Consider the following 167,004-nt stretch of genomic DNA (forward strand, 5'->3'; position numbering starts at 1 on the left):
CGCCCGGTTACATTCCGAACCCGGAAGCTAAGCCTTTCAGCGCCGATGGTACTGCAGGGGGGACCCTGTGGGAGAGTAGGACGCCGCCGAACAATCATTGTGGGAAAGCCCCGCACCATCTGGTGCGGGGCTTTTCTGCGTTTCCGGGGGGTTTTCGGAGGAAGCCGGCCGACCCGGTGCCCGGTGCCCGGTGCCCGGTGCCCGGTGCCCGGGGTGAGGGATGCGGGAGTGGAGCTCCTTGTTCCCGCCTGTGGGCCTCGTGGTGGGGGCGGGTCCCCGTGCGTCGGGATGGCCGTGGGGGGAGGGTGGAGAGGCGGGGAGAGGGCTTCTCGGCGGTGGTCGGGGAGGCCGGGGGAAGGCTGACGGCGGGGGAGCGGTGGGGAAGGGGAAAGGGAAGGCGGAAAAGGGACAGCTCCCGGTTCCGGTGCCTGGGGCGGGAAACGGGAGCTGTGGGGGTGGGTCAGTGTGCGGCGGGGTCGTTCGTGGGGGTGTCGGCGGCCTTGGCGAGTTCCAGGTCCAGGGCTTCTCGGCGGATGCGCTGGTCCACGTAGAGGAGGACGGTCACGCCGGCCGCGATCGGGTACGTGAGGGCGCTGCTGATGATGCCGCCGACGGCCATGACGATCAGATAGGTCCAGCTGAGCTCGAAGCCGGAGCCGGAGAGCTCGCCGAGGCCGACGCCGTCCATGGCGAACGCGATCGCGGTGAACGGGATCGCCAGAATCATCGTGAAGATCATGATGAGGAGCTGGGTCAGCAGCGTGATGCCGAAGACCCGCCACCAGGCGCCCTTCACGAGCTTCGCCGAGCGCTTGAGCGCCGCGACGATTCCCTGCCGCTCCAGCATCAGGGCCGGGGAGGCCAGGCTGAAACGGATCAGCAGCCAGACGGCGACGAGGAAGGACGCCGCGCCGCCGAGGAAGGCGAGCGTCGCGCCCCCCGCGCCGCCGAGCAGCAGGCCCGGGAGCATCGCCACGAAGGCGAGGACACCGGCGCCCAGCGGCAGGGCCAGGGAGAGGACCAGCAGCTGCGGCAGTCGGGGGCTCGCCTCCCGCCACGCCTCCGAGAGCGTGACCGGCCGGCCCAGGATCGCCCGGCTGACCACGACGGTGAGCAGGGCGCTGGTGAAGACCGAGGCGGCGACGGAGACCAGCATGGTCGGGGCCAGCTCGACGAAGGAGGCCCGGAGATAGGCGGAGGCCGCCTCCAGCTGTTCCGCCGGGGTCGCGTCCGCGTGCAGGGCCGGCGGCTCCGTGGCGAGGTAGCGCTGGACGAACACGAGCGCGACCTGGGTCACCAAGGCCACGGAGACCGTGACGGCCAGCACCGTCCGCCAGTAGCGGCGCAGGATCGCGACCGAGGCGTCGAGGATCTCGCCGACACCCAGCGGGCGGAGCGGGATCACGCCCGGCTTCGCCGCCTGCGGGGCGCCGTAACCGTTCCGGCCGCGCTGCGGCGGCGGGGTCGCCCAGGCGCGGCCCGGGACCGGCGGCGGGGTGGGGCCGCCGGGGGGCGGCGACCACTGGCCGGCGGGCGGCTGGTCCTTCGACCACTGCGGAGCGGAGCCGTTCGTCTCCGAAGGGGAGGACTGTCCGGGGATCGCGGAGCCGTCCTGGCCGTCGGAAGGGGCAGATCCGGGCGTGTTCCGGCCCGGAGTGTCGTTCACGGTCGTCCACCTCGAAGGATTGGGTCGCGGTGCCGGTCGGCGAACCGGCTCGGTCACGGCGGCCGTCCACGGTCGGGCGGCGGGCCGGCTGCCATCGTGCCATGGGGGACCCCGCCGTGACCCGGGACGGAACGGCTTCTCGCCCTCCCCGTCGCCGCCCGGGGCCCTCGCCCGCGGGCGGGTGACAGGCCCCTTCGGAGGCGGGTGGAGCCGTACCGGGGGAGGAAGCTCGTCCCGGAGCGTGGGCGTCGGGGGTCCGGCGGGGTACGGTTCTGGGCGACCGCGGGGGCACGGGGGGTGACGGTCGTTACTGGCGGCGCGGCGCGCGGACACGGGGAGTCAGGGGGCCGGTCCGAGGTGTTGTCGCAGGTCAGTGAGGTATCTCACCAGCCGCCTTGAGACTGATACGGAAATGGGATGATGTCGATATGAAGGGACGCGTTCTCGTCGTCGACGACGACACCGCACTGGCCGAGATGCTCGGGATCGTGCTCAAGGGTGAAGGGTTCGAGCCGTCGTTCGTCGCTGACGGCGACAAGGCTCTCGCCGCATTCCGGGAGGCCAAGCCGGACCTGGTGCTGCTGGACCTCATGCTGCCCGGAAGGGACGGCATCGAGGTGTGCCGGCTCATCAGGGCCGAGTCCGGCGTGCCCATCGTGATGCTGACGGCCAAGAGCGACACCGTCGACGTCGTCGTGGGCCTGGAGTCCGGGGCCGACGACTACATCGTCAAGCCGTTCAAGCCGAAGGAGCTCGTCGCCCGCATCCGGGCACGGCTGCGGCGCTCCGAGGAGCCCGCGCCGGAGCAGCTCACCATCGGTGACCTGGTCATCGACGTGGCGGGGCACTCCGTGAAGCGGGACGGGCAGTCGATCGCGCTGACGCCGCTGGAGTTCGACCTGCTGGTCGCGCTCGCACGCAAGCCGTGGCAGGTGTTCACCCGCGAGGTGCTCCTGGAGCAGGTCTGGGGCTACCGCCACGCGGCCGACACCCGACTGGTGAACGTGCATGTCCAGCGGCTGCGCTCGAAGGTCGAGAAGGACCCGGAGCGGCCGGAGATCGTGGTGACCGTCCGTGGTGTCGGTTACAAGGCGGGACCGAGCTGACATGAGCAAGGGCAGTGCTGCTCCGGAGTCCCGGGACCCCGGGGGCCGTACGGGGCGGGCTGCCGGACCGGGGCGGGGGGGCTCGCGTACCGGCCGCCTGAGGCGCGGTGGACGGCTCCTCCAGGACGGGACGCCGGGCGGACGGGTCTTCCGGATCGTCGCCCGGCTGGTGCGCCGGCCGCTGCTGCCCGCCGTGCGGCTGTGGCGGCGGAACATCCAGCTGCGGGTCGTCGCCGGCACCCTCCTGATGTCCCTCGGCGTCGTGCTGCTGCTGGGACTGGTCGTCATCGGGCAGGTCCGCAACGGCCTGCTCGACACCAAGGAGAAGGCCGCCCAGGTCCAGGCCGCCGGCGGGTTCTCCGCCGCGCAGGACCGGGCGGCGACCACGCCGTCCGTGCCCGGGCAGGACGGGGTGCGGGCCGGTTCCTCGGTGAACTGGCGCTCCACCCTCGTCGAACAGCTCGCCAGCGGCGGCCAGAGCGCGTTCAACGTCGTGGCGCTGTCGCTGGACTCCGGAGACACCGCCAGCCGGGGCGCCCGCGCCTCCGGCGAGGTCGACCCCGCGCGGTCCGTCCCCGCCACGCTGCGCCAGTCGGTGGAGCGGGGCAACGTGCCGTTCCAGAAGTTCGGGCGCATCCACTACACCAGCGGCAAGCCGTCCGAGCCGGGCCTGGTGATCGGCAAGCGGCTCAACGACGCCGAGGGCAAGCAGTACGAGCTGTACTACCTCTTCCCGCTCAGCCAGGAGGAGGACTCCCTCGACCTGGTCAAGACGACCCTGGCGACCGCCGGGCTCTTCGTGGTGGTGCTCCTCGGGGCCATCGCCTGGTTCGTGGTGCGGCAGGTCGTCACGCCCGTGCGGATGGCCGCCGGGATCGCCGAGCGGCTCTCCGCCGGCCGGCTCCAGGAACGGATGAAGGTCACCGGCGAGGACGACATCGCGCGCCTCGGCGAGGCCTTCAACAAGATGGCCTCCAACCTCCAGCTCAAGATCCAGCAGCTGGAGGAGCTGTCGCGGATGCAGCGGCGGTTCGTCTCGGACGTCTCGCACGAGCTGCGGACCCCGCTGACCACCGTGCGGATGGCGGCCGACGTCATCCACGAGGCCCGCGTCGACTTCGACCCCGTCACCGCCCGCTCCGCCGAACTCCTCGGCGACCAGCTCGACCGCTTCGAGTCGCTGCTCTCCGACCTCCTGGAGATCAGCCGCTTCGACGCGGGCGCCGCCGCCCTGGAAGCCGAACCGATCGACCTGCGGCAGGTGGTGCGCCGGGTCATCGGCGGCGCCGAGCCGCTGGCCGAGCGCAAGGGCACCCGGATCGTCGTCGTCGGCGACGAGCAGCCGGTGATCGCCGAAGCGGACGCCCGCCGGGTCGAGCGCGTGCTGCGCAACCTGGTCGTCAACGCCGTCGAGCACGGCGAGGGCCGCGACGTCGTGGTCAAGCTGGCCGCGGCCGGCGGGGCCGTCGCCGTCGCCGTACGCGACTACGGCGTCGGCCTCAAGCCCGGCGAGGCCACCCGGGTCTTCAACCGCTTCTGGCGGGCGGACCCGGCACGCGCGCGTACCACCGGAGGCACGGGCCTCGGGCTGTCCATCGCCGTGGAGGACGCCCGGCTGCACGGCGGCTGGCTCCAGGCGTGGGGCGAGGCCGGCGGCGGCTCGCAGTTCCGGCTCACGCTGCCGCGCACCGCGGACGAGCCGCTGCGGGGCTCGCCGATACCGCTGGAACCCGAGGACTCCCGGCGCAACCGCGAACAGGCCGCCGCCGGGCGGGCACAGGAAGCCGGACGCACCGCCTCCGTACCCGCCCAGCCGGCCGGGGAGCGGCCCCCGCTGTCCCCGGTGCCGCCGCGGATCCCGGCGCCCCCCAGGGGGGCCGCCGTCGACCCGGCGGCGCTGCCCGGCAGCGGCGCCCGGGTGGTGGCGCGGACGACGGCCGACACGGAACGGGCACGGAGCACGGGCACGGCGGGGAACGCGGAGCGGGAGGACGGCACAGGTGGGCGCTGACGCGCGGAAGCGGGCGGGGCGGGGCCGGAGCGGACGCACACTGGTGCTCGCCGCCTGCGGCGGGCTGCTGGCGACGGGCTGCGCCACCATGCCCGACAGCGGCGACGTGCAGGCCGTACGCGGAGCCAACCCCGGCGACTCGCAGGTGCGGGTCTACGCGGTCGCCCCCCGGGAGAACGCCGACCCGGACGAGATCGTCGACGGCTTCCTGGAGGCCATGACCAGTGACGACCCCGGCTTCGCCACCGCCCGCAAGTACCTGACCGGGCACGCCGCCAAGACCTGGAAGCCGGAGCAGAGCATCACCGTGCTCGCCACCGCCCCCGACCGCAAGGGCGCCAACCGCAACGCGGACCCCGAGAACCAGGGCCGTGTCTACCCGATCTCCGGCCGCAAGATCGCGACCGTGGACGCCCGGCACGCGTACCAGCCCAACAGCCCGGTGGAGTACGCCCAGGCCATCCACGTCGTGCAGGAGACCTCGGCCGACGGCAAGGACAAGGAGTGGCGGATCGACGGCCTGCCGCCCGGCCTGGTGCTCGGCGAGGCCGACTTCCTCCGCAACTACCGCTCGGTCAACAAGTACTACTTCGCCTCCGGCGAGGACTGGCTGGTCGCCGACCCCGTCTACATCCGGCAGCGCCAGGACCCCGTCACCCGGATGGACCCGGTGACGCAGACCGTGAAGGCGCTCCTGGAGGGGCCGACGCACTGGCTCCGGCCGGCCGTCGACTCGCCCTTCCCGTCCGGAACGCAGCTGAAGAGCGACGTCACCTCGCTGACCACGGACGACCAGTCCACGCTCAAGGTGCCGCTCGACGTCAAGGCCGACCGGTTCGGCGGCGAGGTGTGCCGGCGGATGGCCGCCCAGCTGCTCGTCACGCTCGGCGACCTGCCCTCCGTGAGGGCCGACCAGGTCGAGCTCCAGGACGCCGGTGGCAACGGCATGTGCCGGCTCGGGAAGGGACAGGCCGCGGAGTTCGAGGCGGTCAAGGACACGGGGCAGGCCGAGACGCCGTACTTCGTGGACGACCAGGGCCGGATGACGGCGCTCAAGCCCGGCGGGGACGACGTGACCCAGCCGGCGGACGCGGTGCCCGGACCGCTGGGCAAGGGCCTGGTGCCGCTGGGCTCGGTCGCCGTGGCCCGCGGCGGCACCCGGGCGGCCGGCGTCTCCAAGGACGGCAGCTCGCTGTACGTCTCCTCGATCACGACCGAACAGGAGCAGCTGCCGCCGGTCTTCAGGAGCGGGGCCGCCGCGACCGCGGCGACGCGGGACCGGCTCTCCCGGCCCAGCTGGGACGGGCGGGGCGACCTGTGGGTCGCCGACCGGGCCAGGGGCCACCAGCGGCTGGTCGTCGTGCCCGACGGCACCGGCAAGTGGATCGAGGTCCGCACGCCGTGGCTGACGGAGGACACCCGCGTCGAGTCGCTGCGCGTCTCGGCGGACGGGGTGCGGATCGCGCTCCTCATCACCCGCGACGGGCGGACCACCCTCCAGATCGGCCGGATCGAGCGGCAGGACGGCGCGGACGAGCAGGTCGTGTCCGTGGTGGACCTCCAGCCCGCCGCGCCGCGCATGGAGTCGGTCTCGTCCGTCTCCTGGGCGGGGCCGAGCCGGCTCGTCGTCGTCGGCCGGGAGGCCGGCGGCGTGCAGCAGATCCGCTTCCTCCAGACCGACGGCTCCACCTCCGCGAGCTCGGTGCTGCCCGGCCTCAACGGCGTCAGCGTCGTGGCCGCCCCGCACCGCGAGACCGAGCCGCTGATCGCCGCCTCCGGCAACGACGGCATCGTGCGGCTCATGCCCGGCGCTAACTGGCAGCCGGTGGTGAAGGCGGGGACGGTGCCGGTCTATCCCGGGTAGGGACGGCTGGGTGATCGGGCCGTCGGGGGGTCGGTCGGGGCCGGGCGGTTGCTCGGTGGAGCGGCTGCTCGGTCGGTGGCTGGCCGGTGGGGCGGCTGCCCGGCGGGGCGGTTGGGCGGCTGGGTGTCCGAGGGTTGCCCGAGGGGCTGGTGAGGGGCCTCGGGCCGTGCCGCTGCGGGTTGTCCACAGGGCGTTGTCCACAGGGGTGGCAGCGCCCCCGGAGCCGGGGCAGAGTGAAGCCATGCGGGGCTGGTGGCGCGAGATCTCCGAGCTGGTGCTGCCGAGCGCCTGCGAGGGCTGCGGGGCGCCTCGTACGGCGCTGTGCGCGGAGTGCGCGGGGGTGCTGGCGGGGGCCGGGGCGGGGGAGGGGGGAGGGGGTGGGCGGGTGCGCCCCCTGCCGGAGCCTGAGGGCCTGCCCGTGGTGCATGCCGCCGTGCCGTACGAGGGGGTCGTGCGGACACTGCTGATCGCTCACAAGGAGCGCGGGGCGCTGGGGCTCGCGGGGCCGCTGGGCGCGGCGCTCGCGGGGGCCGTGGAGGCCGCTGTGGGGGCCGGGGACGGCGGGGGCGGTGCCAGGGCCGCGGGGGGCTTGGGCGGGGCGGGGGAGGGGCAGCGGCCGCTGCTGCTGGTGCCGGTGCCGTCCTCACGGCGGTCGGTGCGGGCCCGGGGGCACGATCCGACGCGGCGGGTGGCGCTGGCCGCGGCCGCGCGGCTGCGACGGGCGGGGCGATCCGCGCGGGTGCTGCCGGTGCTGCGGCAGCGGCGGGCCGTGGCGGATCAGGCGGGGCTGGGGGCGCGGGGGCGGCGGGCGAATCTGGCCGGGGCGCTGGAGGTGGTGCCGGGCGGCGCGCGGCTGCTGGCGGCCGGCCGGGTGGTCCTGGTCGACGACCTGATGACGACCGGCGCGACGCTCGCGGAGGCGGCGCGCGCCCTCGGATTCGTACACCCTCCGTTCACGCGCGGAACGGCGGAAGGACGCCGAAGTGATTTCGCGCAGCATGAATTCGAACAGCGGGTGGCGGCTGTGATCGCATCATCTCCCGCTTCGTTCGAAATAAACCGGAACTCGTCAGGAACTTGGATCGTTGCAGGTGGTGAGAGGTGAAAGCCTCCGAATGGAGGTAAGTCTCGGTAGCGGGTGCCGACACCCGTCCGAAGGAGCTATGTTCGGTTGTGAGGAAGGGAGAATGCCCGGCCTCACCGCATACATGGTTGCGCCTACAGGACAGGAGTTCAGGGCGAATTAACCTCTCGTCGATGGGGTGGCGATCTTGTCGACTGGGGAGGAGGAGGTCGAAGTCGCCAAGTCCGAGCTCCGGTGAAACCGCCGGGGCTGGTGCAAAGGGAGATGCCCGTCGGCCTAGGAGCCGGACGGGCGATCCGGGAACGGAGTTCTGCGTGGACATCGTCGTCAAGGGCCGCAAGACAGAGGTGCCCGAGCGGTTCCGCAAGCACGTGGCCGAGAAGCTGAAGCTGGAGAAGATCCAGAAGCTCGACGGCAAGGTGATCAGCCTCGACGTCGAGGTGTCCAAGGAGCCCAACCCGCGGCAGGCCGACCGGTCCGACCGCGTGGAGATCACCCTCCACTCCCGAGGCCCGGTCATCCGGGCGGAAGCGTCGGCCGCAGACCCGTACGCGGCCCTCGACCTGGCCAGCGACAAGCTGGAGGCCAGGCTCCGCAAGCAGCACGACAAGCGCTACACCCGCCGGGGCAACGGGCGGCTCTCCGCGGCGGAGGTCGCCGACGTCGTCCCCGGCGTCGCCCAGCTCAACGGTCAGGGCGAGCTCGTCGCCGACGAGACCGGCGGCGAGGTGACCACCACGATGATGGGCTCGATCGAGGTCCAGGGCGAAGGCCCGCTGGTGGTCCGCGAGAAGACGCACCGGGCCGCCGCGATGGGACTCGACCAGGCCCTCTACGAGATGGAACTGGTCGGGCACGACTTCTACCTCTTCGTCGACGCCGAGACCAAGCAGCCGAGCGTCGTCTACCGGCGCCACGCCTACGACTACGGCGTCATCCACCTGGAGAACGACCCGCTCGCCGAGAACAGCGGCGGAGCGGGCGGCGCGCTCGGCGGCTGACCCGTCGAACGGCTGACCGGCCGGCCCTGCCGGCCGGTCCCGGCCGGGCGGCCGACGAGCCGTCACCTGCCCGGCCGCGGCGGCGCGCTTCCCGCGCCGCGCCCGTCCCGCCCCGTCCGCCCCGCGTGTTCCTGCCGGTGCCCCTGGAGCGCCCTTCGCGCCCCCAGGGGCACCCCTGCGCGCCCACGGGGCCACCCCGGAACCGTCCGGGCATGAAATCATGGCGTGCACGCCAACCGGTGCTTCCCGGGCAGTGGTTGGGGGACCGGAAACGAATTCAGGCCACGGCCTTCAGGGGGAGGAACGATGGCAGACAGCTTCGGCCCGGTGCTCAGCGGGCGCGAGCGCGGTGCGCTCGCCCATGAGGATGCTCCGGAAGGATCGGAATCGGCCAACGAGGTCTATCGCAAGGAACCGATCCGGGTCCTCGTCGTGGACGACCACGCGCTTTTCCGGCGCGGCCTTGAGATCGTCCTCGCGCAGGAGGAGGACATCCAGGTCGTCGGCGAGGCGGGCGACGGGGCCGAGGCGGTCGACAAGGCGGCGGACCTGCTGCCCGACATCGTCCTGATGGACGTGCGGATGCCCCGGCGCGGCGGCATCGAGGCGTGCACCTCCATCAAGGAGGTCGCCCCCAGCGCGAAGATCATCATGCTGACGATCAGCGACGAGGAGGCGGACCTCTACGACGCGATCAAGGCGGGTGCGACCGGTTACCTCCTCAAGGAGATCTCCACCGACGAGGTCGCGACCGCGATCCGCGCCGTCGCCGACGGGCAGTCCCAGATCAGCCCCTCCATGGCGTCGAAGCTCCTCACCGAGTTCAAGTCGATGATCCAGCGCACCGACGAGCGCCGCCTCGTCCCCGCGCCCCGGCTCACCGACCGCGAGCTGGAGGTCCTCAAGCTCGTCGCCACCGGCATGAACAACCGGGACATCGCCAAGGAACTCTTCATCTCCGAGAACACGGTGAAGAACCACGTCCGGAACATCCTGGAGAAGCTGCAGCTGCATTCCCGGATGGAGGCCGTGGTGTACGCGATGCGGGAGAAGATCCTGGAGATCCGCTGAGGGGCGGGCCGGAGATCCGCTGAGGGTCAGGCGTCCAGGGCCTTGAGCAGGAGCGGGGTCAGCTCCGGGGGGTCCAGGCGCTCGACGCGCACCGTGTCGCAGCCGACCCATTCGGCGGCCTCGCGGAGGGCCTGGGCGACGGCGGGGACGGCCTTGGGGCCCTCCAGGGAGACCTGCTTGGCGACCAGGGTGCGGCCCTCGCGGGCCGGGTCCACCCGGCCGACCAGGCGGCCGCCGGCGAGGACCGGCATCGCGAAGTAGCCGTGCACCCGCTTCGGCTTGGGCACGTACGCCTCCAGCCGGTGGGTGAAGCCGAAGATCCGCTCCGTGCGGGCCCGCTCCCAGATCAGCGAGTCGAAGGGGGAGAGGAGCGTCGTGCGGTGCCGGCCGCGCGGCTCCGTGGCCAGGGCCGCCGGGTCCGCCCAGGCCGGCTTCCCCCAGCCCGCCACCGTCACCGGCACCAGACCCGAGTCCGCCACCACCGCGTCGAACTGCTCGGCCCTGAGCCGGTGGTAGTCGGCGATGTCCGCGCGCGTGCCGACGCCCAGCGCCTCGCCCGCCTGCCGCACCAGCCGCCGCACGCACTCGGTGTCGTCGAAGGAGTCGTGCCGCAGCGGCTCCGGGATCGCGCGCTCCGCCAGGTCGTACACGCGCTTCCAGCCGCGCCGCTCGGTCACGACGACCTCGCCGTACATCAGCGCCCGCTCGACGGCGATCTTGGTGTCGGACCAGTCCCACCACTCGCCCTTGTTCTTGGCGCCGCCGAGCTCGGTCGCGGTGCGGGGGCCCTCGGCCCGCAGCTGGTCGATCACCTTGGCGTAGGAGCCGTCGGACAGGTCGTGGTGCCACTGAGGGCGGTCGCGGTAGGCGCGGCGGCGGAAGGCGAACAGCGGCCATTCCTCGACGGGCAGGACGCAGGCGGCGTGCGACCAGTACTCGAAGGCGTGCCCGTCCGACCAGTACGCCTCCTCGACGGTCGTCCGGCCGACCGCGCCGAGGCGGGCGTACGGGATCAGTTCGTGCGAGCGGGCCAGGACCGAGATGGTGTCCAGCTGGACCTGGCCGAGGTGACGGAGTACGCCGCGGACCCCGGCCCGGCGGTCGGGGGCGCCGAGGAAGCCCTGGGCGCGCAGGGCGATCCTGCGGGCCTCGGCGGCGGAGAGTTCGGCGGCGGGCTTCGGAGCGGTCGGCGGGGCGGTCTTCGGCACGGTCGTCATGGGGAAACCCTAGGCCCCGGGTCCGACAGTGCCGAGGCCCTCGGGGGCGGCCGGCCGGGGGTCCGCGGAGGGCGGCGCCTCGCGCGGCGGGAGGTAGGGGACCGGGCTCGGCAGGCCGAAGTCGGAGGGGAGCAGCGAGCCGGTCCAGGCGTCCCGGAGCGTGCCGTTGTGCAGCAGGCCGGCGCGCTGGACGCCCTCCATGGTGAAGCCGACCCGCTCGGCCACCGCGCGGGAGCCGGTGTTGCCGACCTCGGCGCGCCAGACCAGGCGGACGCAGCCGAGGCCGGTGAAGGCCCAGTGGGCGGCGGTGCGCACCGCCTCCGTCATGTAGCCCCGGCCGCGGTGGCCGGGGGCCAGCCAGAAGCCGACCTCCCAGACGCCGTTGCCGCGGTTGTGCACGCCCGTGGCGGCGAAGAGGGGGCCGCCGTCCAGCGGCTCGATCGCGAAGCCGTAGTCGGTGTCGTCGCGCCAGCCGTCCGGGACGATCCGGTTCAGGAAGAAGGCGGCCGCCTCGCGGGGGTACGGGTCCGGGACGGTCGTCCAGCGGCGGATGGCGGGGTCCTGGCAGTGGGCGTACACGATGTCCTCGTCCTCGGGGACGAAGCTGCGGAGCCGGAGACGTTCGCTGGTGAGCGTGATGGGATCCATGCCCGGATTGTGGGGACCCGGGCGGGCGGAAGCGAACACTTTTCGGAAGGCGCGGCACCTTCCGACCGCCTCGTGCGTTCTCTCTTGTGGGCGGACGTGCGGCGGCGGCCCTGCGGGCCTCCCTCCGTGAGGGTGGTCTCGCTTACGATGGCCGTTGCGGTGGGGACCACCTGCCGTGCCCGCGCTCGTGTCCGTGACAAGACCCAGTGCCAGGCCCGACCGGCAAGGAGACCAGCCTCAGTGTCCGTCTTCAACAAGCTCATGCGTGCAGGCGAAGGCAAGATCCTGCGCAAACTGCACCGCATCGCGGACCAGGTCAACTCCATCGAAGAGGACTTCGTCAACCTCTCCGACGCCGACCTGCGGGCCCTCACGGAGGAGTACAAGCAGCGGTACGCGGACGGCGAGAGCCTCGACGACCTGCTGCCCGAGGCCTTCGCGACGGTCCGCGAGGCCGCGAAGCGCGTCCTCGGCCAGCGTCACTACGACGTCCAGATCATGGGCGGCGCCGCGCTGCACCTCGGCTACGTCGCCGAGATGAAGACCGGTGAGGGCAAGACCCTCGTCGGCACCCTCCCGGCTTACCTGAACGCGCTGTCCGGCAAGGGCGTGCACCTGATCACGGTGAACGACTACCTGGCCGAGCGCGACTCCGAGATGATGGGCCGCGTCCACAAGTTCCTGGGTCTCCAGGTCGGCTGCATCCTCGCCAACATGACGCCGGCGCAGCGCCGCGAGCAGTACGCCTGCGACATCACGTACGGCACGAACAACGAGTTCGGCTTCGACTACCTGCGCGACAACATGGCCTGGTCGAAGGACGAGCTGGTCCAGCGCGGCCACAACTACGCGTGCGTCGACGAGGTCGACTCGATCCTGGTCGACGAGGCCCGTACGCCGCTGATCATCTCCGGTCCCGCCGACCAGGCCACCAAGTGGTACGGCGACTTCGCGAAGCTGGTCACCCGCCTGACGAAGGGCGAGCCCGGCAACCCGCTGAAGGGCATCGAGGAGACCGGCGACTACGAGGTCGACGAGAAGAAGCGCACGGTCGCCATCCACGAGGCCGGTGTCGCCAAGGTCGAGGACTGGCTCGGCATCGACAACCTCTACGAGTCGGTCAACACCCCGCTCGTCGGCTATCTGAACAACGCCATCAAGGCGAAGGAACTGTTCAAGAAGGACAAGGACTACGTCGTCATCGACGGCGAGGTCATGATCGTCGACGAGCACACCGGCCGCATCCTCGCCGGCCGCCGTTACAACGAGGGCATGCACCAGGCCATCGAGGCCAAGGAGGGCGTGCAGATCAAGGACGAGAACCAGACGCTCGCCACGATCACCCTCCAGAACTTCTTCCGCCTCTACGACAAGCTGTCCGGCATGACCGGTACGGCGATGACCGAGGCGGCCGAGTTCCACCAGATCTACAAGCTCGGCGTCGTCCCGATCCCGACGAACCGGCCGATGCAGCGCACCGACCAGTCCGACCTGATCTACCGGACCGAGGTCGCGAAGTTCGCCGCGGTCGTCGACGACATCGTCGAGAAGCACGAGAAGGGCCAGCCGGTCCTCGTCGGCACCACCTCCGTCGAGAAGTCCGAGTACCTCTCGCAGCAGCTCTCCAAGCGCGGTGTCCCGCACGAGGTGCTGAACGCCAAGCACCACGAGCGCGAGGCCAGCATCGTCGCCCAGGCCGGCCGCCGAGGCGCCGTCACGGTCGCCACGAACATGGCCGGCCGCGGTACCGACATCAAGCTCGGCGGCAACCCGGACGACCTCGCCGAGGCGGAGCTGCGCCAGGCGGGTCTCGACCCGGTCGAGCACGTCGAGGAGTGGGCCGCGGCCCTGCCGGGCGCCCTGGAGCGCGCCGAGAAGGCCGTGAAGGCGGAGTTCGAGGAGGTCAAGGAGCTCGGCGGGCTGTACGTGCTGGGCACCGAGCGCCACGAGTCGCGCCGTATCGACAACCAGCTGCGCGGTCGTTCCGGCCGTCAGGGCGACCCGGGCGAGTCCCGTTTCTACCTGTCGCTGGGCGACGACCTGATGCGGCTCTTCAAGGCGCAGATGGTCGAGCGGGTCATGGCCATGGCCAACGTGCCGGACGACGTGCCGATCGAGAACAAGATGGTCACCCGGGCCATCGCCTCCGCGCAGTCGCAGGTCGAGACCCAGAACTTCGAGACGCGCAAGAACGTCCTGAAGTACGACGAGGTGCTGAACCGGCAGCGCGAGGTCATCTACGGCGAGCGCCGCCGCGTCCTGGAGGGCGAGGACCTGCAGGAGCAGATCCAGCACTTCATGGACGACACCATCGACGACTACATCGGCCAGGAGACCGCCGAGGGCTTCGCCGAGGAGTGGGACCTGGACCGGCTGTGGGGCGCCTTCAAGCAGCTCTACCCGGTGAAGGTCACCGTGGAGGAGCTGGAGGAGGCGGCGGGCGACCGCGCGGGCATCACCGCGGAGTTCATCGCCGAGTCCATCAAGAACGACATCCACGAGCAGTACGAGGCGCGCGAGGCGCAGCTCGGCTCGGAGATCATGCGTGAGCTGGAGCGCCGGGTCGTCCTCTCGGTCCTGGACCGCAAGTGGCGCGAGCACCTCTACGAGATGGACTACCTCCAGGAGGGCATCGGCCTGCGCGCCATGGCGCAGAAGGACCCGCTGGTCGAGTACCAGCGCGAGGGCTTCGACATGTTCACCGCGATGATGGAGGGCATCAAGGAGGAGTCCGTCGGCTACCTGTTCAACCTGGAGGTCCAGGTCGAGCAGCAGGTCGAGGAGGTTCCGGTGCAGGCCGGAGCGCCGTCCCTGGACAAGGGCGACGCGCCCGCCGCGGCAGCGGCTCGTGGCACCGCGGCGGGCGGTCGCCCGGAGATCCGCGCGAAGGGGCTCGACGCCCCGCAGCGGCCGGACCGGCTGCACTTCTCCGCGCCGTCGGTGGACGGCGACGGCGGTGTCGTCGAGGGCGACTTCGCCTCGGACGGTGACGACGCGGGTGACGGGATGACGCGTGCGGAGCGCCGCAAGGCGCAGAAGAACGCGGGCGGGCGCCGTCGCAAGAAGTGACTGCCTGAGCTGTGGTGAGGGGCCCTGCCGGATCCGTCCGGCGGGGCCCTTCGTCATGGCTGGGCGCCGCCGCCGACGAGCCGGCCGAGGCCGTCCAGCTCGACGGCGGCGCACCGCCAGCGGTGGTCGTGGCCCCGCTCCAGGCGGAACGCGAGGGCGCGGACGCGGTGGCCGGCGGCGAGCGAGGCGAAGACCTCCAGGACGGTGTCCCCGGAGTGCGGCTGGGCGGCGCAGCGGCGGAGGACGGGCCGGGCCCCGAGCCCGCGCGGCACGGTCCTCGGGGCGAGCCGCACCAGCTGCTCGTACGCCTCCCCGACGGTCAGTCCCAGCATCGAGTGGACGGGCCGCTCCCCGCTGAGCACGGCGAGGAGGCGTTCGGCGAAGGCGGTGTGCACGGGCAGTTCCCGCCGGGTGGCGGCGCCCCGGCCGGGGCGGCCCGGTCGTCCGCCGGGGGCGCCCTGCCCGGGCACGGTCGGGCGCGCGGGGCCGCCGGGGCCGGCGGGGCGGCGGGCGGTGCGGGTGGCGGCGAGGGCGGCGGCCCGGCCGGCGCCGGCCGGGACCGTGGCGTGGGCGTGGAGGGCGGCCGGGAGGCCGCAGGGCCCGGGGACGGCCGGGTGAGGGGTGCGCGCGGGGGTGCCGGGGCTGTGCCCGCCGGGCTCCGCGGTGGCGGCCGGGCCGGGGGCGCCCGCGGTGGTGGTGGCGGGGTGCTGGGCCTCGGGGGTGATCGTGGTGGTCTGCCGGCGCATGGCGGTCCCTTCGGAGGGTGACCGGCTGGTACCGGTCGGTAACTTTCCGTGGGGATCTTGTACGGGGTGGGCGCCGGGGGCCGCAAGGGGGCCGGGGCGGGGGCGGACACGCTGAGTGATTCACCTATCAGGGGGACGGAGGGGGGTGGGCGGGCAGTCCGGGGCGGTGGGGGCGGACGTATCCTGAGGGCGATTCCGACTACGAAAGCGGCCCGTCATGCGCGTGTACGTCCCTCTGACCCTTCCCGGTCTCGCACAGGCGCACGAGGCGGGCGAGCTGGGCCCCGGGCCGCTGACCGCCTACGCCGTCACGCCCGCGCTGCGCGAGTGGTACGTCTCCGACGACATCGAGGAGCTGGAGTACGCGGCGCTCAGCCGGGCCGCCGCCGCCTCGCTGCGGCTCGTCGCGGGCGACCCCGGGGCGCCGCGGCGCCGGGTGGTCGTCGCCGTCGACGTCGCCGACAAGGACGCCGCCGCGGACCCGGACCGGGGGCTCGACGCCGGCGCGATCGGCGAGGTGCGGATCGCCGGGGCCGTGGCCCTGGCCAAGGCCGCCGCCGTGCACGCCGACGCCGACGACGCCGAGGCGGACGTCACCGCCGCGGCCGCCGCGCTCGGCGCCGCCGACCAGGGCGACGACGACGCGCAGTTCGTCGTGGACGGCGCGGAGGACCACGAGCTGCTCTGGTTCGGGATCCAGGAGATCCCCTCCCTCCTCGGCTGAACCGGCGGCCTGTACCGTCGGTCCATGGGGAAGCAGCACATGAAGAAGCATCTGGTCTGGGACTGGAACGGCACCCTGCTGGACGACATCACCGCCGTCATCGGGGCCACCAACGCGGCTTTCGCCGAGCTCGGCCTCGAACGGATCACGCTGGAGCGGTACCGCGAGCTGTACACCGTCCCGGTGCCGAAGTTCTACGAGCGGCTGATGGGCCGGCTGCCCACCGACGCCGAGTGGACCCTGATGGACGGGACCTTCCACCGGTACTACTGGGAGCGCGCGGAGGCCTGCGGGCTGACCGCGGGGGCCGCCGAGCTGCTGGCCGCCCGGCAGGCCGCCGGGGCCACCCAGTCGCTGCTCTCGCTGGCGCCGCACGCCGAGCTGCTGCCGCTGGTGCGGCGGTACGGGATCGAGGAGCGGTTCGTCCGGGTCGACGGGCGCCCGGACAGGTCCACGGACGGGAAGTCCGGGCACATGGTGCGGCACCTGGAGGCGCTGGCCGTGCCGGCCGAGCGGATCGTCGTCATCGGTGACGCCGCGGACGACGCGGTCGCGGCGGCGCACGTGGGGGCGAAGGCGGTGCTGTTCACCGGCGGCTCGCACAGCCGGGCCTCGCTGGAGCGCGTCGGCGTGCCGGTCGTGGACTCCCTGGAGGAGGCCGTCTCGGTCGCGGAGGAGCTGGTCTGACCCGTACGCGGGGGCGGCCCGCGCCCGGACCGCCCCCGTGTGCCGTCAGCCCTTCGCGCGCAGCACCTTCAGGAACTCGCGCATCCACGTCGGGTGGTCCGGCCAGGCGCGCGAGGAGACCAGCAGGCCGTCGACGACCGCCGCCGAGTCCTGGAAGTCGGCGCCCGCCGCCTGCATGTCCGGTTCCAGGGCCGGGTACGCGGTGACCCGGCGTCCCTCCAGACCGCCGACCGCGGCCGTGAGCAGCGGGCCGTGGCAGATCTGGGCCACCGGCTTGTCCGCGTCGAAGAACGACTTGAGGATCTTGCGGAGCTCCGGGTCGTTGCGCAGGTACTCCGGGGCCCGGCCGCCCGGGATCACCACGGCCGCGTAGTCGCCCGGGTCGACCTCCGAGAAGGCCAGGTCGGCGGGCCAGGTGTAGCCGGGCTTCTCCGTGTACGTGTCGTAGCCGGGCTCGAAGTCGTGGACCACGAACCGGAGCCGCTTGCGCGCGGGGGCCGCGATGTCGACTTCGTACCCCTCTTCGAGCAGACGCTGGTACGGGTACAACACCTCCAGGGACTCCGCCGCGTCCCCCGTCACGATCAAGATCTTCGCCATGGCTCTCCCGGTTCCAGGGATGGTCGGTCCGTCGTCGTGCACGCGTCCACGCTGCGCCGTTCCGCGCGATCCGCCAAGAGTGCATGTGTCGCTGTCCAGAACGTCAAACTTCCCACCCCGCTTTTGTACACATACGGCTCATGACGGGGCAGGGGGCATGAGCGATAGGCTTTTCCCGTGATCAGCGCGATACGCCGCGGGGGCAGTGCGGCCCCCGGCTGCCGCCCGGTCCGCTCACGCGGCCGGGCCGACCGTGCGTTCGCCGATCCCCTCCGTCCGGAAACCCCGCCCTCCGTGGCCGGTTTCGATCCGGGCATCTCTCATCCGGGCATAACGTCGTCCTCGACCGGAATCACCGCGTCGAGGCGTTGTGCCCTTTCTTTCTTCCACCGACGTCACGCAACGGCGCGCGACAGGAGCAGAGGACATGCAGACCAAGCTGGACGAAGCAAAGGCCGAGCTGCTCGAAAGGGCCGCCCGCGTAGCTGAGCACAGCCCGGTCGGGGGGCGACTTCCGGCGGGGCCGGAGGGCGAGCGCCCGGACCGGGACACCGTGCTCGACTATCTCCAGCGCTACTACCTGCACACCGCCCCCGAGGACCTGTCCGACCGCGACCCGGACGACGTCTTCGGTGCCGCGCTCTCCCACTACCGGCTCGCGGAGAACCGCCCCCAGGGCACCGCGAACGTCCGCGTGCACACCCCGACGGTCGAGGAGAACGGCTGGACCAGCAGCCACTCCGTCGTCGAGGTCGTCACCGACGACATGCCGTTCCTCGTCGACTCCGTCACCAACGAGCTCTCCCGCCAGGGCCGCGGCATCCACGTCGTGATCCACCCGCAGGTCCTCGTCCGCCGTGACATCACCGGCAAGCTCATCGAGGTCCTGTCGACCCAGATCCACGGCGAGCTGCCGCACGACGCGCTCGCCGAGTCCTGGATCCACGTCGAGATCGACCGCGAAACCGACCGGGCCGACCTCAAGCAGATCACCGCCGACCTGCTCCGCGTCCTGTCCGACGTCCGCGAGACCGTCGAGGACTGGGAGAAGATGCGCGACGCCGCGCTGCGCATCGCCGACGGCCTCGCCGGCGAGCCCACCGCCTCCGACCTGCGGCCCACCGAGGTCGAGGAGGCCCAGGAGCTGCTGCGCTGGCTCGCCGACGACCACTTCACCTTCCTCGGTTACCGCGAGTACGAGCTCGTCGACGGCGACGCGCTCGCCGCCGTCCCCGGCACCGGCCTCGGCATCCTGCGCTCCGACCCGCACCACACCGACGGCGAGTCCGGCCACCACGCCCACCCGGTCTCCCCGTCCTTCAGCCGGCTGCCCGCCGACGCCCGCGCCAAGGCCCGCGAGCACAAGCTGCTCATCCTGACGAAGGCCAACAGCCGCGCGACCGTCCACCGCCCCTCGTACCTCGACTACGTCGGCGTGAAGAAGTTCGACGCCGACGGCAACGTCATCGGCGAGCGCCGCTTCCTCGGCCTCTTCTCGTCCGCCGCGTACACCGAGTCCGTGCGCCGCGTCCCCGTCGTCAAGCGCAAGGTCCAGGAGGTGCTGGCCGGCGCCGGCTTCTCCCCCAACAGCCACGACGGCCGCGACCTGCTCCAGATCCTGGAGACCTACCCGCGCGACGAGCTGTTCCAGACCCCGGTCGACCAGCTCCGGTCCATCGTCACCAGCGTCCTGTACCTCCAGGAGCGCCGCCGGCTGCGGCTCTACCTGCGCCAGGACGAGTACGGCCGCTACTACTCGGCCCTCGTCTACCTGCCGCGCGACCGCTACACCACCCGCGTCCGGCTGCGGATCATCGACATCCTCAAGGAGGAGCTGAACGGCGCCTCCGTCGACTTCACCGCCTGGAACACCGAGTCGATCCTCTCCCGGCTCCACTTCGTCATCCGCGTCGAGCCCGGCACCGTCCTCGCCGCCCTCACCGACGCCGACGTGGACCGCATCGAGGCCCGGCTCGTCGAGGCCGCCCGCTCCTGGGCCGACGGCTTCGGCGAGGCCCTCAACGCCGAGTTCGGCGAGGAGCGCGCCGCCGAGCTGCTCCGCCGCTACGGCAACGCCTTCTCCGAGGGCTACAAGGCCGACCACTCGCCGCGCGCCGCCGTCGCCGACCTGGTCCGCATGGAGGCCCTCGCCGCCAGCGGCAAGGACTTCGCGCTCTCCCTCTACGAGCCCGTCGCCGCCGGCCCCGGCGAGCGCCGCTTCAAGATCTACAAGACCGGCGAGCCGGTCTCCCTCTCGGCCGTGCTGCCGGTCCTCAACCGCCTCGGCGTCGAGGTCACCGACGAGCGTCCGTACGAGCTCCGCTGCGCCGACCGCACCCACGCGTGGATCTACGACTTCGGCCTGCGGATGCCCGCCCCGACCGGCAACGGCGGCGACTACCTCGGCGACGACGCCCGCGAGCGCTTCCAGGAGGCCTTCGCCGCCACCTGGACCGGCGAGGCCGAGAACGACAACTTCAACTCCCTCGTCCTGTCCGCCGGGCTCACCTGGCGCGAGGCGATGGTGCTGCGCGCCTACGCCAAGTACCTCCGCCAGGCCGGCTCGACGTTCAGCCAGGACTACATGGAGGACACCCTCCGCAACAACGTCCACACCACCCGGCTGCTCGTCAACCTCTTCGAGGCCCGCATGGCGCCGGAGCGCCAGCGCGCCGGCACCGAGCTGATCGACGCGCTCCTGGAGGAGCTGGACGCCGCCCTCGACCAGGTCGCGAGCCTGGACGAGGACCGGATCCTGCGGTCCTTCCTCACCGTCATCACGGCGACGCTGCGGACCAACTTCTTCCAGAGCACGGCCGACGGCACGCCGCACTCCTACGTGTCGATGAAGTTCGACCCGCAGGCCATCCCCGACCTGCCGGCCCCGCGCCCCGCCTTCGAGATCTGGGTGTACTCGCCGCGCGTCGAGGGCGTCCACCTGCGCTTCGGCAAGGTCGCCCGGGGCGGCCTGCGCTGGTCCGACCGCCGCGAGGACTTCCGCACCGAGATCCTCGGCCTGGTCAAGGCGCAGATGGTGAAGAACACCGTCATCGTGCCGGTCGGCGCCAAGGGCGGCTTCGTCGCCAAGCAGCTCCCGGACCCCGCCGTGGACCGGGACGCCTGGCTGGCCGAGGGCGTCGCCTCGTACAAGACCTTCATCTCGGCGCTGCTCGACATCACCGACAACCTGGTCGCCGGCGAGGTCGTGCCCCCGGTCGACGTGGTCCGCCACGACGAGGACGACACCTACCTCGTCGTCGCCGCCGACAAGGGCACCGCCACCTTCTCCGACATCGCCAACGGCGTCGCGGAGTCGTACGGCTTCTGGCTCGGCGACGCCTTCGCCTCCGGCGGCTCCGCCGGCTACGACCACAAGGGCATGGGCATCACCGCCCGCGGCGCCTGGGAGTCCGTCAAGCGGCACTTCCGCGAGCTGGGCCACGACACCCAGACCGAGGACTTCACCGTCGTCGGCGTCGGCGACATGTCCGGCGACGTCTTCGGCAACGGCATGCTGCTCTCCGAGCACATCCGCCTGGTGGCCGCCTTCGACCACCGCCACATCTTCATCGACCCGACCCCGGACGCGGCCACCTCGTACGCCGAGCGCCGCCGCCTCTTCGACCTGCCCCGCTCCTCCTGGGCCGACTACGACACCTCGCTGCTCTCGGCGGGCGGCGGCGTCCACCCCCGCACCGCGAAGTCGATCCCGGTCAACGCGCACATGCGGGCCGCGCTGGGCATCGAGGACGGCGTCACCAAGCTGACCCCGGCCGAGCTGATGAAGGCGATCCTCCAGTCGCCCGTCGACCTGCTGTGGAACGGCGGCATCGGCACCTACGTGAAGTCCTCGGCCGAGACCAACGCCGAGGTCGGCGACAAGGCCAACGACGCCATCCGCGTCGACGGCCAGGACGTCCGCGCCAAGGTCGTCGGCGAGGGCGGCAACCTCGGCGCCACCCAGCTCGGCCGCATCGAGTTCGCCCGCGCCGGCGGCCCCGAGCGCACCGGCGGCAAGATCAACACCGACGCCATCGACAACAGCGCCGGCGTCGACACCTCCGACCACGAGGTCAACATCAAGATCCTGCTCAACGGGCTCGTCGCCGAGGGCGACATGACCGTCAAGCAGCGCAACAAGATCCTCGCCGAGATGACCGACGAGGTCGGCCGGCTCGTGCTGCGCAACAACTACGCGCAGAACACCGCCCTCGCCAACGCCGTCGCCCAGTCGCCGTCCCTGCTCCACGCCCACCAGCGCTTCATGCGCCGCCTGGGCCGCGACGGGGCCCTCGACCGCTCCCTGGAGTTCCTGCCCAACGACCGGCAGATCCGCGAGCTGCTGGGCAACGAGAAGGGCCTCACCCAGCCCGAGCTCGCCGTCCTCCTCGCCTACACCAAGATCACGGTGGCCGACGAGCTGATCGGCACCGGGCTGCCCGACGACCCGTACCTGGCCGGCCTGCTCCACGCCTACTTCCCGACGCTGCTGCGCGAGAAGTTCGGCGAGGCCGTCGACGGGCACGCGCTGCGCCGCGAGATCATCACGACCGTCCTGGTCAACGACACCGTCAACACCGGCGGCTCGACCTTCCTGCACCGCCTCCGCGAGGAGACCGGCGCGTCGCTGGAGGAGATCGTCCGCGCCCAGACCGCGGCCCGGACCATCTTCCGGCTCGGCGAGGTCTGGGACGCCGTCGAGGCCCTCGACAACGAGGTCCCGGCCGAGGTCCAGACCCGGATGCGGCTGCACTCCCGCCGGCTCGTCGAGCGCGGCACCCGCTGGCTGCTCAACAACCGGCCGCAGCCGCTCGCGATCGGCGAGACCATCGAGTTCTTCGCGGAGCGGGTCGAGCAGGTCTGGGCGCGGCTGCCCGAGCTGCTGCGCGGCTCGGACGCGGAGTGGTACCGCTCGATCCTCGACGAGCTGACCGGCTTCGGCGTCCCGGAGGAGCTGGCCGTGCGCGTCGCGGGCTTCTCGTCCGCCTTCCCGACGCTCGACATCGTCGCGATCGCCGACCGCACGCAGAAGGACCCGCTGGCCGTCGCCGAGGTCTACTACGACCTGGCCGACCGCCTGCGGATCACCGACCTGATGGACCGGATCATCGAGCTGCCGCGGGCCGACCGCTGGCAGTCCATGGCCCGCGCCTCCATCCGCGAGGACCTCTTCGCCGCCCACGCGGCGCTCACCTCCGACGTCCTGGCCGCCGGCAACGGCACCTCGACGCCCGAGGAGCGCTTCAAGGCGTGGGAGGACAAGAACGCGGCGATCCTGGGCCGTGCCCACACGACCCTGGAGGAGATCCAGAGCTCGGACACCTTCGACCTGGCCAACCTGTCGGTGGCCATGCGGACGATGCGGACGCTGCTGCGCACGCACGGCTAGCCGCGCCGGAGCCGAAGGGCCCCGCCGGACGTGGACGCGTCCGACGGGGCCCTTCGGCCGTTCCCGGCGCGGCTACTCCCGTACGGGGGCGACCGTGGCCCGCCACAGGCGGTGGGCGGCGACGACGGCCGCCGCGAGGAGCAGGGCGTTGCGCGGGACCATCACGGCCAGGCCCGCGGGGGTGCCGGCGACGACGTCGGCGTACAGGACGGGGTACGCGAGGGAGCTGAGCGCCGCCGCGGGCAGCAGGAGCAGCGCCACCGGGCGCATCACCGTGCGCCGGGAGGTCAGGCAGACGGCGGCGAGGCCGAGGAGCCAGACCAGGTACTGGGGGCTGATCACCCGGCTCGTGACGGTGAGGAGCAGGACGGCGGCGAGGGCCGCGTCGAGCGGGGTGGCCTCGGTCCAGCGGACGGCCCGGAGCCGCCACAGCACCAGCCAGAGGACGGCGACGACGGTCAGCAGCAGGAACAGGTGGCCGAGGGTGGAGACGTACGGTCCGACGTACTCGTAGGCGCCGTAGCGGATCTCCGCCGTCCCCGGCCACAGGCCGGCCGCGCGGCCGAGGGCGAGGGCGGTGCCGCCCAGCGACTCGACCTGCACGCCCCGGGCGCCCTGCCCGCGCAGGAAGCCGAGCGAGCCGGAGAAGAAGAGCGCCAGCACGGCGAGGAGGGTGGCGGCGGTGACCGCCGCGGCCGTCCACGCCTCGCGGGTGGTACGCCCCCGGGGCGTGCCGATCAGGGCGAGCGCCGGCCACACCTTGACCAGCGCGCCGAGCCCGGCGAGCGCGCCGCCGAGCCGGTGGGCGGCGGGGGAGCGGCCCTTGAACAGCAGCAGGGCGAGGACGGCGAGGGCGGTGGCCTGGACGTCGTACCGGGCGAGCGGCAGATGGAGGAGGAGCGGCAGGGCGCAGACCCAGTACCAGGCGCCGTGGGTGAGCCGGGAGCGGTCGGCGACGGCCAGGCCGAGGGTGACGGCGGCGTCGGCGAGCAGGGTCAGGACGACGAACGCCTGGGTGTAGCCGAGCCAGGGCATCAGCAGCCCCGGCGCCATGATCACCAGGCCGGCGCCGGGCGGGTACTGCCAGGTCGGGTCGGAGGGCGGGAAGGTGCCGTCGGCGAACAGGCCGTACCAGTGGCGGTAGAGGAGCTGCACCTCGTGGCCGACGCCGCCGACGCCGAGGCTGTCGCTCGCGAGCAGCGCCAGCATGCCGGCGCGCGTGAACAGCCAGACAGCGGCGAGCGCGAGGGCCGGGCCGTGCCCGACGGTGACGAAGGTGGCGGACGTGAAGGTGTCCGACTCGAAGGGCGAGCGGGTGAGGGAGGGGGGTGCGGGGGCCGTGGGACCGGAGGCGCGGGAGCGGGGGCGATCGGGCGTCGTCACGCTTCGACCTTAGGGGTGATATGGGGCTTATGTCCTATGCGGGGGGTGGGGTGGCGTCCGTCCTGGTGAAATCCTCGCGCGCCGCCCGGGGCGGGCCTCCGGCGCGAAGCACGGGGGAAGCCCGCGGCCCGGCCGGAGGAGGGCGGGGCGGCTACGAGGAGGGCGGGGCGGCTGCCGGGGTCCTCCTGCGGGGCCGGGGGCGGGGGGCCGCCCCCGGAGGCCGCGGCTCTCCGGAGGTCAGGCGTGGGTGAGCGGCGGGACCGGGGCGGCCTCCACCGAGCGGGCCGCGCGGTCCAGGGCGCTGGCCAGCAGGGCCAGGTCCGTCGGGCCGTTGCCCAGTTCGCGGACCGGGCGGCGGGCGGGCGGGTCGCCCATCCGCTCCCACTCCAGGGGGACCACGGTCGGCCGCTGGGTCGCCGTCCGGGGGATCCTGCCGGTGACCCGCCCCGCCTGGAAGGGCGTCACGCGGCCGTCGGGGTGCCCGAGACGGCCCCGGCCGGGCGCCGGGACGTCCGGCCCGGGCGTGCCCGGCGGCGCGTCCAGGACCACGCGGAGCCGGGCGCCGTGCGCCAGATCCGTGTCGGCGGTCCGGTCCGGGCGGGCGGAGGTCGCGATCAGGTGCACCCCGAGCCGCTCCCCGTGCCGCGCGACCGCCTCCAGGGCCCGGACGACGGATCCGGCGGCGGGGCGTCCCGGGGCGCCGAGGGCGGGGGCGACGAGGGCGTCGAAGTCGTCCACGAGCACGACGAGCCGCGGCAGCGGCACCCGGGCCGCGGCCGGACGCGGAAGGTGGTCCTCCTCGCTCCCCGGCCGGGGCACGCGCGCGCCGCTCCGGTCGCCGGCCGGCGCGTGCCCGTCGTCCGCCCCCGGCGTCCGGCCGCTCGCGGTGCCGGGGACGTCCCCGGCGGCGGGGTACGGGGTCCTGGCGCCGCTCTGTCGGGGGAGGTCGCCGGAGCCGGGGTGGGGGGTCCGGCCGCTCGGGGTGCCGGGGAGGTCGCCGGGGGAGGGGTACGGGTTCCGGGCGCCGCCCGTACGGGGGAGGTCGCCGGAGCCGGGGTAGGGGGTGCGGGCGCTGGTGGACCGGGGGAGGTCGGCGGTGCTGGGGTGGGGGGTGCGGCTGCTCGACGTGCCGGTGACGTCCTCCGTGCCGGGGTAGGCCGAGCGGGCGCCGGGCGCCGGGTCGTCGGTGCGCAGGGTGCGCCCGCTGGGGCGGGCGGGGAGGTCGGCGCCGGCCGCGCGGCCGCCCAGGCGGCCACCGAAGGTGGCCGGCAGGTCGCCCACGCGGGCGCGGCCGGCCAGCCGGTCGCCGGGGGTGGAGGGGAGCTCGTCCGAGAGGCGGTCGGACGGGCTCTCCGCCCCCTGGTACGGGGTACGGGCCCCGGGCGGGCTGTCCCCGACCGCCCCCGTGCCCGTGCGCAGGGTCCGGCCGCTCGGGCGGTCGCCCAGCTCCGCCGCGTCGGGCAGCCGGAGGCCCGCCCGGACGCCCTGCGGCACCGACTCGGCGGCGCTCGCGGTCCGCTGGCCGATCACCGCGCGGGCGCTCCGGCGCTCGCCGAAGTCCGCGTCCCCCAGCAGCTCCGCGCGGCGCTTCAGCTCCGCGCCCAGCGCCTGCGCGAACTCCCGCATCCGCACCGGGTCCGACGCCACCAGGTGCTCGGTGACGTGCGGCAGCTCCGTACAGGCCGCGAGGCCCTCGCCGCGCTCGCCGCCCGCGCCGTCCACCAGGAGCAGCCCGAGCCGGTCCGGGCGGCCGCCGGCCGCGAGGGAGGCGGCGACGGCGCGCAGCAGCTCCGTGCGGCCGCTGCCCGCCGGGCCCTCGATCAGCAGGTGCGGGCCCTCCGCCGTGAGGTCGACGGAGAGCGGGCCGCGCGGGCCCGCGCCGAGGACGGCCGTGCCCTCCCCGGCGGACGCCCAGCGGGCCATCAGGGACGCGGGCGTGGCCCGGGCGAGGCCCAGCTCGTCCAGGAGCCGGGCCGACGGGGGCAGCGCGGCCGCCCGGCCGGGCGCGGCCGACGCCGCGTCCGTGCGCAGCGGGGCCAGCGCCCGCCCGAAGCGCTCCGCCCAGGCGACGGAGACCGCGTCCACGACGCCGACCGTGCCGTGGCCGGCGGCCCGCCCGCCGGACGTCCGCAGCAGCCGCAGCGCCGTCGCCACGTCACCGCTCAGCAGGGCGGCGGCCCCGCACTCGCGGAAGGCGAGGGAGGCCGCGCACGCCGCCTCGTAGGTGGCGGCGACCGGCGAGGCCGGGGAGGCCGAGGGCGCCTCGGCCAGACAGACCAGGTGGATGCCGGCCGCCGCGCCGGCCCCGGCGAGCCGTGCCACCGTCTCGCGCAGCGCCGCCGTGCCGGGGTCGCCGTCCACCACGACGAGCGTCACCGGGCCCGCGTACCGCGCGGCGGCCTCCGCGACCGCCGCGCGGTCCGCGCTGGCCCAGCCGGGCCCCAGCGGGCCGTCGTCCAGCCGGCGGGTCAGCTCGGCCGTACGGGCCCGGGCCTGCTCGCGGTCGTACGCGAGGAGCAGCCGGCAGTCCTGGCCGTGCGCGGGCCGCACGTGCGGGAGCCAGCCGAGCCAGCCCCAGGCGCGCCGCCGCTCCTCCAGGGAGCGGTTGCGGTCGGCGCTGACGAGGACGATCTCCAGGTCGGCGGGGGAGTGCAGGGCGGCCAGCTGGGCCACCACGGAGCGGGCCAGGCCGGCCAGCCGGTCCGCCGGTCCGGCCAGGCCCAGGGAGCCGGCCTCGCGCAGCCCGACGGTGACGGGCACCCCGGACAGCTCGGCGCGGTCGGCGGTGCCGAGCCGGACGACCAGGGCCTCGGGGTGGTGCGGGGCCCGCTCCCACAGCCGGGGGCCGGGGCCGAGCGCGGTGAGCAGGACGGCCGCCGGATCGGGCCAGGTGTCGGGTGCGGCGGTCTCGCCGGGCGTCTCGGACCAGGGCGTCTCGGAGGCCGCCGGGGCCGGCCGGGCACCGGGCGCCGGCTCCGCCTCGCGGCCGCCCGCGAGCCGCCGGGCCCAGGCGCCGAGCCCGCGCCGGCCGGTCCTGCGGGTGGCCGGGTCGGCGCCGTCGGAGCCCGTACGGACGTGGCCGTGCGCCTCGCCGCCGTCGGGCTCGGGGGCCCGCGCGTGCCCGGCGTCCGGCCGGGCCCCGGCCAGGGGGGCGCCCTGCGCGCCGCCGTGCGTCTCGGGGCCCTGCCCGGCCCACGGGGGCGCGCCCTGGGCCGTCTCGTGGACCCGGTGCCCCTCGGGCCCGGGCCACGCGCCCGTGGAGCCGTCGCGCGGGGTCGGCGGGCCGCCGGCCCCGTCCGGGGAGGCGGCCGACGGCGGCGGGGGGATCCGGAGGTGGCCCTCGCCGTCGGGGGCCGTGGGCAGGGCGTCGCCGTCCGCCGGGGCGTCCTCGGGGACGGTGAGGCGGAGGGTGGACTCGCCGAGGCGGAGGAGGGCGCCGGGGCGCAGCCGGACGGGACGGTCGCCGACGGGGGCGCCGTCGAGCGTCGTGCCGTTGGTCGAGCCGAGGTCGGCGACGGTGACCCGGCCGTCCTGGGCGACGGTCACCGTGCAGTGGGCGCGGGAGACGTCGGGGTCGTCCAGCGGCACGTCCGCCTCGACGGAGCGGCCGATCCTGATCGCCCCGCCGTGCAGCAGGTGCACCCCGCCCGCGTCCGGGCCGGCGACCACGTGCAGCCGGGCGGCGGAGGACGCGGTGGCGGCGAGGCCGGTCCGGTCGTCCGGGTCGGGCACCTGGAGCGCGAGCACCGCCCCGTCCACCAGCGGCGGCTCGCCCAGGACGCAACGGCGGCCGTCCAGCCGCTCCGCGCCCGCGTACAGCACGGGCGTGCCGGTGCCGGGGGTGTCGGGGCCGGTGACGGCGGCGGCCAGGTTCGAGGCCACGGCGGACAGCGCCGTGCCCGCGGGGGCCGTGACGAGCACGTCGCGGGCGCGCCCGGCGCCGTGGCCGGCGTGCGGCGCGAGGACGGTCAGCCGGATCTGCATCGCCGTCAGCGGTCCCTTCTGCGCGACATGCCCGGCAGGGGACCGCCCCGTGTCACCCCCCACCCGGCACGGACGCGTCGCCCGGTACAGGTCGGCACGGCGCGGGGGCTCCCGACCCCACCGATGCGACGTGCTGGAGGCATCCTCGCACCTGCCGCCGACAACCCGCCGCCGGGTCACCCGGAATTGATCTTGAACTGTTGTCCGCGGCCGCCGGGCGTGACGCGAAAACGCCAGGTCGACCCGGGGCGCGGGGCCGGTGCGGCAACCATCCCGGCCGGAGGAGCGTCTTCTTCCGGACAAGTTGGGACGGGATCCCGGTGGGGTTCCGGCCGTGCTCACCGGCGGCGGCGAACGGCTCCCCGGCGGTCCGGCGGTTCGAACGCGTCAGCGGGAATCCGCCTGTGGACGACCGGGCTGTGACCCGTTCGGCGGCACTAGAGTGGGTCGGACACCCGGACGGGTCACAACAGAGAACAAGAGGACCTCCGGGGCCCGGCTCGGCACGCCGAGCGGCACCGGCCACCCAGGACCACGATCAGCAGGGAGCGCGTGACGTGCGGCCAATCGGCAGCAAGTACCTGCTCGAGGAGCCGCTCGGCCGCGGCGCCACGGGCACCGTCTGGCGAGCCCGCCAGCGAGAGGCGGCGGGCGCCGAGGCGGCCGTGGCCGGCCAGCCCGGCGAGACCGTCGCGATCAAGGTCCTCAAGGAGGAGCTGGCTAACGACGCGGACATCGTGATGCGCTTCCTGCGCGAGCGGTCCGTGCTCCTCCGGCTCACGCACCCGAACATCGTGCGGACCCGCGACCTGGTCGTCGAGGGTGACGTGCTGGCCCTGGTCATGGACCTCGTCGAGGGCCCCGACCTGCACCGCTACCTCCGCGAGAGCGGCCCGCTGACCCCGGTCGCCGCCGCCCTGCTCACCGCGCAGATCGCCGACGCGCTCGCCGCCAGCCACGCCGACGGCGTCGTCCACCGCGACCTCAAGCCGGCCAACGTGCTGCTGGCCGAGCGGGACGGCGCCATGCACCCGATGCTGACCGACTTCGGCATCGCCCGCCTCGCCGACTCCCCGGGCCTCACCCGCACCCACGAGTTCGTCGGCACGCCCGCGTACGTGGCGCCGGAGTCCGCCGAGGGCCGCCCGCAGACCTCCGCCGTCGACATCTACGGCGCCGGCATCCTCCTGTACGAGCTGGTGACCGGCCGTCCGCCGTTCGCCGGCGGCTCCGCCCTCGAAGTCCTCCACATGCACCTCAGCGAGGAGCCCCGCCGCCCCTCCACGGTGCCCGCGCCGCTGTGGACGGTCATCGAGCGCTGCCTCAGCAAGAACCCGGACCTGCGCCCCAGCGCCGTCAACCTGGCGCGCGGCCTGCGCACGGTCGCCGCCGGCATCGGCGTCCACTCCTCGCCCGCCCAGATCGAGGCCGCCGAGGGCGTCGGCGCCCTCCTCGCCCCCGACCCCGACCCGGCGCAGGTGCCCGGGACGCCCGGCGCCGCGGACCCCACGCAGGTGCTGCCCGCCGGGGCCGGTGCCGCCGCGGCCTTCGACCCGGCCGCCGCCACCAGCGTCCTGCCCACCGGCGGGCCGGCCGGCGCCGGCGACCCCACCACCGTGCTGCCGGCGGGCGGCCCCGCCGGCGCGGCGGACCCGACCGCCGTCATGCCCGCCATGCCGCCGAACCCGCCGGCGGAGGACCCGCACCCCTGGCAGACCCAGCTGCGCGCGGCCCGGGACCGCAACGAGCAGACCCAGGTGCAGTACCTGGACCCCGACGAGGACCCGCTGCGCCGCCGCCCCGCGCGCCGCCCGCAGCAGCAGCAGCCGCAGCAGCCGCCGCAGGCCCCGCCGTACCAGCAGGGCCCTCCGCCTCAGCAGTACCGGCAGCAGCCCCAGCAGCAGCCGCCCTACCAGCAGCCGCAGCAGCCGCCGCCGTACCAGCAGCAGCGCCCGGCGCCCCAGCGGCCCGCGCCGCAGTACCAGCAGCCGCAGCCGCCCCCGCAGCAGTACGCGCCCCCGCAGCCCCCGCCGCAGCAGTACGCGCCGCCCCAGCAGCCGCAGCCCCAGCCGCCCGCCCCGCGCGAGCCGCGCCGGCGCAGCGCCAACCCGGTGCGGATCCCCGGCCTCGGCTGCCTCAAGGGCTGCCTGGTCATGGTCGTCCTCTTCGTGGTGGCCGGCTGGCTCGTCTGGGAGCTCACCCCGCTCCAGGACTGGATCGCCCAGGGCAAGGGCTACTGGGAGGCCATCGGCGACGGCATCTCCACCGTCACCGACTGGATCTCCAGCATCGGCGAGGCCACCGGATCCGGCGGTACCGGCCAGTAGCCGCGGCCGCCCCCGGGGCGGCGCCGAAGGCGGTACGACCGCGTTCCGGTGGTCGTACCGCCGATTTATCGACTTCCGAGGGGTGATTTCCCTCCGGAAGTGACGTCCGGCGGCCGGGTACGCGTAACTTTGACGCGAACCGCAGCCGCTGAGGGAGCAGTCTTGGCACGGAACATCGGCAGCCGCTACACCGCCCACCAGATCCTCGGGCGGGGCAGCGCCGGAACGGTGTGGCTCGGCGAGGGACCCGAAGGGCCCGTCGCCGTCAAACTGCTGCGCGAGGACCTGGCCTCCGACCAGGAACTCGTCGGCCGCTTCGTCCGGGAGCGGACGGCCCTGCTCGGGCTCGACCACCCGCGCGTGGTCAAGGTCCGCGACCTCGTCGTCGACGGCAACGACCTCGCCCTCGTGATGGACCTGGTCCGCGGCACCGACCTGCGCACCCGCCTCGACCGCGAGCGCCGGCTCGCCCCCGAGGCCGCCGTCGCGATCATCCGCGACGTCGCCGAGGGCCTGGCCGCCGCCCACGCGGCCGGCGTCGTGCACCGGGACGTGAAGCCCGAGAACATCCTCCTCGACATGGAGGGCCCGCTCGGCCCCGGCGGCGCCCACCCCGCCCTCCTCACCGACTTCGGCGTCGCCAAACTCATCGACACCCCGGGCCGCACCAAGGCCACCCGGATCATCGGCACCCCCGACTACCTCGCCCCCGAGATCGTCGAGGGCCTGCCGCCCCGCGCCGCCGTCGACATCTACGCCCTCGCCACCGTCCTGTACGAGCTGCTGGCCGGCTTCACGCCCTTCGGCGGCGGCCACCCCGGCGCCGTCCTGCGCCGGCACGTCACCGAGACGGTCGTCCCGCTCCCCGGCATCCCCGAGGAGCTGTGGCAGCTGCTCGTCCAGTGCCTCGCCAAGGCCCCCGCCTCCCGGCTGCGCGCCTCCGAGCTGGCCGCCCGCCTCGCGGACGTCCTGCCGCTGCTCAAGGGCATCCCGCCGCTGGACGTGGACGAGCCGGGCGCCGAACCCGCGCCCCCGGAGCCGTACGAGGACCCCGCCCACGCCGCCCCGGAGGGCGCGGCCGGCGACACCGCCCGGCGCCGGGCCGCCGTGCCGCTGGTGCCCGGCGCCTCCGCGGACTCCCACCGCGACACCCACACCTCCATGCGGGTGCCCGGCCCGGACGAGCTGTCCGGCGGCCCGCACGGCACCGCCCGCGCCCCGCGCCCGGCCGGCGCCCGGCGGCCCGGCTCGGCCCGGAACAAGGCCGGGGCGGTCCGCAAGCGCCGGATCGTCCTCGGCGTCGCCGCCGCGGTGGCGGCGGGCGCGCTCGGCGTCGGCGGCTATCTGGCGGTCGCCGGGGACGGCGGGACCGCGCCCCAGGACTCCCGCCCGTCCTCGGCGCCCGCGCAGCCGTAGGGCCCGGCCGCCCCCGGGGCGGAGCCGCCCGGGGGCCCGGTCGTCCACGGGCCGGGCGGCCGTAGGTTCGGCTCCCGGCCCGGAGCCGTTACGCTGGACGCGTGGCAGTCGTCGATGTATCCGAAGAGCTGAAGTCCCTCTCCTCGACCATGGGGTCGATCGAGGCCGTCCTGGACCTCGACAAGCTGAGGGCAGACATCGCCGTGCTCGAAGAGCAGGCCGCGGCCCCGTCCCTCTGGGACGACCCGGAGGCGGCGCAGAAGATCACCAGCAAGCTTTCCCACCTCCAGGCCGAGGTCCGCAAGGCCGAGGCGCTGCGCGGTCGCATCGACGACCTCGGGGTGCTCTTCGACCTCGCCGAGGAGATGGACGACGCGGACACCCTCGCCGAGGCCGAGGCGGAGCTGGTCTCCGTCCGCAAGGCGCTCGACGAGATGGAGGTCCGCACCCTCCTCTCCGGCGAGTACGACGAGCGCGAGGCGCTGGTCAACATCCGCGCCGAGGCCGGCGGCGTCGACGCCTCCGACTTCGCCGAGCGCCTCCAGCGCATGTACCTGCGCTGGGCCGAGCGCCACGGCTACTCCACGGAGATCTACGAGACCTCGTACGCGGAGGAGGCCGGCATCAAGTCGACCACCTTCGTCGTCAAGGCCCCGTACGCCTACGGCACCCTCTCCGTCGAGCAGGGCACCCACCGCCTGGTGCGCATCTCGCCCTTCGACAACCAGGGCCGCCGCCAGACCTCCTTCGCGGGCGTCGAGATCCTCCCCGTGGTCGAGTCCTCCGACCACGTCGAGATCGAGGAGTCCGACCTCCGCGTCGACGTCTACCGCGCCTCCGGCCCCGGCGGCCAGGGCGTCAACACCACCGACTCGGCCGTGCGCATCACGCACCTCCCGACCGGCATCGTGGTCTCCTGCCAGAACGAGCGCTCGCAGATCCAGAACAAGGCGAGCGCCATGAACGTCCTCCAGGCCAAGCTCCTGGAGCGCCAGCGCCAGGAGGAGCGGGCCAAGATGGACGCCCTCAAGGACAGCGGCAGCTCCTGGGGCAACCAGATGCGCTCCTACGTCCTCCACCCGTACCAGATGGTCAAGGACCTCCGGACGGAGTTCGAGGTCGGCAACCCGCAGTCCGTCCTGGACGGCGAGATCGACGGCTTCCTGGAGGCCGGCATCCGCTGGCGCAAGCAGCAGGAGCAGGCGAAGTAACCGCCCCCAGCGTTCTTTCCGGGCCCCGCACCCCTCGGTGCGGGGCCCGGCGCGTTCGCCGGTGCAAGCGGTCGGCGGGCCGCCGGGGTGCTTTGTCGACAAGGGAACTGCCCTGGCGGGGCCCGTAGTTCCGGGTTTACGTCACAGTTGCATCGTCACATGTCGTCCAACAGGTGATCTTTCGGGCATCGCACGCGCAACGGCCTTGACGCTGCATCGGAAACTCGGAAGGGTGGCTGGATGGCATGCGCATATCTGGGGCGCGTGTGAACGGGGGCAGGTCCAGTAACCATGACGCTTCCCGTGCCCGGGGCCCCTGGCGCTGCCCCATGACGAGATGAAGCTACTGGGGGTAGCAACCAGATGACCAACAAGACGCGAGTCCGCCTGGCGCGAGTCGCGGCCGGTGCCGTGATCATCGCCGGTGCGTCCCTGACCGCGGCCGGCGCCGCGCAGGCCGTCGGCGGGAACGACGACGCCCTGGTGAACGTGACCATCCAGAACGAGGGCGACGAAGACCCTTGTGAGATTAACCCGCTGGGCTGCAACCCGGGCGGCGGTGACACGGGTGGTGACACTGGCGGTGACACCGGTGGTGACACGGGTGGCGACACCGGCGGTGACACGGGTGGCGACACCGGCGGTGACACGGGTGGCGACACCGGCGGTGACACGGGTGGTGACACTGGCGGTGACACCGGTGGTGACACGGGTGGCGACACGGGTGGCGACACTGGCGGTGACACGGGTGGTGACACTGGCGGTGACACGGGTGGCGACACGGGTGGTGACACGGGTGGCGACACCGGTGGTGACACGGGTGGTGACACGGGTGGTGACACCGGTGGTGACACGGGTGGTGACACTGGTGGTGACACGGGTGGTGACACTGGTGGTGACACCGGTGGTGACACTGGCGGTGACACGGGTGGTGACACCGGTGGTGACACGGGTGGTGACACCGGTGGTGACACTGGCGGTGACACGGGTGGCGACACTGGCGGTGACACTGGCGGTGACACGGGTGGCGACACTGGCGGTGACACGGGTGGTGACACCGGCAACGGCTCCAACGGCACCGGCAACGGTGGCAACGGCACCGGCAACGGTTCGAACGGCACCGGCAACGGTGGCAACGACTCCGGTTCGACCAGCACGACCGGTGGCTCGGCCGACGGTGGTTCCTCCACCGACGGCGGTGCCGGCAACTGCACCGTCGACCTCGACGGCGTCGAGTGCGTGGAGACCGGCTCGACCGGCACCAACGGCTCGACCGGCTCGAACAACAACACCGACACCCAGCAGGCCGGCTCCCAGCCGGTGCAGCAGGGCGAGGCCAAGGAGGAGCTCGCCGAGACCGGTGCGGCCGAGACCTCGTTCCTGATCATCGGTGCCGCCACCATGATCGCCGGTGGCATCGGCTTCCGCTTCCTGCCGCGCCTCATGGCCGGCGGCCGCGGCGCCGCCGCCTGAGCGCGGTAGGCGCCCGGTAGGACGCAGAAGGGCCGGGGAGGCTTCCCTCCCCGGCCCTTCGTCGTGCCGCGTGTCCGGCTCGTGTGCGGATCAGACCGTGCGGACCGCCGCCAGCAGTGCCAGCGTCGCCACCAGGGCGATCACCAGCGTCAGTACCATCGCGGGGGACGGTCCCTGCGGCTCCAGGCGCTGGCGGCTGGCCCGGCAGACGGGACAGCGGCCCTCGGCGACCGGGGCCGCGCAGCTGGCGCACACCAGTCGGTCGTAGGTCATACGCTCTCCTCCTCCCGCACGGGGCTCACACCGGGACAACGGCCGGCACCGTCCGGACGTTCCCCCTACCACTGTGCCAGCTCCGTGGGGTTCCGGCGCGCCCCGGCGGCGAACGCCCCGCACCGCCCCCGAGGGCGAAAAAGGATAAAGCACGCAAGCCAGGACCGCGACTGCGCGGGGCTTCCCGGTTCGCGTAAGGTCACGCACACCTACTCCCGGCCGACCGTGGTGCATTCGTGATCCGATTCGACAACGTCTCCAAGTCCTATCCGAAGCAGAACCGCCCCGCGCTCCGGGATGTATCCCTGGAGATCGAGAAGGGGGAGTTCGTCTTCCTCGTCGGTTCCTCCGGCTCCGGAAAGTCGACTTTCCTCCGGCTGATCCTGCGGGAGGAGCGCGCCAGCCAAGGGCAGGTGCACGTCCTCGGCAAGGACCTCGCCCGGGTGTCCAACTGGAAGGTGCCGCACATGCGGCGCCAGCTCGGCACCGTCTTCCAGGACTTCCGCCTGCTGCCGAACAAGACGGTCGCGCAGAACGTGGCCTTCGCCCAGGAGGTCATCGGCAAGCCGCGCGGCGAGATCCGCAAGGCCGTGCCCCAGGTGCTCGACCTGGTCGGTCTCGGCGGCAAGGAGGACCGCATGCCGGGCGAGCTGTCCGGTGGTGAGCAGCAGCGCGTCGCGATCGCCCGCGCGTTCGTCAACCGCCCGATGCTGCTGATCGCCGACGAGCCCACCGGCAACCTCGACCCGCAGACCTCCGTCGGCATCATGAAGCTGCTCGACCGCATCAACAGGACAGGGACCACCGTCGTCATGGCGACCCACGACCAGAACATCGTCGACCAGATGCGCAAGCGCGTCATCGAGCTGGAGAAGGGCCGCCTCGTCCGCGACCAGGCGCGCGGCGTCTACGGCTACCAGCACTGACGGCGGGGGAACCAGAACACCATGCGCGCTCAGTTCGTGCTCTCCGAGATCGGCGTCGGTCTCCGGCGCAACCTGACGATGACCTTCGCCGTCATCGTCTCCGTGGCCCTGTCGCTGGCCCTCTTCGGCGGTGCCCTGCTCATGCAGGAGCAGGTCAAGACGATGAAGGACTACTGGTACGACAAGGTCAACGTCTCCATCTTCCTCTGCAACAAGACGGACGCCTCCACCTCGCCCAAGTGCGCCAAGGGTGCCGTCACCAAGCAGCAGCGCGAGCAGATCCAGGCCGATCTGAAGAAGATGGACATCGTGGAGAACGTCATCCACGAGAAGGCCGAGGAGGCCTTCGCGCACTACAAGGAGCAGTACGGCGACACCGCCATCGCCTCCGTCATCACCCCGGACCAGATGCAGGAGTCGCTCCGGGTGAAGCTGAAGGACCCGGAGAAGTACAAGGTGGTCGCCACCGCCTTCGCCGGCCGGGACGGCGTCGAGTCCGTCCAGGACCAGCGCTCCATCCTGGAGACGCTGTTCAACATGATGCGCAGCGTGAACTACGCGGCCGTCGCGCTGATGCTGCTGATGCTGGTCATCGCGCTGATGCTGATCATCAACACGGTCCGCGTCTCGGCGTTCAGCCGCCGCCGCGAGACCGGCATCATGCGGCTGGTCGGCGCCTCCAGCTTCTACATCCAGATGCCGTTCATCATGGAGGCCGCCTTCTCCGGCCTCATCGGCGGCGCCTTCGCCTGTGTGCTGCTGGTGGCCGGCCGGTACTTCCTCGTCGACCACGGCCTCAACCTCGCCGAGCAGATGCCGCTGGTGAACTTCATCGGCTGGGACGTGGTCCTCGCCCAGCTGCCGCTGGTGATCGTCATCGGCCTGCTGATGCCGTCCGTGGCCGCGTTCATCGCGCTGCGCAAGTACCTGAAGGTGTGAGAAGAGACCTCTGACGGCGGATGGCGTCCTGAGGCCAAAGCCTCGGGGGCGCCGCCGCCTTGTCCTAGAGTGGGCGCCATGCCGGCCGGCCCCGCGCCCCTCTGTCTCCGGCCCCGCGGCGTCGTCCGCGGGGCCGTTCTCACGCTGGTTTTTGCGGGGGTCCTCGCCACCGGCGCCGCGACCGGCGCGCTGCCCCGCCAGGACGGTGCCGGGCGGGAGCCCCGTAACGGCGCCGTCGACCGTGCCGTCTCCGACCGGGCGGCCCTCCACCGCGCCGCCGCCGAGGCCGTTGCCGACGGCAAGTCGGGCAAGCAGGCCGCCGAGGAGTTCGTGAGCCGCAGCGGCGACCGCTGGGGCGCGGTCTACGACCGCCGGGAGTACGCCGAGTTCGAGCAGTCCCTCGACGGCGCCTACACCGGCGTCGGCCTCTCCGTGACCGGTGCGTCCCGGGGCGGCGTCGAGGTCAGCCGGGTGCGGGCCGGCGGTCCCGCCGAGCGGGCCGGGGTGCGCGCCGGGGACCGGCTGCTCGCGGTCTGCGGGCGCCCCACCGAGGGCCGGTCCGTCTCCGAGGTCGTCTCCCTGCTGCGCGGCGACGGCGTGGCCGGCTCCACCGTGGCCCTGCGCGTCCGGCGCTCCGGCATGACCTGGACCCAGACCGTGCGGCGGGAACGGCTGGCGACCGACCCCGTCACCGTGAGCCGCCCCGACGAGCGGACCGTCGTCATCAGGATCGCCGCCTTCACCCGGGGCGTGGGCGCCCGGGTCCGGGAGGCGGTCCGCACCGCCCCGGCCGGCGCGGGGGTCCTGCTCGACCTGCGGGGGAACTCCGGCGGCCTGGTCGACGAGGCGGCCTCCGCCGCCTCCGCCTTCCTCGACGGCGGCCTCGTCGCCACGTACGACGTCGAGGGCGAGCAGCGGGCGCTGTACGCGGAGCGGGGCGGCGACACCGGCCGGCCCCTGGTCGCGCTGATCGACGCCGGCACCATGAGCGCGGCCGAACTGCTCACCGGCGCGCTCCAGGACCGGGGCCGGGCGGTCACCGTCGGCGCCAAGACCTTCGGCAAGGGGTCGGTGCAGATGCCGAGCACCCTCCCGGACGGTTCGGTCGCCGCGCTGACCGTGGGCCACTACCGCACTCCGGCCGGGCACGAGGTCGACGGGCGGGGCATCGCCCCCGACCTGCCGGCCGCGGAGGGGGCGGAGGAGCGGGCCCGCACGGTATTGAGTGGCCTCGGAGGGGGCTCGTAGTGCGAAAATGACCGCACTATGGCTAAGGGACTCGTCAACGTGCAGGGAAAGCCTGCCAAGAAGGCCCAGGACAAGGGGCCGGAGCGCAAGCTCATCGCGCAGAACAAGAAGGCGCGCCACGACTACCTCATCCTCGACACGTTCGAGGCGGGCGTGGCGCTCATGGGCACGGAGGTGAAGTCGCTCCGGATGGGGCGGGCCTCGCTCGTGGACGGCTTCGTCCAGATCGAGGGGCACGAGGCGTGGCTGTACAACATCCACGTCCCCGAGTACATGCAGGGCAGCTGGACCAACCACTCGGCGAAGCGGAAGCGGAAGCTGCTGCTCCACCGGGCGGAGATCGACAAGCTGGAGCAGAAGGCGTCGGAGACCGGTCACACGATCGTGCCCCTGGCGCTGTACTTCCTGGGCGGCCGGGTGAAGTGCGAGATCGCGCTCGCCAAGGGCAAGAAGGAGTTCGACAAGCGGCAGACCCTGCGGGAGAAGCAGGACACCCGCGAGACCGCCCGCGCGATCTCGGCGGCGAAGCGGCGCCAGCGCGCCCAGGAGCGTTAATGCGCTGGCAACCGGGCCCGCCGGTCACGTACCATGGGCCACGCACCCCACCGAGGGCGCACCTTTTGAAAAAACAACATGGGGATGATCGGTTTCGACAGCGGATGTCGAAGCAGGGGAAGCGTGTCGAGGAAGCGGCAATGATCTCGTAAACCACGCGCCGAAACCAATAATCGCCAACACCAAGCGCGATTCCTTCGCCCTCGCTGCCTAAGTAGCGACTTGCGAAGTGTCAGCCCGGGGCTGTTCCCGACCCGGATCCTGGCATCATGAAGGGGACTAAACCTTGATCCCGGTCACGGGGTGAAGAGGGAAATCAAACAGTGACTGAGCCCGTTCCGGACTTGTCTGGGTGATCCGGAGGGCTGAGAAACTCGTACCAGACTGCACACGGAGAAGCCCTGGTTCCGCACCGTTGGACGCGGGTTCGATTCCCGCCATCTCCACCGAGCGCCCGGGAGGTCACACACCTCCCGGACACCTCATCCCATGTGGGTGAAGGCCCGGTGACCGCGCGAGCGGCCGCCGGGCCTTCGTCATGTCCGGCGGCCGACGCCGGCCGCCGCGCACAGGCCCAGCGCCAGGGCGGCCGCCGCCACCGGGAGGACGAAGCCGAGGGCGGGGACCGGGGCGTGGTCGGCGGTCCAGCCGGCGGCGGCGGAGCCGGTGGCGATGCCGCCCAGCAGGGCGGTCACGGCCAGGGTCATGCCCTCGTTCAGCTGGGAGGGCGGGGTCAGCCGCTGGACCAGCGCCATGCCCGTGACCATCGTGGGGGCCGTCGCCATGCCCGCCACCAGGAGCCCGGCGGCCAGGGCGAGGAGCGAACCCGTCCCGGACACCAGCAGCGGGGCCGCCATCAGCAGCGTCATCGCCGCCAGGCAGGTCCGCAGGCCGGCCGTGCGGCGGGCCCGGCCGTAGAGGAGGCCGGCCGCGCAGGAGCCCGCCGCCTGGAGGGCCAGGACGGGGCCCGCCAGGGGGCCGTCCACGAACGCCAGGGTGGTCACCTCCATCGAGCCGAAGATCGCGCCCGTGGCCAGGAAGACCACCAGCAGCGGCACCATGCCGGGCGCGCGCAGCGGCGAGCCCGCGGCGGTGCGCGGGGCGACCGGCGGCTCGGTCGACCGCTGGGCCGCGAAGAGCAGGACGCCCGTCAGGAAGAGGAGGGTGGCCGCCAGCGCCCCCGCCTCCGGGAAGAGCGCCGAGCAGAGCACCGCCGCCAGCACCGGGCCGAGCATGAAGCACAGCTCGTCGACGGCCTGCTCGAAGGCGTTCGCCGTGTGCAGGGCGGCCGGGTCGCCGCGCAGCAGGTGCGCCCACCGGGCCCGGGACATGCCGCCCGTGTTCGGGGTGGCGGCGGCCAGGGCGATCGCGCAGAACAGCGCCCACGCGGGCGCGTGCCCGCGCACGCAGAGCAGCAGCGCCAGGTGGCCCAGGGCGGCCACGGCCGCGGCCGGGACGGCGATCCGGGCCTGCCCGTGCCGGTCGACCAGCCGGGCCACCCACGGCGCCGTCACCGCGCTCGCCACCAGCCCGGTCGCCGTGACCGAACCCGCCAGCGCGTACGAGTCGTACGCCGCCGAGATCATGATCACCTCGCTGACCCCGAACATCCCCGCGGGCAGCCGCGCGATCAGGTTCCCGGCGGTGAACGCGCGGGTGCCGGGGACGGCGAAGAGCCGCAGGTAGGGGTTGCGGGGGCCGGGGACGGGCGCCTTCGACGACGGAGGGGGAGGGGGAAGGGGGGACGAGGCCGGGGCCGGGGCGAGGGTCGCGGTGGCGTCCGGGGTGCGGTGCGGGGACGGGGCGGGGTCCGGAGGGGGCATGGGACCAGGCTCGGGGCGGGGCGGCGGAGGCGTCCAACACCTGTGCGGTCGCCATTCACGCACCCGTGTTGTTGAATGCGGCGGGTGCCCACTCCGTACGACATCGAGCCCCGGCTGCTGCGCGCCTTCACCGCCGTCGCCGAGGAGCTGCACTTCACCCGCGCCGCCGGCCGGCTCTTCGTCGCCCAGCAGGCGCTCAGCCGGGACGTCCGGCGGCTGGAGCGCGAGCTCGGCACCCCGCTCTTCGTGCGGACCACCCGGCAGGTCGCCCTCACCCCGGACGGCGAGCGGCTCCTGCCGTACGCCCGCCGGGTCCTCGACGCCCACGACGCGCTCCGCGACGCCTTCCGCGCCGAGCGGCGCCCCCTCCTCGTCGACCTGAACACGCCCGGTCTCGTCCACGACCGCATCCTGCGCCGCGCCCGCGAACTCGCCCCCGAGCAGGAGCTGATGGCCCGCTTCGAGTCCGGGCTCACCGGAGCCGCCGGGGAGATCCTCGCCGGGCGGCTCGACGTCTCCTTCGGACGGTACGGCGGGCTCGCGCCCGCGCTGCGGACCCGGCTCGACGCGTGCTTCGTGCGGTACGAGCCGATGGCGGTGATCCTGCCCGAGGACCATCCGCTCGCCGGACTCCCCGAGGTGCCGCTCGGCCGGCTCGCCGGCGAACGCCTCTACGCCGGCGCGGGCAACGACCGCACCCCCGAGTGGACCGACCTCGCCGTCCGGCTCTTCGCCGGCCGGGACATCCACCTCTCGCCGCCCGCGCCGCTCGCCGTCGGCAAGGAGGAGTTCCAGCGGATCATGGCCAAGCACCGGCACCCGGTCCTCGCCGTCGTCGGCTTCCCGCCCATGCCCGGCTGCGTCCTGCGGCCCCTCGTCGACCCCGTCCCCCTCTCGCCCGTCAGCCTGGTGTGGCGCAGGGGCCTGCGCCACCCCGGCCTCGACGCCCTCCGCACGGCCGCCGCCGAGATCGGCGGGCGCGAGGGCTGGCTGCGCCGCCCGCCCGGCTCCTGGCTGCCCGACGACGAGCCGGGGGTGCCGCTCACAGGGCCGGCCCCCTCCGGGTGAGAGCAAGGTTCCTCCGGCGTCACCTCGCGGCACGACCCTGAAACGCGTGCTTCCTAACGTCGGTGGCACAAGGATCCGGGACCGGGTCCGACACCGTGGAGGTGCGAGATGGGCGGGCGCTGGATCGACGTCTGGGAGCCGGAGGACGAGACCTTCTGGCGGGAGAAGGGCGAGCGGATCGCCCGGCGGAACCTCGCCTTCTCCGTGCTCTCCGAGCACATCGGCTTCTCCGTCTGGAGCCTGTGGTCCGTGATGGTCCTCTTCATGGGCCCCGAGTACGGCATCGACCCCGCGGGGAAGTTCTTCCTCATCGCCACCGCGACCTTCGTCGGCGCGCTGATCCGCATCCCGTACACCTTCGTCGTCGCCCGCTTCGGCGGCCGCAACTGGACGGTCTTCAGCGCCCTCCTGCTCCTCCTGCCGACCGGCTTCGCCTACGCCGTCATGGAACCCGGCACCTCCTACGGCACCTTCGTCCTCGTGGCCGCCCTCACCGGCGTCGGCGGCGGCAACTTCGCCTCCTCCATGGCCAACATCAACGCCTTCTTCCCGCTCCGGAAGAAGGGCTGGGCCCTCGGCCTCAACGCCGGCGGCGGCAACATCGGCGTCCCCGTCGTCCAGCTCGTCGGCCTCCTCGTCATCGGCACCGCCGGCGCGCTGCACCCCAGGATCGTCCTCGGCGTCTACCTGCCGCTGATCGTCGTCGCCGCCGTCTGCTCCGCGCTCTTCATGGACAACCTCACGCCCGTGAAGAACGACACCGGGGCCGTCCGCGAGGCCGTACGGGCCCGCCACACCTGGATCATGGCCTTCCTGTACACCGGCAGCTTCGGCTCCTTCATCGGCTACAGCTTCGCCTTCGGCCTGGTCCTCCAGACCCAGTTCGGCCGCACCCCGCTCCAGGCCGCCTCGCTCACCTTCATCGGCCCGCTGCTCGGCTCCCTCATCCGGCCCTTCGGCGGCTCCCTCGCCGACCGGCACGGCGGCGCCCGCATCACCCTCGCCACCTTCCTCGCCATGTCCGCCGCCACCGGGATCGTCGTCTACGCCTCGGTGATCGAGTCCCTCACCGTCTTCCTCGTCGGCTTCATCGCCCTCTTCGTCCTCAGCGGCCTCGGCAACGGCTCCACGTTCAAGATGATCCCGGCGATCTTCCTCGCCCAGGGCCACCGCAAGGGGCTGAGCGGCGAGGCGGCCGAAGCGTACGGGCGGCGGCTCTCCGGCGCCTCCATGGGCGTCATCGGGGCCGTCGGCGGCCTCGGCGGCCTCGGCATCAACCTCGCCTTCCGGCAGTCCTTCCAGACCACCGGCACCGGCACCTGGGCCTTCGTCGCCTTCCTCGCCTTCTACGCCGCCTGCATGGCCGTCACCTGGGCGGTATACCTTCGCCGGCCGCCCGTCGTCCCCGACACCGCCGAGTCCGCCGAGGAGCCGGAGACCCGGCCCGGATACGCGAAGGTGTGAGCGGGCGTGCCCGGCGCGTACCGTAACGGCCAGGAAATACGCGTGAACCCCGACTGTCACGCGTCCGCGCCACTCTCGATGACCATGGACCAGCACGAACACGGACCCCTGGCCGGCTTCACCGTCGGCGTCACCGCGGCCCGGCGCGCGGACGAACTCATCGCCCTGCTGCGCCGGCGCGGCGCGGCCGTCGTGCACGGCCCCGCGCTGCGGATCGTCCCCCTCGCCGACGACACCGAACTCCTCGCCGCCACCAAGGAGATCATCGGCAGCACGCCGGACGTCGTCGTCGCCACCACCGCGATCGGCTTCCGCGGCTGGGTCGAGGCGGCCGAGGGCTGGGGGTACGGCCCCGAGCTCCTCGACGCGCTCCGCGGGGTCGAACTCCTCGCCCGCGGCCCCAAGGTCAAGGGGGCGGTCAGGGCCGCCGGGCTCACCGAGTCCTGGTCGCCCTCGTCCGAATCGATGGCCGAGGTCCTCGACCGGCTCCTCGCCGAAGGCGTCGACGGCCGGCGGATCGCCCTCCAGCTCCACGGCGAACCGCTCCCCGGCTTCGTCGAGGCGCTCACCGAGGCCGGGGCGACCGTGCTGGGCGTGCCCGTCTACCGCTGGATGCCGCCGGAGGACCTCGGACCGCTCGACCGGCTCGTCGACGCGGTGCTGTCCGGCTCCGTCGACGCCGTCGCCTTCACCAGCGCGCCGGCGGCCGCCTCGCTGTTCGCCCGGGCGGACGAGCGGGGGGTGCGGGACCGGGTCGTCGAGGCGCTGCGGCACGAGGTGCTCGCCGTGTGCGTGGGGCCCGTGACGGCGCTGCCGCTCCAGGCCGAGGGCATCCCGACCCACCAGCCCGAACGGTTCCGGCTCGGGCCGCTCGTGCAGCTGCTGTGCACCGAACTGCCCGCCCGGTCCCTGGCGCTGCCCGTCGCCGGGCACCGGGTCGAGATCCGGGGGCACGCGGTGCTCGTCGACGGCGAGCTCCGGCCCGTGCCGCCGGCCGGCATGGCCCTCCTCGGCCTGCTGGCCCGGAAGCCGGGATGGGTGGTGTCGCGGGCGGACCTGCTGCGGGCCCTGCCGGGCTCCGGGCGGGACGAGCACGCGGTGGAGACGGCGATGGCCCGCCTGCGCGCGTCGCTCGGCGCCCCCAAGCTCATCCAGACGGTCGTCAAGCGCGGCTACCGCCTCTCCCTGGACCCCCTCGCCGACGACCCCCGGACCCCGTGAACCGGCGGGTACCGTACGGACCATGAACGACGGGGTGGAGATCCGGGAGGCACGCGACACGGACGCGGGGGCGCTCGCGGAGGCGCTGGCGCGGAACCGGGCGCACATGCGCCCCTGGGAGCCGGACCGGGCCGAGCGGTACTACACCGCCGAGGCGCAGGCGGAGCGGCTGGCCGACGGCGGCCGGCGCTGGTTCGCCGTCGACGGCGAGCGGATCGTCGGGGCCGCGATCCTCTCCGGGATCGTGCTCGGACCCTTCCGCAGCGCAAGCCTCGGCTACTGGGTGGACCCCGGGTACGGCGGACGGGGCCTCGCCACCGCCCTCACCGAGGAGGTGATCCGCGCCTCCCGCGACACGCTGGGGCTGCACCGGATCGAGGCGTGCACCCTGCTCGACAACCACACCTCGCAGCGGGTGCTCGCCAAATGCGGGTTCGAACGGATCGGTACGGCCCCTCGCTACCTGCACATCGCGGGGGAATGGCGCGATCACCACCTCTTCCAGCGGATCCTGCACGACCAGGCGCCGCCCCTCGCCTGACACGGCAGCCACCGGTGGCGTACCTTTGACGGCTGCCCAGTGCACGTCAGAAGGGGGCCTTAGTGGCCGCGCAGGAAGCCGTCGACACGGTCAGAGACCGTGAGATCGGCGTCGAGCAGGAACATCTGGACCAGGTCTACCGCCGCCTGGAGGAGAAGATCCACGAAGCGGAGTTCCTGATGAACGACGCCGCGCAGAAGGGGCACGTCGGCACGCCCGGCGCCCTCGCCGAGCGCGACGCCCAGGTCTTCCGCGCCGGCGTCCACCTCAACCGGCTCAACAACGAGTTCGAGGACTTCCTGTTCGGGCGGATCGACCTCCTGGAGGGCAAGGACGGGGTCAGGGGTCCCGACGGCGCCCACACCTCCGTGGAGCCCGCCGACGACGCCGTCCGGGCCGACAACACCGCCGACATCGGCGAGACCCTGCACATCGGCCGCATCGGCGTCCTGGACGCCGACTACTCCCCGCTCGTCATCGACTGGCGCGCGCCGGCCGCCGCGCCCTTCTACCGGTCCACGCCCGTCGAGCCCGGCCGGGTCGTGCGCCGCCGGGTCATCCGCTCCAAGGGGCGGCGGGTCCTCGGCGTCGAGGACGACCTGATGCGCCCCGAGCTGAAGGCCACCCTGGCCGGCGCCGAGCTGCCCGTCATCGGCGACGGCGCGCTGATGGCCGCCCTCGGGCAGGCCCGCAGCCACTCGATGCGCGACATCGTCTCGTCCATCCAGGCCGAGCAGGACCTCGTCATCCGGGCCCCCGCCGCCTCCGTCACCTACGTCGAGGGCGGGCCGGGCACGGGCAAGACCGCCGTGGCGCTGCACCGGGCCGCCTACCTGCTCTACCAGGACCGCAGGCGGTACGCCGGCGGCATCCTGATCGTCTCGCCGACCCCGCTGCTCGTCTCGTACACCGAGGGCGTGCTGCCGTCCCTCGGCGAGGAGGGGCAGGTCGCCATCCGGGCGCTCGGCGATCTCGCCGAGGACGCCGCCGGGGGCGTGGCCGACGCGTACGACGAGCCCGCCGTCTCCCGGATCAAGGGTTCCTCCCGCATGCTCGCCGTGCTCCGCAAGGCCGCCCGGGGCGCCCTCGACCAGCCCGACACGCCGAAGCTGCTCCGGGTCGTCGCCTTCGGCCGCCGTCTGGAGCTGGAGGAGAACGAGCTGCGGCGGATCCGGCAGAACGTGCTGTCCGGCACCGCCCCCGTCAACCTGCTGCGGCCCCGCGCCCGCCGCCTCCTCCTCGACGCCCTCTACGCCCGCTCGGGCGCCGCGGGCCGGCACAGCGACCCGGAGCTCGCCGCCGAGCTGCGCTCCTCCTTCGACGAGGACGTGTCCACCGAGGACTCGTTCCTCGCCTTCCTCGACGCCTGGTGGCCCGAACTGGCCCCGCGCCGCGTCCTGGACGCCATGGGCGACGAGAAGCGGCTCGGCCGCTGGGCCCGCCGGATCCTCAACCCCGGCGAGGTCCGCCGGGTCGCCCGCTCGCTGCGCCGCCCCGGCCTCTCCGTCCACGACGTCGCCCTCCTCGACGAGCTGCACACCCTGCTCGGCGCCCCGGCCCGGCCGAAGCGGAAGCGGGAGTACGACCCGCTGGACCAGCTGACCGGTCTGGAGGAGCTGATGCCGGTGCGCGAGGAGACCCAGCGGGAGCGGGCCGAGCGGCTCGCCGCCGAGCGCACCGAGTACGCCCACGTCATCGTCGACGAGGCGCAGGACCTGACGCCCATGCAGTGGCGGATGGTCGGCCGGCGCGGCCGGCACGCCACCTGGACGATCGTCGGCGACCCGGCGCAGTCCTCCTGGTCCGACCCGGACGAGGCCGCCGCCGCCCGGGACGAGGCGCTGGGTTCCCGGCCGCGCCGCCGCTTCGAGCTGACCGTGAACTACCGCAACCCGGCCGAGATCGCCGAGCTCGCCGCCAAGGTGCTCGCCCTGGCCATGCCGGGCAAGGAGTCCCCGAGGGCGGTCCGCTCGACCGGCGTCGAGCCCCGGTTCGCCGCCGTCGCCGGGGGCGACCTGGCCGGGACCGTACGGGCCGAGGCCGAGCGGCTGCTCGCCTCGGTCGAGGGTACGGTCGGCGTGGTCGTCGCCATGGAGCGGCGCGCCCAGGCCGCCCGCTGGCTCGACGGCCTGGGCGACCGGGTGGTGGCGCTCGGCTCCCTGGAGGCGAAGGGGCTGGAGTACGACGCCACCCTCGTCGTCTCCCCGGCCGAGATCGCCGACGAGTCCCCGGCCGGGCTGCGCGTGCTGTACGTGGCCCTCACCCGTTCGACGCAGGCGCTGACGGTGCTGGCGGGGGAGCGGGACCTGCCGGACGAGGCGGGGGTCCCGGACCTCCTGCGGGACTGAGCGGGCCCCGGGGGGCCTGGCGCGGGGTGGCGATCCCAGGTCGACGCGCGCCGGGGGAATCACCTTCGGGGAGGGTTTGTTAGCCTGGTCGTGACACCGGCTCGATCCAAGCCCCCGGGCCCAACCTTCGTCCCTCAGAGGGACCACTTGCCGCGAGGCGAGCATGGCGGGCCGGTGTCACTTAGACGTACATACGAAGTTGAGGCCCCGGTCGTCTTCCGATGACCGGGGCCTCTTCTGTTGCTCCCACTTCTCTCGTATGGTGGAAACTACTTTCCGAAAACAAAATGACCGCATTACCTGCTACCGGCAGGTAGGTGCGACCATCGGAGGGCGCCGCCAGGGCAACCAGCCGGGGCGGCGTAGCAACGAAGCTAGGGAAAGCAGAGGAATCCGGCCATGGCAACGGCGCCCAGCGTCTCGTACTCGATGACGGTCCGGCTGGAGGTGCCCGCGAGCGGCACCGCGGTCTCGCAGCTCACGGCGGCGGTCGAGTCCCACGGAGGTTCCGTCACCGGCCTCGACGTCACGGCCTCGGGCCACGAGAAGCTCCGGATCGACGTCACCATCGCCGCGACCTCCACCGCGCACGCCGACGAGATCGTCGAGCGGCTGCGGGACATCGAGGGCGTCGTCCTCGGCAAGGTCTCGGACCGTACGTTCCTGATGCACCTCGGCGGCAAGATCGAGATGGCGTCCAAGCACCCCATCCGCAACCGTGACGACCTCTCGATGATCTACACCCCGGGCGTGGCCCGCGTGTGCATGGCGATCGCCGAGAACCCCGAGGACGCCCGCCGCCTCACCATCAAGCGCAACTCGGTCGCGGTCGTCACCGACGGCTCCGCCGTCCTCGGCCTCGGCAACATCGGCCCCAAGGCCGCCCTGCCCGTCATGGAGGGCAAGGCCGCCCTCTTCAAGCGCTTCGCCGGCATCGACGCCTGGCCGATCTGCCTGGACACCCAGGACACCGACGCGATCGTCGAGATCGTGAAGGCGATCGCCCCGGGCTTCGCGGGCATCAACCTGGAGGACATCTCCGCCCCCCGCTGCTTCGAGATCGAGGCGCGGCTGCGCGAGGCCCTGGACATCCCGGTCTTCCACGACGACCAGCACGGCACCGCCATCGTCGTGCTCGCCGCCCTCACCAACGCCCTGCGGGTCGTCGGCAAGGGCGTCGGGGACGTCAAGGTCGTCATGTCCGGCGCCGGCGCGGCCGGTACGGCGATCCTCAAGCTGCTGCTCGCCGCCGGCGTGAAGCACGCGGTCGTCGCCGACATCCACGGCGTCGTGCACGCCGGCCGCGAGGACCTGGTGGAGGCCCCGGCCGACTCGCCGCTGCGCTGGATCGCCGACAACACCAACCCGGAGGGCGTCACCGGCACCCTCAAGCAGGCGGTCGTCGGCGCCGACGTCTTCATCGGCGTGTCGGCCCCGAACCTGCTGGGCGCCGAGGACGTGGCCGCGATGGCCGAGGACTCCATCGTGTTCGCGCTCGCGAACCCCGACCCGGAGGTCGACCCGGCCGCCGCCCGGCAGACCGCCGCCGTGGTCGCCACCGGCCGCTCGGACTTCCCGAACCAGATCAACAACGTCCTGGTCTTCCCCGGCGTCTTCCGCGGCCTGCTCGACGCGCAGTCCCGCACGGTGAACACCGAGATGATGCTCGCGGCCGCCAGTGCCCTCGCGGACGTCGTCACCGAGGACGAGCTGAACCCGAACTACATCATCCCGTCCGTCTTCAACGACAAGGTCGCGGGCGCCGTCGCCGGCGCCGTCCGGACCGCGGCGAAGGCGGCGGGCGCGGGCGCCTGACGGCCCCCGCGAGGCCCCCGGAGGCCCCTCGGGCGTCCCCCGGGGGGCGGTAACCGAGCGTGTCGCGATTCGCGGAGCCGTAAACCCGCCTTTAGGGTGGCTTTTCGGCTCCGCACCGTTTGCGGGGAGTCGACGCTACGTCACCACCAGGGGGCTCCGGCGCTTTCCGTGTGCCCCCAGGGGGTGCCGGATTGGCGTTCCCGCCGCTGGTGGGGGCAGGATGCTCCCCCGAGGACTTCGTCCAGGGGGGAACCCCCAGGGCGCGAGGGATCCACGAGAGGCAGACCCCGGTTCCGGGGGCTGTCCGAGGCCCCTGGCAGCATCGGCTTCGATCTCACGCCTCACAGGCAAGAAGAACACGGGAGTAACAACATGAACCGCAGTGAGCTGGTGGCCGCGCTGGCCGACCGCGCCGAGGTGACCCGCAAGGACGCCGACGCCGTGCTGGCCGCCCTCGCCGAGACCGTCGGCGAGGTCGTCGCCAAGGGCGACGAGAAGGTCACCATCCCCGGCTTCCTGACCTTCGAGCGCACCCACCGTGCCGCTCGCACCGCTCGGAACCCGCAGACCGGCGACCCGATCAACATCCCGGCCGGCTACAGCGTGAAGGTCTCCGCGGGCTCGAAGCTCAAGGAAGCCGCCAAGGGCAAGTAAGCAGCCTGCAGGCGCACGAAAAGGGCGGCCACCCCCTCCGGGGTGGCCGCCCTTCCGTACGTCCGGGAGAAGGCCCTACACGAGCGCGCTGCCCGGCAGCTCGACCTTGGCGCCCAACTCCACGAGCTTGTCCATGAAGTTCTCGTAGCCGCGGTTGATCAGCTCGATGCCGTGGACCCGGCTGGTGCCCTGGGCGGCGAGGGCCGCGATCAGGTACGAGAAGCCGCCGCGCAGGTCGGGGATGACCAGGTCGGCGCCCTGGAGGCGGGTGGGGCCGCTGACGACCGCCGAGTGGAGGAAGTTGCGCTGGCCGAAGCGGCAGTCGGAGCCGCCCAGGCACTCGCGGTACAGCTGGATGTGGGCGCCCATCTGGTTCAGCGCCGAGGTGAAGCCGAGCCGGGACTCGTACACCGTCTCGTGGACGATGGAGAGGCCGGAGGCCTGCGTCAGGGCGACGACCAGCGGCTGCTGCCAGTCGGTCTGGAAGCCGGGGTGGACGTCGGTCTCCAGGTGGATCGCGTTCAGCGAGCCGCCCGGGTGCCAGAAGCGGATGCCCTCGTCGTCGATCTCGAAGGCGCCGCCGACCTTCCGGTAGGTGTTGAGGAAGGTCATCATCGAGCGCTGCTGGGCGCCGCGCACGTAGATGTTGCCCTCGGTGGCGAGCGCCGCGGACGCCCAGGAGGCCGCCTCCAGGCGGTCCGGGAGCGCCCGGTGGGTGTAGCCGTCGAGCCGGTCGACACCGGTGATCCGGATGGTCCGGTCGGTGTCCATCGAGATGATGGCGCCCATCTTCTGCAGGACGCAGATGAGGTCCTCGATCTCGGGCTCCACCGCCGCGTTCGACAGCTCGGTGACGCCCTCGGCGAGCACCGCGGTGAGCAGCACCTGCTCGGTCGAGCCGACCGAGGGGTACGGGAGGCGGATCTTGCAGCCGCGAAGGCGCTGCGGGGCCTCCAGGTACTGGCCGTCGGCCCGCTTCTCGATGGTCGCGCCGAACTGGCGGAGCACGTCGAAGTGGAAGTCGATGGGCCGGCCGCCGATGTCGCAGCCGCCGAGGCCGGGGATGAAGGCGTGCCCCAGACGGTGCAGCAGCGGGCCGCAGAAGAGGATCGGGATGCGGGACGAGCCGGCGTGGGCGTCGATGTCGGCGACGTTGGCGGACTCGACGTGCGTCGGGTCCAGCACCAGTTCGCCGGGCTCGTCACCGGGGCGGACCGTCACGCCGTGCAGCTGGAGCAGCCCGCGGACGACGCGCACGTCGCGGATGTCCGGCACGTTGCGCAGTCGGCTCGGACCGCTGCCGAGCAGGGCGGCGACCATCGCCTTGGGCACGAGGTTCTTCGCGCCGCGGACGCGGATCTCGCCCTCGAGCGGGGTACCGCCGTGGACGAGCAGTACGTCATGGCTGTCTGTGCCGGTCATGAATCTCGCGTTCCGGAGTCGTCGGTCGGGTGGCCAGAGAAAAGGGTAAGGGGCCATTGGACCCCGATCGGGCCCCTCGGGGTGCCTGGCAGACGTAATGAATTCGGCACAACACCCTCCGTTTCCGTGATCTTGCGGAGTGTCACCGTCCGCTTGTCCCCGCCGGGCGGTTCGGCGTGTCCCGTCCCGCCCCTCCCGACCTGCGAGGCTCGTTCGCTTTCCCCCGGATTCCCCCGGACTCCTCCGGCCCCGCGCCCGAGAACCCCCCGCGCGCGCCGAAGATGCGGGATCATGTGTCGCATGACCGAGGTGTCCTCGCTCACAGGACGGCTGCTCGTGGCCACCCCCGCCCTCGCGGACCCGAACTTCGACCGCGCGGTGGTGCTGCTGCTCGATCACGACGACGAGGGCTCGCTCGGCGTGGTCCTCAACCGGCCCACCCCCGTCACCGTCGGTGACGTGCTCGCCGCCTGGGCCGGTCTGGCCGGCGAGCCGGGCGTCGTCTTCCAGGGCGGCCCCGTCTCCCTCGACGCGGCCCTCGGCCTCGCCGTCATCCCCGGCGACGAGGGTCCGCTCGGCTGGCGCCGGGTCTTCGGCGCGATCGGCCTCGTCGACCTGGAGACCCCGCCCGAACTCCTCGGCCCCGCGCTCGGCGCGCTCCGCATCTTCGCCGGCTACGCGGGCTGGGGCCCCGGCCAGCTGGAGACCGAACTGACCGAAGGCGCCTGGTACGTCGTCGAGTCCGAGCCCGGCGACGTCTCCTCCCCGACCCCCGAGACCCTCTGGCGCCAGGTGTTGCGGCGCCAGCGCGGCGACCTCGCGATGGTCGCCACCTACCCCGACGACCCTTCGCTCAACTGAGGCCCGCGGGGTTCAGTACCCTTGGGTCCCATGAGCACTCTCGAGCCCGAGCGCGGGGCAGGTACGGGAACCCTCGTCGAGCCGACGCCGCAGGTGTCCCACGGTGACGGCGACCACGAGCGCTACGCCCATTACGTCCAGAAGGACAAGATCATGGCGAGTGCCCTCGACGGCACTCCCGTCGTCGCACTGTGCGGCAAGGTCTGGGTGCCGGGGCGCGACCCCAAGAAGTACCCGGTCTGTCCGATGTGCAAGGAGATCTACGAGTCCATGGGCTCGGGCGGGGACAAGGACAAGGGCGGCAAGGACGGCGGCAAGGGGAAGTAACCCCTCCCTCCGGACCCGTCGGGACGGCCCCCGTCGTACGCGCCACCGGTGCGTGCGACGGGGGCCGTTCGCGTTCTCCGGGGTGGGCGACGGGGTTCGGCGGGGTCCGGCTGGGTCCGGCGGGGGTGCGCCCGGCGGCGTTCCGCGGGGGTGCCCGGCGGGGTCCTCCGGGGCGTCCGGCGGGCCCGAATTGGTCGAGACCTCTTGTCGTGATCGCCGGGCGCGCCTAACCTCACCGCTGTTGTTGTGAGGAACGAAACGCTCGTTGCACATGGTGCAACGCACGCTCGGAGGGGAACGTCATGAAGCTTCCTGCCCGGATCGCCGCCCCCGTCGCCCTGCCGCTCGCCGCCCTCGTCCTGGCCGCCTGCGCGCCCCAGACCTCCGTCCCCGCCGCCGGCGGGGACGAGAAGACCGGCACCCTGCGCGTCTGGCTCTTCCAGGAGGTCGCCAACCAGCCCAAGGAGAAGGTCGTCGACGAGGTCGTCGCCGCCTTCGAGGAGAAGAACCCCGGCGTGAGGGCCGAGGTCGAGTACATCCCCGTCGAGACCCGCGCCCAGCGCGTCAAGGCCGCCTTCAACGACCCGGAGTCCGCCCCCGACGTCATCGAGTACGGCAACACCGACACCGCCGGCTACGTGAAGGACGGCGGACTCGCCGACGTCACCGCCGAGTTCACCGCCTGGGACCAGGCGGCCGACGCCGACCCCACCGCCCGGGAGTCCGTCACCGTCGGCGGAAAGGTCTACGGAGCCCCGCTCTTCGTCGGCGTCCGCGCCCTCTACTACCGCACCGACGTCTTCCGGGAGCTCGGCCTCGCCGCCCCCAAGACCCAGGACGAACTGGTCGCGACCGCGAAGAAGATCCGCAAGGAGAAGCCCGGGCTCTACGGCCTCGCCGCCGGCGGCGCCTTCACCTACGGCGCCCTGCCCTTCGTCTGGGCCGCCGGCGGCGACCTCGCCACCGCGGACGGCTCCGGCGCCTACAAGGCCGCCATCGCCTCCGAGGCCGCCGTCAAGGGCCTCACCACCTACACCTCGCTCCTTGGCGACGACAACTGCCCCGCCTCCACCTGCGCCCAGATGGGCGGCAACGCCACCATCACCGCCTTCGCCGCCGGCAAGGCCGGCATGGCCATCGGCGGCGACTTCAGCCACGCCGCCGTCGAGGCCGGACGGGTCAAGGGCAAGTACGCCGTCGTCCCGCTCCCCGGCACCACCCCCGGGTCCATCGCCCCCGCCTTCGCCGGCGGCAACAACATCGGCGTCCTCAGGTCCACCTCGCACCGCACCCTCGCCGTCGACCTCATGAAGCGCCTCGCCGGCAAGGAGACCCAGGCCAGGCTCTTCGACGCCATGGGCTTCCTCCCCACCTTCACCGACGTCCGCGCCGACGCCGCCGGCCGCAAGCCCTTCGTGAAGCCCTTCATCGACACCCTCGCCGCCGGCACCAGGTTCGTGCCCGCCACCGCCGCCTGGGGCCGCATCGACTCCTCGCTCGTCGTCCCCACGATGCTCCAGGAGATCGCCGCCGGCCGTAAGGACGTGAAGACCGCCGCCGCCGACGCGGCGAAGAAGATGGACGCCGCCTTCGCCGAGGCGGGCTGACCCGCATGACGCTCACCGCCCCCGCCCCGCCCGCGCCCGCGGACGCCGCGAAACGACCCGCGCGCCGCCCCCGGAGCCGTACCGGCACCTCCGGCTGGACCCCCTGGCTCTACCTCCTGCCCGCCCTCGCCGTCCTCGGCGCCCTCCTCGTCTACCCCGTCTACCAACTCGGCCTGATCTCCTTCCTGGAGTACACCCAGGCCCAGGTCAGCGGCGGCGAACCCACCTCCTTCCAGGGCTTCGGCAACTACGCCGCGCTCTTCGCCGACCCGCAGTTCCGCCAGGTCCTCCTCGCCACCGTGGTCTTCGCCGCCGCCTGCGTGGCCGGCACCCTCGCCGTCGGCTGCGCGCTCGCCGTGCTCCTCACCCGGGTACGGGCGCTGCCCCGCCTCGCGCTGATGCTCGCCGCGCTCGGCGCCTGGGCCACCCCGGCCGTCACCGGCTCCACCGTCTGGGTCTTCCTCTTCGACGCCGACTTCGGCCCGGTCAACCGGCTCCTCGGCCTCGGCGACCTCTCCTGGACCTACGGGCGGTACAGCGCCTTCGCGCTCGTCCTCCTCGAAGTCGTCTGGTGCTCGTTCCCCTTCGTGATGGTCACCGTCTACGCCGGCATCCGGGCCGTCCCCGCCGAGGTCCTGGAGGCCGCCGCCCTCGACGGCGCCTCCCAGTGGCGGATCTGGCGCACCGTCACCGCGCCGCTGCTCCGCCCGATCCTCGCCGTCGTCACCATCCAGTCCGTCATCTGGGACTTCAAGGTCTTCACCCAGATCTACGTCATGACCAACGGAGGCGGCATCGCCGGCCAGAACCTCGTCCTCAACGTCTACGCCTACCAGCAGGCCTTCGCCTCCTCCCAGTACAGCCTGGGCGCGGCGATCGGCGTCGTCATGCTGCTCATCCTGCTCGCCGTGACCCTGGTGTACCTGCGGATCCTGCGCCGCCAGGGGGAGGAACTGTGACCGCCCTCCGCCGCCCCGCCCTCCGCCGCCCCGGCCGGCTGCTCGCCGAGGCCGCCGCCCTCCTCGCCGCCGCCGTCGTCGCCTTCCCGCTGTACTGGATGGTCCTCTCGGCCTTCAAACCGGCCGGCGAGATCCAGTCGACCGAGCCCCGGCCCTGGACGCTCTCGCCCTCCCTCGACTCCTTCCGGCGGGTCTTCGAACAGCAGGACTTCGGCCGCTACTTCCTCAACAGCCTGCTGGTGGCGACGGCGGTCGTCCTCGCCTCCGCCGTCATCGCCTTCCTCGCGGCGACCGCCGTCACCCGCTTCCGCTTCCGCTTCCGCACCACCCTCCTCGTCATGTTCCTGGTCGCGCAGATGGTGCCGGTGGAGGCGCTGACCATCCCGCTCTTCTTCCTCATGCGCGACGCCGGACTCCTCAACACCCTCGGCTCGCTCGTCCTGCCGCACCTCGCCTTCTCGCTGCCCTTCGCGATCTGGATGCTGCGCGGCTTCGTCCGGGCCGTCCCCGAGGCGCTGGAGGAACAGGCCCGGATCGACGGGGCGAGCCACGCCCGCTTCCTGTGGACGATCCTCTTCCCGCTGGTCCTGCCCGGCCTCGTCGCCACCAGCGTCTTCTCGTTCATCTCCACCTGGAACGACTTCCTCTTCGCCAAGTCCTTCCTCATCAGCGACACCTCGCAGTCGACCCTCCCGATGGCCCTGCTCGTCTTCTTCAAACCCGACGAGAACGACTGGGGAGGAATCATGGCCGGGTCGACCGTGATGACGATCCCGGTGCTCGTCTTCTTCGTACTCGTACAGCGCCGCCTGGTCTCCGGACTGGGCGGGGCGGTGAAGGACTGACGCGATGACCGACCCGGACCTGATCCCGGCGCCCCTGACGGCCGGCCACCCGGAGGGCCTGCTCCCGCTCGGCGCGGACACCTCCCTCGACGCCGGACCCGGCACCGGCCCCACCGCCCGCTGGCTGCGCTCCGTCCTCGGGGCCGCCACCGGCCTGCCCCTGCCCGACGGCACCGGACCCGGCGCCGTCCGGCTGCGGATCTCCCCGCAGACCGGGCAGGAGCACGGCCCCGAGGGCTACCGGCTCTCCGTGACCGGCGACGGCGTCCTCCTCGACGGCGGCGGCCCCGCCGGGCTCTTCTGGGGCGCCCAGACCCTCCGGCAGCTCCTCGGCCCCGACGCGTACCGCCGGGCGCCGCTGCCCGGGCGGAGCTGGGCCCTGCCGCACACCGAGGTCACCGACCGCCCCCGCTTCGGCTGGCGCGGCCTGCTCCTCGACGTCTCCCGGCACTTCACCGCCAAGGAGGACGTGCTGCGGCTGCTCGACCTGATGGCCGCGCACAAGCTGAACGTCTTCCACTTCCACCTCACCGACGACCAGGGCTGGCGGATCGAGATCGAGCGGTACCCCCGCCTCACCGGGGCCGGGTCCTGGCGGGCCCGCTCCAAGTGGGGCCACCGCGCCTCGCCGCTGTGGAACGACACCCCGCACGGCGGCTTCTACACCCGGGACGACCTCCGCGAGATCGTCGCCTACGCCGCCGAGCGGCACATCACCGTCGTCCCCGAGATCGACATCCCCGGCCACTCGCAGGCCGCCATCGCCGCCTACCCCTGGCTCGGCAACACCGACGTCGTCGACACCGCCGCCCTCACCGTCTGGGACACCTGGGGCGTCAACCCGAACGTCCTCGCCCCGACCGAGGAGGTGCTCCGCTTCTACGAGGGCGTCCTGGAGGAGGTCCTGGAGCTCTTCCCGTCGACCTTCGTGCACATCGGCGGCGACGAGTGCCCCAAGGACCAGTGGAAGGCGTCCCCGGCCGCGCAGGCGCGCATCGCGGAGCTGGGCGTCGGCGACGAGGAGGGCCTCCAGTCCTGGTTCGTCCGGCACTTCGACCGCTGGCTCGCCGACCGGGGCCGCCGGCTCATCGGCTGGGACGAGATCCTGGAGGGCGGCCTGGCGGAGGGCGCGGCCGTGTCGTCCTGGCGCGGCTACGGCGGCGGGATCGCCGCCGCCGAGGCCGGGCACGACGTCGTCATGTGCCCGGAGCAGCAGGTGTACCTCGACCACCGGCAGGACGGCGGGCCCGACGAGCCCGTGCCGATCGGCTTCGTGCGGACCCTGGAGGACGTCTACCGCTTCGAGCCCGTCCCGCCGGGCCTGTCCGAGGCGGCGGCCCGTCACGTCCTGGGCACCCAGGCCAACGTGTGGACCGAGGTGATGGAGAACCGGGACCGCGTCGACTACCAGGTCTTCCCCCGCCTCGCCGCCTTCGCCGAGGTCGCCTGGTCCGCGCTGCCCGCCCCCGCCGCCCGCGACACGGACGGCTTCCTGCGCCGCATGGAGACCCACTACCGGCGCCTCGACGCCCTCGGCGTCGCCTACCGGCCGCCCGCCGGCCCCGCTCCGTGGCAGCGCCGCCCCGGTCTCCTCGGGCGCCCGATCGACGGACCGCCCCCGATCGTGTGAGCCACCTCGCTCTCCGGGGTCACCCGGGAGCGGCGAAACGGGAGTTACCTTCTCTGTCGGGGCGTCCCGTGGCGTCCCGGGACGGTTCCGGCCATCCCGGGCGTCCCGGCCGACCGGGGCACCCCGGAGGGAGGGGGCGCACGCGGCCCCTCGCTCCGGACGGCTCGGAAGATGTGCCAGAGTTGCCACGTCCGGCCTGTGAGCACGTACGGTACGCCCACACACAGGCGCGCCGTGTGCCTGCTCGCACGCGCGCGGCGGCCGGGCACAGTCGGGGACGTACCGGGACAACCGGGAAGGGGCAGCGGGTTGACCACGCACGCACCACAGACGGCGCAGTCCGTGACGCTGCCCGCCTCGCTCGACGAGGCGGTGGCCGCGCTGACCGCCATGCCGGCGGCCGTGCCCGTCGCCGGCGGCACCGACCTCATGGCCGCCGTCAACCGCGGTCAGCTCCGCCCCGCCGGACTCGTCGGCCTCGGCCGCATCAACGAGATCCGCGGCTGGCAGTACCAGGACGGCCACGCCCTCCTCGGCGCCGGCCTCACCCACGCGCGCATGGGCCGCCCCGACTTCGCCGCCCTCATCCCGGCCCTCGCCGCCGCCTCCCGCGCGGCCGGGCCGCCCCAGATCCGCAACGCCGGCACCCTCGGCGGCAACGTCGTCACCGCCGCGCCCACCGGCGACTCGCTGCCCGTGCTCGCCGCCCTGGAGGCGGACCTCGTCGTCGTCGGCCCGCTCGGCAGCCGCGAGATCCCCGTCTCGCACCTGCTCGCCGGCCGCGACCTGCTCGCCCCCGGCGAGCTCGTGGCCTTCGTCCGGGTGCCGCTGCTGCACGCCCCGCAGGTCTTCCTCAAGGCCACCGGCCGCACCGGCCCGGCCCGCGCCACCGCCTCCGTCGCCGTGGTCCTCGACCCGGCCCGGCGCGGGGTCCGCTGCGCCGTCGGCGCGGTCGCCCCGATGCCGCTGCGCCCGCTGGAGGCCGAGCGCTGGATCGCCTCCCTGGTGGACTGGGACAACGACCGGGGGCTCGCCCCGGAGGCCCTGGCGGCCTTCGGCGAGTACGTGGCCGCCGCCTGCGTCCCCGATCCGCCGGGCGAGGAACAGCTGCCGCCCGCCGTACAGCACCTGCGGCGCACCGTCGCCACACTCGCCCGCCGGGCACTGGGGAGGGCCCTGTCGTGAGCACCAGCAACCACGAGCCGAACGAGACGGCGGCCCCGGCCGCGCCGGGCGGCTGGGAGCCGATCCCGCAGAGCGAGGGGTACGACGAGGGCGCGACCGCCTTCGTCCACCTGCCGCCGGAGTTCATGCTGGACGGGGTGCCGCTGGAGGCGCCGGGCCACGGCTACACGCCGCCGATGATCGTGCCGCTCCAGCCGCTGACGCAGCCCGCCGAGGGCGTGGAGTTCTTCGCGCCGGGCCCCTTCCCGGAGCAGGGCACCTTCGCGGAGCAGGGGGCCTTCGCGGAGCAGGGACCCTTCGCGGAGCGGGGGTCCTTCCCGGAGCAGGGCACCTTTGCGGAGCAGGGGGCCTTCCCTGAGCAGGGGCCCGAGTCGCTGCCGCACGGGTACGGAGAGGAGCCCGCGGGCGTGCCGGCCGCGCGCCCGTACGCGGAGCACGACCCGCAGGCGACGGCGGAGTGGCACTTCGGCGGGACCGGACAGTGGGAGGCCCCGGCCGCCCCGGAGGCGGCGCGGGCCCTCCAGGAACCGCCGGGAGCGCCCGGCTTCCCGCCCGCGCGTCCCGAGTCCGCCGAGCCGGTCGCGACCGCCGAGTCGGTCGAGCCCGTCGCACCCGTCGAGCCGGCCGCGCCCGTCGCGTCCGTCGCGGAGGAGCCGGCCGTCCCCGAGCCCGTCTCGTACGAGCAGGCGCCGCCGACCCTGCCGGGCGGAGCGCCCGCGCCGTGGGCGGTGCCGGAGGCCGCGGCGGAGCCCGTACCGGAGCCCGTCGAGGAGCCCCCGTCCGCCGGGGAGCCCTCGTCCGCGGAGGAGCCGGAACCGGTGACGGAACCGGTGGCGGAGCCGGAGCCGGAAGCGGAGCCCGGGGCGGTCGTCGAGCCGGCCGGTGCAGAGCCGGTCGTCCCGGACCCCCCGGCCGTCCCGGCCGTCCCGGACGCCCCGGTGCCCTCGTACACCTCCGTCGACAGCGACGAGCACCCGCACACCTCCTACGTGCTGCGGGTCAACGGCGCCGACCGGCCCGTCACCGACTCCTGGATCGGGGAGTCGCTGCTCTACGTGCTCCGCGAGCGGCTCGGGCTCGCCGGGGCCAAGGACGGCTGCTCGCAGGGCGAGTGCGGGGCGTGCAACGTCCAGGTGGACGGCCGGCTCGTGGCCTCCTGCCTGGTCCCGGCCGCGACCGCCGCCGGGAGCGAGGTGCGGACCGTCGAGGGGCTCGCCACCGACGGCGAGCCGTCCGACGTGCAGCGGGCGCTCTCCCGCTGCGGCACCGTCCAGTGCGGCTTCTGCATCCCGGGCATGTGCATGACCGTGCACGACCTGCTCGAAGGCAACCACGCCCCCACCGAGCTGGAGACCCGCCAGGCCCTCGCCGGCAACCTCTGCCGCTGCTCCGGCTACAAGGGCGTGCTCCAGGCGGTCGAGGACGTCGTCGCCGAGCGCGCCGCCGGCGCCACCGAGCACGCCACCGCGGGCGAGGACGACGCCTCCGCCCGCATCCCGCACCAGCACGACGGAGGCAGGGCGTGAGCAGCGACGCGACGACCGCCATTCCCACGCTCCCCTTCGCGGAGGCCGCCGGGGCCGCGCCGGAGCCCGAGACCCCGCTCCAGGGACTCGGCGCCTCCCTCCCGCAGGCCGACGCCCGCGCCAAGGCCGAGGGCACCTTCCCGTACGCCTCCGACCTGTGGGCCGAGGGCCTGCTGTGGGCCGCCGTCCTGCGCTCCCCGCACGCCCACGCCCGGATCGTCTCGATCGACACCTCGGCCGCCGAGGCGATGCCCGGCGTACGGGCCGTGGTGACCGCCGCCGACGTGCCCGGCGCCGCCACCTACGGCCGGCAGGTCGCCGACCGGCCCGTCTTCGCCGACGGCCTGGTCCGGCACCACGGCGAGGCCATCGCCGCCATCGCCGCCGACCACCCCGACACCGCCCGGCTCGCCACCGCCGCCATCCTCGTCGAGTACGAGCTCCTGGAGCCCGTCACCGACCCGGAGAAGGCCTTCGCCGCCGAACCCCTCCACCCCGACGGCAACCTGATCCGGCACATCCCGCTGAGCTTCGGCGACCCCGAGGCCACCGGCGAGGTCGTCGTCGAGGGCCTCTACCGGGTCGGCCGCCAGGACCCCGCCCCCATCGGCGCCGAGGCCGGACTCGCCGTGCCCCGGCCCGACGGCGGCGTCGAGCTCTACACCGCCTCCACCGACCCGCACACCGACCGCGACCTCGCCGCCGCCTGCTTCGGCCTCGCCCCCGACCAGGTCAAGGTCGTCGTCACCGGCGTGCCCGGCGCCACCGGCGACCGCGAGGACCCCGGCTTCCAGATCCCGCTGGGCCTGCTCGCGCTGCGCACCGGCTGCCCGGTGAAGCTCACCGCCACCCGCGAGGAGTCCTTCCTCGGCCACGCCCACCGCCACCCCACCCTGCTGCGCTACCGCCACCACGCCGACGCCGAGGGCCGGCTGGTGAAGGTCGAGGCGCAGATCCTCCTCGACGCCGGCGCCTACGCCGACTCCTCCTCGGAGTCCCTCGCCGCCGCCGTCGCCTTCGCCTGCGGGCCGTACGTCGTCCCGCACGCCTTCGTCGAGGGCTGGGCCGTCCGCACCAACAACCCGCCCTCCGGCCACGTCCGGGGCGAGGGTGCCATGCAGGTGTGCGCCGCCTACGAGGCGCAGATGGACAAGCTCGCCGGCCGGCTCGGCCTCGACCCCGCCGAGCTGCGCATGCGGAACGTCCTGGCCACCGGCGACCTCCTGCCCACCGGCCAGACCGTCACCTGCCCGGCCCCCGTCGCCGAACTCCTCGCCGCCGTACGCGACTTCCGGCTGCCCGCCCTCCCCAAGGACACCCCGGAGGAGGACTGGCTGCTGCCCGGCGGACCGGAGGGCGCGGGCGAACCCGGCGCGGTGCGGCGGGGCGTGGGCTACGCGCTGGGCATGGTGCACATGCTCGGCGCCGAGGGCACCGACGAGGTCTCCACCGCCACCGTCCGGGTCCTGGACGGCGTCGCGACCGTCATCTGCGCGGCCGTGGACACCGGTTCGGGCTTCTCGACCCTCGCGCGCCAGATCGTCCAGGAGACCCTCGGCGTCGACGAGGTCCACGTCGCCCCCGTCGACACCGACCAGCCGCCGGCCGGCGCCGCCACCCACGGCCGCCACACCTGGGTCTCCGGCGGCGCCGTCGAACGCGCCGCCAAGATGGTCCGCACCCAGCTCCTCCAGCCGCTGGCCCACAAGTTCGGCATGTCGACGGAGCTGCTCCAGATCAGCGACGGCAAGATCACCTCGTACGACGGCGTCCTGTCGACCACCGTCGCCGAGGAGATGGACGGCAAGGAGCTGTGGGCCACCGCGCAGTGCCGCCCGCACCCCACCGAGCCGCTGGACGCCTCCGGCCAGGGGGACGCCTTCGTCGGCCTCGCCTTCTGCGCGATCCGCGCGGTCGTCGACGTCGACATCGAACTCGGCGCCGTCCGCGTCGTGGAGATGGCCGTCGCCCAGGACGTCGGCCGGATCCTCAACCCCGCCCAGCTCGCCACCCGCATCGAGGCCGGCGTCACCCAGGGCGTCGGCGCGGCCCTCACCGAGAACCTGCGCACCGCCCGCGGTCTGGTCCGCCACCCCGACCTCACCGGCTACGCCCTGCCGACCTCGCTGGACGCCCCCGACATCCACATCGTGAAGCTCGTCGAGGAGCGGGACGTCGTCGCCCCCTTCGGGGCGAAGCCGGCCAGCGCCGTCCCGGTCGTCACCTCCCCGGCGGCCGTCGCGGCGGCCGTCCGCGCGGCCACCGGCCGCCCGGTCAACCGCCTGCCGATCCGGCCCCAGGCGGCGGTGGCGGCGACCCCCTGACCGTCCGGGCCCGGGCCGGGTACGCCGGCCCGGGCCTCACTCCTGCGCGATCTCCACGCGGGACGTCAGCTGGGAGGCGGCCAGCACGCTCCCGCGCGTGAGGAGGGCGGCCAGCAGGACCGTCCCCCACCCCTCGACGTGCAGGGTTGAGATCTTCGGCGCCAGCCAGGACAGCAGCCACCAGATCAACGCGTCCTGCGCGAACCCGATCGCCCCGAACACGGCGAGCACCCGCACCGGCACCCGCCCCGAGGGCCCGACGTACACGAGCTGGGTGAGCACGACCACGACGAGCGCCGTGACCATCAGCCCGAGAAGGACGTCGACGCCCTCGCCGTCGAAGGTGATGCCGGGCAGCAGCCCCCCGGCCAGGCCGACACCCACGAGGGTGCCCAGTCTGCGTCTGCCGTGATCGTTCATGCGGCGGACTGTGGCACATCCCCGCACGGCCGGGGAAGGCCGAACGGGGATGCCCGGAAACAGAGACCGCGGCGGGATTCGAACCCGCGTCACTCGCTTTGCAGACGAGCCCCTGAACCACTCGGGCACACGGTCGTGTGGAGGTGCCGACCACGCGGTGTGGCGACAACGACGACGTTAGGCGGCCCGGGAAAGGGCCTCAAGGGCGAACGGACCCGCGCCACGGGACCGCAACGCCGCCGCCACACGCCGTTCATGGAAGGGCGCGCGGACCTGACGGATCAGCACCGCTGAGGGTTGGCCGATAGCAGGAGTAAACGTTCATCCGGGCATCGGAAGAGCCCTGTTCGGGGGGTGTCTCGTCGCGTCCAGCCATTTCCTGCATCAGGCCGGATCTCGACGCGTACGTCTGTGCGTGTCCCTGTGCGTAAGTAAACTTTGGGGCTTCGGTGCTGGACGGAGGGGGCGGCATGGCGTTCGAGGACGAGTGGGCTACGGCGAAGGGTGCCGCGATGCGGCTCAACGGGGTGCCGACCGACCCGGGGCGCTGGAGCCCCGGCGTCGACCTCTCCGTGAAGCAGGACCACCTCGGCGCGATCGGTCATGCCGCGTACGAGCTGCACGGCCGGCTCGCGAAGGACGGCAACCACGCCCGCATGGACAGCTACGAGGCGGCGACGGCGCTGTCCGGCCACGGCTTCCGTACGGGATCGGCCCTGTCCACCGTCCAGGAGACCTGGGGCTTCCAGCTCCGCACCCTGCTGCACGCGGTCGCGCACATCTCCAACCACCTCGACTACAGCGTGGCCTCGCACGCGAAGGACGACGTGGAGATCGGTGCCTCCCTCTCCGTGTCCAAGATCAGCGAATACTTCAAGTAGGCGGGGAGCGGACGGACCGTGCTGACTTTCGACGACGTGTACCGGGCGCCTCTGGGCCGGATGAAGGACGCGGCGGACCGCTGGTCCGAGATGAAACGCAAGCTGGACGAACTCGCCGAGGACGCCCGCCGCACGATGGTCGACCAGACCAGGGCGGAGGACTGGCGGGGCCTGAACGCCGAGGTGACGAAGCCGTTCATCGACAAGACCGCCAAGGAGTTCGCGGACGCGGCGAAGGCGGCCGAGGGGATCCAGAAGATCCTGAAGGACGGTTACGAGACGTTCAAGCAGGCCCAGGACGAGTTGAAGAAGCTCGTGGAGGTCGAGGCCCCGGATAAAGGTCTCCTCGTGAAGGCCGACGGGTCGGTGGAGTCCCGCCACTCGGTGGTGCCGGACGCCACTACCCGCAACGACCCGGAGCACGACCGGACCCTGCGGAACGAACAGTTCAAGGCCAACGCCATGGCGGAACGCATCAAGGCCGCCGTCGAACGCTGCGACGACGCCGACGTGTCCTGCGCGAACGCCCTGCGCGCCAACATCACCGGCGACGCGCACAACTTCAGCGCCCCGACGTACACGAGCCTCGACGCCGAGGAGGCCGCCCGGGCCGCCGAACTGGCGCGGAAGGGCCGGAGCCTCACGCACGCGGAGCTGGAGCAGCTCAACGAGCTGCTCGCCGACAACCAGAAGGCGGGGGAGTTCTCCCGGACCTTCTACGACCGGCTCGGTACCAAGGGCGCCCTGGAGTTCTTCGGCGAGCTGGCGGCCGACACCGGCGGACAGGGGTCGGAGGAGCGGGACGAGGAGCGCCTGGCGGACGTCCAGGCCCTCCAGAAGAATCTGGGCCTCAACCTCGCCAACGCCACGCGCGGGGACGAAGGGTGGGCCAAGGAATGGTCCGCCGAGCTGCGGAAGCTCGGCACCGAACGCGTCCCGCTCCCCTCGCGGCCCGACGGCAGCGGCCCGTACGGCTACCAGCTGCTCGGCGGGCTCCTGCGGTACGGCGACTACCACCCGAAGTTCCTCGTCCCGATCGCCGAGCACGTCACCCAGCTCCACGCGAAGGAACCGGACCTCTTCAAGCCCGACCGCATGCTGATGGGCCCCCGCGCCCAGGGCACGTACAACCCCTCCGGAACCAACGGCCACGGCTTCGACCCGGTGATCCCGGTCCTGGAGGCGCTGGGACACAGCCCGGAGGCGGCGAAGCAGTTCTTCTCGGCCGAGCCCACGTCGTACGAGCGGGACGGGAGCGCGGGCGGGACGCTGGACCTGGGGAAGGACAAGGAAGGCAACCCCGTCGACCAGTACCTCAACTTCTTCGCCGACGAGAAGTACGCGTCCTTCTCGGACCACGTCACCGAGGACGATGCCCCGGCGGCCAAGGACTACATGCCGGACGCGTTGGGCCACGCCCTGGAGGCGGCGACGCTTGGGCACGCCTGGGACGATGCGAGTGCCGGGCTCCGCAGGGATGCCACCACGGGCATGATCATGGCGGAGGTCGTGGAGACCTATGGTGGAGACGCCGAGTTCGTCAAGAAGCATCAGTCGGCTCTGGCCGACAGCCTGGGCAACATGGGGGCCGGCTACGTCGACGACCTGAGCTGGGCGTTGAACGGGAACGAACCGTCCTCCCCCTACGCGCCGGACGTCGAAGGCAAGTCGCTGAAGGACACCGCCGACATCAGGGCGGCCCACCCTGAGTTCGGCGAGCAGAACGCGATCAACTTCCTGAGCGTCCTGGGGCAGTACCCGGACTCGTACGCGACGATGTCGACTGCCGACCGCCTCTACACCACCAGCGTGCTGGAGGCACAGGTCGGCGCCGACGGGCGGATCGACGAGGACGCCGCCATCAAAGCCGCGACCACGGGGGCACAGTTTCAGGGCGTGCTCGACGAGTCGCGTGCGCGGCAGATCGTGGCCGAAGGCGAGAAGATCATCGAGGACTACGAGAAGGCGCAGGAGGAGCGCGGGGCGTGGGTGCAGTTCGGGACGACCGCCGCCATCGCGGCGGGGGTCGCCTTCGTGCCGGCCACCGTCGCCGCCGCGGGAGCTGCCGCCATCCTCGTTCCGCTCGCGGTCGACACGGGCGCGGGCGCCATGGAGACGCTGGCGGGCGTGGTCGTCGGGGACTGGTCCGAGAAGGCCAAGGAAGAACACAAGGATGCCACGGAGGACGCGATGGACGAGGACCGGCAGGCCGTCCACAGGGCCGGCAGGCACAGTGCCCTGTCCCCGACGACCCACTTCTCCGACGTGCACAGGGACCAGTGGCGCGAAGGGTTCGAGGGGAGTCTCTACGTGGCTGCCCGCGTCGGCTATCTCAACGGCAACTCGCTCGCCACACAGCTCGGCCAGGGACCGGAGACAGGGTGATCGTGGGACTGCCGAGTATTTCCGTCGGAAGAGTACTGAAGGGTGCCGCCTCAGGGGTGGCCATATGCCTCCTCGCCACCGCCTGCGGCGGGGACGAGGAACCGGAGCCGAAGCGCGTCGTGGCAGCGCAACAGTGCGACGACACTCTGTCTCGGGAGGCGGCCCATGCGCTGGAGACGGTGTTGAAGACGAAGACGTTCGACGATGCTCCGACGGGTGGGCTGGAACGGACCGCCGACGCGTTGGTTGCAGATTACGACAGGGGCCAGCGGAGATCGCCGACGCGCCGTCTGTGTCGCGCCAGTCCGGCCACGAGCTCGGACGCGATCACCATCGCGTTCCACCTCTACAGGGAGACCGAGCTCGCTCGGGGCGATCGCGTGGCGAGTCTTCATCCGTATGCCATGGGCGTGGAAGCCCTGTCCGGGCCGAAACGAGCGCGGCTCTTCGTCAGGTGCACCAGCCCCCGGCTCCAGGAGTCCGACAAGCGTCCCGCCCCCGTCATGGGGGAACTCAACTTCATCCGGTCCGATCTCCCCGACACCGCCTCCGTCCGCGAAGCCCACCTCACGATCCTCCACTCCGTCACCCTCGCCGTCGTCCGGAAGCTCGGCTGTGAGAACGACGCGGGGCTGGACGCGAAGCCGGTCTTCAGGCCGGGGAACGAAACGGGGTGACGTGTGAGGGCGTCTGTGCGGAGGGCACTGAGGGGCGCCGTTCTCGGGCTGGCCGTGTGTCTCCTCGCCACTGCCTGCGGCAGGGGCGAGGAGCCGGAACCGGAGCGCGTCATTGCGGCCCGGCAGTGCGACGACACGCTGTCGCCGGAGGCGGGCCGGGCGCTGGAGACGGTGCTGAACACCAAGAGGTTCGACCACGACCCGCGGGGTGGACTGGATCGGGCCACGGGCGAGCTGCTCGCGGACTACCCCGAAGCCGAGGGATGGGCTCCGAGGCGCTCCGTGTGCCGTGTCAGTGCTCCCACAAGCTCGGACGAGGTCAGCATCGAGTTCCGTCTCTCCGGAACGATCGATCTTCCCGGGGATGAGCATGCGGGGGACATGCATCCGTACGACATGGGGGTGGAGGCCCTTTCCGGGCCACGGAGGGTGGAGCTCTACGTCACGTGCGTGAGCCCCCGTCTCCAGGGGTCCGACAAGCGTCCTGCCCTCATCATGGGGAGCCTCACCTTCCTCCGTTCCAAACTCCCCGACACCGTTCCCGTCCGCGAGGCCACCCTCACGGTCCTCCACTCCGTCACCCTCGCCGTCGTGCGGAAGCTCGGCTGCGAGGACGATGCCGGCCTGACCGAGAAGCCCGTCTTCAAGCCGTTGCCCGGGTAGGGGGCGTAGGACCAAGGAGGGAGCGGCGGATACGACCCGCGACAGGGGTCACATCCTGGGACGACCCTTACCCTGGGCCCATGAGCGCCCTTGAACCCCGTGAGGCCGGCACCGACGCCGGACCCGTAGCCGCCGTCGACGCACCCCGGGGCTCCGTCCTCGACGCCGCCCACCGGGCGCTCAGCGTCGGCATCGTCTCCGTCGTCCTGCTGATCGCCTTCGAGGCGACCGCCGTCGGGACGGCGATGCCGGTGGCCGCGCGGGAGCTGGACGGGGTGTCCGTCTACGCCTTCGCGTTCTCCGCTTACTTCACGACCAGTCTCTTCGGGATGGTCGTCGCGGGGCAGTGGTCGGACCGGAGCGGGCCGCTGGTGTCGCTGACGGCGGGGATCAGCGCCTTCGCGGCGGGGCTGCTGCTGTCGGGGACGGCGGGCGCGATGTGGGTGTTCATCCTCGGGCGGGCCGTGCAGGGGCTCGGCGGCGGGCTGGTGATCGTCGCGCTGTACGTGGTCGTCAGCCGGGCGTACGAGGAGCACCTGAGGCCCGCGATCATGGCGGCCTTCGCGGCGAGCTGGGTCGTGCCGTCGGTGGTCGGGCCGCTGGCCTCCGGGACGATCACCGAGCACCTGGGTTGGCGGTGGGTCTTCGTCGGGATCCCGGTGCTCGTCGTGCTGCCGCTGGCGCTCGCGCTGCCGGCGATCCGGCGGACCGCCTCCGGGCCCGCCGACCCTTCGGCGCCCGTCGCGCCCTGGGACCGGCGGCGGATCCTGCTGGCGCTGTCGATCTCGGCGGGCGCCGGGCTCCTCCAGTACGCGGGGCAGGAGCTGCGCTGGCTGTCGCTGCTGCCCGCCGCCGTGGGCGCGGCGCTGCTGGTGCCGGCCGTGCGCGGGCTGCTGCCGCGCGGCACGGTCCGGGCGGCGCGCGGGCTGCCGGCCGTGATCCTGCTGCGGGGCGTGGCGGCGGGGTCCTTCATCGCGGCGGAGTCGTTCGTGCCGCTGATGCTGGTCACCCAGCGGGGGCTGAGCCCCACGCTGGCCGGTCTGTCGCTGGCCCTCGGCGGACTGACCTGGGCGCTCGGCTCCTGGATCCAGTCGCGGCCGTGGACGGAGCCGTACCGGGAGCGGCTGGTGGTGCTCGGGATGCTGCTGGTCGCCCTCGCGATCGCCGCCGCCCCGAGCGTGCTGCTGCCGGCCGTGCCGGTGTGGGTGGTGGCGGTGGCCTGGGGCTTCGGCTGCCTGGGCATGGGCGTGGTGATCGCCTCGACGAGCGTGCTGCTGATGAAGCTGTCCCCGCCGGAGGAGGCGGGCGCGAACTCGGCGGCGCTGCAGATCTCCGACGGGCTGGCGAACGTGCTGCTGCTCGCGGCGGGCGGCGCGGCCTTCGCGGCGCTCGGCGGGGGCGCGGCCGGACACGCGGTCGCCACCGCCGGTGACGCTTCGCACCCGGGTGCCTTCGCGGCCGTCTTCCTGCCGATGGCGGTCGTCGCGGCGGGCGGGGCGTGGGTGGCGACGCGGCTGCGGGGCGGGCGGGACGGCGAGTAGTACCACTCTGGCCCCATGGTTGGTACCGTTCTGGTATGGCCATGAACCTGCGTCTCCGCGACGACCAGACGGAAGCACTCAAGCTGCGCGCCGAGCAGGAGGGCACCAGCATGCACGCGCTCCTCCTCAGGGCGGTGGACGACTACCTGGCGCGCACCGCGCAGGAGGCGATCGTGCGCAGGACGGCCATGGAGCAGGCCGCCAAGTGGCACGAGCTGATGGAGCGGCTGAAGTGAGCTGTGTCTACCTGTCCACCGAGGACGTCCTGGTCGTCGCCGAACACGCGGTCGACGACCAGAAGGTCGTCATCCGGGACGCGGGGCTGCTGGACTCCGCCGTCCACCGCCCCTCGGCCGCGGTGTTCGGCGAGGAGGCCTATCCCGACCTCCTCGCCAAAGCCGCCGCCCTGCTCCAGTCGCTCGCCGTGAACCACCCCTTCGTCGACGGGAACAAGCGGACCGCCTGGCTGTCCTGCGTCACCTTCCTCGCCGTCAACGGCGTCCAGCTCCGGCCGGACATCGACGCGGCGGAACGCCTGGTCATCGCCGTGGCGACGGGGGAGACCGACGCCGTCGAGGCGATCGCGGAGGGCCTGCGCGCACTGATCGACACGGACGACCGCGGCGCGTGACACCGGCGTGAGGTGGGTCGCAAAGGCCCCGCCGCCGCACCGTTTCGATCGAGGTTCCGTCCGCCCCGCCGGTAAGGTGGCCCGGTTGTCATACCTGGACGAGCGTCGAACCGGAGATCGTGACTACCACCGCCACTTCCTCTCATCACCTCTCTCCCGCCTTCCCCGGCCGTGCTCCCTGGGGCACCGCCAACAAGCTGCGAGCCTGGCAGCAGGGCGCGATGGAGAAGTACATCCAGGAACAGCCCCGTGACTTCCTCGCGGTCGCCACGCCCGGCGCCGGCAAGACCACCTTCGCGCTGACCCTCGCGTCCTGGCTGCTGCATCACCACGTCGTGCAGCAGATCACGGTCGTCGCCCCCACCGAGCACCTCAAGAAGCAGTGGGCGGCCGCCGCGGCGCGGATAGGGATCAAGCTGGACCCGGAGTACAGCGCCGGGCCGCTCAGCAAGGAGTACGACGGCGTCGCCATCACCTACGCCGGCGTCGGCGTACGACCCATGCTCCACCGCAACCGCTGCGAGCAGCGCAAGACCCTCGTCATCCTGGACGAGATCCACCACGCCGGTGACTCGAAGTCCTGGGGCGAGGCGTGCCTGGAGGCATTCGACCCGGCCGCGCGCCGGCTCGCCCTCACCGGCACGCCCTTCCGTTCCGACACCAATCCGATCCCCTTCGTGACCTACGAGGAGGGCAACGACGGCATCCGGCGGTCCTCCGCCGACTACACCTACGGATACGGGAACGCGCTCGGCGACGGCGTCGTCCGGCCGGTCATCTTCCTCTCCTACAGCGGCAACATGCGCTGGCGCACCAAGGCCGGCGACGAGATCGCCGCCCGGCTCGGCGAGCCGATGACCAAGGACGCCGTCTCGCAGGCCTGGCGCACCGCGCTCGACCCGCGCGGCGACTGGATGCCGAACGTGCTGCGCGCCGCCGACCAGCGCCTCACCGAGGTGCGGAAGTCCATCCCGGACGCGGGCGGCCTGGTGATCGCCTCCGACCAGGACTCGGCCCGTTCCTACGCCAAGCTGATCCGCGAGATCACCGGCACCAGGGCCACCGTCGTCCTCTCCGACGAGGCCGCCGCCTCGGCCCGCATCGACGAGTTCAGCGAGTCCACGGACCGCTGGATGGTCGCGGTCCGCATGGTGTCCGAGGGCGTCGACGTGCCCCGCCTCGCCGTGGGCGTGTACGCGACGACGATCTCGACGCCGCTGTTCTTCGCGCAGGCCGTCGGCCGCTTCGTGCGATCGCGCAGGCGCGGCGAGACCGCCTCGGTGTTCCTTCCCACCATCCCCAGCCTCCTCGGCTTCGCCAGCGAGATGGAGGTCGAGCGCGACCACGTGCTCGACAAGCCGAAGAAGGGGGGCGAGGAGGACCCGTACGCCGAGTCCGAGAAGGAGCTCGCGGAGGCGGAGAAGCTCCAGGACGAGGACACCGGCGAGCAGGACATGCTGCCCTTCGAGGCGCTGGAGTCCGACGCCGTCTTCGACCGCGTCCTCTACAACGCCGCCGAGTTCGGCATGCAGGCCCACCCCGGCAGCGAGGAGGAGCAGGACTACCTCGGCATCCCCGGCCTCCTCGAACCCGACCAGGTGCAGCTCCTCCTCCAGAAGCGGCAGGCCCGGCAGATCGCGCACAGCCGCAAGAAGCCGGACACCGAGGCGGACCTGCTGGAGCTTCCGGCGGAGCGGCGCCCCGTCGTTTCCCACAAGGAGCTCCTCGAACTGCGCAAGCAGCTCAACACGATGGTCGGCGCCTACGTCCACCAGAGCGGCAAGCCGCACGGCGTGATCCACACCGAGCTGCGGCGGGTCTGCGGCGGCCCGCCGAGCGCGGAGGCCACCGCGGGACAGATCCGCGAGCGGATCAAGAAGGTGCAGGAGTGGGCCACCCGGATGCGGTGACCTCCCGGCCCTGGACGAGGGGAGAGGCCCGTACGACGGCGGTCGTACGGGCCTCTCCGCCGTTCCGCGCGAAGCGGTGCGGCACCGGGGCCGGCCCCCACGGACGGCCGACCGGCACCCTCCACGCTACGGGCACGACATAGCGGTTCTTGTCAGCCAAAGTCCCGAGGAGGGCCGACGAAGGTCCTGAACCGTCCGCATCCGGTCGCCCGCGCCCGGATTCTGGACGAGGTCTTCCGCTGAGCGGAGCGGGTCGCTACTGTCCCGGCACAAAGCAACCGCCCCGTGGCAGCGCCGCCGCGGAGCGCAGCCGGTGTTTCCCCTTCCTGCCGGCGGCCTCTGACGTGCGTCGCCGACGGGACCGGCGCCGCGAACCCCGTGGGAGCCGCCGCCACTTTCTCTTTCGAAGGAGAGGGCGTCGTGACCGCGGAGACCTCCCAGACGCTCGACAGGGGACTCAGAGTCCTCAAACTGCTCGCCGACACCGACCACGGCCTGACCGTCACCGAGTTGTCCAACAAACTCGGGGTCAACCGGACCGTGGTCTACCGGCTGCTCGCCACCCTGGAGCAGCACGCCCTCGTCCGCCGTGACCTCGGCGGCCGGGCCCGCGTCGGCCTCGGCGTGCTGCGCCTCGGCCGGCAGGTCCATCCCCTGGTGCGGGAGGCGGCCCTGCCCGCCCTGCGCTCGCTCGCCGAGGACATCGGCGCGACCGCGCACCTGACGCTCGTCGACGGGGCGGAGGCGCTCGCCGTCGCCGTCGTCGAGCCCACCTGGACGGACTACCACGTGGCCTACCGGGCCGGCTTCCGCCACCCGCTGGACCGGGGCGCGGCGGGCCGGGCGATCCTCGCCGCCCGCCAGGGCACCCTCATCGAACCGGGCTTCACCCTCACGCACGGCGAGCTGGAGGCCGGGGCGAGCGGGGCCGCGGCGCCGCTGGTCGGAGTGACCGGCGTCGAGGGCAGCGTCGGCGTGGTCATGCTGGCGGACGCGGTCCCGGAGCGGGTCGGCCCCCGCGTGGTGGACGCGGCCCGCGAGGTGGCGGACGCGCTGCGCTAGCGCCCTGCCGTACGCACCGCGCCGGCGCCCGGGCGTACGCCCGCCGTACGCCCGCCGTACGCCCGCCGTACGCCCGTGGGGGCACCCGCCGTCCGGTGGGTGCCCCCACGGCGTTCCGGGAGGGCCGCGCTGCGCCGGCGGCGCCGGGGCCGCCGGGTCCTCGCCGCCCGCCCCGCGCACGGCCCGCGCAAGGCCCGCCCCCCCCCGCAAGGCCCGCCCGCGCCCGCCCCCTCCGCACGGCCCCCCCGCAAGGCCCGCCCGCGCACGGCGGGCCGTCCCCGGGCGCGCCCCGGCCCGTGCCCGCCGCGGACCCCGGCCCAGTAGATTGGGTCCGTGCTCTCGCGTCTCTCCCGTATGCCCCGGTCCCGTGTGATCGCGGCGTGCGCCGTGCCCGTCGTCGCGCTGGTCGCCGTGGCGGGTCTCGCGCCGCTGCCGTTCGCCATCGCCCAGCCCGGCACCACCGCCGACGTCCTGGGGAAGGACAAGGGCCGGGAGGTCATCACGATCACCGGCGCCCCGGTCCGCCCCACCACCGGGCAGCTGCGGATGACGACCATCCTCGCCACCGGCCCCGGCACGGACGTGGACCTCGGGGACGTGGCCGACGCCTGGTTCCGCACCGACCGGGCGGTGCTGCCGCACGACAGCGTCTATCCGCCGGGGAAGTCCGACGCCGAGATCGAGAAGCGCAACCTCGGGCAGATGAAGGAGTCCCAGGACGCCGCCGCCGTCGCCGCCCTGAACTACCTGAAGCTGGACCCGGAGCAGGTGGAGGTCGGCCTGCACCTGGCCGACGTCGGAGGCCCCAGCGCCGGGCTGCTCTTCGCCCTCGGGGTCGTCGACAAGCTCGACGGCGACGGCGACGGCGGCGACCTCACCGGCGGCGAGGTCGTCGCCGGTACGGGCACGATCGCGCCGGACGGCAAGGTCGGGGCGGTCGGCGGCGTCTCCCTCAAGACCCAGGCGGCCTCCCGCGACGGCGCCACCGTCTTCCTCGTGCCCAAGGACGAGTGCGCGGACGCGGAGGCCGAACTCCCGGACGGGATGCGGCTGGTGCCCGTCTCCACCCTCAGCGACGCGGTGGCGTCCCTGCGGGACCTGGGGCAGGGGCAGGAGTCGAAGGTCCCGTCCTGCTGACCTGGGGCCCCGCGGCCGGCCTCGCGTCCAGGCCGCGCCAGGCGGGGAAGACCGCCGGGGCGAGCGTCACCAGGAAGTAGAGCGCGGCGACGCCGAGCAGCGCGGCCGTCAGCCCCGCCCGCTCGACCACCAGGCCCGTCACCAGACCTCCCAGCGGGGTCGCCATCAGGACCCCGGCCGTGCTGGCGCCCGCCACCCGGCTGCGCAGCTCCTCCGGCACCCGCTCGTACATCACGGTCGTCAGGATCGGGTTGAGCACCCCGGCCCCGAGCCCGGCCGTCACCGCCACCACGAGGAGCGGCGCCACCGTCTCGGTCAGCGCCGCCACCACGAACAGCGGGGCGCCGGTGAGGACGAAGCCGACCGTGAAGATCCACCGGCGCGGGAAGCGGTGCCCCACCGCCCCGTAGAGCAGTGCCCCGGCGAGCGCGCAGCCCGCGAAGACGGCGACCAGCAGGCCCTGCGCGGCCGGACCGCCCAGGTGCTCCCGGGCGTGCAGCGGCAGCAGCACCGAACTCCAGCTGAGGGCCAGCCCGTTGGTGACCATGACCAGCAGCATGATGCCGAGCATCAGCCGGTCGCCGAAGAGGTACGCGTACCCCTCGCGGAGGTCGGCGCGGTAGCGCTCGGGGGAGAGCGGCGGTCCGTCGCGGCGCGGCGCGGCGGCGGCGAGCCCGCGCAGCCCGGCGGCGGTGAGCGCGGCGGAGACGCCGAAGGTCGCCGCGTCGAAGAGGAGCACGGTGTCGGCGCCGACGACCGCCACCAGGACGCCGGCGAGCGCGGCGCCGCCCATCCTGGCCCCGCGCGACACGGCGTCGTACAGGCTCGCCGCCCTCGCCAGCGGCGTCCCGGCCCGGGCGGCGAGGTCCGGCACCAGGACGTGCCGGGCGGTCTCGCCGGGCGCGTGGAAGAGGCCGTTGAGGCCCATCAGGGCGCACAGCATCCAGTAGGAGAGGACCCCGGCGTGGTGCAGCGCCGGGATAGCGGCGAGCGCGAGCCCGCACACGACGTCGGAGACGATGCCGACCCGGCGCCGCCCGATCCGGTCGACGACCGGCCCGCCGGCGATCGCGGAGAGCACGACCGGCAGCGCGGCGCAGAAGGCGACGAAGCCGGCCTTGCCGGGGGATCCGGTGGTCTCCAGGGCGAACCACGGCACGCCGATGAGGGTGAGCGAATTGCCCGCGATGGAGATGGCGTTGGCGGTCAGGACGGTGAGGAGGGGCTTTCTGTCGGCCCCGTTCGGCTGCTTTCCCCCCGGGGCGCTCATGCGGCGAGGGTGACCGTGAGGTCGGTCGGTCCGCCCAGCCGCAGGCCCGGGACGACGGGCGCCCGGCCGGCCCGCTTCCGGACCGGTCCCGCCCGGCCCGCCGCGGCGGCCCTCCGACGGGCCTCGGCGGCGGACGTCCGGTGCGGCAGGAGGTGGATGTCGGCGTGCATGATCTCGTTCCCTTCCGTGGTGGTGGGCGGTGCGGAGGCGTGCGGAGGCGCGGCCCCGCCGGCGGACGGACTCCGGTGCCGGGAGGGCCGGGGCGGGGGAGGAGCCCCGGGCGGCGGTGCCGCGCCGCGGTCAGTCCTCGCGCTGCGGGAAGGCGTGCAGGTGGAGGCGGAGGCGGGCGGCGTCCGGGGCCTGGGCCTCGGGGGAGTCGCGGTACTCGTCGATCAGCGCGTGCAGCCGCGTGCCGAGTTCGCGCGCGGCGGCGGGCGGCAGCCGCAGGGTGAAGTCGCTCATGTCCGACGCGCCGGTCCAGTCGGGCCATTCGTGGCGGGTGGCGAGCCAGGTCGACAGTTCCTGGGTGTGGTGGGCCGCCATCTCGTGGAGGAGCAGGTCGGCGGCGCCCCGCACGTCGGGGTCGGTGTTCCGGTCCAGGGACTCGTCCCAGCGGATGCCCTGCTGGGCGGCCTTCCACCACCGCTCGCGGCCCTTGCCGAGGCTGGGGTCGTCCTTGACGAAGCCGTGCGCGGCGAGCTGCCTCAGGTGGTAGCTGGTGGCCCCGCTGGACTCGCCGAGGCGTTCGGCGAGCTGGGAGGCGGTGGCGGGCCCCTGGTGGCGCAGGGAGCGGAGGAGCTGCACGCGGAGGGGGTGGGCGAGGCCGCGCAGGGAGCGCGGGTCGAGCACGCGGGTCTCGTGCTCCTGGGGGGCCTTCGCGGCCTTCTCGGGCTCGGGCATGCCCTGAGCGTAGACATGCAAAGAAGTAGTTGCAAGGCTTTCTTTGCAACTACTTCTTTGCATGTCCGGGGGAGATCCCGGGGAGGTCGCGGGGAGGTCCCGGGGGCTACTCCGGCTCCCCGCCCGCCGCCTGCTCCACCAGCGGGATGACCCGCAGCGGCACCGCGTTCTCCATCACGATCGCCGTCGACGCCCGCACGATCCCCCCGAAGGCCACCACCTTGTCGATCACCCGCTGGAGGTCCGCGTTCGACCGGGCGACCAGCCGGCACAGCATGTCGCCGTGGCCCGTCGTGGTGTGCAGCTCCAGCACCTCCGGCACGGTCGCCAGGTGCTCCCGGACGTCCGCGCCCTGCCCCTGCTTGATCTCCAGCGTCGCGAAGGCCGTCACCGGGTAGCCCAGTGCCGCCGGGTCCACCTGCGGGCCGAAGCCCCGGATCACCCCGCTCGCCTGGAGCCGGTCGAGCCGCGCCTGGACGGTGCCCCGGGCCACCCCGAGCCGCCGCGAGGCCTCCAGCACGCCGATGCGCGGCTCGCGTGCCAGGAGCACGATCAGCCGGCCGTCCAAATGATCGATCGCCACAGCGCCCTCCGAGTGGTCACGATGTACAAGTCGTCCGCACATACTCCCGGTGGGCTGTACAGATTGCCCACCCCTCCAGCGAACTATTGCGCACCTTGCCGGACGGCGGGACGCTGCTGCCATGACTGAGACCCTGGATCACACCCCTTCCACCGCGCGTGAGGCCGACCCCTTCCCGGTGAAGGGCATGGACGCGGTCGTCTTCGCCGTGGGCAACGCCAAGCAGGCCGCGCACTACTACTCCACCGCCTTCGGCATGAAGCTGGTCGCCTACTCCGGACCGGAGAACGGCAGCCGCGAGACCGCCAGTTACGTCCTCACCAACGGCGCCGCCCGCTTCGTGTTCACCTCCGTCATCAAGGCGGGCACCGACTGGGGCCGCTTCATCGACGCGCACGTCGCCGAGCACGGCGACGGCGTGGTCGACCTGGCCATCGAGGTCCCGGACGCCCGCGCCGCCTACGCCCACGCCGTCGCGCAGGGCGCCACCGGCCTGGTGGAGCCGTACGAGCTGAAGGACGAGCACGGCACCGTCGTCCTCGCCGCCATCGCCACCTACGGCCAGACCCGCCACACCCTCGTCGAGCGCTCCGGCTACACCGGCCCGTACCTCCCCGGCTACACCGCCGCCGCCCCGATCGTCGAGCCGCCGGCCAAGCGGACCTTCCAGGCGATCGACCACTGCGTCGGCAACGTCGAGCTCGGGAAGATGAACGAGTGGGTGACGTTCTACAACGACGTCATGGGCTTCACCAACATGAAGGAGTTCGTGGGCGACGACATCGCCACCGAGTACTCCGCCCTCATGTCGAAGGTCGTCGCCGACGGCACCAAGAAGGTCAAGTTCCCGATCAACGAGCCGGCGATCGCGAAGAAGAAGTCGCAGATCGACGAGTACCTCGAGTTCTACAACGGCCCCGGCGTCCAGCACATCGCCCTCGCCACCAACGACATCGTCGCCACCGTGCGCGCGATGCGCGCCGCCGGCGTCGAGTTCCTGTCCGTCCCGGACGCCTACTACGACACCCTCGGCGAGTGGGTCGGCGACACCCGCGTGCCGATCGACGAGCTGCGCGAGCTCAAGATCCTCGCCGACCGCGACGAGGACGGCTACCTGCTCCAGATCTTCACCAAGCCGGTCCAGGACCGCCCGACCGTCTTCTTCGAGATGATCGAGCGCCACGGCTCCATGGGCTTCGGCAAGGGCAACTTCAAGGCCCTGTTCGAGGCCATCGAGCGCGAGCAGGACAAGCGCGGCAACCTGTAGGACCCGCGCACGGCGTCCGGGGCGGGATCACGGGGCCCGCTCCGGACGCACGGCCGGCTCCCCGCCCCCCTTCGGGGGCTTCAGCGCGTCCTTCGGCACCACGTCCGGGTCCGGCTCGCCCAGCTCCGCGAGCGCCGCCCGGGCCCGCGGCGCGTGCAGCGGCGAGAACGACGGATGGATCCGCAGCGCCTCCTCCAGGTGCCGCCGCGCCGGCCCCGTCCTGCCCAGCGCCCGTTCGGTCTCGGCCAGGTGGTACGTGAACGAGGCGCTGCGCACCCCCTCGTCGGTGGCCCTGCGCGCGAACGGCAGCGCCTCCTCCGCCCGGCCCGCCCGCAGCAGCGCCCAGCCCAGCGCGTCCGCCACCGCCGCCGACCGGTGCCCCCGCGCCCACGCGGCCCGCAGCCGGGTCACCGCGGCCCCCGGATCGCCGTGGTCCGCGTCCAGCAGCCCCAGCACCACCTCGGCCGACCCGGAGACCCAGCTCCCGCCCCGCAGCCGCTCGTACGCCGCCCACGCGTCCCCGTCCAGGCCCAGCGACTCCGCCAGCTCCCCGGCCTCCAGGACGTACTCCGGCAGCGGCTGACGCGCCAGCGCCGCCCTCCAGTCCCGCTGCGCCTCCTCGGTCCGCCCGAGGGCCGCCAGCGCCCGCGCCCGGCCCGCCAGCGCCGGCCCGTGGTCCCCCACGGACCGCAGCGCCGCCCCGTACCGCTCCAGCGCCTCGGCCGGCTCGCCCCGCTCCCACGAGAACTGCCCCAGCCGGGTGTGGGCCACCGCCTTCTCCGTGTCCGTGGCCGCCAGCGCCGCCGCGTCCAGCGCCGTGGCGTCGGCGTCCTCCCGCCAGCCCCGGTCCCGGTAGACCCCCGCCGCCCGGCCCCGCACCACCGCCCCGCCGTGCAGCTCCTCCAGGCGCTCCATCGCCTTCCGGGCCGCCACCGGGTCCCCGAGGCCGTTGTACGCGTCGATGAGCAGCGGGTACGCGTTCCACCGCCGGGGCGCGGCCTTCCGCACCCGCTCGCCCCACTCCTTCGCGGCCTTCCAGTCGCCCCGCGCCCCCGCGAGCACCCCGAGGCCCAGCTGCGCGTCCACGTTCCCCCGGGCCGCCGGCAGCTCCGCCAGCGACCGGTTCAGCGCCCGCTCGGCCCGCGGCAGGTCCCGTACGTCCCCGAGCCGGGTGCCCCGCTCCGTATAGGCCGCGCCCAGCGCCGCCCACGAGGCCGCGTCGTCCGGGTGCTTCCGCAGCCACCCCTCCCGGTCCCCGATCAGCGCCACCAGGTCCGGCAGCGACGCCGGGGCGCCCGCGTGCGCCGCGCTCGCCGCCCGCTCGGCGGGGCCCGGCGGCCGCGGCGGCGCGTCCCGGCCGAGGAACTCCGGCAGGTACAGCAACGCCGTCGCCGCGAGCACCGCGCCCACCCCGGAGGCGAGCACCACCCGCGACACGTTCTGGCTCTTCATCGGGCTCATGCGCCTCACTGTGCGCCCGCCCGCGCTCGTAGGAAGAGCACACCGGCCGCCCGCCCCGGCGGGTTCACACCGATGGCCGCCGGTGCCAGGCTGGAGCCATGGACGATCTCCAGACGCCCCACGAGACCCGCCACGCGGCCCTCCACGCGGCCCTCCGCGCCGGGCTCCCCGCCGACGCCGTTCTCACCGACCCGGACGTCACGGCCTCCTACGCCCACGACATGGCGAGCTTCTGCACGGCCGGCACCCCCGCGGCCGTCGTGCTCCCGCGCACCGTCGAACAGGTCCGGCACGTGATGCGGACCGCGACCGCGCACCGCGTCCCGGTCGTGCCGCAGGGCGCCCGCACCGGACTCTCCGGGGGCGCCAACGCCTCCGAGGGCTGCGTCGTGCTCTCCCTCGTCAAGATGGACCGGATCCTGGAGATCGACCCCGTCGACCGCGTCGCCGTCGTCGAACCGGGCGTCGTCAACGCCGTCCTGTCCCGCGCCGTGTCCGAGCACGGCCTGTACTACCCGCCGGATCCCTCCAGTTGGGAGTCGTGCACCATCGGCGGCAACATCGGCACCGCCTCCGGCGGCCTGTGCTGCGTCAAGTACGGCGTCACCGCCGAGTACGTCCTCGGCCTCGACGTCGTCCTCGCCGACGGACGCCTGCTCACCACCGGCCGCCGCACCGCCAAGGGCGTCGCCGGATACGACCTCACCCGGCTCTTCGTCGGCTCCGAGGGCAGCCTCGGCATCGTCGTGAAGGCCGTCCTCGCGCTCAAGCCGCAGCCGCCCGCCCAGCTCGCCCTCGCCGCCGAGTTCCCCTCCACGGACGCCGCCTGCGCCGCCGTCTGCGCGATCATGGAGCGCGGCCACACCCCCTCGCTCCTCGAACTCATGGACCGCACCACCGTCCAGGCCGTCAACCGCATGGCGCGGATGGGCCTCCCCGAGACCACCGAGGCGCTGCTCCTCTGCGCCTTCGACACCCCCGACCCGGCCGCCGACCTCGCCGCCGTCGGCGCGCTGTGCGCGGACGCCGGCGCCACCGAGGTCGTCCCCGCCGCCGACGCCGCCGAGTCCGAACTCCTCCTCCAGGCCCGCCGGCTCTCCCTCACCGCCCTGGAGACCCTCAAGCCCGCCACGATGATCGACGACGTCTGCGTGCCCCGCACCCGGCTCGCCGAGATGCTCGCCGGCACCACCGCCATCGCCGAGAAGTACGCCCTCACCATCGGCGTCTGCGCCCACGCGGGCGACGGCAACACCCACCCCGTCGTCTGCTTCGACCACACCGACGAGGACGAGTCGCGGCGCGCCCGCGAGTCCTTCGACGCGATCATGGCGCTCGGCCTCTCCCTCGGCGGCACCATCACCGGCGAACACGGCGTCGGCGTCCTCAAGAAGGAGTGGCTGGCCCGCGAACTCGGCCCGGTCGGCCTGGAACTCCAGCGGGAGATCAAGCACGTCTTCGACCCGCTGGGGCTGCTCAACCCCGGAAAGCTCTTCTGAGCCCGCCCGTCCGCCCGCCGGCACGGACTCACAGCTCGCCGTCCTGCGACTCGTCCGCCCACGGGTCGCGCAGCCACAGGTCGTCGCCGACCACCGTGGTGGCGAGCAGCTCGGCCAGCCCGTCGTCGATGCCGAGCCGCTCCGACTCGGTGCCCGGCGGGACCGTGCGCAGGGTCCGCTCCAGCCAGGCGGACACCTGCGCCGACGGGGCCTCCAGGAGCGCGTCGCCGTCGGGGGAGGAGAGGGCCATCAGGATGACGCCGCGGCCGTCGACCTTGGTAGGCCAGATCCGCACGTCGCCGTGGCCGCAGGCCCGGAAGACGCCCTCGACCAGCAGCTCGCGGGCGAAGGTCCAGTTCACCGGGTGCTCGGAGCCGATGTGGAAGGTCATGTGCACGGCGTACGGGTCGTCGGTGCGGTAGGCCAGCCGGGCCGGCACCGGGACCGAGCGCTCGGGGGACAGGACCAGCTTCAGCTCCAGCTCGCGCTCGACGGTGGTGTGCTCGGTGTACGGCATGGCTGTGCCTCTCGCGTAGGGGCCCCGGACGGGCCTTCACCTGGAGAGAGCGCGGCCGGCCGGGTTCATTACGCGACTTCGGGAAATTTTTCCGGGAAGTTCTCTCCGGTCCGGCCACGGGCCTTCGCCGGGTCCCGGCGCGACCCCCGCCACCGTCCCCGCCACCCCCGTTCCCGGGCCCGAACCTCACGTGGAGTGAGGGATTCCGGCCCGTGTCGCCCGAAGGCGGCCTTTCTCGCGGGCTCTTTCTCCCCTCGGCGGCGTTCTTGGTTACTGTGCCTCCTTAGTGTGGTGACGGAACGTTGTGACTGAACGGAGTCGGGGCAGTGGCTACTCCTCCCGGAGGCGGCGGCGAGGTACCCCAGGCGGGGTACTACCCGGACCCGTCGATCCCCGGATACATCCGGTACTGGAACGGCGGCTCCTGGGTGCCCGGCACGAGCCGGCCCGCCCCGAAGGACGGCGAGGCCGCACCGGTCCCGCCCGCCTCGGCCGGGCCCGCCGGACCGGTCCTCGCCGCGAGCCCGGCACCGGCCCCGACGCCGGCGCCCGCCCCCGAACCCGAACCGGCCCCCGAACCCGCCCCGGCCGCCGCCCGCGTGCCGGCCGCCGTCGAGGAGACCGGGCCCGTCTTCTTCGACGAGGAACCCCTCGTCCGGGAGCCGGCCACCGCCTGGGGGGCCGACGCCTCCCGGCAGCACGGCCCCGCCGCCGGGCAGGACCGTCCGGCCGCCTGGGCCGCGCCCGCCGCGCCCGAGCCCGCCGCGCCCGCCGCCGAACCGGCGCCCGCGCCCTCCGTCCCCGACCCGAGGTCCCCGGTCGAGTGGCCGGCCGCCCCCGCGCAGGCCGAGGCCCCCGCCCCCGACCCCCGGACCGCGAGCGCCCCCGCCCGCCTCGGCGGCATGCCCGTCACCCCGGCCCCCGCCCCGGCGCCCGTCCACGAGACCCCCGCCCCGGCCCCCGCGCCCGCACAGCCCCAGCCCCAGCCCCACCCCCATCCGGCACCCGCCCCGGCCCCGGCGCCCGCCCCGGCCCCCGCGCCCGTGGCCCCCTCCTGGGCCCAGCCGCAGCAGCACCAGGCCCAGCCGCAGCCCCCGCAGGCGCAGCAGCAGCCCCAGCAGCCCGTCGTGCCGTGGAAGCCGCCGGTCGAGGACCCCTTCCTCGCCGCCGTCCGCGAGCAGTCCTCCGCGCCCCCGGCCGGGCTCGGCCGGCGGCTCCTCGCCCGCGTGGTCGACACCCTCCTCCTCGGCGCGATGGCGGCCGGCGCGGCCTTCCCCTTCGTGGCCTCCGCCCTGGAACACATCGAGGGCAAGATCGAGGCGGCCGAGCGGTCCGGCGTCACCGTGCAGGTCTGGCTCGTCGACGGCACCACCTCGGTGCAGTTCGGCATCGCGCTCGGCCTGTTCCTCGTCCTCGGCGTGCTGTACGAGGCGCTGCCCACGGCCAAGTGGGGCCGCACGCTCGGCAAGAAGCTGTGCGGCGTCCAGGTCAGGGACATCGAGGCCCACGAGCCGCCGACCTTCGGCCGCGCGCTGCGCCGCTGGTTCCTGTACACCTTCCTGGGCCTGCTGGTGATCGGCGTCCTCAACGTGCTCTGGTGCGTCTTCGACCGCCCGTGGCGCCAGTGCTGGCACGACAAGGCGGCCGGCACCTTCGTCGCGAAGGCCTGAGCCCGGGCCCCGGCCGGAGGATCCGGCCCCGGGGCGCCGGCCCCGGGGCGCCGGGCCCGGGACCTGCCGGGGGATCAGGTCCCCCGAACGGGCGTCCAATCGTTGCGGCCCCCCGGTGCCCGGGATGCGATGCCCCCATGAGCACCGACCAGCCGCCGCCCGGACCGCCCCCCGACGACGACCCGTTCCGCAAGCGGCCCCAGGAGCCCCCGCAGGGCCCGCCCCCGGGCACACCGCCGCCGCCCGGGCCCCCGCCGCCGGGGAGCCCGTACGACTCCCCGTACCCGCCCCCACCGCCGTACGGCGGCTACGGCGGCGGCTACGGCGGCACCGACCCGCTCTCCGGGATGCCGCCGCTGGCCGACTCCGGGCGCCGGATCCTGGCGCGGCTCGTCGACTTCGTCATCATCGCGGTGCCGCTCGCCGTCATCGGCATCCCGTTCGACGTCTACGAGCGGGCGACGGTGGACGGCGACGACTTCCAGACCACCTGGACCGGCGGCGGCCAGATCGTCTTCCAGCTGCTCACGATCGTCGCCTTCGTCACGTACGACACCGTGCTCACGGCGAAGAACGGCCAGACCGTCGGCAAGCGGCTGATGAAGCTGCGCGTCGCCATGCTCAACGACGGCTCCACGCCGCCGATGAACCAGTCGCTGCTGCGCGCCGTCGTGCTCTGGCTGCCGGCGCTGATCTGCTGCGCCTGCCTCTGGCCGCTGCTGCTGCTCGTCCTCATCCTGGTCGACAAGCCCTACAAGCAGGGCCTGCACGACAAGGCGGCGAAGACGGTGGTCGTCACCGTGCCGCAGTAGCCGGCGGCGGAACGGACGGACTCACGGACCGGTCCGGGTATCGGCTCCCGCGCCCACCTGCGCGGCCGGCACCCGGACCGCGTCGTTCCCGGAGCGCGCGGCGGGGGCGGCGGAGGTCTTGACGGGACGCGCCCCTGCGGGCATCGTCACCGCCACGAGGACGCCGAGCAGCAGTCCGGCGACACAGGCCGCGGCGACGCCGGGCGGCCCGGTGGCCCCGGTCAGGAGCAGGAGCGCGGCGGTCGCGAGGACCACGACGGCCGAACCGTAGGCGTACTGCGCTGCGTTCGGACGCTGCATGACGGATACCGCCCCTCCGGACTTCGGGTCGACTCTACGACGCTCGATGCCCGGGAGGAGCGGCGGGTAAGCGTGACCTGACCCACGGTGCCGGGGCACGGGGGGCGCACGGGTGGCACGGACGGGCACGAACCCCCGCCCGGCACCCGGACTTTCCCTTTCTTTACCCGACCGGACCGTCCGCATACCGGATTTCGACACCCGCATAGTGCACTTGGTGTGTGCAAGTCAAGATCTGTCTTTTCTCCTCCCACTCCGGTCGAATGTCGTCACTTGTGACGCGCGACCCCGCCCGGACGGACACCCCACCTCCTGGTCCGAGGGCGTGGGCGCCGGGGAGGAACGACACCAAGTGACCAACAGACGACGGGCCATTCGAGCGTCCGCGGTCGTCGTGGCGCTCGCGGCCACCGCCGCCACCGCCTCGACGTTCAGCACCGCCTGGGCGAACGAGGACGGCAGGATCTCCGCCGCGGACGTCCGCCAGGACCCCGCGCCGGGCGGCGAGGCCGACAAGACCACGGTCGACCACGACCTCGAAGGCCCCTTCAGCGAGCAGCAGGCGCAGCAGCGCAAGGCCGCCCTGGAGCAGGTCCTGAGCGGCGAGGCCAAGGTCGAGAACCGCGGCGGCTCCAAGGTCGTCAAGCTCGACGCCAAGAAGTACGTCGAGCTCGGCCGGGAGAAGACCGACAAGATCTTCACCATCCTCGTCGAGTTCGGCGACCAGGTGGACACCACCACGCTCGTCGACCGCAAGGACGACGAGACGGACGAGCTGAAGCCGAAGTACGGCGGCACGCCCGGCCCGCTGCACAACGCGATAGCCGAGCCCGACCGGTCGAAGGACAACTCGACCGCGTGGCAGGCCGACTACGACCAGAAGCACTTCCAGGACCTGTACTTCGGCTCCGGCAAGGACCCGAAGACCGGTCAGCCGAAGCAGTCGCTGAAGACCTACTACGAGCGCACCTCGTCGGGCCGCTACTCGGTCGACGGCACGGTCTCCGACTGGGTCAAGGTCCCGTACAACGAGGCACGCTACGGCTCCAACTACTGCGGCCAGACCAACTGCGCCAACGTGTGGGACACCGTCCGCGACGGCGTCAACGCCTGGGTCGCCGACCAGAAGGCCAAGGGCAAGACCGACGCCCAGATCAAGGCCGACCTGGCGTCCTACGACCAGTGGGACCGCTACGACTTCGACGCCGACGGCAACTTCAACGAGTCCGACGGCTACATCGACCACTTCCAGATCGTCCACGCGGGCGAGGACGAGTCGGCCGGCGGCGGCGCCCAGGAGACGGACGCCCTGTGGGCGCACCGCTGGTACGCCTACGGCACCAGCGCGGGCAAGACCGGTCCGGCCGGCAACAAGGCCGGCGGCACCCCGATCGGCGACACCGGCATCTGGGTCGGCGACTACACGATGCAGCCCGAGAACGGCGGCCTCGGCGTCTTCGCCCACGAGTACGGCCACGACCTCGGCCTGCCGGACCTGTACGACACCGCGGGCGGCGAGAACTCGACCGGCTACTGGTCGCTGATGTCCTCCGGTTCCTGGCTGGGCCTGGGCAAGGACTCCATCGGCGACATGCCCGGCGACATGAACGCCTGGGACAAGCTCCAGCTCGGCTGGCTCAACTACACCAAGGTGAGCGACGAGCAGCGCGGTACGAAGTCCACCCACAAGCTGGGCGTGGCCGAGTACAACACCAAGAACCCGCAGGCGCTCGTCGTCGAGCTGCCGAAGAAGGCCGTCACCACCGAGATCGTCGCCCCCGCCGAGGGTTCCGCCCAGTGGTGGAGCGACATGGGTGACGACCTCAAGAACACCCTGACCCGCCCGGTCGACCTCACCGGCAAGTCGTCCGCCTCCCTGGAGCTCCAGGGCTGGTACGACATCGAGGCCGAGTACGACTACCTCTACACCGAGGTGTCGACGGACGGCGGCGCCAACTGGACCGCCGTGGACGGCACCGCCGACGGCGTGGCCCTCCCGCGCGACGCGGCCGGCTCCCCGGCGCTGACCGACGTCTCCGGCGCCCACAAGAAGCTCGTCTACGACCTCTCGGCGTACGCGGGCAAGAAGTTCGACCTCCGCTTCCGCTACCAGACGGACGGCGGCGCGGGCGGCAAGGGCTTCACCGCCGACGCGATCACGCTGACCGCCGACGGCGCCCCCGTCTTCGCGGACGGCGCGGAGAACGGTGACAACGGCTGGACCGCCAAGGGCTTCTCGCGGGTCGGCAAGGGCTTCACCAACGAGTACGAGCAGTACTACATCGCCGAGAACCGCCAGTACGTCTCGTACGACGCCACCCTCAAGGTCGGCCCGTACAACTTCGGCTTCACCGGCGACAAGGCGAGCTGGGTCGAGCACTACCCGTACCAGAACGGTCTGCTCATCTGGAAGTGGGACCTGTCCCAGAAGGACAACAACACCTCCGTCCACCCGGGCCAGGGCCTGATCCTCCCGGTCGACGCCCACCCGACCCCGCTGAAGTGGAACGACGGCACCCTGATGCGCAACCGCGTCCAGGCGTACGACTCCACCTTCGGAACGTACCGGACGGACGCTTTCCAGCTGCACCTCAAGGACGCCCCGACCTGGGTCCGCTCGCAGCCGGGCAACCCGGTCTTCGACGACCGCAAGGGCACCTACTGGTTCCAGGAGACCGCGCGCGCCGGCGTCAAGGTCACTGACACCAACACCAAGATCCAGGTCGTCAAGGAGCCGAAGAACGGCCAGACGATCACGGTCCAGGTGGGCCCGTCGACCCGTTGATCGACTAGCCATCCGGTAAAACCGCAGGTCAAAGCGTGATCGGCCGTCGCCCCCTAGCGGGCGGCGGCCGATCGTGTTTAGGTGCAGCTGACCGAGTTCTCACGGACTCCTTATTGACAGTCGGCTCACGGGGGAATGGTTCCGCATGCCTGGTGGAGGGTTCTGCAAGTTGCCGGGAGGCAGTGTGGTGGTCGCGATAGGACTGCCCAGCCCGGCCGGGGACGGCGCGAACGTGCGCTTCCTCGTCCATGCCGCGAACCGCGCCCGCGCCCTGACCAGGCTGCGAAACCTGGGCCTGCGGTCGGTTTACCTGCGGGGGAACGCCGAGCCGCCCACCCCCGACGAGATCACGGCCGTCCTCCACCACCCCGACGGCCTGCTGTGGAGGTCCGCGCCGGGCGCGGCCCAGGAGCTGTGGCACCCGGCCCGCACCCTGCCCAGGGCCCCGGCCGCCTGAGGCGGTCCCCGCCTACCCGACGACCGGCTCCCCGGTGAGGACCACGCCGGCCTCGCGGAGCTCCGCGAGCGCGCGGTCGGTGGTCCCGCGGGCGACGCCCGCCGTGAGGTCGAGCAGGACGTGGGTGCGGAAGCCCTCGCGGGCCGCGTCCAGCGCGGTGGCCCGGACGCAGTGGTCGGTGGCGATGCCGACCACGTCGACCTCGGTCACGTCCCGCTCGCGCAGCCACTGCGCCAGCGTCTGCCCGTTCTCGTTCCGCCCCTCGAAGCCGCTGTACGCGGCGGCGTAGGCGCCCTTGTCGAAGACGGCCTGGACCGCGCCGCCGGCGACGGCCGGGGCGAAGTTCGGGTGGAAGCCGACGCCCTCGGTGCCGGCCACGCAGTGCCGCGGCCAGGAGTCGACGTAGTCGGGGGCCTCGCCGTCCGGGGCGAAGTGGGCCCCCGGGTCGATGTGGTGGTCCCGGGTGGCGACGACGTGCCGGTAGGCGGCGCCGGCCGCCTCGCCGACCAGCTCGGTGATGGCGGCGGCGACGTCGGCGCCGCCCGTCACCGCGAGGCTGCCGCCCTCGCAGAAGTCGTTCTGTACGTCCACGACGATCAGTGCGCGGTGCATGGCGGGTGTCCTCGGGGGTCGGTCGGGCGGTCGGAAGGAGGTGGCCCCGAGCCTAGAGACTCCGCCTCCGCTCCGGGAGGGGACGTCGCCGGGGTCTGGACGTATCTCTAGACGTACTCGGTCGGCAGCACCGGCTCGCCGCGCGACAGCTGGACGGCCGACATCGGCAGCCCGGCGCGGGCCGCGATGTGCCGGGCGCGGGCCGCCTCCAGCGGCTCCCGGGCCACCACCTCGCCGCCCTTGACCAGCTCGACCAGGAGCTGGTCGGCGGCGAGCGCGTCCGGGACCTGGCCGGTGCCGACCACCTCGGCGGCGGCGACCCCGTCGGCGTCCTTGCGGCGCGCCGCCCACTTGCGGCCGCCGACGGACGCCTTGCCGCCCAGCGACTTCTTCGCCACCGGCACCAGCGGCGCCTTCGGATCGGCCGAGGCGGCGCGGGCGACCAGCTTGTAGACCATCGAGCAGGTCGGGTGGCCGCTGCCGGTGACCAGCTGGGTGCCCACCCCGTACGCGTCGACGGGCGCGGCGGCCAGCGAGGCGATGGCGTACTCGTCCAGGTCCGAGGTGACCACGATCCGGGTGTCCCGGGCGCCCAGCTCGTCCAGCTGCGCCCGCACCCGGTGGGCGACGAGCAGCAGGTCGCCGGAGTCGATGCGGACGGCGCCGAGCTCGGGCCCGGCGATCTCGACGGCGGCGCGGACCGCCTCGGCCACGTCGTAGGTGTCGACGAGGAGGGTGGTGCCCCGGCCCAGGCTGTCGACCTGGGCCCGGAAGGCGTCCCGCTCGCTGTCGTGGAGCAGGGTGAAGGCGTGGGCGGAGGTGCCGACGGTGGGGATGCCGTAGCGGAAGCCGGCGGCGAGGTCGGAGGTGGAGTCGAAGCCGCCGACGTAGGCGGCGCGGGAGGAGGCCACGGCGGCCAGCTCGTGGGTGCGCCGGGCGCCCATCTCGATGAGCCGGCGCCCGCCGGCCGCGGCCGACATGCGGGAGGCCGCGGCGGCGATGGCCGAGTCGTGGTTGAGGATCGAGAGGATCACCGTCTCCAGCAGCACGCACTCGGCGAAGGAGCCCTCGACGCGCAGCACGGGGGAGCCGGGGAAGTACACCTCGCCCTCGGGGTAGCCCCAGATGTCGCCGGAGAAGCGGTAGCGCGCCAGCCACTCCAGGGTCGGCTCGTCGACGATCTCCCGCTCGCGCAGGAAGCCGAGGACGGCCGGGTCGAAACGGAAGTTCTCGACGGCGTCCAGGACCCGGCCGACGCCCGCGAGGGCGCCGTAGCGCCGGCCCTCGGGCAGCCGCCGGGTGAAGACCTCGAAGACGGACCGCCGGTCGGCGGTGCCGGCCCGGAGGGCCGCCTGGAGCATGGTGAGCTCGTACTGGTCGGTGAAGAGCGCGGTCGACGGCACGTCCACCGGGAGCCCAAGGTCCGCAGCGTTCATGTCACCGATGCTAGCGCACTATTCGTCAATCTGACGAATACCAGGGCGGTGTCGGCGGACGGCCCGGCGGCGGCACCGGCGGGGCGGCCCGTTTGTGCGACAGGGGGTCCCGGGTGGCAGCATGGGGTAAGTGAGCATCGCGCCTATCGAGATCGAACGGACCGAGTCGGCCGAGGAGGTCTCCGCGGTCGTCGAGCCCGACGTCCCCTGGGTCACCCTCGTGCACAACGACCCGGTGAATCTGATGAGCTACGTCACCTACGTCTTCCAGGCGTATTTCGGCTACTCCAAGGACAAGGCGCACAAACTGATGCTCGACGTGCACCACAAGGGCCGCGCGGTGGTCTCCAGCGGCACCCGCGAGGAGATGGAACGGGACGTGCAGGCGATGCACGGCTACGGACTGTGGGCCACCCTCACCCAGGACCGCGGCTGATGGCCGGCCACTTCGAGGCCGTGCCCGGCGGCGGAGCGGCCGTCGCGCTCGACGAGGTCGAGGTCTCCATCCTGCGCTCCCTCGCCGTCCAGCTCCTGGAGCTGATCGGCCCCGGCGACGAGCCCGGGGCGGACGCCGACCCGCTCGCCGCCCTCTTCGCCGAGGGCCCCAGCAAGCCGCCCTCCGACCCCGCCCTGCGCCGGCTCTTCCCCGACGCCTACGGGGACGACACCGAGGAGCTGCGGGCCGCCGCGGCCGACTTCCGCCGCTACACCGAGAACGACCTGCGCGCCCGCAAGCGCGAGGACGCCCTCGCCGTGGTGCGCGCCCTGGACGGGCTGACCTCCGGGGGGCCCGAGGAGTCCGCCCTCCTGAAGCTGACCCCCGACGAGTCCCGGGCCTGGCTCGGCACCCTCAACGACCTGCGGCTGACCATCGCCACGCGCCTGGAGATCACCGAGGACGAGGAGAGCGAGCGGCTCTACCGGCTGCCCGACAGCGACCCCCGCAAGCCGATGGTGATGGCCTACCTCTGGCTCGGCGCGCTCCAGGAGTCACTGGTCGAGACGCTGATGTCCTGAGCCCCGACGCGGCAGGGCGTTCGCTCAGCGGACGCTCAAATCCGGATAACGAACTCGTTATCAGGGCGGGCGCTTTGTCGTCTTGAGTTCCTTTTGCACCCCTCTTTTCGTGGTGCGCGCCACACCCAACTCCGTCGATCACCCCCCACCCCGTGATAAATCTTCACGACCACTCGGGCACGCCACCCCTGTTCCCGAGGGCGCTCGGGCCGGCTGACCGCCGGTAGCACTCCATCCACATCCGGGGGGATAAGGATCCGATCCGCAGCAGACGCAGCAGCGGTCGCGCGGATCAGCATGGAGAAAGGCGCACCACCATGACCTCAGTGCGGGTCGACAAGCAGCACGACGGCAATGAGGCCGCGGACTCCGCCCCGGGCGAGGGGTACCACCGGGCACTCGGCGCCCGTCAGATCCAGATGATCGCGATCGGCGGTGCCATCGGCACCGGCCTCTTCCTCGGAGCCGGCAAGGGCATCTCCAAGGCGGGCCCCAGCCTGATCCTCGCGTACGCCCTCGCGGGCCTCGTCATCTTCTTCATCATGCGGGCGCTCGGCGAACTCCTCATGTACCGCCCCGTCTCCGGCTCCTTCTCGGAGTACGCGCGGGAGTTCATCGGCCCCTTCGCGGGCTTCGTCACCGGCTGGACGTACTGGCTCTTCTGGGTCGTCACCGGCATCACCGAAGTCACCGCCGCGGCCACCTACATGACGTACTGGTGGGACATCCCGCAGTGGCTGTCCGCCCTCGTCTTCACCGTCATCCTGTACGGCGCCAACCTGATCTCCGTGAAGCTCTTCGGCGAGCTGGAGTTCTGGTTCTCCATGGTCAAGGTCACCGCCATCGTCGGCATGATCCTGATCTGCGCCGGCATCCTCACGATCGGCTTCTCCGACGCCGGTGACACCGCCTCGATCACCCACCTGTGGGACCTCGGCGGCTTCTTCGCCGGCGAGGACGGCATCGTCTCCACCCTCATGACCCTCCAGATGGTCATGTTCGCCTTCCTCGCCGTCGAGCTGGTCGGCGTCACCGCCGGCGAGTCGAAGGACCCGAAGACCGTCCTGCCCAAGGCCATCAACACCGTGCCGTGGCGCATCGCCGTCTTCTACGTCGGCGCGCTCATCATGATCCTGTCGGTCGTCCCGTGGACCCACTTCAAGCCGGGCGTCTCGCCGTTCGTCGCCGCCTTCGAGGAGATGGGCTTCCAGGCCGGCGCCGCGATCGTCAACTTCGTCGTCCTGACGGCCGCCCTCTCCTCCTGCAACTCGGGCATGTACTCCACCGGCCGCATGCTGCGCGACCTCGCGCTCAACGGCCAGGGCCCGAAGCTCTTCACCCGGCTGACGAAGAGCGGCACCCCGCTGGTCGGCACCACCTTCTCCGCCGCGCTGATGATGGTCGGCGTCTGGATCAACTACCAGTGGCCCGGCGAGGCGTTCAACTACGTCGTCTCCTTCGCCACCATCTCCGGCATGTGGGCCTGGATCATGATCCTGATCTGCCAGATCCGCTTCCGCCTCAAGGCCGACCGGGGCGAGCTGCCCCAGTCCTCCTTCAAGGCCCCCGGCGGCATCTGGGCCAGCGTCTTCGCCCTCGCCTTCATCGGCCTGGTCGTCGTCACCATGGGCATCGACGAGGGCAACCGCGTCGCCCTCTACGGCGCCCCGGTCTGGGGCCTCCTCCTCGCCGTCGCCTACCTGGTGCTCAAGGCCCGCGACCCCGAGGGCGCCGCCTTCGCCAAGCGCTCCTGACCCACCCCGTCCCAGCATCCGGGCCGCCCCGTACCACCCCTCGGTACGCGGCGGCCCGGATGCTTATCCTGTCGGCATGCTGACCCTCACCCGAGACCTGTACGACCGGATCGTGGAACACGCCCGGGCGGACCACCCCGACGAGGCCTGCGGCGTGGTCGCGGGTCCGGTCGGCTCGGGCCGCCCCGAGCGGTTCATCCCCATGCTCAACGCGGCGCGCTCGCCCACCTTCTACGAGTTCGACTCCGCCGACCTCCTCAAGCTCTACCGCGAGATGGACGACCGGGACGAGGAGCCCGTGATCATCTACCACTCGCACACCGCGACCGAGGCGTACCCCTCCCGCACCGACATCACCTACGCCAACGAGCCCGGCGCCCACTACGTCCTCGTCTCCACCGCCGACACCGACGGCGCCGGCGACTTCCAGTTCCGCTCCTACACGATCGTCGAGGGCGTCGTGACCGAGGAGGACGTCAAGGTCGTCGAGGCGTACGCGTAGCCGTACCGCTAGTCTGACCGCGACCTTTCAGGGCGGCAGGACCCAGGAAGCCGGTGCGAACCCGGCGCGGTCCCGCCACTGTGACCGGCCCCCTCCCCGGGGGCCGCCAGCCAGGAACTGACCTGCCGCCTTCTCACCGCCGATCGGGGACGTGGAAATCCCCGGAGGAGGCTCCGCCATGACCCGGCGCCGCACGCTGCCGTCCGCGCTCGCCCTGCTCCCGCTGCTCGCCGCCTGCGCCGCCCCGCAGGCCGCGCCCACCGCCGCGAAGCCCGCGCCCGGCTTCCCGTACACCGTCACCAACTGCGGCGTGACGACCACCTACCAGGCCCCGCCGAAGCGCGCCGTCACCATGAACCAGCACGTCACCGAGGTGCTGCTCGCCCTCGGCCTGGAGAAGTCCCTCGTCGGCACCGCCTACCTCGACGACGCCGTCCTCCCCGCCTATCGGAAGGCCTACGACGCCGTCCCCGTCCTCGCGAAGGAGTACCCCTCCAAGGAGGCCCTCCTCGCCGCGAACCCCGACTTCGTCTACGGCGGCTACACCAGCGCCTTCGACGCCAAGGCCGGACGCGCCCGCGACGACCTGGCGAAGGCCGGCATCACCAGCCGCCTGAACGGCGAGTACTGCGCCGACGGCCCCGTCTCCGTCGACGACCTCTACCGCGAGGTCACCGAGGTCGGCCGCACCTTCGGCGTCCCCGACCGCGCCGCGAAGTGGACGCGGGACGCCCGCGCCTCCCTCGCCGCCACCGCCGAACGCATCGAGGGCGTCGACCCCGTCTCCGTCTTCGTCTACGACAGCGGCGACAGGACCGCCTTCACCGCCGGCGGCGACGGCATCGGCGACGACCTCATCACCCGCGCCGGCGGCCGCAACGTCTTCGCCGACCTCGCCAAGCCCTTCGGCGACGCCACCTGGGAACAGGTCGTCGCCCGCAAGCCCGAGGTCGTCCTCATCTACGACTACGGCACCACCACCGTCGAACAGAAGAAGCGCCGCCTCCTCGACGACCCCGCCCTGAAGGACGTCCCCGCCATCAGGAACCGCCGCTTCGCCGTCCTCCCCCTCTCCGACACCGTCCTCGGCGTCCGCGTCCCCGCCGCCGTCGACAAGCTCGCCGCCCAGCTCCACCCCGCCACCGCCCGATGACCGCCACCACCACCGTCCGCCCGGACGGCCGGGCCGCCGCGCCCGAGCCGTCCGGCCCCGGGCGGCTCCGCCACGCCGCCGTCCTCGCCGGACTCCTCGCCGCGCTCGCCGCCGCCGTCCTCGCCTCCCTCGCCCTCGGCTCCGTACGGATCCCGCCCGGCCAGGTCCTCGACGCGCTCACCGGCCGCGCCGCGCCCTCCCCGTACCGCACGATCGTCCTCGACGTGCGGCTGCCCCGGGTCCTCCTCGGCGCCGTCGTCGGCGCCGGACTCGCCGTCGTCGGCACCGTCCTCCAGGCACTCGTCCGCAACCGGCTCGCCGACCCCTTCCTGCTCGGGATCTCCTCCGGCGCCTCCACCGGCGCCGTCCTCGTCATCGTCCTCGGCATCGGCGCCTCCACCGCCCTCGCCCTGCCCGCCGGCGCCTTCGCCGGCTCCCTCCTCGCCCTCGTCCTCGTCTACGGACTCGCCCGCCGCGGCTCCACCATGACCGGCCCCCGCCTCGTCCTCGCCGGCGTCGCCGTCTCCTACGTCCTGTCCGCCCTCACCACCCTCCTCCTCGTCACCGCGGGCCGCCCCGAGCACTTCCAGGAAGCCCTCCACTGGTCCCTCGGCGGACTCGGCTCCGCCCGCTGGGACACCCTCCCGCTCCCCGCCGCCGTCCTCGTCCTCGGCACCGGCGTCCTCCTCGCCCTCGCCCGCCCCCTCGACCTCCTCCTCACCGGCGAGGAGGACGCCACCGCCCTCGGCCTGGACACCGGCCGCTTCCGCGCCGCCGTCTTCGTCCTCGCCTCCCTCGTCACCGCCGTCATGGTCGCCGCCAGCGGCGCCGTCGGCTTCATCGGCCTCATGGCCCCGCACGCCGCCCGCCTGGCAGTCGGCGCCCCGCACCGCCGACTGCTCCCCGTCGCCGCCCTCGGCGGCGCCGTCGCCCTCGTCGCCGCCGACCTCGGCGCCCGCACCCTCGCCGCCCCCCAGGACATCCCCGTCGGCGTCCTCACCGCCCTCACCGGCGGCCCCTTCTTCCTCTGGCTGATGCGCCGCCGCCCCGAAGGAGCCGCCCCGTGACCGGCCTGCGCCTCGAAGCCCTGAGCCACCACGACCGGCTCCGCGCCGCCGACCTCACCGCCCGCCCCGGCGAGACCGTCGGCCTCATCGGCCCCAACGGCAGCGGCAAGACCACCCTCCTGCGCTGCGTCTACGGCACCCTCGCCGCCACCTCAGGCCGCGCCCTCCTCGACGGCACCGACCTCACCCGGCTCGCCCCCAGGGAACGCGCCCGCAGGGTCGCCACCGTCCCCCAGGACTCCGCAGCCGACGTCGACCTCACCGTCCGCGAACTCGTCGCCCTCGGCCGCTCCCCGCACAAGCGCTTCTGGGAGGGGGACACCGCCGACGACCTGGCCCGCGCCGACACCGCCCTCGCCCGCGTCGGCCTCACGGCCCTCGCCGGCCGCGCCTGCCCCACCCTCTCCGGCGGCGAACGCCAGCGCGCCCTCGTCGCCCGCGCCCTCGTCCAGGAACCGGAACTCCTCGTCCTCGACGAACCCACCAACCACCTGGACATCCGCCACCAGATCGACGTCCTCGCCCTCGTCCGCACCCTGGGCACCACCAACCTCCTGGCCCTCCACGACCTCAACCTCGCCGCCGCCCACTGCGACCGGCTCTACGTCCTCGAAGCGGGCCGGATCGTCACCGGCGGCACCCCCGCGGAGGTCCTCACCCCCGAACTGCTGGCCGCCGTCTACGGCGTGGAAGCCGAGGTCGTCCCGCACCCGAGGACCGGCACCCCGACCGTCCTCTACCTGCCCAGTCCGCCCACCGGTCGGAAAACATCCAGCATCTGAGATCACATTCCGGAACCCGGACCGGGAATCGATACGATGAGCCCATGGTTTCCCACGACGTGAGCGAAGAGACTCCGGGCACCGTGCTGCTCGCTGCGTTCGCTGGCGCTCATTCCGCCTCCGCCCTCTTCATGGGAGCCTTCGGAGGCGGAGCGGCACGCCTGCACGTCGACCTGTGCCGCCTGGCCAGCGCGATCTGTCCGTCCCGCGCCGCGCTCTGAGCGACCGGCCGAGCGCCCTCACGCACGACCCCCCTCCGCGCGGGGGCCCCAGCAGCGCGCCCACCACGTCACGTACGAGTCTTCCGACAGGAGCCCACGCCATGGCCATCGAGGTCCGCATCCCGACCATCCTCCGCACCTACACCGACGGCGAGAAGGCCGTCGAGGGCAGCGGTGGCACCCTCGCCGAGCTCTTCGCCGACCTGGAGACCCGCCACGCCGGCATCGAGGCCCGCATCGTGGACGAAGGCAAGCTCCGCCGCTTCGTCAACGTCTACCTCAACGACGAGGACGTCCGCTTCCTGGACGGCATCGAGACCAAGCTGGCCGACGGCGACAGCGTCACGATCCTGCCGGCCGTCGCCGGCGGCATGGTCTGATCCACATGCGCTACGACTCCTCGCTGGCGGCGGTCGGCAACACGCCGCTCGTCCGCCTCCCCCGGCTCTCGCCCTCGGACGACGTCCGCATCTGGGCGAAGCTGGAGGACCGCAACCCGACCGGCTCGGTCAAGGACCGCCCCGCGCTCCACATGATCGAGCAGGCGGAGAAGGACGGCCGCCTCACCCCCGGCTGCACCATCCTGGAGCCGACCAGCGGCAACACCGGCATCTCGCTGGCCATGGCCGCCAAGCTCAAGGGCTACCGCATCGTCTGCGTCATGCCCGAGAACACCAGCGAGGAGCGGCGGCAGCTGCTCGCCATGTGGGGCGCCGAGATCATCTCGTCCCCCGCCGCGGGCGGCTCCAACACGGCCGTCCGCGTCGCCAAGGAACTCGCCGCCGAGAACCCGGCCTGGGTGATGCTCTACCAGTACGGCAACCCGGACAACGCCGGCGCCCACTACGCCACCACCGGCCCCGAGATCCTCGCCGACCTGCCCTCCATCACCCACTTCGTCGCCGGACTCGGCACCACCGGCACCCTGATGGGCGTCGGGCGCTACCTCCGCGAGAACAAGCCCGACGTCCGGATCGTCGCCGCCGAGCCGCGCTACGACGACCTCGTCTACGGCCTGCGCAACCTCGACGAGGGCTTCGTCCCCGAGCTCTACGACGCCTCCGTCCTCACCACCCGCTTCTCCGTCGGCTCCGCCGACGCCGTCACCCGCACCCGCGAACTCCTCCAGCAGGAGGGCATCTTCGCGGGCGTCTCCACCGGCGCCGCCCTCCACGCGGCCATCGGCATCGGCAACAAGGCCCTCAAGGCCGGCGAAACGGCGGACATCGCCTTCGTCGTCGCCGACGGCGGCTGGAAGTACCTCTCGACCGGCCTCTACACGGCCGCCACCACGGAGGAGGCCATCGCCGCGGTCCAGGGCCAGCTCTGGGCCTAGCGGAGGAGGCGTGGGCAGCCGTTCCGCGGGGCGGAACGGACGGGCACACCGGAACGGCGCCTTCCGCCGCGTCGGGCCTCAAGCGGCCCGAACCCGCACCCGCGGGAGGCGCGCCCCGCTAGCGCGCGAGATGGCGGACCCGGTCCCACAGGACCGGGTCCGCCTCGCCCACCCTCCGGCGGAAGTCCGCCAGCGGCACGTCCCGCAGTTCGTCCGTCTCCAGGAAGCTCGGCCGCCCCCGCGCGTCGCCCACCGCACCCGGCGGCAGCGCGATCACCCCCGGCCGCTCGTCGTGGTACTTGCTGGTGATCTTCGCGACCAGCGCGCCGTCACCCCGCACCGCCAGCACCAGACACGGCCGGTCCTTCGAACCGGGCCCGTCCTCGAAGGGCACCTCGGCCCACCAGATCTCCCGCGCCCGCGGCTCCCGCACCCCGGGCTTCCGCGCGGGCGGCCGCGTCCGCCCCGACGGACGTCCCGGCGGCCGGGTCCGTGCCGGGGTCCGCGTCCTGCCACCCACGACCGCCACCACCAGCGCGATCACCACGACCGCGGCCAGCGCGGGCCACCACGACGTGTCCATACCCCATGACGTTACCGGTGCCGGGCACACCGCGCCGCCGCGCCCCACCGTCCATCCGAACCGGTGACAGAGCCCGTGAGTTCGCCCACAACGGGCCGCCACGAAGGAGCGACCGGCCCCCGTGCGCCTTACTCTCGTCTGACCGCACGGCCTCCCCCTCCCCTTTGCGTGCCTGACCGCACCCGTCCACGGAGGTTCACGCTCCTATGAAGCTCACCGTCGTCGGCTGCTCGGGGTCGTTCCCTTCCGCGGAATCGGCCTGTTCGAGCTACCTCGTCGAGGCCGACGGCTTCCGGCTGCTCCTCGACATGGGCAACGGCGCCCTCGGCGAGCTGCAGCGCCACATCGGCCTGTACGACCTGGACGCGATCTTCCTCAGCCACCTCCACGCGGACCACTGCATCGACATGTGCGGCTACTTCGTCGCCCGCTACTACCGCCACGACGGCGGCCGCTGCGACGCGATCCCCGTGTACGCCCCCGAGGGCGCCGAGCAGCGCCTGACCACGGCCTACGCGGACACGCCCTCGCCCAGCTCGATGAGCGAGGTCTTCGACTTCCGCACCCTGGGGTCCGGCACCTTCGAACTGGGGCCCTTCACGATCCGCACCGAGAAGGTCAGCCACCCGGTGGAGGCGTACGGCATCCGGGTCGAGCACGGCGGCCGCTCGCTCGCCTACTCCGGCGACACCGGCGTCTGCGACGCCCTGCACGCGCTCGCCGACGGCGTGGACCTCTTCCTCTGCGAGGCCTCCTTCACCCACGGCAAGGAGGACATCCCGGAGCTCCACCTCAACGGCCGCGAGGCCGGCGCCCAGGCGGCCCGGGCCGGCGTGGGCCGCCTCGTCCTCACCCACATCCCGCCGTGGACGGACGGCGAGCGGAACCTCGCCGACGCCCGGGACGTGTACGGGGGCCGGGCGGAGCTGGCGAAGGCGGGCGCGGTCTACGAGGTCTGAGCGCGCGTGAGCACGGAGAAGGCCCCGGAACCATGGGCCCCCGCTCCTTCGGAGCGTGGGGGAGGTTCCGGGGCCTTCGCCTCGTGCGGTGGGGGAGGGCTCACGCCTTGGTGAGGTCCTCGATCTCCTCCTCGGGCTCGCGGCCCGGGGTGGGGAGGTTGAACTTGGTGATCGCGAAGCGGAAGACCACGTAGTAGAGGGCTCCGAAGACGAGACCGATCGGGATGATCAGCCACGGCTTGGTCGCGTGCGTCCAGTTCAGGGCGTAGTCGATGAAACCGGCCGAGAAGTTGAAGCCCGCGTGGACACCGAACGCCCAGGTGACGGCCATGGAGAGGGCGGTCAGCACGGCGTGGAGCACGTACAGGATCGGCGCGATGAACATGAAGGAGAACTCGATCGGCTCGGTCACGCCGGTGACGAACGAGGTCAGGGCCAGCGAGACCATCATGCCGAGGACGACCTTGCGGCGCTCCGGACGGGCGCAGTGCGCGATGGCGATCGCGGCGGCCGGGAGGCCGAACATCATGATCGGGAAGAAGCCGGACTGGAACATGCCGGCCGACGGGTCACCGGCCAGGAAGCGCGGGATGTCGCCGTTGACGACCTCGCCGGCGGCGTTGGTGAAGTCGCCGAGCTGGAACCACGCGACGGTGTTGACGAACTGGTGCATGCCGATCGGGATCAGCGCGCGGTTCACACCGCCGAAGAGGGCGGCGCCACCGGCACCGAGACCGGTCATCCACTCGCCGAAGCCGGCGATGCCGTCACCGATGGGCTCCCAGACGAGGCCGAAGAACACGCCCACGACGAGGCCGACGAAGGCCATGATGATCGGGACGAGACGGCGGCCGTTGAAGAAGCCGAGCCAGTCGACCAGCTTGGTGCGGTGGAACTTCTGCCACAGCACGGCGGTCAGCAGGCCCATGATGATGCCGCCGAGGACACCCGGGTCGTTGTACTTCGCGGCGATGTCCGCGCCGGCCTGGACCTTCGCCTCGACGACGGGGAAGGCCTGGAGGACCTTGCTGTAGACGAGGAAGCCGACGACCGCGGCGAGCGCGGTGGAGCCGTCGGCCTTCTTGGCGAAGCCGATGGCCACGCCGACGCAGAAGAGCAGGGGGAGGGCGCCGGTGATGGCGCCGCCCGCGTTGCCGAAGACGGCGGAGACCTTGTCCCAGCCGAGACCGTCGGCGCCGAACACGTCCGGCTGGCCCAGCCGGACCATGATGCCCGCGGCCGGCAGCACGGCGATCGGCAGCTGCAGGCTGCGACCGACCTTCTGCAGGCCCTGGAACAGGCCGGATCCGCGCTTCTTCGCGGGAGCGGCGGCCTGGGCGGTGGCCGTACTCATCAACTTCCTCCAGTAGGCAAGGCGCCGCCAGAGGACAGTGGAAAGGGGGTGACGGCGGCGTCTCGTGGAACGCGGTGGTCTGGACCGCGTGGTCTACACCAATGAGTGGTGTAGACCAGTTGTAGCACGTGAGACTTAGATAAGGAACCTGCGAATTTTTGTCGCGGGGGCATAGTGATGAAGGCGTGACAAAAGGCCCCCGGACCAGGAGGTCCAGGGGCCTTTCGCGAGGCTCGGGAGGGGCCGGGAGTCCCGGCACGGCCGGGCCCGGACGGGTGGCCGCGACACCGCGTCACGCCGTCGGGCCGCCGCCTCACTTGACGTTGTCGCGCTCCATCTCCTCGCCCACCTCGTCCGGCTCGCGCCCGGGGGTCTGGAGGTCGAACTTGGTGATCGCGAACCGGAAGATCACGTAGTACACGACCGCGAAGGCGAGACCGATCGGAATGATCAGCCACGGCTTCGTCGCGAGGTTCCAGTTGATCACGTAGTCGATCAGGCCGGCCGAGAAGCTGAACCCGTCCTTCACGCCGAACGCCCACGTCACCGCCATCGACACGCCCGTCAGCACCGCGTGGACCGCGTACAGCAGCGGCGCGATGAAGAGGAACGAGTACTCCAGCGGCTCCGTGATGCCCGTGACGAACGAGGTCAGCGCCACCGAGAGCATCAGGCCGCCGACCTCCTTGCGGCGGTGCGGCTTCGCGCAGTGGGTGATCGCGAGCGCCGCCGCCGGCAGCGCGAACATCATGATCGGGAAGAAGCCCGTCAGGAACTGGCCCGCGTCCGGGTCGCCCGCCAGGAACATGGGGATGTCGCCGTGCACCGTCGTGCCGTCCGGCTTCTCGTACGTGCCGAACTGGAACCAGATGGGCACGTTCAGGAACTGGTGCAGGCCGATCACCAGCAGCGCCCGGTTCGCCAGGCCGAAGATGCCCGAACCCCACGCGCCGAGCCCGACCAGCCAGTCGCTGAAGCTCTCCAGGGCGTCGCCGATCGGCGGCCAGATCCACAGGCAGAGCGCGGCGAACGCGATCGCCACGAACGTCATGATGATCGGCACCAGACGGCGGCCGTTGAAGAAGCCCAGCCAGTCGACCAGCTTCGTCCGGTGGTACCGCTGCCATAGGTACGCGGTGAGCAGACCCATCACGATGCCGCCGAACACGCCCGGGTTCTGGTACGTGTAGCCCGCGAAGGAGTCGTCGAGGCCGAGGCAGCCGCCACCGATGTCCTTCGTGCCCTCGGGGCAGTCCTTCGGGAACTGGCGCAGCACCGTGTAGTAGACGAGGAAGCCGACGACCGCGGCCAGCGCGGTCGAACCGTCCGCCTTCTTCGCCATGCCGATCGCGACGCCGATGCAGAACAGCAGGGGAAGGCCGAGACTGCCGTCGAGCAGCGCGCCTCCCGCGCCGGCCATCACCTTGGCGACGTTGTCCCAGCCCAGGCCGTCGGCGCCGAAGACGTCCGGCTGGCCGAGCCGGTTGATGATGCCCGCGGCGGGGAGCACGGCGATGGGGAGCTGGAGGCTGCGCCCCATCTTCTGCAGGCCCTGGAAGAGATTGCCCCACAGGGACTTCCGCGGCCGCGCCGCGGCGCTGTCCGTACTCATCGGCGACCTCCCTGCCCCGGAACAACCCGGGGCCGCATCACGTTGCAGACTGGTGTAGACCACTTGCGGTAGGCTCCGGGAGCCCGCTGAGGACAGGCCGCCGGTGATCGTCATCATTCGGCAGAACGGCGGCACTCGCTCGCGAAGTTGGGCCAACCGTGGGTTACCGTGACGAAGCGGACCATCGGTGCGCCGAGATTCGCGTGTCCCGCGAACGGAACGGACAGGGAGAAACACATGGCCACCAAGGCTGAGAAGATCGTCGCCGGGCTCGGCGGCATCGACAACATCGAAGAGGTCGAGGGCTGCATCACCCGCCTGCGCACCGAGGTCGCCGACGCCGGCCTCGTCGACGACGCCGCGCTCAAGGCCGCCGGCGCCCACGGCGTCGTGAAGATGGGCACCGCCATCCAGGTCGTCATCGGCACCGACGCGGACCCGATCGCCGCCGAGATCGAAGACATGATGTGAGCAGCTGACACCGGCTGACGAGGGCCCGTTCCGGCAGGGGAACGGGCCCTCGTGCGCACCCGGCCGGGAGGCCGGGCCCCACCCGGAAAGGGCTAGGCTCGTCCCATGTCTCGCATCGACGGCCGTACCCCCGAACAGCTCCGCCCCGTCACCATCGAACGCGGCTGGAGCAAGCACGCCGAGGGCTCCGTCCTCGTCTCCTTCGGCGACACCAAGGTCTTCTGCACCGCCTCCGTCACCGAAGGCGTCCCCCGCTGGCGCAAGGGCAGCGGCGAGGGCTGGGTCACCGGCGAGTACTCCATGCTCCCGCGCTCCACCAACACCCGCGGCGACCGCGAGTCCGTCCGCGGCAAGATCGGCGGCCGCACCCACGAGATCTCGCGCCTCATCGGCCGCTCGCTCCGCGCCGTCATCGACTACAAGGCCCTCGGCGAGAACACCATCGTCCTCGACTGCGACGTCCTCCAGGCCGACGGCGGCACCCGCACCGCCGCCATCACCGGCGCCTACGTCGCCCTCGCCGACGCCGTCACCTGGGCGCAGAACAAGAAGCTGGTCAAGCCCGGCCGCAAGCCCCTCACCGGCACCGTCTCCGCCGTCTCCGTCGGCATCGTCGGCGGCGTCCCCCTCCTCGACCTCTGCTACGAGGAGGACGTCCGCGCCGACACCGACATGAACGTCGTCTGCACCGGCGACGGCCGCTTCGTCGAGGTCCAGGGCACCGCCGAGGCCGAGCCCTTCGACCGCGCCGAGCTCAACGCCCTCCTCGACCTGGCCGCCGCCGGCTGCGCCGACCTGGCCGACCTCCAGCGCAAGGCGCTCGACGCCACCCTCTGAGGAACTCCCCCGCCCCGGGCTGCGTCCTTTACGGCAAGGGGCGCGCGGCCGTACCGTGCGCCCCGCCGACATGTACGCAGCCAGGGGAGGACCCGAACAGTGAAGCGCCGCCGCACCATAGCCCTCGCCGTCGCCACGGCGGCGGCAGTGACGACCCTGCTCACGGGCTGCGGAGCCCTCGACAAGGCGATGGACTGCGTGAAGACCGCCGACGCGATCGCCACCTCGGTGGGCAAGCTCCAGCAGGCCGTCTCCAACGCCTCGAACGACGTCACCCAGATCGAGGAGTCCCTCAACTCCATCTCCACGGAGCTGGGCAACCTCAAGAACACGACCGACAACGCCGACCTGTCCAAGGCGGTCGACGACCTCACCAAGGGCGTCGAGTCGGTCCGCACGGCGGTGAAGAACGGCGACACCACGCCCGACATCGCCCCCATCACCGACGCGGCCGCCGAGATCGGCAAGGTCTGCACCCCGGGATAATCGGGGGCATGACCCGACAGCGCCTGATCCTCGCCACCCGCAACGCGGGCAAGATCACCGAACTCCACGCGATCCTCGCCGACGCGGGCCTCGACCTCGACCTCGTCGGCGCGGACGCGTACCCCGAGATCCCCGACGTCAAGGAGACCGGCGTCACCTTCGCCGAGAACGCCCTCCTCAAGGCCCACGCCCTGGCCCAGGCGACGGGCCTCCCGGCGGTCGCCGACGACTCCGGCCTCTGCGTGGACGTCCTGAACGGCGCCCCCGGCATCTTCTCCGCCCGCTGGTCCGGCACCCACGGCGACGACAAGGCCAACCTGGACCTGCTCCTGGCCCAGCTCTCCGACATCGCCGACGAACACCGCGCCGCCCACTTCGCCTGCGCCGCCGCCCTCGCCCTCCCCGACGGCACGGAACGCGTCGTCGAAGGCCGCATGGAAGGCACCCTCCGCCACGACCCGGTCGGCACCAACGGCTTCGGCTACGACCCCATCCTCCAGCCGGCGGGCCACACCGTGACCTGCGCGGAACTCACCCCGGCGGAGAAGAACGCCATCAGCCACCGAGGCAAGGCCTTCCGCGCCCTGGCCCCGGTGGTGCGTGAGCTGCTGGGCTGAGGACGGCATGGGAACGGCTCAGTGCGTGGACCGCACTGAGCCGTTCCTGCAGGTACGCCCGGTCGGATTCGAACCGACAGACACGACCACCTAAAGATCGCCGCTCAGCCCTTGGCGTACGGGCGCGTACACGGTGCTCTACTTTACTCGCCGTCCGCCCCGGCACCAGGTGTCCGTGACCGCATGACAGTTGGGACACAGCAAGCGCAGGTTCTCACGCCGGTCGTCGCTCCAGTCCCCGTTGACGTGATCGACCTCCAGGGTGATCGGGTCTCCGAGCCACTCAGGCCCGGTACCGCATTCGGCGCACTGCTCGGGCACGCCCACCTCGCGGAGTGCCCGTCGGAGCAGATGCGTTCTGGTCCTGCGCCTGCCTTCGTGGCGGACCAGGATCGCTGCCGCCGGTCGCGTCGGGCCCTTCCTGCCCCGCTGATGGGCCTGTCCCAGGAAGTGGGATGTGGACAGGCCGTCTTCCTCCGCCCACCGATGAAACAGTTCACGCATCTGCCCGCTGTCCTTCCTGCCCAGGAGACGTAGGGCCCCCGAGATGGAGAGGGATCTCTCGACTGCGCTCCGCAGGTCCTCCGGCGTCGGGCGAAGCGGCTGTTTGCCACGTTTCCCGTGAGGAAAGTGCGAGACATCGATGCCGTAGTCGGCGAAGCGCCTCAGGAGGTAGCGGCGCAGCTTGTCGTACGGCTGCGCTCCGAAGAACTCCATGACCTCATGGATGTCCGCACACCGCGATGCTGCTTCGGTCATCCGTTCGCGGGTGTATCGGATGCCCTCTCTCACTGGCCCCTGCCCTTCCCGCGCCCCCGGTAGTTCTCCGTCACCGAGTGACAGTTCGGGCAGAGGAACCGCAGGTTCTCCAGGCGATTGTTGCTCCAGTCGCCGTCGACGTGGTCGATCTCGAGCCGGATCGGACGGTCGCGCCACACGCCTTCATTGCCGCACCGCGCGCACTGTTTCCGGATCCCGGCCTCCGTCATCGCCCAGGCGAGGCGATCGCTCGGGACGCGCCTGGCCCGCGGGCCAGGCTGCTGCACAAGGAAGGTCTCCGGCGTCCGGGGCCGCCAGGGCTTGCCCTGTCGTGACGGCGCGCGGAAGTGCGAGACGTCGATCCCGTACGCCTTGATCCGGCGGCTGATGTGCGTGTGCTGTCCGCCCACGACCTCCACGCCCAGTCGCCGCAGCACCTCGCACATGTTCGTGGACGCCGCCACCGCCTCCTCCAGCACCTCCCGCGTCCACCGCACTCCCTCCCGCTCGAAGTGCGACGTGTCCACGCCCAGCTTCCGCATGCGGTCGTGCAGGTACCGCCGCGACCCGCTCTTCGGGTCCACCCCCAGCCGCTCCAGCGCCTCCGTCAGCGTCCGCGCCCCCCGCGCCGCCGATTCCAGCCGGTCCTTCGTGTACGGACTCGTTCCCATCGGAACGGACCCCCTCCCCAGTGCGGATCTCGTACGGGTTAACGAGCCGAATATCGGACGGTTACGCCGGTCGGCGTACGGAATGCGGACGGGCCCGCACCCCTGGTGGCAGGGGTGCGGGCCCGTCGTGAGGACCGGTGGCGGTCAGACGCCCAGGTCGCGGATGATCTTGGCCACGTGGCCGGTGGCCTTGACGTTGTAGAAGGCGTGCTCGACCTTGCCCTCCTCGTCGACGACGACCGTGGAGCGGATGACGCCCGTGACGACCTTGCCGTAGAGCTTCTTCTCGCCGAAGGCGCCGTACGCCTCCAGGGTCGACTTGTCGGGGTCGCCGACCAGGGTGACCTTGAGGTTCTCCTTCTCGCGGAACTTCGCGAGCTTCTCCGGCTTGTCGGGGGAGACGCCGATGACGTCGTAGCCGGCGGCGGCCAGCACGTCGAGGTTGTCGGTGAAGTCGCACGCCTGCTTGGTGCAGCCGGGGGTGAGGGCGGCCGGGTAGAAGTAGACGATGACCTTGCGGCCCTTGTGGTCCGCGAGGGAGACCTCGTTGCCGTCCGCGTCCGGCAGGGTGAAGGCGGGGGCGGTGTCGCCGGGCTGCAGTCGCTCGCTCATGGCTCGCTCTCCTCGGGGGTGTGCGCGTACGTGATGAGCCTAATGGGGGTCGGGGACGGCCTCCCGGCGGCGGAACTGACAGACTGTCCACCAACGACCGGATCACGACTACGGAGGCAGCGCGGTGTCGGACGCCAGGACCCCTGCGCAGATCGAGGCGGACATCGTCCGCCGGCGCGACCAGCTCGCCGTCACGCTCGACGAGATCGGCATTCGGATGCATCCGAAGACGATCATCGGAGACGCGAAGGCCAGGGTCGCCTCGACCGTCGACGAGACCGCGGGGCGGGCGTTCGTCGCCGTCAACCGGGTCGTGTCCGACGTGAAGGCACGTTTCACCGACGAGGAGGGCGCACCGCGTCTGGAGCGGGTGGTGCCGGTCGCGCTCGTGGCCGTCGCCGTCGTCGGGCTGCTGTTGGGCTCCTCCCGGCGGCACAAGGGCTGAGCCGGGCCGGTAGGTTCGTTCCCGTGAGCGAGAACACCCACGACAAGCTGCCCATCCGGATGCTCCACGACCGGGTCCTGGTCCGCACCGACTCCCCGGAGGGGGAGCGGCGCTCCGGGGGCGGGATCCTGATCCCGGCGACCGCCGCGGTCGGCCGCCGCCTGGCCTGGGCCGAGGTGGTCGCGGTCGGGCAGAACGTCCGGACCGTCGAGATCGGCGACCGGGTGCTGTACGACCCCGAGGACCGCGCCGAGGTGGAGGTGCGGGGCGTGGCCTACGTGCTGATGCGGGAGCGGGACCTGCACGCGGTGGCGGCGGACCGCTTCCAGAGCGCGGACTCGACCGGGCTGTACCTGTAGCGAGCGGCCGGTCGTGGGCCCTGGTGACCGGTGTCACCAGGGCCTTTGCCTGTTTCTTGCTAGGCTGGGGGGACCCCGACGAGACGCGCCGTACCGGGTCATCCGAAAAGACGACGCACCTTTCCCGTTCCGTCTCGCGGAGGTGTTCTCGTCATGGCCTGGGTCCTTCTCATCGTCGCCGGTCTGCTCGAAGTCGGCTGGTCGATCGGCATGAAGTACACCGAGGGCTTCACCCGTCTGTGGCCCAGCGTCTTCACCGGCGCCGGGATCGTCGCCTCGATGATGCTGCTGTCGCAGGCCGCGAAGACCCTCCCGATCGGTACCGCCTACGGCGTCTGGGTCGGCATCGGCGCGGCCGGTGCGGCGGTGCTCGGCATGGTGGTGCTGGGTGAGCCGGCGACCGCCGCCCGGATCTTCTTCGTGGTGCTGCTGCTGGTGGCCGTGGTGGGTCTGAAGGCGACCTCGGGGCACTAGCGGCCGGCGCGCCGGGGGTCCGGGCGCTTCGCGGGCCCCGGGCCCGCCTCGCCCGTCTCGTACCAGCCCTCCTCCCCGCCCCCGTCCCTGCCCCTGTCCCCGTCCCCTTCGTCCTCCGTGCCGTCCGGGGTCGGCGGCACCTCGGGGAGTTCGGCGCCCGGCATCAGGCGCAGGTCGAAGTCGCGTACGGGCGCGTCGCCCAGGGCCTCGCGGGTGAAGCGGGCCCAGATCTCGGCCGGGGGGCCGCCGCCGTTGACGCGGGGGAGGCCGAGGGCGCCGTACAGGGGCTGGTGGGCGCCGGACTCGGGGTCCTGGCCCATCAGGGCGACGACGGTCGCGAGTTCGGGGGTGTAGCCGGCGAACCAGGCCGCCTTGTCGTCCTCCGCCGTGCCGGTCTTGCCGGCCGCGGGGCGTCCGGCGGCCTGCGCGGCGGTGCCCGTACCGGTCTCGACGACGCCGCGCAGCACGGCGGTGGTGGTGTCGGCGGCCTCGCGGCCGACGGCCTGCCGGGGTTCGGCGGAGGGCAGCGGCAGCGGCTCCCCGTCGCGGGAGACGGCGGTGACGAGGGTGTGGTCGCCGCGCCGTCCGTGGGCGGCGAGGGTCGCGTAGGCCCGGGCCATGTCGAGGACGCTGGCGGTGGCGGGGCCGAGCGCGATGGAGGGGGAGGCGGTGAGGTCGGGGGTGGTGGCGGGCAGTCCGAGGGCGACGGCGGTGCGGCGCACGCGCGCGGGTCCGACGTCGACGGCCATCTGGGCGTAGACCGCGTTCACGGAGAGGTCGGTGGCGGCGCTGACGGGGATCTCGCCGTAGCTCTCGCCGTCCTCGTTGGCGGGGTCGTACGGGCTGCCGGGCCAGCCCTCGACGGGCCGCCGGTCGGTGCCGTCGTAGAGGGTGTACGGGGTGATCGGCTCGCCGTACTGGGTCTGGGCGCCGCTCTGCACGGCGGCGGTGAAGACGAAGGGCTTGAAGGTGGAGCCGACCTGGTAGTCGCGGCGGGTGGCGTTGTTGACGTACTGCTCGGTGTAGTCGACGCCGCCGTAGAGGGCGGCGACGCGGCCGGTGGCGGGTTCGACGGCGGCGGCTCCGGCCCGCACGTACCGGTCGGCGGGGTTCGCGGCCGGGTCGAGGCGGTGGGTGACGCGGTCCTCGACGGCGCGGACGAGCGCGGCCTGGCGGTCGGGGTCGAGGGTGGTGACGATCCGGAAGCCGCCGCCGGCGAGGGTCTTCTCGTCGACGATCCCGCGGCCGGTGAGGTACTCCTCGACGGCCTGCACGAGGTAGCCGCGCTGGCCGGAGAGGCCGGTGGCGGGGCGGGCGGTCTGGGGGTCGGGGAAGCTGAGGGCGGCGCGTTCGGAGGCGGTGAGCCAGCCTTCCTTGACCATGCCGTCGAGGACGTAGCCCCAGCGGGCGAGGACGGCGGGGCGGTTCTCGGGGCGGGTGGTGACGTCGTAGGCGCTGGGGGCCTTGAGGAGGGCGGCGAGGTAGGCGCCCTCGGCGGTGCCGAGGCGTTCGACGTCCTTGCCGTAGTAGGCGTGGGCGGCGGCCTGGATGCCGTAGGCGTTGCGGCCGAAGTAGCTGGTGTTGAGGTAGCCCTGGAGGATCTCGTCCTTGGTCTTCTCGCGTTCCAGCTTGATCGCGATGAAGAACTCCTTGGCCTTGCGGGTGAGGGTCTGCTCCTGGCCCAGGTAGTAGTTCTTGACGTACTGCTGGGTGATGGTGGAGCCGGACTGGCGGCCCTTGCCGGTGACGGTGTTCCAGGCGGCGCGGACCATCGCCTTGGGGTCGACGGCGCGGGAGGTGTGGAAGTCGCGGTCCTCGGCGGCGAGGACGGCCTGCCGGACGGTGAGCGGGATCCGGTCGAGGCGCACGTTCTCGCGGTTGACCTCGCCGTCGCGGGCGAGGACGGTGCCGTCGCGGTAGAGGTACAGGTTGGACTGGGCGACGGCGGTGGCGTTGGCGGCCGGGATGGACACCAGCAGGTATCCGGCCGTGAAGGCCCCGGCGAGGAGCAGTCCGCCGAGCAGGAACAGCCCGAGGACGGCGCGCAGCAGGCGGCGGGGGAGCGAGCGCCGGGGCCGGCCCGCGCGCGGTGCGGGGAGGGTGGGGTCCCTCGGTGCCCAGCCCGGGTCGTCCGGTGGTGGCGGCGCGGCGGGCGAGGCGGGGCGTACAGAAGGGGACATGGCACCACATAGTGCACATAAATCGGGCGAAACTCCCGAAGGTGGGGGGTGACTGACGGGAAAACCGCTCGCGGCGCGGTGCCGGGGACCACTAGGGTCGTGCGCTTCATCCCCCTTCCTCCCCTTCCCCCTCCCCCCTTCCTCCCTCCCTTCCTTCCCCCTTCCCTCTCTTCCTCCGTGCGCGCACCGAAAGGGCGGCTCCATGCTGCGGCTGTACGCGACCGTGGCCGCCGGCGGCTTCCGGCGGTACGCCACCTACCGGGTGGCCACGCTGGCGGGCCTCTTCACCAACACGGTCTTCGGATTCGTCTTCTCGTACACCTACATCGCGCTGTGGGCCGAACGCCCCCAGCTCGGCGGCTACTCCATGGCCGACGCCCTCGCCTACGTCTGGATCGGCCAGGCCCTCATCACCGTCTGCGGCATGATGGGCGGCGGCTTCGAGGACGAGCTGATCGAACGGATCAGGACCGGCGACATCGCCGTCGACCTCTACCGCCCCGCCGACCTCCAGGCCTGGTGGGGCGCGGCCAACGCGGGCCGGGCCGCCTACCAGCTGCTCGGCCGCGGCGCCGTCCCCCTCCTGATCGGCGCGCTCGCCTTCCGCTTCACCCTTCCGGCCGGTCCGGCCGGCTGGGCCGCCTTCCTGCTCGCGGTGGCCCTCGGCTCGTTCGTGTCGTTCGCGCTCTGGTACCTCGTCGCCATGAGCGCCTTCTGGCTGCTCGACGGCCAGGGCGTGGTGCAGGTGGCCTGGCTCGGCGGCCTCTTCTTCTCCGGGATGCTGCTCCCGCTGAACGTCTTCCCCGGCGCGCTCGGCGAGCTCGCCCGGGCGCTGCCGTGGGCCGCCCTGCTCCAGGTCCCGGCGGACGTCTACCTCGGCCGGTACGGCCAGGGCCCGGGCCTCCTCAGGGCGTACGGCTTCCAGCTCGGCTGGCTCGTGGTGCTGCTGGCGGCGGGGCGGGCGGCGCAGGCGGCCGCCACGCGGAAGGTGGTGGTGCAGGGTGGGTGAGCAGCCGTCCCGCGACCGGTTCCGGGAGGAGGTGCCGTCCCCGGCCGGCGACGCCCTCCGTGCGTACCGCATGGTCGCCGCCATGTGGATCCGCTCCACCATGACCTACCGCGCATCCTTCGCGCTGACCCTCCTCTCCTCCTTCTGCGTCACCTTCTTCGACTTCGTCGTCATCCTGCTGATGTTCGGGCAGGTCCAGGGCCTCGGCGGCTTCTCCTTCGCCGAGGTCGCCTTCCTGTACGGCACCACCGGCACCGCCTTCGGGATCGCCGACCTGACGCTGGGCTCGCTCCAGCGGATGGGGCGCCGGATCCGGGACGGCTCGCTCGACGTGTTCCTGCTGCGGCCGGTGCCGCTGCTCGCGCAGGTCGCGGCGGACAAGTTCGCGCTGCGCCGGCTCGGCCGGGTGCTCCAGGGGCTGATGGTGCTGGTGTGGAGCCTGGTGCTGCTGCGCGGCGAGGTGGCGTGGTCGTGGGCGAAGGTCCTGATGGTGCCGGGGATGGTGCTCTGCGGGGCGGTGATCTTCATGGCGGTGATGGTGCTGGGCGCGTCGGCGCTCTTCTGGCTCCAGGACGCGGCCGAGGTCACCAACTCGTTCACGTACGGCGGGAACACGCTGCTCCAGTACCCGCCGACGGTCTTCGCGCAGGACCTGGTGAAGGGCGTGGTCTTCGTGGTCCCGCTGGCCTTCGTGAACTGGCTGCCCGCCCTGTACGTCCTCGGGCGCCCCGCCCCGGCCGGGGTGCCGTCCTGGGCGGCCTTCGCCTCCCCGCTCGTCGCCCTGGCCTGCTGCGCGGTCGCGGGCCTGGCGTGGCGGGCGGGCGTCCGCTCGTACCGATCGACAGGAAGCTGAGGTCCCGTCATGGGAGTGCCGCTGATCGAACTCGACGGCCTGGAGAAGACCTTCACCGTCCGCCGGAAGGCGGGGTGGCTGAAGCGGGAGCGCCGGGAGGTCCGGGCCGTCGACGGCATCTCGTTCACCGTGGACCGGGGCGAGATGGTCGGCTACATCGGCCCCAACGGCGCCGGGAAGTCCACCACCATCAAGATGCTGACGGGCATCCTCACCCCCAGCGGCGGCCGCCTGCGAGTGGCAGGCATCGACCCGGCGCGCGAGCGGACCCGTCTCGCGCGCCGCATCGGCGTCGTCTTCGGCCAGCGGACCACCCTCTGGTGGGACCTGCCGCTGCGCGACTCGTACCGCCTCACCCACCGCATGTACCGGATCCCCGACGCGCGCTACCGCGAGAACCTGGACCGCTGCGTGGAGCTCCTGGAGCTGGGCGACCTCCTCGACGTGCCGGTCCGCCAGCTCTCCCTCGGCCAGCGGATGCGCGGCGACATCGCCGCCGCGCTCCTGCACGACCCGGAGGTGCTGTACCTGGACGAGCCGACGATCGGCCTCGACGTCGTCTCCAAGGCCCGGGTCCGCGCCTTCCTCCGCGAGCTGAACGCCGAACGCGGCACCACGGTCCTCCTCACCACCCACGACCTCACCGACATCGAACAGCTCTGCTCGCGGGTGATGGTCATCGACCACGGGCGGCTCGTGTACGACGGCGACCTCGCCGGCCTGCACGAGGCCGGCGACGGCGAGCGGATGCTCGTGGTGGACCTGGCGCGCGAGCTGCCGCCGATCGACTCCGTGCCCGGCGCCCGCTTCGTACGGGCGGACGGGCCGCGCCAGTACCTCGCCTTCCCGGCCTCCGCGTCGGCCGCGCCACTGGTGGCGGCGGTGGCCGGGGCGTACCCGCTGGTAGACCTCTCGGTGCGGGAACCGGACATCGAGTCCGTGATCGCGAAGATGTACGGGGGAGCGCCCGGGGGAACTCACGAGGAGCGCCGGGAGTCCCTGATGTAAGGAGGTCGGGACGGCATGGTGAGTTTCTCGTACACGGCTGCGGACGAGGAGAAGAGCAGGGGCGTCCGCCGCATGAAGGCCCTGGCGACGGCGCTGCTGGCCTTCGTGGCGGTGGTCTACGCGCTGGCGACCTGGGCGGAGAACTCCGGCGCGGGCGCCTGGGCCGGTTATGTGGCGGCGGCGGCCGAGGCCGGCATGGTCGGCGCGCTGGCGGACTGGTTCGCGGTGACGGCGCTCTTCCGCCACCCGCTGGGCCTGCGCATCCCGCACACGGCGATCATCCCCACCAAGAAGGACCAGCTGGGCGCCTCGCTCGGCTCCTTCGTCGGTGAGAACTTCCTCTCGGCCGACGTCGTACGGGGCCGGCTGCGGGCCCTGGGGGTGGCGAGGCGGCTCGGTGCCTGGCTGGCGGACCCGGCCCACGCGGACCGGGTCACGGAGGAGCTCTCGACGGCCCTGCGGGGCGCCCTCACCGTCCTGCGCGACGCCGACGTGCAGGCGGTGGTGGGCGAGGCGATCACCCGGCGGGCGGAGCAGGCGGAGATTGCCCCCGGCGTCGGCAAGACCCTGGAGCACATGGTGGCGGACGGTGCCCACCGTCGCGCCGTCGACCTGGTCTGCACCCGCGCCCACGACTGGCTCGTCACCCACGGCGACTCGGTCATGGACGCCGTCCAGGGCGGCGCCCCCGGCTGGACCCCCCGCTTCGTGGACCGCAAGGTCGGCGAGCGCGTCTACAAGGAGCTCCTCCGCTTCGTCACGGAGATGCGCGACATGCCCGGGCATCCCGCCCGCGGCGCCATCGACCGCTTCCTCACCGACTTCGCCGCCGACCTCCAGGCCGACACGGACACCCGCGCCCGCGTGGAGCGCCTCAAGTCGGACCTGCTGGCCCGCCCCGAGGTCCAGGACGTCATCGCCTCCGCCTGGTCCTCCGTCCGTACCCTGATCCTCGCGGCCGCCGAGGACGACCAGAGCCAGCTCCGCCTGCGCGCCCGTGCCTCCCTGATCTCCCTCGGCAAGCGCCTCGCCTCGGACACCCGCCTCCAGTCCAAGGTCGACACCTGGCTGGAATCGGCGACGACCCACCTGGTCACCACCTACCGCCCCGAGATCACCTCCCTGATCACGGACACGGTCGCCGGCTGGGACGCCGACCAGACCTCGAAGAAGATCGAGGCCAACATCGGCCGCGACCTCCAGTTCATCCGCATCAACGGCACGGTGGTGGGCGCCCTGGCCGGCCTCCTGATCTACACGACCAGCCACGCCCTGGGCGGCTGAACCGTCCGGTACGCGCCTCAGCCCCGCCCGTGGCTGCGGGGCCGAGCGGCCCGCTCCCGGGCGCACCCGCGAAGCCCGCGCGCACGGCTCCGGCGTGTCCGGGCCCGCTCGCGGGCGGCCACCCGAAACGGAAAGCTCAGCCCCGCTCGCGGGTCACGGCCCAGGAGACGGCCCCCATGGCCCCGGCCACGGAGAACACCGCCGGCCACGCCCCCACCTTCTTGGCCAGCGGATGCGACCCCCCGAACGCCGCCACATAAGCGGCCGACAACCCCACGGCCGCCTTCACCCCGCCCACCCGCCGCCACTCCCGAGCCGCCACCCCACCGGCCACGGCCAGCACCACCCCACCGAGCGGCCGCTTCTTCGTCCACCGAGCGACGGCATAACCGCCCACGAGCCCGGCGGCGGCGACGGCGGGGGAGGGGATGCGGGGCATGGTGGGGCCTTCTTCCGGTCGGAGGATGTTCGTCCTTCGATCGTACGAGGTTCAGCGAAGCGCCCCTTAGGAGGGCTTCTGGCGGAGGCCGCCCTCTCGCACTCGGAGGACGGGCCGGAATGGCTCGGGGGAGGCCTCTCCTGCCCGGCCGTCTGGGCGTGGTGCGGTGCGGTGATGGGTTAGTGGCTCAGGCTCAGCGTATGGCGGCCGTCTGCTGGCGGGGGATCAGGCCCCTCTAGTCACGGGGGGAGAGGCCTGTGACGAGCACACTCCCTCGACGAAGGCCCTCCAAGCGTCGGCATGTACGCGAGCACGGGGTCACGGGGACCGGCAAGGCTTGTGGTGCGAGCTGACGCTCGGGGCCTACGTCTTAGGAGATGCATGAAGCCTTGTGACCGGCCGCCAGGTGCATTTCCTCGCGAAGGGCATCCGGGGTGCGCCAGGACTGCCCCGCGTGGCTTCTGTGGCACATGCGGTGGCAGTTCGCGCAGAGCAGCGCGAGGTCTTCGAGGCGGGTCTTCCGGGGGCCGGAAATGTAGAGGGGTGTGACATGGTGTACCTCGACGTAGTCGGCTCCGAGAGGGCCGTACGTAAGGCCGAAGTCGAAGGAGCAGACCTCGCACCGGAGAGGCTGGCCCAGCTTCCGTACTTGCTGGATCTTCCTGCTTCGCAGGCCGCGGTCCCGTTCCCGGTGGAGGGCCCAGCGCCGCAGCAGACGGCCTTCGGGAGCCTCGGAGACTTCGGAGTCGTCAGTCTCGTCGGCTGGGGCGGGAATCAGGTGGAGCTCCCCGCTCGCTACGCCCTCTCGCATCGCGTGTGCTGCCGCCAGCATCTCGGAAGGGTGCTCAAGGAAGTCGGCGACGATTTTCCGGGTGGCGCGGCCGCCCTTGGTCATCGGACCGGCATGATGAGGGTGCGCTGTGGCGATGTCGGTGGTCTTGCGGCTGACGCTGTTCGGAGAGCGGAAGCGCTGGTCGACGGCAGCGTCCCCGTGTAGAGGGAGCGAGCGGAGCAGGTCGGAGAGTTCTAGGACCTGCGGGTCGCTCTGACGCAGTTCGCGCCAGTCATTCTCCGCGACGAGTGCGCATGCAAGCAGCAGTTCGTCCCTTACCCACGAGATTTGCGCCATGACGCTGATCGTACAAGTGTTCCCTTGTGTGGGGAGGGGCTGAAGCTGCTTCTTGATGCCGCACACTTAGAAGGCGCTGTCAGTGCGGTCTGTCACTCTCTGTGACATCTGGCGGACAAGGCGCCAGTGAAGTACGTGGTCGAAGGAGGGTGCATGACCGGCACTGAGGCGGAGTTCACTTCAATCGAGATCTGCGCTGGAGCGGGCGGGCAGGCGATCGGGCTGCACGCCGCCGGCTTCCGGCATCTGGCCCTCGTGGAGATCGACAAGCACGCGAGGGAAACGCTGCGGCGGAACATCGAAGCGCGGCCGGACTGGGCCTGGGAAAAGCAGTACTGTGACCTCAGTCACGAGGACGTCACGACGTTCGAGCCGTTGGAGAGCGTGAAGGCGTATGGCCGGCTGATCAAGCCCAAGGAAGTTGATCTGCTGGCTGGTGGTGTCCCCTGCCCGCCATTCTCCCACGCAGGCAAGCAGCTCGGCAGGGACGACGAGCGGGATCTCTTCCCCCGGATGCTTGAGCTTGTCGAGAAGCTCAAGCCCCGCGCGGTGATGATTGAGAACGTGCGCGGGATCCTGGACCCGAAGTTCTCTGACTACCGGGACTACATCAAGGCCAGCCTGGAGGGTGGCACGTACCGCGAGGCAGACGGCACACTCGTGACGCTTCCTAAGGAAGAAGCGGACTACACCGTCTGCCACTGGGGCCTTCTGGAGGCCAGCGACTTCGGTGTTCCGCAGCTCCGGCCCCGGGCGATTCTCGTTGCTATTCGTAAAGACGTCCTGGAGGACGTGAAGTACGAGTGGCCCACCCCGACGCACGAGAAGGCCGTCAGTGTCGCGAAGGCCCTCGAGAAGTCGATGGCTGCGCGGTTCGAGGCGTACTACGGCGGCCCGCATGACCGGAGGGCCCGCGCTGCCCACGCGAAGTGGCTGGACACGGCGTCCAGGCGCCATGAGGAGCTCACGGCGAAGGACGGGGCAGGCATCGCACCCACGCTCGTAGGCGGCTCCAAGAAGCACGGCGGAGCCGACCTCGGGCCCAGCAGGGCGAAGGCTGCCTGGAAGCTGCTGGGCGTCTCTGGTCTCGGGGTGGCCAACGACATCGAGACCGCCAAGAAGAAGGGCTCCGAGGAGAGGGATCTCCTCGGGCCTGACGGTCCGATGCTGACAGTCGAGCAAGCAGCCATCATTCAGGGCTTCCCGAAGGACTGGATCTTCGACGGTGGTAAAACGGCTCAGTACCGGCAGGTCGGAAACGCTTTCCCGCCGCCGGTGGCAGAGGCGGTAGGCCGTTCGATCATGGATGTCCTGACGGCTGCCCGGGAGCGGGACGCGCAGAAGTCCTGATCATGTCGTGCCCGTGCCTCGTGCACGGGCACGACGCTTTTCAACTTCGGCCGCAATGCGAACGGCGCAGTCCTCTGAAGGCTCATGTTCCCAGAACCTGAGAACCTTCCACCCCGCCTCTTTCAGCAGCTGATCCGTGTTCCGGTCCCGTGCGATGTTCCGGGCGACTTTTTCAGACCAGTAACCGGGGTTTGTTTTAGGTGGCACATAGTGCTCAGGGCATCCGTGCCAATAGCAGCCGTCAATGAAGACAGCCACCTTTACGGGCCGGAATACGATGTCCGCGGTCCGCCGAAGACCAGCTAGCGGTTTGGCGGCGACTCGGTACCTCAAGCCCTGTGCATGCAGAAGCCGCCGGACTCGCTGCTCGGGTTTTGTGTCACGGCTGCGGATGGCTTGCATGTTCCGGCGCCGGGCGGCAGATGAGGCCCACGAGCCAGCAGGTGGCGTCCATTCGTCGTTCATGAAGAGTCACTCGACCGGTCGGGGAGGTACGGCCCGGGCTGAGGGGGGTCGAATTCGTCTGCGAGTACCCATTCCTTGCCGTCCAGCTTAACCCGGGGGCGGCCCCCATGGTGTTCCGCCGCCTCCGCGACGCGGAAGGCGACGGCTTCTCCGTTGCGAGGCATCCTCGGGAGGGGTACCCCGAGCTGGGCGAGCACCTTGTGGTGGGTTTTCCAGTGAGTGGCGATCAGGATCCCCTCCGAGCGGAGGACCGTCCTTGACCGGCCCTTGCCTTCGCGCAGCCGGGCCATGCCGTCTCGCTGCTGTGCCACCGTGTCGATGGACTCGCCGTCGACAATACGGTTCTGGACCAGCCGGAAGAACCGGTTCACGCGCTCCTGGCCGGAGGCTCCTTCTCCGAAGATGTGCCGGACCTGTGACGCGGGCAGAGAGAGCAGCAAGCTTTTAGGGAACGCAGAAACTTCATGCAGCCACTGGATCCGCTTCTTGCCGGCGGCCGAAACGCTACGCTTTCCGTCCTTGTTGGTCGACCCTGTGAGGAACTCTGACCTTGCTCGAAGGATCCCTGCGCTGAAGTACTCTTTCTTCTCGTTCACCCGGACGAGAAGGCAGAGCTGGCCGACAGCTTCCGTGGGGATTTCCCAGGTCGCCTGGCTGGTGAACTTGCAGTCCACCTGGTGGCCGCGGATGAGGTAGTCCATTCCCTTCTTCGGGCCCTGCGGAATCTCAAACGCATCCTGGAGGACAATCTCGACCTTCGTGCCCAGGTACGTCTTCTCGGTCTTCCTGAGGGAATCGATAGAGAACCGGCCCGTCCGTCTTCCGTCCAGAACCTCGTCTACGGCGGTCCGGAGGGATTCTCTGAACCTGCTCTCGTGACCCCGCTGGACGGCGAACCAGTCCAGGACCTCCTGGAGGGCGGAGTCGGATGTCTCGCAGTACGCCACGTCAGACTGCTCGCCCATCTAATCCGCCTTAGCCGTGTGCGAGGGGAGGGGAGGGGCTGTCGTGACTTCATCGTCTGGCGCCGCGACCCTCCAGAGGGATCCTGAGATGAGCGCTTGCGGACCCGGTGCTCCCTCGGGCGCCCTTGCCAGGCGCGCGCTGACGAACTCGCCCTCCCGCGGTGCGGGCAGTCCGAGCTGGCCCGCGATCTCCTGGTGGGATCTGTAGTCCCCCATGATGATGATTCCCTCGTTCTGGAGGGAGGACCTGGATCCCCCGTTCCCTCGTACCCGCTTCATGTAGTCCTTCTGCCGCGCGACCGTACGTACGACGTTGCGGCCGATGCGCCGGTGCTGATAGCGGCGGAACAGCTCGTTGAGCCGTGCCTGGCCCGAACCAGCGCCGAAGACCGCTGTCCGGTCGGCCGGGTCCATGTGAAGCAGCGCGTTCACCGGAAGGTCCCCGTCGCGCCACAGCCACAGGATCTTGTTCCGGTGCTCTGCCTTGATGGTGAGCTTCTTGTCCCGGTTGTTTCCCGGGTTCAGCCACTGTTCGCCGATGCGCAGCAGGCCTGCGCTCCACTTGCTCTTGTAGTCGTCGGCCCATACCAGCAGACAGAGGTGTCCCAGAGCTTCTGGAGGGATCATCCAGCCGCCGAACTGCTGGGAGTACTTGCAGTCCACATCGATCCCGTCGATCCGGTAGTCCATCTCGATGCCGTCATCGAACTTGAACTCGCGCTGCAGGTTGATCTCGACGAGCGTTCCTGCATGGGTCTTCTCGGTCTTGAAGAGGGTCTTCCAGTCGTAGCGTCCGGTTACTTCTCCATTGAGCAGCTGGTCGATGGTGTCGCGGAGCACTGCGGCGAACCGCAGCCCCTCCGGGTCGAGCTTGAGCAGCCGCCGGTACACGGTGGCCAGCTCCGGATCCCCGTTCAGGAGTGTCTGAACGGGGATGCCGGATGCGGCGGACACATCCTGGAAGAAGGGGAGCATCAGTGCGTTCCTGTTCGGTCGGGCCAACGGCACCGAGGGATCTGGCCAGGCGATCAGCCGTCTTACTGCCCCGACCGCTTTGCCTGGTAGCGGAGCAGCCGGAGCGATGAGTCGTTCGCCGCGGTCGGAGGGATCACTGTGAAGGCGAGCATGACCCGCGAGGGATCCGCCACCCCGTGAGGTGCCGCGCTGCGGAGCCCGGCGTCGTCGCTGACCTCCACTGCGGCATAGAGCAGCACCACACCCCTGCGGCTTCCGAGAGCGTGAGGCCCTGGAGCCGCCGGGCCGGCCGCGTGGGCGTCGTCGATCAGGCGCTGGGCCCACCGGCGGTGCTCAAGGCCTGAGATTCGCCCGAAGGCGACCTTCCCCAGCTGGCGGTTACGCCGGACGAGCGAGGCCGGGCCGTGGCCTAGGATGCGGCCTTCCACGCGGCGGTTCGCCGTGGTCAGCGGGGCCACGAGCAGCCAGTCGTCGACCCGGGCCAGCGAACCGTCGAGCTGGGCAAGGTAGTTGAGGTGGGGAGTGAAGTGGTTGTCCCCCTCCCACTCCAGCTGGCGCAGCACACTGATCAGGTCCGCGTGCGGTACCACGGCCGTCGTCGCCTGGAAGGTCCGCGTGAGCGGACTGCCGCTGTCGGGCGGCAGAGCCAGGGTGACGGGATCCGCGTCGAAGACAGGCAGCAGGGGCCGCCAGCGCTCGGCGTTCCGGGCTGTCCGTACCGGGTCCCGCGGATAGGCAGCCGGCTCGATGGGCTTTCCGGGGGAACGGATCTCGACGAGCTCGGAATTGAACATCTTGTTACGCGCGGACGGCTTGATCAGCGCCAGGTGCTGTGAGACGAGGGGCAGCATCTGCTCCGGCGTCAGCTGGGGCTCGCCGTCGATCACCTCGGCGTACTGCGCGAGCTGGCTCCGGAACACCTCCTCGTCCTGGCAGATTGCCTCGAACGCCTCGTAGAGGTCGAGGGTCTTGTCCTTGCCGTAGGGTTCCTCGCGGCCGATGTACAGGCGTACCAGGTCGCGGTACCGGTCACGGAAACCGAACCACCGGCCCATCTGCATCAGGGTGTCCGCCTGCTGCGTCTTCCGCCGGTAGTACGTCACGGTGAGGCCCTCGACGGTGAACCCGCGCGAGAGCTTGGTGCCTCCGACGAGGATCTTCCACACGTTGGGGGTGCGGTCGAAGTCAAGGTCCGCTTGCTCGTAGTCGCGTTCCTTGTCACCGTTGACCACGATGACGGGGCTGCTCCCCGAGCTGATGAGCTGGCGCGCCCGGCTGATGTAGGGCCTGAGGACCTCATAGGACTCCGGGACTGGCGCGTTCTCCGCGCGGACGTCGCAGACCGGCTTGAAGTCCTCCTTGAACAGCCGTGCAAGCCGCTCGTGCGCAGCGCTGCTGCCGTACGACTCATTCCACATCGAGTTCAGACGCAGGGCCAGCGCGGTGTGGTCCGCCATGCGTACCGAGTCGTGGACCAGCATCGTGTGGTGGCGGAACTTGTTCTCGGCCGTGCCTTGACTGATGCGGTAGAGCTTGATCGCGCCTGAGAGCACGAAGGCGTCCAAGGCTTCGAGAAGCCTGTCGTCGGGGCCGTCGAAGACCCCTCGGACGTGCGCCTTCTCCTGGGAATTGGCGATCGTGCGGTCGCTGGCGGAGACCGCCGAGTCGAGGTCGTGGAAGTCCTGTACCCCCATGTAGCCCGCAGGGCGGGGCAGAGAGATGAGGAAGTCCCTCGGGAAGATGTCCGCGGCATCGTCCGGGTTGACGAACACGTTGGCGAAGGGCGTTGCCGTGTAGCCGACGTACTGAGCCCGCGGAAGCAGCTGGAGCAGCTGCGAGATCAGACCGTTGATGGCCGTACGGGACTCCTTGCCCTCGGTCTGCTTCGCCGGGCTGACCGTGTTCACCGAAGCCTGATCGGACTCGTCGTCGATGATCAGGACAGGGAGTTCGCCGAGGATGTTGCCCACCCTCTTGAGGTCCCTGACCAGGTTCGTGAGGACGGACTTGTTCTTCTTCACCACCATGACGCGGGCTGCCGAGGGGTGCAGGTTGACCGGGTCGTGCAGGGGGCGTGTGGGGTCTGTCTTCGGGATGTCCAGCGCGCTGATGCCCTGTGCCAGACCCCGGTAGTCGTCGTCGCGTGTCGTCAGACGCTCGATGTCGAAGGCTCCGCGGTCGGACGGGCGGCCGCTGTGGGAGACGAACTTGCCGGGCCAGTCCTCGTCGTCCTGGTAGTCGATGCCGATCAGGCTGTCGACGTCATCGGGACTGATGCCGCGCAGGATGTTCTCCCTGCCGATCAGCTCCATGTCCAGCCTGCGCTGGGTCTGGCCACGCAGCAGGTTCAGGGTGCCGCCGAGGATGATGACCAGCCGGTATCCGGCGTCCACGGCCTTGGCGATGACGCCGGTGAAGTTGGCGGTCTTGCCCGACTGGACGTAGCCGACCACCAGGCCCCGTGCGCTGTACGCCTCATCGCGGGTGGGGTCCGCCAGACGCTCCACCACGCTGTGCGAGGCCTGGTCGAGACTGGCGATAGCGGCCTCGCTCCAGCCCTTGCCGCGGAGAACGCCCTCGTAGGCCGACCAGTAGAAGGAACGGGCCGTGCCCTTCTCCTTGGTGTACCAGGGCTTGAAATCCCGGCTGAGGACGACCGGCCTGGCCGCGGAGACGAGGGGGACGGCGGTGTCGAGCGCCTTGCACAGCTCGTCATCGAACCCGAGCTTGGCGTATGTGTCGGCGCGTCTCCCCTCCGAGCCTGCCGGGGCAGACGACCAGGGCGCCGGATCGGCGGTGTCCCAGACTGTCAGCTTCTGCTTCCAGAGGGCGACGAACTCAGGCTGCCCCGCGAGGAGCAGGCCGCGGAACCCGTCCAGGTCCGCGTCCGAGGGGTCTTCCAGGTCGGACACCGCGAAGGCGATCTTGGCGAAGTCCTTCGGCCCGCGGTTCATCGCGCCCAGTGCGTCGAGATGCAGGTCGAGCAGGTCGTCGTTCACTGGGCGGCTGCCTCTCCACGGGTCATTTCGCACTGCGCAGCGGCCAGCAGGACGCTGTTCCACAGGGCCATCTCGTCGTCTCGCTGTGCGCTCGACCGTCCCATGCGGAAGTTCTTCTCCAGCATCAGGTAGAGCATGGCCTTGAGGACGGGGGCGTCGTTCGAGCCGGCGCGGCGGTCTGCATTGAACGCCTGCCGGAACTCCTTGTTCAGCCGGACGACGTGTTCCTCGCGGTCGATGTCGAAGAAGACGTCGGCCGGCAGGCTTTCCCAGCGGAACGTGATGGGTTCCTCGCCCTCCAGTGCGGGAAGCTCATCACGCAGCGTCCGCTTGAGCTTCGGGTCGACGCCCTTTCCCGGCGGGATGACTTCCTTGCGCTGGACCTCGGTGGACCGGCGCGCGGCGTCCCGGTAGGTCTGCTCTGCCTCGCTCAGGTACTGCGTGAACGTGCCGCCGTCAGCGTCCTCCGCCTTCTCCAGGCCTCGTGCGAACGCCGGAGTGACGTTGACCCCGTCCTTCTTCACGGTGAGGGAGAAGACACGGTTGGGCTGGGAAGGCAGATCGACGGCGATGCGGGCGAGGTTGTGATGGTTCTCGGCGCTGCGGGTCCCGTTCCACCCGCCTGCCTGCACCAGCCGGTCGTTCCGGTAGATGTAGAAGCCCTGGCGCTCAGCGAGGGGGCCGATACCCCGGTAGGCGACGAGCGGGGACTTGGGCGGCCAGACGTGGGCCGTCAGCTCAAGTGCCCCGACCCCTTCGACCGGTGCTGTGTACGTGCGCGGGAAACCTGCGCGTCCGGGGACGCGGTACCCGAACGGGTCGATCGGCTCCACGCCCCTGTGGTCGAGTTCTTCCCGGGTGCGGACATCCTCCACGACGATATCGATGTGGAAGCCGTCCCGGGCCAGGAAGCGGTGCAGATACAGGCCCAGGTGGGTTTCTAGCCGTTCGATCGTCTCGTTCAGGAACCGGTCGGTCTGGCCGGCCGTGATGGTCCCGAAAGCGCGGATGCCGTCCCAGCGGACGATCGTGCCGTGCCAGCCGATCACGCCGTCGTAGCGGTCGACGAGGTCCTGGCAGTACCGCGGGTCGACGATGTCGCAGGTGAAGTCATCCTGCGCATGGGCGGTCAGCCACCGGCGGCCCGTTGAAGGGCTGCGCTTGGTGCGGCTGATGACCGTAAGGGCGTCTGCGTGCGACAGCGAGGCGGCTTTCAGACCGGCCCCGAAGTGGCCCAGAGCCTCGTCCGAGTACTCCCGCTGTCCGCCCACGGTCATGGCAACATCGAGGGCCTCGTCGTGCATGCCACATCCGTCGTCGATCACCAGCAGGCTGACGAGCTGGTCGTCATCCCGGAGGAAACTCACGACGACGTTCTTCGCGCTGGCGTCGATCGAGTTGTCGATCAGGTCAGCGATGGCAGCCTCGAAGCCGTAGCCCTGGTGGGTCAGGGACTCCACGTAGCGGGGAGCAGGCGGAAGGCGCTTGCTTCCGCTGGTAGGCACGTCGAACTGCCAGTCAGAGACAGACTCGTAGGGCAAATCTTCTTCCTCATGCACAGGACTGACCTGGCAGAAGAAGCGGCCAGTCGGACAGCGATGCGACGCCTGTGACGTTACTCCAGCTGACTGATGCGGCGCGAGGAAGCCCTTGATGCGGACAGAGTCACTCCGCCCCGTGGCACTCCCCGTACGTCCTCTCCGAGCCGCACCAGCACGCGTGCGTGCGGAGTGGGGGCCAGGGGGTGGCTCGGGAGCGGGCGGCGAGGGTGGTGGCGTATTGGGGGAGGAGGGCCGCTTGGGAGGGGTGGGTGGATTCTGAGGCGGCGAAGGCTTCGTAGGAGGGGACGGTGGCTCGGACGATGCCGAGGTTGGGGGTGCCGGCTGCCGCGAGTTCCCGGAGGGAGGCTTCGAGGTCCGTCAGGTGGGCGCGGTAGGTGGGGTACTCCGTTTCCAGTTCCGGGTAGGCCGCGAGGAGTTCCGTCAGCTCCGGTTCCGGCCAGTGGAGGACCGCCACCGGGAAGGGGCGGGAGAGGGCCGTGCGGTAGGTGCCCAGTTCGGAGCGGAGGCGGGCGATCTCGGCCTGGAGTTCCGCCGGGTCCGAGGAGCCCAGGGACCAGAGGCGCTTCGGGTCGTGGAGTTCGTCCAGGGGGACCTTGCCCTGGTGGAGGGCGTCCGCCCGGGCGTCCCAGTCGTCGTGGGGCCGGGCCAGCATGCGGCGGACGCGGTGGCGGGTGGCGAGGAGGGAGCGGGTGGGGTGGGGGAGTTCCGCGGTGCCCGGGGGGACGAGGAGCGTCGCCGCCTCCGTGAGGGTCTGCTCCGCCGCTTCCAGCTCGTCGTGGGCCTCCAGCGTCTCCGCCGCGATCTCCCACGGGGGAGCCTCCGAGGGGCGTGAGCGGCGTACGCCCTCGATGATGGCCCTCGCCTCGGCCTCGTGCCCGTACTCCCACAGGTTCGACGCCTTCAGGGCGCGGATCAGGTGGGGGTCGGCCGGGGTGCCGGCCAGGAGGTCGTCGTAGAGGGCCGTCGCGCCCGGACGGTCGTCCGCCAGTTCCAGGTGGGCGGCGGCCCGGAGCAGCAGCGGTTCCCGGTCGCCGGGGTACTGCTTGGCGGTGCGCAGCAGGCGCTCGGCTTCGGCGGTGTGTGCGGCAGGCGTGTCGGGGCGCATGCCTTCACCGTACTGCTGTACGGCCCTGGAGAGTTGGCGCCGCAACGCCTATCGTGCCGGGCGTGCGAGACAGGGGACGCGGGGGACGGGAGCGGGTGCCGGTCGTCGTCCAGGCGCGGTCGGGACGCCGTGGGCTCGCCCGCGTGCTCTGGGTCGGCGCCGAGACCGTCGTCACCTGCGGTGTTCTCATTCTGCTGCTCGTCGTGCACCAGCTGTGGTGGACCAACCAGCAGGCCCGTGCCGAGGCCGGTGAGCAGGTGGCCGTGCTGGAGCGGGAGTGGGGGATCTCTCCTCCAGGGGGAGGGGGGTCCTCCGGGGGCGGGGCCGGGACGGTCCCGTCCGCGTCGCCCCCGCCCTCGCCGTCCGCCGCCGGGCCGTCGGCCGTACCGCCCGCCCGTCCGCCCTCCGGCGGGGCGAAGCCGTCCCCCGCGCCCGGCCGCACGGCCTCCGGCGAGGCGTTCGCCGTGTTGCGGATCCCGCGGATCGGGCTGACCGTGCCCGTCGCCCGGGGGATCTCCAAGGGCAAGGTGCTCGACAAGGGGTACGTGGGGCACTATCCCGGCACCGCCTCGCCCGGGCGGCCCGGGAACGTCGCGCTCGCCGGGCACCGGAACACGCACGGCGAGCCGTTCCGGTACGTCAACCGGCTGCGGAAGGGCGACGAGATCACGCTGCGGACGCGGGAGGGGACGTACACCTATCTCGTCGACCAGGTCCTGCCGGTGACCTCGCCCCGCGACACCGGCGTCATCCAGCCGGTGCCGCGGTCGATCGTCAAGCCGTCGTACGGGTACTCCAGGGCCGGCTCCTACCTCACCCTCACCACCTGCACGCCCGAGTTCACCTCCCGCTACCGGCTCATCGTCTGGGCGACCCTGCGACGGTGAGGGCGGCGCCGGCCAGGGCCAGGGCCGCCGAGGCCACCAGGGCCGTGTCCGGGGCCGTCGCCGACAGGGCGAGCATCAGCGACACGCCGGCCGCCGAGCCGATGTAGCGGGCGGTGTTGTTCGCGCCCGAGCCCATCGCCGCGCGTTCCGGCGGGACGGAGTCGACGGCGAGGCGGGGGAGCGCGGCGTTCAGGAGGCCGCTGCCCGCGCCCGCCACCACCAGGCCGGCGACCAGCCGCGGCCAGGGGAGGGCGGGGGTGTCCGCGGTGCCGAGGAGGACGAGGACGCCCGCCGCCGACAGGACGAAGCCCAGGGCCAGTTGGTGCGGGGCCGAGAGCCGGCCCGCGAGCCGGCGGGCCTGGAGCGCGACCACGAACGCCGTGCCCGACCACAGGACGAAGAGGCCCGCCGCCGCCAGCGCCGACAGGCCCGCCCCCCGCTGGAGCAGCGCCGGCAGCACGCTGAACAGACCGATCACCGCCAGGCCCGTGAACAGCGCCCCCACCGTCGACACCCGGAAGGCCGGCCTCCGTAGCAGCCCCGGGTCGATCATCGGGGCCGCCACCCGGCGCTCCACCAGCAGGAACAGCGCCACGAGCGCCACCGACGCCAGGAGCAGCAGGCCGGGCGCGGGCCGCAGCCAGCCGTCCCGGCCCAGGGTGAGGGCCGTCAGCAGCGCGGCCGGCGCCAGCGCCAGGATCGTCGCGCCCGCCAGGTCCGGACGGCCGCCGCCGCCCGGAGGACGTACCACCGGAGGACGTACCGCCGGAGGCTTCGCGAGGGTACGGGCCCCGAGTGCCGCCGTCACCAGCGCCACCGCGCCCAGCGCCGCGTACGCCGAGCGCCAGTCCACCAGGGCGAGCGCCCCGGCGAGCAGCGGGCCGAGCGCGATCCCGCCGCTCACCGCCGCGCCCCAGACGCCGGTGGCCCGGATCCGGTCGCGGCCGGAGGGGTACGCGTCGGCGAGCAGGCCCAGGCTTCCGGCGAGGATCGCCGCGCTCGCCGCGCCCTGCGCGATCCGCGCCGCGGTGAAGAGCGCCGTCGAGCCCGCGAAGGCGCCGAGCGCCGTCGTCACGCCCAGCGCCAGCGTGCCGAGGAGGAAGATCCGCCGCCGGCCGTGCGCGTCGGCCAGCGCGCCCGCGACCAGGAGCAGGGCGGCGAGGCCGAGCGGGGTGCCGTTGAGCAGCCACGCCTGCGCCGAGGGCGGCGTCCCGAAGGACGCCGCCATCTCCGGGAGGGTCGCCATCGGTGCCGTGTAGTTCATGAGGGCGACGGCGGTGGCGAGGGCGGTGACGGCGAGCGTGGCGCGACCGGGGGCGTCGGCGGGGATGGTGGCTGGGGTGGGGACGTCGGGTGGGGTGGTGGCGTCGGGGGTGGGGACGTCGGTCGGGGTGGTGGGGTCGGGGGTGGGGGGGTCGGCTGGGGTGGGGGAGTGGGCTGCTGTACGCATGGGGCCTCCGCCCGGGTGTGGGGCACGACAGTCGGTCGGGTCGGTGCGCGGTGCGGTCGGTCTGTGCGGTCTGTGCGGTCTGTGCGGTTTATGCGGCCGGTCGGTCAGGCGGGTGACTCGACCGATGCAGTCGGTTCGTTGATTGAACCCAGACCTTACCCCTATCGGTTCGTTCAATGAACCCTCTTTCGGTACGCTGGTTCCCATGGCCCTCGGCAAGGACTACGCCCAGCAGCAGTGCTCCATCGCCCGCGCCCTGGAGATCGTCGGCGAGCGCTGGACCCTGCTCCTCGTGCGCGACGCCTTCTATGGCGTCCGGCGCTACAGCGACTTCCTCGCCCACCTCGGCGCCCCCCGCGCGGTCCTCGCCGCCCGGCTCCAGGCCCTCGTCGACGCGGGCGTCCTCGACCGGCGGCGCTACCAGGACTCCCCGCCCCGCGACGAGTACGTCCTCACCGACCGCGGCCTCGCCCTCTGGCCCGTCCTGTGGGCCCTCGGTGCCTGGGGGCGGGCCGAGGTGCCCGGCACCCTGCCCCTGCGCCACTTCCACCACGCCGGCTGCGGCACGGAGCTGGGCCCCTCTGGCGCGTGCCCCGCCTGCCACGTCCCCGTGGCGCCCGCCGACGTCGAGATGCGGCCCGGCCACGGGCTCGACCCCGACCCCGCCGAGCCCGTCGCCCGGGCGCTCCTCGCGCCGCGCCGGCTGCTCACGCCGCTGGACCCGACGGCTCTCTGAAACGCCGGGAACTCCCTCGTACGGCCGTTCGTCCTACCCGACGGACAGTGAAGTACGGGGAAGGGGGGGTGCGGTGAGCGGGAGTCCGGTCCTGCGGCGCGTCGCGCCCCTCGTTCTGCTCCCGGTGCTCCTCCTGGTGGCCTTCGCGGGGCTCGCGCTCGCGGACGGCTCCGTCGGCGGGGCCGTCGTCCTCGCCGTCTCCGCCGTGGCCTGCGGCTTCTTCGGGGCCCGTACGGCTCCGACCGTGCCGTCGACGCGCGTACGCACCGCGCTGCGCGACCGGGCCCGCCGTACGGCCTTCCTCCCGCAGCGCGATCCCGACGCCGCCGGCCGGAGCCGGCCCCGGGCGCCCGGGCGTTCCCTCCCGACGACCGCGTAGGCGTTCCCGCACCCGCACCGCCGTGGCACCCGCAGCGCCGTACCGCCGCGTCACGCGCGGCGCCGCACCGCTGCGTCCCTGACCCGCCACAGCGGCCCGCCGCCGGGTCACCGCACCCCGCGGCCCGCCGCCGGGTCACCGCACCCCGCGGCCCGCCCCGCGAGACGCCTTCGCGCGGTCCGTCATGCCGAGACGCACCATCCCATCCCCGGCACGACGAACCCCGGAGGGTTCCCATGTCCGTCTTTCCGTCCCCGCTTCTCGACGCCTTCTCCGCGCTCGTCGACCGGCTCGCCGGGCTGCTCCAGCCGCTCGCCGCCGACTCCTCGGCCGCCCTCGCCGTCGTCCTCTTCACCGTGCTCGTCCGGATCGCCGTCCACCCCCTCTCCCGCGCCGCCGTGCGGGGGCAGCAGGCCCGGGTGCGGCTCGCGCCCCGGATCGCCGAGCTCCAGGAGAAGCACAAGCGCCGGCCGGAGCGCCTCCAGCGGGCGATCCTTGACCTGCACGCCCAGGAGAAGGTCTCGCCGTTCGCGGGGATCCTGCCGAGCCTGCTCCAGGTGCCCGCGTTCCTCCTCCTGTACTCGCTCTTCTCCTCCGGCGACCGGACGGGCGGGCACCGGCTGTTCGCCGCGCCCCTCGACGGCCGCTGGTCCGGGGCCCTCGGCGACGGCGGTCCCTTCGGTCCGGCCGGGCTCGTCTACCTCGCCCTCTTCGCCGTGGCCGTCGCCGTCGCCGCGTACCAGTACCTCAGGACCCGCCGGGAGACGGCACAGGCGGCGGCCTCCGGGCGGGCGCGGGCCGGAGGGGACGCGGCGGCGCTGGGCCGGTTCCTGCCGCTGCTCTCCTTCGGGACCGTCGTGACCGTCGCCGTCGTGCCGCTCGCCGTCGCCCTCTACCTCGTCACCAGCACCACCTGGGCCGTCGTCGAGCGGGCGCTGCTCATGCGGCGGCCGCTCCCTCCGCGCGTTCCTACTCGCGCGTAAGGGTCCGCTGGCTGAACGGGGTCTTGCGGGCTGAACGGGAGTCTTGGAGGATCGGACGATCCTCCGATGGCCGCACTCCATCGGCCGGGGCACCACAGGGCCTCCCTCCGGGCCCACCTCGACCACAGGGAGAAGACCATGAAGCTGCTGCGAGTCGGCCCGCCGGGCGCCGAGCGTCCCGCCCTCCTCGACGCGGACGGCACCCTCCGTGACCTGTCCTCCTTCACCGACGACGTCGACGGCGGCCTGCTCTCCGACACCGCCGCGCTCGATCGGATCCGCGCCGCCGCCGAGGCCGGAGTGCTGCCCGCGTACGGCGGCTCCGGCGACTCCACCGGGCTGCGCGTCGGCCCGCCGGTCGGCCGGATCGGCAAGGTCGTGTGCATCGGGCTGAACTACCACGGCCACGCCGCCGAGACCGGCCAGGCCACCCCGGCCGAGCCGGTCGTCTTCCTCAAGGCCGCCGACACCGTCGTCGGCCCGGACGACACCGTGCTCGTGCCGCGCGGCTCGGTGAAGACCGACTGGGAGGTCGAGCTGGCGATCGTCATCGGCCGGACCGCCCGCTACCTGGAGACCGACGAGGAGGCCCTGGCGCACGTCGCCGGGTACGCGCTCGCGCACGACGTCTCCGAGCGCGAGTTCCAGATCGAGCGCGGCGGCACCTGGGACAAGGGCAAGAACTGCGAGACCTTCAACCCGCTCGGGCCCTGGCTGGTCACCGCCGACGAGGTGCCCGACCCCCAGGACCTCACGCTGCGCCTTTGGGTCAACGGCGAGCTCAAGCAGGACGGGCACACCTCCGACCAGATCTTCCCGGTCGCCGAGGTCGTGCGGTACGTGAGCCGGTTCATGACGCTCTACCCGGGCGACGTCATCAACACCGGTACGCCCGCCGGCGTCGCCATGGGGCAGCCGGAGCCCAAGCCCTACCTCCGCCCCGGCGACGTCGTCGAGCTGGAGATCGAGGGCCTGGGACGCCAGCGCCAGGAGCTCAAGAGCGCCTGACCCGCCGACTCGTCGAGCCGTCGGCTCGCTGACCCGTCACGGGTTCACCGCTGTACCACTTCACTGCTGTACCGCTTCACCGCTTCACCGCTTCGCCCCGCTCCGAGGGCGTCGATTCTGGCGGCACCCCGCGTGGGGTGCCGCCATTTTCGTAGCTTTTTCTGCATATTGCGACATATGGAACCTGTGAAGTCCGCACGAGTCACCGACCGCAGAGCGCGTCTCGCCCTCTCCGCCGCGACGGCCGTCCTCGCCGCCGGCGCCCTCGTCGGCGGTCTCGCCGTCACCGGCGCCGCCGACCCGCTGCCCGGCGGGCTCGGCCCCTGCAAGCCGGGCAAGTGCCCGCCGGCGTACCCCGACATCAACAACGGGACCGTCGTGTGGCGCGACAACGCCGTCAACGTCTTCGTCGGCGGCGACTTCCTGGTCCGCGAGGCCGCCGCCGAGGCCGAGGGGAAGGTCGTCGTCCTCGGCGGCTTCGACCAGGCCAAGCGCGCGGGCGTCTCACAGGTCTACAACGTCGGCGTCGCGGGGGTCGGTTCGCGCGTGGTGCCGGACAACGGCAGCGCCTTCCTCAGCGTAGGGAAGGACATCACCGTCGCCCCCGGGCAGCGCCTCCTCACCGAGGAGGGCGCCGTCACCGGCAAGACGCTGTACGCGGGCGCCGTCACCGGCACCGTGAGCCCGGCGCCCGTCAAGGACGCCGCCGCGGTCGCCCCGTACACCGCGCTGCGCGACGAACTGACCGCCGCCAGCCGCTGTTACGCGTACCCGACGGCCGGCGCGTCCACTCCCCGCACCCCCACCGGAACGGCCGTCAACAAGGGCTCCGAGACGGTCTTCACCGGCGACGGCGCCTCCGCGCTCCAGGTCTTCAACGTCGACTTCGACCTGGAGTCGCCGTCCGGCGGGCAGCAGGGCATCTCCTTCGCGGGCATCCCCGCGAACGCGACCGTCCTCGTCAACCTCCTCGGCGGCGAACGGACCGTCGACACCTACATCGCGGGCCTGCCGGGGCTCCGCGACCGGCTGCTGTGGAACTTCCCCGACGCGACCCGGGTGAAGTTCGAGGGCACCGCGCAGTTCGCGGGCAGCGTCCTCATCGGCAACCAGGCCAGCACCGCCACCATCACGATGCCGGGCATGAACGGCCGCTTCTTCACCACCGGCGACCTGACCCACGCGTCCGAGCCGGGCGGTGGAGGCGGCCAGGAGATCCACAACTACCCCTTCGACGGCGACCTGCCGTCCTGCGACGAGGATCCGACGCCCACCACCCCGACGCCGACGCCCACCACGCCGACGCCGACCGAGACCACCCCGACGCCGACGGAGCCGACCCCGACCGACACCACCCCCACCCCCACGGAGCCGACGCCGACCGACACCACCCCGACCCCCACCGAGCCCACCCCGACCGGCACCACCCCCACGCCGACGGAGCCGACCCCGACGGATCCCACGCCGACCGAGCCCACCCCCAGCCCGACCGACTCCGCCGACGGGGGAGCGACGGACGGGGGAGCGACGGACGGGGGCATGACCGACGGTGGCGGTTCCGACGGCGGCGGTTCCGACGGTGGTTACGGTGACGACTCCGGTGGGAGCACCGGCGGCCACCCCGGCCCCGACGGCGGCGGCCGGCTGCCCGAGACCGGCGCCGGCACCGGGAAGGCCGTCATGGGCGCGACGGCGGCCGGCCTCGCGCTCGGCGGCGGTCTCCTCGTCGCCGTCAGCCGCCGGCGCCGTCGGCGGGAGGGGACAGCCTGACCGTGACGCCCTCGCGGGCCGACCGCCGGGCCGCCTCCAGGACGTCCAGGGCGGCGGCCGCCTCCAGCGCGGTGACCGGGTTCGGCCCGGTGCCGCGCAGGGCGGCGGCGACGGCCGCGTAGTACGCCGGGTAGTCCCCCGGCACCGACTCGACCGGCGTCCCGCCGCCGGTCAGCGGGGACTCGCCGGAGCCGATCCGGCCCCACAGCGGCTCGGGCTCCACGCCCCACGCCGTGCCGGGGCCGGGCCGCAGCCCCTCGCGCAGCGCCGCCTCCTGCGGGTCGAGGCCGTACGTCACGAAGCCGGCGCGCTGCCCGAGCACCCGGAAGCGGGGACCGAGCTGGGCGGCGGTGGCGCTCACGTAGAGGTGGGAGCGGACGCCGTTCGCGTGCGTGATCGCGATGAAGGTGTCGTCGTCGGCCCCCGCGCCGGGGCGGCGCACGTCCGACTCGGCGTAGACGGAGACGGCCGGGCCGAAGAGGACGAGGGCCTGGTCGACGACGTGGCTGCCCAGGTCGTACAGCAGGCCGCCGATCTCCTCCGGGGCGCCGGACTCGCGCCAGCCGCCCTTCAGCTGAGGCCGCCACCGCTCGAAGCGGGACTCGAAGCGCTGGATCCCGCCCAGCTCGCCCTCGTCCAGGAGGCGGCGGAGGGTGAGGAAGTCGCTGTCCCAGCGCCTGTTCTGGAAGACGGAGAGCAGCAGGCCGCGCTCCTCGGCGAGCGCCGCGAGGCCGCGCGCCTCCGCGGCGGTGGCGGCGAGCGGCTTGTCGACGACGACCGGCAGTCCGGCCTTCAGGGCGGCCTCGGCGATCGGGACGTGGGTCTTGTTCGGGGAGGCGACGACGACGAGGTCCAGCTCCGGGGCGCCGTCCGCCCAGAGGTCCTCGGGCCGGGCGAGCACCCGGACGCCGGGGTGGGCGGCCCGCGCCTCGGCGGCGCGCTCGGGGTTGCCGGTGGTGACCGCGGCGAGCGTCAGGCCGGGGGTGGCGGAGACCAGGGGGGCGTGGAAGACGGAGCCCGCGAGGCCGTAGCCGACGAGGCCCACGCGGAGGGGGAGGGGGGTGGTGGTCATGCACGCCACTTAAGCAACGCTGTTGCCGAAGTGCAAGCAGGGGAGAGAATGGGCCGGTGACGGTGATGAGGAGAGACCCCGGCGGCGCGAACCTGTCGGCACTGCGCGGCCACAACGCGGCGCTCGTGCTCGACCTGCTGCGCACGGCGGGGGAGGAGGGCATCAGCCGGCTCGAACTCGCCGAGCGCACCGGCCTCACCCCGCAGGCCGTCAGCAAGATCACCGCCCGGCTGCGCGCCGAGGGCCTGGCCGCGGAGGCCGGCCGCCGCGCCTCGACCGGCGGCAAGCCCCGTACGGTCCTCCGGCTGGTCCCCACCGCCGCGTACGCCGTCGGCGTCCACCTCGACCGCGACGAACTCACCCTCGCCCTCACGGACCTCACCGGCGCCCCGCTCGCCGTCCGCCGCCGCCCCCTGGCCCTGGCCGACGGACCGGACCCGGTCCTGGCGGCGGTGACGGACGGCGTACGCGCGCTGCTGGCCGGGGCGCGCACGCCCGCGCCGGACGGGAGGCCGCGCCCCGGGGCGCACGGCGCACCTGAGGGCGGCGTCGCCGGGCCCCCCGCCCCCGGCTCCGGCTCCGTTCCCGCCCCCGGCTCCGCCCCCGGCTCCGCCCCCGGCTCCGCCCCCGGCTCCGTCCCCGCCCCCGTGCTGGGCGTCGGGGTGGCCATGCCCGGCCCCCTGGACCACCGGCTCGGGGTGCCGGGGCGGGTGACGGGGGCGCCGGTGTGGGAGGGGTTCGCGGTACGGGAGGTGCTGGAGGGGCGGCTCGGGCTGCCCGTCGTGCTCGACAAGGACACCAACGCCGCCGCCCTCGGGCTCGCCGTCCGGCCCGGCGCGCCCCGCTCCTTCGCCTACGTCCACCTCGGTACGGGGCTCGGCGCCGGTCTGGTCGTCGGCGGCGCCCCGCTGCGGGGCGAGCGGACCGGGGCGGGCGAGCTCGGCCACCAGACGGTCCAGCTCGACGGGCCCCGGTGCGGCTGCGGGGCGCGCGGCTGTCTGGAGGTGCTGTGCCTGGCGGCGGTGGCGCGCGGGGAGCTGCCCGGGGCCGCGCGGATCCTCGGCACCGGCGCGGCCAATCTGGTCCGGCTCCTCGACATCGACCGCGTCCTGCTCGGCGGCCGGGTGGTGCTGGGGGCGCCCGAGGTCTTCGCGGACGGCGTCTCCGCGGTCCTGGCGGACCTCCGGCTGCCGACCCCCGTGGAGGTCACGGCCGTCCCGGACGCCGTGGTCCTCGGGGCCGCCCAGCTGGCCCTGGCCCCGTTCTTCGGCCTGGCTCCGCCGCCGGGTGCGGCGCCGGGTCCTGCGCCGGATTCGCCGACGGGGTCGCCGCCGGATTCGGCGCCGGGCTCGTCAGCGGGTTCGTCGGCGGACCGGTCGGAAGAGCTGATCACCTGACCATAGGCCGATCGGGCGGATCCGGCGGGCCGGTCGCGGCCCGGCCGGTGTCGCCGGGCGTTCCGGGGCGGGCGGTGTGGCAGCGTCGCGGGCGAGCCGTACGTCCGCGAGCAGCAAAGGCATCCGCCCATGGCACCCGCCCCCCGGACCCCGCGCGGCGCCCGCGCCCTCGCCGCCGCGGCCGTCACCCTGGCCGGCACCCTGTTCTCCACGCCCGCCCCGGCGGCCTCCGCGGCCCCGGCAGCCCCGGCGGCCCCCGCGGACTCCGCCGCACCGGCCCCCGCGCCCGCCTGCGGCCGGGTCTCCGACGCCGGGTTCCCGCTCGACACGCGGATCCACGACGGTCCGGCCGACTACCCCGCCGGAGGGGCGTTCAAGTCCTGGGAGCTGGAGCTGCGGAACACCACCGGCAGCGCCTGCACGGGGGTGCATCCGGTGCTGGTCCTGGCGGACGAGGGCCGGGTGCTGCGGCCCGAGCAGATCCGGCTCGAGTTCTACGACGCGGGCGGCGAGCGCTGGCGGCGGGTCGCGTTCGAGGCGACCGAGGAGGCGGAGAGCGTCGGCGCGTTCACCGGCTTCGACGGCTTCGCCGTGCCCGCCCGCCGGACCGTCACCGTCCCCGTCCGGCTGGCCTTCCGGGCGGACGCCGTGCCCGAGGAGGTCGTGGTCAACGCCGCGCTCGTCCAGCGCCGGGGCGCCGACGGCGACTGGGTCGGCCGTTCCGACGACTACCGCCTCACGATCGGTCCGCCCGAGCCCGACCCTCCCGCGGCGCGGGCCACCCCGTCCGTCCCGCCCGTCCCCGCGGACCCGACGGCCCCCGCGCCCACCCCCGTACCCACCGCCGCGCCCGCCCCCGTACCCACCGCAGGGCCCGACGGACCGGCCCCTCCCCAGCCGCCGCCCGCCGACCGGTTCCCCGGCGACCCGGCCCGCCCCGAACTCGCCCGCACGGGACGGGAGGAGGCCGCCCCCCTGGCCCCCTGGGCGGCGGCCCTCGCCCTCGCCGGCGCCCTCCTCACCCGCACCGCCCGCCGCCTGCGCCGCCCCTGACCCCGCCCCCGGACCACCCCCGACTCCACCCCCGACTCCCCCCACGGACCGCCCCTGACCCCCGCCCCCCACGCACCGCCCCCGACCCCACCTCCCCCCCACAGACCGCCCCCCGCCCCGAACCCGCGGGTCACCCCGCGTACACCCTCCCGTTCACCCCCGTCTGCGACGATCGCCGGATGAACCACCACCACGCCCCGAGCGCCCCCGGCGCCCCCGTCCGCTCCGGTGTCCCGGAGCACGGCCGGGTGCCCAAGTACTACGCCGTGAAGGCGCGACTCGCCGTGCTCGTCGACGAGTTGGGCGAGGGCGGCGCGCTGCCCACCGAGCGGGACCTCGCCGTCCGCTACGAGGTGTCGCGGGAGACCGTCCGGCAGGCCCTGCGCGAGCTGCTCCTGGAGGGCAGGCTGCGCCGGCGGGGGCGGGGCACGGTGGTCGCCGGGCCCAAGCTGGAGCAGCCGCTCTCGCTCGCCAGCTACACCGAGGGCGTCCGCCGCCAGGGCCGCCGCCCGGGCCGCAGCATCGTCTCCCTCGACCGGTTCCCCTGCCCCGAGGCGCTCGCCCCCGAGGTCGGCGTGGAGCCCGGCGCGCCCGTCTGGCACATGGAGCGGGTGCTGCTCGCCGACGACGAGCGGGTCGGCCTGGAGAGCACGTACGTCTCCGAGGCCCGCGTCCCGGGCCTCGACTCCGACTTCGACCCCGACTCGTCCTTCTACGGCTACCTCCGGGACCGGCTCGGCATCTCCTTCGGCGACGCCGACGAGCGGATCGAGACCGTGCTGGCCACCCCGCGCGAGGCCCTGCTCATCGGCACTCCGCCCGCCCTGCCGATGCTGCTGCTGCACCGCCTCTCCCGCGACGAGGACGGGCGGCCCCTGGAGCGGGTCCGCACCCTCTACCGGGGCGACCGCTTCAGCTTCACCACCCACCTCGGCCGCCAGGACTGAGCGGACGGGGCCCGCTGTCGACCGGTCATCGACATCACGGGAAGGTAACGGGTCTAGTCCAAGCTTGTCGGGCCGTTCACCGTCCCGTCGCCCGCCCGACCGTCCCGGGCCACCCGCCGCCCCGACCGTGGACGGCATGAAGGTGATCGTCGTAGGAGCCGGCGTGGTGGGCACCATGCACGCCTGGCAGGCAGTGGAACGCGGCCACGAGGTCGTACACATCGAGCGCGAGGCCGAGGCGCGCGGAGCCTCCCTGAGGAACTTCGGCCAGATCTGGGTCAGCGGCAGGGCGGGCGGCGAGGAGCTCGACACCGCCCTGCGCGCCCGCGAACTCTGGGAGGGGATCGGCGCCCGCGTCCCCGGCCTCGGCTTCCGGGCCATCGGCTCCCTCACCCCCGTCCGGGGCGAGCTGGAACGGGCCGTCGCCGAGGCCGCCGTCGCCCGCCCGGACGCCCCCGCGCGCGGCTACGAGCTGCTCACCCCCGAGGAGGCGCGGGCGGTCAACCCGGCCCTGCGCGGCGACTTCGACGCCGCCCTCTGGTGCGAGCGGGACGCCGCCGTCGAGCCGCGCACCGCCCAGCTCGCCCTCCGCGAGGCCCTCCTCGCCTCCGGCCGCTACGCCTTCCTCCCGAACCGCGAGGTCCGCGAGGTCGTCGGCGAGCACGCGGTCCGCGACGACCACGGCGAGCTGCACAGCGGCGACGCCGTCGTCCTGTGCACCGGCGCCTGGCTCTCCGGCCTGGTCCGCGAGGTCGCCGGCGCGGTACCCGTCCGCCGCGTCCGCCTCCAGATGATGCAGACCGCCCCGCTCGGCGAGCCGCTGACGACCTCCGTCGCCGACGCCGACTCCTTCCGCTACTACCCGGCCTACGCCTCCGGGGCGCTCGACGCGCTCAACGCCGGCCAGGAGCAGGACCCCGTCGCCGCCGCCCACAAGATGCAGCTGCTCATGGTGCAGCGCCTCGACGGCGGGCTGACCATCGGCGACACCCACGAGTACGAGCACCCCTTCGCCTTCGACACCGTCGAGGACCCCTACGAGCACCTCGTCCGCGTCGTCGAGTCCCTGCTCGGCCGCCCGCTGCCGGCGATCCGCCGCCGCTGGGCCGGGGTGTACGCGCAGTGCGTGGACACCACCCGGGTCGTGCACCGCCAGCGGGTGCGGGACGGGGTCTGGCTCGTGACCGGACCCGGCGGCCGGGGCATGACCTGCTCGCCCGCCATCGCCGAGCAGACCGCGAACGAACTGGACTGGTGAAGCAGATGACCACCGACGGCAAGCAGCAGAACCTCGTCGTCCTCGACATGGCCGGCACCACCGTCGCCGACGACGGTCTCGTCGAGCGGGCCTTCACGGCCGCCGCCGAGCGCCTCGGCGAGGACCCGGCCACGATGATCGACCACGTCCGCGCCACCATGGGCGAGTCCAAGATCTCCGTCTTCCGTCACCTCCTCGGCGGCGACGAGGCCCGCGCCCGGCAGGCCAACCTCGCCTTCGAGGAGGCCTACGGCGCCCTGGTCTCCGAGGGCCTGATCGCTCCGGTCCCCGGCGCCGCCGAGACCGTCGCCGAACTCCGCGAGCAGGGCCGCACGGTCGTCCTCACCACCGGCTTCGCCCGCGTCACCCAGGACGCGATCCTCGACGCGCTCGGCTGGTGGGACCTCGCCGACCTCACCCTGTGCCCGGCCGACGCCGGCGGCCGCGGCCGCCCGTACCCGGACATGGTCCTCGCCGCCTTCCTCCGCACCGGAGCCGTGGCCGACGTCCGGCGGGCGGTCGTCGCCGGCGACACCTCGTACGACATGCTCAGCGGCGCCCGCGCGGGCGCCGGGATCGTGGCGGGCGTGCTGACCGGCGCCCACGACGGGGCCGCGCTCACGGCGCACGGCGCCACCCACGTCCTCGCCTCCGTCGTGGAACTCCCGGCGGCGATACGGGAGTACGAGTCGTGACCAGCGGCATCCGCTTCGACGGCGTCACCGTCAGGTACGGCGACACCACCGTCCTCGACGCGCTCACCCTCACCGTCGAACCCGGCGAGGTGATGGCCCTCCTCGGGCCCTCCGGCTCCGGCAAGACGACCGCCCTGCGGACCGTCGCCGGCTTCGTGACGCCCTCCGCCGGCCGGGTGCGCATCGGCGACCGCGACGTCACCGACCTTCCGCCGTACAAGCGGGGCATCGGCATGGTCGTCCAGCAGTACGCCCTCTTCCCGCACCTGCGGGTCGACGAGAACGTCGCCTTCGGGCTCAAGGCGCGCAAGCACCCCAGGGCCGAGATCCCCGGCCGGGTCGCCGAGGCCCTGGAGATGACCGGGATGGGCGCCTACGCCAAGCGTCACCCCCGCGAACTCTCCGGCGGACAGCAGCAGCGCGTCGCCATCGCCCGCGCCCTCGCCATCCGCCCCGACGTCCTCCTCCTGGACGAACCGCTCTCCGCGCTCGACGCCCAGCTCCGCTCCGGAATGCTCGCCGAGCTGGCCCGGCTGCACCGCGAACTCCCCGACGTCTCGATCCTGTACGTCACCCACGACCAGGTCGAGGCGCTCACCCTCGCCGACCGGATCGCCGTCATGGACAAGGCGCGGCTCCGGGACTGCGGCACCCCGCGGGAGCTGTACCGGCGGCCCCGCACCGAGTTCACCGCCTCCTTCGTCGGCAACGCCAACCTGCTGCCGGTCCGGGTCGGGACCGACGGCGTCGACCTCGCCGGCACCGCCCTGGAGGTCCCGGTCGGCGACGCGGCCCCCGGCGCCACCGCCACCCTCTGCGTACGCCCCCACCTCATCGGCCTCGGCGAGGGCCCCAACGCCCTGCGCGGCCGGATCGCCGAGGTCCAGTGGCGCGGCGCCACCCACCGGCTGTACGTCGACGTCGACGGGCACCGGGTGAAGGCCGACGTCCGCGAGCTGCGGGACACCCCGCCGCTCGGCTCGGAGGTGGTCCTGCACTTCGCGCCCGAGGACGCCGTGCTGCTGGGTTCGGGGGTCGGCGATGGCTAGCGCCTCCACCACCGCCCCGCCGGTCCTCGGGACGGTCCGCCCGCCCCGGAGCCGTACGGCCCCGAAGTGGCTCTGGGCCCTGCCGCCCGTCGCCGTCCTCGGCCTCGTCTTCCTCTACCCGCTCGGGCTCGTCGTCCGGGAGTCGCTCGCCCCCGGCGCCTACGCCGAGGTGTTCTCCTCCGCGTCCTTCCGGGACGCGCTGGTCACCACCGTGTGGCTCGCGGCCGGCGCCACCGTCGGCTGCCTCGTCCTCGGCTTCGCCCTCGCCCTGGTCGTGGCCTTCGTGCCCTTCCCCGGCGCGAAGGCGGTCTCCCGCTTCATCGACGTCTTCCTCTCCTTCCCGTCCTTCCTCATCACCCTCGCCCTGCTCTTCGTGTACGGCACGGTCGGCATGGCCAACGGGCTGTGGACGGGCGCCACCGGGGCCGCCGAGGGGCCCTTCGCCTTCCTCACCACCCCGTGGGGCGTGCTCCTCGCCGAGATCACGTACTTCACGCCCTTCGTGATGCGGCCGCTGCTCGCCGCCTTCTCCCAGCTGGACACCGCCCAGCTGGAGGTGGCGTCCTCGCTCGGCGCCCGGCCCGCCCGGATCGTGCGGAAGGTGATCCTGCCCGAGGCGCTGCCCGCGCTCGCGGCCGGCGGCAGCCTCGTCCTCGTCATGTGCCTCAACGAGTTCGGGATCGTCCTCTTCACCGGCGCCAAGGGCGTCACCACCCTCCCGATGCTCGTCTACTCCCAGGCCATCCTCGAATCCGACTACGCCGCCGCCTGCGTCGTCGCCGTCGTCAACGTCGCGATCTCCGTGGGCCTCTACGCCGTCTACCGGGTGGTGAGCCGCCGTGCTGGTGCATAGCCGTGGCGGACGGTGGGCCTCCTGGCTCGTCTTCGCGGTCCTCTTCGTGCCGCTCTTCGCCGTCCCCCTCCTCGTCATCGCCGCCGCGTCCCTCTCCACCCACTGGTCCGGCGCCTTCCCCTCCGGGCCGACCGCCGGGCACTACACGGCCGCCGTCCGCGGCGAGTCCCTCCAGGCGCTGACGACCAGCCTCGTCACCGCCGCCGCCGCGAGCCTCCTCGCGCTCACCCTCGGCACCTGGGCCGCGCTCGCCGCCGCCTCCCTGCGCGGCCGGGGCCGCCGGATCCTGGACGCGCTGTTCGTGCTGCCGCTCGCCGTGCCGTCGGTGGTCGTCGGCCTCGCCGTCCTGGTGGCCTTCTCCCGGCCGCCGCTGCTCCTCAACGGCACCCGCTGGATCGTGATCCTGGCCCACACGGTCCTGGTCACGGCCTTCGCCCACCAGTCGGTCTCGGCGGCGATCCGCCGCCTCGACCCGATGTACGAGCAGGCGGCGGCCGGACTCGGCGCCCGCCCCTCGTACGTCCTGCTCCGGGTCAAGCTGCCCCTGCTGCTGCCCTCGCTGAGCGCCGCCGCCGGGCTCTGCTTCGCCCTGTCCATGGGAGAGCTGAGCGCCACGATGATGCTCTACCCGCCGGACTGGACGCCGCTGCCGGTGCTGGTCTTCACCGCCACCGACCGCGGGTCCCTCTTCACCGGATCGGCGCTGGCCGTGGTCCTCATGGCCGCCACCCTGCTGGTCCTGCTCGCCGTCTCCCGCATCCGCACCAAGGCTTCCTACCGCTAAGCCCCCCAGCCAGGAGAGAACGACGTCATGCTTACGCACGCCAAGCCGGTCGCCGCCGTCGCCGGTGCCCTCGCCCTCGCCGCCTCCCTCACCGCCTGCGGCGGCTCCTCCGCCGCCTCCGACGAGAAGGTCGTCACCGTCTACAGCGCCGACGGCCTCAAGGGGGAGAAGGGCGACGGCTGGTACGACAAGGTCTTCGCGGACTTCGAGAAGGAGACCGGCATCAAGGTGAAGTACGTGGAGGGTGGCTCCGGGGAGATGGTCCAGCGGGCCCTGCGCGAGAAGTCCAACACCCAGGCCGACGTGATCGTCACCCTCCCGCCCTTCATCCAGCAGGCCGGCTCCAAGGGCCTCCTGCGGAAGTACACCCCGAAGGGCGCCGACCAGGTCGACGGCGCCGACAAGGCCGCCGACGGCTCCTGGACCTCCGTCGTCAACAACTACTTCGGCTTCATCCACAACAAGAAGGAGCTGCCCGAGGCCCCCGGCACCTGGGAGGCCCTCCTCGACGGCAAGTTCAAGAACAAGCTCCAGTACTCCACCCCCGGCGTCGCCGGCGACGGCACCGCCGTCCTCATCAAGGCCGTGCACGACTTCGGCGGCCGGGCGCCCGCCATGGAGTACCTGAAGAAGCTCCAGGCCAACAACGTCGGCCCGTCCTCCTCCACCTCCAAGCTCGCCCCCAAGGTCGACAAGGGCGAACTCCTCGTCGCCAACGGCGACGTCCAGATGAACTTCGCCCAGGCCAAGTCCATGCCGAACCTCGCCATCTGGTTCCCGGCCAAGGAGGGCGGCAAGCCCACCACCTTCGCGCTGCCCTACGCCGCCGGCCTCGTCGACAGGGCCCCGCACACCGAGAACGGCAAGAAGCTCCTCGACTTCATGCTGAGCGAGGGCGCCCAGCGACAGGTCAGCGCCGTCGGCGGCGGCTTCCCCGCCCGCGAGGACGTCAAGCCCACCGACGCCAACGCCATCGAGCTGGCGAAGCTGATCGAGGGCGTCGAGATCTTCGAGCCGGACTGGGCCGACATCGACGCGAACCTCTCCTCCTACGTCGACGCGTGGAAGTCCGCGACCGGCAGCTGAGAGTTCACCGCACGGCCCTCGATCCCCTCCGCAGATAGCGGAAAGATAACGGGTACGGACCAGCGCCCCTGAGGAATCAGGGGCGTTGGTGTGCGCATCCGCCTCTTTCACCCCTCTCGTGGAGGACTCCGCCATGCCGAACCCCGGCCTCTCCCGCCGCACCGTGCTCGCCGCCGCCGGCGCCGGCACCGCCCTCGCCGCCACCGGCCTCGCGACCGCCCCCGCCGCCCTCGCGGCGACCCCGCCGACGCTCCCGAACGGCACCAGCCCCGACAAGGTCCTCGTCGTCGGCATGGACGGCCTGCGCCACGACCGCATCGACGCCGCGAACGCCCCCGCCCTCAAGTCCCTGATGGCGAACGGCACCTACGGCCGCTCCCTGCTCTACGCCGCCCCGATGGCCGCCACCTCCTCCGGCCCCGGCTGGTCGACGGTCTCCACCGGCGTCTGGCCCGACAAGCACGGCGTCAAGGACAACACCTTCACCGGCAAGAACTACGGCCAGTACCCCGGCTTCCTCGCCCGCCTCCACCAGATCCGGCCCCAGCTCTCCCTCTTCGCCGCCGTCGACTGGCCCGAACTCGACACCCACGGCACCGTCACCGCCGGCGCCGACGCCAAGCTGGTCTACGACAACGACTACGCCGTCAACGACGCGCTGATCACCGACCTCACCGAGCGGGTCCTGCGCGACCAGAACCCCGACGTGCTCTTCGTCTACTTCGGCGAGACCGACGCCGCCGGGCACTCCTACGGCGCCGCCAGCCAGAAGTACCTCGACGCCATCGCCGTCCAGGACGGCTACCTCGGCCGGCTCCTCGCCGCGATCAAGGCCCGCCCCGCGTACGCCTCCGAGCGCTGGACCGTCATCGTCACCACCGACCACGGCCACACCGACGCCGGCGGCCACGGCGGCTCCGCCATCGAGGAGCGCCGCACCTTCGTCCTCGCCCAGGGCCCCGGCATCGCCGCCGGCGCCCGCCCCATCGACACCCGGCTCGTCGACGTCGCCCCCACCGTCTTCCGCCAGCTCGGCATCGTCCCCGACCCGTCCTGGGGCCTCGACGGCAAGCCGGTCCAGGAGCGCACCACCGACCCCTTCGACACCCTCCAGTCCTCCCTCGCCGGCCGCGCCGACGAGACCGGCGTCCCCGCCGGCGTCCTCGGCTTCACCCACACCCCGCCGAGCGGCTGGTCCGTCATCAACGGCGCGATGGGCACCGGCGGCGTGAGCGAGTGGCGCGGCTGGTCCTTCGCCACCGACGAGTTCTGGTCCCGCTCCCAGCGCGACCAGTGGCGCGAGCTGAACGTCCGCGCCCGGGGCGTCTTCGCCGTCGCCGACTCCGACGAGTGGGCCGACAAGACCTTCTCCGGGAGCTACGACTCCACGCTGGTCACCCCCGCGTACGACGTCTCCGGCGCCTCCGCCGTCACCCTCGGCTTCACCACGCTCTACCGTCAGGAGGGCGCCCAGACCGCCCAGATCCTGGCCTCCTTCAACGGCGGCACCCCCACCGTCGTGAAGAGCTACACCGCCGACGTCCTCTCCAGGGCCCAGACGGTCGCCGTCCCCGTGCCGGCCGGCGCCTCCAGCGTGAGTTTCCGCTTCCGCTACACCGGGTCCAACAACTGGTACTGGACGGTCGACGGGGTCACCGTGACGGCTTCCTGACCTAGGCTGGGGGCGTCGCCACAGCGCTGTCGCGTCGCCCCCAGCACACGCACGTCACGTACGGCAGGAGTCCCGCACCCATGGCAGAGCGCAAGCCGATCGAATCCTGGCTCACCGACATGGACGGCGTCCTCATCCACGAGGGCGTCCCGATCCCCGGCGCCGACGCGTTCATCAGGAAGCTGCGGGAGACCGGCAAGCCGTTCCTGGTCCTCACCAACAACTCGATCTACACCGCCCGCGACCTGCACGCCCGGCTGCGCCGCATGGGCCTCGACGTCCCGGTGGAGAACATCTGGACCTCGGCGCTCGCCACCGCCCAGTTCCTCGACGACCAGCGCCCCGGCGGCACCGCGTACGTCATCGGCGAGGCCGGCCTCACCACCGCCCTCCACGACATCGGCTACGTCCTCACCGACCACGAGCCCGACTACGTGGTCCTCGGCGAGACCCGTACGTACTCCTTCGAGGCGATGACCAAGGCCGTCCGCCTCATCAACAACGGCGCCCGCTTCATCTGCACCAACCCCGACGAGACGGGCCCCTCGCTGGAGGGCCCGCTGCCCGCCACCGGCTCCGTCGCCGCCCTCATCACCAAGGCGACCGGCAAGGACCCGTACTTCGCCGGCAAGCCCAACCCGCTGATGATGCGCACCGGGCTCAACGCGATCGGCGCCCACTCCGAGTCCAGCGCGATGATCGGCGACCGGATGGACACCGACATCCTGGCCGGCCTGGAGGCGGGCATGCAGACCTTCCTCGTCCTCACCGGTCTCACCACCGAGGCCGAGATCGACCGCTTCCCGTTCCGCCCCTCCAAGATCGTCAAGTCGATCGCGGACATCGTCGACCGCATCTGATCCCCTGCCGGACCCGCCCCTGCGGATGCGAGAACCACCGATCCGGGTGACCCTGCCAGTACCAGGAGGTCACAATGCGTTCAGGTCCCCTCGCTCTCCGTGCCGCAGGGGCGGCACTGGCTCTGGTGCTCGTCCCCGGCGCCACCGCCTTCGCCCACGACGGAGTCCAGGCCACCGTCACCCCGTCCACCGCCGCACCCGGAGCCGACGTCGACGTCCGCGCCCAGGGGTGCAAGGGCACCACAGGCGCCGCCAAGTCCCCGGCGTTCGTCGCGGACGCCGAACTCACCGGCCGTGACGGCGGCGACCACGCCGTCTTCGGCGGCGCCACCCTCCGGACGGGCCTGGAGGACGGCACGTACAAGGTCTCCGTCACCTGCGACGGCCACGACCACCCCGACGTCGGCACCCTCACCGTCCGCCGCCACCACGAGCAGCCGACCCACCGCCCGGTCCCGGTCGCCCCGGTCCGCGCGGGCGGCGGCGGCACCGCCGCCTTCGCGGCCCCCGCCGCGCCCGGCGTCGCCCAGACGGCGAGCGGGGACGGCCTCGGCACCCCGTACACCCTGCTCGGCCTCGGCATGGCCGGCGCCGCCGCCGTCGCGGTCGCCTTCCGCAGCTCCCGCCGCCGGCGCACGGAATAGGGATGGCCGCGTCGAGCCGCCCGGTCACCGGCACGGCCTGGGCGGTCCTGCTCCTCGGGCTCTGGCTCTGGGGCCACGACGCGGCCCGGGGGCCCGGCGGCAGCTCGGCCCCCACCCACGGCGACATCGCGGCGGTCGGCCGCCCGCTGGGCGTGGACCTGCCGCCGTCCCGCGCGCCGACACCGGACGCGGCCCCGCCCCGCCGGGTCGAGATCCCCGCCCTCGGCATCGACGCCCCCGTCGTCTCCCGGGGCCTCGACGCCACCGGGGCGGTCGACCCGCCGCCGTACGAGATGCCGCACACCGTCGGCTGGTACGGCCCCGGCGCCGCGCCCGGAGCGGCGGGCCCCGCCCTCCTCGTCGGCCACGTCGACACGGAGACCCGCCCCGCCGTCTTCTACGGCCTCAGCGCCACCCGCCCCGGCGAGACCGTCCGCGTCACCCGGACGGACGGTTCGGTGGCGGTCTTCACCGTCGACGACGTCTCCGTCGTCCCCCGCGACTCCTTCGACCCCCGGAAGGTCTACGGCCCCCACGCCCCCGGCCGCTCCGAGCTCCGCCTGATCACCTGCGGCGGCACCTTCGACCGCGAGACCGGCCTGTACACGGCGAACGTGGTCGTCTCGGCGTACCTGACGGGCTCCGAGTAGGAGCGGCGGCCGGAGCTTCCCGGAAGGACCCGGCCGGGGAGGACCTGGCCCCGGCCGGCGGCCCGCGTCCCACGCGCCGCCGGCCGGGCCGGTCCTCGACCGCGGGCCCACGGGCTGCGGGAGGAGCCCGGCGCCGCCGCGGGAGGCGGGAGTTCCGCACACTGTAGAGGGCCGTGCCTCGCACGGCCCAGAGCGCTGCCGTGTCACGATGGTCACGACTCCGCCACCCCGCACGCGCCCGAGGCTCCCGCATGCCCGCACGCCCGCCCGTGTCCCCCGCCGCCCCCGTCCTGCCGGCCGCCGCCCTGGGCCTCGTCCTCGTCCTCGCCGGCTGCGGCGGCCCGGGGACGCGATCCGGCACGGAACCGGGCGCGCCCGGCCCGTCCGCGACCGCCGCCGCCGTCCCCTACTGGGTGAACCCGGACGGGAAGGCCGCCCGGGCCGTCGCCGCCCACCGCGCGGCGGGGCGGACCGCGGAGGCGGCGCTGCTCGGCCGGATCTCGACCCGCCCGGTCGCCGAGTGGATCGGCCCCGACCGGCCGGAGGCGGAGGCCCGGGCGCTCACCGAGGCGGCGGCGGAGGCCGGGAAGACCGCGCTGCTGGTCCTCTACGCCATCCCGAACCGGGACTGCGGCCTGCACTCGGCCGGCGGCGCGGCGGACGGGACGGCGTACCGCGCCTGGGTGGACGCCGTCGCCCGGGGGATCGGCGGGCGGGCGGCGACGGTGGTCCTGGAGCCGGACGCCGTGATGCACGTGGTCGACGGCTGCACCGCCGAGCAGCACCACGGCGAGCGGTACGCCCTGCTCAAGGCGGCCGTCGAACGTCTGAAGCGGCAGCCGCGGGTCACCGTCCACCTGGACGCGGGGAACGCGGGCTGGGTCGCGCCGGAGAAGCTCGCGCAGCCGCTCCGGCAGGCGGGCCTCGCCGCGGCGGACGGCTTCGCGGTGAACGTCTCGAACTTCCGCACGACCCGGGAGAGCGTGGCGTACGGCCGCGAGCTCTCCGCCCTGGTCGGGGGGAAGCCCTTCGTCGTCGACACCAGCCGCAACGGGAACGGCCCCTACACGGCGGGCGACCCCGCGGAGAACTGGTGCAACCCGCCGGGCCGGGCGCTGGGCGAGCCGCCGACCCTGCGGACGGGCGATCCGCTGGTCCGCGCCTATCTGTGGATCAAGCGGCCCGGCGAGTCGGACGGGGAGTGCCGGGGCGGCCCGAGGGCGGGGGAGTGGTTCGACGCCTACGCCCTGGAACTGGCCCGCGACGCACGGTAGTTGACCTGCGGCAACGAGAAGGCCCCTCGCTTTCGCGAGGGGCCTTCTCCGTCGGTGCGCCGCCAGGGACTCGAACCCCGGACCCGCTGATTAAGAGTCAGCTGCTCTAACCAACTGAGCTAGCGGCGCCTGCTGACAGAGAGAACTCTACCCGACCTGCGGGGGTGCTCCTGACCAACCGCGACCGTCTCCGGCCTGTCGGATGGTCTTATCAGGCCGTTGATCCGTCAAAATGCGATTTGTCCAGACAGTTGAGAAACTGGCGCCCGAAACGAGGCCCAAAAGATCTTGACGAGTGTGGAGGGGAAACGCATGAGCGTGCCGGTCTTCGAAGAATTCGAACCCGCGCCCGACTGTGGCTGCCCGGGCTGCGCCCGGCGGCGCCGCGACCTCGCGCTGGGCCTGCCGGTCCGCGCGGGCGGCCACCCGGCGGCGCACGGCGCCCGCCGGGCCCTGGTCCTGGTGACGGCGGCGGGCGCGGTGCTGGGCGGGGGAGGGGCGAGCGGCATCGCGGCGGCCCTCGCCCCCGCCGCCCCGGCGGACGCGACGGACGCGACGGACGCCGCCCTGGGCTCCGACACCCCGCAGGGCGGCCGCGCCCCGCTGCACGGCCCGCCGGCCGCGCAGGCCGACGGCGGGCCCACCCCCGGCGCCGTCCCGACGACCAGTCAGATCTCGACGGAGACGCTGCGGAGGACGACCCGCACGGAGATCATCAACCGGGCCAAGAGATGGGTCACGGCCCAGGTGCCGTACTCGATGGAGAAGTACTGGTCGGACGGGTACCGCCAGGACTGCTCGGGCTACATCTCCATGGCCTGGAACCTGAGCAGCAACGAGTGGACGGGCAGCCTCGACCGCTTCGCCGTCCGCATCGACCGGACCGAGCTCCAGCCCGGCGACATCCTGCTCTTCCACAACCCGGCCAACCCGACCCGCGGCTCGCACGTGACGATCTTCGGCGGCTGGACGGACTACACCCACACCTCGTACGTCGCCTACGAGCAGACCAAGCCGCGCACGCGGAAGCAGGCCACGCCGATGGCCTACTGGGAGAACTCCTCCCGGTACGTCGCCTACCGCTACAAGGGCCTGGCCGGCGGCAGCACCGGCGCGGGCAGCGGTGCGACGGTGCCCGCGGGCACGGCGTACCCGGGCGGGTCGGAGTTCGGCCCGGGCGCGGACAACGCCCACGTGACGAAGCTCGGCCGGATGCTCGTCGACCGCGGCGGCAAGCGCTTCTACACCACCGGGCCCGGTCCGAAGTGGGGCGAGGCCGACCGGCGGGCGACCCGGGCGTTCCAGCTCGCGCAGGGCTGGAAGGGCAAGGAGGCGGACGGCCTGCCGGGACCGCACACCTGGAAGCTCCTCGTGTCGGGCACGGGCAGGGACATCGGCGGTTCGAGTGGTTCGAGCGGCCCGAGCACAGATGCGAACGGGTTCCCCGGGCGTGGCTCCTTCCGTCCGGGCCAATCCAACGCATATGTGGAGAAGCTGGGCAAACAACTGGTGAAGCGGGGCTTCGGCAAGCACTACCTGTCGGGACCCGGTCCGCGCTGGACGGAGGCGGACCGCCGCAACGTCGAGGCGTTCCAGCGGGCACAGGGCTGGCGCGGCGCAGCGGCCGACGGCTACCCGGGCCCGGAGACCTGGCGGCGATTGTTCCGATGACCCCGAGAGCATGAGGTGGACCCCGAATGACGGCAGTACCCCCGAACGACTCCGGCGCGGCGGCCTCGCGCGACGCCGCCAGATCCGCCCGCCGCCTCACCGACGGCACGCTCCCCCGCAGACCCCCCACCCCGGACGCCCCCCTCCCCCCACCGACACCCCCCACGACCGAACCCCCGACCGACCCGCCCCCGCCCACGGCCGAGACGGTCGCCGCCCCGGCCGGGACCACGCCGGCCGCGACAGCTCCGGCCGCGACCGCTCCGGTTGCCGCCACCCTGGCTGGGGTCGCGCCTGCCGCGACCGCGCCGGGCGCCGCCGCTCCGGCCAGGACCGCACCGGTTGCTGCCGCTCCGGCCAGGACCGTCCCGGGTGGGGTCGCGCCGGTTGCTGCCGCGTCGGCCGGGACCGTCCCGGGTGGGGCCGCCCCGGTCCCCGCCGCCCCGGTCGCCGCCACCCCGGGTGGGGCCGCTCCGGTTGGGACCGCCCCGGTCGCCGCCACCCCGGCCGGGACCGCTCCTGCCACGACCACCCCGGCCGGGACCGTGCCGGTCACGACCGTGCCGGTCACGACCGTGCCGGTCACGACCGCCCCGGCCAGGACCGCGCCGGCCGCCGCGCCGGTCGCCGCCGCCCCGGTCGCCCTCTCGTCGGCCGAGGCGTCGCCTGTCGCGCGGACCGCCGCGCCGGCTCCGCCGCCGGCGTCCGCCGCACGCGAGGCGGCACCGCCCGCCGCCGGGCCCGGTCCGGCGGCGGTGGCGCCCCCGTCGCCGGAGGCACCGGCCGCCCCCTCCCGTCCGTCGCCGGCCGTCGGCGCGTCCACGAGTACGGCCGCGTCCCCGGGTACGGCCGCGCGCCCGACCGCCGCCCCCGCCCCGGCGGCCGTACCCCGGCGGTCCGACACCCGGGCGCCGCAGCCCCCCGCCCCGGTGGGCGCGGCGCCGGCCGCCGGGGGCCCCGCCGCCGAGCGCCCGGCCCGCGTCGGCGCGGGCGCCACGCCCGCCTCGGCACCGGCCTCCCGTCCCGCGGCCCCCGCGCCCGTGGTCACGGCCGGTCCGCTCCGGCCGTTGACGGCCGTCGGCGTGGCGGCCGGGGCCCGGCCGGTCCCGGTGACCGCCGCCGGCCCCGCACCCGCCCCGGCCCGCGCCCAGGCTCCCGCGCCCACCTCGGCTCCCGCGCCCACCTCGGCTCCCGCGCCCGCCCCGGCCGCGACCCCGGCCGTGTCCGACCGCCCGGTGCTGCCCGTCCGTACCCCCGTCGGGTCCGCGTCGGCGGCGCGGGTCGCGGGGGGCGGGCCGGGCGTCGGCAGGCCCGTCACCGGACCGGCGGCCGAGAAGTCCGCCGCGGGGGCGCCCGGCAGCTCCGACCTGCCGGGCGTCCCGCGGATCGGGGTGTTCAAGGAGGAGAGGGACCTGCTCGACTTCGGGCGGATCACGGGCATGCGGGTGGCGTCGGTCGCGACGCCGGTCGCGGCGGTCGGCCGGCTGCCCCGGCGCAAGAACGTCATCGGGACGGAGACGACCGGCTCGATCCCGGTCCACCTGCTGTTCCGGGACGGCGGCGGCGCGGCCGGTCCCGTGGCGGCGGGCGCCGACGACGGCGGTCCCGACACCGTCGCGATGGCCCCGCCGACCGGCCGGAAGGAGCGGGCCGTCATCCCGAGGCCCGCCACCAAGCAGGTCCGCCCGGTCTCCGCGCGGCCCGCGCCGACCGCCGATCCGGGTCTCGTGGAGCGCCCGGCGGCGGTGCTGCCGGGGTGGGTCGGGGTGGCCGGCGGGCTGCTGGCGCTCGCGGGGTGCGCGGCCGTCGTGTGGTGGGCGGGCGCCGTGCCCGCCGGGGCCGCGCGGATGCTGCGGCTGCCGCCGCGTCCGTACCACGGCATCCACCTCGCGCAGTGGGCCCTGCTGGCGTTCGGCGTGCTGGCGCTGCTCTTCGCGGTGGGCGGTCTGGGGCGGGGCAGGGTCGGGTACGCCTGGGTGCTGACCCTGTTCGGCGAGTACCGCGGCACCGTCCGCCGCACCGGCCTGGTCTGGGCGAGCCCGCTGCTGCTGCGCCGCCGGGTGGACGTCCGGCTTCGGCACTGGCGCAGCGAGCCGCTGCCCGCGGTGGACGCGAAGGGGACCGCGCTGGACGTGACGGTGCTCGTGGTGTGGCGGGTCCGGGACACGGTCCGGGCGGCGCTGGGCGTGGACGGCCACGAGGACTACCTGCGCGAGCAGGTGGAGGCGGCGATGGCCCGGGTGCTGTCGCAGCTTCCGGCGGACGCGTTCCACGAGGACGCGCCGACGCTGCGGGACGCGGAGGCGGTCGGCGAGGCGCTGACGCGGATGCTGTCGGCGGAGTGCGCGCCGGTCGGCCTGGACGTGTTCTCGGCGCAGCCGACGAGGATCGAGTACGCCCCCGAGGTCGCGGAGGCGATGCGCCGGCGCCGGATCGCGGCGATCGACGCGAAGCACCGGGACAGCGTCCTGACGTCGGTGGTGGACGCGGTGGACGACGTGGTCCACCGGCTGACCAGTCGTGGTCTGGTCGAGCTGGACGACTACGAGCGCAAGTCGCTGGTCAAGGACCTGACGGTGGCGTTCTACACGGGCCGTGGGGGCCCGGGCGAGGGCGCCTGACCTCTTCGGGGAACCGGCCGCGGGCAGCTGTCCGCGGCCGGTTCCCTTTGTGTTCCGGCCACCTCGCCGTTGGTATGGACATGTTCAACTTCCGTCCCTACCTTGGTACTTGGTCTAGACCTGAAAGCAGAGCAGTTCCCTCCGCACGCGTGCGGCACGACCCATGGGCATCACAGAACTCCCCCACGTTCTCCCTGGAGCGACAGCATGCGCAAAAAGACAGGGCTGGCCGCCGTGGCGCTCGGCGTCACGGCCGCCTCCCTCTTCGCCACCAGCACCGCGAACGGCCACGGCTACACCGACTCCCCGATCAGCCGCCAGAAGCTCTGCGCCAACGGCACGGTGACGAACTGCGGCTCCATCCAGTGGGAGCCGCAGTCGGTCGAGGGGCTCAAGGGCTTCCCGGCCGCCGGACCCGCCGACGGCACCATCTGCGCCGGCGGGAACTCCCGCTTCGCGCAGCTGGACGACCCGCGCGGCGGCGCCTGGCCGACGACGAGGCTCACCGCCGGGCAGAGCCACACCTTCCGCTGGCAGTTCACGGCCCGCCACGCGACCACGGACTTCCGGTACTACATCACCAAGAACGGCTGGAACCCGAACAGCAAGCTCACCCGGGCCCAGCTCGACCCCCAGCCGTTCCTCACCGTCCCGTACAACAACCAGCAGCCGCCGTCGACGCTCTCGCACTCCGGGACCGTCCCGGCGGGCAAGACGGGCCGCCACCTGATCCTGGCGGTGTGGACGGTCGCGGACACCGCGAACGCCTTCTACGCCTGCTCGGACGTTCAGTTCTGACGTAGCGTCAGCTACAGTCCGGGGCCATGACGGCCACGACACGGGCAGGCGCGGACACCGTCGCGGAGCTGATACGGCGCCGCTGGGGCGACCACCGGACCGGGCTGAGGGACGAGCACCACACCCTCAGCCACCACCGGGCCGCCGCGGCCGCCGCCGCCCGGGCCGCCCTGCTCGTGGACCTCATGCCACCCCGGCCGGGGGGCGAGCCGCACCTCGGCCTGCTGCTCGACAACACGCCGGAGTACCCGCTCTGGCTCGGCGCGGCGGCCCTCGCGGGGGCCGCCGTCGCCGGCGTCAACCCCACCCGGCGCGGCGCCGAGCTGGCCCGCGACATCACCCACACCGCCTGCCGGGTCCTCGTCACCCAGCGCGCCCACCTGCCGCTCCTCGACGGCCTGCCGCTGCCCGGCGTCCGCCTCCTGGTCACCGACACCGAGGCGTACGAGGAGCTCCTCGCGCCCTACGCGGACGCCCGCCCCGGCGACGCCGTCCTCGGCCCCGTCGGCCCCGGCACCCGCTACCTCCTCACCTTCACCTCCGGCTCCACCGGCGCCCCCAAGGCGGCGCTCCGCAGCCAGGGCGCGGTCGCCTCCGCCGGCGCCGCCCTGGCCCGGGCCTTCTCCACCGGTCCCGACGACACCCACTACGTCTGCATGCCGATGTTCCACGGCAACGCCGTCATCGCCGACTGGGCCCCGGCCCTCGCCGCCGGGGCGGGGGTCGCGCTGCGGGCCCGCTTCTCCGCCTCCCGCTTCCTCTCCGACGTCCGCCGCTTCGACGCCACCTACTTCACCTACGTCGGCCGGGCCGTCCAGTACCTCCTCGCCACCCCGTCCGGCCCGCACGACCGCGACCACCGGCTCCGGCTCGGCTTCGGCACCGAGGCGGGCGCGGTCGACGCGGTCCGCTTCCGCGAGCGCTTCGGGGTGCCGCTGATCGAGGGGTACGGCTCCTCCGAGGGCGGCGCGTCGGTCCAGCGCACCCCCGACACCCCGCCCGGCGCGATCGGCCGCGCGGCGCACGGCGACGACCTGGCCGTCGTCGACCCCGAAACCCTGCGCGAGTGCCCGCCGGCCCGCTTCTCGCCCGCCGGCCGGCTCCTCAACGCCGACGAGGCCGTCGGCGAACTCGTCAACCGCGGCGGCACCGGCACCTTCGAGGGCTACTGGCGCAACCCCGGCGCCGAGGAGGCCCGCCGCCGCGGCGGCTGGTACTGGACCGGCGACCTCTTCTACCGGGACGGCTCCGGCTTCCTCTACTTCGCCGGCCGCGCCGACGACCGCCTCCGCGTCGACAGCGAGAACCTCGCCGCCGCCATGATCGAGGCGATCCTCGCCCGCTGGGACCGGGCCGCGGGCGTCGCCGTCTACGCCGTCCCCGACCCGGTCGCCGGGGACCAGGTCATGGCCGCCCTGGCCCTCCGCCCCGGCGAGGACTTCGACCCGGCGGCCTTCGCGGCCTTCCTGGCCGCCCAGCCCGACCTCGGCACCAAGATGCCCCCGCGCTTCGTCCGGGTGACCCCCGCCCTCCCGCTCACCGCCACCAACAAGATCCACCGCGTCGCCCTGCGCCGCGCGTCCTTCCTCTGCGACGACCCGGTCTGGTGGCGCCCCGCCCCGAAGGCCCCGTACGAACGCCTCACCGCCCCCGCCCTCGCCGCCCTCCGCGCCGAGTACGCCCGCCACGGCCGCGCGCCGGCCTGAGCCCCGGGGTAGGGCCGGCCCCACCCCCGCACACCCTCCCGCCCCATGGCCCGGGCGCACCGGCGCCGCCTACGGTGGGCGGTCATGGAAGATCGTGACGTCCTGCGGGCGCTCGTCCGGCGGCCCCCGCGGTACCCCTTCGGCGTCTGGCCGTGGCGGAGCGCCGCGTACCTGGTGACCGGGGCCGTCGGCGGCGCCCTCGCCTGCGCGGCCCTGCTGGTGCTGCTGCTCGCCTCCCTGCTCCTCGTCGGGATTCCGCTGCTGCTGCTCGGCGGGGTCGCGCTCGGCGGGGCCGAGCGGCTGCGGCTGCGGCTCGTCGACCGGGTGCCCGCCCCGGACCCGCACCGGCTGCCCGCCGCGCCCGGGCTCGGGGCGTGGGCGCGGACGCGGGCGGGGGAGCGGGCGACGTGGCGGGAGCTCGGGTACGCGCTCCTCTTCGCCACCGTCCTGTGGGTCCTCGACGCGCTCGTGCTCGCCGTCGCCGTCGGCGCGCCGGTCACGCTGCTCGCCGCCCCGCTGCTGCTCGCCGCCGACGGGCACGAGACCAAGCTCCTCAAGACCGTCCTGGCGACCTCGTACCCCGGCGCCCTCGCCGGGGCCGCCGCCGGCGCGCTGGCCCTGGTCGCCCTCTCCTACCCCCTCGGGCTGTACGCGGCCGGCCGGGGCGGGCTCGCCCGGGCCCTGCTCACGGCCGGGGAGCGGGACGGGCTCGGCGAGGTCATCGCCTCCCGGGCGCGGCTCGTGGACGCCTTCGAGGCCGAGCGCCGCCGCATCGAGCGCGACCTGCACGACGGCGCCCAGCACCGGCTGGTCGCGCTCACCATGACCCTGGGGCTCGCGCGGCTGGACGCCCCGCCGGACGGGCCGCTGGCCGAGCGCCTCGGGCAGGCGCAGGAGGAGGCGGGGCGGGTCCTCGCCGAGCTGCGCGAGCTGATCCACGGGATCCATCCGCAGGTCCTCGCCGACTACGGCCTCGGCCCGGCCCTCGCCGACGCCGCCGACCGGACCGCCGTCCCGGTCGGCACCGACCTCGACGGCCTGCCCCGGCTGCCCCCGGCCGTCGAGAGCGCCGCGTACTTCACCGGCCGCGAGGCGCTCGCCAACGTGGACCGGCACAGCGGCGCCTCCCGGGCCCGTCTCGCCGCCCGGCACGACGGCCGGGTCCTCGTCCTCACCGTCGAGGACGACGGGCGCGGCGGCGCCGATCCGGCGCGGGGTTCCGGGCTCACCGGGCTCGCCGACCGGCTCGCCGTCCTCGATGGCACACTGGCGATCACCAGCCCGCCGGGCGGGCCGACGGTCCTACGAGTGGAGATCCCGTGCCGCGTTCGCTCCGCGTCGTCCTCGCCGAGGACGGCGTCCTCCTCCGGGAGGGACTGATCGGGCTGCTGTCCCGTTTCGGCCACGAGGTCGTGGCGGCGGTCGGTGACGCGGAGGCACTGCGCGCGGCGGTCGCCGCCCACGGCCCGGACGTGGTCCTGACCGACGTGCGGATGCCGCCCGGCTTCCAGGACGAGGGGCTGCGGGCCGCCGTCGCCCTGCGCGCCGAGCGTCCCGGCCTGCCGGTCCTGGTCCTCAGCCAGTACGTGCAGCGGGACTACGCGGCCGACCTCCTCGACTCGGGGGACGGCACCGGCGTCGGCTACCTGCTGAAGGACCGGGTCGGGCAGGTGGAGGAGTTCGTGGACGCGCTGGCCCGGGTCGCCGCCGGCGGCACGGTCGTCGACCCGGAGGTCGTACGGCAGCTGCTGCGCCGGCGCCGGGACCCGCTGGCCGCGCTGACCCCGCGCGAGCGGGAGGTCCTGGCGCTGGTCGCGGAGGGGCACTCCAACGGCGAGGTGGCCCGCCGGCTCGTGGTCACCGAGGCGGCCGTCGGCAAGCACATCGGCAACATCCTGACCAAGCTGGACCTGCCGCCGGACGGGGACACCCACCGCCGGGTCCTCGCCGTCCTCGCCTACCTCCAGGCGTGACGGGCCCGGGCATGCGGAAAGCCCCCCGCTCGCGCGAGGGGCTTTCCGTGTCTGTGCGCCGCCAGGGACTCGAACCCCGGACCCGCTGATTAAGAGTCAGCTGCTCTAACCAACTGAGCTAGCGGCGCCTGCTGACAGAGAAAATACTACCTGGTCCCGGCGGGTGCTCGTGACCACCGTGCCCGCCGCCCCGGGCGCGCCGCGGAGGGCCGGTTCAGAGGGCCAGCGACAGCACCACGGGCGCGGCCCGCCGGTTCAGCGTGTCGGCGGCCGAGCGCAGCCGGTGCGCGTGCTCGATGGGGAGCGAGAGCGCCAGGCAGCCCACGGCGGAGCCGGCCGTCAGCGGCACGGCGGCGCAGACCGTGCCGACCGCGTACTCCTGGAGGTCGAGGACCGGGACGGTGGCCGGCTGGCTGTCCAGCTTGGAGAAGAGCACCTTCTCGTTGGTGATCGTGCGGGAGGTCAGCCGGGCGGTCTTGTGCCGGGAGAGGTGGTCGCGCCGGCCGTCGAGGTCGAGCTGGGTGAGCAGGCACTTGCCGACCGCGCTGGCGTGGGCCGCGGAGCGGAAGTCCACCCACTCGTTGACCTTGGGCGTGCGAGGGCCGTCGGCGAACTGGGTGATCTTCACTTCGCCGTCGATGTACCGGCTGATGTAGACGGCGGCCCCGACGGAGTCGCGCAGCTCGGTGAGGGTCTCCTGGAGCTTGGCCTCCAGGGCCTCCCGGCGGGTCGAGCCGGAGCCGAGGAGGACCAGGGAGTCCCCGATGACGTACGCCCCGTCGGAGACCTGTTCGACGTACCCCTCGCGCCGGAGCATGAGGAGCAGCGAGGCCAGGTGGTGGACGGGCAGGCCGGTCTCCCGGGCGATCTGGACGTCCGACACCCCGCCGCCGTGCCGCGAGACCGTCTCGAAGACGCGCAGGGCGTACTGCACCGAGTGGAACGGCGCGGTGGGCTCGGGCTTCAGCGCCACGGTTTCCCCCTACCAGGTTGTGACCGCAAGCTTCCGTACCACGATAGCCGCCAAGGGGCCTTCGCGGGGCGGCTGTTGGCGAGATTCGTGCGGAGGGGCGGGGCCTTGTACTGGGCCGCGCCACCCTGGCATATGACATGGGCATGAACGGAGGGAAGAGGAGGAGGTCAGGGCGGCGCGGGCTCCCGTTCGCGCACGCGTTCGGCCTGGAGGGGAAAGGAGATTTCCTACGGGGCGGCCGGCCCGGAGGCCGGTCCTCCGGTGGCCGGAATGTGACCCCGACCACCCGGAACGCGCCCTTCGCCCCGAAAACGGGCGCGATGGAATAAGAACCCCCGCGCCCCTGTTGCCGCTCCGTTGGACGTACCCCCACGGAGGAAGGACCGGACGGTGAGCGAGACCGGCACCCAGGCAGACGCAGGCACGGCGGGCGACCCCATACGCGGGCAAGCCCTGGGCACCGCGCCCGTGCCCCTCTCCGTCCTCGACCTGGTGACCGTGGGCAGCGGCTCCACCGCGAGCCGGTCGCTCGCCACCAGCGTGGAGCTGAGCAAGCTCGCCGAGCGGCGCGGCTACCACCGGCACTGGGTGGCCGAGCACCACTCGATGCCCGGGGTCGCCTCCTCCTCCCCGGCCGTGATCCTCGCCCACCTCGCGGCCCACACCCGCCGCATCCGCCTCGGCTCCGGCGGCGTGATGCTCCCCAACCACGCCCCCCTGGTCATCGCCGAGCAGTTCGGCACCCTGGAGGCGCTCGCCCCGGGCCGCGTCGACCTCGGCCTCGGCCGCGCCCCCGGCACCGACGGCGCCACCGCCGCGGCCCTGCGCCGCACCGACACCCTCAACGAGGGGGCCGACGACTTCCCCGAGCAGCTCTCCGAGCTGACCCGGTTCCTGGACGACGACTTCCCCGACGGGCACCCGTACGCCCGGATCCACGCCGTGCCCGGCCCCGTGCAGGGCCCGAAGGGCCGGCCGCCGGTCTGGCTGCTCGGCTCCTCCGGCTTCAGCGCCCGGCTCGCCGGCCTCCTCGGCCTGCCCTTCGCCTTCGCCCACCACTTCTCGGCCCGCAACACCGTCCCCGCGCTCGACCTGTACCGGCAGTCCTTCCGGCCCTCCGCGGTGCTGGACGAGCCCTACGCCCTGATCGGCGTCGGCGCCCTCGCCGCCGAGGACGAGAAGGAGGCGCACCGCCAGGTGCTCACCGGCGCGCTGTCGATGCTGCGGCTGCGCACCGGCCGGCCGGGGCTCATCCCGACCCCGGAGGAGGCGGAGGCGTACGCCTTCTCCCCGGCGGAGCGGGAGTTCGCCGACGGCTGGCTGTCGAACGTCGTGTACGGCACCCCGGACGCGGTCCGTTCGGGCCTCGACGAGCTCCGGAAGCGGACCGGCGCGGACGAGCTGATGATCACCGCCAACGCGCACGGCGGGGAGGCCCGGCTGCGGAGCTACGAACTGATCGCGGACGCCTACGGGTTGCCGGTCCTCGACCCGGCGCGGGGCTGAATCCGGGATTCCGTACGGCGGCTGGTTCACCGTGGAACCAGTCCGCCGGCTTCCCTAAGCGAACCTTAAACCGCTCGTCACCGATGGTGGCGGGCGGTTCCGTTTTGTGCTGCACGCCTCTGACGAGGGCTTTCTCCCTCGAATTGGTCTAGTCCTCAATCTGGTTCAGACCATTGACGCGCCGTTCGCGCGGGGGCTATCACTTCACCAACTCCTGTACGGCACCACCAGTACCCCCCATCGGAGGACGCTCGTGCACCCCCGTAAGTCATTGATCGCCGCGCTGCTCAGCTCGGCCCTGGCCGCCGGTGCCCTCGCCGCGACCGCGGGCCTCGGCTCCGCCCAGGCCGCCGACGCCTCGACCACCGCCTCCGCCGGCGGCGTGCGCATCGCGTACTACGACCAGTGGAGCGTGTACGGCAACGCGTTCTACCCCAAGCACCTCGACACGCGGGGCATCGCGAGCCAGCTCGACGTCATCAACTACTCGTTCGGCAACATCCACCCGACGAACCTCACGTGCTTCATGGCCAACAAGGCCGCGGGTGACGACAACAACCCGAACGCGGGCGACGGCGCGGGCGACTCCTACGCCGACTACCAGAAGTCCTTCTCCGCGGCCGACTCCGTCGACGGCGTCGCCGACAAGTGGGACCAGCCGATCGTGGGCGTCTTCAACCAGTTCAAGGAGCTGAAGGCGAAGTACCCCCACCTGAAGATCAACATCTCGCTCGGCGGCTGGACCTACTCCAAGTACTTCCACGACGCGGCGAAGACGGACGCGAGCCGCAAGAAGCTCGTCTCCTCCTGCATCGACCAGTACCTCAAGGGCGACCTGCCCGTCGAGGGCGGCTTCGGCGGCGCGGGCACGGCGGCCGGCATCTTCGACGGCATCGACATCGACTGGGAGTACCCGGGCTCCTCCGGCGGCCACCTGGGCAACCACTACGGCCCCGAGGACAAGCAGAACTTCACCCTGCTCCTCGCCGAGTTCCGCAAGCAGCTCGACGCGTACGGCGCGGCCAACGGCGGCAAGAAGTACCTGCTGACCGCGGCCCTCCCGGCCGGCCAGGACAAGATCAAGTACATCGAGACGGACAAGATCGGCGCGTACCTCGACTACGCGAACATCATGACGTACGACATGCACGGCGCCTGGGACGGCGACGGGCCGACGTACCACCAGTCCCCGCTGTACTCCGGCTCGAACGACCCGACCGACGTGATCGCGCCGGGCCAGGAGAAGTACTCGATCGACGCCGCCATCGACTCCTGGATCGACGGCAACCCGACCTACGGCATCACCGGCGGCTTCCCGGCGAACAAGCTGACCCTGGGCTACGAGTTCTACTACCGCGGCTGGAAGGGCGTGCCCGCCGGCGCCGCCAACGGCCTCGCGCAGCCCGCCACCGGCGGCTCCAACGCCCGCCCGCTCTCGCAGCAGGCCGGCATCGCGCACTACAAGGAGCTCGGCGGCATCGTCGACAACGCGGCGACCACCTTCTGGGACGACCAGGCCAAGTCCTCCTACTTCTACAAGGACGGCGAGTTCTTCACCGGCCTGAACCAGAAGTCCATCCAGGAGCGCGTGAACTACGGCAAGCAGCGCGGCCTGGCCGGCGCGATGATGTACTCGCTCCTCGGCCTGGACGAGAAGGCCACCCTGCTCGGCCAGATCAACTCCGCGCTCGGCGGCACCACCGTCCCGCCGACCACGCCGCCCACCACGACGCCGCCGACCACCCCGCCGACGACGCCTCCGACCACCCCGCCCACCACGCCGCCGGCCGGCTGCGGCTCGGTCCCGGCCTACGTGGCCGGCACGGTCTACAACACGGGCAACGAGGTCTCCCACAACGGCCGCAAGTACAAGGCCAAGTGGTGGACCCAGAACGAGACCCCCGGCACCACGGGTGAGTGGGGCGTCTGGCAGGACCTCGGCGCCTGCTGAGTCCCGCCCGCCCGCACCACCGCATGAACCGCTGCCCCCGCCCGGAATGTCCCTCCGGCCGGGGGCAGTTCCATGCCCCCGCGCCCTCCCGCGGGTTCAGACCCGCAGCGGCGTCGTGCCCTCGATCATCGCGGCGATCCGGTCCGGGGCCACCGGCCGCGAGTACAGCCAGCCCTGCCCGGTGTCGCAGCCGATCCGCCGCAGCCGCGCCGCCTGCCCGGCGGTCTCCACGCACTCGGCGGTCACCGTCAGCCCGAGCCGGTGCGCCAGCTGCACCAGCGCCTCCACGATCAGCTCGTCCGCCGGGTTGGCGTGCTCCTCGTCCTGGAAGCCGCGCACGAAGGAGCCGTCCAGCTTGAGGACGGATACCGGCAGCCGGCTCAGATAGGCCAGGTTCGAATAGCCGGTGCCGAAGTCGTCGATCGCGATCCGCACCCCCATGTCGCTGAGCGCCTGGAGGGCCTGGAGCGGGCGGCCCGCCGAGCCCATCACCGCGGACTCGGTCAGCTCCAGCTGGAGCAGGTGCGGGGCGAGCCCGGTCTCGGCGAGGATCCCCGCCACGTCCGCCACCAGGTCGGAGTCCCAGACCTGGCGGACCGCCACGTTGACGCTCACGAACAGCGGGCGCTCGCGCGGATGGTCCTTCTGCCACTGCCGCGCCTGCTCGCAGGCGGTCCGCAGCACCCACCGGCCGAGCTCGACGATCGAGCCGTCCTCCTCGGCGATCCCGACGAACCGATTCGGCGGCAGCACCCCGAACCGCGGGTGGTTCCACCGCACCAGCGCCTCCACCCCGCGCACCGCCCCGCCGGTCAGATCGACCAGCGGCTGGTACTCCAGGGCGAACTCCCCGCGCTCCACCGCCGGGCGGAGCGTGGAGGAGAGCGCCTGCCTCGTCATCCGGTGCGCGTTGCGCTCGGGGTCGAAGAGCGTCCAGCGGGCCTTGCCGTCGGCCTTCGCCCAGTACAGCGTGGTGTCGGCGGCCTGCATCAGTCCGGTGGCGGTGGTGCCGGCGGCGGTCCGCTCGACGACGCCGATCGAGGCCGAGACCGAGAGCCGCTGCCCGCCGAGGTCGAAGGGTCGCTCCAGGGAGGCGAGCACCGAGCGGGCCAGATCGGCGAGTTGTTCCGTACCGGTCGACTCCTCGACGAGGACGGCGAACTCGTCGCCGCCGAGCCGGGCCACCAGATGGCCCCCGCTGCGGGTGTAGCCGGCGTTGTCGGCGCACTCGGTGAGCCGCCCGGCGACGGCCGCGAGCAGCCGGTCGCCGACCCGGTGCCCGAGCGTGTCGTTGACCGCCTTGAAGCCGTCCAGGTCCAGGTAGCAGAGCCCGATCCGCCCTGTTCTGCCATGGCCGTGTGAGGGACGGGACAGATACGACCGGTGCGGGCGGTACGGCTCCGGGGCCCCGGCCGGCTCGGCCGGGCCGCCCGCGCCCGTCTCGGCGCTCTCGGCCGCCGCCGTCTCCAGGGCGGCCGAGAGGCGCTCGAAGAAGAGCGCCCGGTTGGGCAGCCGGGTCACCGGGTCGTGCATCTGGAGGTGGCGCAGCCGGGCCTGGAGCTCGCGCCGGTCGCTGATGTCCGCGACCGAGAGGAGCACCCGGCCGGTGTCGGGCACCGGGGCGACGGTGACCTCGGCCCACAGCTTGCGGCCGTCGGAGTGCTTGAGCCGGCGGGTGCAGCGGAAGCGGGAGCGGCGGCCGCGCAGCACCTCGCGGTAGGCGTGCCAGGTGCGTCCGTCGGCGGCGAGGTCCACGAGGTCGGCGGCGGCCTGCTCGCGCAGGGCGGTGCTGTCGGTGCCGAGGAGGGCGCCGAGCGAGTCGTTGGCGGCGACGACCAGGCCGTCCCGGTCCACGAGGGCCATGGCGAGCCGGGAGACGCGGAAGGCGGCCCGGTAGTCGCGGAGTTCACGCTCCGTGAGTGCCGGACGGGCCGGCGGGATGCCGGGCGGTTCTGGGTGTACCGGTCCTTCGGGGGTTCCGCTCACCGCTCGCTCCCGTGGTGCAGGGGGGCCGTTCACATGTGGTCGGGATGGTCGGCCTGGGACAAGTGTGCCGATCATAGAGCCAGCACGGGGGCCGTTCCAGCTCCGGGGCGGGTGACCGGGGGCCCGGACGGTGTGAGGCCTGCCACCGGACGCCGCCTCCCCGACCGAATCCGCCCGGGTCTGACGCACGGCGCCATCGGGATGACCGAATGTGACTTTCCGTGAGCTGGAGTCTGCCCGTCTCGCGTCCACTCCGCGCCGCTCCCTCACCCGACCGGGGCAGCGGAAACATGCGAAACACCGCGAACCATCACAAGGTGGTGGAGGTGTCCCGCACTCGCGAACCGGAGGTCCACGTGGAGGGTCAGCAGCCACCCGGGGGAGTGGAGCGCTCCCGGCTGCGCGCCGGAGCCGCCTCCTTCACGGCGCTCGCCGCGCTGGCGGCCACCGGCCTGGTGGCCGGCCCCGCCGCGGCCGCGCCCTCGGCCGGGCCGTGCGCCCTGCCCCGTACCGCCGCCCACCACTCGCTCGGCCTCTCCAGCTGGAACGACTCCTACCCGCGCCCCGAGCGCTCGCTCGACGCGGTCATGATCTTCCTGTCGTTCCCGGACGCCGCCCCGCTCATCACCCCCGAGGAGCTGACCGCCGACCACTTCCCGGCCACCACCGAGTTCTTCCAGCGGGCCTCCTACGGACGCTTCACCCTGCGGCCGCACCCGCGCACCGCCTGGACGCCGATGCCCCGCCCGTCCACGGACTACGACATACGGCGTGACTGGGACGCCGGGAAGCGGGCCGCCTACCTGCGGGACGCGGTCGCCGCCGCCGACGGCTCCGTGGACTTCTCCCGGTACGACATCGTCTACCTGGTGGCCGACCCGGACGCGCCCGGCGTCGACTCGGACGCCACCAAGGTGGTCAACCTGGAGCGCCCGCTGGAGGCCGACGGCGCGAAGATCCGGCGGGTCGTCACGGTCTTCGAGCGGCACCCGCCGGACCGGAACGTCCTCGCCCACGAGACCGGCCACGTCTTCGACCTGCCCGACCTCTACCGCCGCCCCGCCGACGGCAAGGGCGACTGGGACACCCACGTGGGCGACTGGGACGTCATGGGCAGCCAGTTCGGGCTGGCCCCCGACCCGTTCGGCTGGCACAAGTGGAAGCTGGGCTGGCTCGACCGTTCCCAGGTGGCCTGCGTCCAGGGCGGCGAGCCGCGCGTGGTCGGCCTGGAGCCCGTCTCCGCCGCCCCGGTGACCCCCACCGCGCGCGGCACCCGGCTCGCCGTGGTCCGCACCGGTCCGGACAGCGTCCTCGCGGTCGAGGCCCGCGCCGCCACCGGCAACGACGCCGACACCTGCACCGAGGGCGTCCTCGTCTACCGGGTCCGGGCCCGCGCGGCCTCCGGCGACGGCCCGGTCGAGGTCGTCGACGCCCACCCGGACACCGAGGGGTGCTGGGAGCGCTCGGTCTACCCGCCGCTCGCGGACGCCCCCCTGGAGGTCGGCGAGACGCTCACCGTGCCCGGCACGGGCGTCCGCGTCGAGGTCGCCGACCGCAGCGAGGCCGGCATCTGGACGGTGAGGATCACCCCGCCCGGCGCGGAGTGAAGCGCCGGGCGCGGGCGCACGGGAAGACGGTCCGGAGCACGGGAAGAACGGTCCGGAACGACGGGAAAGCCCCTCGCTCTCGCGAGGGGCTTTCCCTGTCTGTGCGCCGCCAGGGACTCGAACCCCGGACCCGCTGATTAAGAGTCAGCTGCTCTAACCAACTGAGCTAGCGGCGCCTGCTGACGTCGTAGACATTAGCACCCTCACCGGCGGGAGCGAAAATCGATACCCGCACGTCGGCCGCGGAAACCATCCGGACGGCCCTCACGCAGGCCCAGAGCATCACCTCGGGTCCCGGCAGCCACGGGTTCCTGGTGTCCGGGGCGACCATCCAGCGCGGCCGGGAGGACTCCGGCCCGGCCGGCACCAGCGGCGGCACGGTCACCGCGTCGCCCGCCCCGTGGCAGAGCGGCCGCGGCACGGCGTCGCCCCACTCCTCCCAGTCGAGCAGCGCGGGCAGCCGCTGGGCCGTGCCGGGCGCGGCGAAGAGCAGCATCCGGCCCCGGTGCGCGGCCACCGGACCCGAGCCCGGGCCCTCCTCCCACAGCCGGTCCAGCATCCGCCGCCCGAAGACCGGATCCACGTTGACCACGTCGAAGGCGGTTCCGCACGGCAGCACCGCCGGCGACTCCGGCCGCGCCTCCCAGCGCGCGAGCGCCGCCCCGGGCTCCCCGCCCGCCGCCGAGGCCAGCCAGGCGGCGCCGTCCGGGGTCGCCCGGGCGGTCTGGTGCCGGTCCTCGTCACCCGTCCGCAGGAAGCGGAAGACGCCGTACGGGGTGTCCGGGGTGGTTTCGTCGCGCAGCCAGGTCGTCGTCGTCATGCGGACAGGTCTACCGCCCGTGACGAGACGAACGCCGGGAGTTCCGCGAAACGCGGACGAGGCCGCACCCGGAGGAGTATCGTGCGCCCCGCATATGCCGAACGCCCGTTCCGAACGCCCGTTCCGGACGGCGGGGGCGGCCGGCGGCGCGGCCGGAGGATCACTCCTCCGCCGGACGCCCTTCGGCGCGGATCAGGTCCCGCCCGAACTCGATCATCTTCCGGGCGTAGTCCTCGGTCCACGCCGCCCGCTCCGCCACGTCCGCCGCCGTCAGCCGGTCGAACCGCTTCGGATCGGCGAGCTGGGCCGCCGCCACGGCCTGGAACTCCACCGCCCGGTCCGCGGCGGCCCGGAACGCCAGGGCCAGCTCGGTCGCCCGGGCCAGCAGCTCCCTCGGGTCCTCCACCGACTCCAGGTCGAAGAAGTGCTCCGGGTCGGCGGTCGCCTCGGCAGGCTCGAAGACCAGGGGCGCCGGCCGCAGCCGCCGCTGTCCGCTCCGCTCCGCGGGTTCCGCCATCGTTCCGCTCCTCCTCGACCGCACACGGCCCGCGATCGCCGGGCCACCCCCCATTCTCCCGCGCCCCGCAAGACCGCCTGCCGGGCTCAGCCGCCGAGCCCCCGCAGCAGCAGGCGGAGCCCGCCGAAGAACTCCTCGTCGGGGGAGACCCCGCGGGCCTCCCGGGCCGTCGCGGCGAGCAGCGGGAAGCGGTCCCCGGGCAGCGCGGCGATGGCCTCCGTGCCCGGTCCGGCGAGCGGCCCCCGGTGCTCCAGCTGGATCGCGCCGGTGACGTACCCGTGCAGCGCCCGCAGGGCGACCACCCGCCGGGGGCCGTCGACGCCCGCCTCCGCGAGGATGCCGAGCACGGTCTCCGACCAGAGCAGTCCGCCGGGGGAGCGGTGGCGGTGGGTGAGGGTGAGCGGGACGGCCTCCGGGTGGCGGGCGACGGCCTCCCGCAGGCGCCCGGCCATCACCTCGACGCGCGCGGACCAGGGCCCGTCCGCCGGCGGCGGGGCGGTGTCCAGGTCGCCGAGGATCCGGTCGGCCACCAGCCGCTCCAGTTCCTCGCGGTCGGCGACGTACCGGTAGAGCCCCATCGGGCTCATGCCGAGCTCCTTGGCGACGGTGCGCATGGAGAGGGCCGCGAGCCCGTCGCGGTCGACGACGGCGAGCGCGGCGGCGGCGAGCCGGTCCGGGGTGAGCGAGCGGGGGCGTGGCATGGCGGTTGACAGCGTACGCCGGACGCCTACCCTCGTAGGAGTACGCCGTACGCCTACGAGCTTCCCTCCGGAAGGTGGCCCATGCGCACGTCCTCGTCCCGGCCCAGCGACACCCCGTCCGGCGATCACCCGTCCGGCGCTCCCGAGCCCGGCACCACCCCGTCCGGCGCCGCTTCGCCGGAGCGCGTCTCCGGCGGCCGGCTCGCGCCGGGCGACTCCGTGCCGGTCCGCACCCTCACCCCGGTCGTCGGCCCGTCGCTGACCGTGCCGGATCCCGGACGTGCGGTCCACGTGCAGTTCCGGCGCTTCGCCGGCTGCCCCGTCTGCAACCTCCACCTCCGCTCGATCGTCCTGCGCCACGACGAGATCGAACGGGCCGGGATCCGGGAGGTGGTGCTCTTCCACTCGCCGGCCGGCGAACTGCGCGAGCACGTGGCGCGGTTGCCGTTCGCCGTCGTCGCCGACCCCGCCAAGGAGCTGTACGCGGAGTTCGGCGTCGAGGCCCACCGCAGGGCCCTGACCGACCCGAGGGGCTGGCCCGCGATCGTCCGGGGAGTGGCCCTGGGCGCCCGGGAACTGCTCCGGGGGCGCGGACGGCTGCCCGCCGCGTCCCAGCCGGCCGGCCGGACCGGCCTCCCCGCCGACTTCCTGATCGCCCCCGACGGACGGATCGCCGCGGCGAAGTACGGCGAGCACGTCTACGACCAGTGGTCGGTCGACGAACTCCTCGCCCACGCGGCCGCGTCCGGAGCACCGCCCGGCACCCCCGGACCCACACGCTGACGGACTCCGTCCGGCTGCGCGGGTCCGTGGGGCCGGGGTGCGCAGGCCGCCCGGCGGGGTCAGGGTGTCCAGGTCACCCGGTGTTCGGCCAGGTGGGAGAGGACCGCGTGGTTCGCCTCCCAGCCGTCCGGGCTGTGTTCCCCTGCCGCCTGCGGCGGCGTGCCGGACTCCGTCCGGCTGCGCGGGTCCGTGGGGTCAGGGTGTCCAGGTCACTCGGTGTTCGGCCAGGTGGGAGAGGACCGCGTGGTTCGCCTCCCAGCCGTCCGGGCTGTGTTCCCCGGCCGCCTGCGGCGGCGTGCCGGACTCCGTCCGGCTGCGCGGGTCCGTGGGGTCAGGGTGTCCAGGTCACTCGGTGTTCGGCCAGGTGGGAGAGGAC

Annotated in this window: 144 protein-coding genes, 5 tRNA genes, 1 rRNA gene, 1 other RNA gene, 1 pseudogene and 2 riboswitches; of the genes and pseudogenes, 105 read left to right on the forward strand and 47 right to left on the reverse strand. The window is 73.0% G+C overall.

Features of this window, described 5'->3' with window-relative positions:
• Positions 1–92, forward strand: a 5S ribosomal RNA gene (gene rrf / locus ACF1ED_RS23655); the annotation flags it as partial.
• Between the two features lie 368 nt (positions 93–460).
• On the opposite strand, the gene ACF1ED_RS23660 is transcribed toward rrf, so the two are convergent.
• Positions 461–1,666: a glycerophosphoryl diester phosphodiesterase membrane domain-containing protein gene (locus tag ACF1ED_RS23660; RefSeq protein WP_391763540.1), complete on the reverse strand. Its 1,206-nt coding sequence runs from the start codon at positions 1,664–1,666 to the stop codon at positions 461–463.
• Between the two features lie 428 nt (positions 1,667–2,094).
• Between ACF1ED_RS23660 and mtrA the strand changes: the two genes are divergently transcribed.
• The 6 genes and pseudogenes from mtrA to ACF1ED_RS23690 form a co-directional block, all read left to right on the forward strand.
• Positions 2,095–2,772, forward strand: coding sequence for a two-component system response regulator MtrA (gene mtrA, locus ACF1ED_RS23665; RefSeq protein ID WP_030498730.1), 678 nt, complete (start codon positions 2,095–2,097; stop codon positions 2,770–2,772).
• 1 nt (position 2,773) lies between these two features.
• Positions 2,774–4,783 carry an MtrAB system histidine kinase MtrB gene (mtrB, locus tag ACF1ED_RS23670; RefSeq protein ID WP_391763542.1) on the forward strand — a complete coding sequence of 670 codons (2,010 nt, stop codon included), beginning with the start codon at positions 2,774–2,776 and terminating at the stop codon, positions 4,781–4,783.
• Complete coding sequence (locus ACF1ED_RS23675) at positions 4,773–6,647, forward strand: LpqB family beta-propeller domain-containing protein (RefSeq protein ID WP_391763544.1); 1,875 nt, start codon at positions 4,773–4,775, stop codon at positions 6,645–6,647. Before mtrB ends, ACF1ED_RS23675 begins: the two co-directional genes overlap by 11 nt.
• Positions 6,648–6,888: 241 nt before the next feature.
• Positions 6,889–7,752, forward strand: a complete 864-nt coding sequence (locus ACF1ED_RS23680) for a ComF family protein (protein ID WP_391763546.1) — start codon at positions 6,889–6,891, stop codon at positions 7,750–7,752.
• Between the two features lie 293 nt (positions 7,753–8,045).
• Positions 8,046–8,732 carry a ribosome hibernation-promoting factor, HPF/YfiA family gene (gene hpf / locus ACF1ED_RS23685; protein ID WP_391763548.1) on the forward strand — a complete coding sequence of 229 codons (687 nt, stop codon included), beginning with the start codon at positions 8,046–8,048 and terminating at the stop codon, positions 8,730–8,732.
• A gap of 405 nt (positions 8,733–9,137) precedes the next feature.
• Positions 9,138–9,803 (forward strand): annotated as a pseudogene (locus ACF1ED_RS23690) (response regulator); the annotation flags it as partial.
• A gap of 26 nt (positions 9,804–9,829) precedes the next feature.
• On the opposite strand, the gene ACF1ED_RS23695 reads toward ACF1ED_RS23690, so the two are convergent.
• Entirely contained in the window at positions 9,830–11,020 is a 1,191-nt protein-coding gene (locus tag ACF1ED_RS23695) for a winged helix-turn-helix domain-containing protein (protein WP_391763550.1), read from the reverse strand.
• A gap of 9 nt (positions 11,021–11,029) precedes the next feature.
• On the reverse strand, positions 11,030–11,668 hold the full coding sequence (locus ACF1ED_RS23700) for a GNAT family N-acetyltransferase (RefSeq protein ID WP_391763552.1): 639 nt from the start codon (positions 11,666–11,668) through the stop codon (positions 11,030–11,032).
• Positions 11,669–11,908: 240 nt separating this feature from the next.
• Here ACF1ED_RS23700 and secA point away from each other — a divergent pair, with 240 nt between their 5' ends.
• Entirely contained in the window at positions 11,909–14,737 is a 2,829-nt protein-coding gene (gene secA / locus ACF1ED_RS23705) for a preprotein translocase subunit SecA (RefSeq protein ID WP_391763554.1), read from the forward strand.
• 53 nt (positions 14,738–14,790) lie between these two features.
• Here secA and ACF1ED_RS23710 read toward each other — a convergent pair whose 3' ends face one another.
• Positions 14,791–15,483 carry an Rv3235 family protein gene (locus tag ACF1ED_RS23710; RefSeq protein WP_391763556.1) on the reverse strand — a complete coding sequence of 231 codons (693 nt, stop codon included), beginning with the start codon at positions 15,481–15,483 and terminating at the stop codon, positions 14,791–14,793.
• 217 nt (positions 15,484–15,700) lie between these two features.
• Here ACF1ED_RS23710 and ACF1ED_RS23715 point away from each other — a divergent pair, with 217 nt between their 5' ends.
• Positions 15,701–16,207 (forward strand): DUF6912 family protein, encoded by a 507-nt coding sequence (locus ACF1ED_RS23715; protein WP_391763558.1) that lies wholly within the window; start codon positions 15,701–15,703, stop codon positions 16,205–16,207.
• A 24-nt stretch (positions 16,208–16,231) separates the two neighbouring features.
• The gene (locus tag ACF1ED_RS23720; RefSeq protein ID WP_391763560.1) at positions 16,232–16,894 is read left to right on the forward strand and encodes an HAD family hydrolase; all 663 of its coding nucleotides are present in this window, start codon (positions 16,232–16,234) and stop codon (positions 16,892–16,894) included.
• Between the two features lie 45 nt (positions 16,895–16,939).
• Here the strand turns inward: ACF1ED_RS23720 and ACF1ED_RS23725 are convergent, their stop codons facing one another.
• A complete protein-coding gene (locus ACF1ED_RS23725; protein WP_391763562.1) occupies positions 16,940–17,494 on the reverse strand; it encodes a DJ-1/PfpI family protein in 555 nt (184 codons plus the stop codon).
• Positions 17,495–17,921: 427 nt separating this feature from the next.
• Between ACF1ED_RS23725 and ACF1ED_RS23730 the strand changes: the two genes are divergently transcribed.
• Positions 17,922–22,883 (forward strand): NAD-glutamate dehydrogenase, encoded by a 4,962-nt coding sequence (locus ACF1ED_RS23730; RefSeq protein WP_391763564.1) that lies wholly within the window; start codon positions 17,922–17,924, stop codon positions 22,881–22,883.
• 72 nt (positions 22,884–22,955) lie between these two features.
• On the opposite strand, the gene ACF1ED_RS23735 is transcribed toward ACF1ED_RS23730, so the two are convergent.
• Positions 22,956–24,266 (reverse strand): glycosyltransferase 87 family protein, encoded by a 1,311-nt coding sequence (locus tag ACF1ED_RS23735; protein WP_391763566.1) that lies wholly within the window; start codon positions 24,264–24,266, stop codon positions 22,956–22,958.
• Between the two features lie 237 nt (positions 24,267–24,503).
• The gene (locus ACF1ED_RS23740; protein ID WP_391763568.1) at positions 24,504–28,250 is read right to left on the reverse strand and encodes an FHA domain-containing protein; all 3,747 of its coding nucleotides are present in this window, start codon (positions 28,248–28,250) and stop codon (positions 24,504–24,506) included.
• Between the two features lie 557 nt (positions 28,251–28,807).
• Here ACF1ED_RS23740 and ACF1ED_RS23745 point away from each other — a divergent pair.
• The 4 genes from ACF1ED_RS23745 to ACF1ED_RS23760 all read left to right on the forward strand — a co-directional run bounded on the left by ACF1ED_RS23745 (position 28,808) and on the right by ACF1ED_RS23760 (position 34,677).
• Positions 28,808–30,577 (forward strand): serine/threonine-protein kinase, encoded by a 1,770-nt coding sequence (locus tag ACF1ED_RS23745; protein ID WP_391763570.1) that lies wholly within the window; start codon positions 28,808–28,810, stop codon positions 30,575–30,577.
• A gap of 162 nt (positions 30,578–30,739) precedes the next feature.
• Positions 30,740–31,993, forward strand: a complete 1,254-nt coding sequence (locus ACF1ED_RS23750) for a serine/threonine-protein kinase (protein WP_391763572.1) — start codon at positions 30,740–30,742, stop codon at positions 31,991–31,993.
• A 101-nt stretch (positions 31,994–32,094) separates the two neighbouring features.
• On the forward strand, positions 32,095–33,204 hold the full coding sequence (prfB, locus tag ACF1ED_RS23755; protein WP_391763574.1) for a peptide chain release factor 2: 1,110 nt from the start codon (positions 32,095–32,097) through the stop codon (positions 33,202–33,204).
• Positions 33,205–33,567: 363 nt separating this feature from the next.
• On the forward strand, positions 33,568–34,677 hold the full coding sequence (locus ACF1ED_RS23760) for an LPXTG cell wall anchor domain-containing protein (protein ID WP_391763576.1): 1,110 nt from the start codon (positions 33,568–33,570) through the stop codon (positions 34,675–34,677).
• Between the two features lie 90 nt (positions 34,678–34,767).
• Here ACF1ED_RS23760 and ACF1ED_RS23765 read toward each other — a convergent pair whose 3' ends face one another.
• Positions 34,768–34,950 carry a hypothetical protein gene (locus ACF1ED_RS23765; RefSeq protein ID WP_391763578.1) on the reverse strand — a complete coding sequence of 61 codons (183 nt, stop codon included), beginning with the start codon at positions 34,948–34,950 and terminating at the stop codon, positions 34,768–34,770.
• A gap of 236 nt (positions 34,951–35,186) precedes the next feature.
• Between ACF1ED_RS23765 and ftsE the strand changes: the two genes are divergently transcribed.
• From ftsE to ssrA, 5 genes are all read left to right on the forward strand, one after another.
• Positions 35,187–35,876, forward strand: a complete 690-nt coding sequence (gene ftsE, locus ACF1ED_RS23770; protein WP_351855218.1) for a cell division ATP-binding protein FtsE — start codon at positions 35,187–35,189, stop codon at positions 35,874–35,876.
• A gap of 21 nt (positions 35,877–35,897) precedes the next feature.
• Positions 35,898–36,815, forward strand: a complete 918-nt coding sequence (gene ftsX / locus ACF1ED_RS23775; protein WP_391763580.1) for a permease-like cell division protein FtsX — start codon at positions 35,898–35,900, stop codon at positions 36,813–36,815.
• 78 nt (positions 36,816–36,893) lie between these two features.
• Positions 36,894–38,063 (forward strand): S41 family peptidase, encoded by a 1,170-nt coding sequence (locus ACF1ED_RS23780; RefSeq protein WP_391763582.1) that lies wholly within the window; start codon positions 36,894–36,896, stop codon positions 38,061–38,063.
• Between the two features lie 18 nt (positions 38,064–38,081).
• Positions 38,082–38,618 carry an SsrA-binding protein SmpB gene (gene smpB, locus ACF1ED_RS23785; protein WP_391763584.1) on the forward strand — a complete coding sequence of 179 codons (537 nt, stop codon included), beginning with the start codon at positions 38,082–38,084 and terminating at the stop codon, positions 38,616–38,618.
• 80 nt (positions 38,619–38,698) lie between these two features.
• Positions 38,699–39,067: a transfer-messenger RNA gene (gene ssrA / locus ACF1ED_RS23790) on the forward strand.
• 87 nt (positions 39,068–39,154) lie between these two features.
• Here the strand turns inward: ssrA and ACF1ED_RS23795 are convergent.
• A complete protein-coding gene (locus tag ACF1ED_RS23795) occupies positions 39,155–40,441 on the reverse strand; it encodes an MFS transporter (RefSeq protein WP_391763586.1) in 1,287 nt (428 codons plus the stop codon).
• 84 nt (positions 40,442–40,525) lie between these two features.
• On the opposite strand from ACF1ED_RS23795, the gene ACF1ED_RS23800 reads away from it, so the two are divergent.
• The 7 genes from ACF1ED_RS23800 to ACF1ED_RS23830 all read left to right on the forward strand — a co-directional run bounded on the left by ACF1ED_RS23800 (position 40,526) and on the right by ACF1ED_RS23830 (position 49,552).
• Positions 40,526–41,509 (forward strand): LysR family transcriptional regulator, encoded by a 984-nt coding sequence (locus ACF1ED_RS23800; RefSeq protein ID WP_391763588.1) that lies wholly within the window; start codon positions 40,526–40,528, stop codon positions 41,507–41,509.
• A gap of 108 nt (positions 41,510–41,617) precedes the next feature.
• Entirely contained in the window at positions 41,618–42,973 is a 1,356-nt protein-coding gene (locus tag ACF1ED_RS23805; RefSeq protein WP_391763590.1) for a nitrate/nitrite transporter, read from the forward strand.
• Positions 42,974–43,057: 84 nt separating this feature from the next.
• The gene (locus ACF1ED_RS23810; RefSeq protein ID WP_391763592.1) at positions 43,058–44,194 is read left to right on the forward strand and encodes a uroporphyrinogen-III synthase; all 1,137 of its coding nucleotides are present in this window, start codon (positions 43,058–43,060) and stop codon (positions 44,192–44,194) included.
• Positions 44,195–44,216: 22 nt separating this feature from the next.
• Positions 44,217–44,735, forward strand: a complete 519-nt coding sequence (locus tag ACF1ED_RS23815; RefSeq protein ID WP_391763594.1) for a GNAT family N-acetyltransferase — start codon at positions 44,217–44,219, stop codon at positions 44,733–44,735.
• A gap of 62 nt (positions 44,736–44,797) precedes the next feature.
• On the forward strand, positions 44,798–47,083 hold the full coding sequence (locus ACF1ED_RS23820) for a HelD family protein (protein WP_391763596.1): 2,286 nt from the start codon (positions 44,798–44,800) through the stop codon (positions 47,081–47,083).
• A 399-nt stretch (positions 47,084–47,482) separates the two neighbouring features.
• Positions 47,483–48,898 (forward strand): NAD-dependent malic enzyme, encoded by a 1,416-nt coding sequence (locus ACF1ED_RS23825; protein ID WP_391763598.1) that lies wholly within the window; start codon positions 47,483–47,485, stop codon positions 48,896–48,898.
• A 372-nt stretch (positions 48,899–49,270) separates the two neighbouring features.
• On the forward strand, positions 49,271–49,552 hold the full coding sequence (locus ACF1ED_RS23830; protein WP_017237029.1) for an HU family DNA-binding protein: 282 nt from the start codon (positions 49,271–49,273) through the stop codon (positions 49,550–49,552).
• 75 nt (positions 49,553–49,627) lie between these two features.
• On the opposite strand, the gene murA is transcribed toward ACF1ED_RS23830, so the two are convergent.
• Entirely contained in the window at positions 49,628–50,974 is a 1,347-nt protein-coding gene (gene murA / locus ACF1ED_RS23835; RefSeq protein ID WP_391763600.1) for a UDP-N-acetylglucosamine 1-carboxyvinyltransferase, read from the reverse strand.
• Positions 50,975–51,274: 300 nt separating this feature from the next.
• Here murA and ACF1ED_RS23840 point away from each other — a divergent pair, with 300 nt between their 5' ends.
• The 9 genes from ACF1ED_RS23840 (at position 51,275) to ACF1ED_RS23880 (ending at position 62,238) form a co-directional block, all read left to right on the forward strand.
• Positions 51,275–51,835: a YqgE/AlgH family protein gene (locus ACF1ED_RS23840; RefSeq protein ID WP_391763602.1), complete on the forward strand. Its 561-nt coding sequence runs from the start codon at positions 51,275–51,277 to the stop codon at positions 51,833–51,835.
• A gap of 30 nt (positions 51,836–51,865) precedes the next feature.
• The gene (locus ACF1ED_RS23845) at positions 51,866–52,162 is read left to right on the forward strand and encodes a DUF3039 domain-containing protein (RefSeq protein ID WP_043227505.1); all 297 of its coding nucleotides are present in this window, start codon (positions 51,866–51,868) and stop codon (positions 52,160–52,162) included.
• Positions 52,163–52,464: 302 nt separating this feature from the next.
• Positions 52,465–53,769: an extracellular solute-binding protein gene (locus ACF1ED_RS23850; RefSeq protein ID WP_391763604.1), complete on the forward strand. Its 1,305-nt coding sequence runs from the start codon at positions 52,465–52,467 to the stop codon at positions 53,767–53,769.
• A gap of 5 nt (positions 53,770–53,774) precedes the next feature.
• Complete coding sequence (locus ACF1ED_RS23855) at positions 53,775–54,728, forward strand: carbohydrate ABC transporter permease (RefSeq protein WP_391763606.1); 954 nt, start codon at positions 53,775–53,777, stop codon at positions 54,726–54,728.
• The gene (locus tag ACF1ED_RS23860; RefSeq protein ID WP_391763608.1) at positions 54,725–55,573 is read left to right on the forward strand and encodes a carbohydrate ABC transporter permease; all 849 of its coding nucleotides are present in this window, start codon (positions 54,725–54,727) and stop codon (positions 55,571–55,573) included. The genes ACF1ED_RS23855 and ACF1ED_RS23860 overlap by 4 nt, the downstream gene beginning before the upstream one ends.
• 4 nt (positions 55,574–55,577) lie before the next feature.
• Entirely contained in the window at positions 55,578–57,203 is a 1,626-nt protein-coding gene (locus tag ACF1ED_RS23865; RefSeq protein WP_391763610.1) for a beta-N-acetylhexosaminidase, read from the forward strand.
• Positions 57,204–57,512: 309 nt separating this feature from the next.
• Positions 57,513–58,388, forward strand: a complete 876-nt coding sequence (locus tag ACF1ED_RS23870) for an FAD binding domain-containing protein (RefSeq protein WP_391763612.1) — start codon at positions 57,513–57,515, stop codon at positions 58,386–58,388.
• On the forward strand, positions 58,385–59,914 hold the full coding sequence (locus ACF1ED_RS23875) for a 2Fe-2S iron-sulfur cluster-binding protein (RefSeq protein ID WP_391763614.1): 1,530 nt from the start codon (positions 58,385–58,387) through the stop codon (positions 59,912–59,914). Before ACF1ED_RS23870 ends, ACF1ED_RS23875 begins: the two co-directional genes overlap by 4 nt.
• On the forward strand, positions 59,911–62,238 hold the full coding sequence (locus ACF1ED_RS23880; RefSeq protein WP_391763616.1) for a xanthine dehydrogenase family protein molybdopterin-binding subunit: 2,328 nt from the start codon (positions 59,911–59,913) through the stop codon (positions 62,236–62,238). Before ACF1ED_RS23875 ends, ACF1ED_RS23880 begins: the two co-directional genes overlap by 4 nt.
• A gap of 36 nt (positions 62,239–62,274) precedes the next feature.
• Here ACF1ED_RS23880 and ACF1ED_RS23885 read toward each other — a convergent pair whose 3' ends face one another.
• Complete coding sequence (locus tag ACF1ED_RS23885; RefSeq protein WP_391763618.1) at positions 62,275–62,658, reverse strand: hypothetical protein; 384 nt, start codon at positions 62,656–62,658, stop codon at positions 62,275–62,277.
• 63 nt (positions 62,659–62,721) lie between these two features.
• Positions 62,722–62,793, reverse strand: a tRNA-Cys gene (locus ACF1ED_RS23890).
• Positions 62,794–63,128: 335 nt separating this feature from the next.
• Between ACF1ED_RS23890 and ACF1ED_RS23895 the strand changes: the two genes are divergently transcribed.
• From ACF1ED_RS23895 to ACF1ED_RS23940, 10 genes are all read left to right on the forward strand, one after another.
• Positions 63,129–63,539, forward strand: a complete 411-nt coding sequence (locus ACF1ED_RS23895) for a hypothetical protein (RefSeq protein ID WP_391763620.1) — start codon at positions 63,129–63,131, stop codon at positions 63,537–63,539.
• Between the two features lie 18 nt (positions 63,540–63,557).
• Positions 63,558–65,924: a hypothetical protein gene (locus ACF1ED_RS23900; protein WP_391763622.1), complete on the forward strand. Its 2,367-nt coding sequence runs from the start codon at positions 63,558–63,560 to the stop codon at positions 65,922–65,924.
• Positions 65,921–66,601: a hypothetical protein gene (locus tag ACF1ED_RS23905; RefSeq protein WP_391763624.1), complete on the forward strand. Its 681-nt coding sequence runs from the start codon at positions 65,921–65,923 to the stop codon at positions 66,599–66,601. Before ACF1ED_RS23900 ends, ACF1ED_RS23905 begins: the two co-directional genes overlap by 4 nt.
• A 3-nt stretch (positions 66,602–66,604) precedes the next feature.
• Positions 66,605–67,264, forward strand: coding sequence for a hypothetical protein (locus ACF1ED_RS23910; RefSeq protein WP_391763626.1), 660 nt, complete (start codon positions 66,605–66,607; stop codon positions 67,262–67,264).
• 80 nt (positions 67,265–67,344) lie between these two features.
• Entirely contained in the window at positions 67,345–68,805 is a 1,461-nt protein-coding gene (locus ACF1ED_RS23915; protein WP_391763628.1) for an MFS transporter, read from the forward strand.
• A 35-nt stretch (positions 68,806–68,840) separates the two neighbouring features.
• Complete coding sequence (locus ACF1ED_RS23920; RefSeq protein WP_391763630.1) at positions 68,841–69,041, forward strand: CopG family transcriptional regulator; 201 nt, start codon at positions 68,841–68,843, stop codon at positions 69,039–69,041.
• Entirely contained in the window at positions 69,038–69,436 is a 399-nt protein-coding gene (locus tag ACF1ED_RS23925) for a type II toxin-antitoxin system death-on-curing family toxin (protein WP_391763632.1), read from the forward strand. The genes ACF1ED_RS23920 and ACF1ED_RS23925 overlap by 4 nt, the downstream gene beginning before the upstream one ends.
• A 116-nt stretch (positions 69,437–69,552) precedes the next feature.
• A complete protein-coding gene (locus ACF1ED_RS23930; protein WP_391764042.1) occupies positions 69,553–71,346 on the forward strand; it encodes a DEAD/DEAH box helicase in 1,794 nt (597 codons plus the stop codon).
• Positions 71,347–71,766: 420 nt separating this feature from the next.
• Positions 71,767–72,408 carry an IclR family transcriptional regulator gene (locus ACF1ED_RS23935; RefSeq protein ID WP_030753286.1) on the forward strand — a complete coding sequence of 214 codons (642 nt, stop codon included), beginning with the start codon at positions 71,767–71,769 and terminating at the stop codon, positions 72,406–72,408.
• A 354-nt stretch (positions 72,409–72,762) separates the two neighbouring features.
• Positions 72,763–73,545 (forward strand): S16 family serine protease, encoded by a 783-nt coding sequence (locus ACF1ED_RS23940; RefSeq protein ID WP_391763634.1) that lies wholly within the window; start codon positions 72,763–72,765, stop codon positions 73,543–73,545.
• On the opposite strand, the gene ACF1ED_RS23945 is transcribed toward ACF1ED_RS23940, so the two are convergent.
• The 4 genes from ACF1ED_RS23945 to ACF1ED_RS23960 all read right to left on the reverse strand — a co-directional run bounded on the left by ACF1ED_RS23945 (position 73,478) and on the right by ACF1ED_RS23960 (position 76,298).
• On the reverse strand, positions 73,478–74,815 hold the full coding sequence (locus tag ACF1ED_RS23945) for an MFS transporter (RefSeq protein WP_391763636.1): 1,338 nt from the start codon (positions 74,813–74,815) through the stop codon (positions 73,478–73,480). The genes ACF1ED_RS23940 and ACF1ED_RS23945 overlap by 68 nt on opposite strands.
• On the reverse strand, positions 74,812–74,985 hold the full coding sequence (locus ACF1ED_RS23950) for a hypothetical protein (RefSeq protein WP_391763638.1): 174 nt from the start codon (positions 74,983–74,985) through the stop codon (positions 74,812–74,814). Before ACF1ED_RS23950 ends, ACF1ED_RS23945 begins: the two co-directional genes overlap by 4 nt.
• A 130-nt stretch (positions 74,986–75,115) precedes the next feature.
• The gene (locus ACF1ED_RS23955) at positions 75,116–75,715 is read right to left on the reverse strand and encodes an ArsR/SmtB family transcription factor (protein ID WP_391763640.1); all 600 of its coding nucleotides are present in this window, start codon (positions 75,713–75,715) and stop codon (positions 75,116–75,118) included.
• Positions 75,716–75,821: 106 nt separating this feature from the next.
• A complete protein-coding gene (locus ACF1ED_RS23960; protein ID WP_391763642.1) occupies positions 75,822–76,298 on the reverse strand; it encodes an Lrp/AsnC family transcriptional regulator in 477 nt (158 codons plus the stop codon).
• 121 nt (positions 76,299–76,419) lie between these two features.
• Here ACF1ED_RS23960 and hppD point away from each other — a divergent pair, with 121 nt between their 5' ends.
• The gene (hppD, locus tag ACF1ED_RS23965) at positions 76,420–77,565 is read left to right on the forward strand and encodes a 4-hydroxyphenylpyruvate dioxygenase (RefSeq protein ID WP_391763644.1); all 1,146 of its coding nucleotides are present in this window, start codon (positions 76,420–76,422) and stop codon (positions 77,563–77,565) included.
• A 27-nt stretch (positions 77,566–77,592) separates the two neighbouring features.
• Here the strand turns inward: hppD and ACF1ED_RS23970 are convergent, their stop codons facing one another.
• The gene (locus ACF1ED_RS23970; RefSeq protein WP_391763646.1) at positions 77,593–79,026 is read right to left on the reverse strand and encodes a tetratricopeptide repeat protein; all 1,434 of its coding nucleotides are present in this window, start codon (positions 79,024–79,026) and stop codon (positions 77,593–77,595) included.
• 98 nt (positions 79,027–79,124) lie between these two features.
• Here ACF1ED_RS23970 and ACF1ED_RS23975 point away from each other — a divergent pair, with 98 nt between their 5' ends.
• Entirely contained in the window at positions 79,125–80,525 is a 1,401-nt protein-coding gene (locus ACF1ED_RS23975) for an FAD-binding oxidoreductase (protein ID WP_391763648.1), read from the forward strand.
• 28 nt (positions 80,526–80,553) lie between these two features.
• Here the strand turns inward: ACF1ED_RS23975 and ACF1ED_RS23980 are convergent, their stop codons facing one another.
• Entirely contained in the window at positions 80,554–81,042 is a 489-nt protein-coding gene (locus ACF1ED_RS23980) for an SsgA family sporulation/cell division regulator (protein ID WP_391763650.1), read from the reverse strand.
• Positions 81,043–81,368: 326 nt separating this feature from the next.
• Between ACF1ED_RS23980 and ACF1ED_RS23985 the strand changes: the two genes are divergently transcribed.
• Both ACF1ED_RS23985 and ACF1ED_RS23990 read left to right on the forward strand, forming a co-directional pair.
• On the forward strand, positions 81,369–82,712 hold the full coding sequence (locus ACF1ED_RS23985) for an RDD family protein (RefSeq protein ID WP_391763652.1): 1,344 nt from the start codon (positions 81,369–81,371) through the stop codon (positions 82,710–82,712).
• 137 nt (positions 82,713–82,849) lie between these two features.
• A complete protein-coding gene (locus tag ACF1ED_RS23990) occupies positions 82,850–83,524 on the forward strand; it encodes an RDD family protein (RefSeq protein ID WP_391763654.1) in 675 nt (224 codons plus the stop codon).
• A 21-nt stretch (positions 83,525–83,545) separates the two neighbouring features.
• Here the strand turns inward: ACF1ED_RS23990 and ACF1ED_RS23995 are convergent, their stop codons facing one another.
• Positions 83,546–83,824 (reverse strand): hypothetical protein, encoded by a 279-nt coding sequence (locus tag ACF1ED_RS23995; RefSeq protein ID WP_391763656.1) that lies wholly within the window; start codon positions 83,822–83,824, stop codon positions 83,546–83,548.
• Positions 83,825–84,176: 352 nt separating this feature from the next.
• Between ACF1ED_RS23995 and ACF1ED_RS24000 the strand changes: the two genes are divergently transcribed.
• Together ACF1ED_RS24000 and ACF1ED_RS24005 are read left to right on the forward strand one after the other, a co-directional pair.
• The gene (locus tag ACF1ED_RS24000; RefSeq protein WP_391763658.1) at positions 84,177–86,609 is read left to right on the forward strand and encodes an immune inhibitor A domain-containing protein; all 2,433 of its coding nucleotides are present in this window, start codon (positions 84,177–84,179) and stop codon (positions 86,607–86,609) included.
• A 145-nt stretch (positions 86,610–86,754) separates the two neighbouring features.
• On the forward strand, positions 86,755–87,066 hold the full coding sequence (locus tag ACF1ED_RS24005) for a hypothetical protein (RefSeq protein ID WP_391763659.1): 312 nt from the start codon (positions 86,755–86,757) through the stop codon (positions 87,064–87,066).
• A gap of 12 nt (positions 87,067–87,078) precedes the next feature.
• Here ACF1ED_RS24005 and ACF1ED_RS24010 read toward each other — a convergent pair whose 3' ends face one another.
• Complete coding sequence (locus ACF1ED_RS24010; protein ID WP_391763661.1) at positions 87,079–87,678, reverse strand: isochorismatase family protein; 600 nt, start codon at positions 87,676–87,678, stop codon at positions 87,079–87,081.
• Positions 87,679–87,785: 107 nt separating this feature from the next.
• Positions 87,786–89,114 carry a nicotinate phosphoribosyltransferase gene (locus ACF1ED_RS24015; RefSeq protein WP_391763663.1) on the reverse strand — a complete coding sequence of 443 codons (1,329 nt, stop codon included), beginning with the start codon at positions 89,112–89,114 and terminating at the stop codon, positions 87,786–87,788.
• 130 nt (positions 89,115–89,244) lie between these two features.
• Here ACF1ED_RS24015 and clpS point away from each other — a divergent pair, with 130 nt between their 5' ends.
• The 10 genes from clpS to ACF1ED_RS24065 all read left to right on the forward strand — a co-directional run bounded on the left by clpS (position 89,245) and on the right by ACF1ED_RS24065 (position 96,946).
• The gene (gene clpS / locus ACF1ED_RS24020) at positions 89,245–89,550 is read left to right on the forward strand and encodes an ATP-dependent Clp protease adapter ClpS (protein WP_391763665.1); all 306 of its coding nucleotides are present in this window, start codon (positions 89,245–89,247) and stop codon (positions 89,548–89,550) included.
• Positions 89,550–90,131, forward strand: a complete 582-nt coding sequence (locus ACF1ED_RS24025; RefSeq protein WP_391763667.1) for a DUF2017 domain-containing protein — start codon at positions 89,550–89,552, stop codon at positions 90,129–90,131. Before clpS ends, ACF1ED_RS24025 begins: the two co-directional genes overlap by 1 nt.
• Positions 90,132–90,448: 317 nt before the next feature.
• Positions 90,449–91,885, forward strand: coding sequence for an amino acid permease (locus ACF1ED_RS24030; RefSeq protein ID WP_391763669.1), 1,437 nt, complete (start codon positions 90,449–90,451; stop codon positions 91,883–91,885).
• A gap of 76 nt (positions 91,886–91,961) precedes the next feature.
• Entirely contained in the window at positions 91,962–92,387 is a 426-nt protein-coding gene (locus tag ACF1ED_RS24035) for a Mov34/MPN/PAD-1 family protein (RefSeq protein ID WP_391763671.1), read from the forward strand.
• Positions 92,380–92,528, forward strand: a riboswitch (cobalamin riboswitch). (Overlaps the previous gene by 8 nt.)
• A gap of 37 nt (positions 92,529–92,565) precedes the next feature.
• Complete coding sequence (locus ACF1ED_RS24040) at positions 92,566–93,540, forward strand: ABC transporter substrate-binding protein (protein WP_391763673.1); 975 nt, start codon at positions 92,566–92,568, stop codon at positions 93,538–93,540.
• Positions 93,537–94,607 (forward strand): FecCD family ABC transporter permease, encoded by a 1,071-nt coding sequence (locus ACF1ED_RS24045; RefSeq protein ID WP_391763674.1) that lies wholly within the window; start codon positions 93,537–93,539, stop codon positions 94,605–94,607. Before ACF1ED_RS24040 ends, ACF1ED_RS24045 begins: the two co-directional genes overlap by 4 nt.
• Complete coding sequence (locus ACF1ED_RS24050; RefSeq protein WP_391763675.1) at positions 94,604–95,389, forward strand: ABC transporter ATP-binding protein; 786 nt, start codon at positions 94,604–94,606, stop codon at positions 95,387–95,389. The genes ACF1ED_RS24045 and ACF1ED_RS24050 overlap by 4 nt, the downstream gene beginning before the upstream one ends.
• Positions 95,390–95,433: 44 nt before the next feature.
• A complete protein-coding gene (locus ACF1ED_RS24055) occupies positions 95,434–95,610 on the forward strand; it encodes a putative leader peptide (RefSeq protein ID WP_391763677.1) in 177 nt (58 codons plus the stop codon).
• Between the two features lie 101 nt (positions 95,611–95,711).
• Complete coding sequence (locus ACF1ED_RS24060) at positions 95,712–95,990, forward strand: MoaD/ThiS family protein (RefSeq protein WP_391763679.1); 279 nt, start codon at positions 95,712–95,714, stop codon at positions 95,988–95,990.
• Between the two features lie 5 nt (positions 95,991–95,995).
• Positions 95,996–96,946: a PLP-dependent cysteine synthase family protein gene (locus ACF1ED_RS24065; RefSeq protein WP_391763681.1), complete on the forward strand. Its 951-nt coding sequence runs from the start codon at positions 95,996–95,998 to the stop codon at positions 96,944–96,946.
• A 118-nt stretch (positions 96,947–97,064) separates the two neighbouring features.
• On the opposite strand, the gene ACF1ED_RS24070 is transcribed toward ACF1ED_RS24065, so the two are convergent.
• Positions 97,065–97,529: a type II toxin-antitoxin system PemK/MazF family toxin gene (locus ACF1ED_RS24070; protein WP_391763683.1), complete on the reverse strand. Its 465-nt coding sequence runs from the start codon at positions 97,527–97,529 to the stop codon at positions 97,065–97,067.
• A gap of 206 nt (positions 97,530–97,735) precedes the next feature.
• On the opposite strand from ACF1ED_RS24070, the gene ACF1ED_RS24075 reads away from it, so the two are divergent.
• Complete coding sequence (locus ACF1ED_RS24075; protein ID WP_391763685.1) at positions 97,736–98,488, forward strand: MBL fold metallo-hydrolase; 753 nt, start codon at positions 97,736–97,738, stop codon at positions 98,486–98,488.
• Between the two features lie 100 nt (positions 98,489–98,588).
• Here ACF1ED_RS24075 and ACF1ED_RS24080 read toward each other — a convergent pair whose 3' ends face one another.
• Positions 98,589–99,842: a PTS transporter subunit EIIC gene (locus ACF1ED_RS24080; protein WP_391763687.1), complete on the reverse strand. Its 1,254-nt coding sequence runs from the start codon at positions 99,840–99,842 to the stop codon at positions 98,589–98,591.
• A gap of 313 nt (positions 99,843–100,155) precedes the next feature.
• On the reverse strand, positions 100,156–101,454 hold the full coding sequence (locus tag ACF1ED_RS24085; protein WP_391763689.1) for a PTS transporter subunit EIIC: 1,299 nt from the start codon (positions 101,452–101,454) through the stop codon (positions 100,156–100,158).
• A gap of 237 nt (positions 101,455–101,691) precedes the next feature.
• On the opposite strand from ACF1ED_RS24085, the gene ACF1ED_RS24090 reads away from it, so the two are divergent.
• The 4 genes from ACF1ED_RS24090 to rdgB all read left to right on the forward strand — a co-directional run bounded on the left by ACF1ED_RS24090 (position 101,692) and on the right by rdgB (position 103,865).
• Positions 101,692–101,925 (forward strand): glucose PTS transporter subunit EIIB, encoded by a 234-nt coding sequence (locus ACF1ED_RS24090; RefSeq protein ID WP_391763691.1) that lies wholly within the window; start codon positions 101,692–101,694, stop codon positions 101,923–101,925.
• A gap of 105 nt (positions 101,926–102,030) precedes the next feature.
• A complete protein-coding gene (gene rph, locus ACF1ED_RS24095) occupies positions 102,031–102,762 on the forward strand; it encodes a ribonuclease PH (protein WP_391763693.1) in 732 nt (243 codons plus the stop codon).
• A gap of 99 nt (positions 102,763–102,861) precedes the next feature.
• Complete coding sequence (locus ACF1ED_RS24100; RefSeq protein ID WP_391763695.1) at positions 102,862–103,248, forward strand: hypothetical protein; 387 nt, start codon at positions 102,862–102,864, stop codon at positions 103,246–103,248.
• Between the two features lie 8 nt (positions 103,249–103,256).
• Positions 103,257–103,865, forward strand: a complete 609-nt coding sequence (rdgB, locus tag ACF1ED_RS24105) for an RdgB/HAM1 family non-canonical purine NTP pyrophosphatase (RefSeq protein WP_391763697.1) — start codon at positions 103,257–103,259, stop codon at positions 103,863–103,865.
• Between the two features lie 53 nt (positions 103,866–103,918).
• Here rdgB and ACF1ED_RS24110 read toward each other — a convergent pair.
• From ACF1ED_RS24110 to bcp, 4 genes are all read right to left on the reverse strand, one after another.
• Positions 103,919–103,991, reverse strand: a tRNA-Leu gene (locus tag ACF1ED_RS24110).
• Positions 103,992–104,003: 12 nt separating this feature from the next.
• Complete coding sequence (locus ACF1ED_RS24115) at positions 104,004–104,624, reverse strand: HNH endonuclease signature motif containing protein (RefSeq protein ID WP_391763699.1); 621 nt, start codon at positions 104,622–104,624, stop codon at positions 104,004–104,006.
• 29 nt (positions 104,625–104,653) lie between these two features.
• Positions 104,654–105,295, reverse strand: a complete 642-nt coding sequence (locus ACF1ED_RS24120) for an HNH endonuclease signature motif containing protein (protein ID WP_391763701.1) — start codon at positions 105,293–105,295, stop codon at positions 104,654–104,656.
• A gap of 144 nt (positions 105,296–105,439) precedes the next feature.
• Complete coding sequence (gene bcp / locus ACF1ED_RS24125; protein WP_391763703.1) at positions 105,440–105,907, reverse strand: thioredoxin-dependent thiol peroxidase; 468 nt, start codon at positions 105,905–105,907, stop codon at positions 105,440–105,442.
• A gap of 124 nt (positions 105,908–106,031) precedes the next feature.
• Between bcp and ACF1ED_RS24130 the strand changes: the two genes are divergently transcribed.
• From ACF1ED_RS24130 to ACF1ED_RS24140, 3 genes are all read left to right on the forward strand, one after another.
• Positions 106,032–106,352, forward strand: coding sequence for a DUF3618 domain-containing protein (locus ACF1ED_RS24130; RefSeq protein WP_391763705.1), 321 nt, complete (start codon positions 106,032–106,034; stop codon positions 106,350–106,352).
• 23 nt (positions 106,353–106,375) lie between these two features.
• A complete protein-coding gene (locus tag ACF1ED_RS24135) occupies positions 106,376–106,711 on the forward strand; it encodes a co-chaperone GroES (RefSeq protein WP_043228158.1) in 336 nt (111 codons plus the stop codon).
• 48 nt (positions 106,712–106,759) lie between these two features.
• Positions 106,760–106,831, forward strand: a riboswitch (guanidine-III (ykkC-III) riboswitch).
• Between the two features lie 33 nt (positions 106,832–106,864).
• Positions 106,865–107,185 (forward strand): DMT family transporter, encoded by a 321-nt coding sequence (locus ACF1ED_RS24140; protein WP_391763707.1) that lies wholly within the window; start codon positions 106,865–106,867, stop codon positions 107,183–107,185.
• On the opposite strand, the gene ACF1ED_RS24145 is transcribed toward ACF1ED_RS24140, so the two are convergent.
• Complete coding sequence (locus tag ACF1ED_RS24145) at positions 107,182–109,365, reverse strand: transglycosylase domain-containing protein (protein ID WP_391763709.1); 2,184 nt, start codon at positions 109,363–109,365, stop codon at positions 107,182–107,184. The two genes, ACF1ED_RS24140 and ACF1ED_RS24145, sit on opposite strands and share 4 nt — an antisense overlap.
• Positions 109,366–109,570: 205 nt before the next feature.
• Between ACF1ED_RS24145 and ACF1ED_RS24150 the strand changes: the two genes are divergently transcribed.
• From ACF1ED_RS24150 to ACF1ED_RS24165, 4 genes are all read left to right on the forward strand, one after another.
• Entirely contained in the window at positions 109,571–110,374 is an 804-nt protein-coding gene (locus ACF1ED_RS24150; protein ID WP_391764044.1) for an ABC transporter permease, read from the forward strand.
• Between the two features lie 70 nt (positions 110,375–110,444).
• Positions 110,445–111,227 carry an ABC transporter permease gene (locus ACF1ED_RS24155; protein WP_391764046.1) on the forward strand — a complete coding sequence of 261 codons (783 nt, stop codon included), beginning with the start codon at positions 110,445–110,447 and terminating at the stop codon, positions 111,225–111,227.
• 9 nt (positions 111,228–111,236) lie between these two features.
• Positions 111,237–112,235 carry an ATP-binding cassette domain-containing protein gene (locus tag ACF1ED_RS24160; protein ID WP_391763711.1) on the forward strand — a complete coding sequence of 333 codons (999 nt, stop codon included), beginning with the start codon at positions 111,237–111,239 and terminating at the stop codon, positions 112,233–112,235.
• A 15-nt stretch (positions 112,236–112,250) separates the two neighbouring features.
• The gene (locus ACF1ED_RS24165; protein ID WP_391763712.1) at positions 112,251–113,519 is read left to right on the forward strand and encodes a DUF445 domain-containing protein; all 1,269 of its coding nucleotides are present in this window, start codon (positions 112,251–112,253) and stop codon (positions 113,517–113,519) included.
• 136 nt (positions 113,520–113,655) lie between these two features.
• On the opposite strand, the gene ACF1ED_RS24170 is transcribed toward ACF1ED_RS24165, so the two are convergent.
• Positions 113,656–113,958, reverse strand: a complete 303-nt coding sequence (locus ACF1ED_RS24170; RefSeq protein ID WP_391763714.1) for a hypothetical protein — start codon at positions 113,956–113,958, stop codon at positions 113,656–113,658.
• A gap of 370 nt (positions 113,959–114,328) precedes the next feature.
• On the reverse strand, positions 114,329–115,087 hold the full coding sequence (locus tag ACF1ED_RS24175; protein ID WP_391763716.1) for an HNH endonuclease: 759 nt from the start codon (positions 115,085–115,087) through the stop codon (positions 114,329–114,331).
• 153 nt (positions 115,088–115,240) lie between these two features.
• Here ACF1ED_RS24175 and ACF1ED_RS24180 point away from each other — a divergent pair, with 153 nt between their 5' ends.
• Positions 115,241–116,437: a DNA cytosine methyltransferase gene (locus ACF1ED_RS24180; RefSeq protein ID WP_391763718.1), complete on the forward strand. Its 1,197-nt coding sequence runs from the start codon at positions 115,241–115,243 to the stop codon at positions 116,435–116,437.
• Here ACF1ED_RS24180 and ACF1ED_RS24185 read toward each other — a convergent pair whose 3' ends face one another.
• From ACF1ED_RS24185 to ACF1ED_RS24210, 6 genes are all read right to left on the reverse strand, one after another.
• On the reverse strand, positions 116,438–116,902 hold the full coding sequence (locus ACF1ED_RS24185) for a very short patch repair endonuclease (protein ID WP_391763720.1): 465 nt from the start codon (positions 116,900–116,902) through the stop codon (positions 116,438–116,440).
• Positions 116,899–117,867, reverse strand: a complete 969-nt coding sequence (locus ACF1ED_RS24190; RefSeq protein WP_391763722.1) for a NaeI family type II restriction endonuclease — start codon at positions 117,865–117,867, stop codon at positions 116,899–116,901. Before ACF1ED_RS24190 ends, ACF1ED_RS24185 begins: the two co-directional genes overlap by 4 nt.
• Positions 117,868–118,842 (reverse strand): NaeI family type II restriction endonuclease, encoded by a 975-nt coding sequence (locus tag ACF1ED_RS24195; protein ID WP_391763723.1) that lies wholly within the window; start codon positions 118,840–118,842, stop codon positions 117,868–117,870.
• Between the two features lie 62 nt (positions 118,843–118,904).
• Positions 118,905–121,841 (reverse strand): Z1 domain-containing protein, encoded by a 2,937-nt coding sequence (locus ACF1ED_RS24200; RefSeq protein ID WP_391763725.1) that lies wholly within the window; start codon positions 121,839–121,841, stop codon positions 118,905–118,907.
• Positions 121,838–123,400, reverse strand: coding sequence for an ATP-binding protein (locus ACF1ED_RS24205; protein WP_391763727.1), 1,563 nt, complete (start codon positions 123,398–123,400; stop codon positions 121,838–121,840). Before ACF1ED_RS24205 ends, ACF1ED_RS24200 begins: the two co-directional genes overlap by 4 nt.
• 106 nt (positions 123,401–123,506) lie before the next feature.
• Positions 123,507–124,508 (reverse strand): SEC-C metal-binding domain-containing protein, encoded by a 1,002-nt coding sequence (locus tag ACF1ED_RS24210; protein WP_391763729.1) that lies wholly within the window; start codon positions 124,506–124,508, stop codon positions 123,507–123,509.
• Between the two features lie 62 nt (positions 124,509–124,570).
• On the opposite strand from ACF1ED_RS24210, the gene ACF1ED_RS24215 reads away from it, so the two are divergent.
• Positions 124,571–125,395: a class E sortase gene (locus ACF1ED_RS24215; RefSeq protein WP_391763731.1), complete on the forward strand. Its 825-nt coding sequence runs from the start codon at positions 124,571–124,573 to the stop codon at positions 125,393–125,395.
• On the opposite strand, the gene ACF1ED_RS24220 is transcribed toward ACF1ED_RS24215, so the two are convergent.
• Positions 125,367–126,845 carry an MFS transporter gene (locus ACF1ED_RS24220; RefSeq protein WP_391763733.1) on the reverse strand — a complete coding sequence of 493 codons (1,479 nt, stop codon included), beginning with the start codon at positions 126,843–126,845 and terminating at the stop codon, positions 125,367–125,369. The genes ACF1ED_RS24215 and ACF1ED_RS24220 overlap by 29 nt on opposite strands.
• A gap of 205 nt (positions 126,846–127,050) precedes the next feature.
• On the opposite strand from ACF1ED_RS24220, the gene ACF1ED_RS24225 reads away from it, so the two are divergent.
• The 5 genes from ACF1ED_RS24225 (at position 127,051) to ACF1ED_RS24245 (ending at position 131,721) form a co-directional block, all read left to right on the forward strand.
• Positions 127,051–127,581: a winged helix-turn-helix transcriptional regulator gene (locus ACF1ED_RS24225; protein WP_391763735.1), complete on the forward strand. Its 531-nt coding sequence runs from the start codon at positions 127,051–127,053 to the stop codon at positions 127,579–127,581.
• A 73-nt stretch (positions 127,582–127,654) separates the two neighbouring features.
• A complete protein-coding gene (locus ACF1ED_RS24230) occupies positions 127,655–127,960 on the forward strand; it encodes a DUF6412 domain-containing protein (RefSeq protein WP_391763737.1) in 306 nt (101 codons plus the stop codon).
• A gap of 236 nt (positions 127,961–128,196) precedes the next feature.
• On the forward strand, positions 128,197–128,943 hold the full coding sequence (locus ACF1ED_RS24235) for a YidC/Oxa1 family membrane protein insertase (RefSeq protein ID WP_391763739.1): 747 nt from the start codon (positions 128,197–128,199) through the stop codon (positions 128,941–128,943).
• A 138-nt stretch (positions 128,944–129,081) separates the two neighbouring features.
• The gene (locus tag ACF1ED_RS24240) at positions 129,082–129,951 is read left to right on the forward strand and encodes a fumarylacetoacetate hydrolase family protein (RefSeq protein ID WP_391763741.1); all 870 of its coding nucleotides are present in this window, start codon (positions 129,082–129,084) and stop codon (positions 129,949–129,951) included.
• A 177-nt stretch (positions 129,952–130,128) separates the two neighbouring features.
• Positions 130,129–131,721, forward strand: coding sequence for a choice-of-anchor A family protein (locus tag ACF1ED_RS24245; RefSeq protein ID WP_391763743.1), 1,593 nt, complete (start codon positions 130,129–130,131; stop codon positions 131,719–131,721).
• Here ACF1ED_RS24245 and ACF1ED_RS24250 read toward each other — a convergent pair.
• A complete protein-coding gene (locus ACF1ED_RS24250) occupies positions 131,684–132,793 on the reverse strand; it encodes a Gfo/Idh/MocA family oxidoreductase (RefSeq protein WP_391763745.1) in 1,110 nt (369 codons plus the stop codon). The genes ACF1ED_RS24245 and ACF1ED_RS24250 overlap by 38 nt on opposite strands.
• Positions 132,794–132,858: 65 nt before the next feature.
• Here ACF1ED_RS24250 and ACF1ED_RS24255 point away from each other — a divergent pair, with 65 nt between their 5' ends.
• From ACF1ED_RS24255 to ACF1ED_RS24320, 14 genes are all read left to right on the forward strand, one after another.
• Positions 132,859–134,190, forward strand: a complete 1,332-nt coding sequence (locus ACF1ED_RS24255; protein WP_391764048.1) for an ROK family protein — start codon at positions 132,859–132,861, stop codon at positions 134,188–134,190.
• Between the two features lie 129 nt (positions 134,191–134,319).
• On the forward strand, positions 134,320–135,243 hold the full coding sequence (locus ACF1ED_RS24260; RefSeq protein ID WP_391763747.1) for a hypothetical protein: 924 nt from the start codon (positions 134,320–134,322) through the stop codon (positions 135,241–135,243).
• 179 nt (positions 135,244–135,422) lie between these two features.
• Complete coding sequence (locus ACF1ED_RS24265; protein ID WP_391763749.1) at positions 135,423–136,190, forward strand: GntR family transcriptional regulator; 768 nt, start codon at positions 135,423–135,425, stop codon at positions 136,188–136,190.
• 136 nt (positions 136,191–136,326) lie between these two features.
• Complete coding sequence (locus ACF1ED_RS24270; protein ID WP_391763751.1) at positions 136,327–137,448, forward strand: TIGR03364 family FAD-dependent oxidoreductase; 1,122 nt, start codon at positions 136,327–136,329, stop codon at positions 137,446–137,448.
• Positions 137,449–137,453: 5 nt separating this feature from the next.
• On the forward strand, positions 137,454–138,143 hold the full coding sequence (locus tag ACF1ED_RS24275; RefSeq protein ID WP_391764050.1) for a phosphonatase-like hydrolase: 690 nt from the start codon (positions 137,454–137,456) through the stop codon (positions 138,141–138,143).
• Entirely contained in the window at positions 138,140–139,192 is a 1,053-nt protein-coding gene (locus tag ACF1ED_RS24280; RefSeq protein WP_391763753.1) for an ABC transporter ATP-binding protein, read from the forward strand. The genes ACF1ED_RS24275 and ACF1ED_RS24280 overlap by 4 nt, the downstream gene beginning before the upstream one ends.
• Positions 139,185–140,045: a 2-aminoethylphosphonate ABC transporter permease subunit gene (locus ACF1ED_RS24285; RefSeq protein ID WP_391763755.1), complete on the forward strand. Its 861-nt coding sequence runs from the start codon at positions 139,185–139,187 to the stop codon at positions 140,043–140,045. The genes ACF1ED_RS24280 and ACF1ED_RS24285 overlap by 8 nt, the downstream gene beginning before the upstream one ends.
• Positions 140,032–140,829, forward strand: a complete 798-nt coding sequence (locus tag ACF1ED_RS24290) for an ABC transporter permease (RefSeq protein ID WP_391763757.1) — start codon at positions 140,032–140,034, stop codon at positions 140,827–140,829. The genes ACF1ED_RS24285 and ACF1ED_RS24290 overlap by 14 nt, the downstream gene beginning before the upstream one ends.
• Positions 140,830–140,856: 27 nt before the next feature.
• Positions 140,857–141,915: a 2-aminoethylphosphonate ABC transporter substrate-binding protein gene (locus tag ACF1ED_RS24295; protein ID WP_391763759.1), complete on the forward strand. Its 1,059-nt coding sequence runs from the start codon at positions 140,857–140,859 to the stop codon at positions 141,913–141,915.
• A gap of 133 nt (positions 141,916–142,048) precedes the next feature.
• On the forward strand, positions 142,049–143,587 hold the full coding sequence (locus ACF1ED_RS24300) for an alkaline phosphatase family protein (protein ID WP_391763761.1): 1,539 nt from the start codon (positions 142,049–142,051) through the stop codon (positions 143,585–143,587).
• An 80-nt stretch (positions 143,588–143,667) separates the two neighbouring features.
• Positions 143,668–144,447, forward strand: coding sequence for an HAD-IIA family hydrolase (locus ACF1ED_RS24305; protein ID WP_391763763.1), 780 nt, complete (start codon positions 143,668–143,670; stop codon positions 144,445–144,447).
• Positions 144,448–144,521: 74 nt separating this feature from the next.
• Positions 144,522–145,091, forward strand: coding sequence for a hypothetical protein (locus tag ACF1ED_RS24310; RefSeq protein WP_391763765.1), 570 nt, complete (start codon positions 144,522–144,524; stop codon positions 145,089–145,091).
• Between the two features lie 2 nt (positions 145,092–145,093).
• Positions 145,094–145,741, forward strand: coding sequence for a class F sortase (locus ACF1ED_RS24315; RefSeq protein WP_391763767.1), 648 nt, complete (start codon positions 145,094–145,096; stop codon positions 145,739–145,741).
• A gap of 251 nt (positions 145,742–145,992) precedes the next feature.
• Positions 145,993–147,015: a glycoside hydrolase family 6 protein gene (locus tag ACF1ED_RS24320; protein WP_391763769.1), complete on the forward strand. Its 1,023-nt coding sequence runs from the start codon at positions 145,993–145,995 to the stop codon at positions 147,013–147,015.
• 55 nt (positions 147,016–147,070) lie between these two features.
• Here ACF1ED_RS24320 and ACF1ED_RS24325 read toward each other — a convergent pair.
• Positions 147,071–147,144, reverse strand: a tRNA-Lys gene (locus tag ACF1ED_RS24325).
• A gap of 183 nt (positions 147,145–147,327) precedes the next feature.
• Between ACF1ED_RS24325 and ACF1ED_RS24330 the strand changes: the two genes are divergently transcribed.
• From ACF1ED_RS24330 to ACF1ED_RS24355, 6 genes are all read left to right on the forward strand, one after another.
• Positions 147,328–148,686: a peptidoglycan-binding protein gene (locus ACF1ED_RS24330; RefSeq protein WP_391763771.1), complete on the forward strand. Its 1,359-nt coding sequence runs from the start codon at positions 147,328–147,330 to the stop codon at positions 148,684–148,686.
• 560 nt (positions 148,687–149,246) lie between these two features.
• Positions 149,247–151,307 carry an SPFH domain-containing protein gene (locus ACF1ED_RS24335; protein ID WP_391763773.1) on the forward strand — a complete coding sequence of 687 codons (2,061 nt, stop codon included), beginning with the start codon at positions 149,247–149,249 and terminating at the stop codon, positions 151,305–151,307.
• Positions 151,308–151,514: 207 nt separating this feature from the next.
• Positions 151,515–152,105 carry a lytic polysaccharide monooxygenase gene (locus ACF1ED_RS24340; protein WP_391763775.1) on the forward strand — a complete coding sequence of 197 codons (591 nt, stop codon included), beginning with the start codon at positions 151,515–151,517 and terminating at the stop codon, positions 152,103–152,105.
• A gap of 26 nt (positions 152,106–152,131) precedes the next feature.
• On the forward strand, positions 152,132–153,811 hold the full coding sequence (locus ACF1ED_RS24345; protein WP_391763777.1) for an AMP-binding protein: 1,680 nt from the start codon (positions 152,132–152,134) through the stop codon (positions 153,809–153,811).
• Positions 153,812–153,895: 84 nt separating this feature from the next.
• Positions 153,896–155,191 carry a sensor domain-containing protein gene (locus tag ACF1ED_RS24350; RefSeq protein WP_391763779.1) on the forward strand — a complete coding sequence of 432 codons (1,296 nt, stop codon included), beginning with the start codon at positions 153,896–153,898 and terminating at the stop codon, positions 155,189–155,191.
• Positions 155,131–155,784: a response regulator gene (locus ACF1ED_RS24355; protein WP_391763781.1), complete on the forward strand. Its 654-nt coding sequence runs from the start codon at positions 155,131–155,133 to the stop codon at positions 155,782–155,784. Before ACF1ED_RS24350 ends, ACF1ED_RS24355 begins: the two co-directional genes overlap by 61 nt.
• Positions 155,785–155,838: 54 nt before the next feature.
• On the opposite strand, the gene ACF1ED_RS24360 is transcribed toward ACF1ED_RS24355, so the two are convergent.
• Both ACF1ED_RS24360 and ACF1ED_RS24365 read right to left on the reverse strand, forming a co-directional pair.
• Positions 155,839–155,912: transfer RNA gene (locus ACF1ED_RS24360), tRNA-Lys, on the reverse strand.
• An 86-nt stretch (positions 155,913–155,998) separates the two neighbouring features.
• Positions 155,999–156,757, reverse strand: a complete 759-nt coding sequence (locus ACF1ED_RS24365; RefSeq protein ID WP_391763783.1) for an IclR family transcriptional regulator — start codon at positions 156,755–156,757, stop codon at positions 155,999–156,001.
• Between the two features lie 390 nt (positions 156,758–157,147).
• Between ACF1ED_RS24365 and ACF1ED_RS24370 the strand changes: the two genes are divergently transcribed.
• Together ACF1ED_RS24370 and ACF1ED_RS24375 are read left to right on the forward strand one after the other, a co-directional pair.
• Positions 157,148–158,263: an LLM class flavin-dependent oxidoreductase gene (locus tag ACF1ED_RS24370; RefSeq protein WP_391763785.1), complete on the forward strand. Its 1,116-nt coding sequence runs from the start codon at positions 157,148–157,150 to the stop codon at positions 158,261–158,263.
• A gap of 253 nt (positions 158,264–158,516) precedes the next feature.
• Positions 158,517–160,214 (forward strand): glycosyl hydrolase family 18 protein, encoded by a 1,698-nt coding sequence (locus ACF1ED_RS24375; RefSeq protein ID WP_391763787.1) that lies wholly within the window; start codon positions 158,517–158,519, stop codon positions 160,212–160,214.
• Positions 160,215–160,310: 96 nt separating this feature from the next.
• On the opposite strand, the gene ACF1ED_RS24380 is transcribed toward ACF1ED_RS24375, so the two are convergent.
• Positions 160,311–162,200, reverse strand: coding sequence for a putative bifunctional diguanylate cyclase/phosphodiesterase (locus ACF1ED_RS24380; RefSeq protein ID WP_391763789.1), 1,890 nt, complete (start codon positions 162,198–162,200; stop codon positions 160,311–160,313).
• 326 nt (positions 162,201–162,526) lie between these two features.
• Between ACF1ED_RS24380 and ACF1ED_RS24385 the strand changes: the two genes are divergently transcribed.
• On the forward strand, positions 162,527–163,807 hold the full coding sequence (locus tag ACF1ED_RS24385) for a M6 family metalloprotease domain-containing protein (RefSeq protein WP_391763791.1): 1,281 nt from the start codon (positions 162,527–162,529) through the stop codon (positions 163,805–163,807).
• A 102-nt stretch (positions 163,808–163,909) separates the two neighbouring features.
• Here the strand turns inward: ACF1ED_RS24385 and ACF1ED_RS24390 are convergent.
• The 4 genes from ACF1ED_RS24390 to ACF1ED_RS24405 form a co-directional block, all read right to left on the reverse strand.
• Positions 163,910–163,983 (reverse strand) — tRNA-Lys (locus tag ACF1ED_RS24390).
• Positions 163,974–164,627, reverse strand: coding sequence for a hypothetical protein (locus ACF1ED_RS24395; RefSeq protein ID WP_391763793.1), 654 nt, complete (start codon positions 164,625–164,627; stop codon positions 163,974–163,976). The genes ACF1ED_RS24390 and ACF1ED_RS24395 overlap by 10 nt, the downstream gene beginning before the upstream one ends.
• Before the next feature lie 160 nt (positions 164,628–164,787).
• Positions 164,788–165,144, reverse strand: a complete 357-nt coding sequence (locus ACF1ED_RS24400; protein ID WP_391763795.1) for a hypothetical protein — start codon at positions 165,142–165,144, stop codon at positions 164,788–164,790.
• A gap of 86 nt (positions 165,145–165,230) precedes the next feature.
• The gene (locus ACF1ED_RS24405; protein ID WP_391763797.1) at positions 165,231–165,845 is read right to left on the reverse strand and encodes a TetR/AcrR family transcriptional regulator; all 615 of its coding nucleotides are present in this window, start codon (positions 165,843–165,845) and stop codon (positions 165,231–165,233) included.
• 81 nt (positions 165,846–165,926) lie between these two features.
• Here ACF1ED_RS24405 and ACF1ED_RS24410 point away from each other — a divergent pair, with 81 nt between their 5' ends.
• Entirely contained in the window at positions 165,927–166,628 is a 702-nt protein-coding gene (locus tag ACF1ED_RS24410) for a peroxiredoxin-like family protein (RefSeq protein ID WP_391763799.1), read from the forward strand.
• Positions 166,629–167,004: the final 376 nt, after the last annotated feature.

The sequence above is a fragment of the Streptomyces sp. NPDC014656 genome, from assembly GCF_043084305.1.
Taxonomy (GTDB): Bacteria; Actinomycetota; Actinomycetes; order Streptomycetales; family Streptomycetaceae; genus Streptomyces.

Excerpts from the sequence above, each read along its gene's own strand:
- mtrA (WP_030498730.1), top strand. The coding sequence starts at position 2,095 with ATGAAGGGACGCGTTCTCGTCGTCGACGACGACACCGCACTGGCCGAG.
- mtrB (WP_391763542.1), top strand. The coding sequence starts at position 2,774 with ATGAGCAAGGGCAGTGCTGCTCCGGAGTCCCGGGACCCCGGGGGCCGT.
- ACF1ED_RS23680 (WP_391763546.1), top strand. The coding sequence starts at position 6,889 with ATGCGGGGCTGGTGGCGCGAGATCTCCGAGCTGGTGCTGCCGAGCGCC.
- ACF1ED_RS23695 (WP_391763550.1), bottom strand. The coding sequence starts at position 11,020 with ATGACGACCGTGCCGAAGACCGCCCCGCCGACCGCTCCGAAGCCCGCC.
- ACF1ED_RS23700 (WP_391763552.1), bottom strand. The coding sequence starts at position 11,668 with ATGGATCCCATCACGCTCACCAGCGAACGTCTCCGGCTCCGCAGCTTC.
- ACF1ED_RS23710 (WP_391763556.1), bottom strand. The coding sequence starts at position 15,483 with ATGCGCCGGCAGACCACCACGATCACCCCCGAGGCCCAGCACCCCGCC.
- ACF1ED_RS23715 (WP_391763558.1), top strand. The coding sequence starts at position 15,701 with ATGCGCGTGTACGTCCCTCTGACCCTTCCCGGTCTCGCACAGGCGCAC.
- ACF1ED_RS23720 (WP_391763560.1), top strand. The coding sequence starts at position 16,232 with ATGGGGAAGCAGCACATGAAGAAGCATCTGGTCTGGGACTGGAACGGC.
- ACF1ED_RS23725 (WP_391763562.1), bottom strand. The coding sequence starts at position 17,494 with ATGGCGAAGATCTTGATCGTGACGGGGGACGCGGCGGAGTCCCTGGAG.
- ACF1ED_RS23730 (WP_391763564.1), top strand. The coding sequence starts at position 17,922 with ATGCAGACCAAGCTGGACGAAGCAAAGGCCGAGCTGCTCGAAAGGGCC.
- ACF1ED_RS23740 (WP_391763568.1), bottom strand. The coding sequence starts at position 28,250 with ATGCAGATCCGGCTGACCGTCCTCGCGCCGCACGCCGGCCACGGCGCC.
- ACF1ED_RS23760 (WP_391763576.1), top strand. The coding sequence starts at position 33,568 with ATGACCAACAAGACGCGAGTCCGCCTGGCGCGAGTCGCGGCCGGTGCC.
- ACF1ED_RS23765 (WP_391763578.1), bottom strand. The coding sequence starts at position 34,950 with ATGACCTACGACCGACTGGTGTGCGCCAGCTGCGCGGCCCCGGTCGCC.
- ftsX (WP_391763580.1), top strand. The coding sequence starts at position 35,898 with ATGCGCGCTCAGTTCGTGCTCTCCGAGATCGGCGTCGGTCTCCGGCGC.
- ACF1ED_RS23780 (WP_391763582.1), top strand. The coding sequence starts at position 36,894 with ATGCCGGCCGGCCCCGCGCCCCTCTGTCTCCGGCCCCGCGGCGTCGTC.
- smpB (WP_391763584.1), top strand. The coding sequence starts at position 38,082 with ATGGCTAAGGGACTCGTCAACGTGCAGGGAAAGCCTGCCAAGAAGGCC.
- ACF1ED_RS23795 (WP_391763586.1), bottom strand. The coding sequence starts at position 40,441 with ATGCCCCCTCCGGACCCCGCCCCGTCCCCGCACCGCACCCCGGACGCC.
- ACF1ED_RS23805 (WP_391763590.1), top strand. The coding sequence starts at position 41,618 with ATGGGCGGGCGCTGGATCGACGTCTGGGAGCCGGAGGACGAGACCTTC.
- ACF1ED_RS23810 (WP_391763592.1), top strand. The coding sequence starts at position 43,058 with ATGGACCAGCACGAACACGGACCCCTGGCCGGCTTCACCGTCGGCGTC.
- ACF1ED_RS23815 (WP_391763594.1), top strand. The coding sequence starts at position 44,217 with ATGAACGACGGGGTGGAGATCCGGGAGGCACGCGACACGGACGCGGGG.
- ACF1ED_RS23825 (WP_391763598.1), top strand. The coding sequence starts at position 47,483 with ATGGCAACGGCGCCCAGCGTCTCGTACTCGATGACGGTCCGGCTGGAG.
- ACF1ED_RS23830 (WP_017237029.1), top strand. The coding sequence starts at position 49,271 with ATGAACCGCAGTGAGCTGGTGGCCGCGCTGGCCGACCGCGCCGAGGTG.
- murA (WP_391763600.1), bottom strand. The coding sequence starts at position 50,974 with ATGACCGGCACAGACAGCCATGACGTACTGCTCGTCCACGGCGGTACC.
- ACF1ED_RS23840 (WP_391763602.1), top strand. The coding sequence starts at position 51,275 with ATGACCGAGGTGTCCTCGCTCACAGGACGGCTGCTCGTGGCCACCCCC.
- ACF1ED_RS23845 (WP_043227505.1), top strand. The coding sequence starts at position 51,866 with ATGAGCACTCTCGAGCCCGAGCGCGGGGCAGGTACGGGAACCCTCGTC.
- ACF1ED_RS23850 (WP_391763604.1), top strand. The coding sequence starts at position 52,465 with ATGAAGCTTCCTGCCCGGATCGCCGCCCCCGTCGCCCTGCCGCTCGCC.
- ACF1ED_RS23855 (WP_391763606.1), top strand. The coding sequence starts at position 53,775 with ATGACGCTCACCGCCCCCGCCCCGCCCGCGCCCGCGGACGCCGCGAAA.
- ACF1ED_RS23865 (WP_391763610.1), top strand. The coding sequence starts at position 55,578 with ATGACCGACCCGGACCTGATCCCGGCGCCCCTGACGGCCGGCCACCCG.
- ACF1ED_RS23885 (WP_391763618.1), bottom strand. The coding sequence starts at position 62,658 with ATGAACGATCACGGCAGACGCAGACTGGGCACCCTCGTGGGTGTCGGC.
- ACF1ED_RS23895 (WP_391763620.1), top strand. The coding sequence starts at position 63,129 with ATGGCGTTCGAGGACGAGTGGGCTACGGCGAAGGGTGCCGCGATGCGG.
- ACF1ED_RS23915 (WP_391763628.1), top strand. The coding sequence starts at position 67,345 with ATGAGCGCCCTTGAACCCCGTGAGGCCGGCACCGACGCCGGACCCGTA.
- ACF1ED_RS23920 (WP_391763630.1), top strand. The coding sequence starts at position 68,841 with ATGGCCATGAACCTGCGTCTCCGCGACGACCAGACGGAAGCACTCAAG.
- ACF1ED_RS23940 (WP_391763634.1), top strand. The coding sequence starts at position 72,763 with ATGCCCCGGTCCCGTGTGATCGCGGCGTGCGCCGTGCCCGTCGTCGCG.
- ACF1ED_RS23945 (WP_391763636.1), bottom strand. The coding sequence starts at position 74,815 with ATGAGCGCCCCGGGGGGAAAGCAGCCGAACGGGGCCGACAGAAAGCCC.
- ACF1ED_RS23950 (WP_391763638.1), bottom strand. The coding sequence starts at position 74,985 with ATGCACGCCGACATCCACCTCCTGCCGCACCGGACGTCCGCCGCCGAG.
- ACF1ED_RS23955 (WP_391763640.1), bottom strand. The coding sequence starts at position 75,715 with ATGCCCGAGCCCGAGAAGGCCGCGAAGGCCCCCCAGGAGCACGAGACC.
- hppD (WP_391763644.1), top strand. The coding sequence starts at position 76,420 with ATGACTGAGACCCTGGATCACACCCCTTCCACCGCGCGTGAGGCCGAC.
- ACF1ED_RS23970 (WP_391763646.1), bottom strand. The coding sequence starts at position 79,026 with ATGAGCCCGATGAAGAGCCAGAACGTGTCGCGGGTGGTGCTCGCCTCC.
- ACF1ED_RS23975 (WP_391763648.1), top strand. The coding sequence starts at position 79,125 with ATGGACGATCTCCAGACGCCCCACGAGACCCGCCACGCGGCCCTCCAC.
- ACF1ED_RS23980 (WP_391763650.1), bottom strand. The coding sequence starts at position 81,042 with ATGCCGTACACCGAGCACACCACCGTCGAGCGCGAGCTGGAGCTGAAG.
- ACF1ED_RS23990 (WP_391763654.1), top strand. The coding sequence starts at position 82,850 with ATGAGCACCGACCAGCCGCCGCCCGGACCGCCCCCCGACGACGACCCG.
- ACF1ED_RS23995 (WP_391763656.1), bottom strand. The coding sequence starts at position 83,824 with ATGCAGCGTCCGAACGCAGCGCAGTACGCCTACGGTTCGGCCGTCGTG.
- ACF1ED_RS24005 (WP_391763659.1), top strand. The coding sequence starts at position 86,755 with ATGCCTGGTGGAGGGTTCTGCAAGTTGCCGGGAGGCAGTGTGGTGGTC.
- ACF1ED_RS24010 (WP_391763661.1), bottom strand. The coding sequence starts at position 87,678 with ATGCACCGCGCACTGATCGTCGTGGACGTACAGAACGACTTCTGCGAG.
- ACF1ED_RS24015 (WP_391763663.1), bottom strand. The coding sequence starts at position 89,114 with ATGAACGCTGCGGACCTTGGGCTCCCGGTGGACGTGCCGTCGACCGCG.
- ACF1ED_RS24025 (WP_391763667.1), top strand. The coding sequence starts at position 89,550 with ATGGCCGGCCACTTCGAGGCCGTGCCCGGCGGCGGAGCGGCCGTCGCG.
- ACF1ED_RS24030 (WP_391763669.1), top strand. The coding sequence starts at position 90,449 with ATGACCTCAGTGCGGGTCGACAAGCAGCACGACGGCAATGAGGCCGCG.
- ACF1ED_RS24035 (WP_391763671.1), top strand. The coding sequence starts at position 91,962 with ATGCTGACCCTCACCCGAGACCTGTACGACCGGATCGTGGAACACGCC.
- ACF1ED_RS24040 (WP_391763673.1), top strand. The coding sequence starts at position 92,566 with ATGACCCGGCGCCGCACGCTGCCGTCCGCGCTCGCCCTGCTCCCGCTG.
- ACF1ED_RS24045 (WP_391763674.1), top strand. The coding sequence starts at position 93,537 with ATGACCGCCACCACCACCGTCCGCCCGGACGGCCGGGCCGCCGCGCCC.
- ACF1ED_RS24055 (WP_391763677.1), top strand. The coding sequence starts at position 95,434 with ATGGTTTCCCACGACGTGAGCGAAGAGACTCCGGGCACCGTGCTGCTC.
- ACF1ED_RS24060 (WP_391763679.1), top strand. The coding sequence starts at position 95,712 with ATGGCCATCGAGGTCCGCATCCCGACCATCCTCCGCACCTACACCGAC.
- ACF1ED_RS24065 (WP_391763681.1), top strand. The coding sequence starts at position 95,996 with ATGCGCTACGACTCCTCGCTGGCGGCGGTCGGCAACACGCCGCTCGTC.
- ACF1ED_RS24070 (WP_391763683.1), bottom strand. The coding sequence starts at position 97,529 with ATGGACACGTCGTGGTGGCCCGCGCTGGCCGCGGTCGTGGTGATCGCG.
- ACF1ED_RS24075 (WP_391763685.1), top strand. The coding sequence starts at position 97,736 with ATGAAGCTCACCGTCGTCGGCTGCTCGGGGTCGTTCCCTTCCGCGGAA.
- ACF1ED_RS24080 (WP_391763687.1), bottom strand. The coding sequence starts at position 99,842 with ATGAGTACGGCCACCGCCCAGGCCGCCGCTCCCGCGAAGAAGCGCGGA.
- ACF1ED_RS24085 (WP_391763689.1), bottom strand. The coding sequence starts at position 101,454 with ATGAGTACGGACAGCGCCGCGGCGCGGCCGCGGAAGTCCCTGTGGGGC.
- ACF1ED_RS24090 (WP_391763691.1), top strand. The coding sequence starts at position 101,692 with ATGGCCACCAAGGCTGAGAAGATCGTCGCCGGGCTCGGCGGCATCGAC.
- rph (WP_391763693.1), top strand. The coding sequence starts at position 102,031 with ATGTCTCGCATCGACGGCCGTACCCCCGAACAGCTCCGCCCCGTCACC.
- rdgB (WP_391763697.1), top strand. The coding sequence starts at position 103,257 with ATGACCCGACAGCGCCTGATCCTCGCCACCCGCAACGCGGGCAAGATC.
- ACF1ED_RS24115 (WP_391763699.1), bottom strand. The coding sequence starts at position 104,624 with ATGACCGAAGCAGCATCGCGGTGTGCGGACATCCATGAGGTCATGGAG.
- ACF1ED_RS24120 (WP_391763701.1), bottom strand. The coding sequence starts at position 105,295 with ATGGGAACGAGTCCGTACACGAAGGACCGGCTGGAATCGGCGGCGCGG.
- bcp (WP_391763703.1), bottom strand. The coding sequence starts at position 105,907 with ATGAGCGAGCGACTGCAGCCCGGCGACACCGCCCCCGCCTTCACCCTG.
- ACF1ED_RS24140 (WP_391763707.1), top strand. The coding sequence starts at position 106,865 with ATGGCCTGGGTCCTTCTCATCGTCGCCGGTCTGCTCGAAGTCGGCTGG.
- ACF1ED_RS24145 (WP_391763709.1), bottom strand. The coding sequence starts at position 109,365 with ATGTCCCCTTCTGTACGCCCCGCCTCGCCCGCCGCGCCGCCACCACCG.
- ACF1ED_RS24155 (WP_391764046.1), top strand. The coding sequence starts at position 110,445 with ATGGTCGCCGCCATGTGGATCCGCTCCACCATGACCTACCGCGCATCC.
- ACF1ED_RS24160 (WP_391763711.1), top strand. The coding sequence starts at position 111,237 with ATGGGAGTGCCGCTGATCGAACTCGACGGCCTGGAGAAGACCTTCACC.
- ACF1ED_RS24165 (WP_391763712.1), top strand. The coding sequence starts at position 112,251 with ATGGTGAGTTTCTCGTACACGGCTGCGGACGAGGAGAAGAGCAGGGGC.
- ACF1ED_RS24170 (WP_391763714.1), bottom strand. The coding sequence starts at position 113,958 with ATGCCCCGCATCCCCTCCCCCGCCGTCGCCGCCGCCGGGCTCGTGGGC.
- ACF1ED_RS24175 (WP_391763716.1), bottom strand. The coding sequence starts at position 115,087 with ATGGCGCAAATCTCGTGGGTAAGGGACGAACTGCTGCTTGCATGCGCA.
- ACF1ED_RS24180 (WP_391763718.1), top strand. The coding sequence starts at position 115,241 with ATGACCGGCACTGAGGCGGAGTTCACTTCAATCGAGATCTGCGCTGGA.
- ACF1ED_RS24185 (WP_391763720.1), bottom strand. The coding sequence starts at position 116,902 with ATGAACGACGAATGGACGCCACCTGCTGGCTCGTGGGCCTCATCTGCC.
- ACF1ED_RS24190 (WP_391763722.1), bottom strand. The coding sequence starts at position 117,867 with ATGGGCGAGCAGTCTGACGTGGCGTACTGCGAGACATCCGACTCCGCC.
- ACF1ED_RS24195 (WP_391763723.1), bottom strand. The coding sequence starts at position 118,842 with ATGCTCCCCTTCTTCCAGGATGTGTCCGCCGCATCCGGCATCCCCGTT.
- ACF1ED_RS24210 (WP_391763729.1), bottom strand. The coding sequence starts at position 124,508 with ATGCGCCCCGACACGCCTGCCGCACACACCGCCGAAGCCGAGCGCCTG.
- ACF1ED_RS24220 (WP_391763733.1), bottom strand. The coding sequence starts at position 126,845 with ATGCGTACAGCAGCCCACTCCCCCACCCCAGCCGACCCCCCCACCCCC.
- ACF1ED_RS24225 (WP_391763735.1), top strand. The coding sequence starts at position 127,051 with ATGGCCCTCGGCAAGGACTACGCCCAGCAGCAGTGCTCCATCGCCCGC.
- ACF1ED_RS24235 (WP_391763739.1), top strand. The coding sequence starts at position 128,197 with ATGTCCGTCTTTCCGTCCCCGCTTCTCGACGCCTTCTCCGCGCTCGTC.
- ACF1ED_RS24240 (WP_391763741.1), top strand. The coding sequence starts at position 129,082 with ATGAAGCTGCTGCGAGTCGGCCCGCCGGGCGCCGAGCGTCCCGCCCTC.
- ACF1ED_RS24245 (WP_391763743.1), top strand. The coding sequence starts at position 130,129 with ATGGAACCTGTGAAGTCCGCACGAGTCACCGACCGCAGAGCGCGTCTC.
- ACF1ED_RS24250 (WP_391763745.1), bottom strand. The coding sequence starts at position 132,793 with ATGACCACCACCCCCCTCCCCCTCCGCGTGGGCCTCGTCGGCTACGGC.
- ACF1ED_RS24255 (WP_391764048.1), top strand. The coding sequence starts at position 132,859 with ATGAGGAGAGACCCCGGCGGCGCGAACCTGTCGGCACTGCGCGGCCAC.
- ACF1ED_RS24260 (WP_391763747.1), top strand. The coding sequence starts at position 134,320 with ATGGCACCCGCCCCCCGGACCCCGCGCGGCGCCCGCGCCCTCGCCGCC.
- ACF1ED_RS24265 (WP_391763749.1), top strand. The coding sequence starts at position 135,423 with ATGAACCACCACCACGCCCCGAGCGCCCCCGGCGCCCCCGTCCGCTCC.
- ACF1ED_RS24270 (WP_391763751.1), top strand. The coding sequence starts at position 136,327 with ATGAAGGTGATCGTCGTAGGAGCCGGCGTGGTGGGCACCATGCACGCC.
- ACF1ED_RS24275 (WP_391764050.1), top strand. The coding sequence starts at position 137,454 with ATGACCACCGACGGCAAGCAGCAGAACCTCGTCGTCCTCGACATGGCC.
- ACF1ED_RS24285 (WP_391763755.1), top strand. The coding sequence starts at position 139,185 with ATGGCTAGCGCCTCCACCACCGCCCCGCCGGTCCTCGGGACGGTCCGC.
- ACF1ED_RS24295 (WP_391763759.1), top strand. The coding sequence starts at position 140,857 with ATGCTTACGCACGCCAAGCCGGTCGCCGCCGTCGCCGGTGCCCTCGCC.
- ACF1ED_RS24300 (WP_391763761.1), top strand. The coding sequence starts at position 142,049 with ATGCCGAACCCCGGCCTCTCCCGCCGCACCGTGCTCGCCGCCGCCGGC.
- ACF1ED_RS24305 (WP_391763763.1), top strand. The coding sequence starts at position 143,668 with ATGGCAGAGCGCAAGCCGATCGAATCCTGGCTCACCGACATGGACGGC.
- ACF1ED_RS24310 (WP_391763765.1), top strand. The coding sequence starts at position 144,522 with ATGCGTTCAGGTCCCCTCGCTCTCCGTGCCGCAGGGGCGGCACTGGCT.
- ACF1ED_RS24315 (WP_391763767.1), top strand. The coding sequence starts at position 145,094 with ATGGCCGCGTCGAGCCGCCCGGTCACCGGCACGGCCTGGGCGGTCCTG.
- ACF1ED_RS24320 (WP_391763769.1), top strand. The coding sequence starts at position 145,993 with ATGCCCGCACGCCCGCCCGTGTCCCCCGCCGCCCCCGTCCTGCCGGCC.
- ACF1ED_RS24330 (WP_391763771.1), top strand. The coding sequence starts at position 147,328 with ATGAGCGTGCCGGTCTTCGAAGAATTCGAACCCGCGCCCGACTGTGGC.
- ACF1ED_RS24340 (WP_391763775.1), top strand. The coding sequence starts at position 151,515 with ATGCGCAAAAAGACAGGGCTGGCCGCCGTGGCGCTCGGCGTCACGGCC.
- ACF1ED_RS24345 (WP_391763777.1), top strand. The coding sequence starts at position 152,132 with ATGACGGCCACGACACGGGCAGGCGCGGACACCGTCGCGGAGCTGATA.
- ACF1ED_RS24350 (WP_391763779.1), top strand. The coding sequence starts at position 153,896 with ATGGAAGATCGTGACGTCCTGCGGGCGCTCGTCCGGCGGCCCCCGCGG.
- ACF1ED_RS24395 (WP_391763793.1), bottom strand. The coding sequence starts at position 164,627 with ATGACGACGACGACCTGGCTGCGCGACGAAACCACCCCGGACACCCCG.
- ACF1ED_RS24400 (WP_391763795.1), bottom strand. The coding sequence starts at position 165,144 with ATGGCGGAACCCGCGGAGCGGAGCGGACAGCGGCGGCTGCGGCCGGCG.
- ACF1ED_RS24405 (WP_391763797.1), bottom strand. The coding sequence starts at position 165,845 with ATGCCACGCCCCCGCTCGCTCACCCCGGACCGGCTCGCCGCCGCCGCG.
- ACF1ED_RS24410 (WP_391763799.1), top strand. The coding sequence starts at position 165,927 with ATGCGCACGTCCTCGTCCCGGCCCAGCGACACCCCGTCCGGCGATCAC.